This is a genomic window from Streptomyces sp. NPDC096079 (genome assembly GCF_040303145.1).
Lineage (GTDB): Bacteria > Actinomycetota > Actinomycetes > Streptomycetales > Streptomycetaceae > Streptomyces.
The window spans coordinates 56,281-283,457 of the sequence record NZ_JBEOST010000002.1 but is presented as its reverse complement, the minus strand read 5'-3'; the positions used below and the strand labels follow the sequence as shown (position 1 = coordinate 283,457).

193 protein-coding genes, 6 tRNA genes, 1 pseudogene and 1 riboswitch (2 of these 201 only partly in view) are annotated in these 227,177 nt (G+C 72.6%); of the genes and pseudogenes, 87 read left to right on the top strand and 113 right to left on the bottom strand.

Annotated features, from left to right (window positions below):
* The 4 genes from ABTY59_RS05230 to ABTY59_RS05215 all read left to right on the top strand — a co-directional run.
* Positions 1-8 carry the 3' end of a serine/threonine-protein kinase gene (locus ABTY59_RS05230; RefSeq protein ID WP_352017917.1) on the top strand. 2,524 nt of this gene lie to the left of the window's left edge, so the window shows 8 of its 2,532 coding nt (coding positions 2,525-2,532); its start codon lies off the left edge, out of view; the stop codon is at positions 6-8.
* A 2-nt stretch (positions 9-10) separates the two neighbouring features.
* Positions 11-1,489 (top strand): PP2C family protein-serine/threonine phosphatase, encoded by a 1,479-nt coding sequence (locus tag ABTY59_RS05225; RefSeq protein WP_352017545.1) that lies wholly within the window; start codon positions 11-13, stop codon positions 1,487-1,489.
* A 64-nt stretch (positions 1,490-1,553) separates the two neighbouring features.
* The gene (locus ABTY59_RS05220) at positions 1,554-2,879 is read left to right on the top strand and encodes a vWA domain-containing protein (RefSeq protein ID WP_352017544.1); all 1,326 of its coding nucleotides are present in this window, start codon (positions 1,554-1,556) and stop codon (positions 2,877-2,879) included.
* A 41-nt stretch (positions 2,880-2,920) separates the two neighbouring features.
* A complete protein-coding gene (locus ABTY59_RS05215; protein WP_352017543.1) occupies positions 2,921-4,324 on the top strand; it encodes an FHA domain-containing protein in 1,404 nt (467 codons plus the stop codon).
* Between the two features lie 4 nt (positions 4,325-4,328).
* On the opposite strand, the gene ABTY59_RS05210 is transcribed toward ABTY59_RS05215, so the two are convergent.
* On the bottom strand, positions 4,329-5,300 hold the full coding sequence (locus ABTY59_RS05210; protein WP_352017542.1) for a methyltransferase domain-containing protein: 972 nt from the start codon (positions 5,298-5,300) through the stop codon (positions 4,329-4,331).
* Between the two features lie 97 nt (positions 5,301-5,397).
* On the opposite strand from ABTY59_RS05210, the gene ABTY59_RS05205 reads away from it, so the two are divergent.
* The 4 genes from ABTY59_RS05205 (at position 5,398) to ABTY59_RS05190 (ending at position 13,147) form a co-directional block, all read left to right on the top strand.
* Positions 5,398-5,802, top strand: a complete 405-nt coding sequence (locus ABTY59_RS05205; RefSeq protein ID WP_352017541.1) for a globin — start codon at positions 5,398-5,400, stop codon at positions 5,800-5,802.
* Between the two features lie 171 nt (positions 5,803-5,973).
* On the top strand, positions 5,974-9,315 hold the full coding sequence (locus tag ABTY59_RS05200; RefSeq protein WP_352017540.1) for an FtsX-like permease family protein: 3,342 nt from the start codon (positions 5,974-5,976) through the stop codon (positions 9,313-9,315).
* Between the two features lie 41 nt (positions 9,316-9,356).
* A complete protein-coding gene (locus ABTY59_RS05195; RefSeq protein ID WP_352017539.1) occupies positions 9,357-12,191 on the top strand; it encodes an FtsX-like permease family protein in 2,835 nt (944 codons plus the stop codon).
* Positions 12,188-13,147 carry an ABC transporter ATP-binding protein gene (locus ABTY59_RS05190; RefSeq protein WP_352017538.1) on the top strand — a complete coding sequence of 320 codons (960 nt, stop codon included), beginning with the start codon at positions 12,188-12,190 and terminating at the stop codon, positions 13,145-13,147. Before ABTY59_RS05195 ends, ABTY59_RS05190 begins: the two co-directional genes overlap by 4 nt.
* A 19-nt stretch (positions 13,148-13,166) precedes the next feature.
* Here the strand turns inward: ABTY59_RS05190 and ABTY59_RS05185 are convergent, their stop codons facing one another.
* The 8 genes from ABTY59_RS05185 to ABTY59_RS05150 form a co-directional block, all read right to left on the bottom strand.
* Positions 13,167-13,625 carry a GNAT family N-acetyltransferase gene (locus tag ABTY59_RS05185; protein WP_352017537.1) on the bottom strand — a complete coding sequence of 153 codons (459 nt, stop codon included), beginning with the start codon at positions 13,623-13,625 and terminating at the stop codon, positions 13,167-13,169.
* Positions 13,622-14,284 carry a DUF8010 domain-containing protein gene (locus ABTY59_RS05180; RefSeq protein ID WP_352017536.1) on the bottom strand — a complete coding sequence of 221 codons (663 nt, stop codon included), beginning with the start codon at positions 14,282-14,284 and terminating at the stop codon, positions 13,622-13,624. Before ABTY59_RS05180 ends, ABTY59_RS05185 begins: the two co-directional genes overlap by 4 nt.
* The gene (locus ABTY59_RS05175; protein ID WP_352017535.1) at positions 14,281-14,706 is read right to left on the bottom strand and encodes an acyl-CoA thioesterase; all 426 of its coding nucleotides are present in this window, start codon (positions 14,704-14,706) and stop codon (positions 14,281-14,283) included. The genes ABTY59_RS05180 and ABTY59_RS05175 overlap by 4 nt, the downstream gene beginning before the upstream one ends.
* A 5-nt stretch (positions 14,707-14,711) precedes the next feature.
* Positions 14,712-16,376 (bottom strand): energy-dependent translational throttle protein EttA, encoded by a 1,665-nt coding sequence (gene ettA / locus ABTY59_RS05170; RefSeq protein WP_352017534.1) that lies wholly within the window; start codon positions 16,374-16,376, stop codon positions 14,712-14,714.
* 353 nt (positions 16,377-16,729) lie between these two features.
* Positions 16,730-18,163, bottom strand: coding sequence for an LAETG motif-containing sortase-dependent surface protein (locus tag ABTY59_RS05165; protein ID WP_352017533.1), 1,434 nt, complete (start codon positions 18,161-18,163; stop codon positions 16,730-16,732).
* A gap of 224 nt (positions 18,164-18,387) precedes the next feature.
* Positions 18,388-18,837: a single-stranded DNA-binding protein gene (locus ABTY59_RS05160; RefSeq protein WP_352017532.1), complete on the bottom strand. Its 450-nt coding sequence runs from the start codon at positions 18,835-18,837 to the stop codon at positions 18,388-18,390.
* A 232-nt stretch (positions 18,838-19,069) separates the two neighbouring features.
* Positions 19,070-20,869, bottom strand: coding sequence for a YfjP family GTPase (locus ABTY59_RS05155; RefSeq protein ID WP_352017531.1), 1,800 nt, complete (start codon positions 20,867-20,869; stop codon positions 19,070-19,072).
* A 1-nt stretch (position 20,870) separates the two neighbouring features.
* Positions 20,871-22,490, bottom strand: a complete 1,620-nt coding sequence (locus tag ABTY59_RS05150; protein ID WP_352017530.1) for a dynamin family protein — start codon at positions 22,488-22,490, stop codon at positions 20,871-20,873.
* A 300-nt stretch (positions 22,491-22,790) separates the two neighbouring features.
* On the opposite strand from ABTY59_RS05150, the gene ABTY59_RS05145 reads away from it, so the two are divergent.
* Positions 22,791-22,863, top strand: a tRNA-Arg gene (locus ABTY59_RS05145).
* Between the two features lie 40 nt (positions 22,864-22,903).
* On the opposite strand, the gene ABTY59_RS05140 is transcribed toward ABTY59_RS05145, so the two are convergent.
* The 8 genes and pseudogenes from ABTY59_RS05140 to ABTY59_RS05105 all read right to left on the bottom strand — a co-directional run bounded on the left by ABTY59_RS05140 (position 22,904) and on the right by ABTY59_RS05105 (position 32,983).
* Entirely contained in the window at positions 22,904-23,308 is a 405-nt protein-coding gene (locus ABTY59_RS05140) for a site-specific integrase (RefSeq protein ID WP_352017529.1), read from the bottom strand.
* Between the two features lie 637 nt (positions 23,309-23,945).
* Complete coding sequence (locus ABTY59_RS05135) at positions 23,946-26,129, bottom strand: tetratricopeptide repeat protein (RefSeq protein WP_352017528.1); 2,184 nt, start codon at positions 26,127-26,129, stop codon at positions 23,946-23,948.
* A gap of 16 nt (positions 26,130-26,145) precedes the next feature.
* Entirely contained in the window at positions 26,146-26,580 is a 435-nt protein-coding gene (locus ABTY59_RS05130; protein ID WP_352017527.1) for a hypothetical protein, read from the bottom strand.
* Between the two features lie 778 nt (positions 26,581-27,358).
* Complete coding sequence (locus ABTY59_RS05125) at positions 27,359-27,811, bottom strand: hypothetical protein (RefSeq protein WP_352017526.1); 453 nt, start codon at positions 27,809-27,811, stop codon at positions 27,359-27,361.
* A 14-nt stretch (positions 27,812-27,825) separates the two neighbouring features.
* Positions 27,826-29,301, bottom strand: a complete 1,476-nt coding sequence (locus ABTY59_RS05120; protein ID WP_352017525.1) for a restriction endonuclease fold toxin-2 domain-containing protein — start codon at positions 29,299-29,301, stop codon at positions 27,826-27,828.
* Between the two features lie 240 nt (positions 29,302-29,541).
* A pseudogene (locus tag ABTY59_RS37635) lies at positions 29,542-30,338 on the bottom strand (DUF6928 family protein).
* A 7-nt stretch (positions 30,339-30,345) separates the two neighbouring features.
* The gene (locus tag ABTY59_RS05110) at positions 30,346-32,532 is read right to left on the bottom strand and encodes a tetratricopeptide repeat protein (RefSeq protein WP_352017523.1); all 2,187 of its coding nucleotides are present in this window, start codon (positions 32,530-32,532) and stop codon (positions 30,346-30,348) included.
* Between the two features lie 16 nt (positions 32,533-32,548).
* Positions 32,549-32,983, bottom strand: coding sequence for a hypothetical protein (locus ABTY59_RS05105; protein ID WP_352017522.1), 435 nt, complete (start codon positions 32,981-32,983; stop codon positions 32,549-32,551).
* 216 nt (positions 32,984-33,199) lie between these two features.
* Here ABTY59_RS05105 and ABTY59_RS05100 point away from each other — a divergent pair, with 216 nt between their 5' ends.
* The 3 genes from ABTY59_RS05100 to ABTY59_RS05090 all read left to right on the top strand — a co-directional run bounded on the left by ABTY59_RS05100 (position 33,200) and on the right by ABTY59_RS05090 (position 37,269).
* Entirely contained in the window at positions 33,200-35,164 is a 1,965-nt protein-coding gene (locus tag ABTY59_RS05100; RefSeq protein WP_352017521.1) for a TerD family protein, read from the top strand.
* 444 nt (positions 35,165-35,608) lie between these two features.
* Entirely contained in the window at positions 35,609-36,280 is a 672-nt protein-coding gene (locus ABTY59_RS05095; protein ID WP_352017520.1) for a DUF4097 family beta strand repeat-containing protein, read from the top strand.
* A 26-nt stretch (positions 36,281-36,306) separates the two neighbouring features.
* A complete protein-coding gene (locus ABTY59_RS05090; protein ID WP_352017519.1) occupies positions 36,307-37,269 on the top strand; it encodes a PhzF family phenazine biosynthesis protein in 963 nt (320 codons plus the stop codon).
* On the opposite strand, the gene ABTY59_RS05085 is transcribed toward ABTY59_RS05090, so the two are convergent.
* A complete protein-coding gene (locus ABTY59_RS05085) occupies positions 37,187-38,074 on the bottom strand; it encodes a LysR family transcriptional regulator (protein ID WP_352017518.1) in 888 nt (295 codons plus the stop codon). The genes ABTY59_RS05090 and ABTY59_RS05085 overlap by 83 nt on opposite strands.
* Positions 38,075-38,214: 140 nt before the next feature.
* Between ABTY59_RS05085 and ABTY59_RS05080 the strand changes: the two genes are divergently transcribed.
* The gene (locus ABTY59_RS05080; RefSeq protein WP_352017517.1) at positions 38,215-38,670 is read left to right on the top strand and encodes a cupin domain-containing protein; all 456 of its coding nucleotides are present in this window, start codon (positions 38,215-38,217) and stop codon (positions 38,668-38,670) included.
* Here the strand turns inward: ABTY59_RS05080 and ABTY59_RS05075 are convergent.
* The gene (locus ABTY59_RS05075; protein WP_352017516.1) at positions 38,649-40,376 is read right to left on the bottom strand and encodes an IucA/IucC family protein; all 1,728 of its coding nucleotides are present in this window, start codon (positions 40,374-40,376) and stop codon (positions 38,649-38,651) included. The genes ABTY59_RS05080 and ABTY59_RS05075 overlap by 22 nt on opposite strands.
* Before the next feature lie 390 nt (positions 40,377-40,766).
* Between ABTY59_RS05075 and ABTY59_RS05070 the strand changes: the two genes are divergently transcribed.
* A complete protein-coding gene (locus ABTY59_RS05070; protein ID WP_352017515.1) occupies positions 40,767-42,341 on the top strand; it encodes an IucA/IucC family protein in 1,575 nt (524 codons plus the stop codon).
* Positions 42,342-42,367: 26 nt separating this feature from the next.
* On the opposite strand, the gene ABTY59_RS05065 is transcribed toward ABTY59_RS05070, so the two are convergent.
* Both ABTY59_RS05065 and ABTY59_RS05060 read right to left on the bottom strand, forming a co-directional pair.
* On the bottom strand, positions 42,368-43,708 hold the full coding sequence (locus tag ABTY59_RS05065; protein WP_352017514.1) for an esterase-like activity of phytase family protein: 1,341 nt from the start codon (positions 43,706-43,708) through the stop codon (positions 42,368-42,370).
* Between the two features lie 203 nt (positions 43,709-43,911).
* On the bottom strand, positions 43,912-45,552 hold the full coding sequence (locus ABTY59_RS05060; protein WP_352017513.1) for a DUF2079 domain-containing protein: 1,641 nt from the start codon (positions 45,550-45,552) through the stop codon (positions 43,912-43,914).
* A 51-nt stretch (positions 45,553-45,603) separates the two neighbouring features.
* On the opposite strand from ABTY59_RS05060, the gene ABTY59_RS05055 reads away from it, so the two are divergent.
* On the top strand, positions 45,604-46,749 hold the full coding sequence (locus ABTY59_RS05055) for a winged helix DNA-binding domain-containing protein (RefSeq protein ID WP_352017512.1): 1,146 nt from the start codon (positions 45,604-45,606) through the stop codon (positions 46,747-46,749).
* On the opposite strand, the gene ABTY59_RS05050 is transcribed toward ABTY59_RS05055, so the two are convergent.
* The 5 genes from ABTY59_RS05050 to ABTY59_RS05030 are packed head-to-tail and all read right to left on the bottom strand — an operon-like array spanning position 46,743 to position 51,417.
* Complete coding sequence (locus ABTY59_RS05050) at positions 46,743-47,393, bottom strand: potassium-transporting ATPase subunit C (RefSeq protein WP_352017511.1); 651 nt, start codon at positions 47,391-47,393, stop codon at positions 46,743-46,745. The genes ABTY59_RS05055 and ABTY59_RS05050 overlap by 7 nt on opposite strands.
* A gap of 1 nt (position 47,394) precedes the next feature.
* Entirely contained in the window at positions 47,395-49,506 is a 2,112-nt protein-coding gene (gene kdpB, locus ABTY59_RS05045; RefSeq protein ID WP_352017510.1) for a potassium-transporting ATPase subunit KdpB, read from the bottom strand.
* The gene (kdpA, locus tag ABTY59_RS05040; RefSeq protein ID WP_352017509.1) at positions 49,503-51,167 is read right to left on the bottom strand and encodes a potassium-transporting ATPase subunit KdpA; all 1,665 of its coding nucleotides are present in this window, start codon (positions 51,165-51,167) and stop codon (positions 49,503-49,505) included. The genes kdpB and kdpA overlap by 4 nt, the downstream gene beginning before the upstream one ends.
* Before the next feature lie 8 nt (positions 51,168-51,175).
* Entirely contained in the window at positions 51,176-51,265 is a 90-nt protein-coding gene (kdpF, locus tag ABTY59_RS05035) for a K(+)-transporting ATPase subunit F (RefSeq protein WP_033204243.1), read from the bottom strand.
* Positions 51,262-51,417, bottom strand: coding sequence for a hypothetical protein (locus ABTY59_RS05030; protein ID WP_352017508.1), 156 nt, complete (start codon positions 51,415-51,417; stop codon positions 51,262-51,264). Before ABTY59_RS05030 ends, kdpF begins: the two co-directional genes overlap by 4 nt.
* Before the next feature lie 263 nt (positions 51,418-51,680).
* On the opposite strand from ABTY59_RS05030, the gene pucL reads away from it, so the two are divergent.
* Positions 51,681-52,598, top strand: coding sequence for a factor-independent urate hydroxylase (pucL, locus tag ABTY59_RS05025; RefSeq protein WP_352017507.1), 918 nt, complete (start codon positions 51,681-51,683; stop codon positions 52,596-52,598).
* Positions 52,599-52,607: 9 nt separating this feature from the next.
* Here pucL and crcB (ABTY59_RS05020) read toward each other — a convergent pair whose 3' ends face one another.
* On the bottom strand, positions 52,608-52,964 hold the full coding sequence (crcB, locus tag ABTY59_RS05020; RefSeq protein WP_352017506.1) for a fluoride efflux transporter CrcB: 357 nt from the start codon (positions 52,962-52,964) through the stop codon (positions 52,608-52,610).
* Positions 52,961-53,377 (bottom strand): fluoride efflux transporter CrcB, encoded by a 417-nt coding sequence (crcB, locus tag ABTY59_RS05015; RefSeq protein WP_352017505.1) that lies wholly within the window; start codon positions 53,375-53,377, stop codon positions 52,961-52,963. The genes crcB (ABTY59_RS05020) and crcB (ABTY59_RS05015) overlap by 4 nt, the downstream gene beginning before the upstream one ends.
* Before the next feature lie 421 nt (positions 53,378-53,798).
* On the opposite strand from crcB (ABTY59_RS05015), the gene ABTY59_RS05010 reads away from it, so the two are divergent.
* The gene (locus ABTY59_RS05010) at positions 53,799-55,061 is read left to right on the top strand and encodes an IS701 family transposase (protein WP_352017504.1); all 1,263 of its coding nucleotides are present in this window, start codon (positions 53,799-53,801) and stop codon (positions 55,059-55,061) included.
* Between the two features lie 12 nt (positions 55,062-55,073).
* On the opposite strand, the gene ABTY59_RS05005 is transcribed toward ABTY59_RS05010, so the two are convergent.
* From ABTY59_RS05005 to ABTY59_RS04990, 4 genes are all read right to left on the bottom strand, one after another.
* Entirely contained in the window at positions 55,074-57,098 is a 2,025-nt protein-coding gene (locus ABTY59_RS05005) for a helix-turn-helix domain-containing protein (RefSeq protein ID WP_352017503.1), read from the bottom strand.
* Positions 57,099-57,341: 243 nt separating this feature from the next.
* Entirely contained in the window at positions 57,342-58,283 is a 942-nt protein-coding gene (locus ABTY59_RS05000) for an AfsR/SARP family transcriptional regulator (RefSeq protein WP_403533744.1), read from the bottom strand.
* A 330-nt stretch (positions 58,284-58,613) separates the two neighbouring features.
* A complete protein-coding gene (locus ABTY59_RS04995; protein ID WP_352017501.1) occupies positions 58,614-59,096 on the bottom strand; it encodes an anthrone oxygenase family protein in 483 nt (160 codons plus the stop codon).
* A 33-nt stretch (positions 59,097-59,129) separates the two neighbouring features.
* Complete coding sequence (locus tag ABTY59_RS04990) at positions 59,130-60,737, bottom strand: vWA domain-containing protein (protein WP_352017500.1); 1,608 nt, start codon at positions 60,735-60,737, stop codon at positions 59,130-59,132.
* A gap of 215 nt (positions 60,738-60,952) precedes the next feature.
* Between ABTY59_RS04990 and ABTY59_RS04985 the strand changes: the two genes are divergently transcribed.
* Positions 60,953-61,672 carry a helix-turn-helix domain-containing protein gene (locus ABTY59_RS04985; RefSeq protein ID WP_352017499.1) on the top strand — a complete coding sequence of 240 codons (720 nt, stop codon included), beginning with the start codon at positions 60,953-60,955 and terminating at the stop codon, positions 61,670-61,672.
* An 82-nt stretch (positions 61,673-61,754) separates the two neighbouring features.
* Here the strand turns inward: ABTY59_RS04985 and ABTY59_RS04980 are convergent, their stop codons facing one another.
* Entirely contained in the window at positions 61,755-62,630 is an 876-nt protein-coding gene (locus tag ABTY59_RS04980; protein ID WP_352017498.1) for an ABC transporter permease, read from the bottom strand.
* On the bottom strand, positions 62,627-65,281 hold the full coding sequence (locus tag ABTY59_RS04975; RefSeq protein WP_352017497.1) for an alpha/beta fold hydrolase: 2,655 nt from the start codon (positions 65,279-65,281) through the stop codon (positions 62,627-62,629). The genes ABTY59_RS04980 and ABTY59_RS04975 overlap by 4 nt, the downstream gene beginning before the upstream one ends.
* A 127-nt stretch (positions 65,282-65,408) precedes the next feature.
* Here ABTY59_RS04975 and ABTY59_RS04970 point away from each other — a divergent pair, with 127 nt between their 5' ends.
* Positions 65,409-65,837, top strand: coding sequence for a GNAT family N-acetyltransferase (locus tag ABTY59_RS04970; protein WP_352017496.1), 429 nt, complete (start codon positions 65,409-65,411; stop codon positions 65,835-65,837).
* Positions 65,838-65,914: 77 nt separating this feature from the next.
* Here ABTY59_RS04970 and mmsA read toward each other — a convergent pair whose 3' ends face one another.
* From mmsA to iolC, 4 genes are read right to left on the bottom strand one after another with little or no spacing between them, the layout of a single operon-like run.
* Positions 65,915-67,417: a CoA-acylating methylmalonate-semialdehyde dehydrogenase gene (mmsA, locus tag ABTY59_RS04965; RefSeq protein ID WP_352017495.1), complete on the bottom strand. Its 1,503-nt coding sequence runs from the start codon at positions 67,415-67,417 to the stop codon at positions 65,915-65,917.
* Positions 67,418-67,431: 14 nt separating this feature from the next.
* Positions 67,432-69,282, bottom strand: a complete 1,851-nt coding sequence (gene iolD / locus ABTY59_RS04960; protein WP_352017494.1) for a 3D-(3,5/4)-trihydroxycyclohexane-1,2-dione acylhydrolase (decyclizing) — start codon at positions 69,280-69,282, stop codon at positions 67,432-67,434.
* Positions 69,279-70,103: a 5-deoxy-glucuronate isomerase gene (iolB, locus tag ABTY59_RS04955; protein WP_352017493.1), complete on the bottom strand. Its 825-nt coding sequence runs from the start codon at positions 70,101-70,103 to the stop codon at positions 69,279-69,281. The genes iolD and iolB overlap by 4 nt, the downstream gene beginning before the upstream one ends.
* A gap of 10 nt (positions 70,104-70,113) precedes the next feature.
* Positions 70,114-71,061: a 5-dehydro-2-deoxygluconokinase gene (iolC, locus tag ABTY59_RS04950; RefSeq protein WP_352017916.1), complete on the bottom strand. Its 948-nt coding sequence runs from the start codon at positions 71,059-71,061 to the stop codon at positions 70,114-70,116.
* 180 nt (positions 71,062-71,241) lie between these two features.
* Between iolC and ABTY59_RS04945 the strand changes: the two genes are divergently transcribed.
* Entirely contained in the window at positions 71,242-72,162 is a 921-nt protein-coding gene (locus ABTY59_RS04945; RefSeq protein WP_352017492.1) for a sugar phosphate isomerase/epimerase family protein, read from the top strand.
* Between the two features lie 235 nt (positions 72,163-72,397).
* A complete protein-coding gene (locus ABTY59_RS04940; RefSeq protein WP_352017491.1) occupies positions 72,398-72,595 on the top strand; it encodes a helix-turn-helix transcriptional regulator in 198 nt (65 codons plus the stop codon).
* A gap of 101 nt (positions 72,596-72,696) precedes the next feature.
* On the opposite strand, the gene ABTY59_RS04935 is transcribed toward ABTY59_RS04940, so the two are convergent.
* Entirely contained in the window at positions 72,697-74,016 is a 1,320-nt protein-coding gene (locus tag ABTY59_RS04935) for a hypothetical protein (protein ID WP_352017490.1), read from the bottom strand.
* A gap of 21 nt (positions 74,017-74,037) precedes the next feature.
* Positions 74,038-76,302 carry an MMPL family transporter gene (locus ABTY59_RS04930; protein WP_352017489.1) on the bottom strand — a complete coding sequence of 755 codons (2,265 nt, stop codon included), beginning with the start codon at positions 76,300-76,302 and terminating at the stop codon, positions 74,038-74,040.
* 164 nt (positions 76,303-76,466) lie between these two features.
* Between ABTY59_RS04930 and ABTY59_RS04925 the strand changes: the two genes are divergently transcribed.
* The gene (locus ABTY59_RS04925) at positions 76,467-77,090 is read left to right on the top strand and encodes a TetR/AcrR family transcriptional regulator (protein ID WP_352017488.1); all 624 of its coding nucleotides are present in this window, start codon (positions 76,467-76,469) and stop codon (positions 77,088-77,090) included.
* A 13-nt stretch (positions 77,091-77,103) separates the two neighbouring features.
* Here the strand turns inward: ABTY59_RS04925 and ABTY59_RS04920 are convergent, their stop codons facing one another.
* Positions 77,104-78,318 (bottom strand): cation:proton antiporter, encoded by a 1,215-nt coding sequence (locus ABTY59_RS04920; RefSeq protein ID WP_352017487.1) that lies wholly within the window; start codon positions 78,316-78,318, stop codon positions 77,104-77,106.
* Positions 78,319-78,445: 127 nt separating this feature from the next.
* Here ABTY59_RS04920 and ABTY59_RS04915 point away from each other — a divergent pair, with 127 nt between their 5' ends.
* Together ABTY59_RS04915 and ABTY59_RS04910 are read left to right on the top strand one after the other, a co-directional pair.
* Entirely contained in the window at positions 78,446-78,670 is a 225-nt protein-coding gene (locus tag ABTY59_RS04915; RefSeq protein ID WP_352017486.1) for a heavy-metal-associated domain-containing protein, read from the top strand.
* Between the two features lie 70 nt (positions 78,671-78,740).
* On the top strand, positions 78,741-80,951 hold the full coding sequence (locus tag ABTY59_RS04910; RefSeq protein ID WP_352017485.1) for a heavy metal translocating P-type ATPase: 2,211 nt from the start codon (positions 78,741-78,743) through the stop codon (positions 80,949-80,951).
* A gap of 352 nt (positions 80,952-81,303) precedes the next feature.
* On the opposite strand, the gene ABTY59_RS04905 is transcribed toward ABTY59_RS04910, so the two are convergent.
* Together ABTY59_RS04905 and recD2 are read right to left on the bottom strand one after the other, a co-directional pair.
* Positions 81,304-82,593: a citrate synthase gene (locus tag ABTY59_RS04905; protein WP_352017484.1), complete on the bottom strand. Its 1,290-nt coding sequence runs from the start codon at positions 82,591-82,593 to the stop codon at positions 81,304-81,306.
* A gap of 179 nt (positions 82,594-82,772) precedes the next feature.
* On the bottom strand, positions 82,773-85,022 hold the full coding sequence (gene recD2, locus ABTY59_RS04900; protein WP_502995329.1) for an SF1B family DNA helicase RecD2: 2,250 nt from the start codon (positions 85,020-85,022) through the stop codon (positions 82,773-82,775).
* 109 nt (positions 85,023-85,131) lie between these two features.
* Here recD2 and ABTY59_RS04895 point away from each other — a divergent pair, with 109 nt between their 5' ends.
* Positions 85,132-85,866 carry a hypothetical protein gene (locus tag ABTY59_RS04895; RefSeq protein WP_352017482.1) on the top strand — a complete coding sequence of 245 codons (735 nt, stop codon included), beginning with the start codon at positions 85,132-85,134 and terminating at the stop codon, positions 85,864-85,866.
* A gap of 293 nt (positions 85,867-86,159) precedes the next feature.
* Here the strand turns inward: ABTY59_RS04895 and ABTY59_RS04890 are convergent, their stop codons facing one another.
* From ABTY59_RS04890 to ABTY59_RS04880, 3 genes are read right to left on the bottom strand one after another with little or no spacing between them, the layout of a single operon-like run.
* A complete protein-coding gene (locus tag ABTY59_RS04890; protein ID WP_352017481.1) occupies positions 86,160-86,963 on the bottom strand; it encodes a sugar phosphate isomerase/epimerase family protein in 804 nt (267 codons plus the stop codon).
* Positions 86,960-88,111 (bottom strand): dihydrodipicolinate synthase family protein, encoded by a 1,152-nt coding sequence (locus tag ABTY59_RS04885; protein WP_352017480.1) that lies wholly within the window; start codon positions 88,109-88,111, stop codon positions 86,960-86,962. Before ABTY59_RS04885 ends, ABTY59_RS04890 begins: the two co-directional genes overlap by 4 nt.
* A complete protein-coding gene (locus ABTY59_RS04880) occupies positions 88,108-89,259 on the bottom strand; it encodes a Gfo/Idh/MocA family protein (protein ID WP_352017479.1) in 1,152 nt (383 codons plus the stop codon). The genes ABTY59_RS04885 and ABTY59_RS04880 overlap by 4 nt, the downstream gene beginning before the upstream one ends.
* A gap of 142 nt (positions 89,260-89,401) precedes the next feature.
* Between ABTY59_RS04880 and ABTY59_RS04875 the strand changes: the two genes are divergently transcribed.
* Positions 89,402-90,448, top strand: coding sequence for a LacI family DNA-binding transcriptional regulator (locus ABTY59_RS04875; protein WP_352017478.1), 1,047 nt, complete (start codon positions 89,402-89,404; stop codon positions 90,446-90,448).
* Between the two features lie 308 nt (positions 90,449-90,756).
* Here the strand turns inward: ABTY59_RS04875 and ABTY59_RS04870 are convergent, their stop codons facing one another.
* On the bottom strand, positions 90,757-91,320 hold the full coding sequence (locus ABTY59_RS04870) for an AAA family ATPase (RefSeq protein ID WP_352017477.1): 564 nt from the start codon (positions 91,318-91,320) through the stop codon (positions 90,757-90,759).
* A gap of 404 nt (positions 91,321-91,724) precedes the next feature.
* Between ABTY59_RS04870 and ABTY59_RS04865 the strand changes: the two genes are divergently transcribed.
* A complete protein-coding gene (locus ABTY59_RS04865; protein WP_352017476.1) occupies positions 91,725-93,548 on the top strand; it encodes a glycoside hydrolase family 3 protein in 1,824 nt (607 codons plus the stop codon).
* 69 nt (positions 93,549-93,617) lie between these two features.
* On the opposite strand, the gene ABTY59_RS04860 is transcribed toward ABTY59_RS04865, so the two are convergent.
* The 3 genes from ABTY59_RS04860 to ABTY59_RS04850 all read right to left on the bottom strand — a co-directional run bounded on the left by ABTY59_RS04860 (position 93,618) and on the right by ABTY59_RS04850 (position 99,390).
* Positions 93,618-95,069, bottom strand: a complete 1,452-nt coding sequence (locus ABTY59_RS04860) for a serine protease (protein WP_352017475.1) — start codon at positions 95,067-95,069, stop codon at positions 93,618-93,620.
* 99 nt (positions 95,070-95,168) lie between these two features.
* Entirely contained in the window at positions 95,169-95,573 is a 405-nt protein-coding gene (locus tag ABTY59_RS04855) for a hypothetical protein (RefSeq protein ID WP_352017474.1), read from the bottom strand.
* Positions 95,574-95,670: 97 nt separating this feature from the next.
* Entirely contained in the window at positions 95,671-99,390 is a 3,720-nt protein-coding gene (locus ABTY59_RS04850) for an ABC transporter ATP-binding protein (RefSeq protein ID WP_352017473.1), read from the bottom strand.
* A 129-nt stretch (positions 99,391-99,519) separates the two neighbouring features.
* On the opposite strand from ABTY59_RS04850, the gene ABTY59_RS04845 reads away from it, so the two are divergent.
* Complete coding sequence (locus ABTY59_RS04845) at positions 99,520-99,891, top strand: hypothetical protein (RefSeq protein WP_352017472.1); 372 nt, start codon at positions 99,520-99,522, stop codon at positions 99,889-99,891.
* A 90-nt stretch (positions 99,892-99,981) separates the two neighbouring features.
* Here the strand turns inward: ABTY59_RS04845 and ABTY59_RS04840 are convergent, their stop codons facing one another.
* The 3 genes from ABTY59_RS04840 to ABTY59_RS04830 form a co-directional block, all read right to left on the bottom strand.
* Entirely contained in the window at positions 99,982-101,664 is a 1,683-nt protein-coding gene (locus tag ABTY59_RS04840) for a thiamine pyrophosphate-binding protein (RefSeq protein WP_352017471.1), read from the bottom strand.
* An 81-nt stretch (positions 101,665-101,745) separates the two neighbouring features.
* Positions 101,746-102,723: an agmatinase gene (gene speB, locus ABTY59_RS04835; RefSeq protein WP_329849903.1), complete on the bottom strand. Its 978-nt coding sequence runs from the start codon at positions 102,721-102,723 to the stop codon at positions 101,746-101,748.
* 62 nt (positions 102,724-102,785) lie between these two features.
* Positions 102,786-104,282: a sodium:solute symporter family protein gene (locus ABTY59_RS04830; protein ID WP_352017470.1), complete on the bottom strand. Its 1,497-nt coding sequence runs from the start codon at positions 104,280-104,282 to the stop codon at positions 102,786-102,788.
* A 174-nt stretch (positions 104,283-104,456) separates the two neighbouring features.
* Between ABTY59_RS04830 and ABTY59_RS04825 the strand changes: the two genes are divergently transcribed.
* A complete protein-coding gene (locus ABTY59_RS04825; protein WP_352017469.1) occupies positions 104,457-105,899 on the top strand; it encodes a PucR family transcriptional regulator in 1,443 nt (480 codons plus the stop codon).
* A gap of 16 nt (positions 105,900-105,915) precedes the next feature.
* Here the strand turns inward: ABTY59_RS04825 and ABTY59_RS04820 are convergent, their stop codons facing one another.
* Positions 105,916-106,521, bottom strand: coding sequence for a hypothetical protein (locus tag ABTY59_RS04820; protein ID WP_352017468.1), 606 nt, complete (start codon positions 106,519-106,521; stop codon positions 105,916-105,918).
* A gap of 166 nt (positions 106,522-106,687) precedes the next feature.
* Between ABTY59_RS04820 and ABTY59_RS04815 the strand changes: the two genes are divergently transcribed.
* The 4 genes from ABTY59_RS04815 (at position 106,688) to ABTY59_RS04800 (ending at position 110,920) form a co-directional block, all read left to right on the top strand.
* On the top strand, positions 106,688-107,848 hold the full coding sequence (locus ABTY59_RS04815; RefSeq protein WP_352017467.1) for a helix-turn-helix domain-containing protein: 1,161 nt from the start codon (positions 106,688-106,690) through the stop codon (positions 107,846-107,848).
* A gap of 70 nt (positions 107,849-107,918) precedes the next feature.
* The gene (locus ABTY59_RS04810) at positions 107,919-109,076 is read left to right on the top strand and encodes an acyl-CoA dehydrogenase family protein (RefSeq protein ID WP_352017466.1); all 1,158 of its coding nucleotides are present in this window, start codon (positions 107,919-107,921) and stop codon (positions 109,074-109,076) included.
* Positions 109,077-109,949 carry an acyl-CoA thioesterase gene (locus tag ABTY59_RS04805; protein WP_352017465.1) on the top strand — a complete coding sequence of 291 codons (873 nt, stop codon included), beginning with the start codon at positions 109,077-109,079 and terminating at the stop codon, positions 109,947-109,949.
* 20 nt (positions 109,950-109,969) lie between these two features.
* Positions 109,970-110,920: a cation diffusion facilitator family transporter gene (locus ABTY59_RS04800; RefSeq protein ID WP_352017464.1), complete on the top strand. Its 951-nt coding sequence runs from the start codon at positions 109,970-109,972 to the stop codon at positions 110,918-110,920.
* Here ABTY59_RS04800 and ABTY59_RS04795 read toward each other — a convergent pair whose 3' ends face one another.
* The 3 genes from ABTY59_RS04795 to ABTY59_RS04785 all read right to left on the bottom strand — a co-directional run bounded on the left by ABTY59_RS04795 (position 110,921) and on the right by ABTY59_RS04785 (position 114,665).
* Positions 110,921-111,697, bottom strand: coding sequence for a phosphatase (locus ABTY59_RS04795; protein ID WP_352017463.1), 777 nt, complete (start codon positions 111,695-111,697; stop codon positions 110,921-110,923).
* A 257-nt stretch (positions 111,698-111,954) separates the two neighbouring features.
* On the bottom strand, positions 111,955-113,202 hold the full coding sequence (locus ABTY59_RS04790) for an AfsR/SARP family transcriptional regulator (protein ID WP_352017462.1): 1,248 nt from the start codon (positions 113,200-113,202) through the stop codon (positions 111,955-111,957).
* Between the two features lie 1,061 nt (positions 113,203-114,263).
* Entirely contained in the window at positions 114,264-114,665 is a 402-nt protein-coding gene (locus tag ABTY59_RS04785; RefSeq protein ID WP_352017461.1) for a MarR family winged helix-turn-helix transcriptional regulator, read from the bottom strand.
* A 142-nt stretch (positions 114,666-114,807) separates the two neighbouring features.
* On the opposite strand from ABTY59_RS04785, the gene ABTY59_RS04780 reads away from it, so the two are divergent.
* The 6 genes from ABTY59_RS04780 (at position 114,808) to ABTY59_RS04755 (ending at position 121,297) form a co-directional block, all read left to right on the top strand.
* Positions 114,808-116,265, top strand: coding sequence for an MFS transporter (locus tag ABTY59_RS04780; protein ID WP_352017460.1), 1,458 nt, complete (start codon positions 114,808-114,810; stop codon positions 116,263-116,265).
* A 449-nt stretch (positions 116,266-116,714) separates the two neighbouring features.
* Positions 116,715-117,035 (top strand): hypothetical protein, encoded by a 321-nt coding sequence (locus ABTY59_RS04775; RefSeq protein ID WP_352017459.1) that lies wholly within the window; start codon positions 116,715-116,717, stop codon positions 117,033-117,035.
* 55 nt (positions 117,036-117,090) lie between these two features.
* The gene (locus ABTY59_RS04770) at positions 117,091-118,302 is read left to right on the top strand and encodes an acyl-CoA dehydrogenase family protein (protein WP_352017458.1); all 1,212 of its coding nucleotides are present in this window, start codon (positions 117,091-117,093) and stop codon (positions 118,300-118,302) included.
* Complete coding sequence (locus ABTY59_RS04765) at positions 118,299-119,186, top strand: hypothetical protein (RefSeq protein ID WP_352017457.1); 888 nt, start codon at positions 118,299-118,301, stop codon at positions 119,184-119,186. Before ABTY59_RS04770 ends, ABTY59_RS04765 begins: the two co-directional genes overlap by 4 nt.
* Complete coding sequence (locus tag ABTY59_RS04760) at positions 119,183-120,157, top strand: HesA/MoeB/ThiF family protein (RefSeq protein ID WP_352017456.1); 975 nt, start codon at positions 119,183-119,185, stop codon at positions 120,155-120,157. The genes ABTY59_RS04765 and ABTY59_RS04760 overlap by 4 nt, the downstream gene beginning before the upstream one ends.
* A 96-nt stretch (positions 120,158-120,253) precedes the next feature.
* Positions 120,254-121,297: a TauD/TfdA family dioxygenase gene (locus ABTY59_RS04755; protein WP_352017455.1), complete on the top strand. Its 1,044-nt coding sequence runs from the start codon at positions 120,254-120,256 to the stop codon at positions 121,295-121,297.
* A 50-nt stretch (positions 121,298-121,347) separates the two neighbouring features.
* Here the strand turns inward: ABTY59_RS04755 and ABTY59_RS04750 are convergent, their stop codons facing one another.
* On the bottom strand, positions 121,348-121,947 hold the full coding sequence (locus tag ABTY59_RS04750) for an SACE_7040 family transcriptional regulator (protein ID WP_352017454.1): 600 nt from the start codon (positions 121,945-121,947) through the stop codon (positions 121,348-121,350).
* 87 nt (positions 121,948-122,034) lie between these two features.
* Between ABTY59_RS04750 and ABTY59_RS04745 the strand changes: the two genes are divergently transcribed.
* The 9 genes from ABTY59_RS04745 to ABTY59_RS04705 all read left to right on the top strand — a co-directional run bounded on the left by ABTY59_RS04745 (position 122,035) and on the right by ABTY59_RS04705 (position 133,779).
* Positions 122,035-123,642 (top strand): carboxyl transferase domain-containing protein, encoded by a 1,608-nt coding sequence (locus ABTY59_RS04745; protein ID WP_352017453.1) that lies wholly within the window; start codon positions 122,035-122,037, stop codon positions 123,640-123,642.
* Positions 123,643-123,665: 23 nt separating this feature from the next.
* Positions 123,666-125,591, top strand: a complete 1,926-nt coding sequence (locus ABTY59_RS04740; protein WP_352017452.1) for an acetyl/propionyl/methylcrotonyl-CoA carboxylase subunit alpha — start codon at positions 123,666-123,668, stop codon at positions 125,589-125,591.
* Entirely contained in the window at positions 125,588-126,517 is a 930-nt protein-coding gene (locus ABTY59_RS04735; protein WP_352017451.1) for a hydroxymethylglutaryl-CoA lyase, read from the top strand. Before ABTY59_RS04740 ends, ABTY59_RS04735 begins: the two co-directional genes overlap by 4 nt.
* 8 nt (positions 126,518-126,525) lie before the next feature.
* Positions 126,526-127,686: an acyl-CoA dehydrogenase family protein gene (locus tag ABTY59_RS04730; protein ID WP_352017450.1), complete on the top strand. Its 1,161-nt coding sequence runs from the start codon at positions 126,526-126,528 to the stop codon at positions 127,684-127,686.
* Positions 127,687-127,786: 100 nt separating this feature from the next.
* Entirely contained in the window at positions 127,787-128,638 is an 852-nt protein-coding gene (locus ABTY59_RS04725) for a siderophore-interacting protein (RefSeq protein ID WP_352017449.1), read from the top strand.
* Between the two features lie 129 nt (positions 128,639-128,767).
* Positions 128,768-130,207: a pyridoxal phosphate-dependent decarboxylase family protein gene (locus tag ABTY59_RS04720; RefSeq protein ID WP_352017448.1), complete on the top strand. Its 1,440-nt coding sequence runs from the start codon at positions 128,768-128,770 to the stop codon at positions 130,205-130,207.
* On the top strand, positions 130,194-131,477 hold the full coding sequence (locus tag ABTY59_RS04715) for a lysine N(6)-hydroxylase/L-ornithine N(5)-oxygenase family protein (RefSeq protein WP_352017447.1): 1,284 nt from the start codon (positions 130,194-130,196) through the stop codon (positions 131,475-131,477). The genes ABTY59_RS04720 and ABTY59_RS04715 overlap by 14 nt, the downstream gene beginning before the upstream one ends.
* A complete protein-coding gene (locus ABTY59_RS04710) occupies positions 131,474-132,013 on the top strand; it encodes a GNAT family N-acetyltransferase (RefSeq protein WP_352017446.1) in 540 nt (179 codons plus the stop codon). Before ABTY59_RS04715 ends, ABTY59_RS04710 begins: the two co-directional genes overlap by 4 nt.
* On the top strand, positions 132,010-133,779 hold the full coding sequence (locus ABTY59_RS04705) for an IucA/IucC family protein (protein ID WP_352017445.1): 1,770 nt from the start codon (positions 132,010-132,012) through the stop codon (positions 133,777-133,779). The genes ABTY59_RS04710 and ABTY59_RS04705 overlap by 4 nt, the downstream gene beginning before the upstream one ends.
* A gap of 64 nt (positions 133,780-133,843) precedes the next feature.
* Here the strand turns inward: ABTY59_RS04705 and ABTY59_RS04700 are convergent, their stop codons facing one another.
* Positions 133,844-135,484: a beta-N-acetylhexosaminidase gene (locus tag ABTY59_RS04700; protein WP_352017444.1), complete on the bottom strand. Its 1,641-nt coding sequence runs from the start codon at positions 135,482-135,484 to the stop codon at positions 133,844-133,846.
* Between the two features lie 193 nt (positions 135,485-135,677).
* On the opposite strand from ABTY59_RS04700, the gene ABTY59_RS04695 reads away from it, so the two are divergent.
* Positions 135,678-135,953, top strand: a complete 276-nt coding sequence (locus ABTY59_RS04695; RefSeq protein WP_030210307.1) for a hypothetical protein — start codon at positions 135,678-135,680, stop codon at positions 135,951-135,953.
* Positions 135,954-135,990: 37 nt separating this feature from the next.
* Entirely contained in the window at positions 135,991-137,808 is a 1,818-nt protein-coding gene (gene glmS / locus ABTY59_RS04690; protein WP_352017443.1) for a glutamine--fructose-6-phosphate transaminase (isomerizing), read from the top strand.
* Between the two features lie 151 nt (positions 137,809-137,959).
* Here the strand turns inward: glmS and ABTY59_RS04685 are convergent, their stop codons facing one another.
* Together ABTY59_RS04685 and ABTY59_RS04680 are read right to left on the bottom strand one after the other, a co-directional pair.
* The gene (locus ABTY59_RS04685) at positions 137,960-138,526 is read right to left on the bottom strand and encodes a GPR1/FUN34/YaaH family transporter (RefSeq protein WP_352017442.1); all 567 of its coding nucleotides are present in this window, start codon (positions 138,524-138,526) and stop codon (positions 137,960-137,962) included.
* Between the two features lie 171 nt (positions 138,527-138,697).
* A complete protein-coding gene (locus tag ABTY59_RS04680; RefSeq protein ID WP_352017441.1) occupies positions 138,698-139,219 on the bottom strand; it encodes a universal stress protein in 522 nt (173 codons plus the stop codon).
* 342 nt (positions 139,220-139,561) lie between these two features.
* On the opposite strand from ABTY59_RS04680, the gene ABTY59_RS04675 reads away from it, so the two are divergent.
* The 6 genes from ABTY59_RS04675 (at position 139,562) to ABTY59_RS04650 (ending at position 144,123) form a co-directional block, all read left to right on the top strand.
* A complete protein-coding gene (locus ABTY59_RS04675; RefSeq protein ID WP_352017440.1) occupies positions 139,562-140,014 on the top strand; it encodes a hypothetical protein in 453 nt (150 codons plus the stop codon).
* Positions 140,015-140,392: 378 nt separating this feature from the next.
* Complete coding sequence (locus tag ABTY59_RS04670; RefSeq protein ID WP_352017439.1) at positions 140,393-141,556, top strand: helix-turn-helix domain-containing protein; 1,164 nt, start codon at positions 140,393-140,395, stop codon at positions 141,554-141,556.
* Between the two features lie 252 nt (positions 141,557-141,808).
* Complete coding sequence (locus ABTY59_RS04665) at positions 141,809-142,228, top strand: peptidase inhibitor family I36 protein (protein WP_352017438.1); 420 nt, start codon at positions 141,809-141,811, stop codon at positions 142,226-142,228.
* A gap of 101 nt (positions 142,229-142,329) precedes the next feature.
* On the top strand, positions 142,330-143,265 hold the full coding sequence (locus ABTY59_RS04660; RefSeq protein WP_352017437.1) for a hypothetical protein: 936 nt from the start codon (positions 142,330-142,332) through the stop codon (positions 143,263-143,265).
* A gap of 66 nt (positions 143,266-143,331) precedes the next feature.
* Positions 143,332-143,934: an oligoribonuclease gene (orn, locus tag ABTY59_RS04655; RefSeq protein WP_352017436.1), complete on the top strand. Its 603-nt coding sequence runs from the start codon at positions 143,332-143,334 to the stop codon at positions 143,932-143,934.
* Positions 143,935-144,050: 116 nt separating this feature from the next.
* A tRNA-His gene (locus ABTY59_RS04650) sits at positions 144,051-144,123 on the top strand.
* Between the two features lie 178 nt (positions 144,124-144,301).
* Here the strand turns inward: ABTY59_RS04650 and ABTY59_RS04645 are convergent.
* The 3 genes from ABTY59_RS04645 to ABTY59_RS04635 all read right to left on the bottom strand — a co-directional run bounded on the left by ABTY59_RS04645 (position 144,302) and on the right by ABTY59_RS04635 (position 148,148).
* Positions 144,302-145,801 (bottom strand): cellulose binding domain-containing protein, encoded by a 1,500-nt coding sequence (locus tag ABTY59_RS04645; RefSeq protein WP_352017435.1) that lies wholly within the window; start codon positions 145,799-145,801, stop codon positions 144,302-144,304.
* Between the two features lie 263 nt (positions 145,802-146,064).
* Complete coding sequence (locus ABTY59_RS04640; RefSeq protein ID WP_352017434.1) at positions 146,065-147,438, bottom strand: sensor histidine kinase; 1,374 nt, start codon at positions 147,436-147,438, stop codon at positions 146,065-146,067.
* Complete coding sequence (locus tag ABTY59_RS04635) at positions 147,435-148,148, bottom strand: response regulator transcription factor (RefSeq protein ID WP_352017433.1); 714 nt, start codon at positions 148,146-148,148, stop codon at positions 147,435-147,437. The genes ABTY59_RS04640 and ABTY59_RS04635 overlap by 4 nt, the downstream gene beginning before the upstream one ends.
* Positions 148,149-148,230: 82 nt before the next feature.
* On the opposite strand from ABTY59_RS04635, the gene ABTY59_RS04630 reads away from it, so the two are divergent.
* Positions 148,231-148,797 carry a hypothetical protein gene (locus ABTY59_RS04630; protein ID WP_352017432.1) on the top strand — a complete coding sequence of 189 codons (567 nt, stop codon included), beginning with the start codon at positions 148,231-148,233 and terminating at the stop codon, positions 148,795-148,797.
* A 6-nt stretch (positions 148,798-148,803) separates the two neighbouring features.
* Here ABTY59_RS04630 and ABTY59_RS04625 read toward each other — a convergent pair whose 3' ends face one another.
* Positions 148,804-149,670: a spermidine synthase gene (locus ABTY59_RS04625; protein WP_352017431.1), complete on the bottom strand. Its 867-nt coding sequence runs from the start codon at positions 149,668-149,670 to the stop codon at positions 148,804-148,806.
* A gap of 51 nt (positions 149,671-149,721) precedes the next feature.
* Positions 149,722-150,192 carry a hypothetical protein gene (locus ABTY59_RS04620; protein WP_352017430.1) on the bottom strand — a complete coding sequence of 157 codons (471 nt, stop codon included), beginning with the start codon at positions 150,190-150,192 and terminating at the stop codon, positions 149,722-149,724.
* A gap of 224 nt (positions 150,193-150,416) precedes the next feature.
* Between ABTY59_RS04620 and ABTY59_RS04615 the strand changes: the two genes are divergently transcribed.
* Positions 150,417-151,706, top strand: a complete 1,290-nt coding sequence (locus ABTY59_RS04615) for an NsdA family TPR-like regulatory protein (RefSeq protein WP_352017429.1) — start codon at positions 150,417-150,419, stop codon at positions 151,704-151,706.
* 15 nt (positions 151,707-151,721) lie between these two features.
* Here the strand turns inward: ABTY59_RS04615 and ABTY59_RS04610 are convergent, their stop codons facing one another.
* Positions 151,722-152,318 carry a histidine phosphatase family protein gene (locus tag ABTY59_RS04610; RefSeq protein WP_352017428.1) on the bottom strand — a complete coding sequence of 199 codons (597 nt, stop codon included), beginning with the start codon at positions 152,316-152,318 and terminating at the stop codon, positions 151,722-151,724.
* Between the two features lie 140 nt (positions 152,319-152,458).
* Here ABTY59_RS04610 and ABTY59_RS04605 point away from each other — a divergent pair, with 140 nt between their 5' ends.
* The 7 genes from ABTY59_RS04605 (at position 152,459) to ABTY59_RS04575 (ending at position 158,774) form a co-directional block, all read left to right on the top strand.
* The gene (locus ABTY59_RS04605) at positions 152,459-153,298 is read left to right on the top strand and encodes a phosphatase PAP2 family protein (protein WP_352017427.1); all 840 of its coding nucleotides are present in this window, start codon (positions 152,459-152,461) and stop codon (positions 153,296-153,298) included.
* Positions 153,231-154,355, top strand: a complete 1,125-nt coding sequence (locus tag ABTY59_RS04600; protein WP_352017426.1) for a hypothetical protein — start codon at positions 153,231-153,233, stop codon at positions 154,353-154,355. The genes ABTY59_RS04605 and ABTY59_RS04600 overlap by 68 nt, the downstream gene beginning before the upstream one ends.
* Positions 154,346-155,935 carry a hypothetical protein gene (locus tag ABTY59_RS04595; RefSeq protein WP_352017425.1) on the top strand — a complete coding sequence of 530 codons (1,590 nt, stop codon included), beginning with the start codon at positions 154,346-154,348 and terminating at the stop codon, positions 155,933-155,935. Before ABTY59_RS04600 ends, ABTY59_RS04595 begins: the two co-directional genes overlap by 10 nt.
* Positions 155,932-157,269, top strand: coding sequence for an AAA domain-containing protein (locus ABTY59_RS04590; protein ID WP_352017424.1), 1,338 nt, complete (start codon positions 155,932-155,934; stop codon positions 157,267-157,269). Before ABTY59_RS04595 ends, ABTY59_RS04590 begins: the two co-directional genes overlap by 4 nt.
* 139 nt (positions 157,270-157,408) lie before the next feature.
* On the top strand, positions 157,409-157,765 hold the full coding sequence (locus tag ABTY59_RS04585; protein ID WP_352017423.1) for a DUF8844 domain-containing protein: 357 nt from the start codon (positions 157,409-157,411) through the stop codon (positions 157,763-157,765).
* A gap of 315 nt (positions 157,766-158,080) precedes the next feature.
* Complete coding sequence (locus ABTY59_RS04580) at positions 158,081-158,710, top strand: hypothetical protein (protein WP_352017422.1); 630 nt, start codon at positions 158,081-158,083, stop codon at positions 158,708-158,710.
* Positions 158,701-158,774, top strand: a tRNA-Lys gene (locus ABTY59_RS04575). Before ABTY59_RS04580 ends, ABTY59_RS04575 begins: the two co-directional genes overlap by 10 nt.
* Positions 158,775-158,824: 50 nt before the next feature.
* Here ABTY59_RS04575 and ABTY59_RS04570 read toward each other — a convergent pair.
* A complete protein-coding gene (locus ABTY59_RS04570) occupies positions 158,825-160,105 on the bottom strand; it encodes a M6 family metalloprotease domain-containing protein (RefSeq protein ID WP_502995328.1) in 1,281 nt (426 codons plus the stop codon).
* A 324-nt stretch (positions 160,106-160,429) separates the two neighbouring features.
* Here ABTY59_RS04570 and ABTY59_RS04565 point away from each other — a divergent pair, with 324 nt between their 5' ends.
* On the top strand, positions 160,430-162,337 hold the full coding sequence (locus tag ABTY59_RS04565) for a putative bifunctional diguanylate cyclase/phosphodiesterase (RefSeq protein ID WP_352017421.1): 1,908 nt from the start codon (positions 160,430-160,432) through the stop codon (positions 162,335-162,337).
* A 135-nt stretch (positions 162,338-162,472) separates the two neighbouring features.
* Here ABTY59_RS04565 and ABTY59_RS04560 read toward each other — a convergent pair whose 3' ends face one another.
* Positions 162,473-164,173, bottom strand: coding sequence for a glycosyl hydrolase family 18 protein (locus ABTY59_RS04560; RefSeq protein WP_352017420.1), 1,701 nt, complete (start codon positions 164,171-164,173; stop codon positions 162,473-162,475).
* Positions 164,174-164,419: 246 nt separating this feature from the next.
* Positions 164,420-165,550: an LLM class flavin-dependent oxidoreductase gene (locus tag ABTY59_RS04555; protein ID WP_403533875.1), complete on the bottom strand. Its 1,131-nt coding sequence runs from the start codon at positions 165,548-165,550 to the stop codon at positions 164,420-164,422.
* A gap of 283 nt (positions 165,551-165,833) precedes the next feature.
* On the opposite strand from ABTY59_RS04555, the gene ABTY59_RS04550 reads away from it, so the two are divergent.
* Entirely contained in the window at positions 165,834-166,592 is a 759-nt protein-coding gene (locus ABTY59_RS04550) for an IclR family transcriptional regulator (protein ID WP_352017418.1), read from the top strand.
* A 76-nt stretch (positions 166,593-166,668) separates the two neighbouring features.
* A tRNA-Lys gene (locus ABTY59_RS04545) sits at positions 166,669-166,742 on the top strand.
* Between the two features lie 87 nt (positions 166,743-166,829).
* On the opposite strand, the gene ABTY59_RS04540 is transcribed toward ABTY59_RS04545, so the two are convergent.
* The 6 genes from ABTY59_RS04540 to ABTY59_RS04515 all read right to left on the bottom strand — a co-directional run bounded on the left by ABTY59_RS04540 (position 166,830) and on the right by ABTY59_RS04515 (position 174,619).
* Positions 166,830-167,492: a response regulator gene (locus tag ABTY59_RS04540; RefSeq protein ID WP_352017417.1), complete on the bottom strand. Its 663-nt coding sequence runs from the start codon at positions 167,490-167,492 to the stop codon at positions 166,830-166,832.
* Positions 167,423-168,733: a sensor histidine kinase gene (locus ABTY59_RS04535; RefSeq protein WP_352017416.1), complete on the bottom strand. Its 1,311-nt coding sequence runs from the start codon at positions 168,731-168,733 to the stop codon at positions 167,423-167,425. Before ABTY59_RS04535 ends, ABTY59_RS04540 begins: the two co-directional genes overlap by 70 nt.
* A gap of 67 nt (positions 168,734-168,800) precedes the next feature.
* Positions 168,801-170,462, bottom strand: coding sequence for an AMP-binding protein (locus ABTY59_RS04530; protein WP_352017415.1), 1,662 nt, complete (start codon positions 170,460-170,462; stop codon positions 168,801-168,803).
* Between the two features lie 39 nt (positions 170,463-170,501).
* Positions 170,502-171,095, bottom strand: coding sequence for a lytic polysaccharide monooxygenase auxiliary activity family 9 protein (locus ABTY59_RS04525; protein ID WP_352017414.1), 594 nt, complete (start codon positions 171,093-171,095; stop codon positions 170,502-170,504).
* A 145-nt stretch (positions 171,096-171,240) separates the two neighbouring features.
* Entirely contained in the window at positions 171,241-173,184 is a 1,944-nt protein-coding gene (locus ABTY59_RS04520; protein ID WP_352017413.1) for an SPFH domain-containing protein, read from the bottom strand.
* Between the two features lie 25 nt (positions 173,185-173,209).
* Positions 173,210-174,619, bottom strand: coding sequence for a peptidoglycan-binding protein (locus ABTY59_RS04515; RefSeq protein WP_352017412.1), 1,410 nt, complete (start codon positions 174,617-174,619; stop codon positions 173,210-173,212).
* Between the two features lie 185 nt (positions 174,620-174,804).
* On the opposite strand from ABTY59_RS04515, the gene ABTY59_RS04510 reads away from it, so the two are divergent.
* Positions 174,805-174,878 (top strand) — tRNA-Lys (locus ABTY59_RS04510).
* An 89-nt stretch (positions 174,879-174,967) separates the two neighbouring features.
* Here ABTY59_RS04510 and ABTY59_RS04505 read toward each other — a convergent pair.
* The 13 genes from ABTY59_RS04505 to ABTY59_RS04445 form a co-directional block, all read right to left on the bottom strand.
* Complete coding sequence (locus ABTY59_RS04505) at positions 174,968-175,642, bottom strand: class F sortase (RefSeq protein ID WP_352017411.1); 675 nt, start codon at positions 175,640-175,642, stop codon at positions 174,968-174,970.
* A complete protein-coding gene (locus ABTY59_RS04500; protein WP_352017410.1) occupies positions 175,639-176,235 on the bottom strand; it encodes a hypothetical protein in 597 nt (198 codons plus the stop codon). The genes ABTY59_RS04505 and ABTY59_RS04500 overlap by 4 nt, the downstream gene beginning before the upstream one ends.
* Positions 176,236-176,307: 72 nt before the next feature.
* Positions 176,308-177,087: an HAD-IIA family hydrolase gene (locus ABTY59_RS04495; protein WP_352017409.1), complete on the bottom strand. Its 780-nt coding sequence runs from the start codon at positions 177,085-177,087 to the stop codon at positions 176,308-176,310.
* A 79-nt stretch (positions 177,088-177,166) separates the two neighbouring features.
* On the bottom strand, positions 177,167-178,708 hold the full coding sequence (locus tag ABTY59_RS04490; RefSeq protein ID WP_352017408.1) for an alkaline phosphatase family protein: 1,542 nt from the start codon (positions 178,706-178,708) through the stop codon (positions 177,167-177,169).
* Positions 178,709-178,841: 133 nt separating this feature from the next.
* Positions 178,842-179,900, bottom strand: a complete 1,059-nt coding sequence (locus ABTY59_RS04485; protein ID WP_352017407.1) for a 2-aminoethylphosphonate ABC transporter substrate-binding protein — start codon at positions 179,898-179,900, stop codon at positions 178,842-178,844.
* A 33-nt stretch (positions 179,901-179,933) separates the two neighbouring features.
* The gene (locus tag ABTY59_RS04480) at positions 179,934-180,731 is read right to left on the bottom strand and encodes an ABC transporter permease (protein ID WP_352017406.1); all 798 of its coding nucleotides are present in this window, start codon (positions 180,729-180,731) and stop codon (positions 179,934-179,936) included.
* Positions 180,718-181,599 carry a 2-aminoethylphosphonate ABC transporter permease subunit gene (locus ABTY59_RS04475; protein WP_352017405.1) on the bottom strand — a complete coding sequence of 294 codons (882 nt, stop codon included), beginning with the start codon at positions 181,597-181,599 and terminating at the stop codon, positions 180,718-180,720. Before ABTY59_RS04475 ends, ABTY59_RS04480 begins: the two co-directional genes overlap by 14 nt.
* Positions 181,592-182,644: an ABC transporter ATP-binding protein gene (locus ABTY59_RS04470; RefSeq protein ID WP_352017404.1), complete on the bottom strand. Its 1,053-nt coding sequence runs from the start codon at positions 182,642-182,644 to the stop codon at positions 181,592-181,594. The genes ABTY59_RS04475 and ABTY59_RS04470 overlap by 8 nt, the downstream gene beginning before the upstream one ends.
* Positions 182,641-183,327, bottom strand: coding sequence for a phosphonatase-like hydrolase (locus ABTY59_RS04465; RefSeq protein WP_352017403.1), 687 nt, complete (start codon positions 183,325-183,327; stop codon positions 182,641-182,643). Before ABTY59_RS04465 ends, ABTY59_RS04470 begins: the two co-directional genes overlap by 4 nt.
* On the bottom strand, positions 183,324-184,445 hold the full coding sequence (locus tag ABTY59_RS04460) for a TIGR03364 family FAD-dependent oxidoreductase (protein ID WP_352017402.1): 1,122 nt from the start codon (positions 184,443-184,445) through the stop codon (positions 183,324-183,326). The genes ABTY59_RS04465 and ABTY59_RS04460 overlap by 4 nt, the downstream gene beginning before the upstream one ends.
* Positions 184,446-184,580: 135 nt before the next feature.
* On the bottom strand, positions 184,581-185,339 hold the full coding sequence (locus ABTY59_RS04455) for a GntR family transcriptional regulator (RefSeq protein ID WP_352017401.1): 759 nt from the start codon (positions 185,337-185,339) through the stop codon (positions 184,581-184,583).
* Positions 185,340-185,389: 50 nt separating this feature from the next.
* Positions 185,390-186,241 carry a hypothetical protein gene (locus ABTY59_RS04450; protein WP_352017400.1) on the bottom strand — a complete coding sequence of 284 codons (852 nt, stop codon included), beginning with the start codon at positions 186,239-186,241 and terminating at the stop codon, positions 185,390-185,392.
* Between the two features lie 393 nt (positions 186,242-186,634).
* Positions 186,635-187,696 (bottom strand): ROK family transcriptional regulator, encoded by a 1,062-nt coding sequence (locus tag ABTY59_RS04445; protein WP_352017399.1) that lies wholly within the window; start codon positions 187,694-187,696, stop codon positions 186,635-186,637.
* 56 nt (positions 187,697-187,752) lie between these two features.
* On the opposite strand from ABTY59_RS04445, the gene ABTY59_RS04440 reads away from it, so the two are divergent.
* Positions 187,753-188,823, top strand: coding sequence for a Gfo/Idh/MocA family oxidoreductase (locus tag ABTY59_RS04440; protein WP_352017398.1), 1,071 nt, complete (start codon positions 187,753-187,755; stop codon positions 188,821-188,823).
* A 7-nt stretch (positions 188,824-188,830) separates the two neighbouring features.
* Here ABTY59_RS04440 and ABTY59_RS04435 read toward each other — a convergent pair whose 3' ends face one another.
* From ABTY59_RS04435 to ABTY59_RS04415, 5 genes are all read right to left on the bottom strand, one after another.
* Positions 188,831-190,342 (bottom strand): choice-of-anchor A family protein, encoded by a 1,512-nt coding sequence (locus ABTY59_RS04435; RefSeq protein WP_352017397.1) that lies wholly within the window; start codon positions 190,340-190,342, stop codon positions 188,831-188,833.
* A gap of 94 nt (positions 190,343-190,436) precedes the next feature.
* Complete coding sequence (locus ABTY59_RS04430) at positions 190,437-191,294, bottom strand: fumarylacetoacetate hydrolase family protein (RefSeq protein WP_352017396.1); 858 nt, start codon at positions 191,292-191,294, stop codon at positions 190,437-190,439.
* 137 nt (positions 191,295-191,431) lie between these two features.
* Positions 191,432-192,151: a YidC/Oxa1 family membrane protein insertase gene (locus tag ABTY59_RS04425; protein ID WP_352017395.1), complete on the bottom strand. Its 720-nt coding sequence runs from the start codon at positions 192,149-192,151 to the stop codon at positions 191,432-191,434.
* 99 nt (positions 192,152-192,250) lie between these two features.
* Positions 192,251-192,547: a DUF6412 domain-containing protein gene (locus ABTY59_RS04420; RefSeq protein WP_352017394.1), complete on the bottom strand. Its 297-nt coding sequence runs from the start codon at positions 192,545-192,547 to the stop codon at positions 192,251-192,253.
* A gap of 92 nt (positions 192,548-192,639) precedes the next feature.
* Positions 192,640-193,170, bottom strand: a complete 531-nt coding sequence (locus tag ABTY59_RS04415) for a winged helix-turn-helix transcriptional regulator (RefSeq protein ID WP_352017393.1) — start codon at positions 193,168-193,170, stop codon at positions 192,640-192,642.
* 131 nt (positions 193,171-193,301) lie between these two features.
* Here ABTY59_RS04415 and ABTY59_RS04410 point away from each other — a divergent pair, with 131 nt between their 5' ends.
* A complete protein-coding gene (locus ABTY59_RS04410; protein WP_352017392.1) occupies positions 193,302-194,666 on the top strand; it encodes an MFS transporter in 1,365 nt (454 codons plus the stop codon).
* Here the strand turns inward: ABTY59_RS04410 and ABTY59_RS04405 are convergent, their stop codons facing one another.
* Entirely contained in the window at positions 194,667-195,497 is an 831-nt protein-coding gene (locus ABTY59_RS04405; RefSeq protein WP_352017391.1) for a class E sortase, read from the bottom strand. It abuts the gene before it with no gap.
* Positions 195,498-195,560: 63 nt separating this feature from the next.
* On the opposite strand from ABTY59_RS04405, the gene ABTY59_RS04400 reads away from it, so the two are divergent.
* The 6 genes from ABTY59_RS04400 to ABTY59_RS04375 all read left to right on the top strand — a co-directional run bounded on the left by ABTY59_RS04400 (position 195,561) and on the right by ABTY59_RS04375 (position 203,432).
* Entirely contained in the window at positions 195,561-196,556 is a 996-nt protein-coding gene (locus ABTY59_RS04400) for an SEC-C metal-binding domain-containing protein (protein WP_352017390.1), read from the top strand.
* A 124-nt stretch (positions 196,557-196,680) separates the two neighbouring features.
* Positions 196,681-198,219, top strand: a complete 1,539-nt coding sequence (locus ABTY59_RS04395) for an ATP-binding protein (protein ID WP_352017389.1) — start codon at positions 196,681-196,683, stop codon at positions 198,217-198,219.
* The gene (locus ABTY59_RS04390) at positions 198,219-201,164 is read left to right on the top strand and encodes a Z1 domain-containing protein (protein WP_352017388.1); all 2,946 of its coding nucleotides are present in this window, start codon (positions 198,219-198,221) and stop codon (positions 201,162-201,164) included. Before ABTY59_RS04395 ends, ABTY59_RS04390 begins: the two co-directional genes overlap by 1 nt.
* 49 nt (positions 201,165-201,213) lie before the next feature.
* On the top strand, positions 201,214-202,173 hold the full coding sequence (locus ABTY59_RS04385) for a NaeI family type II restriction endonuclease (RefSeq protein WP_352017387.1): 960 nt from the start codon (positions 201,214-201,216) through the stop codon (positions 202,171-202,173).
* Between the two features lie 9 nt (positions 202,174-202,182).
* Entirely contained in the window at positions 202,183-202,935 is a 753-nt protein-coding gene (locus tag ABTY59_RS04380) for an NgoMIV family type II restriction endonuclease (RefSeq protein WP_352017386.1), read from the top strand.
* A gap of 17 nt (positions 202,936-202,952) precedes the next feature.
* Complete coding sequence (locus ABTY59_RS04375; RefSeq protein ID WP_352017385.1) at positions 202,953-203,432, top strand: very short patch repair endonuclease; 480 nt, start codon at positions 202,953-202,955, stop codon at positions 203,430-203,432.
* Here ABTY59_RS04375 and ABTY59_RS04370 read toward each other — a convergent pair whose 3' ends face one another.
* A complete protein-coding gene (locus ABTY59_RS04370) occupies positions 203,433-204,626 on the bottom strand; it encodes a DNA cytosine methyltransferase (protein ID WP_352017384.1) in 1,194 nt (397 codons plus the stop codon).
* Between the two features lie 154 nt (positions 204,627-204,780).
* Between ABTY59_RS04370 and ABTY59_RS04365 the strand changes: the two genes are divergently transcribed.
* Together ABTY59_RS04365 and ABTY59_RS04360 are read left to right on the top strand one after the other, a co-directional pair.
* Complete coding sequence (locus ABTY59_RS04365) at positions 204,781-205,539, top strand: HNH endonuclease (RefSeq protein ID WP_352017383.1); 759 nt, start codon at positions 204,781-204,783, stop codon at positions 205,537-205,539.
* A gap of 189 nt (positions 205,540-205,728) precedes the next feature.
* On the top strand, positions 205,729-206,028 hold the full coding sequence (locus ABTY59_RS04360; RefSeq protein WP_352017382.1) for a hypothetical protein: 300 nt from the start codon (positions 205,729-205,731) through the stop codon (positions 206,026-206,028).
* 55 nt (positions 206,029-206,083) lie between these two features.
* Here the strand turns inward: ABTY59_RS04360 and ABTY59_RS04355 are convergent, their stop codons facing one another.
* The 4 genes from ABTY59_RS04355 to ABTY59_RS04340 all read right to left on the bottom strand — a co-directional run bounded on the left by ABTY59_RS04355 (position 206,084) and on the right by ABTY59_RS04340 (position 210,134).
* Positions 206,084-207,352, bottom strand: coding sequence for a DUF445 domain-containing protein (locus ABTY59_RS04355; RefSeq protein ID WP_352017381.1), 1,269 nt, complete (start codon positions 207,350-207,352; stop codon positions 206,084-206,086).
* Positions 207,353-207,364: 12 nt separating this feature from the next.
* Positions 207,365-208,351, bottom strand: coding sequence for an ABC transporter ATP-binding protein (locus tag ABTY59_RS04350; RefSeq protein WP_352017380.1), 987 nt, complete (start codon positions 208,349-208,351; stop codon positions 207,365-207,367).
* A gap of 6 nt (positions 208,352-208,357) precedes the next feature.
* Positions 208,358-209,134: an ABC transporter permease gene (locus ABTY59_RS04345; protein WP_352017913.1), complete on the bottom strand. Its 777-nt coding sequence runs from the start codon at positions 209,132-209,134 to the stop codon at positions 208,358-208,360.
* Between the two features lie 196 nt (positions 209,135-209,330).
* Complete coding sequence (locus ABTY59_RS04340) at positions 209,331-210,134, bottom strand: ABC transporter permease (RefSeq protein ID WP_352017912.1); 804 nt, start codon at positions 210,132-210,134, stop codon at positions 209,331-209,333.
* A 149-nt stretch (positions 210,135-210,283) separates the two neighbouring features.
* Here ABTY59_RS04340 and ABTY59_RS04335 point away from each other — a divergent pair, with 149 nt between their 5' ends.
* The gene (locus tag ABTY59_RS04335) at positions 210,284-212,569 is read left to right on the top strand and encodes a transglycosylase domain-containing protein (protein WP_352017379.1); all 2,286 of its coding nucleotides are present in this window, start codon (positions 210,284-210,286) and stop codon (positions 212,567-212,569) included.
* Here the strand turns inward: ABTY59_RS04335 and ABTY59_RS04330 are convergent.
* The 3 genes from ABTY59_RS04330 to ABTY59_RS04320 form a co-directional block, all read right to left on the bottom strand.
* A complete protein-coding gene (locus tag ABTY59_RS04330) occupies positions 212,563-212,883 on the bottom strand; it encodes a DMT family transporter (protein ID WP_352017378.1) in 321 nt (106 codons plus the stop codon). The genes ABTY59_RS04335 and ABTY59_RS04330 overlap by 7 nt on opposite strands.
* A 32-nt stretch (positions 212,884-212,915) precedes the next feature.
* A riboswitch (guanidine-III (ykkC-III) riboswitch) is annotated at positions 212,916-212,977 on the bottom strand.
* 53 nt (positions 212,978-213,030) lie between these two features.
* Complete coding sequence (locus tag ABTY59_RS04325) at positions 213,031-213,369, bottom strand: GroES family chaperonin (RefSeq protein WP_015033852.1); 339 nt, start codon at positions 213,367-213,369, stop codon at positions 213,031-213,033.
* Between the two features lie 37 nt (positions 213,370-213,406).
* Entirely contained in the window at positions 213,407-213,727 is a 321-nt protein-coding gene (locus ABTY59_RS04320) for a DUF3618 domain-containing protein (protein ID WP_352017377.1), read from the bottom strand.
* Between the two features lie 121 nt (positions 213,728-213,848).
* Between ABTY59_RS04320 and bcp the strand changes: the two genes are divergently transcribed.
* The 4 genes from bcp to ABTY59_RS04300 all read left to right on the top strand — a co-directional run bounded on the left by bcp (position 213,849) and on the right by ABTY59_RS04300 (position 217,135).
* A complete protein-coding gene (gene bcp, locus ABTY59_RS04315) occupies positions 213,849-214,316 on the top strand; it encodes a thioredoxin-dependent thiol peroxidase (RefSeq protein ID WP_352017376.1) in 468 nt (155 codons plus the stop codon).
* Between the two features lie 118 nt (positions 214,317-214,434).
* Entirely contained in the window at positions 214,435-215,913 is a 1,479-nt protein-coding gene (gene proP, locus ABTY59_RS04310; RefSeq protein ID WP_352017375.1) for a glycine betaine/L-proline transporter ProP, read from the top strand.
* Positions 215,914-216,092: 179 nt separating this feature from the next.
* A complete protein-coding gene (locus ABTY59_RS04305) occupies positions 216,093-217,016 on the top strand; it encodes an HNH endonuclease signature motif containing protein (RefSeq protein ID WP_352017374.1) in 924 nt (307 codons plus the stop codon).
* A 35-nt stretch (positions 217,017-217,051) separates the two neighbouring features.
* Positions 217,052-217,135, top strand: a tRNA-Leu gene (locus ABTY59_RS04300).
* Between the two features lie 44 nt (positions 217,136-217,179).
* Here ABTY59_RS04300 and rdgB read toward each other — a convergent pair.
* The 4 genes from rdgB to ABTY59_RS04280 form a co-directional block, all read right to left on the bottom strand.
* Positions 217,180-217,788 carry an RdgB/HAM1 family non-canonical purine NTP pyrophosphatase gene (gene rdgB / locus ABTY59_RS04295; RefSeq protein ID WP_352017373.1) on the bottom strand — a complete coding sequence of 203 codons (609 nt, stop codon included), beginning with the start codon at positions 217,786-217,788 and terminating at the stop codon, positions 217,180-217,182.
* A 23-nt stretch (positions 217,789-217,811) separates the two neighbouring features.
* Entirely contained in the window at positions 217,812-218,219 is a 408-nt protein-coding gene (locus ABTY59_RS04290) for a hypothetical protein (protein ID WP_352017372.1), read from the bottom strand.
* A 65-nt stretch (positions 218,220-218,284) separates the two neighbouring features.
* A complete protein-coding gene (rph, locus tag ABTY59_RS04285; RefSeq protein WP_190160204.1) occupies positions 218,285-219,016 on the bottom strand; it encodes a ribonuclease PH in 732 nt (243 codons plus the stop codon).
* A gap of 133 nt (positions 219,017-219,149) precedes the next feature.
* A complete protein-coding gene (locus tag ABTY59_RS04280; protein WP_107439586.1) occupies positions 219,150-219,383 on the bottom strand; it encodes a PTS sugar transporter subunit IIB in 234 nt (77 codons plus the stop codon).
* Between the two features lie 213 nt (positions 219,384-219,596).
* Here ABTY59_RS04280 and ABTY59_RS04275 point away from each other — a divergent pair, with 213 nt between their 5' ends.
* Positions 219,597-220,904, top strand: a complete 1,308-nt coding sequence (locus ABTY59_RS04275; protein WP_352017371.1) for a PTS transporter subunit EIIC — start codon at positions 219,597-219,599, stop codon at positions 220,902-220,904.
* A 288-nt stretch (positions 220,905-221,192) separates the two neighbouring features.
* Positions 221,193-222,458 (top strand): PTS transporter subunit EIIC, encoded by a 1,266-nt coding sequence (locus ABTY59_RS04270; RefSeq protein WP_352017370.1) that lies wholly within the window; start codon positions 221,193-221,195, stop codon positions 222,456-222,458.
* 74 nt (positions 222,459-222,532) lie between these two features.
* Here ABTY59_RS04270 and ABTY59_RS04265 read toward each other — a convergent pair whose 3' ends face one another.
* Positions 222,533-223,285: an MBL fold metallo-hydrolase gene (locus ABTY59_RS04265; protein ID WP_352017369.1), complete on the bottom strand. Its 753-nt coding sequence runs from the start codon at positions 223,283-223,285 to the stop codon at positions 222,533-222,535.
* 202 nt (positions 223,286-223,487) lie between these two features.
* Here ABTY59_RS04265 and ABTY59_RS04260 point away from each other — a divergent pair, with 202 nt between their 5' ends.
* Positions 223,488-223,994 carry a type II toxin-antitoxin system PemK/MazF family toxin gene (locus tag ABTY59_RS04260; RefSeq protein ID WP_352017368.1) on the top strand — a complete coding sequence of 169 codons (507 nt, stop codon included), beginning with the start codon at positions 223,488-223,490 and terminating at the stop codon, positions 223,992-223,994.
* A gap of 192 nt (positions 223,995-224,186) precedes the next feature.
* Here the strand turns inward: ABTY59_RS04260 and ABTY59_RS04255 are convergent, their stop codons facing one another.
* The 5 genes from ABTY59_RS04255 to ABTY59_RS04235 all read right to left on the bottom strand — a co-directional run.
* A complete protein-coding gene (locus tag ABTY59_RS04255) occupies positions 224,187-225,137 on the bottom strand; it encodes a PLP-dependent cysteine synthase family protein (RefSeq protein WP_352017367.1) in 951 nt (316 codons plus the stop codon).
* A 5-nt stretch (positions 225,138-225,142) separates the two neighbouring features.
* Positions 225,143-225,421 carry a MoaD/ThiS family protein gene (locus ABTY59_RS04250; RefSeq protein ID WP_352017366.1) on the bottom strand — a complete coding sequence of 93 codons (279 nt, stop codon included), beginning with the start codon at positions 225,419-225,421 and terminating at the stop codon, positions 225,143-225,145.
* 117 nt (positions 225,422-225,538) lie between these two features.
* A complete protein-coding gene (locus tag ABTY59_RS04245; RefSeq protein WP_352017365.1) occupies positions 225,539-225,655 on the bottom strand; it encodes a putative leader peptide in 117 nt (38 codons plus the stop codon).
* Positions 225,656-225,699: 44 nt separating this feature from the next.
* Positions 225,700-226,485, bottom strand: coding sequence for an ABC transporter ATP-binding protein (locus tag ABTY59_RS04240; RefSeq protein ID WP_352017364.1), 786 nt, complete (start codon positions 226,483-226,485; stop codon positions 225,700-225,702).
* 31 nt (positions 226,486-226,516) lie between these two features.
* Positions 226,517-227,177, bottom strand: the 3' portion of a protein-coding gene (locus tag ABTY59_RS04235; protein WP_352017363.1) for a FecCD family ABC transporter permease. 395 nt of this gene lie beyond the right edge of the window; 661 of the gene's 1,056 nt are visible here — the last part of the coding sequence; the start codon falls outside the window, past its right edge; its stop codon occupies positions 226,517-226,519.

The following is a 227,177-nucleotide window of genomic DNA, read 5'->3' as shown; positions in this document are numbered from 1 at the left end:
GGGTGTGAGGATGTCCCAGAAGCCGAAGCCGTCGCACGGACTCGCCGCCTGCCCGGGCTGCGCGGAGCCGCTGGATTCGGGTGACCGGTTCTGCGGGGCGTGCGGCTACGACCTGTCGGCCGTCCCGGCCGCCGGCGCCGACCGCCCGACCGTGGCGATCGGCACCCCCGCCTGGCCGGACGCCCCGCCGCGCGACCCCGGTTCGCTCTCGACGGCGACCCAGCACCCGGGTGACCTCCCGGGCACCGACTCCGGCGGCCGGGACCTCCCGACGATGGAGGTCCGCACGGACGCCCCGGCCCCGGCGGTGGGCGGGGCACCGGCCCCGGCCCCGGCGGTGGGCGGGGCACCGGCCCCGGCCCCGGCGGTGGGCGCGACACCGGCCCAGGCCGCCGTCGTCCCCGCGCCCACGTCCGACGGGGACTTCGAGCTGGCCGCGCCCGATCCCCGTACCGCCGTGCGCGTGGGTCCCGCCCCGGCCGCCGCTCCTGTTCCTCCTGCCCCGGCCGCCCCTCCTGCCCCGGCCGCCGCTCCCGCACCGGCCGCCCCTCCCGCCACCGGCGGCCCCGCGCTCTGCGTGGCCTGCCGGGCCGGGCGGGTGGACACCGACGGGTACTGCGAGAACTGCGGTCACGCCCAGCCCCGCGAGCGCGACCACATGGAGCGGGAAGTGACCGGCGTCGCCGCCGTCAGCGACCGCGGGCTGCGCCACCACCGCAACGAGGACGCGTTCGCCGTCTCGTCGACCACGCTGCCCGACGGCTCCCCCGCCACCCTCGCGATCGTCTGCGACGGCGTCTCCTCGGCGACCCGCCCCGACGAGGCCTCCGCCGCCGCCGCCGAGGCCGCCGGCGCCTCGCTGCTCGCCGCGCTCCCCCGGGGCACGCACCCGCAGCAGGCGATGCACGAGGCGATCGTCGCCGCCGCCGAGGCCGTCAACTCCCTCGCGGAGGAGCCCGGTCAGGACGGCACGGAGCACGACCCGCACCGCCACCGCAACGCCCCGGCCTGCACCATCGTCGGCTCCGTCGCCACCGCCGGACTGCTCGTCGTCGGCTGGGTCGGCGACAGCCGCGCCTACTGGGTGCCGGACGACCGCAGCGCGCCGCCCGCCCGGCTCACCGAGGACGACTCGTGGGCCGCCCAGATGGTCGCGGCGGGCCTGATGAACGAGGCCGAGGCGTACGCCGACGAGCGCGCCCACGCGATCACCGGCTGGCTCGGCGCCGACTCGTACGAACTGGACCCGCACACCGCCGCGTTCACACCGGACCGTTCCGGCGTGGTCGTGGTCTGCACGGACGGCCTGTGGAACTACGCGGAGGGCGCCGAGGACATGGCCCGGGTCGTCCCGGCCGACGCGGCCGACCGTCCGCTGCACAGCGCCCAGGTCCTGGTCGGCCACGCCCTGGACGGCGGAGGCCACGACAACATCACGGTCGCGCTCGTGCCGTTCACCGTCACCCCGCGAGGGGCAGGATCCGCCTGAGAGCGGTCGCCGGTCCCCCTGCCCCTTCACCCTTGTTGCGTCTGTCGCGTAGGAGCCGAAACAGATGGCGAACTTCTCCAAGCCGACCGTGCCCCGGTTCTCGGTGGACGTCTACCAGAACGAGTTCCTGCCGGAGGGCGGCCGGGACGTCAGCGCGATCGTCACCGTCACCTCGACCGGGGGCGGCACCACCGGCGGCTCCGCGGGCGGCGACCCGGGCGCGGCCGGCGTCGTCCTCATGGTCGACTGCTCCGGCTCGATGGACTACCCCGCGACCAAGATGCGCGGCGCGCGCGAGGCGACCGCCGCCGCCGTCGACACCCTGCGCGACGGCACCCGCTTCGCGCTCGTCGCCGGCACGCACGTGGCCAAGGAGGTCTACCCGGGGAACGGCGGCCTCGCCGTCGCCGACGCCCGGACCCGCGCCGAGGCCAAGGAGGCGCTGCGCCGGCTCTCCGCGGGCGGCGGCACCGCGATCGGCACCTGGCTGCGCCTCGCGGACCGGCTGCTCTCCTCCGCCGCGCTCACCATCCGGCACGGCATCCTGCTCACCGACGGCCGCAACGAGCACGAGTCGCCCGAGGAGCTGCGGGCCGCGCTCGACGCCTGCGCGGGCCGGTTCACCTGTGACGCGCGCGGGGTCGGCACGGACTGGGAGGTCAAGGAGGTCACCGGGATCGCCTCGGCGCTCCTCGGCACCGCCGACATCGTGGCCGACCCGGCCGGACTCGCCGCCGACTTCACGGCGATGATGGAGAACGCGATGGGCAAGGGCGTCGCGGACGTCGCCCTGCGGCTGTGGACCCCGGTGGGGGTCGAGATCATGTTCGTGAAGCAGGTGGCTCCGGCGGTCGAGGACCTCACCGGGCGGCGCACCGAGGCGGGGCCGCGCGCCGGCGACTACCCGACCGGCTCGTGGGGCGACGAGTCCCGCGACTACCACGTGAGCGTCCGGGTGCCGCGGGCGGCGGTCGGCCAGGAGATGCTCGCCGCCCGGGTCTCCCTGATCGCCCCGGACCCGGCGGGCGGCGATCCGCGCCCGCTGTCTCAAGGGCTGGTACGGGCGGTGTGGACGGACGACCTCGCGATGTCGACGTCGATCAACCCGCAGGTCGCGCACTACACGGGCCAGGCCGAGCTGGCGGACGTCATCCAACAGGGTCTCGATGCCCGCAAATCGGGCGATCGTGACGGCGCGACGGCCAAACTGGGCCGCGCCGTGCAGCTCGCCGCGGCCTCCGGCAACGCGGATACGGCGAAACTGCTTTCGAAGGTGGTCGACGTCGTCGACGCGGCGACGGGTACTGTGCGTTTGAAGGCGAAGGTCGCGGAAGCGGACGAGATGACACTCGAGACCCGCTCCACCAAGACCGTTCGCGTCAAGAGGTAGCCCGGCCACCGGGCCGGACGACGAGAGGGGGAAGCACCGACATGCCGACCTGCCCGAACGGACACCAGTCGGTCTCCGACGACTGGTGCGAGGTCTGCGGCCATCGCATGGCCGGGGCGGGTGCGCCGACGGGTGCCGTACCGCCGCCTCCCCCGCCGCCGCCCCCCGCGTACGGATATCCCGGTCCCGGCCAGGCCCCGATGGGCCCGCCGCCGGGCGGCCCCGGTGCCCCCCAGGGCGCTCCGGGCGGCTTCGGCCCGGGTGCGCCCGGCGCCCCCGCGGCTCCCGGCGGCTTCGGCCCCGGCGGCGACCCGAACGCCACGGCCCAGGCGGAGCTGTGCCCGCAGTGCCGTACGCCGCGCGAGCCCATGGCGCCGTTCTGCGAGGAGTGCCGCTGGAACTTCCTCACGAACACGGCCACCTCCTACACGCCGCTGGCCCCGCCTGGCGCGCCGCAGCAGCAGCCCGGGCCGCCGCCCGGACTGAACCTGCCGCCGGGCTTCCAGTCCCCGCCGCCCGCGCCGCCGCAGCAGCAGCCCCCGCAGCAGCCGGACCCGTTCGGCTACCAGGGCTCGCGGCCCTCGCAGGTGAACCGGCCGGCCGAGCCGCTGGGCGCCGAGCCCACGCACCACCAGGCCCCGCCGCAGCGCCCGTCGGCGCAGCAGCCGCCGGCGCCGCCCGCGTACCTCCAGGCTCCGGCCCAGGCACCGGCGCCGCCCGCGCCGCCGCAGCCGCGCGCGGACGACGACTGGGTCCTGTCCCCGCCGTCGCAGCACCAGCCGCCGCAGCACCAGGGCCCCCTGGCGCCTCCGCAGCACCAGGGACCGCCCGCGCCGCCGCAGCACCAGGCGCCTCAGGGTCCGCCCCATCAGGCGCCGCATCACCAGGCACCGCATCACCAGGCACCGCATCACCAAGCGCCGCATCACCAGGCGCCCCCGCCGCCTCCGCAGCAGCACCAGCCGCCGCAGCCGCCTCCGCACCAGGGGGCCCCGCAGCAGTTCCAGCCGCCGCAGCCGCCTCCGCAGCCGCAGCAGCCCCTGAGCTGGACCGCGGTCATCGGTCCCGACCGCGAGTACTTCATGGCGATGATGCAGCGCAGCGGTCCGGAGGCCACGGGCCTGAACCTGCCCGCGTACTCGCCGGACAAGCACGTGCCGCTCCAGGGCAACCAGATCTCCATCGGCCGCCGCCGGCACTCCACCGGCGAGTCCCCCGACATCGACCTGTCGGTGCCGCCGGAGGATCCGGGCGTCTCGCACCAGCACGCCGTGCTCGTGCAGCAGCCGGACGGCTCGTGGGCGGTGGTGGACCAGAACTCCACCAACGGCACCACGGTCAACGGCGGCGAGGAGCCGATCCAGCCCTACGTCCCCGTCCAGCTCCAGGACGGCGACCGGGTGCACGTCGGCGCCTGGACGACGATCACCATCCGGGTCTCCTGACCCGTCAGACGGTTCCCGGCAGGGGCCAGGCATAGGGCCCCGCGGGATCGTCCAGCCAGGCCCACTGCCGGTCGCCGCTGACCGTCACCCCGAAGCGCTCCCGCTCCGGCCGCCCCTCGCGCAGCCAGAGCGAGAGCGCTTCGCGTCGGTCGAGGGCCCCGCCGACGAGCCCCCACAGGAAGAGGAAGCGCTCGTCACCGGCCGGGCCGTGCGCCGGGGCCCCCGGCCCCGGCTCCTGCGCGGCGACGCCCCGGAGCGCCACGAAGTACGCCGAGGTCGCGAGGAACCGTCCCTCCGCGTGCGCGGCGTCACGCACCCGCAGCAGGATCAGCCCGGTGGAGAGCGGGGCGAGGACCAGGGCGCCGGTCCTGCACTGGGCGAGCCAGGAGGACGGGACGGAGGGCACCTCGCAGGTCGCCACGATCCGGTCGTACGGGGCGTGCTCGGGGCAGCCCCGGGCGCCGTCGGCGGCGAGCACCGCGGGCCGGTACCCGCAGGCGGCGAGATGGGTGCGGGCGGACTCGGCGATCTCCTCGTCCAGGTCGACGGTGGTGACGTGCTCCTCGCCGAGCCGGTGGCAGAGCAGGGCCGCGTGGTAGCCGCTGCCCGCGCCGATCTCCAGGACGTCGTGCCCGTCGCGGACGTCCAGGGCGTCGAGCATCAGCGCCATCAGGGACGGCTGGCTGGCGGAGGAGACCAGGTCCCCGTCCCGTACCCGGGTGGCGATCGCCGTGTCCGCGTACGCCCCGCGCAGCCAGCGGTGCCGCCGCCCCGGCTCGGGGTCGCCGGCCCAGAGCCGCTCGTAGCCGCCGGGCGCGGAGACGTAGTAGTACGGGACGAAGAGATGGCGCGGCACCTCGGCGAAGGCCGCGTGCCAGGCGGGATCGGCCAGCAGCCCGTCGGCCTCGACCTCCCGCACGAGCGCGCGCCGCTCCCGCGCGCCGGCCTCGGCGAACTCGTCCCGCAGCGCACCCATGCCCCCACTCTCCCGCCCGCGACGGCCGCGGGCGAGCGCCCGTACGAGCGGTCCTAAGCCTCCGGTCCTCGGTCGGGGCATCTGAGACGATGGAACGGTGAACGAGATTCCCGGGGAAACAGTGCAGGAGCAGACCTTCTACGAGCAGGTCGGCGGCGAGGACACGTTCCGCCGCCTGGTCCACCGCTTCTACGAGGGCGTCGCGGCGGACCCGCTGCTGCGCCCGATGTACCCCGAGGAGGACCTCGGGCCGGCCGAGGAGCGCCTCGCCCTCTTCCTGATGCAGTACTGGGGCGGCCCCCGCACCTACAGCGACCACCGCGGCCACCCCCGCCTGCGGATGCGCCACGCCCCGTTCACCGTGGACCAGGCCGCCCACGACGCCTGGCTGCGTCACATGCGGGACGCCGTGGACTCGCTCGGCCTCGCGCCCGAGCACGAGAGCGAGCTGTGGCGCTATCTGACGTACGCGGCGGCGTCCATGGTGAACACGGCCGGCTAGCGGTCTCCCCCTCCGCCAGGACTCGCCAGGACCCTCCACGGACGGAAACGTTCCGGACACGGAACGCCGAATAACGGTCACGATCGCATCAAGGTCCGTAGGGAAGCGGTTACCAGCGACACATGCCCTCTGAAAGCATCCGAGGAAACTTCAGCGGGTCCAGGGGGATGGGTGACGGGGTTCGTATTTCTGCGCGTCAGGGCGCACCGGCTGCTGCTGGCCGCGGCACTGCTCGCCGTGCTCCTGACGACCTCGGTGCTGGCCACCCTCGCCGCCTTCTCCGGTGCGATCGGGGACGCCGCGCTCCAGGCCGGACTGCGGGGCCGGTCCGCGGCCGCCGCCTCGCTGCTCGTGAGCGGCCAGGTGCCCGACGCGAAGCGGGCGAGCGCCGAGGCCGCCGTCGAGGACGGCATGCGGAAGACCTTCGACGGGCTGCCGGTGACCGTGCGGCGGCTCGAACACTCGGGGCCGTACGCCCTGCCCCGCACCCTCCAGCCGCCCGCCGCCCGTGAGGGCGACCCCGACCTGACGCAGTTCGCCGCGCTCGACCGCGCGAAGCTCAGCCTCGTCAAGGGCGCCTGGCCCTCGGCCGCCAGGGCCGGGGGCATCGTCGAGGCGGCGCTGCCCGAGGAGGCCGCCCGGCGGCTCAAGGTCGGCCCCGGCACCGTGCTCGACCTCACCGACCGCCTGGAGAACAGGAAGCTGCGGGCCCGGATCACCGGTGTCTACCGGCCCGTCGACACCGCCGACCTGTACTGGCGGCTCGACCCGGCGGGCGGGCGCGGCGTGCGGACCGTGGCGTTCACGACGTACGGCCCGCTGCACGTCGACCCGGCCGTCCTCGCCTCCGGGGCGCTGAGCGCCGGCGACACCTCCTGGCTCGGCTCCGCCGACTTCACCGGCTTCACCACGGACCGGATGGACGCCCTGCGCGCCACGGCGACCGAGGCCCCGAAGAAGCTGGCCGAGTCCACGGACGCCTTCGGCACGACGATCTCCGCGTCGACCGCGCTCCCGACCGTCCTCGACCAGACCCAGCGGGCGCTGCTCGTCTCCCGCTCCACCCTCCTGATCGTCGCCGTCCAGCTGGTGCTGCTCGCCGCGTACGCCCTGCTGCTCGTCGCCCGGCTGCTCAGCACCGAGCGCGCCGGCGAGACGGCCCTGCTGCGGGCCCGCGGCGGCTCCCGCCGCCGGATCGCCGGGCTCGCCGCAGCCGAGGCCCTGCTGCTCGCCCTGCCCGCCGCGCTCGCCGCCCCGCTGCTCTCCGGGCCGCTGACCCGGCTCTTCGCCGAGCGGTCCGCGCTCTCCGAGCTCGGCGTGCACCTCGACACCTCGCCCTCGCTCCCGGTGTGGCTGGTCGCCGCCGTCGTCGCCCTGTGCTGCGCGGCGGCCGTCGTGGCCCCCGCGCTCGCCGCCGGGGACGGCTCCGTCGTCTCGCTGCGCAAGGCCCGCTCGGCGTCCCTGCCGGCACCGGTGCGGGCCGGGGCCGACCTCGGGCTCCTGGCCGTCGCCGCCGTCGCCTACTGGCAGCTCCAGCGTCCGGCCGCCGCGGGCGGCACCCTCGGCGCGGACGCGCCCGGCGGCGGCTCCGTCGACCCGGTGCTCGTCGCCGCTCCCGCCCTCGCCCTGCTCGCCGGGACCGTCCTGACGCTGCGTCTGCTGCCGCCCGCCGCCAAGCTGGCCGAGCGGCGCGCGGCGGGCGGCCGCGGGCTCTCCGCCGCCCTCGCCGGCTGGCAGTTCAGCCGCCGGCCGCTGCGCGGCGCCGGACCCGTCCTCCTCCTCGTCCTCGCCGTGGCCATGGGCATGCTCGCCATCGGTCAGAGCGGCTCGTGGGAGCGCTCGCAGAGCGACCAGGCCGACTTCCGCGTCGGCACGGACGTCCGCGTCCTCGGCGCGGGCCCCGGAGAGCCGACGCAGACCGAACGCCTCGCCTCCGTGCCGGGCGTGCGGGCCGTCGCGCCCGTGCACCGGACCTCCCTGGACGTGTCCGGGAAGAACGCCACCGTCCTCGCCGTCGACACCCGCCACGCGGGCGGGCTGCTGCTCCGCTCCGACCTCTCCGGCGTCCCGGCCCCGGCCCTGCTCGCCCCCCTGACCCCCAAGGCCGTCGCCCACACCGGTCTCGGGCTGCCCGCCGGCACCCGCGCGTTCTCCGCCGACCTCCGCACGACCGCGCCCCCCGGCACCCCGGACGCCCGGGTCGGCGCCGTCCTGCTGGACCCGAGCGGCGTCCCGTACCGGCGCGACCTGGGAACGCTGCCCGCCGACGGCCGCACGCACCGGCTGACCCTCGACCTGACCGACGAGACCGCCGTCCCCGACGCCGACGGCGGCCGCGGCACCGGCGGCCTGCTCACCCTCACCGGACTCGAACTCACCGGCACGGTCGCCGACGGCGCGGACGCCGACGAGACGCTGCACGTGGAGCGGCTCGACACCGTCGGGGCCGACGGCACCGCCACGGCCCACGCGCCCGACCGGGTCCTCGGGTCCTGGGCCTCCGCCTTCGAGCAGTCCGACGGCCCCGGCGGCAACGCCCTCGCCCGCGCCGGGTCCCCCGGTCCGGGCGGGCGACCCGCCCCGTACTCCTTCGTCTTCCCCCTCGTGGGCGCGAAGAACGGCGCGGCGGAGATCCCGGAGTTCACCCTGCGGCTGACCGCCCCCGCCCCCTCGGCTCCCCGCAAGCTCACCGCCGTCGCCACCGAGACCTTCATGCAGGCGACCGGAGCCGAGCGCGGCGACCTGATCCAGGTCGGCATCGCCGGCCGGCAGATCGACGTCACCGTCGACCAGGTCGTCGAGGAACTGCCGACCACCGGTCCCGGCGCCGTCACCGACACCGCCGCCTCCGCCACCACCCCCGAGGACGGCGGCGCGGTCCTCCTCGACCTGGCCTCGGTCAACCGGTTCCTGGCGGCCGACTCCGACGGGCTCGCGACCCTGCCGCCCACCGAGTGGTGGCTGACCACCGCCCCCGGCCGCACGGACGAGGTCGCCGCCGCCCTCCGCGCCCGCGCCGACACCGACCCCACCCAGGTCCTCGTACGGGACGAGGTCGCCGACGAGCTCCTCGGCGACCCGCTCGGCGCCGGCCCCAACGCCGCCCTGATGGCGGTCGCCGCGGCCGCCGCCGCGCTCGCCGCCGTCGGCTTCGCGGTCGGCTCGGCCGGCGCGATGCGGGAACGGGCCGCCGAGTTCGGCGTCCTGCGGGCCCTCGGCACGCCGCGCCGCAAGCTGGCCCGGCTGGTCGCCGCCGAACAGGGACTCCTCATCGGCATCGGCCTGCTCGTCGGCATCGGCCTCGGCACCGTCCTCGCCCGCGCCGTCGTCCCGCTCGTCGTCCTCACCGGCCAGGCCGCCCGCCCCGTCCCGCCGGTCCTCGTCGAACTGCCCCTCGGCCACGTCGCCCTGCTGCTCGCCGGCGTCGCCGCCCTGCCGCTGGCCATCGTCGCCATGATCGCCCTGCGCCGCGCCGACCCCGCCGTGACCCTGCGCCACCAGGGGGACAACTGATGCCGCCGACGGCCCCTGACGAGGACAGGGAGAGCACCGACATGCACGCCGTACGCAGGAAGGCCCCCGCCATGCCCCGGTCCCGGTCCGACAAGCCCGCCCGCGCGGTGGCGCCCTGGGTGCGGACCCGGCTGCGGACCGCGCCCTGGGCCGCCGCCTCGCTCGCCCTGCTCGTCCTGGTCACCGCGTACCTCGCGGCCGCGCTGCCGCGCGCCGTCGACCGGTACGAGACGGAGGGCCTGCGGCACGACATCCGCAACGCCGCCCCGCGCAACGCCGTCCTCGAACTGACCACCCCGGTCCCCCTCGGCGACGACATCGCGGCCACCCTGGCCCCCCGCGTCCTCCAGGGACAGCGCGACGACGCCCGGAGCCTGCTGCCCGCACCGATCCGCACCGACCCGCGGCAGAGCGTCCACGGCGTCCGCACGTTCAAGCGCGTCACGGGCGAGGACCCCTGGCTGCCCCGGCCCGACGGGATCTCCCCCGAGTTCGTCCTCTCCTCGCCGTCCGACCTCACCGAGCACGCCGCACTCCGCGCGGGCCGCCTCGCCGCGGGCACGGCCGACGCCCCCGAGGCCGTCGTCACCACCAAGACCGCCGCGTCGCTGCACCTGAAGCCCGGCTCCGTCGTGCACGTGCCCCACAAGGGCGGCGCGGCACCCGTCGCCGTGACCGTCACCGGCGTCGTGGAGCCCCGCGCCCTCACCTCCCCGTACTGGGCCGTCGAACCGCTGCTCGGCACCCCCGCGCTCGCCCCGGTGGTCGGCGAGGACGTGAAGTACTACTGGCAGGCCGCCCTGCTCCTGTCCCCCGACTCCGCGCCCGCCGTGCTCTCCACCACGAACGACGTCGAGGTGTTCTTCCGGTTCATGCCGACGGCCGACCACCTCACCGGCCGGGACACCGAACGGCTCGGCGCCGCCCTCGACTCCGCCACCGGCGGCCCCGACCTCGTCAAGCTCCGCAAGGCCGTCGGCGGCAACGCCGCCCTCGCCACCGAACTCGACTCGATCGTCGACTCGTACCGCTCGATGCGCGAGGCGATCAACCCGGTCACGGCCGTCGCCGTCTTCGGGATCGGCACCGTCGCCGCGGTCGTCCTGGCGATGACCGGCGGCCTCTTCGTCGCCCGCCGCGACAGCGAACTCGCGCTGCTCCGCTCCCGCGGCGGCTCCCTCACCGGCATCGGCCTGCGCCTGCTCGGCGAGACCTCGGCCGTCGCCGTCCCCGCCGCCGCGCTCGCCCTCGGCCTCGCGGTCCTCACCGTCCGCCCGCCCGGCGGCGGATCCGGCGGCATCCCGCTCGCCCCCTCCGTCCTCGCCGCCGCGGCCGTCGCCCTGATCGCGACGCTCGTCCTGCCCGCACGGGCCGTCGTCGCCCACCGGCGCCCGCGCCTGCACGGCGGACGCGACGACCTGCTCACCGCGCGGCCCTCCCGCCGCCGCACCGTCGCCGAACTCACCCTGCTGGTCCTCGCCGTGGGCGCCGTCGCCTCGCTGCGGCTGCGCGGCACCGGCGACACCGGCGACCACCTGGTGAGCGCGGCGCCCGTGCTCGTCGGCCTCATCGCCGCCTCCCTGCTCGTACGGATCTACCCGCTGCCGCTGCGCTGGCTGACCCGCCCCGCCCGCCGGCTGCGCGGCGTCGTCGGGCCGCTGGCCCTGGCACGCGCCGGACGCACCTCTTCCTCCGGCACCCTCCCGCTGCTCGCCCTCGTGCTCGCGCTGACCACGGCGGCCTTCGGCGGATCCGTCCTCGCGGGCGTCGCCGACGCCCGCGACCGTGCGGCGCTGCTGGCGACCGGCGCGGACGCCCGTATCGGCGGCTCCGTCGAATGGACCCCGCTGCCCGCCGGGCTCACCGAGTCGGTGCGCGGGCTGAAGGGCGTACGGGACGTGGCGGCGGTGCAGATCGAGTACGGGGTCTCCCTGCCGTCCTACCAGGGCACCTCCGCCCAGCCGATGAGCGCGCCGATCGTGGGCGTCGACCCCGCCTCGTACACCCGGCTCGCCGGCCGGACCGGCTTCGGTCCCTTCCCCGCCGGGCTGCTCGCCCCGACGGGGCGCGGCGGCGAGGACGCCGTGGCGGACACCGGGCGCGTGCTGCCCGCGATCGCCTCCCCGGCCGTCGCCGAACGCCTCGGCAGCGCCCCCCAGGAGATCGTCTCCGCCGCCGGCGTCTTCAAGGTGAAGGTGGTCGCCGTCCGGTCCACCACCCCCGCCCTCGACGACGCGGACTTCCTCCTCGTCAACGCGGCCGACCTCACCCACCGGGCCGACACCACGCTGCTCGTCTCCGGACCGGTGGACGGCGCCGCGCTGCGCGCCGCCGTGACCGCGCGGTCGGGCGAGGCGAAGGCCGGCGCCCTCGCCGTCGAGCTGCGGAGCGAGGAGCGCGCCACGTACGTCGACTCGCCGCTCCAGTCCGGCGCCGAACGGATCTACCTCGGCGCGATCGGCGCGGGCGCCGCCTTCGCCGTGGTGGCCGTGCTGCTCTCGCTGCTGCAGAGCGCGCCCGAACGGAACACCTTCCTCGCACGGCTGCGGACCATGGGGCTCACCCGGAAGCAGTCGCGGCGGCTCCTCGGCCTGGAGGCCCTGCCGCAGGCGGTCCTCGCGGCGCTCGGCGGCATGCTGGTCGGCTGGGCGACGGTGCCGCTGCTCGCCCCCGGCATCGACCTGTTCCGGCTCGCGCTCGCGACGACACCCGGCTTCGCCCCGCTGGACAGCGCCCCGCTGCGGGCCGACCCGTGGTCGCTGGTGCTGCCCGCGCTCGCCGTCGTCGTCCTGACGGGGCTCGCGGCGGTCGGACAGGCCTGGTGGGCGGGGCGCAGGGGCTCGATCAAGGAACTCAGGGCAGGAGACGCACGATGACGAAGACCGACACGGCCCCGTCCGACACGACCCTGGAGGAGCTGGAGCGGCGGGCCACCGCCCGCCGCGACCGGCCCTCGTACGGTCATGACGCGCTCATCGCCTGCGACCGGCTCGTCCGCATCTTCACCACGGACGGCGTGGAGGTGCAGGCGCTCCAGGGACTCGACCTCCTCGTGAAGGAGGGCGAGCTGATGGCCCTGGTCGGCGCCTCGGGCTCCGGCAAGTCCACGCTGATGAACATCCTGGCGGGCCTGGACGTGCCGACGGCCGGCGCCGCCCGGGTCGCCGGCTGCGACCTGCTCGCCATGGACGGCAAGGCGCGGCTGCGCTACCGCCGCGAGGTCGTCGGCTTCGTCTGGCAGCAGACCGCCCGGAACCTCCTGCCGTATCTGACGGCCGCCCAGAACGTGGCGCTGCCCATGCAGTTGCGGGGCCGCTCGAAGCAGAGGGCGGAGCGGGCCGAGGAACTGCTCGCCATGCTGGGCATCTCGGAGATCCGGGACCGGCGTCCGCACCAGCTCTCCGGCGGCCAGCAGCAGCGCGTGGCCATCGCGGTCGCCCTCGCCAACAACCCGGCGGTGCTCCTCGCCGACGAGCCGACCGGCGAGCTGGACTCGGCCACCGGCGAGCAGGTCTTCGCGGCCTTCCGCCGCGCCAACGAGGAGCTGGGCACGACCATCGTGATCGTCACCCACGACCAGGCGGTCGCCTCCGAGGTGCGCCGCACGGTCGCCATCCGCGACGGCCGCACCTCCTCGGAGGTCCTGCGCCGCACCGAGGTGGACGAGCAGGGCCGGGAGTCCCTGGTGGCGCGGGAGTACGCGATGCTCGACCGCGCGGGCCGGCTCCAGCTCCCGGCGGAGTACACCCAGGCCCTGGGCATGGAGCACCGGGTGGCGCTCGAACTGGAGCAGGACCACATCGGGGTCTGGCCGGACGACGCGGAGGGCTGAGCGGCCTCCCGGCGGAGCGTCAGCGGGCGGGCGGGGCGCCCGGGGCGGCGGCGTCCGGGTCGACGCTCGCCGGGGCCGCGCTCGCCGGGTCGTCGAGGGCGATGAGACCGGCCGACGTGGGCCGGAAGCCGCACCGCTCGTGGAAGGCAGTCAGGTGCGGCTCGTAGTCCACGTGCAGCCAGTGCGCGCCGCGCTCACGCGCGGCCCCGGCGGCGGCCCGCACGAGGGTGACGCCGAGGCCCCGGCGGCGCTCGTCGGGGTGGACGGTGGTGTCGAGGAGGAAGGCGTGCACGCCGCCGTCCCCGACGACGTTCACATACCCGACGAGCCGACCCGCCCGGCGGGCGGTGACCCGGAGCAGGCTGCGGGCGAGGACGGGACCGAAGTCGGTGTCCCGGTGCCCGGGCCAGGCGGCGCGGAAGAGGACGTTGAGCTCGTCCCCCGTGACGAGCCCGTCGACCGTGACGTCGAGGGTCATCGGGGGGCGACGCCCAGGGAGATCGACGATCCGGTGCGCAGCGCGACGGAACCGTACGGGGTGCGCAGCCGCAGCCACGGTCCGGAGGCGAACAGCGCGGCCGGCGCCTCCACCGGCGGCAGGAAGCCCAGCGACTGCGCGGCGTGCACGGCGCGCAGCGGCAGCCCGGTGGTGCCGAGCGTCCGGGACCAGATCTCGCGGCCGATGGCGTCCCGCTCGGCCCGGGTGCGCCGCTCCTCGGGCAGTCCCTCGTCCCGCGTACGGAACTCGGTGACGGCCGCCGCGACGGCGCCCCGCATCCCGGCGACGTCAGGAAGGCCGGGGACCGGCTCCCAGCCGCCGCGCGGCGGGAGCACACCGGCCCACGGCGGGCCGGTGACGGCGCCGGGGACGACGGCCTTGCCCGCGGACTCCTCGATGCCGTCGAGGAGTTCACCGGCGGAGACGGTGACGTCCAGGTCCACGGCGTCGACGAGGCGGGCCGTACGGATCGCGAGCACCTCGAAGGACGGCGGCCGTCCGAAGACGGCCAGCGCCCCGCCGCCGGCCTGGAGGCGGACGGCGGCGGCCCGGTCGTAGTGGACGAGCCGGGTGAGGAAGGCGGCGAGGGCCGCCGCCTCCCTGGCGTCGGCGAAGTGCAGCGGAGCGAGCACGGTCATGCGGCCGACGACATCCCGTCGTCGACGTACTCCTGGAGGAACGCGCGCTCCTCCTCGGTGATCCGCCGCGGCCGCTGCGCCTCCAGGTCGAAGGGCACGACGACCGTGGACGCCCGGACGTACACGACGTCGGCGTCCTTGACCTCGTACGCGATCGTCAGCGACGCCGCGCCTATCTTCGTCACCCACGACTCGATGGTCACCGGCTCGTGCCGGTGGACCAGCGGTCGCTTGTAGTCGATCTCGTGCCGGGCCACGACGGACCCGCCGGAGAACGAGGGGGAACCGTCCCCCGGCGCCAGCCGGAACATGAAGTCGATCCGCGCCTCTTCCAGGTACCGCAGGAAGACGACGTTGTTGACGTGCCCGAAGGCGTCCATGTCCGACCAGCGCAGGGGACAGCTGTAGATGTGCCTGGTCACTGACCTCAGCCTCGGGTCAGCTTCTTGTAGGTGGCGCGGTGCGGACGGGCCGCGTCCGGGCCGAGGCGCTCGATCTTGTTCTTCTCGTACGACTCGAAGTTGCCCTCGAACCAGAACCACTTCGACTCGCCCTCGTAGGCGAGGATGTGGGTGGCCACCCGGTCCAGGAACCAGCGGTCGTGGGAGATGACCACGGCCGCACCCGGGAACTCCAGGAGCGCGTTCTCCAGGGAGGACAGGGTCTCGACGTCGAGGTCGTTGGTCGGCTCGTCGAGGAGCAGCAGGTTGCCGCCCTGCTTCAGGGTGAGCGCGAGGTTCAGACGGTTGCGCTCACCGCCGGAGAGCACGCCGGCCGGCTTCTGCTGGTCCGGGCCCTTGAAGCCGAACGCGGAGACGTAGGCGCGGGAGGGCATCTCGACGTGGCCGACGTTGATGTAGTCCAGCTCGTCGGAGACGACGGCCCACAGCGTCTTCTTCGGGTCGATGTTGGCGCGGCTCTGGTCGACGTACGAGATCTTGACGGTCTCGCCGACCTTGACGGAGCCGGAGTCCGGGGTCTCCAGACCCTGGAGCATCTTGAAGAGCGTGGTCTTGCCGGCGCCGTTCGGGCCGATGACGCCGACGATGCCGTTGCGCGGCAGCGTGAAGGACAGGTCGTCGATCAGGACCTTGTCGCCGAAGGCCTTCGACAGGTTCTCGACCTCGACGACGATGGAGCCCAGACGCGGGCCCGGCGGGATCTGGATCTCCTCGAAGTCCAGCTTCCGCATCTTGTCGGCCTCGGCCGCCATCTCCTCGTAGCGGGCGAGACGGGCCTTGGACTTGGCCTGACGGCCCTTGGCGTTGGACCGCACCCACTCGAGCTCTTCCCGGAGCCGCTTGGCGCGCTTGGCGTCCTTCTGGCCCTCGACCTTGAGGCGCTCGGACTTCTTCGTCAGGTAGGTCGAGTAGTTGCCCTCGTAGGGGTGGGCGCGACCGCGGTCGAGCTCCAGGATCCACTCGGCGACGTTGTCGAGGAAGTACCGGTCGTGGGTGATGGCCACGACGGTGCCCTTGTACTGGGCGAGGTGCTGCTCCAGCCAGTTCACCGACTCGGCGTCGAGGTGGTTGGTGGGCTCGTCGAGGAGCAGCAGGTCGGGGGCCTCAAGCAGGAGCTTGCAGAGCGCCACGCGGCGCTTCTCGCCACCGGAGAGGTTGTTGACGGGCCAGTCGCCGGGCGGGCAGCCGAGGGCGTCCATGGCCTGCTCCAGCTGGGCGTCGAGGTCCCAGGCGTTGGAGTGGTCCAGGTCGTCCTGGAGCTTGCCCATCTCCTCCATGAGCTCGTCGGTGTAGTTGGTCGCCATCTCTTCGGCGATCGCGTTGAACCGGTTGAGCTTGCCCTTGATCTCGGCGACGCCGTCCTCGACGTTCTCCAGGACGGTCTTGGTCTCGTCGAGCTTGGGCTCCTGCATGAGGATGCCGACGGAGAACCCGGGCGACAGGAAGGCGTCACCGTTGGACGGCTGCTCCAGGCCGGCCATGATCTTCAGAACGGTGGACTTACCGGCACCGTTCGGGCCGACCACACCGATCTTCGCGCCCGGCAGGAAGCTCAGCGTCACGTCATCGAGGATGACCTTGTCGCCGTGCGCCTTGCGCGCCTTGCGCATCGTGTAGATGTACTCAGCCAAGAGAAACCGTCCGGCAAAGAGTGAGTGGGCAGATACACCCCATCTTGCCTGACCGCCACCCTCAGGCGGAAACCGGTAAGGCCCCGCGCGGGGGCGTGGAGGGGCTCGGTGGGGGCCCGGAGGGGCTTGGCGGGGGCCTGGTACGGGCCCGCGCGAGCTCTCCGAGGTGGAAATGGTGCCCGTTTCGGGGCGTGGACGTGCGACGACCCCGGACGCGGATGCGGTCCGGGGTCGTGCGGGGGTCATGAGGTGGGGCGCGTGTGACGCGGATCACTCCGCGGGGTCAGCGGCTCACTCCATGGGGCCGGGCCTCGACCCGGGTGCCGGGCAGGGCCCGGCACCCGGGGGTCGGCTCACTGGCCGGCGGTCTTCTTCTTGCGGAGGAAGAACACCGCGCCGCCACCGACCACGACGAGCGCGGCGGCGATGCCGGCGATCATCGGGGTGGCGTTGGAGCTGCCGGTCTCGGCGAGGTCGCCGCCACCGGTCGTGGTGCTGCCGGTCGAGCCGCCCGTGGTGTCACCGGTGGTGCCGCCGGTGGTCGACGGGGTGGACGGCGTGGCCGACGGGGTCGTGGAGGGGGTCTCCGACGGCTTCGGGCCCGGGGTGGCGGTCTTGCAGTCCAGGACGCCCTCGAAGGTCTCCGAGAAGTCGTTCGGACCGGTGATCGTGAACTTGTACGCCTCGTCCTCGGCGAGCGGGACCGTGATGGTCTTCGTCTCACCGGCGGCGACCGTGTACGAGGTGCCCTTCAGGTCGAAGGTCCAGGCCTCGTCTCCCTTGTTGGAGGCGATGACCTCCAGGCCGCCCTTGGCGCAGTCCTTGGCGACCGTGACGGCCGGGACGGCACCCTTCTTCGCCCAGGAGGCGGAGACCTTGGCGTTGACGGTGGAGTCGCTGGAACCGGCCAGGATCAGGGTCTGGGACTTGCCGTCGATGGAGACGAAGGCGCGGCCCAGCGAGACCTTGGTGGTGGCCTCGGCGGTCAGCTCGGCGGTGCCGTCGGCGGTGCCGGCCGGGACGTCGAAGTAGACCTCGTCGCCGTTCTTGGCGTCGGTGACGGGCTTGCCGTCCTTGTCGACGATCTTGACGCCGGCGGGGGCGCCCGCGGCGGTCTGGAGCTTGGCCTTCTCGGCGTTGGTGGTGACGGTGATCGGGCCGAGCTTCTCGCCGGCCTTGCCCGCCACGGTGGCCGGGGAGAGGCCGAGGGAGGCCTTGGGCTCCTCGAGCTTCACGGCCTCCTTGAGGAGGTACTCGGTCAGCTTCTCCGCGTCGGAGCTCTTCGGCGTCGCCTTGACGTCGTCCGAGAGGGTCCAGATCGCGGCCTGGGTGCCGGCGGCGGCCTCCTTCTTGGAGAGGTCCACGCCGAGCTTCGCGCCGAGGGCCTCGGCCGAGTTCTTCGGGTAGGCGTTCTCCAGGATCCAGAGGATCTTGCCCGCGTCCGCGTTGTTGTGCAGGGAGGACTCGTCCCAGCCGACCTCCTTGTAGGTGTAGTCGCGCTTGGCCCCCGTGCGGAGGTCGATGCAGTAGGTCTGGAGCGTGCCGCCGCCCTCGACCTGCATCGTGAAGAGACCACCGGAGACCGACCAGCTCTCGCCGTCCTTCTCCTTGATGACGACGCCGTCGGCCTCGGTGAGGCCGCCGAGCTTCGCCGTGACACCGCCGGCGCCGGCGCCGTCATCGGCCAGCGCCGGACCCGCGGTGGCTATCGCACCGGCGGCGACCAGGCCGGAGACCAGGATCGTGGCGGCCGCACGGGCAACGCCACGCCCACGAACTGAAAACATTGGATTCCCCTCCGGGCGAGTCGCTCCGCGAACATGGTCGATTCGCGTGGGGGGAGCGCACGCCAGCAGACTCACAGACTCGATGGGCTCACGTGCCACATGAGTACCCGGGAATCCTAGGGACGCGGAACCCCCGGGTGCCCTGCCATACGGTCAGATAACCATTCCGACTCGGAATCGTTATCAGCAGGGCGAGTTGGTCGACAAATCCCCACAACGCAAGGTCAGGGCGCGGTTACCAGCTGAGGCGACACCGCCGTTCCCTCGTCCGCCGCCACCGTCCACGGGTCCTGTTCCTGCTGTGGCCTCGGCTCCGTCCGCGCCGCCCGCCGGAAGGCCGCCGTGCCCCGGGACAGGTCGTGCCCCACGGCCACGGCGTCCACGTCCACGAAGGTCCTGCGCTGTCCGTCGCGCTCCTCCTCACGGACCTTCAACCGGCCGTGCACCACGAGCGGTTCCCCGACGGAGACCGAGGCCGCGAGGTTCGCCCCGAGCGAGCGCCAGGCCGACACCGTGTAGAAGCTGGTGTTCCCGTCGGACCAGAGGTCCCGCTCCCGGTCCCAGCGGCGCGCGGTCACCGCGAACCGGAAGCGTGCCACCCCGCCCGCGACGGTGTCCCGGTACTCCACCGCCGTCGCCACGTTCCCGACGAGCGTCACGGTCGTGTCGTTCATGGTTCCGCCCCCACTTCTCCCTCTCCCGGTGCCCGGCTGCGTGGGCACCCCGTGGACACCATGCTGGGGCGATCGGAGCAATCCCGCCGGGGCCTGTGGAGGGCCGGGCGCCGGTGGACAACTCCCTCACCCGGGAGGGTGAATGCCGGGTCCTGGGGCCCGTGGTGGAAGCCACCTCGTGGGGCCGGCCCGGAAGGCACCCAACCCCACCCCCTGACTCCCCCTACCTCCCCTACCTCCCCCGGACTCCCGTCCTCGTCGCACCGAGCCGCATCGTCCCCGCGCGGCCGCCCACCACCCGGGCCGCCACCGAGGGCCGCGAGCCCACCACCGTCGCGTACTGCTCGCGCACCTCCCGGTAGCGCATCAGTTCCGCCGCCACCGGGTCGAGGACCCGGGCGCGGCCGCAGGCGGCGGTCGCCTCCCGCAGGCGGCGTTCGGCCTCCTGCCCGTACCGGCGGGCCGGGCCCTTCACGGCGCCCTCGCAGGCCCATTCGACGAGCGGGCCGCCGATGATGCCGCCGAGCATCACGAGGACCGGCGGCAGCAGGCCCGGCTCGACGACGCCGACGATCTGCGCGACCAGCCAGAGCGCGCCGAAGATCTGCAGGAGCGTCATCACCGCCTGGGCGAGGACGGCGGCGGGCCACCAGGCCGGCCGGGGCGGCCGGGCCGCCGGGTCGCCCACGGAGACCGTCAGCTCGTCCAGGGCCTCCGGCAGTCCCTCGGCCCCCCGGGCCGCCGCCTCGCGGACGGCCTGCGCCCAGGGCGCGGGGAGCCCGCGGGAGGCCTCGTCGGCGACGATCCGTACGGCCTGCTCGACGCGTTGACGTGCGGTCAGCTCGTCCTCGACGGGCGGTTCGGGGTACGGGTCGACGGGGCCGTGCGCGCGCATCCGTTCGTACCGGCGGTAGAGCCGCAGCCAGGGGGTGCCGCAGGCGCGGATGGCGCCCCGCCGCCAGACGCGTTCGGCGGCCTCGCCGGCGGCCTGGGCGCCGACGGCGACGGCGAGCCGGTCCGTGAAGGCGCCGCGGGCGCGCTCGTCGAGGCCGGCCCGGCCGTCGGCGACGTACGCCTGGCGCAGCCGGGTGGCGGCGGCGTCGACGTCGGCGGCGAGGCGGCGTTCGGGGGCGGTGCGTTCCTGGACGAACCGGGCGACGAGTTCGCGCAGTTCGGGGACGCCCTCGCCGGTGAGGGCGGAGACCGCGAGGACGGTCGCGCCGGGCTCGCCGTGCTCGCCGAGCGCGACGCCGTCCTCGTCGAGGAGGCGGCGCAGGTCGTCGAGGACGAGGTCGGCGGCCTCGGTGCCGAGCCGGTCGATCTGGTTGAGGACGACGAAGGTGACCTCGGCGTGCCCGGCGAGGGGCCGCAGATAGCGCTCGTGGAGGGCGGCGTCCGCGTACTTCTCGGGGTCGACGACCCAGATCACGGCGTCGACGAGGCCGAGGACCCGGTCGACCTGGTCGCGGTGGGCGGTGACCGCGGAGTCGTGGTCGGGCAGGTCGACGAGGACGAGCCCCTGGAGCTCGGTGTCGGCGGCACCGCCCGCGAGGGGGCGGCGGCGCAGCCTGCTGGGGACGGCCAGTCGGTCGAGGAGTCCGGCGGCGCCCTCGGACCAGCTGAGGGCGATGGGCGCGGAGGTGGTGGGGCGGCGCAGTCCGGTCTCGGAGACGGGGACGCCGGCGAGGGCGTTGAAGAGCGTGGACTTGCCGCTGCCGGTGGCTCCGGCGAGGGCGATCACGGTGTGCCGGGAGGAGAGCCGCTGACGGGCGGCGGCCTCGTCCAGGACGCGTCCGGCCTCGGCGAGGGCCTCGCTCTCGACGCGGGTGCGGGAGAGTCCGACGAGCTCGTGGAGGGCGTCGAGGCGCCTGCGGAGCGGCCCGCCGTAGCTGCCGCCGAGGGACGGCAGCACGTCCTCCTCGGGCGGTTCGCTCGGCTTCTCCTCCGTGGCGGCGGCCCGTTCGGCGGCCCGCCGCGCGATCAGCCCGTCGTCCCAGCGCGCGCGGCCGTGCTCCCGGTCGTCGTCCAGCACGTCACTTCTCCTTCTGCAGTACGGAGAGCGCGGCGATCAGCTCCGCCTGCGGCTCGGGGGTCACGTCGAGCGCGTCGAGCGGGGCGAGGCGCCGGTCGCGCTCGGCGTGCAGGACGCGGTCGACGTACGAGAGGACGAGTGCGCCGCCCTTGTCGCGCAGCCGCAGGGCGGTCTGGGCGCCGAGGAGTTCGGCGAGGCGCTCGCCGGCGGCGCGGGCGCGGCGGCCGCCGAGGAGGGAGGCGGCGAGGAGCGCGGCGACGGTGTCGGGCTCGGGGGCGGCGGCGCGGGCCGCGCGGGAACCGGAAGGGCGCTCGACGTCGCGTACCTCCTCCTCGGCCAGTTCCTCCAGGACCCGGCGCCAGCGGCGTACCTCCACGCCGATCCGCTCCACCGCCTCCCGGTCGCCGCCGGGGCGGGGCGGGCGGAGGGCCTCGGAGGCGGGTTCGCGGCGCCAGGCGTCCCGGACGCGCTCCTCGGCGGCGGAGACCGCGCAGTGGAGGAGGGCGGCGAGGGATTCGGCGAGGGCGTCGAGGAGCTCGTCGGCGGTGCTGTCGCGGGGGTAGCCGCGCCAGCGGGTGCGGGCGTCGCCGGCGAGGACGGCGCCGCGGCCGAGCTCCTTGCGGACCCGCCGGCCCTGGTCCGCGTAGGCGGCCTCGACGGCGCCGCCGAGGCGGACGGCGGTGGCGTACTGGGCGGAGACGGCGGCGGCGAGCTCGGGCAGCCGGGCGTCGAGGGAGTCGATGACCCCGGAGGCGGTGCGGTCGGCGGCCTGCTGGCGGGCGGCCGGGTCCTCGGCGCGGTGGGCGAGCCAGCCGCGGAGGGCGGCGACGGCGCTGTCGGGCAGCAGCCCGCTGCCGCCGCCCGCGGACTCGGGCAGCTCGGGGATGGTGAAGCGGGGGACGTCGCCGAGGCCGGCCTTGTCGAGGAGGGCCTCGTACTGGCGGGAGACCTCGCCGATGACCTGGTGGGGGACGCGGTCGAGGACGGTGACGAGGGTGGCGTCGTACTCCTTGGCGGTACGGAGCAGGTGCCAGGGCACGGCGTCGGCGTACCGCGAGGCGGTGGTGACCATCACCCAGATGTCGGCGGCGCAGATCAACTCGGCGGCGAGGAGCCGGTTCTCGACGACGAGGGAGTCGATGTCGGGCGCGTCGAGCAGGGCGAGCCCGCGGGGCAGCGAGGCGGCGGTCTCGACGCGCAGCGCGTTCTCCTCGGGGGCCGGCTCGTCGACCGGGTGGCTCTCGTCGGCCTGGGGCAGCCAGACGCGGGTGAGCTGGGGCAGGACCCGCATCCCGGCGAACCAGTGGTGGTCCTCGGGGTGGCAGACGAGCACGGGGGTCCGGGTCGTGGGCCTGAGCACTCCCGACTCGCTGACGCGGCGCCCGACAAGGGAGTTGACGAGGGTGGACTTCCCGGCCCCGGTGGATCCGCCGACGACCGCGAGGAGCGGGGCGTCGGGGTCCTTCAGGCGGGGGACCAGGTAGTCGTCGAGCTGCGCGAGCAGCTCGGCCCGGGTCTGGCGGGCCCGGGGGGTGTCGGGGAGGGGCAGCGGGAGACGCACGGCGGCGACTCGGTCGCGCAGGGCGGAGAGTGCGTCGATCAGCTGAGGCCGTTCGTCCAAGGTCACCACATGCGAAGAATGCCCAATTTATGAGTGTTTTTGAAGCCTATTGCGACCCTGCGCGCCGAAGAGAAGGGTGGTGACCGGAAGGCCGGGCATAACGAGTGCACAACACCCGCCGCGAGCGGTGCGAAAAGCGCTGCGCGAATCGCACCTGCCTGCGATTATCGGTTCGCTTCACCGAACCTCCACATCGTGCCACGCAGGTGAAGCAACCGGGCCAAGGCGATCGGAGCCCTATCCTTGTCCCGGCAGGCACACCCCACCCACCAGGGGCTCCTGGCCACACGGCCACCACCGGCCCCCGTAGCTCAGTGGATAGAGCAGGTGCCTTCTAAGCACTTGGCCGCAGGTTCGAGTCCTGCCGGGGGCGCAGTACCGGGACCCTCCTTCGGGAGGGTCCTTTTTGCTGGTCAGGGGCGGTTTCTGGGGAAGGCCGCGGGGCTGGTCACGCCTCCCGGATGGCAGGAGGCGTGTCCGGCCGGCTCCGGCTCATCCCGCGTTTCTACGGGTGGCTGCGGTGAATACGCGGTGGAGTTTTCAGACCCCGCCACGGCCGGGTCCGGCAGCTCCCCCGCCTGCTCGATCCGCTGCTTCAGGTCGTGCAGCTGCCCGTCGACGCATCGGGCGTAGGTGGCGAGGAGGACGGGGACGCTGTTGCCCGCCCACTCGGCCACGGTCGCGGGCGGTACGACGGCGTTGAGCCACTTCGTCAGGCAGGTGTGCCAGAGGTCGTACACACGACGGCCGAGCGGAGTCCCGAATTCGTACGAGGTGAGCACCTCCTTCCGCGCCCGCCGCCACGCTCGGCGGATCACGGATCCGGCGAGGCCTCCCCCTTTCTCCCCCTGCAGCAGCAGATCGCCGGGCGTCAGCCCTTCCTCCTCGATGTGGGCGCGGAGGATCCGCGTCAGGGCCGGGCGGCACGGCGCCGTGCGGGTGTCGTCGGCGGCCCGCCCCTTCAGCCCCCTCTGCCCGCGCCCCTCCCCCGTGTCCGTCCACTGCCTCCCGACCTCGGGGGAGCGGTGTGGAGCAGCAGCTCACCCCATTGGTCATCGGCGTCCACGTCGGGCAGGCGTACGTCCCCCACGTCGATGGCCAGGTGGGCCTGCCGACGACCACACCGACACGCTTACCGGACCCGCGCGTCGCTCTCAGGGCTTCAAGTTCTTCGCCGCGACGTACTACGCCGCGTCCTGCCTCGGCGTGGCGCCGGAGCGAACCGTCTTTGTGGGTGATTCTGTGTCCACCCTCGAAGCCGCCCGAGCGGCTCCAGCAGGCAGCATCGGCTTCGCCAACAAGTCGAGCAAGTCGCAAGCCCTCGGCATGGCCGGCGCCGACGCCATCACCCTGGACATGAGCGACATCGCCCGGGCCCTGTCCGCGGTTCAGCCGCGAGCACCAGTCCCTCGACAACCGTCAGCGTCGGATGTAGTCGGCTGGCCGGCGTACGTGTCATGTGTTGCGGCCCTCGGCGTTCGCACGGGATGTGGCTGCTTCCTCGTGGTCGCCAACGCGAGTGTAGGCCGCAGCTGACTGTTCCCATGCTTCTTGAATTCGGGACTGTTCGGCACCTGATGCGCTCAGGGTGACGGCGAGCTCTCCCCATGCCTCTCCCGCGCGCGTCCAGTCCACTTCTTGGGTCAGCATCGCGACCGATTTCTCGGCAGCCGCGATCGCCTCCGTAAGGCGCCCCAAAGCGCGGAAGGTGGTACCGATGTTGTTCCAGGAGACGGCCTGGGCATGCGTATCGCCCAACTGGTGCTCTAGTCGGAGGGAAATTTGGTGGGCCTCGAGTGCTTCGTCGTACCGCTCGAGGTTCCCAAGCGCGTTGCCAAGGTTGTTGAAGGCGTCGGATTGGCCGCGGACATCGCCCACCTCTTGGTAGAGACGAAGAGCGGTTTGGTGGGCCTCGACTACTTCGTCGTACCGCTTGAAGCTCCCGAGTATGTTGCCAAGGTGGTCCCAAGAACTGGCTTGCCCGCGGACATCGCCGACCTCTTGGTAGAGACGAAGAGCGGTTTGGTGGGCCTCAACTGCTTCGTCGTACCGCTTCAACCTCCCGAGTGCGTTGCCAAGGTTGTTCCAGGCGCCGGCCTGATTGATTTTGCTGCCAAGCGCTTGGCAGGCATTGAGGGCATGGGCGCGGATGGCAAGCAAGTCCTGCAGGCGCCGCCGCCAGTCCAAGTAGCCACCGAGGGCGAACCCAAATCGGGCTGTCTCTTCGAGGGTGCTGAGATCCGAATGGGCGGTGGCAAGGAGGTTCTCGCGTTCAGCGTCGAACCACGCCAGCACGTGATCCCTGCTGCTGAACAGCACATGCACGGGCTTCCCGACACGGCGCAGGTGGTGGTCGGCCTCTTCTGCGTGGCGGATGTAGTGGTCAGTGAGCCGTGTGCGTGCCTGTTCCAAGCGCCTACGGGAGACACGACTACTGGCCATGGTGATCCGGGCCTGGTCCTGGGCGTGGACGCGCAGGAGGTCGTGCATGGACCAACGGTCGCGTGCCTGACTGTTCTGGATAAGGAGGCGTGCCTGAACCAGCTGGCGCAGCAGCGGGGTGATCTGGTCGACCGTCTGGTGGGTGAGGGCTGCGACGGCCGGAGTGGAGATGTCAGGGCCGGGGTGGAGACCGAGGAGGCGGTAGAGGTCGGCCTGCTGGTAGGTGAGGCGGGTGAGGCATTCGTCGAAAACGGCACGCAGGTTGCGCTCGCCGTCATCGAGGCCTCCGAGGCGACTGCCGGCGTCGGTGAGCATCCGCACCCGCTCAGAAAGCGGCTGGTCGGGGTCGTCAGCGAGGAGAGCAGCAGCGATCTGCAGCGCCAGGGGTAGATAGCCGCAGAGAGCCGCGAGTTCCTCCGCAGCCGCAGGCTCGTCCTCGACACGCCGGTCGTCGGGGTCGACGACTTCCAGCCGCTGACTCAGGAGCTCGACAGCAGCAGCCGGCTGCAGAGGGTGGAGATTGAACAGCCGGGCGCCGAGCCCGGGCAGCGTGTGGCGGGAGGTCACCAGCACCGCGTGATGACGGGCCGGCAGGAGCGGCCGGATCTGCTCAGAAGTGGATGCGTTGTCCGCCAGAATCAGAAAGCGCTCCCCGTCGCTTGCCAGAGCGTCGAGTTGAGAACGGTAGAGCCCCGCACGCTCATCGAGAGTGGGCGGAATGTGATCAGCCGCAACACCCAGTGCCCGCAGCAGAGCCTCCAGCGCGTCCTGCGGCGGCACAGGGTTCGCGTCATAGCCGCGCAAGTTCACCAGCTGCACACCGGTGAACCACCCCTTGTCGAGCGCAGCATGGCTCACGCCGTACGCGAGCGTGGTCTTGCCCACACCTGGCAGCCCTGCCACCGACCCGACTGCCGCATCCGCACCGCCTTCCGGGTCCAGCAGGGACAGGATCTTCGCAATCTCGCCCTCACGGCCCGTGAACTCTTGCGGCAGCTTCGGCAGAGCGTTCCAAGCGGTAGGCACCGCCGCATACCCCTGCACGTTGATCGTATTGTTCTGCGCCCCGCTACCGAGCACCTGGCTACGCTGGAACGACGCACCGGTGAAATTGCTCCCGGCCCACTGTCCCTGCCTCGGACGCTTGTCCTTCGTCGCGCCGCTCTTGCGCTTACCGGGCTTCTTCTTCGCCCCCATGCGTTCTGCTCGCCCGCTACCGGTTGATCGTGTTGTTCTGCGTACCGCTGGCAAGAACCTGGCTGTCGGTGAACGTCGCATTGCTGAAGTCGTTGTGCGTGCTTTGTGCCGGAGCCTGGGATCGCACCTGTTCAACGAGAGCCTGCAGCTCAGCAACCACCTGCTGTCGCTCCCCCTCCGGAAGCTGTTCGAGAAGCATCTCCAGACGGGTCTGCCAACGCGTCACCAGAACCGTCTGCACCCGCTCGGCCCCGGCGCCGTCACCGGCCGACTCCAGCTCGGCCCGTGTCTGATCCAGCCGCTCCAACTCCACCTGCTCACGCCCCGTGTCGCCGCGACCGAGGATCCGCGCCACACCACTGCGCATCCCGGCCCAGGCATCGGTCGCCGCCGCCTGAACGATCGCCCCGCCACCAGCCGCAGCCACCGCCACCAAACCCTCGACCAACACGACAACACCTCCACACTCCAACGGACAAGCATCCCAGCGTAGGACGAGAACTCCTCCCAGATCAGTCAAACCACCAAGCTCCCTCTCTGGCATTCAGGTCGAGACGGACGCGTGTAGTCGCACGCTCCGGGTGCGGATGCGGGTGCGGGAAGGGATTAACAAGCTGTGCACCCTGGTCCCTAGAAATTCAGGACCTCGTTGTCTTCCTCGCCGTGCTGGCGGCCGGCACGTTTCTCGTGCTGCGTGGCGTTGCGCCGGAGCTGCTCGTGGCTTTCGTTGTGCTGGTGACTGGCCTGTACGCAGCGTGGCGGAGCAGCGGGACCACCCCGCCTTCCAGCCGATAGCAGGGAGAGCGGCGGATCCCGAAATCTCCTCTGTGCCACCACACTGCTCGGCGCAATGATCGCCTTCGGCTTCTACCGTGCCTGGCGCGCCTCACAGATACCGGCTACCGCAAGCTTGCCGAGCAGACCACCCCCGCCGCCAGCCCACCCATGCCCGCCCAGCCCCAACACGGCGCGGTTCCAACCTGAGCCACCCAGAGATCGCCGGCTCCCGGCCTGCGTTGCCCGCAGGTCTGGGGCCGGTCAGTCGTCCGTCTGCCCGCGGATCAATGCGTCGAGTCGCCACTATGCCGGGGACGATCCGTTAGCGGGGATGTCGGAGTCCTCTGCCAGTCGGGGCCGTGGCTCGGAGCCGTAGCGTTCGCGAGTCGCATTGCAGATGCGGCGAGCAAGGCCCTCGATTCGGTGATCGCCGGAGTCGAGGTCCTGCCCCGTCAGTAGTCGAATGTGTCGAGGTGTCGACGCAACAGGTCACCGATGTCTTCGCGGCCCCCTTCGACTGGCAGCGGCGAGGGGGTGTCCTCCCCGTTCGCCATGGCGAGGCTGCTGGCGAAGCGCACGAGGTTCGGTGCTGGGACGAAGGAGTCACGTAGCCAGACGGCGAAGGTGCCGGCTTCGTCCGCCGTCACATCGGTGAGGGTGATGTAGGCGTAGTCGGGCTCGGTGATGGCCGCGGTGCCGTCCAGCCACACGTCAGGCGCCAGCTCGATCTCGAAGTCCAGCACCGTCATCTCGTGGACGCCGGACCTCCGGTGGCCGATGGTGGGGTCGGGGAAGGACTCGCGCAGCGCCCTCTCCAGGGAGTCCAGCGTGGCGTGCCAGGCACCACCGTCCCCCTCGGGGGGATAGAAGGCGAAGTTCGTCCGGATGTTTCGTTCCGTGGCCATGGTCTTCCTTGTACTCAGGGGACGTACCGCGTCGAGCCGGGCGTGCCCGTCATCGCCATCATGGACTGCCAGTAGACGGCGTTGTCCCTGCCGTTCGTCACGATCTCCAGGCCCCTGATCTCGCTGTTGGCGGGATTGGCCATGGCTTGCTTGTAGCGGACGAGTTCCTTCTCGTCACCCGCGTACATGGAGTCGACGACAGGGTCCCACGTGATCTTCCCCTGATTGTTGATCTTGACGGGCTTCGACAGTGTCTCCTCGACTCGGTCGAGGGTGCGGAAGCTCTTCTTCGTGCAGTCCGGGTCCCGTACGTGCTTCGCTTCGACGAGGTGGCCGTCGAGGGGGCGTATGCCGTCCACCATGAGCCCGCGCTTGCTCCCGAGCAGCGGTACTTCCCGTTCGGGATAGCCGGCCACGCGGAGTTGGTAGGCATTGTCGGGGGCCGCCGGGCCACCGCCGCCGGCCAGGCCGCCGGGCCGGAGGGTGTTCACCCACGTGCGGAACTGCTGCTGCTCCGCGACGGTGAGCAAACGGGTCGTGCCCGGAACCGGCGGAATGGGGTCCACGAAGGGAATGCCCGGGTCGACCGGGTTGATCATCGGTGCCAGAGTCGGCACCTGCCCGGTGTACGAGGCGAGAACGATCGGCACCGGCATGGGTACGGGCGCGGGAATGAGGGGCGGCAGGAATGGCAGTCCTGGGAGAACAGGACCTGCCGGCGGGTCCGCAGCGGGGAGCTTGATCCGGGCAGCGGACGAGTCGAGTGCATGTCCTACGGATCCGAGATCCCGGATCCAGGAGTCTCCCAGTACGGCGTCGAGCAGTCCGCCGTCGTATCCGTTGCCGCCGAACATCGGCTGGTCCCAGGGCATGTCGACCGCGAAGAGGTCCATCTTGCGCTCGGCGATCTTCCCCTTGGCAGCCTCCACGTGCTCGGCGTACCGGTCGCATGCCTTGGCGATCTGCGCGCAGGCGGCGACGAGGTTCGTCACCAGCGGCTCGCCTTCCTCCGCCTTTGCCGGCGGGCAGGTGAGTCCGACGCTGTGCTTGACGTACGTCTGGAAGGCGTCGGCGGCCTCGCCTGAGTGTGCCTTGCTCGCGGTGAGGGCGTACGCCTGCGCGTCCTCCAGGAGGCGTTGCACCAGTGCCCCGGCGTGACGCCAGGAGCCGGCGACGTCCCGGATCTTCTCCGGCGAGCCACGGAAGCGGTCGCTGCCGCCGCCGGGGGCGTACTGCTCGTACCAGGCGGTCTCCCCCACCACTTCGGGGAGCTCCTGGCCCAGCCCGAGGTAGTTCTCGGTGCAGTCGGCACCGGGGTCGCCCATCCCTGCGGTGAGGTCGGCCTGCCGTCCCAGGAAGGCCGAGACGTGTCGGCTCTCTTCGGCCATGAACTCACGGGCGTTACGCATCAGCCCCTTGCTCGTCTCGCCAAGGACGTAGGAGCTGAAGCCCATCTTGTCGAGCGTCGCGGAGGCTGCCGAGACATACACCTTGGCAAAGGCTCGCCCAGCCTCGTCGTCCCCTGCCATCCCGTGCTGTCTCGCCAGTTCGTGGCCGACGGCGATGGCCGTGTCGCGCGCTCCCCGCATCGTGTCGAGAAGCCCCATGGACCCGCGGATCATTCCTTCCGCGACGAACCTGACGTCCGGAGCAAGACCGGTCACCGTCGCACCCCCTTGCAGACGTGAATCGTCAACCTATCTCAGGCGGATGCCATCGTCTGGGCGATGTCAGCTGCTCGGCTCATTGCTGTCGGCGACAGGCGGAAACCGAGCAGCGAGACCTCGTCCGGGTCGACGTCCTCGGGCAAGGGCCGGCCCTTCCAGGAGGAAGCCGAAGAAGGCGCGCAGGGCTTCGTTGCCCAGTTCCAGGGGGTGGAAGGGCAGCGCGTCGGGCTCCTCGGGACGGTCACCCGTCCAGTAGAGCCTGCTGCCGCTTCCAGGAGGTGCGCCGGCAGCTCCGACGGGCGGTCGAACATCAGGCGCCGGTCGCAGACCACGTCCACACCCGTGAAGCTCGCCGCGTACGTGAGGCCGTCCGGCGGGTACGTCGCCTCTCCCAGCACCTCGCCCTCCGTCGGGTCCGCACGACAGCCCGGAAAGACTCGGGCGATCAGCGCCGCCGTGGAGGTTCGAGTCCTGCCGGGGGCGCAGTACCGGGACCCTCCTTCGGGAGGGTCCTTTTTGCTGGTCAGAGGCTGTTTACGGTGGGCGGCAGAGGGACCGGGCGCACCCCACGGAAGACGGGGGCGCTGTTGCCCGCCCGCTCGGGCGCGGTCGCGGCCGGGACGCCGGCGTCGAGCCGGCTGGTCAGACAGGTGTGCCGGAGGCCGTAGACCCCGCCGGGCAGAAGGGTTCCGGATCGCCGCCGCCCTTGCCGTCGGCGAGCCGGAGGGCGTCGCGCGGATCGAGCGCGGCGGCGAGGAGGATCGTGGTGCCGAAGGCAGGGCGGCATCTGAACCACGGCTCAGCCGCGCAGCACCAGGCCCTCGGCGGCCGTCAGCGCCGGAGGGAAGGGGATGAACCATGCGCGCGTCATGTGGCGCAGCTCTCGGCGTTCGTACGGGATCTGGCTGCCGCCTCGTGGTCGCCCACACGCGTGTAGGCCGTGGCTGACTGCTCCCACGCTTCCCGGATTCGGGACTGTGGGCCACCCGATGCGCTCAGGGTGTCGGCGAGCTCACCCCACGCCTCTCCGACACGCACCCAGTCCAATTCGTGCGTCAGCATGGCGACCGCCTTCTCGGCGGCCGTGATCGCCTCCGGAAGGCGCCCCAGGGCGCGGCAGACGGTACCGATGTTGTTCCAGCAAACAGCCTGGGCGTGAGTGTTGCCATTCTGCTGCTCTTGCCGCAGGGAGGTTTGATGGGCCTCGAGTGCTTCGTCGTACCGCTTGAGCTTCCTGAGCGTGTTCCCGAGGTTGTTCCAGGCATCGGCCTGGCCGCGATCATTGCCCGCCTCCTGGTACAGGCGAAGACTCGTCTGGTGGGCCTCAAGCGCTTCGTCGTACCGCTTGAGTTCGATGAGCGCCAGGCCGAGACTGCTCCAGGAAACGGCCCGGCCGCGGGCATGGCCCGCCTCCTGGTACAGGCGAAGAGCGGTTTGGTGGGCCTCAAGCGCTTCGTCGTACCGCTTGAGTTCATACAGCGTCTGCCCAAGGTTGTTCCATGCGGCGGCCTGGTTGGATCTGTCACCAAGGACCTGGCACGCGCTGAGGACGTGGACGCGGAGGGTGAGCAGGTCCTGCAGGCGCCGTCGCCAGAGCAGGTAACCGCCGAGGGCGAACCCGAGGCGAGCCGTCTCTTCGCGAGTGGTGAGATCCGCGTGGGCGGTGGCGAGAAGGTTCTCGCGTTCAGCGTCGAACCATGCCAACGCAGGCTCCCTGGTGCTGGACAGCACCGCTGCCTGCCGCCCGGGGAGCAGGTCCATGTCAGCCGCTTCGGCGCGGCGACTGTAGTGGTCGGTGAGCCGCGCACGTGCCTGTTCCATGCGTCGACGGGAGCCACGGCCGCTGTCCATGGTGCTCCGGGCCTGTTCCTGGGCATGGACGCGCAGGAGGTCGTGCATGGACCAGCGGTCGCGTGTCTGGCTGTTCTGGGTGAGCAGGCGCGCTTGGACCAACTGTCGCAGCAGCAGGGTGATCTGCTCGGCGGGCTGGTTGGTGAGGGCTGCGACGGCAGGAGTGGAGATGTCAGGACCGGGGTGGAGACCGAGGAGGCGGTAGAGGTCGGCCTGCTGGTGGGTGAGGCGGGTGAGGCATTCGTCGAAGACGGTGCGCAGGCTGCGCTCGCCGTCGTCGAGGCCGCCGAGGCGGGTGCCGGCGTCGGTGAGCATCTGCACCCGCTCGGAGAGCGGCTGGTCGGGGTCGTCAGCGAGGAGGGCCGCAGCGATCTGCAGCGCGAGGGGCAGGTAGCCGCAGAGCGCCGCGAGTTCCTCCGCGGCCGCAGGCTCGTCCTCGACGCGCCGGTCGTCGGGGTCAGCGACTTCCAGCCGCTGACGCAGGAGATCGACAGCGGCATCGGGCTGCAGAGGGTGCAGATTGACCAGCCGCGCCCCGAGCCCGGGCAGCGTGTGGCGGGAGGTCACCAGCACCACGTGATGACGGGCCGGCAGGAGCGGTCGGATCTGCTCGGAGGTAGAGGCGTTGTCCGCGAGGATCAGAAAACGCTCCCCGTCTCTTGCCAGGGTGTCGAGTTGAGAACGGTAGAGCCCCGCACGCTCGTCGAGGGTGGGCGGAATGTGGTCAGCCGCAACACCCAGTGCCCGCAGCAGTGCCTCCAGCGCGTCCTGCGGCGGCACGGGGTTCGGGTCGTAGCCCCGCAGGTTCACCACCTGCACACGGGTGAACCAGCCCTTGTCGAGCGCGGCATGGCCCACGGCGTGCGCGAGCGTGGTCTTGCCCACACCCGGCAGCCCCGCGACCGACCCGACCGCCGCACCCGCATCGCGTGCCGGGTCCAGCAAAGCCAGGATCTTCGCGATCTCGTCCTCACGGCCGGTGAACTCCTGCGGCAGGCCCTGCAAGGCGTTCCACGCGGTGGGCACTGCCGCGTATGCCTGCACGTTGATCTTCGTGGTCTGCGTCCCGTTGCCGAGTACCTGACTGCGCTCGAACGACGCCCCTGCGAAACTGGTTCCGGTCCGCTGCCTCTGTGACGGCCGCTTTCCCTTCGTCCCGCTGCTCTTGCCCTGGCCCTTACCGGGCTTCTTCTTCGCCCCCATGCGTTCTGCTCGCCCGCTACCGGTTGATCGTGTTGTTCTGCGTACCGCTGGCAAGAACCTGGCTGTCGGTGAACGTCGCGTTGCTGAAGTCGTTGTGCGTGTTCTGCACCGGAGCCTGGGATCGCGCCTGCTCGACCAGAGCCCGCAGTTCAGCGACGACCTGCTGCCTCTCCCCCTCCGGAAGCTGTTCGAGAAGCATCTCCAGACGGGTCTGCCAACGCGTCACCAGAACCGTCTGCACCCGCTCGGCCCCGGCGCCGTCACCGGCCGACTCCAGCTCGGCCCGTGTCTGATCCAGCCGCTCCAACTCCGCCTGCTCACGCCCCGTGTCGCCGCGACCGAGGATCCGCGCCACGCCGCTGCGCATCCCGGCCCAGGCATCGGTCGCCGCCGCCTGAACGATCGCCCCTCCGCCGGCCGCAGCCACCGCCACCAAACCCTCGACCAACACGACGACGCCTCCTCACGTCAACGGACAAGAAGTCCCAGCGTAGGACGAGAACCTCCACCGGATCAGCCGAACCACAAAGCCTCCTCGCTGGATGTTTCAGGTCCAAGTGGACGCCCGGAAAGACCCCGTGTCCGCCGGAGCGGTCTCTCGGGAGATCCAGGGACAAATGGGCATTCGGGTTGAAGTCGTGATCTCGTCCGGATCATCCTGGCTGCCATGCCCCTCGCCGCCACCACGCCCGACGTGTCACAGCTGCCCGACTACGCCTACGACTGGGCCCTCGTCGACGTCGAGACGTCCGGCCTGATCGCCCGGCGTGACCGCATCCTCTCGATCGCGGTGCTGACCTTCGGGCCGGACGGCGTCCAGACCGGCGAGTACTCCACCCTGCTGAACCCGGGCTGCGACCCCGGTCCCGTGCACATCCACGGCCTGACCACGGAGCGCCTGAGCGGTGCCCCGACCTTCGCGCAGGTCGCCGGGCGCATCGGGGCGCTCCTGCAGGACCGCGTGATGGTGGCTCACAACGCGCAGTTCGACTACGACTTCCTGGCCCATGAGTTCGCCCGCGCCCGGCTGTACCTCCCGGTCACCCAGCGCCTGTGCACGCTCGCGCTGAACCGGCGCGTGGAGCCACCGGCCGCCGACCTCAGCCTGGCGTCGCTGGCCGCCCACTACGGCGTCCCGCAGACCCGCGCCCATGACGCGCTCGACGACACGCGCGTCCTCGCGGGGATCTTCCGATCCTCCCTCTCCGAGGCCGCACGGCTGGACGTCCCGCTGCCGCTGGTGCCCTGCCCGCCTCGGCAGGACGCGCAGTTCGCCCCGAATCCGCCGAAGACGCCCTGCGCCTACCGGAACCCGGGCCGTCCGGATCCCGGCGGCCCGCTCGTCCAGGGCATGAAGATCGCCGTCACCGGCGAGACCGCGACCTCCCGGGCCGAGCTGGTGGCCCGGGCCGTCGCCGCCGGCCTCAACATCATGTCGTCGGTGAGCCGGCACACCAGTGTTCTCGTCACCAACGACGCCGCCTCGGGCTCGGCCAAGGCGCGGCGCGCGATCGCGGAGGGGGTCCCGATCGTCGACGAGCACACGTTCCTCGAACTGCTGGGAGAGGTGGGCCCCGGAACACCGCACGACAACCAGGCCGCGAAGAAGACGCCGAAGGCGCTCACGCCGGAAGACGTGCCGTCGGAAGAGCTGTCGCCGGAAGGCGCGTCGCCGGAAGAGCTGTCGCCCGAAGACGCGTCGCCGAAGGACGTGTCGCCCGAAGCGGCGCCCTCGGAAGCGGCGACCCAGGCCACCGTGCCCACGACCGTCGTGGAGGTACCCCACCCCAGGCCTCCTGAGCCCGACCGCTCCCCCAAGCCGTTCGGCCGGCGGCGGATCCTGGTTCTCGGCGGTACGCACCCGGAGGCTGCCGCCGCCCGCGCCAGGGCCGTGGAGCTGGGCGGGACCGCAGCGATCAACCTCTCGGCGAGCGTCACCGACATCGTCCTCCTCCCCGGAGGTGAACGCGACCGCCGGATGACCCGCGTCACCGCGCTGGGGCTCCCGGTCCACGCGCGCGCGTGGCTCGAAGACCCCACCTCCGCACCGGACTCCACGCCGGCCTCCGCACGGACCGACGCCCCCGCCCGGAACCATGTGACGACCGCTGTCCTGCCGCGCGGCGGAGTCATCGACCTCCCCGCGCTCCCCACCGCCGGCCAGTGGCACCTGGGCGCCTCCTGGGCGCAGCAGCCGAACTGCGAGATCGACGTCGTCGCCTTCGTCCTCGACGAGGACGAGCAGGTCTCCAGCGACGGAGACTTCGTCTTCTACGGCGCCCCGGAGAGCCCCGACGGAGCGCTGCGCCTCCTCTGCGACGGCCCCACCGAGCAGACCGTCGTCGTGGACCTCGCGGCGCTTCCTCCCGCCGCCCACAGGATCGCGATCGCCGCCGCCATCGACGGCGCCGCCACCTTCGGGGACATCGGAGCGGTGCAGACGACCCTCGCACCCGGGGTCGACGCTCCGGCCGCGGCCCGGGCCACGCTCGACGCCGCCACCAGCGAACGCACCCTGCTCCTCGCGGAGATCTACCGCCGGGGCGCTCTGTGGCGCTTCCGCGCCGTCGGCCAGGGTTACGACCACGGCCTGGAGGACCTCGCCCGGGGGTACGGCGTCGACGTGGAGTAGCCGTCGCCGCGCCCTCCTCCGGAAGAGATCCCGCTGGTGGAGGGTGAGGCCGGCGGCGTTCTCGGCCCCGTACCCGGCCGTCGTCGTCGACCGCGGCCAGGCGGTGGGCGGGCAGCTTGGCCGCGTCGTCTCGAAGGTGGCGTTCCCCTCGTCGACGCCCGACCGGTGGATCGCGAGGACCTGCGCGGCGTGCTGCGGCGCCACGGCCACGACGTGCGTCACGGACCGAACGTACGGCTTCGGCGTCCCGGTTTGCGTTCACCGTTCAGCCATTGCAACGAGGTGGCCTTGGGTTGTTGCATTAGCCTTATGGTCATTGCAATGAAATCCTGGCTCTGAGCTGGAGTTTCTAGCACTTCTCGCAATGAAGCTGTTGCCTGATCCGTGAATGCAACGTAGCTTTTCCTTCATCGGAAACGACGACCCAGTCCCAGGAGAGCCACCATGCAGAAGTTCCCCACCACCACCCCCGTCGCCGCCCTCCTCGACGTCCCCGCCGGCGTCATCCGGTTCATCGCCGCCGACCTGGACGACGTCACGGTCGAGGTCCTGCCCGCCGACGCCTCCAGGAGCCGTGACGTGAAGGCCGCCGAGCGGACCGCGGTCTCCTTCGGGGACGGTGTGCTGCGGATCGAGGCCTCCGCCGCCAGGAACCAGTACTTCGGCCCGTCCGGGGCCGTCGAGATCACCGTCCAGCTGCCCGCAGGGTCCCGGGTCGAGGCGAAGACCGCCGCCGCCGACCTGCGCGGGGTCGGGCGGCTCGGCGACGTCACGTTCGAGAGCGCGCAGGCCACCGTCAAGCTCGACGAGGCCGCCACCGCCCGCCTCACCGTGCAGGCCGGTGACATCGCGGTCGGCCGGCTCGGCGGCGACGCCGAGATCAGCACCCTGAAGGGTGACCTCCGGGTCGACGAGGCCCTGCGGGGCACGGTCGTGCTGCGTACCGAGGCCGGCCGGATCGACGTCGCCGCCGCCCGTGGCGTCTCCGCCTCCCTCGACGCCGGTACCGCCTACGGCCGGGTCAGCAACTCCCTCCGGAACACCGAGGGCGCCGCCGCCGGGCTCAGCATCCGCGCCACCACCTCCTACGGCGACATCTCGGCCCGCAGCCTCTGAGGCCGACCGGTTGGCGGAGGCCCTCGGTGGGGTACGAGAGGTGCGTGGTGTCCTTCGGTGAGGTGAGCCTCGTCCACGCGTGCGTGCGGGACAGTCGTGGCGGAAGTCCCACGGCCGTGCTGGACGACGGGCCGTACGGAGAGGACGAGCGGCGGCGGGTGTCCGGGCTCGCCGGGACCTCGCACGCCGTGTTCGTGGCCCGGGATCCCGGGCCCGGACAGGACGGGGCACCCGTCTTCTCCCTCCGGTTCTACACCTCCGCAGGGGAGTTGCCCTCCTGTGGGCACGGGACGGTCGCCGCCCTGGGGTACCTCGCCGCGCGAGCCGACACCGGCACTGACACCGGCACCCGCCGGGTGACCCTCCGGGTCGCGGGCCGCACCTTCCCCGGCCGGGCCGTGCGGAAGGGCGCGCACGTCGAGGTCGGCTTCGCGTACGGCCCCGTCGAACTGCGCGAGCCGTACGCGGCCGAGTCCGCGCTCGTCCCGCCCGCGCTCGGCATCGGGCCCCGGGCCCTGGGCCCCGGGCTACAGGTCGCTTCCGTCGGACGGCCACGGCTGCTGGTGCCCCTCGTCTCGCGTGCCGAACTCGACGCCCTCGCCCCGGACATGGAACGGCTCCGCGCCGTCTGCGACCGCCTCGGGCTCCTGGGCTGCTACGTGTACGCGGCGCCGTCGCCCTCGGGCAGGCTCGCGGCCCGGATGTTCGCCCCGTCGATCGGCGTCCCCGAGGACATCGCCAACGCCAACAGCACGGCCTGCCTCGCCGCCCATCTGGCCCGGCGGGGCGTCGACCGCATCGCCGTCGACATGGGGGACTCCCTCGGCAGCCCCGCGACCATCAGGGCGGGCGTGTCCGGTGCGGTGGTACGGCTGGGCGGGGACGTCCTGGTCCCGCGCCCCGGGCTCAGCCGACCGCGTGCAGTGCCCTCAGCAGGTGCCGCAGGGCCGGGCCCGGCGGGCCCGGCCGCACCGCCAGCGAGGTGGTGACGGCGAGACCCGTGAGCGGGCGCACCGCGACCCCGGGGACCTCCGGCAGTCCGCGCACCTCGTAGAAGAGGGTCCACGAGGGCTCCCGGTCCGTACCGATCGCCGTCAGCGTGGCCTGGAGATCGGTGAACGGCGGCCCCGCCACCGGCCACACCCCGGCGGCCCGGAACGCGTCGGCCACCAGGGCGTGGAAGGGCGGGTTGGCCTCCCGGGGTGCGAGCCGCAGCGGGAGGCGGGCCAGCCGCTCCAGGCGGGGTTCGGGCTCGGCCGCGAGCGGGTGGTCCTCGGGCAGGGCGGCGTACAGCGGGTCGCTCCACAGGGGAAGCAGCGCGAGCCCGGGAACGGCCCCCGGCTCCTCCGGCAGCGCCCGTACGAGCGCGGCGTCCAGCTCTCCTTCCCGTACGGCCTCCAGACGGCGGGCGACGGGCAGCCGATGCAGACGGACCCGCAACCCGGGAGCCGTGGAGGTGAGTTCGGCCAGGACCCGGTTGATCCGGTCCCCCGGGCCGTGGAGGCCGCCCAGGCGCAGGATCCCGTCGTCGCCCGCCGCGATGTCGGCGGCCACGCGCGCGGTGCGGTCGGCGGCCGCGAGCACGCCGCGCGCCTCGGGCAGCAGCAGCTCGCCGGCGCCGGAGAGCCGCACGCTGCGGGTGGTGCGCGCGAACAGCTCCACGCCCAGGGCGCGTTCGAGCCGCCGGATCTGCTGGCTGACCGCCGACGGGACGACGCCGAGCCGCTCGGCGGCCCGGCCGAATCCGCCCTCCTCGGCCACGGCCGCGAAGTACCGCAGCTGCCGTAGCTCCACGACGCCCCCGTATTCGTCACGAGCAGTGAATTCTGTCGACTGCAACCGCCTGTGGTGCGGCCCTTCTTCCCCGGATCGAATGGAGGACGCAGGGAATCCGAGGGGGTTCCGACACCGGTGGGGGAAGAGGAGCCGTACCCATGTCCGAGAACCGGCAGGCGCTCGTCGTGCACGCCGAGGAGGCCGAACGGATCGGCCTTCCCCACGGCGGCGGGTTCCGTCTCCTCGCCGACGCCGTCCACACCGGCGGGGCGCTCGGGGCCAATCGCCTCTCCCTCGGCGTGGGCGCGGCGGGGGCCAGGACGCACTTCCACGCGCGGTCGACCGAACTGTTCTACGTCCTGGACGGGGTCATGTGGTGCACCCTCGACGGCGTGACGACGACCGTGGCCGCCGGGGGTCTGGTGTCCGTACCGCCCGGGGTGCCGCACTCCTTCGGCGCGGCCCCCGGCTCCGGCGCCGAGCTGCTCGTGGTCCTGACGCCGGGGGTCGACCGCTTCGGCTACTTCCGGTCGCTCGGCCGCGTCCAGCACGGTCTGGCGTCCTTCGAGGACCTTCTCGCCGAGCAGGAGCGCTACGACGTGCACTTCCTGTGAGGCGTACCGGCCAGGGGGTTGGGGAGCGGGATCCACGCGTCGCGGTCCACGCCCCGCAGCCGCATGAGGGTGAGGGCCTTGACCCGGAGCTCCGGGGCGAAGAGCGTCGCGTGGTCGGCCCGGTTCTCCGGCGTCGCCGGGAGTGCGTCGCAGGCGCGGTGGGCGGCGCCGGCGACGATCGACCAGAGCCGGGCGGCGGCCGCGCGGTCGCGGTCGGCGAGGGCGGAGACCAGGACGCCGAACGTCGTGCCGAAGAGGTGGCCGAACAGCATCGTGCGGAGCACCTCCGGGTCGTCGTCGATCACCCGCCCGCCCACCGGAGCGGCGTCGAAGCCGTGCCGGGCGAGACGGCTCGGGCTCACCCGGACGTCGGCGAGGTCGCGGTAGACGAGCCGGCGGGGGCGGGCGTGCGCGTCCAGCACGACCAGGAGGTTCTGTCCGTGCGCGGCGGGCGCGACGCCCCGGGCGAGGAGGCGGAGGAACGGCGGGACCGCGAGGTCCGCGAAGGCGGCCAGCCACTCGGTGCCCGCGTCCGGGGCGCCGGCGGACGCCAGGAGCGTCTGGATCAGGGGCGGGCCGTCGCCGGCGGGACGGGCGGCGAGCGCCGCCACCGGGAGGACCCTCTCCCCCTCGCGCAGCCGGGCCGCGGCTGCCGGTGACGCGCGGAGCAGCACGGCGAGGTCGGCGCTGGGCTCTCCCCGTACGAGCGCGGAGGCGGCGGCGAGGTTGCGGGTGATCGTGAGGGTGCCGGCCAGGTCGTCCACGACCTGCGCGAGGAGGTCCGAGAGCGGTGCGCTGTTCTCGACGCCGCTCGCCGAGATGTCGCGGATCGCGCTGGTCATCCGCGTGGTCAGCGCCGTCTTGAGGTGCGGGCCCCCGGCGAGCGGGGCGAGGGTCCGTACGCTCATCAGCGGCCGTGCGGGGATCGCCCCCGTGCGGTACGGGACGTGGCCGAGGCCCGGCAGGACGTGCTCGCTCTGCCAGGGGTGCACGGGCAGCAGCAGCCGGTCGCCGTCCCGCAGCCCCGCCGGCCACTCCCCCGCGACACGGCACCGGTCGGCCGGGACCGCCACCAGGTCGAGGTCGACGACCGGACGGTGCTCGGGGGCGTACGCGAGCTGCTCGGCCGCGGAGAGGCCGGGGCGGCTGCGGCAGCAGGGGTGGTACGGGTGCCCGTCGACGATGCCCTGCTCGACGTACGCGAGGCGGTCGTCGCCGTCGCCGTGGCCGACGTACGCGAGGCGGTCGTCGCCGTCGCCGTGGCCGACGTACGCGAGGCGGTCGCCGCCGTCGCCGTGGCCGACGTACGCGAGGCGGTCGTCGCCGTCGCCGTGGCCGGCCGGAGTCGCGCCCGCGCCGGCCCTGGACAGCGCCAGGGAAGCGACGCCGTGGTCGAGTTCGGCCACGAGGGGGCCGGCACCCGGCAGGGCGAGCGCGGCGAGCAGCTCCGCCGGGTGGTCGTGGGCGCGGCCGTCGAGCCGTACGGTCGCGTCCTCACCGGGGACCACCAGGTCGTACGGGAGCCGGGGCGGCCCGCTCAGGACCCGGCCGTCCGCGAGCACCACGCGCCCGGCGCACGCGTCGCGCGAGCCGACCCCGGGGAGCGGCTCGTGGAGCAGCGCGCGCCACAGCCTGCCGAGCACCGCCGCCCGTGCCGGGGCCAGCTCCCGCCGATAGGCGGCGAGCAGCCGGGGCGCGACGCCCACCAGCTCCCGCGCGAGCGCGACCTCGGCACGGGAACCCGGCTCGGGGCCACGGGTGGCTTGCGCGCCGGGACCCGGCTCGGGATGCCGCGAGACCTGCGCACCACCACCAGGACCCGACTCCCGGACGCGAGGAGCCTCCTCACCAGGACCCGGCCCGGGACCCCGCGCGGTCCCCCCACCGGAACCCCGCTCAGGGACGCGCGCGGACTCCGTGCCCGGGCCCCGGTCCCCGGCGCGTGGCGCCTCCGTGGGGGAGGTTCGTTCGGGGGCGCGCGGAGTGCGGTGCGCGCTCGTATCGTGATCCGGAGCGGGGTGCATGAAGGCTCACTACCCTGCGCAGGATGTCCCTACCGGTGGACGACCCGCCGGGGCTCGGGGGAAGGCACTGTCGTGAGTGAAGCCAGAGGACGGGCCGACGCCCTGTCGGCCACCGCCCTCCTCAACTGCCTGATCCGGGAGGTGGCCGAGGCCGCGCCGCGTCCGGACGCGGACCACGTCGTCCACCGGCTCCCCGCGACCGGCCGGCTGCTGCGGGTGCGGGCCGGCCGGCGGCCCACCGAGCCCTGCGTCCGCACCGACGGCGGCTGGCTCCCGCTGACCTTCGACGCGCTCGTGGCGCTGACCGCCGACGAGCTCGCCCGCCGCACCGGCGTCACCAACAGGACGGTCGTGGGCGAGATGACCGACAGCAGGGACGCCGTCGCCGCGCTCCAGGACGCGCGCGCCTCCGCGTGCCCGCCGGAGGACCCGTACCTGCGCTCGGAGCAGGCGCTGCTCGCCGGGCACCGGTTCCATCCGGCGCCCAAGGCGCGCGGGGCGGGCGCCCCGGAGAGCTGGCTGCCGTACGCGCCGGAGGCGTACGCCCGGTTTCCGCTGGAGCTGCTCGGGGTCCGGGCCGACGTCGTCGCGCAGGACGGTGACCTGTCCCTGCTCGACCCGCTGGGAGGCGACGCCCCGGAGGGCTATGCGGTCCTCCCCGTCCACCCCTGGGAGCTCGACCTGCTGGGCGAGCTGCCCGCGTTCCGCGACGGGCGGCTGCTGCGGCTCGGCGCGAGCGCGCCCCGGGCGGGGCGGGCGGTGGCGACGTCCTCGGTCCGTACCGTGTACCTGCCGGAGGCCGATCTCTTCTGCAAGTTCAGCCTGGACGTGCGGATCACCAACGGGAACCGCCGTCTCGAACTGCGTGACCTGCTGTGGCTGCGGACGGTCGGCGATCTCCTCGCGCCCGTCTTCGACACCCTGCCGACGGCGTCGTTCCTCTCCGACCGGGGCTACCGGACCGCCGACCTCGGCGGGCAGCACGCCTACGAGGGCTTCGCGGTGATCGCGCGGGAGGGCCTGCGGGCGCATCTGCCGCCGGGGGTGACGCCGCTGCTCGCGGCGGGCATCGGGGAGGGTTTTCCCGGCAACCCGATCGACGGGCTGGCCCCGGAGCGGGCGCTCCTGTGGTGGCGGCGCTACCTCGACCACCTGGTGCCGCCGGTGCTGCACGCCTGGCAGCGGCACGGTCTGGTCCTGGAGTGCCACCTCCAGAACGTCCTCGTCGGCGTGGACGCGACGGGCGTCCCGGCGCGGGTGGTCTTCCGCGACCACGAGGGCGTACGGATCGTCGCCGAGCGGCACCGCGCGCTCCTCGACCGGTACCGGTCGCGCGGGCCGGCTCCGGTGCTCGACGCGGCGCACGGCTGGGAGCGGCTCGTGTACTGCCTGGTGACGAACAACCTCTCCGAGATCGCCGGCGCCCTCACCGACCGGCATCCGGAACTCGCCGGCGAGCTGTGGGCGTCGGCGCGGGCGGTGTTCGCCGGGTACGCGGCGGAGCGCGGCGGTCCGGTGGAGGTCGCCGCGCTGCTCGGGGCACCGCACGTGCCCGCGAAGACGAACCTGCTGCTGCGCTGGCTCGACGTGGACGCGGCCGACGCCCGTTACGTACCGATGGCCAATCCGCTGGGTGAGGCCCCGTAGGACCTCGACCCGGCGGATCGGGCGGGTCAGCGGACGGGGCGGCCGAGGCGCACCCGGACGAGGGTGGTGTCGATGCCGCTGTCGACGAGGCGGCCGTTCGCGTCGAAGGCGGCCGGGCCGTCGGTCATCCCGAAGTCGTTGTCGTTGAGCAGGACGAGCGTCGAGGAGCCCTCGACGGCGACGCCCTCGATCTTTCCGGGGACGCCGGAGACGGTGTTGAGGTCGATGACGAGGCGCTTGTCGAGCACCGGCACCTCGGCCGCCGCCGCGTCGTCGAGCTGCTCCAGGGTGGGGCCCTGGGCGGTGTCCCAGCCGGTGCCGAGGATGTCGGAGCCGCGCCGCAGGCGCACCTCGTAGAGGCGGGCGGCCTTGTCGGTGCGCTCCTGCACGAGGAGGCGGTCGCCGCCGAGGGCGACGAGCGCGGAGAGCTTCAGCTCGGAGGTCTTCGTCTGGCCGGGCTCGACGGTGCCGACGGCGTCGAAGCGGTAGGCGTACTCGGCGGTGACGCGGTTCTTGTGCGGCGAGAAGCGCAGCAGGCGGGTGGTGCGGGACTCCTCCCCCGCGACCTTGTCGGGGTTGAGCAGCGGGCTCTGCAGGCCGAGGACGAGGTCGCCGTCGGGCAGCAGCGCGAGGCCCTCGAAGCCGCGGTTGATCTTGCGCTGGAGGAAGATCGACGGGAGCGACTCGACGACGGGGTAGTCGGTGCCGGTCAGGCCGAGGCCCTTGGGGACGTGGCGGGCGAGGACCCGGCCCTTGGCGGAGACGTGCACGAGCGAGGGCCCGTACTCGTCGACCAGCCAGAAGCTGCCGTCCCGGTCACGGACGATGCCCTCGGTGTCCAGGCCGTTCGGGTCGTACGCGAGGGGGGTGGAGGCGTCGTACGAGTAGGGGGCCTCGTCGCGGCCGGGCTGGTTCGGCAGGCCGGTGACGGGGGCGCCGGACCTCGTGGTGAGCGGAATCGACTCCAGGACCCGGATCCGGTCGCCGACGACGCGGATCTTCACGATGGCCGGGTCGAAGGAGGGCACGGGGAAGGTGCGCCGCTTGTCCTTGCCGACGGCTATCTGGCCGTTGGGGCCGCGGTCGGTGACGGTCCAGTACTCGCCGCGCCGCTCGGCCGGGTAGAGGTCGCTGCCGATGCCGCCGAGGTCGACGCCCCGGTCGTCGGCGACGCTGCCGGGCAGCAGGGCGTTGCTGAAGGAGGCCAGCGGGATGTCGGGCAGGGTCGAGGTGGAGACGAGCCGGGCGGCGGGGCCGCCGTGGTGCGCCGGGGTGGCGTCGGCCGTGCCCATGACCACGGAGCACGCGAGCGCGGCGGACAGCGGCAGGACGACGAGGGCGGGCCGGCGCAGGAGGCGCGGATTCATCTGAACTCCCTGGAGGACATGGAAAGTCGCCGGTGAGGGCGGCCTCATGGTCCAGTCCTTCGCGCAACGCTCGGCGACGTGTGCGCGACGCCGGGGGGAGTCCTGGGTGAACGCGCGTCGCGGGCGTCCGGCCCGCCGGAGCGGTCTCGTCGCAGGCGGCCGGACTCCGCCGGACTCCGACCGGCTCCGTCTCCCGGAGGGTCCTACCGCAGCAGCAGGTTCGCGCCCACGTCGTCCGGGACGGCCTCGCGGACGGGGGTGCTGTCCGGGCCCGGGCGGTGTTCGCCGGGGACGGGGGTGGGGGTGGTGCGGTGGAGGAGGACCGTGCCGTCCCGCTCCCAGGCCTTCGTGTAGCCGTGCGCCAGGAGGAGGGCGATCCGCCGGCGCTGTTCGTCGGTGGAGGCGAAGGGGAAAGTGCGGTCGTTCACCCGGAGGAGGACCCAGTCGGCGCCGCGCGGGGTGCGGTCGGCGATGACCACGTCCGTGCGGGCGGTCAGGCGGGGCGCGATGGCGTTGTCGGCCTCCACCGTCGCGCCGTCCGGTATGAGTGCGGCCGCCGCGGCGAGGGGGCGTTTGTCCGGGGAGGGGTGCCAGGAGTCGGGGCGGACGAGGAGGTTCAGGCCGAGGACGACGGCCGCCGCCGAGGAGAGGGCGAGCGCGGCCGCCGCCGGGCGCCGGATGCCGAGGCCGCGGGCGTGCAGCCTCGCCAGGGTCTCCAGGGCGGCCGTCAGGAGGATCGGCCACAGGAAGGCGTCGTAGTGGTTGATGACCGGCCAGTGGTTGGGGTTGTCGGAGAGGACGCGTTCCGCGAGGAGGGGGACGGCGAGCAGGAAGGTCGGGGAGCCGAGCGGGAGCAGGGCGAGGGTGCCCAGGATCCAGGCGAGCATGGCGATCTTGACGGTGGGGGTCACGGCGACCTGGAGCAGGGTCCAGGGGGCGGTGAGGACGTGGGCCAGGGCGTCTCCCGGGTCGGCGCCGAGGCTCTCGTACGACCAGTAGTAGCCCTCGGGTCCGCCCATCGCCGGGAGGAACCGGGCGATCACGAGCGCGGAGACGAGCGGTCCGGCCAGGGCGAGCGCGATCCCGGTGGCGCGGCCCGCGCGGTGGCCGGCGCGGTGGGCGCGGACGGCGAGGACGAGGCCGTACGCGCCGACGACGAGGCCCATGTCCTCCTTGGCCGTGCACAGCAGGGCCGCCCAGAAGGCGGCCGCGCCGTAGCGGTGGGCGAGTCCCCGCTCCAGCATGAGGAGGGTGAACGGCACGGCGAAGGCGACCTCGTGGAAGCCGTTGTACGCGGCGTTGAGCAGGGGCCAGCCGAGCGCGTACCCGAGTCCGGCGAGGTCGGCGGCCCTCCGTACGACCGGGGGCGCCGCGTCCGCGAAGGCGTGCCGGGCGATGCGGCGGACCACCGGCACGCCCGCCGCGAAGAGCGCGGCCTGCGCGAGGATCAGGGTCCTCGGGTCGTCCCACAGCCAGTAGAGCGGCGCGAGGAGGGCGAGCGCGGGGGTGAAGTGGTCGCCGAGGAGCGAGAAGCCGGGCGGGAACTCGTGGTGGACGTTCTTGAGGGGTGATCTCGGCAGCTCGATGTGGGCGTAGGCCCGCACGGCCTGGTCGAAGATGCCGAGGTCGAAGCCGGTGGCCCGCAGGGCGGTCCAGGACTGGAGCCCGAGCCCGGCGCAGACGAGGAGGCAGAGGACGGTGAGCGCGACGCCCCTGCCGTGGCCGTCCAGTGGGTTCCGCCGGCGTCCGCGGGGAGCCGCCGGGACGGGTGCCGCCGGCGGGCGCGGTGCCGTCGCGAGATCCCCTGGTCGTCGGTTCGACAGCTCCGCCTGCGCGTTCCCCATGGCCAGGACATTACGGGGCGTGTTCGCGCGGCCGGGAGGGAGAATCGCGTCATGGTCATCTCCGCGCGCGCCCTCAACCGCTCCAGCCTGCACCGCCAGTTGCTCCTGGAGCGGGCGCCGCTCGGCGTCGCGGAGGCGGTACGGCGGGTGGTGGGCGTGCAGGCGCAGCATCCCGGCTCGCCCTACGTGGCGCTGTGGAACCGGGTCGCGGGCTTCGATCCGGAGCACCTCGACGGGGCCGTGGGCGACTTCGAGCTGGTCAGGTCGACGCTGATGCGGATCACCCTGCACCTGGTGCACGCCGGGGACTACCGGGCCTTCCGGGAGGCCATGGAGCCGACACTGCGGGGGTCGCGGCTGCACGATCCGCGGTTCACGAAGGCGGGGTTCACGGCCGCCGACGCCGACGCCATGCTGCCCGGTCTGCTGGCGTACGCCGCGAGCCCCAGGACCGGGGCGCAGCTGCGGGCGCGCATCGAGGAGGGCCGGGGCGGGCCGGTGGAGGCGGTGGTCTGGCGGATGGTGCGGCAGTACGCGCCGCTGTGGCACGCGCCGACGGGCCCGCCGTGGTCGTTCGGCACCGCGCAGTCCTTCGTCACGGCGGCCGAACTGCCGGTGCTGGGCGACCCGGAGGCGTCCGCCGCCGGTCTGGCGGTCCTGCTCCGGCGCTATCTGGAGGGCTTCGGGCCGGCGTCCGTACCGGACATGGCGCAGTTCACGACGGCCCCGCGCGGTCTGGTGCGGGCGGCGGTGCAGGCCCTGGAGGGTGAGCTCGTGCGGCTGGAGGGGGACGGGGGGACGGTGCTGTACGACGTACCGGGGGCGCACCGTCCGGACGAGGACGTGCCGGCGCCACCCCGGCTGATGGCGATGTGGGACAGCGTGCTGCTGGCGTACGCGGACCGCGGCCGGGTCGTCCCGCCCGCGTACCGCAAGCACGTGATCCGCGTGAACGGCGACACGCTTCCGACGCTCCTCGTCGACGGCTACGTGGCCGGGGTGTGGCGGCCGGTCGACGGCGGGATCGAGGCCTCGGCCTTCCATCCGCTGCCCGCGGACGTCTGGGAGGGCCTCGCCGTCGAGGCCGGGGCGCTCGGGCGGCTGCTCGCGGACCGGGACCCGCACGTCTACCGCCGTTTCGACCACTGGTGGGTCAAGGGGCTGCCGACGGTCGAGTCCCGGGTGCTGCCCTACTGAGCGCGCGTCATCTCCCGTAGCGCGATGTTGAGTGCGAGGACGTTGACGCGGGGTTCGCCGATGAAGCCGAGGAGGCGGTCGTCGGTGTGGTCGGTGACGAGCCGGTCGACCTGGGCGACGGTGAGGTGGTTCCTCTCGGCGACCCGGTGGACCTGGAGTGCGGCGTACTCGGGGGAGATGTGCGGGTCGAGGCCGGATCCGGAGGAGGTGACGGCGTCGGCGGGGACGTCGGCGGGGTCGACCGTGTGGCCCTTCACCGAGTTGTCCTTCACCACGGCCGCCTTGGCGTCCTTGACCCACTGGATCAGGTCCGCGTTGTCGCCGGAGCGGTTGGTGGCGCCGGAGAGGATCAGCTTGTACCGGGTGTTGACGCTGTTGGTGCCCAGGCCGTTGGAGGGGCGGGGCTGGAACCAGCGGAGGTCGGGCTCGCCGCCGGTCAGGTACGTCTGGCCGATGAGCTCGGAGCCGACGACCTTCCCGCTCGCGTCCTTCACCTCGGAGCCGTTGGCCTTGCCGGGGAACGCCGCCTGGGCGAGTCCGGTGACGGCCAGCGGGTAGAGGACGCCGCAGATCACGGTGAGGACGAGGAGGGCGCGCAGGCCCGCCCAGAGCACGCGGCCGTTGTTGCCTACCGAGTTGTTCATGTCAGCCGATTCCGGGGATGAGGGAGAGGAGCAGGTCGATGATCTTGATGCCGACGAAGGGGGCGACCAGGCCGCCGAGACCGTAGATCCCGAGGTTGCGGCGGAGCATCGAGTCGGCGCTGGAGGGCCGGTAGCGCACGCCCTTGAGGGCGAGCGGCACGAGCGCGACGATGATCAGCGCGTTGAAGACGACGGCGGACAGGATCGCGGACTCGGGCGAGGCCAGGCCCATGATGTTGAGCTTGTCGAGCGACGGGTAGGCGACGGCGAACATCGCGGGGATGATCGCGAAGTACTTCGCCACGTCGTTGGCGATGGAGAAGGTCGTCAGCGCACCACGGGTGATGAGGAGTTGCTTGCCGATCTCGACGATCTCGATGAGCTTGGTCGGGTCGGAGTCGAGGTCGACCATGTTGCCGGCCTCCTTCGCGGCCGACGTGCCCGTGTTCATCGCGACGCCGACGTCGGCCTGGGCGAGCGCGGGGGCGTCGTTGGTGCCGTCACCGGTCATCGCGACCAGCTTCCCGCCGGCCTGCTCGCGCTTGATGAGGGCCATCTTGTCCTCGGGCGTGGCCTCGGCGAGGAAGTCGTCGACCCCGGCCTCCTCGGCGATGGCCTTCGCGGTCAGCGGGTTGTCACCCGTGATCATGACGGTCTTGATGCCCATGCGGCGCAGCTCGTCGAACCGCTCCCGCATGCCCTCCTTCACCACGTCCTTCAGGTGGATCACGCCCAGGACGCGGGCCCCCCGGTCGTCCTCGACCGCGACGAGGAGCGGTGTGCCGCCGGCCTGGGAGATCGAGTCGGTGAGCTGCTGGGCGTCGTCGGCGACCGTGCCGCCCCGCTCCCGCACCCAGGCGACGACGGAGCCGGTCGCGCCCTTGCGGATCCGCCGGCCGTCGACGTCCACGCCCGACATGCGGGTCTGGGCGGTGAACCCGATCCAGTCGGCGTGGGCGAGCTCGCCCCGGTGGCGCTCGCGCAGGCCGTACCTCTCCTTGGCGAGGACCACGACGGAGCGGCCCTCGGGGGTCTCGTCGGCGAGCGAGGAGAGCTGGGCGGCGTCGGCGACCTCGGACTCCGTCGTCCCGCGCACCGGGACGAACTCGGCCGCCTGGCGGTTGCCGAGGGTGATCGTGCCGGTCTTGTCGAGCAGCAGCGTCGACACGTCACCGGCGGCCTCGACCGCCCGCCCGGACATCGCGAGGACGTTGCGCTGGACCAGCCGGTCCATGCCGGCGATGCCGATCGCCGAGAGCAGCGCGCCGATCGTGGTCGGGATCAGGCAGACCAGCAGGGCCGTGAGGACGATCATCGAGGTCTGCTCGTCGGCGCCCGCGTAGATCGCGAACGGCTTCAGCGTCACGACGGCGAGCAGGAAGACGACCGTCAGCGAGGCGAGGAGGATGTTGAGGGCGATCTCGTTCGGGGTCTTCTGCCGGGCGGCGCCCTCGACCAGGTTGATCATCCGGTCGATGAACGTCTCGCCCGGCCTCGTCGTGATCTTGATGACGATCCGGTCCGAGAGGACCTTGGTGCCGCCCGTCACCGCGCACCGGTCGCCGCCGGACTCGCGGATCACGGGGGCTGACTCGCCGGTGATCGCGGACTCGTCGACGCTCGCGACGCCCTCGACGACGTCGCCGTCGCCGGGGATGACGTCGCCGGCCTCGCAGACCACCAGGTCACCGATCCTCAGCTCGGTGCCGGGGACCCGCTCCTCGCCCGTGCCGTCCTCGGCGAGGCGGCGGGCGACGGTGTCGGTCTTGGCCTTGCGCAGGGTGTCGGCCTGCGCCTTGCCCCGGCCCTCGGCGACCGCCTCCGCCAGGTTGGCGAAGACCGTGGTCAGCCACAGCCAGGCGGTGATCGCCCAGCCGAACCAGTCCCCCGGGTTCCTGACCGCGAGGACGGTGGTGACCACCGAGCCGACGAGGACCACGAACATGACCGGCGACTTGACCATGACGCGCGGGTCGAGCTTCCTCAGCGCGTCCGGCAGCGACCTGACCAGCTGCCGGGGGTCGAAGAGACCGCCCCCGACGCGTCCGGTCCCGGCGGGCCGGCCGGTGGACGCCCCGGTGTGCGGGGCGCGGGTGGGAGTGAGGGTGCTCATGCTGCGAGTCCTTCGGCGAGCGGGCCAAGCGCGAGGGCCGGGAAGTAGGTGAGGCCGGTGATGATCACGATCGTGCCGACGAGGAGGCCGGTGAACAGCGGCTTCTCCGTCCGCAGCGTCCCCGCCGTCTCCGGTACGGGCGTCTGCTCGGCCAGCGAGCCCGCGAGGGCGAGGACGAACACCATGGGCAGGAACCGGCCGAGCAGCATCGCGAGGCCGATCGTGGTGTTGAACCACTGGGTGTCGGCGTTCAGGCCCGCGAAGGCGGAGCCGTTGTTGTTGGCGCCGGAGGTGTACGCGTAGAGGATCTCGGAGAAGCCGTGCGCGCCGCTGTTCGTCATCGAGTGCGCGGGCGTCGGCAGGGCCATGGCGAGCGCCGTGAAGCTCAGCACCAGCGCCGGGGTGACCAGGATGTAGAGCGCGGCGAACTTGATCTCGCGGGTGCCGATCTTCTTGCCCAGGTACTCCGGGGTGCGGCCGACCATCAGGCCGGCGAGGAACACCGCGATGACCGCCATGATCAGCATGCCGTAGAGGCCGGAGCCGACGCCGCCGGGCGCGATCTCGCCGAGCTGCATGCCCAGCATCGTGATCCCGCCGCCGAAGCCGGTGTACGAGGAGTGGAAGGAGTTCACCGCGCCCGTCGAGGTCAGCGTGGTGGCCACCGCGAAGATCGACGAACCGCCGATCCCGAACCGGGTCTCCTTGCCCTCCATCGCTCCGCCGGCCAGGTCGAACGCCGGCCCGTGGTGGGCGAACTCGGTCCACATCATCAGCGCGGTGAAGCCGACCCAGATCGCGGCCATCGTGCCGAGGATCGCGTATCCCTGCTTCAGGGAGCCGACCATCCGCCCGAAGGTCCGTGTCAGCGCGAACGGGATGACGAGGATCAGGTAGATCTCGAAGAGGTTGGAGAGCCCGTTGGGGTTCTCGAAGGGGTGGGCCGAGTTGGCGTTGAAGTAGCCGCCGCCGTTCGTGCCCAGCTCCTTGATGACCTCCTGCGAGGCGACCGCGCCGCCGTTCCACTGCTGCGCGCCGCCGGTGAACCGGCCGACCTCGTGGATGCCGGAGAAGTTCTGGATCGCGCCGCAGGCGACCAGGACCAGCGCGCCGATCAGCGAGATCGGCAGCAGGATGCGGACGACACCCCGGACCAGGTCCGCCCAGAAGTTCCCCAGCTCACCGGTGCGGGAGCGGGCGAAGCCCCGGACGAGCGCGACCGCGACGGCCATGCCGACGGCCGCCGACACGAAGTTCTGCACCGCCAGGCCACCGGTCTGCACGACGTGGCCCATGGCCTGCTCGCCGTAGTACGACTGCCAGTTGGTGTTGGCGACGAAGGAGGCGGCCGTGTTGAACGCCTGGTCCGGGTCGATGGACACGAAGCCGAGCGAGCCGGGCAGGGAGCCCTGCACCCGCTGGAGCAGGTAGAGGAAGAGGACGCTCGCGGCGGAGAAGGCGAGCACCCCGCGCAGGTACGCCGGCCAGCGCATCTCCACACCCGGGTGCGCGCCGATCGCCTTGTAGATCCACTTCTCGGGCCGGTAGTGCTTCTCCGAGGAGTACACCTTGGCCATGTGGTCGCCCAGCGGCCGGTACGACAGGCCCAGGGCGACGATCAGTGCCAGGAGCTGGAGGACTCCGGCGAGTACGGGACTCATCTGGGACCTCAGAACCTCTCCGGCTTGACGAGGGCGAGGACGAGGTACCCGAGGAGGGCGGCCGCGACCAGCAGACCGACGATGTTCTCGGCACTCACAGCTTGGCCACCCCCTTGGCGATGAAGGCCACCAGCGCGAAGACCGCGATCGTGGTGACGACGAAGGCCACGTCGGCCATCGTGAGCTCCCGGATGAAGGAAGAAGGAAGAACGGATTCTCGGACCGGATGAGCAAAACGCGTTCCGGCCACCTCGCCGCCGCCGTTGACGTGCCCCTAACGCCGCGAATGCCCGTCTTGACGCTTCCCCTACGCGAAGCCCTCCCCATTGCCAGCCACCGGCGACGGACATATCTTCGAGCCGACACCTACGGACCGGGATGCTCGTCAGTCCCGGGGCGGTCCGCCGTTCACGGACCGGACGGCGGGGAGCGGACTCCAGGGACGACGGAGGGCGCTGGACGCCGGGCGTACGGGATATCCGTATCCACGTACCCGCAGGAGCTGAGCAGCACATGAGCAAGCACGTCCTCGCCCAGAACCAGTACGGCAAGGCCGAGAACCGCATCGTCACGGTCACCCGCAAGGGGAACGACGGCGCGTGGCACGAGATCCGCGACCTGAACGTGTCGGTGGCGCTGCGCGGCGAGTACCGCGACGTCCATCTGACCGGCGACAACGGCAACTGCCTGCCGACCGACACCACCAAGAACACGGTGTACGCCTTCGCCAAGGAGCACGGCGTCGCCTCCCCCGAGGCCTTCGGCATCCTCCTCGCCCGGCACTTCGTGTCCTCCCAGGCCGTGATCCACGAGGCGCAGATCCGGATCGAGGAGTACGCCTGGGAGCGGATCTCGGTGCCGAGCCGCAAGGAGCAGCACTCCTTCGCGCGCAAGGGCCAGGAGGTCCGCACCGCGCAGATCACGTACTCGGAGACCACCGGCCTCCAGGTCCTGTCGGGCCTGAAGGAGCTGACCGTCATGAACTCGACGAACTCCGAGTTCCACGGCTTCATCAAGGACAGGTACACCACGCTCCAGGAGGCCTACGACCGGATCCTGGCGACGAAGGTGACCGCCCGCTGGGCGAACGCGGCCTCGGCGGCGGCGGACGCCGGGCACGACTGGGACGCCTCGTACGCCAAGGTGCGGCGCCACATGCTGGAGGCGTTCGCGGAGACGTACAGCTACTCGCTCCAGCAGACCCTGCACGCGATGGCGGACCGGGTCCTGGACCACGTCTCCACGGTCAACGAGGTCCGGCTCAACCTGCCGAACAAGCACCACTTCCTGGTGGACCTGGAGCCGTTCGGGCTGAAGAACGACAACGAGGTGTTCTTCGCCGCCGACCGGATGTACGGCCTGATCGAGGGCACCATCCACCGTGACGGCGTCCGGCCGGTGATCGCGACCAGCGACTGGATCACCGCCTGACCCGGTGGGTCAGCCGAGCCCGGCCGCCGTCTCCACTCCCAGCCACACGGCTCCGAGTCCGGCGGCCAGGCTCCCCGCCACGTTCAGCGCCGCGTAGCCCTTCGCCCCGTTCTCGTACAGCCGGAAGGTCTCGTACGAGAAGGTGGAGTACGTCGTCAGCGCCCCGCACAGGCCCGTGCCGAGCAGCAGGTGGACCTGGGCCGAGGAGACGCCGGTCAGGAGACCGAGGACGAACGAACCGGCGACGTTCACGGTGAACGTGCCCCAGGGGAAGACCGATCCGTGCCGCGCCTGCACCGCGCGGTCGGTGAGATAGCGCAGGGGTGCGCCGACGACGGCCCCCACCACGACGAGCAGCCAGTTCACGCGTGCCTCCGCCGGCTCCGTACGAGCAGCCGGGCGGCGGCGACGCCCGCCGCGACGGCGGCGAGGGCGGTGAGCAGCGTCCCGCCCAGATAGAGCAGACCCCGTGTCGCCTCGCCCGCGCTCAGCAGGCGCTGGGTGTCGAGGCTGTACGTGGAGAAGGTGGTGTACCCGCCGCAGACGCCGGTGCCGAGGAAGGGCCGCAGCAGCGGGTGCGGGGCGGTCGTGGTCTCGGTGAGGAGGACCATGACGACGCCGAGCACCGCGCAGCCGCTCGCGTTGACCGTGAGGACCGTCCAGGGGAAGGCGCCGTCGGGAGTGGGCCAGGCGAGCGAGGCGCCATAGCGGGCGAGCGCGCCGAGGGCGCCGCCGGCGGCGACCACCGCGACGACCGGCAGTTCCTTCCGCAGCGCCATGTGCCCAAGGTTAAGGGTCTCCCCGGGCGGTGGACGCGCGAGGCGAGGCGCACAGGCACGGACCCCGGCCTGGGGCATTAACCGGCGTCCGGCCCGTGCAGCCTCGCTCTGCGATGGTCCGGCCACTCCCTGCGACGGGTCAAAGCCCGGCCCGTGAGTCTGTCAGATCCCCCCTCGGGGTATTCGGGGCCGGCCCCGGGGGTGGGGCGGAGGTGCCGTCCGGGTGCTCCGACGGGCCGTGACCCGAGCCCGTGACGCGGCTGCCGCCGGGGCTGTGACCTGCGCGGACGCGGGGGGAGGTGGTCCGGCCACCATCAGGAATCCATTTCGGGTGCCGGGTACACCTCGCCCCCGTGGGCGGGGCCGGGCGAGGCTTGCGGAGCAGCGGGAGGGAGCTGCTCAACCTTCGGGCAGGAGTGTCGTGAGTACATCCGTCGCAACCAAGCGCAGGGCCACCACCGGGGCCGTCGCCCCGGCCGTGCCCCTGGGCGTCGTCAGGTCCTCCGGCGGCGCGGCCGATTCGCGCGAGGACGTCTACGCCGAGCTGTGTGCCGCGCTGTTCTCCGGCTTCCCGCGGCGCGACCAGCGTCTGAAGGCCGAGCAGTACCTGCACGGTCTGCTCACGGCGCAGGGCCGCAAGTCGATACGGAACATCGCCGCGCAGATCGGCGGTCCCGCGGCCGAGCAGAGCCTGCACCACTTCGTCTCCAGCTCCACCTGGGACTGGCAGCCCATGCGGGCCGCGCTCGCCCGGTACCTGGAGCGCAACAGCTGCCCGCAGGCCTGGGTGGTGCGGCCGATGCCGATCCCGAAGGCCGGGGAGCACTCGGTGGGCGTGGACCGGCGCTTCGACCCGGAGCGCGGTCAGGTCTTCCACGGGCAGCAGGCCTTCGGCGTGTGGTTCGCGAGCGACGAGCTGAGCGTGCCGGTCAACTGGCGGCTGTTCCTGCCGGATCCCTGGGTGAACGACCGCACGCGGCGCGACCGCGCGGAGGTCCCCCAGGAGGCCGGCGAGGAGACGCTGGAGGAGTGCGCGGTCGCGGCGGCGCTCGACACCGCCCGCTGGTCCGACGTGACCCGCAAGCCGGTGCTCCTCGACATCCGGGGCGGCGCGGGACGGGCGGCGCTGACGCGGCTCGCCGGGGCGGGCGTGCCCGTGGTGGCCCGGATCAACCCGGGCTCGCGGCTCGCGATCGCCGACCGTTCGCTGCCGGGCTTCGGCGCGGGTCCGCTGTCCGCGGTGCAGATCCTGGAGTCGCTCAAGGGCCTGCGCAGGCCGGTGAGCTGGGTGGACACGGTGGCGGGGGCGCGGACCTCGCGGACCTCGCTCGCGACGGCAGTGCGGGTCGCGCTGCCCGCGCCGGGCGGTGAGCGGATGCGTCCGCTCGTGCTGCTCGGCGAGTGGGACGACCCGCGCCGGGCGCCGTCCCGTGTGTGGATCAGCGACCTGACGGGCTCTCCGGTCGGCTCGCTGCTGCGGATCACGAAGCTCGGCCGGCGGGTGGAGCGGGACTTCGTCGAGGTCGGCGAGGGGGCGGGCCTGCGGGACTTCGTGGGCCGTTCGTTCCGCGGCTGGCACCGTCACATCACGCTGGCGTCGGCGGCCCACGCGGCGACGGTCATGGCCGGCGGCTGGGACGCGGCGTACGACACGGGCTACGCCTCGGGACGCTCGGCGAGCTGAGGACGGGGCGGGTCAGCCGGTTCCGGCGGGTCCCGCCGGTCCGGCGGGACCGCGCCCGCGGGCCAGGACCTCACGGGTGCGCTGGAGGCGCAGCGCCAGCTGGACCTCCAGGACCTGGCCGGGCTTCTGCCATTCGGGGCCGAGGAGTTCGCCGATCCGTTCCAGCCGGCGGGAGACCGTGTTGGGGTGGACGTGGAGCGCCTCGGCCGCGTTCGTGGGGCTGCCGCCGGAGGCGAAGTACGCCTCCAGGGTGTGGGTGAGGTCGGTGAACCGCTCGGCGTCGTAGTCCAGTACGGGTCCGATCGCCGCCTCGACGAAGCCGTCGACGTCGTTGTCGTCGGAGAGCAGCAGTCCCAGGAAGCCGAGGTCCTGCACGGAGGCCGCGGAGCCGGTGCCGCCGAGCGCGCTCATCGCGTCCAGGCAGCGGCCGGCCTCCTGGTGCATCCGTCCGATGCCGTCCGGGCTCTGGGCGGGTCCGGCGGCGGCGACGGAGACGGGGTGGCCGAGCAGCGGCGACAGCTCCGCGGCGACGGCCTTCGCGGCGGCCGAGGCGTCGATGCCGGGGAGCAGCAGCACGATGCAGCCGCCCTGCACGGTCTTGAGGCCGGACTGCCGGTACGCGTAGGAGGACGCCCAGACGACCGCCCGGCCCTGCTCGCCGCCCTCGGGCCGGGCGAGCACGAGGACGTGGGGCTTGCGGAGGTCGACGCCGAGGCGGCGGGCGCGCTGGGCGATCTGCTGCGGGGCGTGCGGCGGATCCGCGATGAGGTCGTCGAGGAGTTCGTCGCGGACGGGTCCTTCGGCGACGGCGGTGGAGCGGCGCATCAGGAGGAGGAAGGCGACGGACTGGGCGGCGAGTTCGATGAGGCGTTCGTCCTCGCCGGTGAGGCCTCCGGCGGCGCGGATGACGAGGCCGCCGAGGTCTTCGGAGCCCGCGATGACCGGTGCGACCCAGGTGTCGTCGGCGGCGAGGACGGGACGGCGGCGGGCGTGGGCGTCGAGGGAGGCCGTGGCGACGGCCTCCTCGTCGAGGCCGGGGATGTCTCCGGCGGAGGCGAGCGGCCGGCCGCCGGGGTCGCGGACCAGCACGGTCGCGTCGAGGGCGTCGGCGACGGCGGTGGCGACGTGGCACAGGTCGCCGCCGGCGAGGACGAGGTTCATGATGCGGCCGTGGGCCTCGCTGACGTGCCGCATCCGGGTGAGGCTGGTGCGCACCCGGGAACTGTCCCGTTCCAGTTCGGAGACCTCGGCCCGGGTGCGGTCCAGGAGTCCGGCCTTCTCGACGGCGAGGGCGGCGAGATCGGCGAGCCCGGCGAGGAGCGCGATCTCCTCGGAGGTGTGGTGGCGCACGCGCCGGTCCGCCCCGTAGAGCGCGCCGATGACGGTGTCTCCGCTGCGCAGGGGCGCGGCCACGATGGCGTGGAGCCCTTCGGCGCGCAGGGCGGACTCGGCGTTCTCGTCGAAGGCGGGGGCGTGGACGCCGGCGTCGAGGGAGCCGGAGGGGGCGAAGCGTTCGTCGGCGAGGTAGTCGGCGGTCCAGACGGGTTCGCCGTGGAGCTGGACGGCGCCGCCGAGTCCGTACCCCTCGGCGATCCGCAGTCCGGGGGTGAGGCGCGGGCCGGGTCCGGTCGCGGCGCGGGAGCCCTCGGTGGTGTGGACGTAGCAGGCGCCGTGCGGGCCGCGCAGGGTCACGTACGCGAGGTCGAGGCCGAGGAGCCGGCGGGCGCGGCGGGTGATGACGCGCAGCAGGCTGTCGAGGTCGTAGGAGAGGGTGAGGTCGCGGGTGGTGTCGGTGAGCGCGGTGAGCGCGGTCTCGCGGCGGGCGTCGCGGGCGCGTCCGCTGTGGATCTCGCCGGCGAGTTTCACGGCCCGCTCCAGGCGGTCGAGTTCCCCGCCGGTCAGTCCGTCGGCGCGGGCCTCGTCGAGGAGGGTGTCGAAGTGGGCGGGCGGGGCCTGCCGGGCGAGCAGTTCGAGGACCGAGAGCGCCGCGTCGGCACCACCGGCCCCGTCCGTGCCGTCAGCGCCGTCCACCGTCATGGCCCCACCCCCGTAGTTGAGCGATAAATCGGGCACCTGGGAGGAAACCCGTACTGCTCGCCGAAAATAATTCGGCTTCGGGAGTCGGTCAACGGTGAGTTGCCACACTTCATTCCCCGTGACGGTCGGTCACTCCGCCGGGCGCCCGCCGTCCGGCCGCCCGGTGCCCCCGTCCGGCTGTCCCCACCCGCCGGACACCGGTCGGCGGAACCCGCCGGACGGCGGCCGGCGGAGCCCCGGGCGTCAGCCCACGGAGCCCGCCGGGACCAGCCGTTCGCGCGCGGAGCCGTAGCGCTCCGGGGCGTACTGGACGGGGGCGTGGGCGGCCGGGACGTGCTGGGCGGGCATGTACTGCGCGGGGATCCGCGGCGCGTACACGGGCCGGCCGGCCGTGTCGCGCACGGCCAGGACCGAGCGCTGGAGGCGGCGGAGCCGCGCCGAGGGTTCCATGCCGGTCTCGCCCTTGAGGTGCACGCGCAGCCGCTCGTACACGACGAGGGCCTCGTCGTGCTGTCCGCAGCGGAGCAGCGCGACCATGAGGTGGGCGTGGAGGGGCTCGTTGGTGCGGTAGCGGGCGACGAGTCCGGTGAGTTCGGAGAGGAGTTCGGCGTGCCGGCCGAGGCCCAGCTGGGCCTCCATCCACTGGTCGAGGACGCTGAGCCGGGCGGTTTCGAGGCGCTCGATCTCCCGGCGGAGCCGGGGGCCCGCGGCGACGCCGGCGTAGGGTTCGCCGCGCCACAGGGCGAGCGCCTCGCCGAGCCGGAGCGCGGCCCGGGACAGGTCGCCGGCCTCCATGGCCCGGTAGCCGGCGCCGGCGGCGCGCTCGAACTGCCGGACGTCGTTGACGCCGCCGCCGGTGTCGAGCCGGTAGCCGCCGGGCTGCGAGACGAGTATCGCGTCGGCGGTGCGCCGGTCCGACCAGCCGTTCCTCGGTTCCGCCGGGTCGGTGTCGCGCAGGGCGCCCGCGATCAGGGCCCGCAGCTCGGCTATGTGGGCCTGCAGTTCGGCGCGGGCGCCGCGGGGCGCGCCGGAGGGCCACAGCTCCTCGGTCAGGACCGTCACGGGGACGACCTGGTCGGCGCTGGCCGTGAGCAGGGCGAGCAGTTGCCGGGGTGCGGCCGCCGTCGGAGTGATCGACACCCCGTTCTCACGTACCGACAGTCCCCCCAGAATCCGGACGTCCACCTTGCCCCCTCATGCCTGTGCGGTGTCTGCGCGCGGGATGACTCTCGATGATTAGAAAAGACCCCCGTAGGCATGTCAATAAGAAACCGGAGGGTACGGAATGAACGTCTGGGATATCGAGGTGATTCACCCCGTTCGTCCGGATTTCTAGGCGTCACGTTTTCGTCAGTGGCTCAGATGCCACGCATGACGAAAGACTGTTTCCGGACTCGGGGGTACGCTTTCGCAGGGTCCTTGCGGATGCGGAGCGCGTTCACACCTACGAGATCGCGCCAGAAACCGGCACGCGGGTATGGTTCGCGGGCCCCCGACGGGGGCCCGGCGGCGGTGTCAGAGCACGGCGGCGGCGGTGAGCAGCCCGAACGCGAGGGTGATCAGGGCCGTCCGCACCCCGTGGAAGGCGTTCCAGCGCTTCTCGAAGGCGGCGCGGACCGCCGCGGGGGCGCCCGCCGGGTCGCCCGCGGGCGCCCGCTCCGAGTCCGCGAGCGCCGTGTTGAGCGGGATGTTCCCGCCGATGGTCACCAGGTGGTTGAGGACCGCGCACACGAGCCCCGCGAGGACCAGCCACTTCTGGGTGTCCGTGCGCCCGTCCTGCGGGACGAAGAAGGCGGCGGCGGGGAAGGCGATCACACCGAGGAAGACCACGAGGAACACGGGCCTCGGGACGGTCTCGTTGACACGGCGCATCACGGTGACGAACTCGGGGTCCGTCAGACGGGCCAGCGCGGGCATGATCCCGGTCTGGAAGATCAGCATGAAACCGGCGTAGAGCCCGGTGCATCCGACGGCGAGGGCGAGCAGCAGGGTGGCCATGCGGCCATTGTGACCCGCGGCCCGCCGCGCACGTCAGCTGTACGGGTCACCCGACCCCAACTCGCCCTCCCGGAAAGGGTTCCCGCCCTCCTGGGGACCGAGCAGACCGGAGGCCCTGCGGATGGCGTCGGACAGCTCGCGGACCACCGCGGAACCCGACCGGTCGGCGATCGCCCCGGCCCGGTCCGCGAGTTCCCCGAGGCCCGGGGCGCCCGGCAGACCGCCGCCGCGCAGCGCGTCCGCGAAGTAGGCGGCGATCGCGGTCAGCTGCAGGCTGTCGTGCCCCTCGCCCCAGATGTCCCCGGCGAGCGCCGGGGAGCCCGACTCGACCGTGCCGGACCGCTCGTGCGGAGCCCGGGTGGCCGGGTCGAGCCAGCGGACCGTCGCCGTCGCGAGCGGACCGGCCGCCCCGGGACGGGTCTTGACGGCGTAGAGCGCGGTGACGGTGTGGCCGGCGCCGACCTCCCCGCCGTCCACCCGGTCGTCCCGGAAGTCCTCGTCGGCGACCGCCCGGTTCTCGTACCCGATGAGCCGGAACCTCTCTACGGTCCCCCGGTCGAACGCCACCTGGGCCTTGGCGTCGCGGGCGCGCAGCTCCACGTGGGCGGGCAGCTGGTCGACGAAGACCTTCCGGGCCTGCGCGGGGGTGGAGACGTACGTCGTCTGCCCGTCGCCCTTGTCGGCGAGCCTCTCCATGAAGTCGTCGCCGTACTCGCTGCCGACGCCGACGCCGAAGAGCGTGATCCCGTACGCCCTGCGCTCCTCGTCGATGCGGGCGAGGATCGACTCGGCCTCGGTGTCACCGGTGTTGGCGAGGGCGTCGGAGAGGAGCACCACCCGGTTGGTGGCGCCCTTCCGGTGGCCCGCGACGGCGACGTCGTAGCCGGTGCGGACGCCCGCCTCCACGTTGGTGGACGCGCGCGTCGCCAGCGCGTCGACGACCTCCCGGATCCGTCCCCGGGCGTCACCGACGCGGGTCATCGGCAGCCGGGTCTCGGCCTCGTCGCTGAAGGTGACGAGCGCGATCGAGTCGTCGTCGCGGAGCTGGTCGGCGAGCAGCCCCAGGGACTCCTTGACCAGGTCGAGCCGGCCCGGCTCGTCCATCGAGCCCGAGACGTCGACGACGAAGGTGAGGGCGGCGGGCGGGCGCTCGGCGTTCCGGTCCGCACCCCGGGTGGCGAGCCCGACCCGGACCAGGGACCAGCCGTCCCGGCCGGTGCGGGCGCCGTCGACGGTGACGCTGAAGCCGTTGTCCGACGGGCGCGGGTAGTCGGGGCGGAAGCTGTTGACGAACTCCTCGGGGCGCACGGTCGCGGGGTCGGGCAGCCGCCCCTCGGCGAGCGCACGGCGGGCATAGCCGTACGAGGCGGTGTCCACGTCCAGGGCGAAGGTGGACAGGTAGTCGGGGGCGGGTGACGGGGAGCGCCGCTCGCCCTCCCGGGGTGCGGCGGTCCCGCCGCGCCCGCCGTCGGGGGCCGCGCTGCCGCCCTCGGGCGCCCGGACGCCGGTCGTCTCGTCGCTGCTCCGCTGGCCGCCCGCACCGCAGCCGCCGACGGCGAGTCCGGCCGCGAGCAGGGCCGCGACCACGGCCGGGAACCGGGCCCCGCGGCGCCGAGCCGACGGACTGTCGTGTCGTTCCATCTCATCTCCCGCTCTTCGTACGGCACTTGTGAATGTGACGAACGGGAGGCCCGCGCGGAGCAGTCGAAGGAGTTGCGGATGGATCTCGATGCGGCAACGGCGACACGGGTGAAGCGGGGTGGCATGGATTCGCCATCCTTCTCAACAGGGGTTGTCACCGTGTGCAGTCACATGCGTACATGGAGTGGACATCGATCGGGCGGGGGTGGTCAGCGGTGGCAGAGAGCGCGGGCTCCGTGATGCTCGCCCGTTCGGCGATGAACCGGGCCGCGACCGAGGGGCAGCGGCCCGCCGGGCGGCCGGTCCGGGGTGCGCGGCGCATCAGTGCCGCTCTCGCCGGGCTGGCCGCCTCCACCCGGCACGAGTTGCTGACCTTCGACGACCCGGTCGCGTCCGCGGGCTTCGCGATCCCCGAGCCGTTCCTGCAGCTGGCGGGAGCGTGCATGCGGGCCGCGGCGGAGCGGGCCGAGGAGGTCAGACGGATCGTGCCGAGGCACGCCCTGCCCCGCCTCGAAGGCGCGCTCCGGATCCCCGGCCGGGCCCGCCTCGCGGAGGCCATCCCGTTCAAGATGATCCTCGTCGACCGGACGGTCGCCGCGGTCCCGCTCGATCTGGAGCTGCTGTACAACGGTCTGCTGCTGATCCGGGACCCGGTCGTCGTGCAGGCCCTGGTCCGTGCCCATCACGCCTGCTGGGCCGCGGCCGAGGACGTGGCGTACGCGGCGCCGCCACCGCCGCCGCCCGGCGATCTGCCGGCGCAGCTGCGCCCGGTGCTCGACGCCCTGCTCTCGGGGGTCACGGACGAGACGGCGGCCGCCCGGCTCGGCATGTCCGCCCGGACGTACAGCCGCAGGGTCGGCGAGCTGATGGCGGCCCTCGGCACGACGAGCCGCTTCCGCGCGGGCGCGGAAGCGGCTCGGAGGGGGTGGTTGTAGGACCTGGTAGTGGTGGGAGGACCTGCTCCTCGTTGGAGGACCTGCTCCTGGTGGGAGGACCTGCTAGTGGCGGGAGGAGCTGCTACGAGACGATGTCCTTGCGGGCGAAGCCGCGGAAGGCCAGTGCGAAGAGGACCAGGGCGTACGTCAGCGAGATCGCCGTGCCCTTCACCATGCCTCCCCACTCCAGCTGGGGCTGGAGCGCGTCGATCCAGGCGAACTGCCAGTGCGCGGGCAGGAAGTCGCGCCAGTCGCCGAGCGCCGTGACGGCGTCCAGGACGTTGCCGACGATCGTCAGGCCGACGGCGCCGCCGACCGCGCCGAGCGGGGCGTCGGTGCGCGTGGACAGCCAGAAGGCGAGGCCGGCGGTGACGAGTTGGGAGGCGAAGACGAAGGCGACGGCGATCCCGATCCGCAGCAGGGCGTCCCCGGCGGGCACCGAGCCGCCCGTCGGCAGCCGCAGCGGACCCCAGCCGTAGGCGACCGTGCCCGCCATCAGGGCCACGAGCGGAAGGAGGACCATCGCGGCCGCGCTGTAGCCGAGGGCGACCGTCAGCTTCGAGGCGAGGAGCCGGGAGCGCGGGACGGGCGCGGCGAGCAGATACCGCAGGGAGGACCAGCTCGCCTCGGAGGCGACCGTGTCCCCGCAGAACAGTGCCACCGGGATGACGAGGAGGAAGCCGGCCGAGACGAAGAGGCAGGTCGCGGCGAAGTTGGCGCCGGAGGCCGTCGCCGTGTCCATCAGGGTGATGCGGCCGTTGCGGTCGCCGTCCCCGGAGCCGCCGATCGCGAAGGCCGCGATCAGGACGAACGGCAGGGCGACGAGGATGCCGCCCATGATCAGGGTGCGTCGGCGCTTCCACTGGCGGAGGGCCTCGACGCGCAGGGGCAGGGTGCGTCCGGGCCGGTAGCCCGGGGCACTCGTCGAGGGGGTGGCCGGGGTGGTCGTGGTGGTCACGCGGCTCCTCCGATCAGGGTCAGGAACGCGTCCTCCAGACGCCGGTGGGGGCCGACGCCGGTCAGGGGCACGTCCAGGCGGACGAGTTCGCCGATGAGGGCGGTCGGGTCGATGCCGTCGAGGCGGACCAGGAGGCCTCCCTCGGTGCGGGTGGCCGCGCCGATGCCCGCCAGGGCGTCGATCTTGGCGACGAGGGCGTCGTCGATGTCCTCGCCCAGGCTCACCAGGAGGGTGGAGCCGGAGCCGGTGATCTCGGCGACCGGTCCGGCCTGCACGAGCTGCCCCCGGTCCATGACGACGAGATGGGTGCAGGACTGCTCGACCTCCGCGAGGAGATGGCTGGAGACGATGACGGTCCGGCCTCCGGCCGCGTACCGGATCATCACCTCGCGCATCTCACGGATCTGCGGCGGGTCGAGCCCGTTGGTCGGCTCGTCGAGGATCAGCAGGTCGGGCAGGCCCAGCATCGCCTGGGCGAGGGCGAGGCGCTGCCGCATGCCCTGCGAGTAGGTGCGGACGGCGCGTTCGAGGGCACCGCCCAGGTTCGCGATCCGCAGGGCCTCGTCGACGTGGGCGTCCTCGGCGGGACGGCCGGTGGCCTTCCAGTACAGGTCCAGGTTCTCCCGGCCCGACAGGTGCGGCAGGAATCCGGCTCCCTCGACGAAGGCGCCGACGCGGGAGAGGACCGGGGCGCCCGGGGTGATGGCCTGGCCGAAGACCCGGATCTCGCCCTCGTCGGGGGCGATGAGGCCCATCAGCATGCGCAGGGTGGTGGTCTTGCCCGCGCCGTTGGGCCCGAGGAGACCGAGGACCTGGCCCTGCTCGACGCGGAAGGTGAGGTCCCGGACGCTGTACCGGTCGCCGCCCTTGTACTTCTTCGACAGACCGGTGATCTGGAGGGGTACGGCGGTGAGTTCGGGGTCGGGCGCGGCCGCGGCCGTGCGGCGGCGGGCGGTGAGCAGCAGCGCGGCGGCGCCGGCGAGGCCGAGGAGCGGCAGGCCCCACACCCACCAGGGCAGGGCGGCGGCCTGGGTGGAGAGGCCGGGCGCGGTGGGGACGGTGAGCGGGCTCTCGACGGCGACGGTGTAGCGGGCGGGGACCGTCGGGGAGGCGTAGCCGAGGTCGGTGGCGGCGACGACGAGCCGCAGCCGGTGCCCGGCCTCCACCTCGTGGTCGATCGCGGGCAGGGTCAGCGTGACGCTCTTCCCGGCCTTGGCGCCCTCGACGCGGACGGGGGCGACGAGCTGGGCGGGCAGCACCTGCTGCCGTCCGTCCGGCCCGACGTCGTACACCTTGGCGAAGAGGACGGCGGAGCCGTCGGCGGCGGTGGAGGCGACCTTGACGCGGACGGTCGGTGTGCCGGTGACGCGCAGGGCCTCGGCCTGCGGCTTCGCGTCGAACCGGGCGTGCTGGCCGGGGAAGTCGAGGGAGAGGCCGAAGCCGAGGGAGGAGAGGCCGGAGAGGCCGCCGCCGAGGCCGGGGACGGCCGAGACGGCGGGCGGTGCGCCGCCCGGCGGGTTGGTGAAGGTCTGCGGCGCCCCGCCGAGGGCGAGGTCCGTGGTGCCGGCCGCGAGGCCGGGGTAGCGGTCGGCGGTCGCGGCGCGCAGGGTGGCCTGCCCGTCGGTGGAGTCGACGCCGCCGGTGCGGCTGACGCGGAAGGCGGGGCCGGTGTCGACGGTGGTGTCGCGCTTCAGCCAGCGGTCGAACCAGGTGGTGACGCGGCGTTCGACGCGGTCGGTCTCGCGGTCGCCGCCGTCGTGGCCGCCGGCGATCCAGTCGACGGCGACGGGTGCGCCGTTGGCGGTGAGGGCGCGGGCCATGGCGTCGGACTGGGCGAGGGTGAAGAGGGAGTCGGACTGGCCCTGGACGAGGAGCGCGGGCACCTTGACGCGCGCGCCGACGGCGGAGGGACTGCGGGCCTCGAGGAGGGCGCGGGCGGCGGCGTCGGGCTTCCCCGCGACGGCGACGCGCTGGTAGAGCGAGCAGAGCTCGGCGGTGAACCGGCCGCAGCCGTTCCCGGCGGCGCCGGCGGGGCGGCCGCCCGGGGAGGACGGGTCCCCGGTGGAGAAGAAGATCCCGGCCCAGAGCTTCTTGAAGACGCCGTCCGGGAAGAGCGCGTCGGCGAGGTTCCAGTAGGTGATCTGCGGCGCGATCGCGTCGACGCGCGGGTCGTGCCCCGCGGCGAGGAGGGAGATCGCGCCGCCGTAGGAGGCGCCGGTGACGCCGACGCGCGGGTCGCCGGACCGGTCGAGGAGGACCTCGGGGCGGGCGGCGAGCCAGTCGATCAGCTTCGAGACGTCCTTGACCTCGTGGTCGGGGTCGTTGAGGCCGATCTCGCCGGTGGAGGCGCCGAAGCCGCGGGCGGACCAGGTGAGGACGGCGTAGCCCTCGCGGGCGAGGCCTTCGGCCTGGGCGCGGACGTCGTCCTTGGAGCCGCCGAAGCCGTGGCCGAGGAGGACGGCGGGGCGCCGGCCGTCGCCCGGGCCGGTGAAGTACGAGGTGTCGAGCCGTACGCCGTCGACGTCGAGCATCCGGTCCGCGCGGCGCACGGGCGGTGGATCGTCCGTGGCGACGGCGGTCCAGGTGCCGGCGCCGGCGAGGACGGCGAGGACGGCGGTGACCGCGGCCCACCGGGGAAGTCGGAGTCGCATGGCGTCGAGCCTAAGCGGCCGGGCTGCGGGGCACGGCGGACCACGGAGGGAAATCGGCGGCCTCCTCAGGTCGTACGCAGTACGGTCCGCGTACAGCGGACGCGGTACGCGGAGACGGGGAGACGGCGTGGAGATCCGGCGGGCGACGACGGTGGCGGAACTGCTGGCGGCGGAGCACCTGTACGACGGGCCGCCCCGGGCGGACTGGGCGGCGCGGTTCCTGGCGGCGCCCGGTCATCTCATGCTGATCGCGTACGCGGAGGACGGTTTCCCGGCCGGATTCGTCTCCGGGATCGAGATGCTGCACCCCGACAAGGGTGCCGAGATGTGTCTGTACGAGCTGTCGGTGGACGAGTCCCACCGGCGGCGCGGGATCGGTTGTGCCCTGACGGAGGCCCTGGTCGCGCGGGCGCGGGAGCGCGGCTGTCACGGCGCCTGGGTCGGTGTGGACACGGACAACGCCCCCGCTCTGGCCACCTACCGTGCGGCGGGGGCGGTCGACGAGGGCGTCTTCGCGATGCGCGGCTGGCCGCTGGACGAGGAGCCGGGCGGCTGAACGTCCGACGTCCCCGGGGAGCGCGCCCCGGGGACGTCGGACGTGGATCGAGGCGGTCCGGACGCGGACCGGCCGGATCAGTGGTTGCGCGGGAAGCCCAGGTCGACGCCCGCGGGGGCCTCGGACGGGTCCGGCCAGCGGGTCGTGACGACCTTGCCGCGGGTGTAGAAGTGCACGCCGTCGTTGCCGTAGATGTGGTGGTCGCCGAAGAGCGAGTCCTTCCAGCCGCCGAAGGAGTGGTAGCCCACGGGCACCGGGATCGGCACGTTCACGCCGACCATGCCGGCCTGGACCTCCAGCTGGAAGCGGCGGGCGGCGCCGCCGTCGCGGGTGAAGATCGCGGTGCCGTTGCCGAACGGGGAGGCGTTGATGAGGGCGAGGCCCTCCTCGTACGTCTCGGCGCGCAGCACGCACAGGACCGGGCCGAAGATCTCGTCCTGGTAGGCCTTGGCGGAGGTCGGCACGTGGTCCAGGAGGGACAGGCCGATCCAGTGGCCGTTCTCGTGGCCGTCGACGCGCAAGCCGGTGCCGTCGAGGACGACCTCGCAGCCCTCGGCCGCCGCGCCCGTCACGTACGAGGCGACCTTGTCGCGGTGGACGGCCGTGATGAGCGGGCCCATCTCGGAGGTGGGGTCGTTGCCGGGGCCGATCTTGATCTTCTCGGCGCGCTCGCGGATCTTCTGGACGAGCTCGTCGCCGATGGCGCCGACGGCCACGACGGCGGAGATGGCCATGCAGCGCTCGCCGGCGGAGCCGTACGCCGCCGAGACGGCCGCGTCGGCCGCCGCGTCGAGGTCGGCGTCCGGCAGGACCAGCATGTGGTTCTTCGCGCCGCCGAGCGCCTGGACGCGCTTGCCGTTGGCGGAGGCGGTGGTGTGGATGTAGCGGGCGATCGGGGTCGAGCCGACGAAGGAGATCGCGGAGACGTCCGGGTGCTCCAGGAGGCGGTCGACGGCCACCTTGTCGCCGTGCAGGACGTTGAAGACGCCGTCGGGCAGGCCGGCCTCGGCGAGCAGCTCGGCGATCTTCAGGGACGGCGAGGGGTCCTTCTCGCTCGGCTTGAGGATGAAGGTGTTGCCCGTCGCGATGGCGATCGGGAACATCCACATCGGCACCATGGCCGGGAAGTTGAAGGGCGTGATGCCGGCGACGACGCCGACGGGCTGGCGGATCGACGCCACGTCCACGCGGTTGGACACCTGGGTGGACAGCTCGCCCTTGAGCTGGGTGGTGATGCCGCAGGCCAGGTCGACGATCTCCAGGCCGCGGGCGACCTCGCCGAGCGCGTCGGAGTGGACCTTGCCGTGCTCGGCGACGATCAGCTCGGCGATCGCGTCGCGGTTGGCGTCGAGCAGGGCGCGGAACTTGAAGAGGATGGTGGTGCGCTGGGCCAGCGAGGAGGTGCCCCAGGTGGCGAAGGCGTCCTTCGCGGCGGCGACGGCCGCGTCGACCTCCTCCACCGAGGCGAGGGCGACCTGGGTGGTCACGGCGCCGGTGGCCGGGTCGGTGACCGGGCCCCAGTTGCCCGACGTGCCCTCGACGGTCTTGCCACCGATCCAGTGGTGGACGCTCTTCGTCATGACGAGTTACTCCTTCAGAGATGGCGGCGTCGGGCGGTGACGTGCCGGTCGTACTCCTCGCGGGCCTTCGCCGCCGACGGGCGGGTCGACGTCTCGGCCACGGGCACATCCCACCACGCCTGGGCCGGGGGCGGGCCCGACACACTGTCTGCCGTTTCGGTCTCGACGTAGACACATGTGGGATCGGTGGCCCCGCGCGCGTCCGCGAGGGCTTCTCGCAGGTCACGGATGGTACGGGGGCGCAGCACCCGCATCCCGAGGGAGGCGGCGTTGGCGCCGAGGTCGACGGGGAGCGGCGGCCCGGTGAAGCTGCCGTCCGCCGCCCGGTGGCGGTAGTCGGTGCCGTACCGCTCGGCGCCGACGGCTTCGGAGAGCCCTCCGATGGAGGCGTACCCGTGGTTCTGCAGGATCACCAGTTTCAGGGGCAGCCGTTCCTGGACGGCGGTGACGATCTCGGTGGGATTCATCAGATACGTACCGTCGCCGACGAGCGCCCAGACGGGCCGGCCGGGCTCCGCGAGGAGGACGCCGAGGGCGGCGGGGATCTCGTAGCCCATGCAGGAGTAGCCGTACTCGACGTGGTACTGGTCGCGGGAGCGGGTCCGCCACAGCTTGTGGAGGTCGCCGGGGAGCGAGCCGGCGGCGTTGATCAGGATGTCGCTCCCGTCCACCAGAGTGTCGAGTGCGCCGAGCACCTGGGTCTGGGTGGGGCGGGCGTCCTCGTCGGGGGCGGCGTACGCGGCGTCGGTCCGCTCCTGCCACGCGGCCTTCGCGCGGGACCAGTCGGCCGTGGTCCGCCGGTGGCCGCCGAGCGCCTCGGTGAGGGCGGTCAGGCCCTCGCGGGCGTCGGCGACGAGGGGCAGCGCGGCCTGCTTGTGGGCGTCGAAGCCGGTGATGTTGAGGTTCAGGACGGGCGTGTCGGGTCGGAAGAGGGTGCCGGACGCGGTGGTGAAGTCGGTGTGGCGGGTGCCGACGCCGATGATCAGGTCGCTGGTGCGCGCGAGCGTGTTGGCGGTGTCGGTGCCGGTGTGCCCGATGCCTCCGACGTCGCAGGGGTGGTCGTACGGGAGGACGCCCTTGCCGGCCTGGGTGCTCGCGACGGGCAGGCCGGTGCGCTCGGCCAGCTCGCGCAGCGCGTCCTCGGCGCGGCTGTGCCGCACCCCGCCGCCCGCGATGACCAGCGGGCGTTCCGCGGCCCGCACGGCCCGGACGGCGGCGTCGAGTTCGGCGGCGTCGGGGCGGGGGCGGCGGACGTGCCAGGTCCGCTCGGCGAAGAACTCCTCGGGCCAGTCGTACGCCTCGGCCTGGACGTCCTGGGGCAGCGCGAGGGTCACGGCGCCGGTCTCGGCGGGGTCGGCGAGGACGCGGACGGCGGCGAGGGCGGCCGGGATCAGGGCCTCGGGGCGGGTGACCCGGTCGAAGTACCGGGACACCGGGCGGAGGCAGTCGTTGACGGACACGTCCCCCGCGGACGGCGCCTGGAGCTGCTGGAGGACGGGGTCGGCGGGGCGGGCCGCGAAGGTGTCGCCGGGCAGGAGCAGCACCGGGAGGTGGTTGATCGTGGCGAGGGCGGCTCCGGTGACGAGGTTGGTGGCGCCGGGGCCGATGGAGGTGGTGACGGCGTGCGCGGAGAGCCGGTTGCGCTGGCGGGCGTAGCCGACGGCGGCGTGCACCATGGCCTGTTCGTTGCGGCCCTGGTGGAAGGGCATGCCCCGCTCCTCGACGAGGGCCTGTCCGATCCCGGCGACGTTCCCGTGCCCGAAGATGCCCCAGGTGGCGGTGATCAGCCGCTGTCGCTCGCCGTCGCGCTCGGTGTGCTGGGCGGCGAGGAAGCGGACGAGGGCCTGCGCGACGGTGAGCCTCATGCGTATCCCTCCGTGTGGTCCGGGTGGAAGCAGATCTTCCACTCCCGCTCGGGTCCCGGGCCCGCCATGACGTTGAGGTAGTAGAGGTCGTGTCCCGGCTGGGCGATCGAGGGGCCGTGCCAGCCGTCGGGGACGAGGACGGCGTCGCCGTCCCCGACCTCGGCGAGGAGCGCGGCGCCGCCGGGACGGGAGGGCGAGATCCGCTGGTAGGCGAGGCCGTGGGGGCCGTCGATCTCGTAGTAGTAGATCTCCTCCAGGACGGACTCGGCGCCCGGGCGGTGCTCGTCGTGCTTGTGCGGCGGGTAGGAGGACCAGTTCCCGCCGGGCGTGACGACCTCGACGGCGATCAGCCGGTCGCAGGCGAAGGCGTCCGCCGAGGCGAAGTTCCGCACGCGCCGCGTGCGGTTGCCGCCGCCGCGGGTCTCGACGGGAACCTCCGGCGCGGGGCCGTAGCGGGCGGGGAGTCGTCGCTCGCACTTCGCTCCTGCCAAAGCGAAGCGGCCCCCCGCGCCGGAGGCGATCTGGGCGTGGGCGTCGCGCGGTACGTAGGCGAAGTCGGTCACCCCTTCGAACACGCTCGCGCGGCCCAGGAGTTCGAGGATCTCGCCGTCGACGCGCACGCTACAGGCACCGGAGAGGGGAAGCACGACCCATTCGGAATCCCCGCTCTCGAAGGAGTGGTTCTCCCCCGGTCCGAGGGTGAGGACCCTGAGGGCGGAGTACGTCCATCCGGCCCGTCCGGGGTCGATGTCGACGGCGTAGGGCCCGAGGGCGGCGGTCCCCGCGGGGAGGTGGAGGGAGTCGGATCGGTGCTGGTCCATGGGCTGATCCCTACCCCGGTTCCGGCAGGGTGCCGCTGCCCGTCGCGAGGGCTTCGGCGATCTCCGTGGCGTCCGGCATGGCGGAGGAGCAGGCGAGACGGCCGGCGACGATCGCCCCGGCGGCGTTGGCCTGGCGCAGGACCGTGTCGAGGTCGTGTCCGGCGAGGAGTCCGTGGACGAGGGCGCCGCCGAACGCGTCGCCCGCGCCGAGCCCGTTGACGACCTCGACGGGCAGCGGCGGCACCTCGGCGCGGGTGCCGTCGGCGGCGAGCGCGAGGACGCCCGCGGGGCCCTGCTTGACGACGGCGAGCCGGACCGCGCCGGCCGCGAGGAGGGCGCGGGCGGCGGCCTCGGGCTCCCGTTCCCCGGTGGCCACCTCGCACTCGTCGAGGTTGCCGACGGCGACGGTCGCGTGCCGCAGCGCCTCGGCGTAGTAGGGGCGGGCCGCCGCCGGGTCGGTCCAGAACATCGGCCGCCAGTCCAGGTCGAGGACCGTCGTGTCCCGGCCGGACCTGGCCCGCAGGGCCTCCAGGGTCGCGCTGCGGCTGGGTTCGGCGCACAGGCCGGTGCCGGTGGCCCAGAAGACCCGGGCGGCGCGGATCTCGTCGAGGTCCAGCTCCTCGGGCCGGATCTCCAGGTCGGGGGCCCGGGGGCGGCGGTAGAAGTACAGCGGGAAGTCGTCGGGCGGGAAGAGCGCGCAGAAGGTGACGGGGGTGGGCAGCGCGTCGGCCTCGGTCACCCAGCGGTCGTCCACGCCGAAGCCCTTGAGCTCGCGGCGCAGATAGGTGCCGAAGGGGTCGGCTCCGGTGCGGGAGACGAGCGCGGTGCGGCGGTCGAGCCGGGCGGCGGCGACGGCCACGTTGGCCGCGGAACCGCCGAGGAACTTGCGGAAGGTCTCGACCCGGTCGAGTCCGACCCCGGTCTGGAGCGGGTACAGGTCCACGCCGAGGCGCCCCATGGCGATCAGGTCGTACGGCTCCGTCTCCACGCGCCACCTCTCGGTCGGGCCGCCCTCGGTTCCGTCCTCAGGTCTAGTCGTCCGCCCGGAGGCGTGTCAACGATATGTCCGGACATTCGGACGACTCCGGACGGCCGGACCGCTTGACGGTCCTCTCGGGCCGCGGCCAAGGTGGCAGTCATGACGAAGCCGTCGCCGCAGCCGTCGCCAGCGTCCCGGATCCGTGTCGGATCGGCCCCCGACTCGTGGGGGGTGTGGTTCCCCGACGATCCCCGGCAGGTGCCGTGGCAGCGCTTCCTCGACGAGGTGTCCGGCGCGGGCTACACCTGGATCGAGCTCGGTCCGTACGGCTATCTGCCCACCGATCCGGCCGTCCTCGCGGAGGAGACCGCCCGGCGCGGCCTGCGGGTCTCGGCGGGGACCGTCTTCACCGGTCTGCACCACGGCCCGGCCGTCTGGGACCGGACCTGGGCGCACGTCGCGGAGAACGCCGCGCTCGCCCAGGCCGTGGGCGCGGAGCACCTGGTCGTCATCCCCGCCTTCTGGCGGGACGACAGGACGGGCGAGGTCCTGGAGGAGCCCGCGCTCACCGCCGGGCAGTGGCGGGACCTGACCCGGCTGACGGAGCGTCTGGGCCGGGAGGTGCGCGAGCGGTACGGGCTGCGGATCGTGGTCCATCCGCACGCCGACACCCACATCGACGGCGAGGACAGCGTGACCCGCTTCCTCGACGCCACCGACCCGGACGCGGTCGCGCTGTGTCTGGACACCGGGCACTACGCGTACGCCGGCGGGGACAGCGTCAAGCTGATCGAGACGTACGGGGAGCGGATCGGCTACCTCCACCTCAAGCAGGTCGACCCGGACGTCCTGGCCGGGGTGGTCGCCGAGGGGGTGCCGTTCGGTCCGGCCGTGGCCCGGGGGGTGATGTGCGAGCCGCCGTCCGGGGTGCCCGCGCTGGAACCGGTGCTCGCCGCCGCCTCGGCCCTGGACGTGGACCTGTTCGCGATCGTGGAGCAGGACATGTACCCGTGCGCGCCGGACGTCCCGTACCCGATCGCGCTGCGCACCCGGCGCTTCCTCCGCTCGTGCGGGGTGTGAGCGGCGCATACCGCTCTGACCAGCGGTGACGCACGCGGACACTCCGGTGGGCTCCTGTGCCGTTTCCGTCACGCTTGTCTCTGTTACGCGGGCTTTGCGTCACAGGCGTTCGACAGCCGCTCTCCTCCTGTCGGAAGGGGCGTTGCACCGGGCACAGGCTGATCAACCGCCCGCCCGCAGCGCCCCCGAACGGCACCCCCGCCGCCGCTGCGCGGCGCGCAGGGAGGTACCCGGCATGACGAACAGCAGGCTCTGGTCGTACAAGGACATCGCCGCACACATCAAGGTGCAGCCCGACACGGTCCGCTCCTACCGGAAGCACGGGCTTCTTCCGGCGCCGGACCACGTGGAGTCGGGCAAGCCCTTCTGGTACGCGGAGACGATCCACGCCTGGGTCGCCGGCCGCCCGGGCAACCGGGCCCGCCGCGACTGAACCCGCGGCGCGCCGGCCGCCGACGACGCCGGGCCCCGGAGCGTTCCGGGGCCCGGCGTCCCTCCGTGGGGGGAGTCCCGGGGCGGATCAGACGATGCGGATCAGAAGATCAGGTCGTAGACGTTCCAGCCGGGGCCGACGTACGTGCGGGTGGGGCCGGGCACGAGGGCGCCGGCCTTGATGACGCCCTGGTACAGCCAGAGGCGGCCGGCGCCGTCCCGGGCGACGACGTCGGGGTAGTCGCGGCGGCCGAGGTCGCCGGTGCCGGCGACGGCCGTGTACGCGTTCCAGCCGGCGCCGATCCGCAGCCGCTGCCGGAAGGGGTAGCCCTCGGGGTCGCCCGCGCTGCCGGTCTCGTCGTACTTCCACAGCACGCCGGCGGCGTCCCGGGCGAGGGGCCCGCCGGCGTACCCCTTGAGGCTGTTGTAGACGTTCCAGCCGGCGCCCACCCGGACCCGCGGGCGGAACGGCGCGGCGCTGCCGTAGTTCCTCTCGTAGACCCACAGGACGCCGTCCCGGTCGCGGGCCACCAGGGAGCCGCCGAGGCGCCCGGCGAGCGCGGTGTAGATGTTCCAGCCGGCGCCGACCTTCGTGCGGGGCGCGAAGGGGGCGGCCGGGTTGCCGGTTCCCTTGTAGTACCAGAGGACACCGGCCCTGTCCCGGGCGACCAGGTCGCCCACGCCGTTCGACATCGTGGCGGAGACCGGGACGACGGCGGTGTAGACGTTCCATCCGCCGCCCACCTTCCGGCGCGGCTTGAACGGCTTGTCGGGCCGGCTCGTGCCCTCGTACCGCCAGAGCACCCCGTCCTTGTCGCGGGCGTGCAGGGCGCCGACGAGGTTCGGCTCGGGGGTGCCGAGGACGAAGTCGAGTCCGGCCTCGCCCCGGGCGACCACCGCGCCCGTGGAGTCGGCCAGTTCCACGGGCGCGTCGAGGGATCCGACCCACGCCTGGTCCGAGGAGGTGTCGATCGTCACCGCGTACGTCAGGGTGGACCCGGCCTGTGCGACGGGCAGCTTGAGCCGTACCGGGTGCGGATAGTCCTCGCCGTCGACCCACGGCGAGTCCCAGGCGCAGGCCGCGAACGCCCCGCCGTTCACCGCGCAGGTGGAGTGCAGCGCCGCTGCCAGCCGGAGCGGGCTGGGGCCGGCCGGCGGGAACGCCGTCACGGGGAGGGCGAGGGCGGCGCGCACCGGGCCGGTCACCCCGGCCGGCAGGGTGACCTCGAGTCGCAGCGTCACGGGCCCTTCCGTGCCCGCCGGGACCGTCAGCCTGCCCCCCTCCTGGACGACGGTCCCCACCTCGGCCGTCGTGGCCGGCGCGGCGGGCGGAGTGGCCGCGGCCGCTCCCCCCGGCGCCAGCGGGCCGATGCCGGCGACGAGTGCCGTCGCCAGGGCCAGAGCCGTACGCGTGCGTGCCATGGATCCCTCCGGGATGCCTACTCAACCGCGCAACGAGGTGGTTTCCCTCCACCTCCCGGACACCTCTTCGACATCCGGGTCCGGCGAAAGGTTGTGCCCGTCCGTCTCACTGATGCCGAAGCGGTCGTGGAAGCGGCGCAGCGGGGCCGGGGCCCACCAGGTGAGGCGGCCGGTCAGCTTCATCACGGAGGGGACGAGCAGGCTGCGGACGACCATCGCGTCCATGAGGACGGCGAGGGCGACGCCGAGTCCGAGCATCTTGGTGTTGGTCACGCGGGAGGTGCCGATGGCGACCATGACGACGGCGAGGATCACGGCGGCGGCGGTGATCAGACCGCCGGTGTGGCGCAGCCCGAAGCGGACGGAGTGCTCGTGGTCGCCGGTGGCGTCGTACTCCTCCTTGATGCGGGAGAGCAGGAACACCCCGTAGTCCATGGAGAGTCCGAAGGCGACGCAGAACATGAGGACGGGCAGCGTGGTCTCGATGTCCCCGGTGGAGGTGAAGCCGAGGAGTCCGGCGAGGTGTCCCTCCTGGAAGACCCAGACGACGGCGCCGAACATCGCGGTGAGGCTCAGGGCGTTGAGGAGGACGGCCTGGACGGGGACGACGAGGCTGCCGGTGAGCAGGAAGACGAGGAGCAGGGTGACGAGGACGATGATCCCGGCCGCCCAGGGCAGGCGGTCGCCGATGGCGTCCTTGGAGTCGACGAGGACGGCGGCCGGTCCGGTGACGGAGGTCGCGAACGGGGCCTCCGCGGCGCGCAGTTCCCCGACGACCCGCTGGGCGCCGGCGCCGACGGTCTCGCCCTCGGGGACCACGGTGAAGTAGGCGGAGCCGCTGCCGTCGGTGACGGGTCCCTCGGCCCGGCCGACGCCGTCGAGGGCGGCGATGCGGTCGCGGTATCCGGCGTACTGCGCGGGCGTGGCCGTCCCCTCGGCGAGGACGGTGAGGCCGCCGCCCGGGTTCCCCGGGAAGCCGTCCCGCAGCTGGTCCTGGACGACGCGGGAGGAGGCGGTGACGGGGAGCTGGCGGTCGTCCGCGGTGCCGAACTTCACGCCGAGGAAGGGCAGTCCGAGGAGGACGAGCCCGGCGGTGGTGACGATCGCGAAGACGGGCGCCCGGCGCATCACGAGGGCGGCGGCCCTGCCCCAGCCCGCCCCGGCGCCTTCGTCCCGGCCCGCGCCGGCCGTGTCCTGCGCGGCGGTCCGGCCCCGGCGCAGGAGGCGCCGCAGGTCGAGGGCGTTGACCCGGTCGCCGAGCAGCACGAGGGCGGCCGGGAGCAGGGTGAGCGCGGCGGTGGCGGCGAGCAGGACGACCGCGATCCCGGCGTACGCGAAGGAGCGCAGGAAGTACTGCGGGAAGACGAGCATCGCGGCGAGCGAGACGGCGACGGTCAGGGCGGAGAAGAGCACGGTCCGCCCGGCGGTGCGCAGCGTCGTGCGGACGGCGGTGTACGTGTCGGCGCCGGCCGCGAGCTCCTCGCGGTAGCGGCGGACGACGAACAGGGCGTAGTCGATGGCGAGTCCGAGCCCGAGGGCGGTCGTCAGGTTCTGCGCGAAGACGGAGACGTCGGTGAACTCGGTGATGCCGCGCAGGACGGCGTTGGTGCCGAGGATGGCGACGATGCCGACGCCGAGCGGCAGGAGGGCGGCGACGGCGCTGCCGAAGACCATGACGAGCAGGACGAGGGTGAGGGGCAGGGCGATGAGCTCGGCCCGCAGCAGGTCCTCCTGGATGACCGTCTGCATCTCGTGGCGGACGGCGAGCCCGCCGCCGAGGGAGACCTCGACGGGGCCGTGGGTGCCCTCGTAGGCGGGGGCGATCCGGTCGAGGACGGCGGCGGCGTCCTTCTCCTCGCCGGCGATCCGGGCGGCGATCACGGCCTGGCGGCCGTCCTCGGAGCGGAGGGCGGGCGAGCCGGTGGACCAGTAGGAGCCGACGCCGTCGACGCCGGGCTCGGCGTCGAGCCGCTCGGCGAGCCGCCGGGCCTCGGCGGCGACGGCAGGGGCGTCGACCCCGGCGGCACCGGCGTCGACGAGCAGCAGCACGTTCGGCTGGGAGCCGGGGAACCGGTGCTCCAGGGCCTCGGTGGCGTACGTGGACTCGGCGGCCGGGTCCTCCCAGCCGCCGCTGCCCATGCGGTCCGCGACACCGCCGCCGGCGAGGACGGCGAGGGCGGTGAGCACCAGGGCCACCAGGAGGGTGAGGCGTGGCCTGGCGGTCACGAACCGCGTCCATCCCCCGCCGCGCCCCGCACCGGAGACGGCTTTCTTGACTTCGGACATGACGCGGTGTCCCCTTCACCGTGGCCCCTGCACGCGCTTCCCGGCAGGTCGCAGGGGCCGCCCATTGCCATAGACTGGCAAACACGAGTGATCACTCGCGTTTTCTAAGAATGCGAGCGACCTCTCGTGTTTGTCAAACGTGTTGAGGAGACCTGGGGACAGTCATGTCCGAAGAACCGAAGCCGCGCCGGCGCCAGGCACGCGGCGAGCGCCGCATCGCGCAGCTGCTCCAGGCCGCCGCGAACGTCTTCTGCGCGTACGGGTACACGGCGACCAGCACCAACGCGATCGCCCGGGAGGCGAGCGTCTCGCCCGGCACGCTCTACCAGTACTTCCCGAACAAGGAGGCCATCGCGATCGAGCTCGGCGAGCGCCTCCTGAGCGAGATGCGGGAGGCCCACGGCCAGGCGTTCACCCCGGCGAACCTGACCCTGCCGCTGCCCGAGATGCTGGACGTCGTGGTCGACCCGATGATCGCGTTCAACTGCGAGAACCCCGTCTTCCTCGCCCTCATGCACGGCTCCGAGGTGCCCGGCAGGATCGCCGAGGAGCACGACGCCCTGCACGCCAACCTGCTCAACTCGGTGCGGGACGTGATCGCGCACTTCGCCCCGGAGCTGACCCCGGAGGAGCGCGCCAGGATCGCCGACATGACCTTCGCGATCTTCAAGGGCGGACTCGGTCTCGTCCTGGCCGCGCCCGAGGGGCCCGAGCGCGACGCGACGATCGCCGAACTGAAGACGGTCCTCCTCCGCTACCTCTCCCCGCTGGTCGAGTCCCCCCGCTGACCGGGAGGAGCGGTCACCACGACTCCGAGCGGCCGACCGACTCCGCGGGCAGCGCCTTCTCGCCCGCCCGCGCCCGCAGCTTCAGGGCCAGCAGCGGGAAGACCAGCACGGAGAGCATGCCGGCCCCGACGAGCGCGGCCGCCTCGCCGGCCGTCATCTCCTTGTCGTCCACGCCGATGGTGGTGATCGCGACCACGAGCGGCAGCGCCGTGGAGCCGTAGAGGACGAGCCCGCCCCGGTCCCGGCGGTCGAGGTCGCGCGGGGCCAGGAACCAGATCGGCCCGCCGCGCACGACCAGGAAGAGCAGCAGGAAGACCGGCAGCAGGAGCAGGGTCCTGCCGCCGCCGAGGAGCGAGTCGAGGTCGAACTCGATCCCGGTGACGACGAAGAAGACCGGGACCAGGAAGCCGAAGCCCACGCCCTCGACCTTCTCCAGGATCTCCGGTCCCGAGTCGGGCGCGGCCCCGGTCAGCACGAGCCGGGTGATGAGCCCGGCCGCGAAGGCGCCGAGCAGCACGTCGAGGCCGAGCGCCGTCGACGCGCCGAGCATCAGGGCGAGCAGCAGGAAGACGAAGCGGACCGCGAACTGCCCGCTGCTGTGCAGGGTCTTGGCGATGACGTTCGAGAACCAGGGCGGGCGGGGCCGCAGCGCCCAGAGGACGGCCGCCGCCGTGAGCGCGGCGAAGACGGCGAGGAGGGCGGTGGATTCGGCGGCGCCCCGCCCGCTGAGCAGCAGCGCCATGGCGATGATGGGGCCGAACTCGCCGACCGCGCCGAAGGCCATGACGACCGAGCCGAACCGCCCGTGGAGGTCTCCGGCGTCCCGCAGCACCGGCAGGACCGTGCCGAGGGCGGTGCTGGTCAGGGCGACGCCGATGAAGACGCCCTTGGTGTAGCCGCCGCCGAGCAGGACGCCGGTGGCGAGTCCCAGGGCGAGGGCGATGACCCAGGCCCACACGGAGCGCCTGAGGGTGTCGCCGCGGACCTTGCCGAACTCGATCTCGTACCCGGCGAGGAAGATCAGCATGGTCAGGCCGAGCTGGGAGAGTCCGTCGATCAGCGCGTCCGGGTGGGCCCAGTCCAGGACGTCGGGGCCGATGAGGATGCCGAGCAGGATCTCGAAGATGACGAGGGGCACGGGGAGCCTGCGCCCCACCCCGTAGGCCAGCAGCGGCGCCAGGACGGCGATCGCCATGATCAGGATGAGCGTGCTCCCCGAATGTGACATATCGGGTATTTACCATGGGACCTGGCGGGACGCCGGGTCGCACGCGACGGAGGGGCGACTGGATTAATACCCCCCAGGGGTATAATCTCGATACCGTACGACCCTGAACCCCCAGGAGGAGAGCGCCATGTCCGCAGAGACGAAGACCGAACTCACCACCGTCTACCAGGTCAAGGGCATGACCTGCGGCCACTGCGAGGGCGCGGTGTCGAGCGAGATCTCCGAGCTCCCCGGCGTCTCCGCGGTCACGGCCGTCGCCAAGACCGGCGAGGTCACCGTCGTCTCCGACGCCCCCCTCGACCGCGAGGCCGTCGCCGCCGCCGTGGACGAGGCCGGCTACGAGCTGGTCTGACCGCCTCCCGGACAAGCCGCGCAGGGCCGTACCGTTGCCTGGTACGGCCCTGCTCCCGTTGGGAAACCCCATGCCAAGCACCACGGTCACCGAGCTGACGATCGGCGGGATGACCTGCGCCTCCTGCGCCGCCCGCGTCGAGAAGAAGCTCAACCGGATGGACGGCGTCACCGCCACCGTCAACTACGCCACGGAGAAGGCGCACGTCGAGCACGCGCCGGACGTCGACGTCGACGCGCTGATCGCCACCGTCGTGAAGACGGGCTACACCGCGGACGTACCCCTGCCACCGGCGCCGGAGCAGGAGGAAGAGGCGGCGGAGGACCCCGAACTCGCCTCCCTCCGGCAGCGGCTCACGGTCTCCGCGCTGCTGTCCGCGCCGGTCGTCCTGCTCGCCATGGTCCCCTCGCTCCAGTTCGACAACTGGCAGTGGCTCTCGCTCACCCTCGCCTCCCCCGTCGTCGTCTGGGGCGGCCTGCCCTTCCACCGGGCCGCCTGGACCAACCTCCGGCACGGCGCCGCCACCATGGACACGCTCGTCTCGGTCGGCACCCTCGCCGCCTACGGCTGGTCCCTCTGGGCCCTCTTCCTCGGCGACGCCGGCATGCCCGGCATGCGCCACGGCTTCGACCTCACCGCCGACCGCGCCCACGCCTCCTCCTCGATCTACCTGGAGGTCGCCGCCGGGGTCGTCACCTTCATCCTCCTCGGCCGCTATCTGGAGGCCCGCGCCAAGCGGAAGGCGGGCGCCGCCCTGCGCGCCCTGATGGACCTCGGCGCCAAGGACGTGGCCGTGCTCAGGGACGGCCGGGAGGTGCGCGTCCCGGTCGGCGAGCTCCGCACCGGAGACCGCTTCGTCGTGCGCCCCGGGGAGAAGATCGCCACCGACGGCACCGTCGCCGAGGGCGCCTCCGCCGTCGACGCCTCCCTGCTCACCGGCGAGTCGCTGCCCCTGGACGTCACGCCCGGCTCCGCCGTCACCGGCGGCTGCCTCAACGTCTCCGGCCGGCTCGTCGTCGAGGCCACCCGCGTCGGCGCGGACACCCGGCTCGCCCGGATCGCGAAGCTCGTCGAGGACGCGCAGAGCGGCAAGGCCGAGGTGCAGCGGCTCGCCGACCGGATCTCCGCCGTCTTCGTCCCCGTGGTGCTCCTCATCGCCCTCGGCACCCTCGTCACCTGGCTCCTCGCGACCGACGACGTCACCGCCTCCTTCACGGCCGCCGTCGCCGTCCTGATCATCGCCTGCCCCTGCGCCCTCGGCCTCGCGACCCCGACCGCCCTCATGGTCGGCACCGGCCGCGGCGCCCAGCTCGGCATCCTCATCAAGGGCCCCGAGGTCCTGGAGTCCACCCGCCGCGTCGACACCGTCGTCCTCGACAAGACCGGCACCGTCACCACCGGCCGGATGCGGCTGACGGGCGTGCACCTGCACGGCGGGCGGTACGGGACGGACTCCGCCGACGAGACCGAGCTGCTGCGGCTCGCGGGCGCCCTGGAGCACTCCTCCGAGCACCCGGTCGCCCGCGCGATCGCCGCCGGAGCCGCGGAGCGCTGCGGGGAGCTGCCCACGCCGAAGACCTTCGAGAACGTCCCCGGGCTCGGCGTGCGCGGCTCCGTCGACGGCCGGCTCGTCCTCGTCGGACGCGCCGCCCTCCTGGCGGCCGAGGGCGTCGAGGCGCCCGCGACGACCGAGCCCGGCGCCGTCCACGTCGCCTGGGACGGGGTCGCCCGGGGCACCCTGACCGTCGCCGACACCGTCAAGGACACCAGCGCCGAGGCGGTCGCCCGGCTGCGCGCCCTGGGCCTGCGGCCGGTCCTGCTCACGGGCGACCACCGGGCGGTGGCGGAGGCCGTGGCGGCCGAGGTGGGCATCGACGAGGTGATCGCGGAGGTGCTGCCCGAGGAGAAGGCCGAGGTGGTCCGCCGGCTCCGGGCCGAAGGCCGTACGGTCGCGATGGTGGGCGACGGGGTGAACGACGCCGCCGCGCTCGCCGGTGCCGACCTCGGGCTCGCCATGGGGACGGGCACCGACGCGGCCATCGAGGCGAGCGACCTGACCCTGGTCCGGGGCGACCTGCGGGTCGCGGCGGACGCCATCCGGCTGGCCCGGCGGACCCTGGCGACGATCCGGGGGAACCTCGTCTGGGCCTTCGGCTACAACGTCGCCGCGCTCCCCCTCGCGGCGGCCGGACTGCTCAACCCGATGATCGCGGGCCTGGCCATGGCCTTTTCGTCCGTCTTCGTCGTATCCAACAGCCTTCGTCTGCGGCGGTTCACGTGAATTCACTTACGCGTGACGCACAGGACCTTCACAAAGAGATCTAGATCACAGATATTGGGGGGTAACCATCTGGGCTGTTCGCGAGTCTAAGTGGGCGATGCCAAGAACGTCTTGGGGGACGTTCATGGGATGTCTTGGGGGACGTCCCAGGCAAGCGCGGCCGGGGCACGTGCACCGGGGAGCTTTGAGCGGCCCTCCCGTACGTGCCCCCGGCAGACCCGCGCACCAGACGCCCGGCCAGGATCCCGTGGGGGGAATCCGCACCGGGACATGGAAAGCGCCCCGCTCGCCGACCCGTGGGGGGATCGGTGGCGGGGCGCTTTTCGCTTGGGCGACCGTGCGGTCAGCGGCCTCAGCGGGCCTCGACCGGGACGAAGTCGCGAAGGACCTCACCCGTGTAGATCTGGCGCGGGCGGCCGATGCGGGAACCCGGCTCCTTGATCATCTCGTGCCACTGGGCGATCCAGCCGGGAAGGCGGCCGAGGGCGAAGAGGACCGTGAACATCTCGGTCGGGAAGCCCATGGCGCGGTAGATCAGACCCGTGTAGAAGTCCACGTTCGGGTAGAGGTTGCGCGAGACGAAGTACTCGTCGGAGAGCGCGTGCTCCTCCAGCTTCAGCGCGATGTCGAGCAGCTCGTCGGACTTGCCGAGGGCCGAGAGGACATCGTGCGCCGCCGCCTTGATGATCTTGGCGCGCGGGTCGAAGGACTTGTACACCCGGTGGCCGAAGCCCATCAGGCGGACGCCGTCCTCCTTGTTCTTCACCTTGCGGATGAAGGAGTCGACATCGCCGCCGTTGGCCTTGATGCCCTCCAGCATCTCCAGGACCGACTGGTTGGCGCCACCGTGCAGCGGGCCCCACAGGGCCGAGATGCCGGCGGAGATCGAGGCGAACATGTTCGCCTGCGAGGAGCCGACCAGACGCACGGTGGAGGTCGAACAGTTCTGCTCGTGGTCCGCGTGCAGGATCAGCAGCTTGTCGAGCGCGTTGACGACGACCGGGTCCAGGTCGTACTCCTGCGCCGGGACCGAGAAGGTCATGCGCAGGAAGTTCTCGACGTACCCGAGGTCGTTGCGCGGGTAGACGAAGGGGTGGCCGATCGACTTCTTGTACGCGTACGCCGCGATCGTCGGCAGCTTGGCGAGCAGCCGGATCGTGGACAGGTGACGCTGCTGCTCGTCGAACGGGTTGTGGCTGTCCTGGTAGAAGGTGGACAGCGCGGAGACCACCGAGGACAGCATCGCCATCGGGTGGGCGTCCCGCGGGAAGCCGCGGAAGAAGTTCTTGACGTCCTCGTGGACCAGCGTGTGCTGCGTGATCTCGTTCTTGAAGGTCGACAGCTCGTCGACCTTGGGCAGCTCACCGTTGATCAGCAGGTACGCCACCTCAAGGAAGGTGGAGCGCTCGGCCAGCTGCTCGATGGGGTAGCCGCGGTACCGCAGAATGCCCTGCTCACCATCGAGGTAGGTGATGGCGGATTTATAGGCGGCGGTGTTGCCATATCCGCTGTCCAGGGTGACCAGACCGGTCTGGGCTCGGAGTTTGCCGATGTCGAAGCCCTGGTCGCCGACGGTGCTCTCGACCACCGGGTAGGTGTATTCACCGTCCGCGTACCGCAGTACTACAGAGTTGTCGCTCACGTCATCCCTCACCGACGTAGTGCCTCTTCTTCGAGGTGCCCTGACTGTCTCTACCATCCCCCATTTGGCTCAGGAGAGTGCACTCGGGGTCGCTCATTGGGCCATTTGGCGGCACTCAGTGCCGCCAACCTTCATATCCTGCCCCCTTCGCCCCGGTTCCGGTAGCCCTCCGTGATCTTTCACACGAGGGCGTCCCCTGTGAGCCGATGGGCGAGTGCGGTAAAGCGCCTGCCCGCCGAGACCGTACGGACCGCCTGGGCGATCGCCCGGCGGGAGCCGACCAGGACGACCAGCTTCCGGGCCCGGGTCACGGCCGTGTAGAGCAGGTTCCGCTGGAGCATCATCCAGGCGCTCATGGTGACCGGAATCACCACCGCCGGATACTCGCTGCCCTGCGAGCGGTGGATGGTGACCGCGTACGCGTGGGCCAGTTCGTCCAGCTCGTCGAAGTCGTACGCCACCTCCTCGTCCTCGTCCGTCCGCACGGTCAGCCGCTGCTCGACGGCGTCCAGCGCCGTGACGACGCCGACCGTACCGTTGAAGACCCCGTTGGCCCCCTTCTCATAGTTGTTCCGAATCTGGGTCACCTTGTCGCCGACCCGGAAGACCCGGCCGCCGAACCGCTTCTCCGGAAGGTCGGGCCGGGCCGGGGTGATCGCCTGCTGGAGCAGACCGTTGAGCGAGCCCGCGCCCGCAGGACCCCGGTGCATCGGGGCGAGGACCTGGACGTCCCGGCGGGGATCGAGGCCGAACTTGGCCGGAATCCGACGGGACGCGACGTCCACGGCGACCCGGGCGGCGTCCTCCGTCTCCTCCTCGACGAAGAGGAAGAAGTCCGGCAGCCCCTGCGTGAGGGGCGGAGTGCCGGCATTGATCCGGTGCGCGTTGGTGACCACCCCGGACTGCTGCGCCTGCCGGAAGATCCGGGTCAGCCGCACGGACGGTACGGGGCTGCCGGAGGCCAGCAGGTCGCCGAGGACCTCGCCGGCACCCACCGACGGCAGCTGGTCGACGTCCCCCACGAGCAGCAGATGGGCACCCGGTGCCACCGCCTTGACCAGCTTGTTCGCGAGGAGCAGGTCGAGCATGGACGCCTCGTCGACGACGATCAGATCGGCGTCGAGCGGCCGGTCCCGGTCGTAGGCCGCGTCCCCGCCCGGCTTCAGCTCCAGGAGCCGGTGGACGGTGGAGGCCTCGGCGCCGGTCAGCTCGGCGAGCCGCTTGGCGGCCCGGCCGGTGGGCGCGGCCAGCACCACCTTGGCCTTCTTGGCGCGGGCCAGCTCCACGATCGAGCGGACCGTGAAGGACTTGCCGCAGCCGGGGCCCCCGGTGAGCACGGCGACCTTGCGGGTGAGGGCGAGCCGCACGGCCTCCTCCTGCTCGGGCGCGAGAGAGGCCCCCGTGCGGTCCGCGAGCCAGGCCAGCGCCTTGTCCCAGGCCACGTCCCGGAAGGCCGGCATCCGGTCCTCCCCGGTCCGCAGGAGCCGCCGCAGCTGGCCGGCGAGGGACAGCTCGGCCCGGTGGAAGGGGATCAGGTACACGGCGGTGACGGGCACGCCCTCGGGGCCGGGCACGGTCTCCCGTACGACTCCCTCGGGATCGAGGGCCAGCTCGCCGAGACACTCGATGACGAGCCCGGTGTCGACCTGGAGCAGCTTCACGGCATCGGCGATCAGCCGCTCCTCCGGCAGGAAGCAGTGGCCCTGGTCACTGGACTGCGACAGCGCGTACTGCAGACCGGCCTTCACCCGGTCGGGGCTGTCGTGCGGGATGCCGACGGACTGGGCGATCTTGTCGGCGGTGAGGAAGCCGATGCCCCACACGTCGGCGGCGAGCCGATAGGGCTGGTTCCGGACGACGGAGATGGAGGCGTCCCCGTACTTCTTGTAGATCCGCACGGCGATGGACGTGGACACCCCGACCCCCTGGAGGAAGACCATCACCTCCTTGATCGCCTTCTGCTCCTCCCAGGCCGCGGTGATGTTCTTCGTCCGCTTGGGCCCGAGCCCGGGCACCTCGATCAGCCGGGCCGGGGCCTCCTCCAGGACGTCGAGGGTGTCGAGACCGAAGTGCTGGGTGATGCGGTCGGCGAAGACGGGCCCGATGCCCTTGACGAGACCGGACCCCAGATAGCGCCGGATGCCCTGGATGGTGGCGGGAAGGACCGTCGTGTAGTTGTCGACGGTGAACTGCTTCCCGTACTGCGGATGCGACCCCCACCGCCCCTCCATCCGCAGCGACTCCCCCGGTTGCGCGCCGAGCAGCGCCCCGACCACCGTGAGCAGGTCCCCGGCCCCCCGCCCGGTGTCGACCCGGGCGACGGTGTAGCCGCTCTCCTCGTTGGCGTAGGTGATCCGCTCCAGGACACCAGTCACTTCACAAACACCCTGGCGGCTGCCTTGCTGCGACTCAGCTCCCCTACCGGGCATGCCTCACCTGGCTTCCTACGTCTCCGACACCTGGGAGGCTATCGCCCGCCACCGACAGAGCGGCCGTCTCGTCGTCTCTCGCAGCCACAGGTGTGATGGGATCGCCGGCATGACAGATTGGCCGCAACTCAGCCACGCCTACGGCTCGGCAGAAGACATACCCGCCCTGCTGGCGCGCATCGCGACCGAGCCCAAGCCAGAGCTCTGGAACGACCTGTGGTCCGCACTCTGCCATCAGGGCAGCGTCTACTCGGCCAGCTTCGCAGCGCTGCCCTGGCTGGCCGACATGGCCGACAACGAAGACCGAGGTCAGGCCGTGAACGCCCTGAACCTGGCGGGCGCCATCATGGCCGGCGCCGAGCAGTCGCACGGAGCCGGCAATGTCCGCACACAGCACTCGGCGGAAATCGCGACCCTGCTGGCATCGGTGAACCGCCATCTCCGGACCGCGACCCACCGCACCGAGTACATCGATCTCCTGGAGTCCATGCTCGGCTTCGAGGGCGTCGAGGGGTGGAGCGAGGGCCTGGCATGGGGGCTCGGGAACGAGGAGTTCGAAGTCTCCTGTCCCGGCTGCGAAACCGATCTGTTCATCGTCCTCGGTGAACGCGGGTTCTTCTGCACCAGCGAGGACTACGCGTTGTCGGACGACAACATCGAGACCCGACCACTTCGACCGACGAGCCCCGCAGGTCTGGAAGGCCTCGGTCGACGTCTCCACGACATCGCGCTCACCGACGGTCAACACGACGTCGCACACATGCTGACCTTCGTCTTCGGGAGCGCGACCTGCCCGGACTGCGAAACCGACTTCTCCGTGGCCGACCAGGTCAGGGCCGACTAGGCGGGCCCCCAGTAGGCCCGGACTCCGCGAAACCCGGCACCGCACAAGGCTCTGGACGGCTTTGCTCGACCACGTCACGAACCCCTTGTGACGCAGGTGGCTTTGGCTTGGTGAAGTGGGATCCGCTCCAGAACACCTTCGAGCACTGCGAGCCCGCGCCCCTGACCCTCGTTGGACATGCACCGACCTTGACCACGGAGCGTGGCGCGCGGGGAGAGCTGGAGCCCACGCGCCGGGACTGGGAAGCCCGTAGGGCCGTCCAGCGCGGCGGGAACGCCAAGTGATCGCCGGCCTCACACCGCCCGGAACGCCTCCAGGGTCTCCTCTAGGAGCTGGACGCCGTCCGTCGACCAGAGTTCGTCGTTGAAGAGTTCCACCTCGACCGGGCCCGTGTAGCCGGCCTTCTCCACCAGGGTGGTCCAGGCCGCGAGGTCGATCGCGCCCGTGCCCAGCTGGCCCCGGCCGTTGAGGACTCCGGCCGGGAGGGGGGTGGTCCAGTCGGCGAGCTGGAACGAGTGGATGCGGCCCGCCGCGCCCGCGCGTTCCACCGCCGCCGGGGCCCGGTCGTCCCACCACAGGTGGTACGTGTCGACCGTGACGCCGACCTGGGAGGCCGGGAAGTTCTCCGCGATCTCCAGGGCCTGGTCGAGGGTCGAGACCGCGCACCGGTCGGAGGCGTACATGGGGTGCAGGGGCTCGATGGCCAGGCGGATTCCGCGTTCGCCCGCGTAGGGCGCCAGGGTGCCGATCGCCTCCGTGATGCGGGCCCGCGCGGTCGGCAGGTCCGGGCAGGCCGGGGTGAGGCCGCCGGAGACCAGGACCAGGGTGTCCGTGCCGAGCGTCACCGCCTCGTCGATCGCCGCGCGGTTCTCCGCCTCCCAGCCGTCCGAGGTGAAGAAGCCGCCCCGGCAGAGGGTGGTGACGGTCAGGCCCGCGTCCCGTACGAGATCGGCGGCGGCCCGCGTCCCGTACGCCCGGACCGGTTCGCGCCAGAGGCCCACGCCGGGGACGCCCAGCCGGAGGCAGTGCTGGACCAGTTCGGGCAGGGTCAGCTGCTTCACCGTCATCTGGTTGATGCTGAAGCGGTCCGGGTTCACTGCGCCACTCCGTACACGGTGAGGAGCGCGCGCATCCGGGACTCCGCGCGCGCCGGGTCGGGGAACAGGCCCAGGCCGTCGGCCAGTTCGTAGGCGCGGGCCAGGTGCGGCAGCGAGCGGGCGGACTGCAGGCCGCCGACCATCGTGAAGTGGTCCTGGTGGCCCGCCAGCCAGGCGAGCAGGACCACGCCCGTCTTGTAGAAGCGGGTGGGCGGCTCGAAGAGGTGCCGGGAGAGGGCGACGGTGGGGTCGAGCGTCCTGCGGAAGCCCTCGACGTCTCCCGTGTCGAGGATCCGCACCGCCTCCGCCGCCAGCGGGCCCAGGGGGTCGAAGACGCCCAGGAGGGCGTGGCTGAAGCCCTGTTCGTCCCCCGCGATCAGCTCCGGGTAGTGGAAGTCGTCGCCGGTGTAGCAGCGGACGCCCTCCGGGAGGCGGCGGCGCAGCTCGACCTCGCGCCGGGCGTCGAGCAGCGAGACCTTGATGCCGTCGACCTTGTCGGGGTGGGCCGCGATCACGTCGAGGAAGGTCTCGGTGGCCCGGTCGAGGTCCGTCGAGCCCCAGTAGCCGTCGAGCGCCGGGTCGAACATCGGGCCGAGCCAGTGGAGGACGACGGGCTCGCTCGCCTGGCGGAGCAGATGGCCGTAGAGGCCGAGGTAGTCCTCGGGGCCCTGGGCGGCGGCGGCGAGGGCGCGGGAGGCCATGAGGACGGCCTGGGCGCCCGACTCCTCCACCACGGCGAGCTGTTCCTCGTAGGCGGTGCGGATCTCCGGCAGGGTCCCGCCGGTGATCTGGTCGGTGCCGACGCCGCAGGCGATGCGGCCGCCGACCGCCTTGGCCTCGGCGGCGGAGCGGCGGATCAGTTCGGAAGCGCCCGCCCAGTCCAGGCCCATCCCGCGCTGTGCGGTGTCCATGGCCTCGGCGACCCCGAGGCCGTGGGACCAGAGGTGGCGGCGGAAGGCGAGGGTGGCGTCCCAGTCGACGGCGGCGCGGGAGTCGGGGGTGGTGTCGGCGTACGGGTCGGCGACGACGTGCGCGGCGGAGAAGACCGTACGGGAGGTCAGCGGGCCCGTCGCGGAGAGGGCGAGCGGTGCGGTGCGGGGCTCGTACGCGCGCGTGGAGCCGTCCGGGGAGGGCAGCCGGATCGTCACAGGGTCACCTCGGGGACGTCGAGGCGGCGGCCCTCGGCGGCGGACCTGAGGCCCAGTTCGGCGAGCTGGACGCCGCGGGCTCCGGCGAGGAGGTCCCAGTGGTAGGGCTCGTCGAGCGCGACGTGGCGGAGGAACAGCTCCCACTGGGCCTTGAAGCCGTTGTCGAACTCGGCGTTGTCGGGGACCTCCTGCCACTGGTCGCGGAAGGACTCGGTGGCGGGGATGTCGGGGTTCCAGACGGGCTTCGGGGTGGCCGAGCGGTGCTGGACGCGGCAGCCGCGCAGTCCGGCGACGGCGGAGCCGTGGGTGCCGTCGACCTGGAACTCGACGAGCTCGTCGCGGTGGACGCGGACCGTCCAGGAGGAGTTGATCTGGGCGACGGCGCCGCCCTCCAGCCGGAAGACGCCGTACGCGGCGTCGTCGGCGGTGGCGGCGTACGGCTTGCCCTGCTCGTCCCAGCGCCGCGGCACGTGCGTGGCGACGTGCGCGGAGACGCTCGTGACCCGGCCGAAGAGCTCGTGGAGCACGTACTCCCAGTGCGGGAACATGTCGACGACGATGCCGCCGCCGTCCTCCGCGCGGTAGTTCCAGCTGGGGCGCTGGGCGTCCTGCCAGTCGCCCTCGAAGACCCAGTAGCCGAACTCGCCGCGGACGGACAGGATCTCGCCGAAGAAGCCGCCGTCGATGAGGCGCTTGAGCTTGAGCAGGCCCGGGAGGAACAGCTTGTCCTGGACGACGCCGTGCTTGATGCCCTTCGCGTCGGCGAAGCGGGCGAGTTCGAGGGCCCCGGCGAGATCGGCGGCGGTGGGCTTCTCGGTGTAGACGTGCTTGCCGGCGGCGATGGCCCTGGTCAGCGCGTCGACGCGGGCCGAGGTGACCTGGGCGTCGAAGTAGACGTCGACGGAGTCGTCGGCGAGCACGGCGTCGAGGTCGGTGGACCACTCGGTGAGGCCGTGGCGCTCGGCGAGGGCGCGCAGGGCGTGCTCGCGGCGGCCGACGAGGACGGGTTCGGGCCAGAGGACCTCGCCGTTGCCGAGGTCGAGGCCGCCCTGTTCGCGCAGGGCGAGGATCGAGCGGACCAGGTGCTGGCGGTGTCCCATGCGGCCGGTGACGCCGTTCATGGCGATGCGGACTGTCCTGCGTGTCACGAAAGGTTCCTCTCCGGGGTGCTCCGCGCCTTCGCCCCATCCGGAAAGAAAGCGCTTTCTACCGGGGAGGACGCTAGCCTGCCGACAACGCCCCCGACAAGGGCCCTGGAGGTACGCAGCCGATGCTGGAGGTACGCACGCGATGACCGTCACCCTGGCGGACGTGGCCGCCCGCGCCGGGGTCTCCCCCGCCACCGTCTCCCGCGTCCTGAACGGCAACTACCCGGTCGCCGCGTCGACCAGGGAGCGGGTGCTGCGGGCCGTGGACGAGCTGGACTACGTCCTCAACGGCCCCGCGAGCTCCCTCGCCGCCGCCACCTCCGACCTGGTCGGCGTCCTCGTCAACGACATCGCCGACCCGTTCTTCGGGATCATGGCGAGCGCGGCGCAGAGCGCGATCGGCGAGAGCGCCACGGGGCGCGGCGGGGGCGAGAAGCTCGCCGTCGTCTGCAACACCGGCGGCTCCCCCGAGCGCGAGCTGACCTACCTGACGCTGCTCCAGCGGCAGCGGGCCGCGGCGGTGATCCTCATGGGCGGCTCCCTGGAGGACCCGGAGCACCTCGCGGCGACGGCCGGCAAGCTGACCAAGCTGGCGGAGGCCGGGACCCGGGTCGTGCTGTGCGGGCGGCCGCCGGTCGCGGGCGACGCGAGCGCGGCGGCCCTGGTCTTCGACAACAGGACCGGCGCGCGGCTCCTCACCGAGCACCTGCTCGGCCTCGGTCACCGGCGGATCGGTTACGTGGCGGGCCCGGCCGACCGCACCACCACCCGGCACCGCCTGGAGGGACACCGGGACGCGCTCGCGGCGGCGGGGGTGGCGGAGGGGCCGACGGTCCACGGGCCGTACGACCGCGCCTCCGGCCACACGGCGACGGCCGAGCTGCTCGCCCGCGACCCGCACCTCACGGCGGTCGTCGCGGCCAACGACACGGTGGCGCTGGGCGTCTGCGCGGCGCTGCGGGAGCGGGGGCTCTCGATCCCGGGCGACGTGTCGGTGGCGGGCTTCGACGACCTCCCCTTCTCGGTGGACGCGGTCCCGGCCCTCACGACGGTCCGCCTCCCGCTGCACGAGGCGGGCGCACGGGCGGGACGCCTGGCGACGGGCACGGAGGAGCCTCCGGCGGGCGGCCGGGAGACGGTGCCGGGGGAGCTGGTGGTCAGGGGGTCGACGGGGCGTCCGCGGGGGTAGCGGGTCGGGGAGGCCTCGGGGCCCTGACCCCGGGGCGGGTCCGGGCCCTGGGATGCTCCGACCCCGGGGCCCTCGCCCGCGCCTCCGCTTGCGCCCGAACGTCCGAGGCCGGGGCCGAGGCGGCTTCGGGCCGGGGCCGGGGCGGCTTCGGGCCGGGGCCGGGGCGGCTTCGGGCCGGGGCCGGGGCCGAGGCGGCTTCGGGCCGGGGCCGGGGCGCGCACCGGCGCCGGTGCCGGAGGTGACCGCCCAGGCCCCTCGGCCCGGACACGGCCTCGGGCGCCCGGAGGCGCTCCGGCCGCCCCGGGTGGCTAGCTGCCCGGCGTCAGGTCCGTCGCCGCCAGGACCGCTTCGACCGTCTCCTCGATCGTCTGGTGCGCGTTGTCGATCCAGACGCCCTCGCCCGAGAGCTCCTCGCGCATGGCCTCGTCCAGGAAGGCCCAGTTCGTCGTGAGCTTCTTGTGGCGGGCGTTGTTGCGCTCCCAGGCCTTGTCCGGGCCCGGGGCCAGGATCACCACGTGGAGCGGGCCCGACTTCACGTGGGCGCGGTAGAAGTCCAGGTGGGAGCGGCGTACGACCACGTCGTCGAGGACCGGCAGGAAGCCCGCCGCGGCGAAGCTGTCCGCGAGCAGGCAGCCGTTGCGGGCCCGCAGCAGGATCTGGCGGTCCGCCTCCGGGTCGCCGTCCGGGGTCGGCCAGTGGCCGCCCTGGACGATCAGCTCCTGGAGGTGGTCGACCTCGATGTGCGCGGCGCGGGTGAAGCGCGCCGCGAGGGCCGACGCGACCGTGGACTTGCCGCTGCCGGGGATCCCCGCCAGCAGGACGGTGCCGGGGGCGGGTTCGGGGGCGTCGACGGTGATGTGCTCGAAGGTCATGCGGGCCTTTCCTCGCCGGTGGGACGGGGGAACGATAGGGTCGCGGGCTCGACGCGCGCCAGGGGATTCCGTCCCGGGACGCGTCTCGGCGCGAGCGACGTCAGGGCCACTCCGCCGACGCGAAGAGCCGCGCGGCGGCCCGGCGGGGCGGCTCGCCATCGGCCGCTTCGCGAGCGCGACGCCGACGCGGCGGCTGCACGCCATGTGGCGGACCGGTGCGGCGCGCCGCCCGGCGATCCGGGAGACGGTCCGTACGCTCCAGGAGCTCTGGCCCACGATCGCTTCGGCCGGCCGAGGCGGGCGGGAACGATTCCTGCGCGGGTCCTTGACCTGGCAGTTACTTTCGGGCTATCCGTGACTCCTTGGAAGTTTCCTTCAACCCTGCACGGCCGGAAGGAGCATCAGTGCACCACCGCGCCCCCGCCCCCTCCCGACGCACCCTCCTCACGGTGACCGCCGCAGCCGCCGCGGCGGCCGTCACCGGCGTCACGTCCCCCGTCGCCCAGGCCGAGACGAACGACCGGAAGCTCCAGCGGATCATCGACCGGATGACGCTGGAGGAGAAGGTCGGCCAGCTCTTCGTGATGCGGGTCTACGGTCACTCCGCCACCGCCCCCGACCAGGCCGACATCGACGCCAACCTCGCGGAGATCGGCGTCCGCACGGCCGCCGAGCTCGTCGAGCGCTACCACGTGGGCGGCGTCATCTACTTCTCCTGGGCCCACAACACCCGCGACCCGCAGCAGATCGCCGCGCTCTCCAACGGCATCCAGCAGGCGGCGCTCGCCCAGCCCACCCCGGTCCCGGTGCTCATCTCCACCGACCAGGAGCACGGCATCGTCTGCCGGGTCGGCAAGCCCGCCACCCTGCTGCCCGGGGCGATGGCCCTCGGCGCCGGAGGCTCGCACGCGGACGCCCGCAAGGCCGCCGAGATCGCGGGCCAGGAGCTCGCCGCCGTCGGCATCCGGCAGAACTACGCCCCGGTCGCCGACGTGAACGTCAACCCGGCGAACCCGGTCATCGGGGTCCGCTCCTTCGGCTCCGACCCGCAGGCCGTCGCCGGACTCGTCGCCGCCCAGGTGAAGGGCTATCAGCGGGCCGGGGTCGCGGCCACCTCCAAGCACTTCCCGGGCCACGGCGACACCGCCGTCGACAGCCACTACGGCCTGCCGACCATCACCCACACCCGGGACGAGTGGGCCCGGCTCGACGCGCCGCCGTTCCGGTCGGCGATCGCCGCCGGGATCGACTCGATCATGACCGCGCACATCGTGGTCCCCGCGCTCGACCCCAGCGAGGACCCGGCGACGCTGTCCCGGCCCATCCTCACCGGCATCCTGCGCGAGCAGCTCGGCTACGACGGCGTGGTGGTCACCGACTCCCTCGGCATGGAGGGCGTACGCACCAAGTACGGGGACGAGCGCGTCCCGGTCCTCGCCCTCAAGGCCGGGGTGGACCAGCTGCTCAACCCGCCGAGGCTCGACGTGGCCTGGAACGCGGTCCTCAAGGCCGTCAAGGACGGCGAACTGACGGAGGCCCGGCTCGACGAATCGATCCTGCGGATCCTGAAGCTCAAGGCGAAGCTGGGACTCTTCCGGCAGGCGTACGCGACCCGGGCTGCCGTCGACCGGGTCGTCGGCAGCGAGTCCCACCTCGCCCACGCCGACCGGATCGCCGAGGCGACGACGACGCTGCTGCTCAACGAGGACGGGTTCCTGCCGCTGAGCCCGGCCTCGCACCGCTCGGTCCTCGTCGTCGGCGCGGATCCGGCGTCGCCGTCCGGTACGACGGGACCGCCGACCACGACGCTCGCGACCGCCCTCACCGAGCTGGGCTTCACCGCCACGGCGCTGTCGACCGGGATCACCCCGACGGCCGCGCGGATCGAGGAGGCGGTGGCGGCGGCGGCCGGCAAGGACGTCGTGCTCGTCGGCACGTACAACGTCTCCGCGACCAGTCCGCAGCGGACGCTCGTCGCGCGGCTCGTCGCGACCGGGGTGCCGGTCGTGACGGTCGCGATCCGCAACCCGTACGACGTCGCGCGGCTCGGGGGGCAGCGGGCCTCGCTCGCCGCGTACTCCTGGACCGACGTCGAGCTCCGGGCCGCGGTCCGCGTCCTGGCCGGCCGCGCCCGGCCCCGGGGCCGGCTCCCGGTCCCGGTCCAGGACGCGTCCGACCCCACGAAGGTGCTGTACGGGGTGGGGTACGGCCTGTCGTACGACCACTGAGAGGCCCGGGCACGGAACGGCGGGACGCCTGCCCCCACGAGGGTGGGCAGGCGTCCCGCCGCGGTGGCGTTACGGCCTGAGGCCGTGTTCGCGGGTGGCGTCCTCGTCGACCGGGCGGTCGATCCGCGCGTCGAAGCGGGCCAGCGGCTTCGCCGCCGCGACCGCCGGGGCGGGGACCCCGGCCCAGGCCAGGATGCGGGCCGTGGCGTTCTCGCGCTCCGCGTCGACGAGCCCCGCGACGGTCGCGCCGTGGTTGGCGCCCGGCGCGACGTACACGTAGCTGTCGCGCGCTCCCTTGCCGAGGCGGAACTTCTCGGAGCCCCACGGGTCGTTGCCGCCGTAGACGAAGAGCATCTGGCGCGCGTTCTTGCGGACCCAGTCGTCGACGTCGCGCATGGCCTGCGGCTTGAACTTCATGGGGATCTCGCGCGGCACGAAGCTGCTGGCCGGCTGGTAGCCGTAGCGGCTCAGGCCCTTGAGGTGCGGCTGCTTGATGGTGGGCGAGCCGAGCTCGGTCGCCGCCTGGTAGTAGTACGGCGTGTAGTACTCCAGGCCCTGGTCGGTGTACGCGGACCAGCCGGAGTAGGCGTCGATCGTCTCGTAGACGGCGTCGTCGCTCGCGGTCGCCGCGACCGGGATCTGGTCGCAGACGTCCTGGCCGTAGTACTGCCAGAAGCCCCACACGAAGTCGAGGACGACGGCCTCGTACGCCTTGTCGAGCGAGCCGACCGTGTTGAAGGTGGCGCCCTCGGACTCGGCCCAGGCCTTGTACTTCTTCTCCAGCGGCTCGCGGCGGACGAGCGCCTCGCGCTGCAGGGCGTTGAGGCGGTCGCGGCAGTCCTTGGTCCCGACGGTCTCGAAGAACCGGTCGTAGGCCGAGTCCTCCTTGTTGACCACGTCGTTCGGGGCCACGTACGCGACGACGCCGTCCATGTCACGCGGGTAGAAGCGCTCGTAGTACGTGGCGGTCATGCCGCCCTTCGAGGCTCCGGTGGACAGCCACTTCTGGCCGTAGATCCCCTTCAGCGCCTGGAAGATCCGGTGCTGGTCGCTGGCCGCCTGCCAGATGTTCAGCTTCGACCAGTCGGCGGGCTGCGGGCGGGACGGCGTGAAGAAGCGGTACTCCATGGAGACCTGGTTGCCGTCGATGATCCGGGTCGGCTCGGTCCGGCTCGGCGTGGTGGACAGGCCGTAGCCGCTGGTGCGGAAGACGGTGGGGCGGCTCGTGTCCTTGTGGAGGATCGAGATCCGCTGCTGGAACGTCCCCGCCCAGGGGCGGTGGTGGTCGATCGGCTGCTCGTAGTTGAGGACGAAGTAGCGGTAGCCGGCGTACGGCTTCTCCTCGATCAGGCTCATCCCGGGGATCGCCAGGATGCGGTCCTTGATGTCCGTGCTCGTGCTCTGCGAGTCGACGACGGTCGCGCTGCCGGTCTCCGTGTCCGCGGCGGTAGCCACACCGGTCGACCCGACGGTGCCTATGAGCACCGAAAGCGACAGCGCCCATCTCAGCGACTTGCGCATTCACCCTCCCCTTGGTTCACAACGGTGTCGCGAACCTAGCGGGGACAACGTGGGGACCGCCAGACCCAGTTGATCCTTACTCTTGGACTTTCCTGCGCATCAGCACAGGATCCAGCCGGTCGCCGTCCCCCGGCCCGCCACCGAACCGCCCGCCCGGACGCAGCGGTTGAGCGCGTGGACGGTGAGGGGGCCCGCCTGCCGGTCGAAGCGGCCCGAGCGGACGACGGGCCGGCCGCCGCGCGGCTGGAGCGAGACGGCCATCGGGCGGCGCGGGCCCGGCCGGGTGGCGACGGTGACGGCGCAGACGTACTGGCGGGTCCGGTAGAGGCGCAGCTCCCCGGTGGCGAAGGTGATCGTGCGGGTGGGCCGGCCGTGGCAGACGGAGGCGGCGTCGGCGGTCCCGCCGCCGGGCCCGGGCCCGGGGAGGAGGAGCAGGGCCAGGGCGGCGAGCAGCGGGACGAGGACACGGGCGAGGGTCCGGGGCGTACCGGTGTCCGTGGTCATGCGTTCCCCTCCCGGGCGAGTCGTCGTACGGCCGTACGACGCACACGACGCCGGAATGGTTGCCTCCGCATGTACCCGTCGCCCCGAAGGCCGTCACTCAGGTCGCTCGGACCCGCTCCGGCTCCGCCTCCCCGATGAAGGTGTTCCACAGCGACGCGTACCGGCCGCCCAGGGCGAGGAGCTCGTCGTGGGTGCCGTCCTCCGCGACCCGCCCGTGGTCCATGACGACCACCCGGTCGGCGCGCGCGGCCGTGGTCAGCCGGTGGGCGACGACCAGCGTCGTGCGACGGCCCGCGAGCCGGTCGGTCGCCTGGTTGACCTGGGCCTCCGTCGCCAGGTCCAGGGCCGCCGTGGCCTCGTCCAGGAGCAGCACGTCCGGGTCGACGAGCTCGGCGCGGGCGAGGGCGATCAGCTGGCGCTGCCCGGCGGAGAGGTTCCGGCCGCGCTCGGCGACCTCGTGGAGGTAGCCGCCGTCGAGCGTGGCGATCATGTCGTGCGCGCCGACCGCGCGGGCCGCCGCCTCGACCTCGGCGTCGGTCGCCTCGGGACGGCCGTACGCGATGGCGTCGCGGATCGTCCCGGCGAAGAGGTACGCCTCCTGCGGGACGACGCCGAGCCGGTGGCGGTACGCGGTGAGGTCGAGGTCCCGCAGGTCGGTGCCGTCGGCGGTGACCCGGCCGCCCGTCGGGTCGTAGAACCGGGCGACCAGCTTGACCAGGGTGGACTTCCCGGCGCCGGTCTCGCCGACGAAGGCGACGGTCTGCCCGGCGGGGATCCGCAGGTCGATCCCGGTGAGGGCCTCTTCCTCCTGGCCGTACGCGAAGGACACGTCCTCGAAGGCGATCTCGCCGCGCAGCGAGAGGACGTCCAGGGGCGCGTCGGCGGCGGCCGTCGACGTCGGCTCCTGGAGCAGCTCCTGCATGCGCTTCAGGGAGACGGCGGCCTGCTGGTAGCCGTCGAAGACCTGGGAGAGCTGCTGCACCGGGGCGAAGAACAGGTCGATGTAGAGGAGGTAGGCGACGAGGGCGCCGGTGGTGAGGGTGCCGGCCTCGATGCGGTTCGCGCCGACGATCATGACGGCCGCGGCGGCGGCCGAGGACAGCAGGGTCACGAAGGGGAAGTAGACCGAGATCAGCCACTGGCCCCGGACGCGCGCCTCGCGGTACGCGTCGCTGCGCTCCGCGAACCGGGCCGCGCCCGAGCGCTCGCGCCGGAAGGCCTGCACGATCCGGAGGCCGGAGACCGACTCCTGGAGGTCGGCGTTGACGACGCTGATCCGCTCGCGCGCCAGCTCGTACGCCTTCACGCTGGAGCGGCGGAAGTAGTACGTGGCGACGGCGAGGACCGGCAGGGTCGCGAAGACGACCAGGGCGAGCTGGAGGTCGAGCACCAGCAGCGCGACCATGATCCCGAAGAAGGTGACGACCGAGACGAAGGCGGTGACCAGACCCGTCTGCAGGAAGGTCGACAGGGCGTCCACGTCCGTGGTCATCCGGGTCATGATCCGGCCGGTCAGCTCGCGCTCGTAGTAGTCCAGGCCGAGCCGCTGGAGCTGGGCGAAGATCTTCAGGCGCAGCGCGTACAGGACCCGCTCACCGGTGCGGCCCGTCATCCGGGTCTCGGCGGTCTGCGCGACCCACTGCACGAGGACGGTGACCAGGGCGAGCGCGGAGGCCGCCCACACGGCGCCGATCGCGAGCCGGTTCACGCCCTCGTCGATGCCGTGCCGGATCAGCACCGGCAGCAGCAGGCCCGCGCCCGCGTCCAGGGCGACCAGGGCGAGGCTGATGAGGAGCGGGGCGCCGAAGCCGCGGAGCAGCCGGCGCAGGCCGTAGGCGTCCTCGGGCGACACCGCCCGGGCCTCGTCGACGTCCGGGGTGTCCGTGGCCGGGGGCAGGGCCTCGACGGCCGCGAGGAGTTCCGGGGTCGCCCCGGGCGCCGGGCTCTCGCGGCCGGTGGTCTCGTCCCGTACCCACAGCGTGGGGGTGATGCCGCGCTCGGCGTCGAACTCGGCGTCCAGCTCGGCCCGCAGGGTGCGGTCCTCGGGGAGTTCGGGCGGGGTGACGTGGCCGGGCGAGACGGCGCCGAGCTCCTCGGGGTCGGTGAGGAGGCGGCGGAAGAGCGGGGAGCGCCGCTCCAGCTCCGCGTGGGTGCCGATGTCGGCGAGGCGGCCGTCCTCAAGGACCGCGATGCGGTCGGCGAGGCCGAGGGTGGAGCGGCGGTGCGCGATGAGCAGGGTCGTGCGGCCCGCCATCACCGACTTCAGGGCCTCGTGGATCTCGTGCTCGACCTTGGCGTCGACGGCGGAGGTGGCGTCGTCGAGGAGGAGGAGCCGGGGGTCGGTGAGGATCGCGCGGGCGAGGGCGACGCGCTGGCGCTGGCCGCCGGACAGGGTGAGCCCGTGCTCGCCGACCTTGGTGTCGTACCCGTCGGGGAGCTCGGCGATGAAACGGTCCGCCTGGGCGGCGCGGGCGGCGGTCTCGATCTGCTCGCGGGTGGCGTCGGGGACGCCGTACGCGATGTTCGCGGCGACCGTGTCGGAGAAGAGGAAGGAGTCCTCGGGGACCAGGCCGACGGCGGCGCGCAGGGAGTCGAGGGTGAGCTCGCGGACGTCGTGGCCGCCGACGAGGACGGCGCCGTGGGTGACGTCGTAGAAGCGGGGCAGGAGGAGGGAGACGGTGGACTTGCCGGAGCCGGAGGCGCCGACGACGGCGACGGTCTCGCCGGACCGGATCTCCAGGGAGAAGCCGTCCAGGACGGGCCGGCCGTCCTCATAGGCGAAGGACACGTCGTCGAACTCGACCGTGGCGGGCGCGTCGGCGGGCAGCTCCTTGGTGCCGCCCTCCAGGGTCGGCTCGGTGTCGATGAGGTCGAAGACCCGCTCGACGCCGGCGCGGGCCTGCTGGCCGACGGTGAGGACCATGGCGAGCATGCGGACCGGGCCGACGAGGGAGGCCAGGTAGGAGGAGAAGGCGACGAAGGTGCCCAGGGTGATCTGGCCCCGGTAGGCGAGCCAGCCGCCGAGCGCGAGGACCGCGACCTGGCCGAGGGCGGGCACGGCCTGGAGGGCGGGGGTGTACTTCGCGTTCAGCCGGATCGTCCGCAGCCGGCCCGCGAACAGCTTCCGCCCGGCCTCGCGGATCTTGCCGGTCTCCTGGTCCTCCTGGCCGAAGCCCTTGACGACCCGGACGCCGGTCACGGCCCCGTCGACGACGCCGGCGACGACGGCGGCCTGCTGCTGGGCGTGCCAGGTGGCGGGGTGGAGGCGGGTGCGGCTGCGCTTGGCGATCCACCAGAGGGCGGGGGCGACGGCGAGCGCGACGAGGGTGAGCGGGATCGACAGCCAGGCCATGACGGCCAGCGAGATGAGGAACAGCAGGATGTTCCCGATGGTCATCGGGAGCATGAAGAGGAGGCCCTGGATCAGCTGGAGGTCGCTGGTGGCCCGCCCGACGACCTGCCCGGTGGACAGCTCGTCCTGCCGCCGCCCGTCGAGCCGCGTGATGGTGCCGTACATGTCGACGCGCAGGTCGTGCTGGACGTCGAGGGCGAGCCGGCCGCCGTAGTAGCGGCGCACGTAGGTGAGGGCGTAGACGAGGACGGCGGCGGCGATGAGCAGGCCGGTCCAGACGCCGAGGCTGCGGGTCTTCGTCCCGATGACGTCGTCGATGACGACCTTGGTGACGAGCGGCACCAGGGCGAGCACGGCCATGCCGACGAGGGAGGACCCGAGCGCGAGCAGCGTGTTCGTCCTGTACCGCCACGCGTACCCGGCCAGCCTGCGCGCCCAGCCCCGCTGTTTCTCCCCGACCGCCACGAGGGCCTCCCATCCGTCCTGCTCTACCGGAAGGCCCAACACGGCCGACGTGCGATTTCATCCCGCCGCAACAATTCCCGCCGGAGCGGGTAGGACGCTCTTGGCAGAGCCGAGTGGAAGGGGAGGGACGTGGGGAAGGTCGAGGACGGGAAGCCGTATCAGTGGGGGCGGCTGTACGCGGCGTTGCGGGCGGTGCGGGGGTTCGCTTCGGCCGGGCGGGTGGTGCCGGCGACGGACCGGGAGCTTCAGGACACGGCGAGCAGGCCGCGGTCGGTGTTCGAGGGCTTCCTGCGGACCGCGGGCCTCGACGTCCTCGCCGCCCGGCAGCGGGGCGGGCCGGTCGCCGAGGCGGCGGCGGTGGTCTTCGCGGACGTGGCGCGGCTGATACCCCCGCGGACCATGGACCGCAGGAACGTCACCCCGGAGGCGGAGCCCTTCCGCCTCGGGTACGAGGCCCAGCACGCCGAGTACCGGAAGGCGTGGGAGGGCCTCGTCGACTGAGGGGCGGGGCCTTCGGGGGCCCCTCCGGTCACAGGCGGGGCCCTCGGGGGCCCCTCCCGTCACAGGTGGGGCCCTCGGGGGCCCCTCCCGTCACAGGTGCGTCGGCTCGAACATCCTCAGGAGGGCGGGGAGGACCACCACCGACGGGCCCGGGGTGGCGAGGGCCTTCGCCAGGTCCGCCGTCAGGGTCTCCGGGCTCGTCAGGGTGGCCGGGACGCCGAAGGACTCGGACAGGGCGACGAAGTCCGGGCGGGTCAGCTCGGTGGCCGTGGCCTCGCCGAACGCGCCCGTCATGTACTCCCGCAGGATCCCGTAGCCGCCGTCGTCGACGATCAGCCACGTCACGTCGAGGCCGTACTGCCTCGCCGTCGCCAGCTCCGCGATCGAGTACATCGCGCCGCCGTCGCCGGAGACCGCGAGGACCGGCTGCGAGGGGTCGGCGGCGGCCGCGCCGAGCGCTGCGGGGAAGCCGTAGCCGAGGCCGCCGGCGCCCTGGGCGGAGTGCATCGTGTTCGGGTGCCGGGCGTCGAAGGCCGACCACGCCCAGTACGCCAGGATCGTCATGTCCCAGAAGCTCGGCGCCCGGGAGGGGAGGGCTTCGCGGACCGACGCCACGATCCGCTGCTCCAGGCCGAGGTCCTGGGCCGCGATCCGGTCCCGGACCTTGGTGAGGACGGCGGAGACCCGCATCGGGGCCGTCGGGTCCGTGCGCTCCTCGACGGTCTCCAGGAGCGCCTGGAGCGCGAGGCGGGCGTCGGCGTGGATGCCGAGCGCCGGGTGGTTGGACTCCAGCTTGCCCGGGTCGGCCTCGATCTGGATCACCCGGCCGCGCGGGGCGAACGTGTGGTAGTTCGAGGACAGCTCGCCGAGGCCCGAGCCGACGACGAGGAGGACGTCGGCGTCCTCCAGGAAGTCGGTGGTGTGCCGGTCCTCCAGCCAGGACTGCAGCGACAGCGGGTGCTCCCAGGGGAAGGCGCCCTTGCCGCCGAAGGTGGTGACGACGGGGGCGGCGATCCTCTCGGCGAGCGCGAGGAGCTTCCCGGAGGCGTCGGAGCGGACGACCCCGCCGCCCGCGATGATCGCGGGCCGTTCGGCGTTCGCCAGGAGGTGCGCGGCGACCGCCGTCAGCTCGGGGCGCGGGACGACCTCCTCGGGCGTCGCGTCCATGGCGGTGACCACGGGCAGGGTGGTCTCGGCGAGGAGCACGTCCTGCGGGATCTCCACCCAGACCGGCCCGTGCGGGGCGGTGAGGGCCGACTCCCAGGCGGCGGCGATCGCGGAGGGGATCTGGGACTGCGTACGGACCGTGTGGACGGACTTCACGACGTCGCGGAACGAGGCCTGCTGGTCGCGCAGCTCGTGGAGGTAGCCGTGCCGGCCGCCGCCGAGTCCGGCGACCGGGATCTGGCTGCCGATGGCGAGGACGGGCGCGGAGGCGGCGGCCGCCTCCTGGAGCGCGGCGAGCGACATGAGGGCGCCGGGGCCGGTGGAGAGCAGCAGCGGGGCGGCCTCGCCGGTGATCCGGCCGTACGCGTCGGCGGCGAAGCCCGCGTTGTTCTCGACGCGCAGGCCGACGTAGCGGAGGTCGGAGCGGCGCAGGGCGTCGAACATGCCGAGGGCGTGCTGGCCGGGGAGTCCGAAGACGGTGGTGGCACCGAGGCCGGTGAGGGTCTCGACGACGAGGTCGCCGCCGTTGCGGCCCTTCGGCGGGTTCAGGGCCGCCTCGGTCTGGGCGGCGGTGGGCCGGAGCACGAGGTCGTGGTCGTGGGTCATGAGATCCCTTGGCTGGCTTGTCGGTCGGGTGCGGCCCGGTGGCCGGGTGGCGGGCGCACGGGCCCGCCACCCGACAGGGTGCTACTTCGCGTCGCGCGCCGCGGCGATCTGGCGGGACATGATCGTCGTCAGTTCGTACGCCGTGTGCGAGGCGGCGACCGCGGTGATCTCGGCGTGGTCGTAGGCCGGGGCGACCTCGACGACGTCGGCGGAGACCAGGTTGCAGGAGGAGAGGCCGCGGAGGATCTCCAGGAGCTCGCGGGAGGTCATGCCGCCGGCCTCGGGGGTGCCGGTGCCGGGCGCGTGGGCCGGGTCGAGGCAGTCGATGTCGATGGAGATGTACAGCGGGCGGTCGCCGATGCGCTGGCGCAGCTGGTCGGCGACCTCGTCGGCGCCGCGGCGGTAGACGTCGGCGGAGGTGACGATGCCGAAGCCGAGCTTCTCGTCGTCGGTGAGGTCCTGCTTGCCGTAGAGCGGGCCGCGGGTGCCGACGTGGGAGAGGGCGGAGGTGTCGAGGATGCCCTCCTCGACGGCGCGGCGGAACGGCGTGCCGTGGGTGTACTCGGCGCCGAAGTAGGTGTCCCAGGTGTCGAGGTGCGCGTCGAAGTGGAGCAGGGCGACGGGGCCGTGCTTCTTGGCGACGGAGCGCAGCAGCGGCAGGGCGATGGTGTGGTCGCCGCCGAGGGTCATCATGCGGGCGCCGGTGCCGAGGAGGTCGTCGGCGGCGGCCTCGATGGTCTCGACGGCCTCGTTGATGTTGAACGGGTTGGCGGCTATGTCACCGGCGTCCGCGACCTGCGCGAGGGCGAACGGGGAGGCGTCCTGCGCGGGGTTGTACGGGCGGAGCAGGCGGGAGGCCTCGCGGATGGCGTTGCCGCCGAAGCGGGCGCCGGGGCGGTAGGAGACGCCCGTGTCGAAGGGGACGCCGACCACGGCGACGTCGGCGGTGCCGACCTCGTCGAGGCGCGGCAGACGGGCGAACGTCGCGGGACCGGCGTACCGCGGGATGCGGGACGAGTCGATCGGGCCGCGGAAGGCGTTCTGGTCGCTGCTGCTCATGGTCGGGGTCCTCCTGGTGGTCGGGGTGTCGTCCGGGCGGGTCTCGTCCGGTGGTGCGGGGGTCAGCCGGTCAGGGTCGCCGGGGTGGTCCCGGCGCCCTCGGGTGCGGGGGTCCGGGCCGGGTCCTGGCTCGTGTCCTGGCCCGCGAGACGGGCGCGCCAGTTCGCGAGCACGGCGGCGTCCGTGGGACGGGTCGCCAGGGAAACGATCACATATGCGGCGAGCGAGGCCAACAAACCGTAGTAAACAGGCTCATTTGCAAGGATTCCGTAAGTCCACATCAGGCCAATGACGGCCAGGCCGCCGACGGTGACCGCGGCGAGCGCGCCCTGGACGGTGCCGCGGCGCCAGAGCAGGCCGCCGAGGATGGGCACGAGGAGCCCGCCGACCAGCAGGTTGTAGGCGACGGTGAGGGCCTGGACGACGTCGTTGAGGGCGATGGCGATGAGGATGACGGCGACGCCCATGATGAGGATGAAGAGGCGGTTGCCCTTCACCTCGTCGTGGTCGTTCTCGTCCTTCCTCGCGGCGGCACCGCGCAGGCGGGACCAGATGTCGTTGTTGGCGACGGTGGCGCAGGCGATGAGGGCGCCGGAGGAGGTGGACATGACGGCGGCGAGCGCGGCGGCGAGGACGAGGCCCCGGACGCCCATGGGCAGCTCGTCCTTGACGATGGTGGCGAAGGCGTCGTCGGCGCTGGGCAGCGTCGGGTACATGACCTTGGCCGCGGTGCCGATGACGGCTCCGGCGAGCGCGTACGCGAGACAGTAGGTGCCGGCGACGGTGCCGCCCCACTTGGCGACCTTGTCGGTGCGGGCGGTGAAGACCCGCTGCCAGATGTCCTGGCCGATGAGCATGCCGAAGGTGTAGATCAGCACGTAGGTGAAGATCGTCTCGCCGCCGATGCCGAGCGGCTCGAAGTACGAGGTGGGCAGCGCGTCCCGCATGCCCTCGAAGCCGCCGGCCTTGATCACGGCGATCGGCAGCAGCAGGAGCAGCACGCCGATGGTCTTCACGACGAACTGCACCATGTCGGTGATGGTGATGGACCACATGCCGCCGAGCGTCGAGTAGGCGACGACGATGGTGCCGCCGAGGACGATCGCGAGGGTCCGGGGCAGGTCGAAGAGGACGTCGAAGATCGTGGCGTACGCGATGGTCGAGGTGACGGCGAGCATCAGGGTGTACGCCCACATCACGACGCCCGAGATGACGCCGGCCTTGCCGCCGTAGCGCAGGTCGAGCATCTCGGAGACGGTGTAGACCTTCAGCCGGGCGATGCGGGCGGAGAAGAAGACCGAGAGGGCGAGCAGGCCGAGGCCGATGGCGAAGACCATCCAGGCGCCGGAGAGGCCGTACTTGTAGCCGAGGCCGACGCCGCCGATGGTGGAGGCGCCGCCGAGGACGATGGCGGCCATCGTCCCGGAGTACATCCAGGGCCCGAGGCGGCGGCCCGCCACCAGGAACTCGCTCTTGGACTTGGCGCGGCGCATGCCCCACCAGCCCATCGCGAGCATGCCGGCCAGGTACAGGACGATCACTGTGTAGTCGACGGCCATGGGGCCCTCCTTCTCACCTCGGTGGCGTGTCGTGCGGGGGAGTGCCCAGGTGCTGATCGCGGGGACATCCGCCCGTACCCGCGGCCCTGGGATGTCACGACAGTAGGTGGCCGGAAAGCGACGTTGAAGTGTACGTTTCCTCCATTGTCCGGGCGGGGGATGTACGAAGGGCCCATGTCGATGTCCCCGACGCCCCCCACGGAGGCCGGCTCCACTCCCCCGGCGCCGCCCGTGCCGCTCGCCGCGCTGCTCGCCCGCGCCGACCTGGGTCTCCGGCTGCTCGCCGGGCCCGAGGACGTCCCGCTGCACTGGGTGCACACCTCGGAGATGGCCGACCCCTATCCGTATCTGCTCGGCGGGGAGCTGCTCATGACGGCGGGCGTTCAGCTCACCGATCCGGCGCAGTACGTCGAGCGCGTCGTGGAGGCGGGGGCGGCGGCGCTCGCCTTCGGGGTGACGCCGGTGTACGACACGGTGCCGCCCGAGCTCGTCGCGGCCTGCGAGCGGCTCGGGCTGCCGCTCGTGGAGGTCCCGCCCCGGACCCCGTTCACGGCGGTGGCGCGGGCGCTGTGGCGGCTGATGGCGGAGGCCCGGCTGCACGAGCTGCGCCGGGTGACCGAGGCCCAGCAGTCCCTGGCGGCGGCCGCCGCCCGGCCGGCCCCGGTCCCCGCGGTGCTGGGCGCGCTCGCCTCGCGCCTCGGCGGCCGGGCGGTGCTGTTCGGCGTGGACGGTACGGAGTCGGCGGCGGCCGGCCGGGAGGTCCCGGCGGAGGCCGCGCGGGCGCTGCGGGACCTGGCGGGCGTCCTCGGGCCGCGACCGGGCGGGCCGGCCTCGGCGAGCGGGGACGGCGGCGGGCTGCGGCTCGCCGCGTACGCGCTGGGCGGCGGGGACGGTCTGACGCTCGGGGTGGCGACGGAGCGGCGCGGCCCGGGCGACCACACGATCGCGGGCGTGGCGGTGGTCCTGCTCTCGCTGCTCACGGCCCCGCACCGGGGGGCGGACGTGACCGTACGGGACGGGGCCCTGGTGCGGCTGCTGCTCGGCGCGGCCCCGGCGGAGGCCGCGGGCGCGCTGGGCCAGGGCCCGTGGACGGTGGTCCACGGGCGGGGCGGCGACGGCACCCCGTTCGCGGCGTCGAGCCTGGCGGCGGCACTGGGGACCCCGCTGGTGGACCAGGACGGGGGGACCGTGCGGCTCCTGCTCCCCTCCGCCGCCCCCGTCACCGCACAGGAGGGGTGGACGCTCGGGGCGAGCGCTCCGGTGCCGGCCCAGGAGCTCGCGGCCGGGGACGCGCAGGCGGCGCGGGCGCTGCGCAGGGCGGAGGCCTCCCGGGCGGCCCTGGTCCGGCACCGGGCGAACGGCTTCGCCGCGCTGGTGGACCGCGACGAGGCCGCCGCGTACGCCCGGGAACTGCTGGCCCCGCTCACCGAGCCCCTGGCCGAGACGCTCCGGGTCTGGCTGTCGCTGCACGGCAGCTGGGACCGGACGGCGGTGGCCCTGGAGATCCACCGGAACACGGTCCGCCAGCGGATCACCCGCTGCGCGGCGCTGCTCGACCGCGACCTGGACGATCCCGACGTACGGATGGAGCTGTGGTTCGCGCTCCGCGCTCAGTGACGCGGGCGGTCCCCGGTCACCAGAGCTTGTTCACCGCCGTCTTCGCCGTCGCCTTGAAGGCGGCCAGCGGGGCGTCCTTCAGGTCGCCCATCTGGCCCCAGCGGACGAGGGTGACGGTGCGGCCGTCGCGGCCGACGGCGAAGAGGTGGATGTCGGTGCTGCCGATCTGCGGGTCGGCGGTGTCGAGGCTGTAGACCCAGGCGCCCTCCTCCACGGCGAGCTTGCCGTGGGCGGCGCTGACCGCCTTCAGGCCCGGGTTCTGCCGCTCCAGGAGGGGGCCGCAGCCGGCGAGGGCCTTGCGGAGGGTGTCGACCAGCTTCACCGCGTCGGCCTCGGTGCGGGCGACGGTGGTGACCTGGACGCCGTTGGTGTCGAGCTCGGTGCTGAACTCGCGGTAGCGGGAGTTCTGTGCCGGGATCTTGTACGGGGCGCAGAGGACGCCGCCGTTCTCCGGGACGCCGGCGAAGACCTGGGTGGCGGTCCACGGCGTCGACGACGCGGGCATCTGCGCGGCGGCGAGGAAGGCGGGCTGGGCGGCGGCCTGCGCGGGGCCGGCGGCGAGGGCTGCGAGGCCCAGGGCGGCGGTGGCGGTGGCGGCGAGCGCGGCGCGGAGCTTGGACATGACGGTGATTCCCCCGTGGTTCGTTCGGTCAGGTGCTGCCACCAGCGTCGGGCCGCCGTGGGGCCGTGACAACGGCGACGCGCCCTCCACCCGTCCCGGAACCATTCCACCCCCGCTGACGTGGGAGAACGCAAGAGGGGTGGAACGAGCGGGGAGCGGCGGGCCGATGGGTGAGGTCGAGGAGTTCGCGGCGCGGGTGCGCGCGCTGAAGGAGCGGGACGGGCGGAGTTACCAGGCGCTGGGGCGGCGCCTCGGCGTCAGCGCCTCCACCCTGCACCGTTACGGCTCCGGCGCGGCCGTCCCGGAGTCGTTCGGCGTCGTCGAGCGCCTGGCCCGGCTGTGCGGGGCCGGTGCGGACGAGGTACGGGAGCTGGAGGAGCACTGGCGGCGCGCGGACCTCGTGCGCAGGCCGCCCGCGGTGCCGGTGTCCGTGCCGCCCGCTCCCGCCCCCGTCTCCGCCCCCGTCTCCGCCCCCGTCTCCGGTCCCGAGCCCGAGCCCGAGCCCGCGCGTGAGCCCGCGCGTGAGCCCGCGCCCGTCCCCGCGCGGCCCCGGCGGGGGCGGAGGGCGTGGCTCGTCGTCGGCGTCGTGGCCGGCGTCGTGGCGCTCACCCTCGGGGCCGTCCTGCTGCCCGGGCGCGGACGGGAGCCGCAGCAGCGGACGCAGCCGGAGACGGCGCCCCCGTTCACGTACACCGTCGCCTCCCACCTCTGGGAGAACGGCTGCGGGCACACCTATCTCGCCGACCGGCCTCCGGCGCGGGTCCCCGCTCCCCCGGCGCCCGTCGACGCCGCCCGGTGGGCGCGGGCGCTCGGCGCCGTGGACGGCGGGCAGACGCTCGTACGGATCTCGGTGCAGGGGAAGGGGGCCTCCGCCGTCGTCCTCCAGGGGCTGCACGTGCGGGTGGTGGGGCGGGCGGCGCCGCTGCCCTGGGCGGCGTACCGCATGGACGAGGGGTGCGGCGGGGCCGTCACCCCCCGCCGGTTCTCCGTGGACCTCGACGCGCCGCGCCCGCTCGCGAAGCCCCTCGACGGGTACGACGCCTCGGGGGAGGAGGGGCGGACGATCCCCGCCGTGTCGTTCCCCTACACGGTCACGGCGGCCGAGCCCGTGGAGCTGCTGGTCTCCGCCCGCGCGGCCGGCTGCGACTGCCGCTGGTACCTGGAGCTGGAGTGGAGCGCGCAGGGGCGGAGCGGTGTGGTGCGGATCGGGGACCCGGGCGGGCAGGCCTTCCGTACGAGCGGGCGGGCGAAGGGGAGCCCGGTCCACGCCCACGACCCGTCGAAGGGGCTCTGGATCACAGGCACGGAGGCTGGACAGGGCGGGTGACCGCTGGGTAACTTCGAACAGACACCCTGAGCAAGCGCTTAGACAACCGGCAGCGACAAGGAGGCGGCTCGTGCGCCGTACCGTATTCAACGAGGACCACGAGGCGTTCCGGGAGACCATCCGCGCCTTCATCGAGGCCGAGGTCGTCCCCGTCTACGACGAGTGGTTCGCCGCCGGCCAGGCGCCGCGCGAGTTCTACGACAAGCTCGGCGAGCTGGGCATCTTCGGCATCAACGTCCCCGAGGAGTTCGGCGGCGCGGGCCTGGACACCCACAAGTTCGAGGCCGTCCTGTACGAGGAGACCGCCCGCGCCGGCGTCCAGTTCGGCGGCTCCGGCGTCCACGTGCTGCTCGCCCTGCCGTACATCAAGATGCTCTCCACCGACGAGCAGAAGAAGCGCTACCTGCCGAAGTTCGTCACCGGCGAGGAGATGTGGGCGCTCGCCATGACCGAGCCGGGCACCGGCTCCGACGTCGCGGGCATGAAGACCACCGCCAAGCTCTCCGAGGACGGCACCCACTACGTCCTCAACGGCGCCAAGACCTTCATCACCGGTGGCGTCCACGCCGACCGCGTGATCGTCTGCGCCCGCACCTCCGCCCCCTCGGCCGAGGACCGCCGCTTCGGCATCTCGCTCTTCGCCGTCGACACCAAGTCCGAGGGCTACTCCATCGGCCGCAAGCTCGACAAGCTCGGCCTGCGCACCTCCGACACGGCCGAGCTGGCCTTCGTCGACGTCAAGGTCCCGGTCGAGGACCTCCTCGGCGAAGAGGGCAAGGGCTTCTCCTACCTCGGCCACAACCTGGCCTCCGAGCGCTGGGGCATCGCCTTCGGCGCCTACGCCCAGGCCAAGGCCGCGATCCGCTTCGCCCAGCAGTACGTCACGGACCGCACGGTCTTCGGCAAGCCGGTCGCCTCCTTCCAGAACACCAAGTTCGAGCTGGCCGCCTGCCAGGCCGAGGTCGACGCCGCCGAGGCCGTCGCCGACCGCGCCCTGGAGGCCCTGGACGCGGGCGAGCTCTCCCCGGCCGAGGCCGCGAGCGCCAAGCTCTTCTGCACCGAGGTCGCCCACCGCGTCATCGACCGCTGCCTCCAGCTGCACGGCGGCTACGGCTACATGAACGAGTACCCGATCGCCCGCCTGTACGCCGACAACCGCGTCAACCGCATCTACGGCGGCACCAGCGAGATCATGAAGTCGATCATCGCCAAGTCGATGGGCCTGTAAGTGCCCGACGCTCACACGGCTCTGGATGACCTGCTCGATCTGCTCGACCTGGAGCGGATCGAGCAGGACATCTTCCGGGGTGAGTCCCGCCCCTCGATCGTCCCCCGCGTCTTCGGCGGCCAGGTGGCCGCCCAGGCGCTGGTGGCGGCGGGGCGGACCGTCCCGGCCGATCGTCTCGCCCACTCCCTGCACGCGTACTTCCTGCGCGCGGGGGACCCGGGCGCGCCGATCGTCTACACGGTCGACCGCATCCGCGACGGCCGCTCCTTCACCACCCGCCGGGTCGTCGCCGTCCAGCACGGGCAGCCGATCTTCCACCTCTCCGCGTCCTTCCAGACGTACGAGGAGGGGCTCGACCACCAGGTCGACATGCCGCCCGCACCGGACCCGGAATCGCTCGCCACACCGGCCGAGATGCTCCCCCGCCACCTCCCCCGCGAGGTCGCGGACCGGCTGATCGAGGCCCGCGCGGCGGTCGACCTCCGCTACGCCGACGTCCCGCCCTGGGGCTCGGTCGGACAGCCCCGCGAGCCCCGCTCCCAGGTCTGGTTCCGCACCAACGGCAAGCTGGCCGACGATCCGCTCCTCCACATCGCGCTGGCGACCTACGTCTCCGACATGACGCTCCTCGACTCGATCCTCCTGGCCCACGGCCGGGGCGGCTGGGCGGTGGGCGACGTGGTCGGGGCGTCCCTCGACCACGCCATGTGGTTCCACCGCCCCTTCCGGGCCGACGAGTGGCTCCTCTACGACCAGGAGTCCCCGACGGCGTCCGGCGGACGCGGCCTCGGGCAGGCCCGGATCTACACGCAGGACGGGCGGCTCGCGATCTCCGTCATCCAGGAGGGTGTCGTTCGCGTCCCGCGCGGATGATCGGACATAACGTCCGGCACATGGCGCAGAACGGCGAAAGCACCTTCACCGTGATCGTGGCGGCGGCGGCGAACCTCGGGATCGCCGCCGCCAAGGTCGTCGCGGGCCTCGTCAGCGGCTCCAGCGCGATGCTGTCCGAGGCCGCGCACTCGGTCGCCGACACCGTCACCGAGGGGATGCTGCTCACCGCCCTCAAGCGGAGCGAGAAGCCGGCCGACGAGGACCACCCCGTCGGCTACGCGGGCGAGCGCTACGTCTGGGCACTGCTGGCCGCGGTCGCCACCTTCGTCGGCGGCGCCGTCTTCTCCGTCTACGACGGCATCCACACCCTCACCCACGGCGAGGAGCTCGGCGACCCGACGCTCTCGTACGTCGTCCTCGGCATCGCCTTCGTCCTGGAGGGCTACTCGCTGCGGACGGGGGTGCGGCAGGTCAAGGCGGAGGCGGAACGGATGAAGGCCCCCTTCGCGCACTACCTGCGGCTCACCGCCGACACCACCGTCAAGGCCGTCGTCATGGAGGACGCCGCCGCCCTCGCCGGTCTCATGCTCGCGGCGGGCGGCGTGCTCGGCGGCCAGATCACCGGCTCCGGCGTCTGGGACGGCGTCGCCTCGATCCTCATCGGCGCGCTGCTCGTGTACGTGGCCTGGGTGCTCGGCCGCTCCAACGCCGAGCTCCTCGTCGGGCGCCCGGCCCCGCGCCCCATGCGGGACGGCATCCGCGAGGAGCTCCTCTCCGTCCCGCACATCATCGGCGTCCTCGACCTGATCACCCTGATCCAGGGGCCCGGGGAGATCCTCGTCGCGGCGAAGATCGACTTCCGGGACGTGGCGTCGGCGGAGCAGGTGGAATGGGCGTGCGAGGACGCGGAGTCGCAGCTCCGCGAACGCTTCCCGGCGATCCGCCGCGTGTACCTGGACCCGACACCGGGGGTCGCCCAGCGCGAGGCCGGGCCGCCCACGCCGTCCTGATCAGGCCGGCAGGCCCGCCGCGTTCAGCGTGTACGCCGTCATCGGCTCGTAGAAGCGCGGGTCCAGGACGTGGTCGTCCAGGGGGATCGTGACCTGCATCGTGCCCTCCGCCTCGCCGATGAAGAGTGCGGGGTCGTTGCAGTCGGCGTAGCCCACGGAGTCCACGCCCCGCTGGCCCGCCCGCCCGGCCCAGCCGTGGTCCGCGATCACCAGGTCCGGCCGGCCGTCCTCGCCGAGCGCGTCGAGGATCGCGTTCATCGGCTCCGGGGAGTGGGTGTGCCACAGGCTCGCCCCGCGCTCGAAGACGGCGACGTCGGCGAACTGCACGACGTACCCCTCGTCGGCGACCAGCCCGCCGGGGATCTTCACGATGTCGCAGCCCTGGGCGCGCAGCGCGGCGGCGATCCGGCTGTGGACGTCGATGAGCGCGCCCGGGTGCCCGGTCGCGAAGAGGACCCGCTCCTTGCCGGCGGCCGCCTTGCGCAGGCGGGCGGCCATCCGGTCGAGGCCGTCGACGGTCAGTTCGGGGTCGATGGTGTCCTGGCCGGCCCGGTGCGCCGGGTCGTCGATCACGCCGCACCGCTCGGCCATGACGGCGAGGACGTCCTGCTCGTCGGTCCAGCGGTCGCCGAGTTCGAGGCCGAGCCAGTAGTGCCGGTCGCCGTTGGCGAGCTTGCGGTAGTGGGAGAGGTTGTTGTCGCGCGGGGTGGCGACGTCTCCCGCGATCCGGGTGCGGACGAGGTGCTCGACGAGGGCGGGGCGACTGAGTATCGGCATGGGGCTCATTCTGCCGGGCGGCGGCCCCCGGCGTCCCGGGTGATCGAACAGCGGGACGCCGGGGGCGGGGCCGGGCGGGACTTTCCGGTCACAGCGGGGGTGTTTCGAAAGTCCTGTGCGGTGCCCGCGGTGTCCGGTGCGTGCCCTCGCCGTGCCGGACGAAGGCCCTCGTAGCGGAGCTACTCGGGTCTTTGGCCGGTGCGGCGAGGGGGCGTGCCGGGCGCCGCGGGTGCTGTGCGGGACTTCCGAAACACCCCCTAGACGGTGATCGTGGTGAACCGGGGGACGGCCTTGTCCCAGCCGGGCCACAGCCCCTCGGATCCGGTACGGGCGGTGAGGACGATGAGCAGCGGGGTGCGGCCGGCCTCCACGACGATGTCCCCGACGCACTCGGGCACGAGCTGCCCGGCCTGGTGGAGGCGCTCGGCGACGGCCACCATGGGCCGCTCGGGAGTGGCGCGGCGCAGCGCGGCCCGCAGGTCCTGCGCGAGGTCGGCGCCGTCGGGGCCCGACCGGACGTGCCAGACGGTGGCCCGGTCGTCCTGCTGGAGGCCGTTCATCAGCCGGGCGACGAGGTCGGCCTGCCGTTCCTCGGCGTCGCCGGTGAGGGCGACGACGTGGGGGCGGTTCTGCCGGCGGACCAGGTCGAGGAGGGCGTGCAGCACGTCGAGTTCGGGGGCGGCGGAGGGCCGGGGCGCGGTGCCGCGCGGGTCGGGGGTCTCGTCCGGGGCGTGGGTGGGGTCCTGCCGGACGATGCCGCTGTGGAGGTCCTGGAGCTCGCGGCTGGGGGCGGCGCCGTAGTCCTCCCGCAGCCGGTGCTGGAGCCGTTCGTAGGCGCGCAGGGCCTCGTCGCGGCGGCCGGCGCGGTAGAGCGCGGTCATCAGGAGCCCCTGGGTGCGTTCCCGCGAGGGGTTGGCGGCGGCGACGCCCTCCAGCCGCTGGAGGACCTCGTGCGGTCGCCCCTTGGCGAGTTCGGTCTCGCAGTACTCCTCCAGGGCGTGCAGCCAGGCCCCTTCGGCGGCGGCCGTCTGGGGCCAGTCGGCACCGGCGTCGGCGAGTTCCTCCAGGACGCGGCCGCGCCACAGCCCGAGCGCTCCGCGCAGGAGGCGGGCGGCCTCCTCCGCGTCTCCGGCGGCGAGTGCGTCGCGCCCCTTGTCGGCGAGGAGGCGGAAGCGCGTCAGGTCGAGGTTCTCCGGCGCGGTCTTGAGCATGTAGCCGGAGCCCTGGCTGGTCAGGGAGGCGATGTGCTCGGGGACGCCGCCGCGGGCGAGCACGCCGCGGAGGGCGGAGATCGCGTTCTGGAGGATCTTGCGGGCGGTGGCGGGCGGGCGGCCGTCCGGCCAGAGGACGTCCATCAGGTCGGCGGTGGGCACGACGTGGTTGGCGTTCAGGAGGAGCAGGGCGAGCACGAGCCGCTGGTTCATGCCCTTGAGCGGCAGCCGGCCGTCGGCCGTCACGATCTCCAGCGGGCCGAGCAGACGGAAGAAGACGCCGCGTTCCGTCATGACGGGCGGCCGCGGGTGGGGCACGCGCGCGGGGCCGCCGGGTGCGCGCGTCACCGGGGCGGCGGGAGCGTGGGTGCGGGCCCGGCCGGCCGGGGCGGCGGGATTCGGTCGTGGGACGGACTGGCTCAGCAAGATGTTCCCCCGTGTCAGGCGCTCCGCTGGTCGGGAGCGTGTGGCACCGGAGGCGGTTCCGGTGCCGGTCGGTCCACCGGGGGGCCGTCGCGCCAGGGCACCGGCGCGCGGTGCCCCGCCGGGGTCCGTGCGCGAAACACGGACCCCGACGTCCCCCCGGACTGTCGCCCTTCCGGGCACTCGATCATGGTCGTGAGCGGTGGCCCCGGGCGGGTGACGCCTGGAGGCTACCAGCGAGTACGTGTCCGAAAAGTGCCCCCGTACGACTCTCTGTCAGGTCGTTGGTCTGGACCGGTCAAGTCGACCCGGCCGGTCGGGCGGTTCACCGTCTCGGCAGCTCAGAGCATCCGAGCCGGGCCGCCGGAGGCCGTGGGCGCGGCCCCGGCAAGCCGCCAGGACCCTCGGCCGCGCGAGCCGGCCGGGTGGCGCGGACCGGGTCATGGCCGCCGCCGACGGCCGGGAACCCTCGTCCGGACCGCCCCTCGGACACGGCCCGCCCGCGGGACGCCGCCACGGGTCGCACGGGGCGAGGCCACACCGGCCGGCGCGGTGCGCGCCGACTGGGGCGGATCGCACCGGCCGGAAGCGGGTCGCACCGACCGACAGCGACTCGCGCGTCAGCCCACGCGGCCGGCACCAGCCGACGGAGGGTCGCACCAGCCCGCACGGGTCGCACCAGCCGCCGTCGAACTCGCGCCGGGCCGCGCGGCTCGCACCCGGCAGCCCGGCCCGGGTCCCGTCAGACGGCCCGGGTCCCGTCAAGCGGTGCGGGCCGCGCGGGTCGGTACCGGCCGCATCGGTCGGTGCGGACCGCGTCAAGCGGTGCGGGCCGCGTAGGTCGGTGCGGACCCCGTCAGCCGGTGCGGGCCCCGTCGGTCGGTGCGGACCCCGCCAGTCGGTGCGGGCCCCGTCGGTCCGCGCGGGTCGCGTCAGGCCGCGCCCAGTACTCCGCGTACCTCCGGGCTGGCCTCGGAGAGTTCGCGCAGCAGTTCCTCCATGGTGACGGTCGACCGGTCGAAGAGCGCCCTGCCGGACGCGGTGAGCCGGACGTCGAAGCCGCGCTTGTCGTTGGCACAGGGGCGGCGCTCGGCGTACCCCGCGTTCACCATCTGCGCGAGCAGGCGGGAGACCTGGGGCTGGCTCCGGGCGGCGCGGGCGCTGAGCTCGCCGGCCCGGATCCAGTCGCCTTCCCGCGCCATGACGTCCATGATCTCGAAGGCGCTGGTGCAGAGGCCGTACTCGTCGGAGAGCCGGCGTTCCGCCGCCTGGACGATCTGCGCGCCGGCGCGGATCACGGCCATCCATCGGTCGGTCAGAGCTGTATCCGTCACCTCTCCGATACTAGGTTCCGTTCCCTCCCTTGTCTATGCGTGCGCATGAATGTAGTGTGCCGATCACTTCGATGCATTCGCATGGATCGGACTCCCGATCGCACCCCGCACACCTCTCGCCCTTCTTGAGCAAGGAGACCCGGTGACCGAGCAGACGCTGGCACCCCCGACCGAGCACGCGCCCGAGGCGCCGGACGCGCCGGCCAAGGCCCCCTGGACCACCCTCGTCGTGGTCGGCGTCGCCCAGCTGATGGTGATGCTCGACTCGACGGTCGTGAACGTGGCCCTCCCCTCCATCGGAGGGGACCTGCCCGCGGACCGGACCGGCCTCCAGTGGACGATCAGCGCCTACGTCCTGATGTTCGGCAGCCTGCTCCTCTTCGGCGGCCGCGTCTCGGACGTCTTCGGCAGGCGGCGCACCTTCCTCACCGGCCTCGGCCTCTTCGCCGTCGCCTCCGCGCTCTGCGGCATGGCGGGCAACCAGGAGCTCCTCGTCGCCGGACGCGCCGCGCAGGGCGTCGGCGCCGCGCTGCTCTCCGCGGCCGCCCTCTCGATCATCCTGGAGGTCTACCAGGTCGAGGAGCAGCGCAAGATCGCGCTGACCGCCTGGAGCGGCCTCGGCGTCATCGGCGCCACGATCGGCGTGGTGCTCGGCGGGCTGATCGTCACCGCCGTCAACTGGCGCTGGGCCTTCCTGATCAACCTCCCCATCAGCGTCGCGGCCCTCGTCGGCGCGCTGCGCAGCATGCCGGCGCTCCGCACGGCCTCGGGCCGCCGGCTCCGGTTCCCCTCGGCCGTCGTGTCCACGGCCGGACTCGCCGCCCTGTCCTTCGGCCTGATCCGCCTCCACGAGGGCTTCGGCGACACCGTCGCCTGGGTCAGCCTGGGCGCCGCCGTGGTCCTGCTGACCCTGGTGACCTTCATGGAGCTGGGTCAGGACGACCCGCTGCTCCCGCTGCACCTGCTGCGCAAGCCGACGTACTGGCTGTCCAGCATCGGCCTGCTCCTGGTCGCCAGCGTGATGATCAGCAGCTCCTTCCTGGCCAGCATGTACTTCCAGCAGGTCCACGGCATGAGCGCCTTCACCACCGGCCTCTCCCTGCTGCCCATGGGTCTCGCCGCCCTCGTCGTCGCCATGGTCGCCCCGGCGCTCGCCGGCGCGCTGGGTCTCGGCGGCATGTACGCGGTCGGCGCCGCGCTCCAGCTCGTCGGCACGGGCGTCCTCGCCACCGGCACCGACTCGGTGTGGGTGACGGTCGTCGCCCTTGCGGTCATCGGCGCGGGCCTCCCGGCCTGCTTCGTCCCGCTGTTCGGCATCGGCACCTCGCACGTCAAGGTGGAGGAGTCCGGCGTCGGTTCGGGCCTGCTGAACACCTTCAACGAGAGCGGCGCCGCCCTGGGCATCGCGGTGATCGGCACCATCCTCGCGACCACCGTGGACGGGCGCCTGAAGGACGGCGCCTCGGCGGCCGACGCCACCACCTCCGGCGTCTCGCACGGCTTCCTGGCCCTCGCGGTGTGCGCCGCGGTCGCGATCGTCATCGCGCTCGCGCTGCGTCATCTGACCCGCGGCGAGCAGCAGGCCGCCGCGCAGTCCTGACGCGGCTCCACCCCACCCGGGCGCCCACCGGCGCCCTCCGTCCCACCCGAGTACCACAGCACCCCGTCTTCACCCCCGAACGTGGGCTTGCGGCTCCCCCGGCCGCAAGCCCACTCGGCGTTTCCGGGGGTTACCGCAAGTACCGCGACCTGGGCCAACTCGGCCTGATGGACGCCTGGTTACCGCCGCCTGGAAGACCGGTTCCCGTGCCGTGGAACCTCGCTTTACATCTTGGACAGCGCCTTCTACTCATCGGTAACGTCGAACTCGTCCGAGGGGGCGGCGCCGGGAGAAGCCCGCGCCCCTTCCCTTCGGCCCGACGCGGAACGGCTCGCCGCACACCCGGTCCCCTCCGCGTCCGGCCCCCGTTTTCCCCCAGGCCCCGCCGCACGCCCGGCGACCGCCGCAGCCCCACCTCACTCCGCCCTCGAAGAGCGAAGGAATTCCGCATGGCCATCTCGCCCGAAGAGATCTCCCGCACCGTGTCCGAGGCCGCCCGGTCCTCCGCCGCCTGGCAGGCCGCGGGAGCCACCGTCCGCTTCGTGATCTCCGAGCCGGACGCCGAGTTCACCCTCGACCCGAGCGGCGCCGTCACCGAGGCCGAGCCCACCCACGTCCTCGGCATCAGCCACGCCGACCTGCTGGACCTCGCCGCCGGCCGCCGCACCTTCCTGCGGACCGTGACCGCCCGCCGCGTCACCGCCCGCGGCCCCGTCATGCAGACCTTCGCCCTCGGCCAGGCCCTGACGACCTTCTCCCTCGCGGGCTAGTCCTCCGGATCCCCGCACCGCCCCGGGCCCCGCACCCCTCAGACAAGGAATCACCATGACGTACGCGCACAACCCGGCCGACCACCCGCTGCTCGACGCCTTCGAGTCCGACATCCTGCGCCAGGTCACCGCCTTCGCCCGCGAGGAGGTCGCCCCCGGCGCCGCCGAGCGCGACCGGATCGAGAAGGGCCAGGTCGACTGGGACACCGTCCGCAAGGGCCACGCCCTCGGCCTGCTCCGCATGGCCATCCCGCGCGACTTCGGCGGCCTGGGCCTGAGCCAGCTCGGCATCGCCCTCACCCTGGAGGAGCTGGCCGCCGCCGACCCCGGCATGGCGCTGGTCTTCGGGGCCACGGGGCTCTTCCAGACCCCGCTGCTCATCTGCGAGAAGCCGGAGCTCCAGGAGAAGTACCTGCCGAAGTTCCTCGGCCCGGAGCCCGTCGTCGCCTGCAACGCCGTCGCCGAGGAGCGCAACGGCACCGACCTGGTGCTGCCCCAGCAGGCCCCGTACGCCCAGGACATGACCGTCGCCCGCCGCTCCGGCAGCGAGTACCTGCTCACCGGCACCAAGCGCTACATCACCAACGCCCCGATCGCCACCTACGCCACGGTCATGGCGAACCTGGAGGACTCCCCCGGCTCCACCGGCCTCACCTGCTTCGTCACCGACCTGGAGCAGGACGGCGTCACCCGCGGCGAGATCCACGACAAGGTCGGCTACCGCACCGCCCCCGCGGGCGAGCTGATCCTCGACAACGCGCGCGTGCCCGAGGAGAACGTCCTCGGCGACGAGCGCGGCGGCTGGGACCTCAACGTCGCCATCGGCAACCTCACCCGCGTCACCTGCGCCGCCGTCGCCACCGGCATCGCCCGCCACGCGCTCGACCGCGCCGTCGCCTGGGCGGGCACCCGCCGCCAGGGCGGCAAGCTCCTCTTCGAGCACCAGATGTCCGCCCGCAAGCTGGCCGACATGGCCGCCCGCGTCTCCGCCTCCCGCGCCCTCTACCTGGACGCGGTCCTCAAGGCCGACAACGTCATCCCCACCCCGGCCTACGAGCCGGCCGTCGCCAAGATGGTCGCCGACCGCGCCGCCATCGACAACGCCGACGCCGCCATGTCCCTCATCGGCGCCGCCGCCTTCCAGCGCGAGGACGGCATGGACCGCGTGCTCCGCGACGCCTACGGCCCCCGCATCTACGAGGGCAGCCCCGAGGCCCTCGCGCTGGTCGTCACCGGCGAGCTGTTCGGCGTCCCGGAGGTCCGGTGACCACCGCCCCGGCCGCGCCCGCCGCGCTGACCGAGTACCGGGTCCGGGTGCTGCACGAGACCCGGGCGATCGTCCTGCCCGACCTGGAGTCCCACGTCGAGGGCGAGCCGGTCTTCCGCGCCGCCAGCCCGGAGGGCCTCCTCACCCTCACCGTCCGCGGCGCGCAGCTGCCCGCCCCGTACCTCGCGGACGTCTACCGCTTCCGCCTCGCCCAGTACCTCCAGCGGGGCTGGGTCAACGAGGAGGCGGCCGCCGCCCGCGACCTCGACGCCGAGCCGTACGACGCGTCCGCCCTCGACGACCAGCACACCCTGGTCGTCGAGGAGGAGACCGGCCGGCTGCGCGGATACGGCACCCTGGCCGGCTCCCGCGGCCCGGCGGGCACCCGCCTCGGCGATCCGGACCACCGCCCCTTCGTCGTCGAGCGCGACTACGAGCTCCGGCTCGCCGACCACCTCGGCGCCGACACCCCCGCCGCCCACGTGTGGGAGGGCAAGCGCCTGGTCCGCGACTACGCCATGGACCGCTCCCAGGCCGGCGTCTCCGTCCCCTGGTGGGTCTACCGGGGCTGGGCGGAGGGCTGCGTCCGGGCCCTCGCCGCGGAGGGCGCCGCCATCGTCGGCGACGGCAAGCCCGGCGTCGCCATCCAGCAGCTGGGCCTGCTCGGCTTCGAGGCGCGCATGCTCGACGTGCCGGCGCACCCCTCGGACCCCGCGGACCTCTTCGCGCCGATGTGGGACCAGCAGCAGCGCTCGTACCCCTTCGTCCTCACCGACGGGGACCGGCTCCGCCCCACCCTCGCCCACCTCGACGCGATCCTCGCGTCCGGTGAGCCGGGCTCGGTCGGCGCCCGGCTCACCGCCTTCCGGGAGACCCGCTCATGAACGCCACACCGCCCGACGTCGGCACCCCCACCGAGGCCCGCGAACTGGCCGAGGAGGAGTTCTACGCCTCGCTGACCCAGCGCAACCGCGGCCTCGTCCCCGCCGACCTCCAGGAGCGCATCCGCCACGCTCCGCTGCTCGTCGCCGGCTGCGGCTCCATCGGCGGCGCCACCGTCCAGCCGCTCGGCCGCATGGGCTACCGCGACTTCGTCCTCGCGGACGTCGGCACCTACGAGCTGAACAACCTCAACCGGCAGCACGCCACCGTCGACGACCTGGGCCGCAACAAGGCCGAGGTGGGCGCCGACGCGCTGCGCGCCATCAACCCGCACGTCCGGGCCGAGGTGGTGCCCGAGGGCATCACCCCGGAGAACGTCCGGGAGCTGGTCCGCCGCGCCGAGGTGATCGTCGACGGCGTCGACGTCACCACGCCGTCGGGGCTGCGCGCCAAGGTCGCCCTCCACCAGGAGGCCTGCCGCCAGCGCAAGCCGCTCGTCACCGGCTGGGACATGGCGGGCATGCTCGCCGCCCAGTGCTTCGACTACCGGCTGGTCCGGCGGATCTTCGACGGCCAGCTGCTCGCCGAGGACGCCGAACGGCTCGGCACCTGGGAGGTCATCTTCCGGATCGCGCCGCGCGGCCACATCCCCGGCGAGATGTACCGGGAGCTGCGCCGCGGTCTCGGCCGGCCCGACTACAGCGTGCCGCAGCTGACCGAGGCGGCCACCCAGTTCGGCTCGCTCGCCGTGCACATGGTCAACCAGCTGGTGGCCGGCGAGGACGTGCCGCGCACGGTCGCCGTCGACGTCCACCACATCGCCCTGACGCCCGGCCGCCGGGCCGTCAACCGGGTCAGCCGCCATTGGGAGAAGGCCCGCTTCCTGCGGACGCTGCCGCCCGAGCAGGCATGGCGGGGCTTCGCGCCGGCGGCCGTCTACCGGGCCGCCCGCCGCACCGGTCAGGCCGCCTGACCGTCCCGCTCGCGGGGCCGTCGGGCCACCCGGCCCTCCCGCTCGCGGGGCCCGTTCGGAGAAGGACCGAGAAGGACGCAGAGAAGGAAAGGACGCATGAGTAAAGAATTCGCGTACGCCGACGCGCGCGCGACCGGCATCGTGCTGAGCGAGACCGAGGCGGCGATCGTCGAGGCGGCCGCCCACCGGATCGCCGCCGAGTACGCCGGTCACTCCCTCCACGGCACCGACCTGCTGCACGCCGTGGAGCTCGCCGCCGCCGCCCTGCCCGCGCACGTCCGCCGCGCCCTCATCTCCTTCCGCGACCGGGGGAACGAGAGCGGCACCCTGCTGCTGCGCGGGCTGCCCGTCGGCGAGCTGCCCGCCACCCCCCACCGGGTCGAGGACGAACCCTCCTGGGCCGAGGTCCCGGTGGCCACGATCGCGCAGCTCATGGTGATGTCCGTGCTGGGCCGCTCGATCTCCTACAGCGACGAGAAGAACGGCGACCTCGTCCAGGACGTCAGCCCCAAGCGCGGCGCCGAGACCCGCCAGGAGAACAGCGGCTCCATCCTCCTGGAGCTGCACACCGAGGACGGCTTCCACCCGGCGGCCCCGCACTTCCTGAGCCTGATCTGCCTGCGCGGCGACCGGGACGGGACGGCCGCCACCGTGACCGGCGGGATCGGGGACGTGCTGCCGTCCCTCGACCCGGCGACGGTCGAGGCGCTGCGCCGGCCCGAGTTCCGGACCCGGTTCTCCAGCTCCTTCGTGCACGACACCGACGAGGAGGTGCTGACCCCGCCGATGCCGGTCCTCTCGGGACCGGTGGACGACCCGGACCTGCGGGTCGACTTCCACGGCACGGTCGGCGTCACCCGCGCGGCCCGCGACGCCCTGGCCGCGCTGGAGTCGGCGATGCTCGACGCGCTGCGCGGGATCGTGCTGCGGCCCGGCGAGCTGATCATCCTCGACAACCGTCGGACCGTGCACGGCCGCACCGGTTTCACCCCGCGGTACGACGGCGAGGACCGCTGGCTGCGGCGCTCCTTCGCCGTGACCGACCTGCGGCCGGTGCTCGGCGACCTCGGCGAGGGCCGCAGTCACAACCCGGTGACCGCCCCCGCCCCGGCGCCCGGCCGGACGCTCACGGCGGTCTGAGTCCCCGATGTCCGGGCCCGCGCACCCGCGCGGGCCCGGGCATCGGCGGTTCAGGCCGCGAGCGCGCCGAGGGCGCCGTGGGCCAGGTTCCTGAGCAGGCGCTCCATCTCGGCGCGGCCCAGCGGGGCGCCGAGGTGCGGGGTCGAGTTGAGCAGGCCGAAGACGGCGTGGACGGCGGCGCGGGCCTCGGACTCGGCCGCCGCCGGGTACAGCTCGCGCACGACCGTCACCCACAGTTCGACGTACTGCCGCTGGAGCTGGCGGACCCGCTTGCGGTCCTCGTCCTTGAGCCGGTCGAGCTCCCGGTCGTGGAGGGTGATCAGCGGCCGGTCGTCGAGGGCGAAGTCGATGTGGCCGTCGATGAGGGAGCCGAGGAGGACGTCCGGGTCCCCGGCGGCCTCGGCCACGCGCAGGCGCCCCCCGGACAGCAGCCGCTCGCTGATGCCGACGAGCAGCTCCGCGAGCATGGCGTCCTTGCCCGGGAAGTGGCGGTAGAGACCGGGGCCGCTGATGCCGACCGCCGCTCCTATCTCGTCCACGCCCACGCCGTGGAAGCCGCGCTCGGCGAAGAGGCGGGCGGCCTCCTTGAGGATCTGCTCGCGGCGGGTCGGCGCGTCCATCCGGGTCGGGGTCGTGGGGGTCGTGGTCATGGATTCGATTCTAGACAACCCGGTTAGCGGTCGTTAACCTGGGCGGCATACGTTAACGCTCATTAACCGAGCAAGGGAGCTCGAGGGATGCAGCAGGCACCTGTGCTGACGAGCGCGGCGGATCCCGCGTCCGCGGCCTGGCAGGCCAACGAGGCGGCCCACCACGAGCTGGCGGCGACGCTGCGCGCCAAGCTCGCGGCGGCCGCCCTGGGCGGCGGTGAGAAGTCCAGGGCCCGGCACACCGCGCGCGGCAAGCTGCTGCCGCGGGACCGGGTGGACACGCTCCTCGACCCGGGCTCGCCGTTCCTGGAGCTGGCCCCGCTCGCGGCGAACGGCATGTACGGCGACCAGGCCCCGGCGGCCGGCGTCATCGCGGGCATCGGCCGGGTCAGCGGGCGCGAGTGCGTGATCGTCGCCAACGACGCGACCGTCAAGGGCGGCACGTACTACCCGATGACGGTGAAGAAGCACCTCAGGGCGCAGGAGGTGGCGCTGGAGAATCGTCTCCCCTGCCTCTACCTGGTCGACTCCGGCGGTGCCTTCCTGCCGATGCAGGACGAGGTCTTCCCCGACCGGGAGCACTTCGGCCGGATCTTCTACAACCAGGCCCGGATGTCCGGCGCGGGCATCCCGCAGATCGCGGCGGTCATGGGCTCGTGCACGGCGGGCGGCGCGTACGTCCCGGCGATGAGCGACGAGGCCGTGATCGTCCGGAACCAGGGCACGATCTTCCTCGGCGGGCCGCCGCTGGTGAAGGCGGCGACCGGCGAGGTCGTCACGGCCGAGGAGCTGGGCGGCGGCGAGGTCCACTCCCGGATCTCCGGCGTCACCGACCATCTGGCGGAGGACGACGCGCACGCCCTGCGGATCGTCCGGAACATCGTGGCGACCCTCCCCGAGCGGGGCCCGCTGCCCTGGTCCGTCGAGCCGGCCGAGGAGCCGAAGGCCGACCCGTACGGGCTGTACGGCGCGGTGCCGGTGGACTCCCGCACCCCGTACGACGTGCGCGAGGTGATCGCCCGGGTCGTGGACGGCTCCCGCTTCCAGGAGTTCAAGTCCGAGTACGGGCAGACGCTCGTCACGGGTTTCGCCCGGATCCACGGCCACCCGGTCGGCATCGTCGCCAACAACGGCATCCTGTTCGCCGAGTCCGCCCAGAAGGGCGCGCACTTCATCGAGCTGTGCGACCAGCGCGGCATCCCGCTCGTCTTCCTGCAGAACATCACCGGCTTCATGGTCGGCAAGGCGTACGAGCACGGCGGCATCGCCAAGCACGGCGCCAAGATGGTGACGGCGGTCGCCACGACCCGCGTCCCGAAGCTGACGGTCGTCGTCGGCGGTTCCTACGGCGCGGGCAACTACTCCATGTGCGGCCGGGCGTACTCGCCCCGCTTCCTGTGGATGTGGCCCAACGCCAAGATCTCCGTCATGGGCGGCGAGCAGGCCGCGTCCGTGCTCGCGACCGTCAAGCGCGACCAGCTCGGCGACGACTGGAGCGCCGAGGACGAGGAGGCCTTCAAGGCCCCGATCCGCGAGCAGTACGAGACCCAGGGCAGCGCCTACTACGCGACGGCCCGGCTGTGGGACGACGGGGTCATCGACCCGATGGAGACCCGGCAGGTCCTCGGCCTCGCCCTGACCGCCTGTGCCAACGCGCCCCTGGGTGACCCCCAGTTCGGCGTCTTCCGGATGTGAGGGGTCCCCAGGAGATGCAGAACATGTTCGACACAGTGCTCGTCGCCAACCGGGGCGAGATCGCGGTCCGCGTCATCCGCACCCTGCGGCAGCTCGGGGTGCGCTCGGTGGCCGTCTACAGCGACGCGGACGCCGACGCCCGGCACGTGCGGGAGGCGGACACGGCGGTACGGATCGGTCCGCCGCCCGCCGCCGAGTCCTACCTCTCCGTCCCCGCGCTGCTCGAAGCGGCCCGCCGCACCGGCGCGCAGGCCGTCCACCCGGGCTACGGGTTCCTGGCGGAGAACGCCGGGTTCGCGCGGGCGTGCGCCGAGGCGGGGCTCGTCTTCATCGGGCCGTCCGCCGAGGCGATCGCCCTGATGGGCGACAAGATCCGCGCCAAGGAGACGGTGAAGGCCGCCGGCGTCCCGGTCGTCCCGGGCGCGGCCGACCCCGAACTGGAGGCGGCGGCCCGCGAACTGGGCGCCCCCGTCCTGCTGAAGCCCAGCGCGGGCGGCGGCGGCAAGGGCATGCGCCTGGTGCGCGACCTGGCGGTCCTGGACGAGGAGATCGCGGCGGCGCGGCGGGAGGCGAGGGCGTCCTTCGGCGACGACACGCTGCTCGTGGAGCGGTGGATCGACCGGCCCCGGCACATCGAGATCCAGGTCCTGGCGGACACCCACGGGAACGTGGTGCACCTGGGCGAGCGCGAGTGCTCGCTCCAGCGCCGCCACCAGAAGATCATCGAGGAGGCGCCGAGCGTCCTCCTCGACGAGGAGACCCGCGCGGCGATGGGCGCGGCGGCCGTGGAGGCCGCGCGGTCCTGCGGCTACGTCGGCGCGGGCACGGTCGAGTTCATCGTCCCGGGCGGCGACCCCTCCGCGTACTGCTTCATGGAGATGAACACCCGTCTCCAGGTCGAGCACCCCGTGACCGAACTGATCACGGGACTCGACCTGGTGGAGTGGCAGCTGCGGGTCGCCGCCGGTGAGCCGCTGGGCTTCGGCCAGGACGACGTCCGGCTCGACGGCTGGGCGGTCGAGGCCCGGATCTGCGCCGAGGACCCCGCGCGCGGCTTCCTGCCCTCGGGCGGCACGGTGCTCGCGCTGAGCGAGCCCCACGGGGACGGGGTGCGGACGGACTCGGGCCTGGTCGAGGGCAGCGAGGTCTCCTCCCTCTACGACCCGATGCTGTCGAAGGTCATCGTGCACGCGGCGGACCGTCCGACGGCCCTGCGCAAGCTGCGCGCGGCCCTCGCGGACCTGGTCACCCTGGGCGTCCCCACGAACGCGGGCTTCCTGCGGAGCCTGCTGGCCCACCCGGACGTGGTGTCCGGGGCCATGGACACGGGCCTGGTGGAGCGGGACGCCGACAGCCTGGTCCCGCGGGGCGTGCCGGACGAGGTGTACGCGGCGGCGGCGGCCGTACGGCGCGCGGGGCTGGCGCCGGTGCCCCGGGACGGCTGGACCGACCCGTTCGACGTCCCGAGCGGCTGGCGGCTCGGCGGCACCGCGAAGACGCTCGCCTTCCCGTTCCGGGTCCCGGGGCTCGAACCCGTCACGGTCGAGGCGCCGGACGGCGCCCGGGTCACGGACACCGCGGTGACCGTGACCGTCGACGGCGTCACCCACACCTTCCGCCGTGCGGACGGCTGGCTCGGGCGCGACGGCGACTCCTGGCACGTCCTGGACCACGATCCCGTCGAGGCCGCGCTCTCCGGCGCCCGGCACGGCGGGGCCGACACGCTCGCCGCCCCCATGCCCGGGACGGTGACGGTCGTGAAGGTGGCCGTCGGGGACGAGGTCGAGGCCGGGCAGAGCCTGCTCGTGGTCGAGGCGATGAAGATGGAGCACGTCATCTCCGCCCCGCACGCCGGCACCGTCACCGAGCTGGACGTCACCCCCGGCACCACCGTCGCCATGGACCAGATCCTGGCCGTGGTGACGCCTCGCGAGGAGGAGGACGCGTGAGCCTGCCGATGACCGTGAGGGATCCCTCCCTCCCCGCCCGGGTCCGGATCCACGAGGTCGGTGCCCGGGACGGGCTGCAGAACGAGAAGACGGCCGTCCCGACCGACGTGAAGGCCGAGTTCGTGCGGCGGCTCGCCGCCGCGGGGCTGACGACGATCGAGGCGACGAGCTTCGTGCACCCGAAGTGGGTGCCGCAGCTCGCCGACGCGGAGGAGCTGTTCCCGCGCGTCCGTGACCTCCCCGTCCGGCTCCCGGTGCTCGTGCCGAACGAGCGGGGTCTCGACCGGGCCCTCGCCCTCGGGGCCCGCGAGGTCGCCGTGTTCGCCTCGGCGACCGAGTCCTTCGCGAAGGCCAACCTGAACCGGACCGTCGACGAGGCGCTCGCGATGTTCGCGCCGACCGTCACCCGGGCCATAGAGGCCGGCCTGAAGGTGCGCGGCTATCTGTCGATGTGCTTCGGCGACCCCTGGGAGGGCGCCGTCCCGGTCGAGCAGGTCGTCCGGGTCACGAAGGCCCTCGCCGACATGGGGTGCGACGAGCTGAGCCTCGGGGACACCATCGGGGTCGCGACCCCGGGGCACGTCCAGGCCCTCCTGACGGCGCTGAACGAGGGCGGGGTGCCCACCTCCCGTATCGCCGTGCACTTCCACGACACGTACGGGCAGGCCCTGTCCAACACCCTGGCGGCGCTGCGCCACGGGGTGACCACGGTCGACGCCTCCGCCGGCGGCCTCGGCGGCTGCCCCTACGCGAAGAGCGCGACCGGCAATCTCGCCACCGAGGACCTCGTGTGGATGCTCGACGGCCTCGGCATCGAGACCGGGGTCGATCTGGCCGCCCTCACCGCCACGAGCGGGTGGATGGCCGAACAGCTGGGCCGGCCCAGCCCCTCCCGTACCGTCCGCGCCCTCTCCCACAAGGAGTGACGAACACCATGTCCCTCGACCACCGGCTCACCGAAGAGCACGAGGAACTCCGCCGTACCGTCGAGGAGTTCGCCCACGACGTCGTGGCGCCGAAGATCGGCGACTTCTACGAGCGGCACGAGTTCCCGTACGAGATCGTCCGCGAGATGGGCCGCATGGGCCTGTTCGGGCTGCCGTTCCCCGAGGAGTACGGCGGCATGGGCGGCGACTACCTGGCGCTCGGGATCGCCCTGGAGGAGCTGGCCCGGGTCGACTCCTCGGTGGCCATCACCCTGGAGGCGGGCGTCTCCCTCGGCGCGATGCCGGTCTTCCGCTTCGGTACGGAGGAGCAGAAGCGGGAGTGGCTGCCGAAGCTGTGCTCCGGCGAGATGCTCGGTGCCTTCGGGCTGACGGAGCCGGGGGCGGGCAGCGACGCCGGCGGCACCCGCACGACCGCCGTCCGGGACGGCGACGAGTGGGTCATCAACGGCTCGAAGTGCTTCATCACCAACTCCGGTACGGACATCACGGGTCTGGTGACGGTCACGGCGGTCACCGGCCGCAAGCCGGACGGGCGTCCGCTGATCTCCTCGATCATCGTGCCGTCCGGCACCCCGGGCTTCACGGTCGCCGCCCCGTACTCGAAGGTCGGCTGGAACGCCTCGGACACCCGCGAGCTGTCCTTCGACGACGTCCGCGTCCCGGTGGAGAACCTGCTCGGCGAGGAGGGCCGGGGGTACGCGCAGTTCCTGCGGATCCTGGACGAGGGCCGGATCGCGATCGCGGCGCTGGCGACGGGCCTGGCGCAGGGCTGTGTGGACGAGTCGGTGAAGTACGCGAAGGAACGTCACGCCTTCGGCTCGCCGATCAGCACCTACCAGGCCGTCCAGTTCAAGATCGCCGACATGGAGATGAAGGCGCACATGGCACGGATCGGCTGGCGGGACGCGGCCTCGCGGCTGGTGCTCGGCGAGCCGTTCAAGAAGGAGGCGGCGATCGCGAAGCTGTACTCCTCCACGGTGGCGGTGGACAACGCCCGTGAGGCGACGCAGGTCCACGGCGGCTACGGCTTCATGAACGAGTACCCGGTGGCCCGGATGTGGCGCGACTCGAAGATCCTGGAGATCGGCGAGGGCACCAGCGAGGTCCAGCGGATGCTGATCGCCCGGGAGTTGGGCCTTCCGGCCTGACCCGGTCCGCGTGACGGAACGAGCCCGTCGTCCTCCCGGGGGCGGCGGGCTCCCCCGTACCCCTGTGAGGTTTGATGAGGTTAGGCTAACCTACGTTCTCATGACCCAAGCCGAGACCGCCCCGTTCCAGTTCTTCTCCCTCCAGGTCGACCGGACCCGGCGGCTCGGCCCGTCCCTGGTCCGGGTCACCTTCACCGGGGACGACCTGAAGAACTTCGCCGCCGGCGGCCGCGACCAGTCGCTCTCCCTCTTCCTGCCGCACCCCGGCCAGGCGGCGCCGGCCCTGCCGCCGCTGGACGACCCGGACATGTACGCGATCCTGGGCGCCTGGCGCGCGATGCCCGACGACGAGCGGGCCGTGATGCGCTCGTACACCGTCCGCGAGCAGCGCACCTCCCCCGTGAACGAGGTCGACATCGACTTCGCCCTCCACGAGGACGGCGGCCCCGCGTGCCGCTGGGCGAGCCGCGCCGAGGCCGGTGACCGGGTGGTCGTCCTGGGGCCGGCGGTCGCCGAGAACACCGGTGTCCGCTTCCGGCTGCCCGAGGACGCCGACTCCGTGCTGATCTGGGCCGACGAGACGGCCCTCCCCGCCGCCTCCGCGATCCTGGAGTGGCTGCCCGCCGAGACCCGCGCCCAGGTGTTCCTGGAAGTGCCCTTCTCCGGCGACCGGATGGAGCTGGCGACCGAGGCGGACGCCACGGTCACCTGGCTCGTACGGGAGGAGGGGGCGCCGTCCGCCGTGGAGGCGGTGTCCGCCGCCGAGCTGCCCGGCGCGGCCCCGTACGTCTGGATCGCGGGCGAGTCGGGCTCCGTGAAGGCGCTGCGCCGCCACTTCGTGCGCGAGCGGGGTCTCGACCGCCGCCGCGTCACCTTCGTCGGCTACTGGCGCAAGGGGCTGTCCGAGGACGCCCTGCGCGAGGTTCCGGACGAGACGCAGGAGGCGGAGTAGCCCACCGGTACCCCCACAGGGCCAACGGCCCCCCGACCCTCTCGGGTTGGGGGGCCGTTGTGCTGGGAATTTAGGTTAGGCTAACCTAACCAAGACCGACCGAGTCCGCTCCCGGAAGGGCCCCCACACATGCGTTCCCACCTGCTCAACGACACGACGGCGGAGAGCTACCGGCGCTCCGTCACCGAAGGAGTGGAGCGGGTGGCGAGGAAACTCGCCGCGACGCGCGGCCCGTTCACGGGCGTGACGCCCGCCGAACTGGCCCCCGTCGTCGACGCCGTCGACCTCGACCGGCCCCTCGGCGACGCCTCCGCCGCCCTCGACGAGCTGGAGGACGTCTACCTCCGCGACGCCGTCTACTTCCACCACCCCCGCTACCTCGGGCACCTCAACTGCCCGGTGGTCATACCCGCCGTCCTCGGCGAGGCCGTCCTCTCGGCCGTCAACTCCTCCCTCGACACCTGGGACCAGAGCGCCGGCGGCACGCTCATCGAGCGGAAACTGATCGACTGGACCACCGGCCGCATCGGCCTCGGCCCGCTCGCCGACGGCGTCTTCACCAGCGGCGGCACCCAGTCCAACCTCCAGGCGCTGCTCCTCGCCCGCGAGGAGGCCGGCACCGCCGACCTGTCGAAGCTGCGGATCTTCTCCTCCGAGTGCAGCCACTTCAGCGTCCAGAAGTCGGCCCAGCTGCTCGGCCTCGGCCGCGACGCCGTCGTCTCCGTACCCGTCGACGCGAACAAGCGGATGCAGTCCGTCGTCCTCGCCGCCGAGCTGGAGGCCTGCCGCGCCGAGGGCCTCATCCCCATGGCGATCGTCGCCACCGCCGGCACCACCGACTTCGGCTCCATCGACCCGCTGCCCGAGATCGCCGCCCTCGCCGCCGAGTACGGCGCCTGGATGCACGTCGACGCCGCCTACGGCTGCGGACTGCTGGCCTCCCGGACCCGCCGCCACCTCCTCGACGGCATCGAGCGGGCCGACTCGGTCACCGTCGACTACCACAAGTCCTTCTTCCAGCCGGTGAGCTCCTCCGCCGTCCTGGTCCGCGACGGCGCCACCCTGCGCCACGCGACCTACCACGCGGACTACCTCAATCCGCTCCGGACGCTCGCCGAGCAGATCCCCAACCAGGTCGACAAATCCCTCCAGACCACCCGCCGCTTCGACGCGCTCAAGCTCTGGATGACCCTGCGCGTGATGGGCGCCGACGGCGTCGGCGAGCTCTTCGACGAGGTGTGCGACCTGGCCCGGGAGGGCTTCGAGCTGCTCGCCGCCGACCCGCGCTACGACGTCGTGGTCGAGCCGCAGCTGTCCACCCTCGTCTACCGCTACGTCCCGGAGGCCGACGCCTCCCCCGAGGACGTCGACCGGGCCAACCTCTACGCCCGCAAGGCGCTGTTCGCCTCCGGCGAGGCCGTCGTGGCCGGCACCAAGGTCGACGGCCGGCAGTACCTCAAGTTCACCTTGCTCAACCCCGAGACCACCGCGGCCGACATCGCCGCCGTCCTCGATCTGATAGCCGGCCACGCCGAGCAGTACCTGGGAGAGAACCTTGTCCACGCCTGAGACGACCGAGACGTACGACTTCATCGGCATCGGGCTCGGTCCGTTCAACCTCGGACTCGCCTGCCTGACCGAGCCGATCGCCGAGCTGAACGGCCTCTTCCTGGAGTCCAAGCCGGACTTCGAGTGGCACTCGGGGATGTTCCTCGAAGGCGCCCACCTCCAGACCCCGTTCATGTCGGACCTGGTGACCCTCGCGGACCCGACCTCCCCGTACTCCTTCCTCAACTACCTGAAGGAGAAGGGCCGGCTCTACTCCTTCTACATCCGCGAGAACTTCTACCCGCTGCGGACCGAGTACAACGACTACTGCCGCTGGGCCGCCGGGAAGCTCACCTCGATCCGCTTCTCCACCACCGTCGCCTCCGTCTCCTTCGACGAGACCGACGAGGTCTACCTGGTGGCCACCGAGTCCGGGGAGACGTTCCGGGCGCGCCGGATCGTCCTCGGCACCGGCACGCCGCCGTACGTCCCCGAGAACTGCCGGGACCTGGGCGGCGACCTGATCCACAACTCGCGCTACGTCCCGAGCAAGGCCGAGCTGCAGAAGAAGAAGTCGATCACCCTGGTCGGCAGCGGCCAGAGCGCCGCCGAGATCTACTACGACCTCCTCAGCGAGATCGACGTCCACGGGTACCGGCTGAACTGGGTCACCCGCTCCCCCCGCTTCTTCCCCCTCGAATACACCAAGCTCACCCTGGAGATGACCTCCCCGGAGTACGTGGACTACTTCCACGCGCTGCCCGAGCAGACCCGCTACCGCCTGGAGACCCAGCAGAAGGGCCTCTTCAAGGGCATCGACGGCGAGCTCGTCGACGCCATCTTCGACCTGCTCTACCAGAAGAACCTGGGCGGCCCGGTCCCCACCCGCCTCCTGACCAACTCGTCCCTGAACACGGCCGCGTACGACGCCTCCACGGGCACGTACACGCTCGGCTTCCGCCAGGAGGAGCAGGAGAAGGACTTCACCATCGAGACCGAGGGCCTGATCCTCGCCACCGGGTACAAGTACGCCGTCCCCGCCTTCCTGGAGCCGGTCCGCGACCGCCTGAGGTACGACGGCCAGGGCCGCTTCGACGTGGCGCGCAACTACGCGATCGACACCACGGGCCGCGGGATCTTCCTGCAGAACGCCGGCGTGCACACCCACTCGATCACCTCGCCCGACCTGGGCATGGGCCCGTACCGCAACGCGTACATCATCGGGGAGATGCTGGGTTCCGAGTACTACCCCGTCGAGAAGACCATCGCGTTCCAGGAGTTTTCCGTATGACCGGCCAGACCGTGACGATTCGCCCGCTCGACCCCACCCGGGACGCCGAGCTGATCCACCCCTGGGTCACCCATCCCAAGGCCGCCTTCTGGATGATGCAGGACGCGAAGCTCCAGGACGTCGAGCGCGAGTACATGGCGATCGCCGCCCACCCGCACCACGACGCCTTCATCGGCCTCGTCGACGGCGAGCCCGCGTTCCTCATGGAGCGGTACGACCCGTCGAAGCTGGAGCTGGTCGGGCTCTACGAGCCGCTGCCCGGCGACGTCGGCATGCACTTCCTCGTCGCGCCCACCGACACCCCCGTGCACGGCTTCACCCGGACCGTGATCACCGCCGTGATGGCGGAGCTGTTCGCCGACCCGGCGACCGCCCGCGTGGTCGTCGAGCCCGACGTCCGCAACACGGCCGTGCACGCGCTCAACGAGGCCGTCGGCTTCGTGCCCGATCGCGAGATCCAGAAGCCGGAGAAGAAGGCCCTGCTGAGCTTCTGCACCCGCGCCCAGTTCGAGACCGCCGTCGGAGCCTCCATATGAACCCCGTCGCACACCTCACCCCCGAGCGCTGGGCCGCCGCCAACCGCGCCCTGATCCGCAAGGGCCTCGCCGAGTTCGCCCACGAGCGGCTGCTCGACCCGCGGTCCCTGGGCGAGAGCCGCTACCAGGTCCTCAGCGACGACGGCGGCACCGAGTACCGCTTCACCGCCGACCGCTTCGCGCTCGACCACTGGCAGGTCTACCCCGAGTCGATCAGCCGCCACCGGGGCGACGAGCAGCTCCCGCTCGACGCGCTCCAGTTCATCACCGAGCTGCGCGGCTCCCTCGGCCTGAGCGACGAGATCCTGCCGGTCTACCTGGAGGAGATCTCCTCCACCCTGGCCGGCACGGCCTTCAAGGCGACCAAGCCGCCCGTCACCTCCGCCGAGCTGGCCCGCGCCGGCTTCCAGGCCATCGAGACGGGGATGACCGAGGGCCACCCCTGCTTCGTCGCGAACAACGGCCGGCTCGGCTTCGGCGTCGACGAGTACCGGGCGTACGCCCCCGAGGCCGCGAGCGAGATCCGGCTGATCTGGCTGGCCGCGCACCGCGACCGCGCCACCTTCACCGCCGGCGCCGACCTCGAGTACGAGGCCTTCGTCCGCGCCGAGCTCGGCGACGCGGCCGTCGACGGCTTCGCCGCGACCCTCGCCGAGCGCGGGCTCGACCTCGCCGACTACCTGCTGATGCCGGCCCACCCCTGGCAGTGGTGGAACAAACTGTCGGTCACCTTCGCCGCCGAGGTCGCCCAGGAGCGCCTGGTGTACCTGGGCGAGGGCGACGACGCCTACCTGGCGCAGCAGTCGATCCGTACCTTCTTCAACGCCTCGGACCCGTCCAGGCACTACGTGAAGACGGCCCTGTCCGTCCTCAACATGGGCTTCATGCGGGGTCTGTCGGCCGCCTACATGGAGGCCACCCCGGCGATCAACGACTGGCTGCACGGTCTGATCGAGTCGGACACCACGCTGAAGGCGGCGCGCTTCTCGATCATCCGGGAGCGGGCGGCGGTCGGCTACCGCCACCTGGAGTACGAGGCCGCCACCGACCGCTACTCCCCGTACCGCAAGATGCTGGCCGCGCTCTGGCGCGAGTCCCCGGTCCCGTCGCTGGCCGAGGGGGAGCGCCTGGCGACGATGGCCTCGCTGCTCCATCTGGACCACGCGGGCGCGTCCTTCGCGGGCGCGCTGATCAAGGAGTCGGGCCTGGAGCCGCGGGTGTGGCTCCGCCGGTACCTGGACGCGTACCTCCTGCCGGTCCTGCACTGCTTCTACGCGTACGACCTGGTCTTCATGCCGCACGGCGAGAACGTGATCCTGGTCTTCGACGAGCGGGGCGCGGTGGAGCGGGCGATCTTCAAGGACATCGCCGAGGAGATCTGCGTGATGGACCCGACGGCGGTCCTGCCGCCGGCGGTGGAGCGCGTCCGCGCCGAGGTCCCGGAGGACATGAAGCTCCTCTCGGTCTTCACGGACGTCTTCGACTGCTTCTTCCGCTTCCTGGGCGCGACCCTGGCGGCGGAGGGCGTCCTCGACGAGGACGGCTTCTGGCGGACGGTCGCGGAGTGCGTGCGCGGCTACCAGGAGGCCAAGCCCGAGCTGGCGGACCGCTTCGCGCAGTACGACATGTTCGCGGAGACGTTCGCGCTGTCGGCGCTGAACCGTCTGCAGCTCCGCAACAACCGGCAGATGGTCGATCTGGCGGATCCGTCGGCGGCCCTCCAGCTGGTCGGCGACCTGGTGAACCCGATCGCGCGGTTCGCCTGACCTTTCCGGGACCGACACGGGCCCCGGCGGAGTACGGTCCTCCGCCGGGGCCCGTCGTCATGCCCTATTCCGCGAGCCAGGGGACCTCGGGCGAGCGGTGGTAGGGGATGCCCAGGGCGTCGAAGCGGGGGGCCTGCTCGGCGAGCCGGACCTTGTACGTGTCCCAGTCGTGGCTCGCGGCCGGGGACCAGCCGAGTTCGGCGATGCCCGGCAGGCGCGGGAAGGCCATGACGTCGAGGTCGCCGGTGGTGGTGAGGGTCTCGGTCCACAGCGGGGCCTCGACGCCCCTGACGGCGCTCTCCGGGGCGCCGTCGAGGTAGGTGGCGGGGTTCCAGTCGTACGACCTGCGGACCTCGACGTATCCGGCCCAGGCGAGGCCGAGCGGGGTGTCCTTGGTGTACTTCATGTCGAGGTAGGTGCGGTCGGCGGGCGAGAGGATCAGGCCGGTGCCGTTCCGGGCGGCCGCGGCGACCCGCTCCTTCTCCTCGGCGGGGGTGCGGTCGAGGCCCCAGTACTGGACGAGGGCGCCCTTGGCGGGGGTGGCGCCGGTCAGCTGGTGCCAGCCGACGACGGTCTTGCCGTACTTCGCGACGACCGGCTGCACCTTGTCCATGAAGGCCACGTAGTCGGCGTGGCTGGTGGAGTGGGCCTCGTCGCCGCCGATGTGGAGGTAGCGGCCGGGGGTGAGGGCGGCGATCTCCCGGACGACGTCGTCGACGAAGTCGTACGTGACGGGCTTGGGCACGCACAGGGAGCTGAAGCCGACCTTGGTGCCGGTGTAGAGGGGCGGGGCGACTCCGTCGCAGGTGAGGTCGGCGTAGGAGGCGAGGGCCGCGTTGGTGTGGCCGGGCATGTCGATCTCGGGGACCACCTCCTGGTAGCGGGAGGCGGCGTACTCGACGATCTCCCGGTACTGGGCCTTGGTGTAGAAGCCGCCGGGGCCGCCGCCGACCTCGGTGGAGCCGCCGTAGGTGGTGAGCCGGGGCCAGGAGTCGACGGCGATGCGCCAGCCCTGGTCGTCGGTGAGGTGCAGGTGGAGGGTGTTCACCTTGTAGAGGGCGAGCTGGTCGATGTACCGCTTCACCTCGTCGACGGTGAAGAAGTGGCGGGCGACGTCGAGCATCGCGCCCCGGTAGGCGTAGCGGGGGGTGTCGGTGACGGTGCCGCCGGCGATCTTCCAGGGGCCGGGCTGGACGCTCTTGCGCTCGACGGCGGAGGGGAGCTGCTGGCGCAGGGTCTGGACGCCGCGGAAGAGGCCGGCGGGTTCGCGGGCGGTGAGGGTGAGGCCGTCGGGCGCGGAGCGGAGGCGGTAGCCCTCGTCTCCGAGGCCGGTCTCGTCGGGGTCGAGGCGGAGCCGGATGCCGCGTCCGGCGGCCGTGTCGTCGACGACGGGCAGCGGGAAGCCGGTGGCGGGGCGGAGGAGTCCGGCGAGGTAGCGGCCGATGGCCTTGGACTCGACGGAGGTCTCGTCGACGCCGATGCGGGTGGCGGTGGTGAGGGTGAAGGGTTCGCCTGCGGGGGTGACGGAGGCGGGTACGGGCACGATCCTGCCGAGCGGGCGGACCTCGGGCTCGGCGGCGGCCGCGCCGGGTGACGTGGCGTCGGCGCTGTCGCCGTCGGCCGCGGCCTCGCCGCAGCCGACTCCGGCGGTCGCGAACAGGAGCAGGGATCCGATCAGGCGAGGAATCGTCAGGCGCTGTCTCACGGGCGGGCTCCCCTTCGGGTGATCGACAGGTCCGTCGTTCTGTATATCCCCTCGGCCACCATGCGTACCGCTCCGTCTACTCGGGGTCAAGGTCTGGACCAAGTGACCGACTCCTCGCGTCGATCACGCCCCTCCTGCCCGAAATCGGGCAGGATTCTTGCGTAGGGCCCGGATGACCCCTCAGTATGCACGGGTGCTCGAACGCCGCCCGTCGCACGACGACCTCATCGACCACCTGGTCCGCAGCACCGCGCTCCAGCGCGGTGAGGCCGCCCGGGTGGTGCTCGACGTGCTGGCGTACTTCGACGAGACGACCGAGGAGTTCGTCCGCCGCCGCCACCGCGAGCTGCAGTCCGGCGGCGCCGTGAACGCCGAGATCTTCGAGCGGATCGCGGCGGAACTGCCGCACCGCGCGGTGGCGCCTCCGGAGCTCTCGCTCCGGCAGCTGCGCCGCATCGTCTACGGCTGAGCAGTACCTGTCATCAACCTGGAGGGGTTTCACCTTTATGTGCGGAATTGTCGGTTACATCGGTAAGCGCGACGTGGCCCCGCTGCTCCTGGAGGGCCTGGCCCGCCTGGAGTACCGCGGCTACGACTCGGCCGGCATGGTCATCACCAGCCCGAAGGCCTCCGGCCTGAAGATGGTGAAGGCCAAGGGCCGCGTCCGCGACCTGGAGGCCAAGGTCCCCAAGCGCTTCACCGGCACCACCGGCATCGCCCACACCCGCTGGGCCACGCACGGCGCCCCGAGCGACATCAACTCGCACCCGCACCTCGACCCGGAGAACAAGGTCGCGGTCGTCCACAACGGCATCGTGGACAACGCCCAGGAGCTCCGCGCCAAGCTGGAGGCCGACGGCGTCGTCTTCGCCTCCGAGACGGACACCGAGGTCATCACCCACCTCATCGCCCGCTCCCAGGCCACCACCCTGGAGGAGAAGGTCCGCGAGGCGCTCAAGGTCATCGAGGGCACCTACGGCATCGCCGTGATGCACGCCGACTTCAACGACCGCATCGTCGTGGCCCGCAACGGCTCGCCGGTCATCCTCGGCATCGGCGAGAAGGAGATGCTCGTCGCCTCCGACGTCGCCGCCCTGATCGCCCACACCCGCCAGGTCGTCACCCTCGACGACGGCGAGATGGCCACCCTCAAGGCCGACGACTTCCGCACCTACACGACCTCGGGCGCCTCCACCACGGCCACCCCCGAGACCGTCGAGTGGGAGGCCGCCTCCTACGACATGGGCGGCCACGACACCTTCATGCACAAGGAGATCTCCGAGCAGCCCGACGCGGTCGACCGCGTGCTGCGCGGCCGGATCGACGACCGCTTCTCCACCGTGCACCTGGGCGGCCTGAACCTGGACCCGCGCGAGGCCCGCACCATCCGCCGCATCAAGATCCTCGGCTGCGGCACCTCGTACCACGCCGGCCTCATCGGCGCCGGGCTCATCGAGTCCATGGCCCGCATCCCCGCCGACGCCGAGCCGGCCTCCGAGTTCCGCTACCGCAACCCGGTCGTGGACCCCGACACCCTCTACATCGCCGTCTCCCAGTCCGGTGAGACCTACGACGTGCTCGCCGCCGTCCAGGAGCTGAAGCGCAAGGGCGCCCGCGTCCTCGGCGTCGTCAACGTCGTGGGCTCCGCCATCGCCCGCGAGGCCGACGGCGGCGTGTACGTCCACGCCGGCCCCGAGGTCTGCGTCGTCTCCACCAAGTGCTTCACCAACACGGTCACCGCCTTCGCGCTGCTCGCCCTGCACCTGGGCCGCATCCGCGACCTGTCCGTCACCGACGGCAAGCGGATCATCGAGGGCCTGCGCAAGCTGCCCGCGCAGATCCAGGAGATCCTGGAGACCGAGGACGAGATCAAGAAGATCGCCGCGGAGTACGCCGGCGCCCAGTCGATGATGTTCATCGGCCGTGTGCGCGGCTACCCCGTCGCCCTGGAGGCCTCCCTCAAGCTGAAGGAGATCTCCTACATCCACGCCGAGGCGTACCCGGCCTCCGAGCTGAAGCACGGCCCGCTCGCCCTCATCGAGCCGGCCCTGCCGACCGTCGCGATCGTCCCCGACGACGACCTGCTGGAGAAGAACCGCGCCGCTCTGGAGGAGATCAAGGCCCGCAGCGGCCGCATCCTCGCCGTCGCGCACCAGCCGCAGGCGAAGGCCGACCACACCATCGTCGTCCCGAAGAACGAGGACGAGCTGGACCCGATCCTCATGGGCATCCCGCTCCAGCTCCTCGCCTACCACACGGCGCTCGCCATGGGCCGTGACATCGACAAGCCGCGCAACCTGGCGAAGTCCGTCACCGTCGAGTAGGCCCCCCAGCCGTCGCGGCCGAGGTGCGGCGCCCGGGCCTGTCCCCCGGGCGCCGCACCCCTCCGGGCCTGTCCCCCGGAGCCTCGGCCGGACACCCAGCGGTCCCCGTGCGCACTTCCCGTGCACGGGGACCGCTGTACTTCCGGGTGGATCAGCCGGCGGCCGGAGCGCTGCCGCCCGCCGAGCGGCGCAGGGCCGTCGGCCAGCCGGCGACCGCGGCCGTGGCGCCGTACCAGGCGACCAGACCCGCGACGGCGGCGACCCAGCCGCCCGCCTTCCCGAGGCCGCTGTTGTCGGCGAGGGCGCCTATCCCGAGCAGCAGCAGCGCGACGAACAGCAGCCCGTACACGCCCTGCCCGAAGAGCCCGCTGCCCGCGGCCGCCATGGTCAGCGTGAGCGCGAGGAGCGCCCACAGGAGCAGGAAGAACCCCATGGCGTCGGCCGAGGCGTGCCCGCCCGCGCCGCTGCCCCAGGTGAACCAGAAGGCGCCGAGCGCCGCGTACGCCGTGCCTTCGCCCTTGTCGCCCGCGCGCAGCGCGAGCAGTCCGACGAGGAAGAGGGTCACGCCGCCGACCCAGGTGGCGAGGCCCGCGGCATCCGCTGCCGCGACGTTGTCGATGACACCGGTTCCGCCCAGGCCGAAGGCCAGCAGGGTCAGTCCGAGTGCCAGGTGGCCGAGCGTGGAGGTGGTGTTTCCCGCGGCGACTTCGTTGTTCACGGCGGGCTCCCTTCAGGTGTGCAGTTGTCCTGCGTGAGCTGCTGTGTTCCGATGACGCTTATGTACCCTTCACAAGCGCACAATTCACCTGAGGAAGGCCGAAATTATGGCCGGATGCCGGTAGTTGAGGGAGTGGCCTGACGGATCGTCGGGGGCGCGGTGGCGCCTGGGCTACGGAATGACGATGACGGGGCGCTGCGCGCGGCGCGCCAGGCGGCCGGCGACCGAGCCGAAGATCCGGCCGACGATCCCGTGGGTGGAGCCGACCACGATCGCGTCGGCCGAGTACTCCCGGCCGACCTCCTCCAGCTCGTGGCAGATGTCCCCGCCGCGCTCGACCAGGATCCAGGGCACCTCGGCGAGGTGCTCGGCACAGGCCAGCTCCAGGCCGAGGACCTCGGTGCGGTGGTCCGGCACGTCGACGAAGACCGGGGGCTCGCAGCCGGCCCACACCGTGGTGGGCAACCGGTTGGCGACATGCACGATGATCAGGCCCGATCCGGAGCGGCGGGCCATGCCGATGGCGTACGCGAGGGCGCGCTCACTGGACGTGGAGCCGTCGAAGCCGACGACGACCCCGTGCCGGAAGGCCGGGTCGCAGGCATGACGTGGCTGTTCCACCGCGAGGGGGTCGACCGTGGAATCGGCGACGCGCTTGCGGTCCGCGGGTTCGGGGAATTCGTGACCGGCCATCGGTGTCTCGGCGAAGAAGGTCCTCGTGGGAAGGGACGGGGAAAGGAGGGGACGAACGACGGGTGGCGGCGGAGCTGTGTCCGGGAATCATCTTCCCAAGCCCATACCCCCAAGGGTACGGCGACACTCCTCTCCTGCCCAGAGCCCGCCGTGCCACACCCGGCGTGCCCGCCGCTCGCGCACGGCGTTCCAGGGAGCATGCACGAGGGGTTCGCGATCTGGCAATGCCGGATGTGCCCTACAGGCGTCCGTACGGGGGCCAAACGGACGTCGCCGAGAGTGACCGGAACGTTCCGTTCCTCGTTGCCACAGGTCCAGCCCACCGTCGCAGGGAGACCGCCCGTGCCCGCACCATCGCCCGCCGCCGGCCAGACCTCCATCGCCCCCGCCCCCGCGGCCCCCGCGCTCGGCGCGCCCCGCGGACGGCGCCGGGCGCCCGCGCCGCCACCCGCCGCGGGCGCGGACCCGGAGCGGCCGGGGACGGCGGCCGGCGCGGGCACGGCGGAGCAGGGCGGCGACGTGGTCCGCTGGGCGGTCTTCTGCTGCGTCCTGGTCCCCGTGGTGCTCCTCGCCTACGGCACCACGCTCGGCGGGGCGGCCGGGACCGCGCTCGGGCTCGTCTCGGTGACGGCCGCCTGCCGGCTGCTGCTGCGCCGCTCGGAGCGCGGGCTGCGGGCGGAGACGGCCGGTCCCCGGCGCGGGGCCTGGTCCGGGAGGGGCCCGGAGGCGGGCTCCGAGGGGCCCGAAAGCTGTCCGGAAAGGGTCCGGATCATGCCGCGCCCCCCTTCGAGTTGACAGGTTCGTACACCCGACCCCATATGTTTTCAGCCAAGTTCCGGCCAGCGGCCGATCCTTGGCGGAACGGTTGGCCAACCCCGGCGCCGACGGCCGCGAAAGGCCCGTCCCGAGGGCCCACACCCCCCGCGTACGGGGGCGTTCGTCGCACCGCGGCTCCCCGTGGGGGGTGTCGGACCCATGAGTTCGCGATCGATCGCTTCACGCCAAGTGGCCATGTCGACAATCCACCGGATGGAGAACTTGTCACGCCGGTGCCACGGGACACAGTAGATTCGATCATGGGTACCGAAGACTGGGGTCTCGTGCAAAACCGAGGGGAAACGTGCAGGAGCGACACGACCAGGGAGACGCGAACACCGAGGGGGGCTTAGCGTCATGAGCCAGGACTCCGCCGCACCGGAGGTCGCACGGAAGCTGTCCGGGCGCCGCCGTCGCGAAGTCGTCGCGGTGCTGCTGTTCAGCGGCGGCCCCATCTTCGAGAGCTCCATCCCGCTCTCCGTGTTCGGCATCGACCGGCAGGACGCCGGAGTGCCCCGCTACCGGCTGCTCGTCTGCGCCGGCGAGGAGGGCCCGCTGCGGACCACGGGTGGGCTCGAACTCACCGCGCCGTACGGCCTGGAGGCCATCAGCCGGGCGGGCACGGTCGTCGTGCCGGCCTGGCGGTCGATCACCTCGCCGCCGCCGCCGGAAGCGGTCGAAGCGCTGCGCCGCGCACACGAGGAGGGCGCCAGGATCGTCGGGCTGTGCACCGGGGCGTTCGTCCTGGCTGCGGCCGGACTGCTCGACGGCCGCCCGGCGACGACGCACTGGATGTACGCGCCGACGCTCGCCAAGCGCTACCCGTCGGTCCATGTGGACCCCCGGGAGCTCTTCGTCGACGACGGGGACGTGCTGACCTCCGCCGGCACCGCGGCCGGAATCGATCTGTGTCTGCACATCGTGCGGACCGACCACGGCACGGAGGCCGCCGGTGCGCTCGCGCGCAGGCTGGTCGTCCCGCCGCGGCGCAGCGGCGGTCAGGAGCGCTACCTCGACAGGTCTTTACCTGAGGAGATCGGCGCCGACCCGCTGGCCGAGGTCGTCGCCTGGGCGCTGGAGCACCTCCACGAGCAGTTCGACGTGGAGACGCTCGCCGCGCGCGCCTACATGTCACGGCGGACCTTCGACCGCCGGTTCCGCTCGCTGACGGGCTCGGCCCCGCTCCAGTGGCTGATCACCCAGCGGGTGCTGCAGGCGCAGCGGCTGCTCGAGACCTCCGACTACTCGGTCGACGAGGTCGCGGGCCGGTGCGGCTTCCGGTCGCCGGTGGCGCTGCGCGGCCACTTCCGGCGCCAGCTCGGCTCCTCGCCGGCCGCCTACCGCGCGGCGTACCGCGCCCGGCGGCCGCAGGGCGAGACCGGCACGGCGGTCCTGGAACCGGCGGCGGTGCCGGCCCAGGGCTCCCCGGTGCTCCGCAGGCCGCTGGAACCGGGCAAGCCGCAGTCCGACGTGTACGCGCCGGGGCGCGCGGCCCTGCCGGGCCAGCGCAGCGCGCCGTAAGACCGCCGCCGCCACAAGCGGCGCGACGCAGGAACGAAGGGCCCCCGGGGATACCTCCCCCGGGGGCCCTTCGGCATTCCGGACAACTCCCCGATAACCCGGGTTCCTACCCGGCGGACAGGAAATACAACCCTCTCCGCCGTATTGGAATGATCACCTTGCGGAGTGCACCCGACAGTGGTGATCATGCGTCAATTTTTCCGACATGACGCCTGCTACTTTCCGGATGATCACGCATCGAAAGGAAATGGGATGAACGTCAGGCGTCTCTTCGTTTCCGGCGGCCTCGCAGTGGCCCTCGCCGGATCGACCCTCGCCCTCGCCGCCCCGGCCAACGCCATCATCGGGTGCGCCGACTTCCATGCCTGCCTGTACTACAACTCCGACTACAAGGGGGCGATGTACAAGCAGGAGTACGACACTCCGGACTATTCGGGGCGCTACTTCGAGACCAGCCTCGCCGGCAGCAACGGAAACGGAGTCGTGGTCAAGAACAACGCCGCCTCCGTGGACAACTGGGACAGACTGAGCCGTGTTCGGATCTACTACAACTCGAACTACAACGGCAATTATGCGTACCAGACCATTGCGGCGGCCGGAAAGGCCAACCTCAACTCGACGATGAAGAACAACAACGCCTCCGGCAAGTTCATCGACTACGGAACGGGCTGATCGTCCCGGCCGAATCGGGGGCGCCCCCTCCGGCGTGAGCCGGCGGGGTGCCCCTCCCGCGTCGCCTCGCTCCGGATCGACCCCGAAGGAACCAGCACCCCATGGGCACCTCCCTCCCCCGCGCCCTCTCGGCCGCCCTCCCGGTCTCGCTCGCGGCCGTCCTGCTCACCGGCTGCGGCGGCTCGTCCGCCGGCACGGCCGGGGAAGGGCCGGGAATTCCCGCCGCGGTCGAGATCCCGCGCCTCACCACGACGGTGACCGAGCCCGTCCCCGTGGAGGCCTACCTGCTCTCCGAAGCCCAGTGGAACAGGCTCGGGAAGGCCGAATACGCGCTGCGCGCCCGGTGCATGAAGCGCTTCGGCTTCCCGTACGAGGACCCGATGCTCGTCGCGGACCCCTCCGGCCAGACCATCTCCCAGTACCGGTACGGAAAGCTGGATCCGGCGAAGACCGCCGTCCACGGGTACAGGACGCCCGCGCCCGCGGCCTCCGAAGCCGGGACCCGCGCGAGCAAGGACCGCATCCGGAAGATCAGCGCGAACGAGCGCATGATCCTGACCGGCACCGCCGACCTGACGGCGAAGAGCGGGAAGGGCGGCCAGAACATCAAGGGGCAGACCGTCCCCGAGGGCGGCTGCGTCGGCGAGGCGAGGAAGAGGCTGGGCGACTACGGCGACGCGCGGATCGCCGACGACGTCAATCTCGACAGCTTCGGCAAATCGCTCCAGGACCAGCGGGTCCTGGCCGCCTTCGCCAAGTGGTCCCGCTGCATGGCGGAGAGCGGATACCACTACAGGACCCCGATCGAGGCCTCCGACGACAAGAGGTGGATGACCGGGGCGGTCTCCCCGGAGGAGCGGACCGTCGCCACGGCGGACGCCCGGTGCAAGATCGCGAACAACGTCACGGGGGTCTGGTACGCCGTGGACGTCGCCTATCAGAAGCAGGCCATCGAGGCGCACGCCGAGGAGCTCGCCCAGGTGCGCCGGGACATCGAGGGGCAGCTGAGGACCGCCGCGGAGGTGCTGGGCGGCTGAGGGCGACGCCCCCGTGTCCGGTCGCCCCTCTGGGGGAGACGCTGATCACGTCTTAGGGTAGGACGCATGAACGATCGCATGGTGTGGATCGACTGCGAGATGACCGGGCTCTCGCTGACGGACGACGCACTCATCGAGGTGGCCGCACTGGTCACCGACTCGGAACTGAACGTGCTCGGCGAAGGTGTGGACATCGTGATCCGCCCGCCGGACGCCGCCCTGGAGACCATGCCCGAGATCGTGCGCCAGATGCACACGGCCTCGGGGCTGCTCGACGAGCTGGCCGGCGGCACGACGCTCGCCGACGCGGAGGCCCAGGTCCTCGCGTACATCCGCGAGCACGTCAAGGAGCCGGGCAAGGCTCCGCTGTGCGGGAACTCGGTCTCCACGGACCGCGGCTTCCTCGCCCGCGACATGCCCGCCCTGGAGGGACATCTGCACTACCGGATCGTCGACGTCTCCTCGGTGAAGGAGCTGGCCCGCCGCTGGTACCCGAGGGCGTACTTCAACAGTCCGGAGAAGAACGGCAACCACCGGGCGCTCGCCGACATCCGCGAGTCCATCGCCGAGCTGCGCTACTACCGCGAGGCGGTCTTCGTCCCGCAGCCCGGCCCCGACTCGGACACCGCGAAGCAGATCGCGGCGCGCCACGTCGTCCCCTCCGAATAGCCGTACGAACGGGCCCGCTCGCGCCCGCCGCGTCATGCGTGCGCGAGCACCCCTCGGAACCCTGTAGACTTCTTCTCGGCCGGTCGGGGAAACCTTCGGGAAAACCGCCGGTCATGGTGGGTATAGCTCAGCTGGTAGAGCACCTGGTTGTGGTCCAGGATGTCGCGGGTTCGAGTCCCGTTACTCACCCTGATGGCTCAGGCCCCGGTTCACATGAACCGGGGCCTGAGTCGTTTCCACGCCGGGGCGACATGGGAGCGCTCCCCGGGCAGGGTCCTTCCGGACGGGCCCTGGGGGGAGCAAGGGCGCGCCCCGGCCGGGGGTGGGGTGGTCCGGCCGGGGCGCGCGGTGTGGGGGGCGCGATGGCTTAGCTGTACGTGCCGAAGGCCTTCGTGAAGGCGAGCGGCTGCTGGAGGATCGAGGAGCAGGTGGGGTCGGCGTAGGTCACGGCGCCGGCCGCGCACTGCTTGTCGCGGGCCGCGGACCACATCGAGAGCCTGCCGAGGCCCTTGGACTTCGCGAAGCCGACGAGCTGGGTGGCGTCCTCGACCGTGAAGACCTCGCTGCTGACGTCGTTCACACCGATCATCGGGGTGACGGCGACGGCCTTCCAGGCGGCCGCGTCGGTCAGGCCGAGGACGCCCTTGATCTGGGCCTGGGTCGCGGTGGCGGCCTGGATCGCGTACGTGCCCATGTCGGCGCTGTACGCCGGTCCGTAGTCCATCGCCATGATGTTGACGGCGTCGACGCGGACCCCGTTCCGCCGGGCGTCGGCGAGCAGGTCCACGCCCGGCTGGGTGAGGCCCTCGGGCATGACCGGCAGCGTGAACGACACGTCCAGGCCCGGGTGGGACTTCTGGAGCTGGGCGATCGCCTGGGAGCGGCGGGTGTTGGCGGCGGTGTCCGGGAGAGCCGCGCCCTCGATGTCGAAGTCGACCTTGGTGAGCTTGTACTGGTCGACGACCTTGCCGTAGGCGGTGGCGAGCGCCGCGGAGGTCGGGCAGTTCAGGGCCAGCTCGTGGCCCGCCGCGCCGCCGAAGGAGACGCGTACGTCGCCGCCCTTGGCGCGCAGCGCGCCGATCTGGGCCGCGACCCTGTCGTTCGCCAGGTCGGTGACGCCGCCCCACAGCGGGGCGCAGGACCCGCCGGAGGTGATGAAGGCGAGCGTGAACTCCTTCACGCCGGTGGCGTCGGCGGTCGCGAGCAGGTCGTACGCCGGGTAGAGCGAGGTGTCGACGTACGGGGCGAACCCGGCGGCCGCGACGGGGGCGGCGGTCGCGGTGGGCGTGGGGGTGGGGGTCGGTGCCGTGGTGGGCTTGGCGGTGGCCGTGGCGGTCGGCGTGGGCTTCGTGCTCGCCGTGGCCGTCGGCTTCGGGGAGGCCGTGGCCGTGGGCCGGTCGGTGGGGCGGCCGCTGGGGGTCGGGGTGGCGCCGCCGGCCGAGCAGACGGCCTTGTCGATGCGGCAGTTGACGGGGTCGCCCGCCTGGCCGGCGGCGGAGGTGACGAAGCCGACGGTGACGGACCGGCCGGGCTCCAGCTGCCTGTTCCAGCTCGCGGGCTTCACGGTGACGTGGCCGCCGGAGACGGTGTACTCGCCGTTCCAGAGGGAGCCGATGGTGGTGCCGGCCGGGAGGTCGAACTCCAGGGTCCAGTCGGTCCGCACGGCCGACGTCTCGTTGGTGACGACGTACTGGCCGGTGTAGCCGCCGGTCCAGGAGCTGGTCCGGGTGTAGGCGGCGCCGACGGCGGCGGCCTGGGCGGTGCCGGTGAGCGCGAAGACCGCGCCGCCGACGACGGCCGCCGCGACGGCCGCTCCGACGGCCTTGGTCCGGGTGCTCGTCCTGCGCCGGTGCGAACTGCTGCCCATCGCGTGCCTGCCTCTGCGTGCCGGGGGTGGGGGGTGCGGGCAGCACGCTAGCGAGCCGGAACCGGACAAATGCCGTGGCCCGGGCGGTGGTCGGGATCCTTAGGCTCCGCTTAAGGAAGGCATCGGAAGGACGAAAGGTTGGGCCCGCCGGACCGGGGGCCCGCCGGCCGCCGGGCGTCACACGGGCGGCGCCGGACCCGGTGCGTCACGTCCTGCGGCGCCGGTCGCGGTGCGTCACGTCCTGCGGCGCCGGTCGCGGTGCGTCACGTCCTGCGGCGCCGGCCGCGGCGGCTTCCGCCCCGGCCCGTACCGGCCCCGCGTCCGCCGAGGTTGATCCAGATCCGCACCTCGGTGCCGCCGAGGACGGAGTGGCCGATGCGGACGTCGCCGCCCGTCGACTCGGCCATGCGGCGCGCGATGTCGAGGCCGAGACCGGTGGAGCCGTCGCGTCCGCTGCCCGCGCCCCGCGCGAGCGCGGCCGCCGGGTCGGCGATGCCGGGGCCCGCGTCGGAGACGAGGACGATGACGGCGTCGTCTCCGTTGTGGACGTCGAGGGAGAAGGCCGTGCCCTCGGGGGTGTGGCGGAAGACGTTGCCGAGCAGCGCGTCGAGGGCGGCGACGAGTTCGGGGCGGGCGACGGGGATGCGGACCGGGCGCTCCACGCCCGCGACCCGCACCCGGCGGCCCTCGTCCTCGGCGAGCGCCGACCAGAAGTCCATCCGCTCGCGGACCACTTCGGCGGCGTCGCAGCCTGCGCCCGGCCCGGTCGCCTGGGTCTGCGGCTTCGCCTCGCGGGCCGTGCGGATGATGATGTCGACCTCGCGCTCCAGCTGTTCGACGGCGGCGCGGGTCTGCTCGGCGGCCGGTCCCGAGCCGAGCGAGGCGGCGTTGAGCCGGAGCACCGTCAGCGGGGTGCGGAGCCGGTGGGAGAGGTCGGCGGCCAGCTCGCGTTCGTTGGCGAGGAGCTGCACGACCTGGTCGGCCATCGAGTTGAAGGCCACGGCGGCCGACTTGAGTTCGGGCGGCCCCTCCTCGGGGACCCGGGCGCCGAGCCTGCCCTCGCCGAGGTCGTGGGCGGCGCCCGCGAGCCGCTGGGCGGGCTGGACCATGCGGAGGCCGAGGCGGTCGGCGACGGCGACGGAGCCGACGACGAGGGCGATGCCGACCCCGGCGAGGACGAGCCAGGCGGTGGCGACGCCGTTGCTGACCTCCCCCTCGGGGACGAAGAGTTCGACGATGGCGACCTGGGCGCTGCTGATCGCGGTGGGCTGGAGCAGGGCGAAGCCGCCGGGCACCTCGGCGATGGAGGCGCGGCCCAGGCTCCTGGTGGCGGCGAGCTCCGCCGGGTCCGCCCGCCGGGTGCCGATCTCCAGCGCGGTCCCGTCGGGGCCCTCGGCGGGGACGTGGACGGCGAGGCGGCCGGCGGCGCCGTCCTCGGTGGTGGCGATGGCCTTCTCGAGTTCGTCGCGGTCGGTGGTGATCGCGAGGACGGGCGCGAGCCCGGCGGCCCGCCGTTCGGCGTTGGAGAACGCCCGGTCGCGGGCCATCTCCTTGACGACGAGCCCGAGGGGGACGGCGAAGGCGAAGACGACCATGGCGGTGACGGCCAGCGACACCTTGACGAGCGCCCATCTCACGGCTGCGTCCCCGGTTCCCGCTCGCGGGGCGGCTCCAGCTTCACGCCCACCCCGCGCAGGGTGTGCAGATAGCGGGGCCGGGCGGCCTTTTCGCCCAATTTACGCCGCAGCCATGACAAATGTACGTCGATGGTCTGGTCGTCCCCGTACGACTGCTGCCAGACCTCGGCGAGCAGCTCCTTGCGGGGGACGACGACACCGGGCCGCCCGGCGAGGAAGGCCAGCAGGTCGAACTCGCGGCGGGTCAGGTCCAACGGCACCCCGTCGAGCTCCGCCTGACGGCGCAGCGGATCGACGGTGAGCCCGCCGACCCGGATGACCCGGGAGGGCGGCACGTCGCCCGCGCCGGCCCTGGAGCGGCGCAGGACGGCGGCCATCCGGGCCGAGAGGTGCTCGACCGAGAAGGGCTTCACCAGGTAGTCGTCCGCCCCGGCGTGGAGGAGCCGTACGATCTCGGCCTCGTCGTCCCGGGCGGTCGCGATGATCACCGGGACGTCGGTGATCCCGCGCAGCATCTTGAGCGCCTCGGACCCGTCGAGATCCGGCAGACCGAGGTCCAGGATCACGACGTCGAAGCGGAAATGGGCGACCTCGCGCAGCGCCTCCAGAGCCGTGCCGACGCTCCGTACGGTGTGGGAGGCCTCGGTCAGCTGCCGGATGAGGGCGGAGCGCACGAACTGGTCGTCCTCGACCACGAGCACACTTGCCATGGGCGGCACCGTACGCCATTCGGGTGAGGCCCCGACTCCACCCTCCGGTACGGCCCGTCGGCCGGTGGTGCACTATGTCCCGGTGCGAAGAGGACTCGTTCACGCCCTGGCCTGGTCGCTCGCCACCGGCGCGGCGGTCACCCTGTCCTGGTGGGGAGTGCACACGGTGCTGTCCGGCACGGTGTACGACCCGCCGCGCGCCCTGCCCCTCCCGGCCGGCCCCGCCATCGGATCGGCCGCGTCCGGCGGTGAGCCGCAGACCTCCTCCACCCGGCGGCCCGAGACGACCCCGCCGCCCGCGCCGGAGTCGTCGCCCCGTCAGGTCCGTACGTCCCCGGCCTCCCCGTCCGCGACCCCCTCGCACCGCCCGAGCCCGACGACCGAGAGTCCCACCGGTCCTCCCCCGGCGGCGGATTCCGGCTCGAACCTCAAGACCTCCAGCGTGGACGGCGGCCGGGTCACCTTCGACCTGGGCGAGACCTCCGCCGAACTGGTCTCGGCGACCCCCGCGTCCGGCTGGCAGATGCAGGTGTGGAAGCAGCCGACCTGGATCCGGGTCACCTTCACCCGGGACGGCCGCGAACTGTCGGTCTTCTGCGTGTGGCACGACAGCGCGCCGCGCGTGGAGATCGAGGACCGGCAGGCGTAGCCGCGCTCAGCGGAAGACGGACGGCGGCGGTACGGGTGAGGGCTTGGCGCTCGCGTCGGTGACCGGCGCCGCTCCGCCCGCGAAGTCGGCGAGCGCCCGGCCGTGTTCCACGCGCCCCGGGTGCGGGTCGGTGGCGACCCGGCGGGTCAGTTCGGCCACCGGCAGCTCGCGGTCCGAGGCGAGCAGCACCGCGTTGCCGAAGCGGCGGCCGCGCAGGACCGTCGGGTCGGCGGTGAGCGCCAGCTCGGGGAAGACGACGGCGGCGGTGGCGATCTGGCCGCGCAGATGCGTGAGGGGCGGGCCGTCGGCCAGGTTCGCCGCGTAGAAGCCGCCGGGCCGCAGCACCCGTCGCACCTCGGACAGGAACTCGGTGCTGGTGAGGTGGGCCGGGGTGCGGGCCCCGCTGAACACATCGGCGATGACGAGGTCGGCCCAGCCGTCCTGGACCTTGGCGAGGCCGGCGCGGGCGTCGGTGGAGCGGACCCTGATGCGGGCCCCCGCGTCGAGCGGGAGTTCCCTGCGGACGAGCTGGACCAGGGACCCGTCGAGCTCCACGATCTGCTGGGTGGACCGGGGCCGGGTCGCGGCGACGTACCGGGCCAGGGTGAACGCGCCGCCGCCGAGGTGCACGACCTGGAGCGGCCGGTTCGGCGGGGCGGCCAGATCGGCGATGTGGCCGAGGCGCCGCTGGTACTCGAAGGTGAGGCGGGCCGGGTCGTCGAGGTCGACGTGCGACTGCGGGGCGCCGTCGATGAGCAGCGTCCAGCCGCGCGGGCGTTCCCGGTCGGGTATGAGTTCGGCGAGACCGCCGTCGACGGTCTCGACGACGGGGGCGGCCTGCGCCACCCGGTCCTTCTGTCTGTTCCTGGCCACGGCCCCATTATCGGGGCAAGCCCGACACGGGGCAGGGCGGTGCCGGTCGGCTCAGTGGCAGCCGTCGGCCGCCTCGATGAGCCGGGCCGCCTCGCCGAGCGCCTCCCGCAGCACGACGGGGTCGGTCACGGGGTCGTTGTCGCCCGGGGGCAGCAGCCAGCCGGCCGGCCGGGGCGCGTCACCCGCCGGTTCGGGGAGTTCGGGCAGCTCGGGGAGGCGCAGGCCGCGCCCCGAGGTCCGCGTACACGCGCTGCCCGGCATGTCCCAGGCGGCGGCGGTGCCCGGCGGCACCAGGAAGCCGAGGGTGTCGCAGGTGCCGTCGTGGACGACGGGCCCGACGGCGGGGGCGGCGGCGCGGCGCAGGATGTCGACGGCCTCGAGTCCCTGGCGGACCGGGACGGTCACCAGGTCCCAGGGTCCGGCGGCGGGCCTGGACCCGTCGGCGTCCGGAGCGGCCGGGGGCCGCACGGCCTCCGGAACAGGCGCGTGCCAGGTGGCCGACTGCGAACCGATCTCCGACATGGGGACCCCTCCTCGCTCCAGAGGAGACACGTTCCGTCTCTCCTTTACGGTTCAACGCCCGTGCGCGTCAACGGCTACGGCGGGATCCCGCCGCAAAGGATGGCAGTTCATGGCAGATCACAGGCGAGATATCCGATTTGTAGCCAAACTCAGCGTGCGCATCCGGTCACAGCAGGTACGTTCATGCCGCCGGACACCCGGCAGCACCAGGAGAGGGCTCGGCCATGGCGATGTCACGGGCAGTTCCCAATCTCGCCTTCCGCCGGCTCCGCGGACAGCAGTCGCCGGCGGAGTTCGCCGCGGCGGTCCGCCGGGCGGCGCGGGAGATCGGCGAACAGGTCGCGTGCGACGCCCGCTACATCGGGCGTGTGGAGGCGGGCGAGATCCGCTGCCCCAACTACGCCTACGAGCGGGTCTTCCTGCACATGTTCCCCGGTCTTGGCCTCTGCGACCTGGGGTTCTCCGCGCGGGAGACGGTCCGCGGCCGGCGGCAGGCCGTGCCGGCCGGGGCAGCGCCTCCCGCCGCCATCACCACCCGGAACGATGAGGAGAGCGACGTGCTGCGTCGCGCATTCATGACGAGCGGCTCCGCCACCCTGGCGGCCGCCTCGCTGGGACTCGGCGGCCCCGCCGTCGCGATCCCCTCCCCCCGCGGCACCCACCGGATCGGCGAGACCGAGGTGCGGGCCGTCGAGGACGCCGTACGCCGGATCCGGCTGCTCGACGACCGGCACGGCGCCGACGGGCTCTACAAGGTGGCCGCCCAGCCCCTCCGTACCGCCTACGCGCTCCTCGACGCCGGCACCATGGCCCGCCGCTCCACCGAGGACCGGCTGCACGCGGGCGCGGGCGAGCTCTCCCTCTCCGTCGGCTGGCTGGCCCACGACTCGGGCCGGCACGAGGACGCGCGCTCGCACTACGCGGAGGCGCTGGCCACCGCGCGCGTGGCGGGGAACGCGGCCCTGGAGGCACACGCCTTCTGCAACACCTCGTTCCTGGCCCGCGACACCGGCCGCTTCCGTGAGGCGGTCCGGGCGGCACAGGCGGGCCTGCGGGCGGCGCAGCCGCTGGACTCGGCCCGGCTGCTCTCGCTGCTCTCGCTGCGGGAGGCCGGCGCATGGGCGGGGCTCGGCGAGCGGTCGGCCTGTGAGCAGGCGCTCGGCCGCGCGCACGGCTGGTTCGATCGGGGCCCCGCCGAGGGCGACCCGGAGTGGATGTCCTTCTTCGGCGAGCCGGAGCGGGAGGCCCTGGAGGCCGGTTGCTGGGCGGCGCTGGGCGAGTGGGGGCGGGCGGCCCGTCACGCCCACCGGGCCGTGGTCCTGCAGAACCCGCACTTCGCGCGGAACCTCGCGCTCTACCGGGGCCACCTCGCCAAGGCCCTGGCGTACGCGGGCCGCCCGGACGAGGCGGCGGCGGAGGCCCGGCGCGTGGTGGACTCCCTCGACGGCATCGCCTCGGCCCGCATCCGCGGCCTGCTGTCGGAGACGAACCGGGTCCTGACCGGGACGCGCTGACCAGGGGCAAGACCCCTACCGCTCCAGGTGCCCCGTGTCGTTCCAGCGCTCGATCGCCGGGGCTCCGTACGCCCAGCCGAGGACCGAGAGGCTCGTCGGGTCGAGACGGATGCGGGACGCGAAGGAGACGTCCTCGCCGAGCCAGCGCGCTCCGATCGAGCGCAGGATGTGGCCGTGCGCGAAGACCAGCACGTCACGGTCGGCGGAGCGGGCCCATTCCACGACCTCGTCGGCGCGGACCGACAGCTGCGCGAGGGACTCGCCCTCGGGGACGGCGTCGCGCCAGATCAGCCAGCCGGGCCGGATGTCCTGGATCTGCGCCGGGGTGAGGCCCTCGTACGCCCCGTAGTCCCACTCCATCAGCGCGTCCCAGGGCTCGGCCCGGTCGCCGAAGCCCGCCAGCTCGCAGGTCTCGCTCGCCCGGACCAGCGGGCTGGTGCGCACCTCCGTGCCGGGCAGCCCCTGCCAGGGGCCGTGGTGGAGGCGCTCGCCGAGCAGCTTCGCGCCGCGCCGCCCCTCGTCGAGCAGCGGTATGTCGGTCCTGCCGGTGTGCCGGCCGAGAAGGGACCACTCGGTCTGGCCGTGCCGGGCGAGCAGGATGCGCGGTGCCATGGGAAGGACGCTCCAGGGGTTCACGGTGCTGACGTGCCTCTCCCATCATCGCCCACGTGAATTCGGGGTGGCCCCCGGGCAACCCCCGGGGGCCGTCCGGCGTCCCCTCCCCCGGGGAGATCACCGACGGGGGGACTTTCATGCGCAGGCCACGCTGGTGGGCGGAGCTGTCCCTGATCGCCGTCGTGTACGCGGCCTATTCGGGCGGGCGGCTCCTGGTGAAGGGCGACGAGGCGTCGGCCGTGGAGCACGGGCTCGCGATCCTGCGCCTGGAGGAGGGCCTCGGGATCGACGCGGAGCATCCGCTGAACCGGCTGTTCACGGACGTCCCCGCGCTCGGGATCCCGGCGGACTTCGCGTACGCCTCGCTGCACTACCTGGTGACCCCGGCGGTCCTGGTGTGGCTGTTCCGCCGCCGCCCCGCGCACTACCGGGCCGCCCGGACCTGGCTGATGCTCTCCACGCTGCTCGGGCTCGTCGGCTTCACGCTCCTGCCGACCTGTCCGCCCCGGCTGCTCGACGCGGCCCACGGGTTCACGGACACCATGGCGGAGTTCGCCTCGTACGGCTGGTGGGGCGGCGAGGCCAGCGCGCCGCGCGGGCTCGGCGGTCTGACGAACCAGTACGCGGCGATGCCCAGCCTCCACGTCGGCTGGGCGCTGTGGTGCGGGGTGATGCTGTGGCGGTACGGGCGGACGCCGCTCACGAAGGCACTCGGGGTGGCGTACCCGCTGGTCACCGCCCTGGTCGTGATGGGGACCGCCAACCACTATCTGCTGGACGCGGTCGCCGGGGCCGCCGTGATGGGCGCCGGTCTGCTCCTCACCCCGCACGTGCTGCGCCTCGTCGACCGGATCCGCGGAACGGCCGAAGCCGCCCCGGTTGTCAGTGGCGGATGCGAGACTTCCACGGGTGAGCGCATCCCTGGACAGCGGTCTGTCCGCAGCACCGCAGACGACACCTCGAAAGCTTCTCGCTGAGCTGCGTGGACCGGGTGTCGTGCCGCGCCCGCTGGACGCCCGCGCCCTGGCGGCGCTCGCCGCCAATCCCGGCTGCAGACGGCGGGCCGTCCTCGACGGCGCCGGGGTCGACAAGGCGGCGCTCGCCGCGAAGCTCGGCTCCCCGGCACCGTTCGGGCAGTCTCAGTTCGCGATCGTGCGGGGCAACTCCTTCGAGGCGAAGGTCAAGGCGGACGGCGGCCGCGAGCTGCTGCGCCTGATCGGCGTCGAGGAGCCGGGCGAGGTCTCCGTGCCGGACCTCGCGGCGGCCGGGCCCGAGGGCCGGGTGGCCCGCACCGCGCTCGCGCTGCGGGAGGCGACCGCCGCCGGGGCGTGGGCGCTGCTCGACCATCCGCTGCTCGCCCTGGAGGTCGCCGGTTCCCCCGTCTTCCTGGAGCCGGACGCGGTGGTCGTGCGTCCCGACGGCGGATGGACGGTCGTGGAGATCAAGTCGTTCCCGATGATCGACGGCTCGGCCGACGCCGCGAAGGTGGGCGCCGCGGCCCGCCAGGCCGCCGTGTACGTGCTGGCCCTGGAGCGGGTGGCGGCGCGGACGGAGGGCGCGCGGGTCGCGCAGTCGGTGCTCCTCGTCTGCCCGAAGGACTTCTCGAACGTGCCGGCGGCCTCGCTGGTCGACGTCCGCAAGCAGCGGTCGGTGACCCGGCGGCAGCTGGCCCGGCTGACCCGGATCGACGAGATCGCGCGGGCCCTGCCGGAGGGCGTCAGCTTCGACGTGGTGGAGCGCACGCCGGCCGAGCTGACGGCGGCCGTGGAGTGCGTGCCCCATCAGTACGCGCCGGAGTGCCTGGCCGCCTGCGAGCTGGCCTTCCACTGCCGGGCGCGGTCCCGGGAGGAGGGCGCGGTGGAGACCCTGGGCCGTTCCGTACGGGGGGAGCTGGGCGGTCTGACGACGGTCGGCGCGGTCCTGGCGGCGGCGCGCGGCGAGGAGGGCGACCCGGAGGACCCGGCGGTGGCGGCGCTCAGAAGGGCGCGGGCGCTGCGCGAGGAGGCGCTCGCGGGGGTGACGGCATGTCGCTGATCGCCACGCTCGCCCGGATGGAGGCCGTCGAGTCGGGCCGGGCGCAGCCGCTCGCGACCGTCCGGCACCGGCGGCTGTCGGAGCGGCCGCTGGTCCTGGTGCCGCTGACGACGGCCGGTGAGGCGGGCGCGCCGCTGGGCGCCCTCGTCGGCACCGACCCGGAGGAGCCGCGGCTGCTGGTGGTGCCGCAGCCCCGGGACCGTGACCTGCGGTTCGCGTTCCTCGCCGACCTGGCCGAGGAGGTCCTGCCGTACCTCGACGCGTTCACGGACGTCGTGGAGGCGGCCGAGCGGAGCGAGGTCGACCCCGAGACCGGCAAGAAGGTGAAGGTCGAGGTCGAGCTGTGCGCCGACGCGCCGCAGCTGATCGTGCCGAGCCGCGCGGGCGTCGAGTACGTGCGGCTGCTCGGGCGGTCGACGCGGTTCCGGCGGACGGCCGAGCAGGATCCGGAGACGCCGTTCCCCGCGCCGCCGCGGGTGCCGCTGCTCGGGCGCTGGCTGACGCACTTCGGCGAGCGGGCCCGGGTGCCCGGCTCCTCGCTGCTGCTCGCCGCGACCGACCTGCTCAACCGGCACTGGGCGACCGGCCAGTCCTCCCTGGAGGACCAGCACCTGGGGGCGCTGCTCGCCTGGATCGACCCGTCCGACGGGGAGCCGGGCGCGGCGGGGGCGCTGCGGGCCGAGGCCGGCCGGGACGCCCGGGGGCAGCTGCTCTGCCCGCCGGCCGGTCCCGCCACGGACCCGGCCTTCGACAACAAGCTCCTGGCGCCCGCGATCGAGCGGTACGACCGGGCCCGGCAGGCGCTGGGCGCGGCCGAGGACGGCGAGGCCGCCGACACGGGCCTGGGTGAACTGCACGCGGCCGAGCGGGAGCTGCGCCGGCTGGTCGTCTCGCAGCTGAAGCCGACGTGGGACGCGGTGTGGCGGGCGATCGGGCTGCTGCGGGAGCTGCCGGAGGGCGCCAGGGTCGAGGACCGCTGGACCCGGGACCGCTGGTCCTTCACCGGCCACCGGGACCGGGTCGCGGCCGGTGAGCCGCCGCAGCCGCGCCGGGACGACGCGGTGACGGCGGCGCGGAAGCTCGCCGCCCGGGAGCAGGCGCAGGGTCAGCTGGAGGCGCAGGAGGCGCTCGACGACCCGCTGGTCCTGGCGGGGCGGCGGCTCGCGGGCGAGGCGTTCGCGGCCGAGGTGGTCGACGTGACGATGGCGTGGACGGAGTCGAAGCGGCCCGCGCCCCGCCCGCTCGTCACGGTCCGCACGGACGACCGGCCGCACCTGGGCGAGCCGGTGAAGGTGTACCGCTCGCTCGACGGCAAGCCGCAGACGGCGGAGTTCGTGCGGTACGAGGAGGACGGTTCGCTGCTGCTGCGGATCCTGGACCGGATGGGGCGGTCGAAGGAGCCGGCGGAGGGCTCGGTGCCGGAGAAGGGCGAGCGGATCGCCTGGACGCTCTTCGAGCACGACCAGCGGGTCGGGCCGAAGCTGCCGGACCCGGAGGAGACGCCCTGGACGCACGGCGGCCCGCCCCGCGCGGACGCCGTCGAACTGCCGGACGCCATGACCTCCGAGGACGTGCTGTGAGCCGCGAGACCTTCGACCCGTCCGCCGAGGCGGCCCGGGCGACCTCCGCGATCCTCGCGGACACCCTGTACGGCAGCGCGCGGGGCGTCGTCGTCGACTCCCCGCCGGGGGCCGGCAAGTCGACGCTCGTCGTGCGGGCCGCCCTCGAACTGGCCGCCGCCGGGCGGCCCCTGATGGTGGTCGCGCAGACGAACGCGCAGGTGGACGACCTCGTGTTGCGGCTCGCCGAGAAGGAACCGGACCTGGAGGTCGGCCGGCTGCACTCCAGCGACTCCGACCCGTACGACAAGGCGCTCGACGACCTGGCGAACGTACGGAAGTCGGCGAAGGCCGGCGAGCTGGCCGGGGTGCCGGTGGTCCTGTCCACGGCCGCCAAGTGGGGGCACGTGAAGAACGTCGAGCCGTGGGCGCACGCGATCGTCGACGAGGCGTACCAGATGCGCTCCGACGCGCTCCTCGCGGTCGCGGGCCTCTTCGAGCGGGCGCTGTTCGTGGGCGACCCCGGGCAGCTCGACCCGTTCTCGGTGGTCGGCGCGGACCAGTGGGCGGGGCTCACCTACGACCCGTCGGCGAGCGCCGTGTCCACGCTGCTCGCGCACAACCCGGAGCTGCCGCAGCACCGGCTGCCGGTCTCCTGGCGGCTGCCCGCGTCGGCGGCGCCGCTGGTGTCGGACGCCTTCTACCCGTACACGCCGTTCCGCAGCGGCACGGGCCCCGGCGACCGGAGGCTGTCCTTCGGCGTCGCCTCGGACGGCTCGGCCCCCGACCGGGTCCTCGACGAGGCGGCCGAGTCCGGCTGGGGCCTGCTGGAGCTCCCGGCCCGGCACACCCCGCGCACCGACCCCGAGGCCGTCGGGGCGATCGCCCTGGTCGTCCGCCGGCTCCTGGACCGGGGCGGCGCGGCGGTCTCGGAGCGCTCGGAGGACCCGGTCCCGCTGACCCCGGACAGGATCGCCGTCGGCACCGCCCACCGCGACCAGGCGGCGGCGGTACGGGCGGCGCTCGCGGGCCTGGGGGTGTCGGGCGTGACGGTGGACACGGCGAACCGGCTCCAGGGCCGCGAGTACGACGTGACGGTGGTCCTCCACCCGCTGTCGGGGCGCCCCGACGCGACCGCCTTCCATCTGGAGACGGGCCGGCTGTGCGTCCTCGCCTCCCGGCACCGGCACGCGTGCATCGTGGTCTGCCGGGCGGGCGTGGCGGAGCTCCTCGACGAGCACCCGTCGACGGACCCGGTGCGGCTGGGGGTCGCGGTCTCGTTCCCGGACGGCTGGGAGGCGAACCACGCGGTCCTCTCCCATCTGGAGGAGCACCGGGTGGCCTGGACGCCGTGAGCCGCCGCCGTCCCGCGCAAACCGGGGCTCGGGAGGGGACCGGGGGCGTGCGGGGCGGGGTTCGCGCTCTTGCGTGGCGCGGGACAATGGAAGACGGCCCGGGATTCCGGGCCGTGCCTGTGCGAGGAGGAGAAGAACGATGGCGGAACCCGCGGAACGGAGCGCACAGCGGCGGCTGCGGCCGGCACCGCTGATCTTCGAGCCTGCCGAGGCGACCGCCGACCCGGAGCACTTCTTCGACCTGGAGTCGATAGAGGATCCGCGCGAGCTGCTGGCCCGGGCGACGGAGCTGACGCTCGCCTTCCGGGCGGCGACGGACCGGGCGACCGAGTTCCAGGCGATCGCGGCCGCGCAGCTGGCGGACCCGCGCCGCTTCGACCGGCTGACGCCGGCGGACGTCGCCGAGCGCGCGGAGTGGACCGAGGACTACGCCCGGAAGATGATCGAGTTCGGTCGCGACCTGATCCGGACGAACGGCGGCCCGTCGGAGGACTGAGCGCCGCCGGTCGGAGGCGGAACGCCCTCGGCCGAAGGCCGAACGCCGCCGGTCGATGACTGGACGCCGCCCGTCGGAGGCGGGACGCCGTATGCGGGTGCCCGGGGCCGTCCGCGCCCCGGCGGCGACGCCGCCCGGCCCGAGACCGCCCGCGCGCGGCCGGAACGCGTCGGAGCGTGGCTCGGAGACGTACACCTGACCGAAAAAGCCCCCCTGGCATATGCCGAGGGGGCACGATACTCCTCGCCCGCCCCTCCTGTCCGGGATTCCGGAAACCCTCGGCGATCGTTCTGTCACTGCCGGTAGACCTGAAACATGACGACCTGGCTGCGCGACGAGACCCCGCACGACATCTTCCGGTTCCTCCGGGAGGGCGACGAGGGACGCCACCAGACGGCCCGGGTGACCGCCGACGGCGCCGCCTGGCTCGCGTCGGCGGCGGGGGGCCGCGACGGCGCCGCGCTCACCCGCTGGGAGTCCCGGCCCGACACGCCCGCCGCGCTGCCCTGCGGGACGGCATTCGACGTCGTCAACGTGGACCCGGTGTTCGGGCGCCGGATGCTGGACCGGCTGTGGGAGGAGGGCCCGGGTTCGGGACCCGTGGCGACGCACCGGGGCCGGATGCTGCTCTTCGCCGCGCCGGGGACGGCCCAGCGGCTGCCGGCGCTGCTCGACTGGGAGGAGTGGGGGGAGGCCGTCCCCCGGCCGCTCTGCCACGGGCGCGGGGACGCGGTGACCGTTCCGCCGCTCGTGCCGTCCGGCTCCGCCGGGCCCCGCTGGCTGGTGGCCCCGGACACCCGCAACCCGTGGCTGCCCGGGCCCGAGGTCCTGCTCTGGGCCTGCGTGCGGGCCGTCCGGGCGGCTTCCGCCGCCGACGTGCGGGTATCGATTTTTCCTCCCGCCGATCCGGATGCTAATGTCTACGACGTCAGCAGGCGCCGCTAGCTCAGTTGGTTAGAGCAGCTGACTCTTAATCAGCGGGTCCGGGGTTCGAGTCCCTGGCGGCGCACAGACGGAAGAAGCCCCTCGCGGAAGCGGGGGGCTTCTTCGTGCTCCGGGTCACCTCCTGCCGGGCGGGGTGATCTTCACGGTCCAGGCGCCGGAGCCGGTGCGTTCCACGACCTCCACCCGCACGCCCGTCCCGGGCACGGTCAGGGTCTCGCCCTCCTCGACGGGGGCGTCCGCGAGCGGCGGGAAGACGGAGCGGTCCACGCACGCCTGGGTGTCCGGGTGCGCGTCCACGACCTCGACCGGCCCGTCGCCGGATGCCTCGTCGTTGCGGACCCGGTAGACGAGGACGCCCTCGGCGCAGGTGTCGGCATCGTTCCCCGCGGTGCTCCGGGCCTCGATCGCGAGGACGCTGTCGGGGCCGGTGCGCACCACGGCGAGCCGGGTGCCGAGGGTGCCGCCGGCCGGGGGCGGGGCGTCGGTCGGCTCCAGGCTGACGAGACGGGAGCCGCCGCCCTGCACGCAGGTCACCTGGGCGCGGGAGAGCCAGCCGAGCTTCCACTTGTGCCAGCCGAAGAGGTCGGGGGCGAGCCCGAACTGGCTGCCCATGACGTCCCAGTCGCCCACGTGGGTGTCCCAGTCGCCCTTGCCGTCCACCGGGCGGTGGTACAGGTCGGGCAGGTCGAAGACGTGGCCGGTCTCGTGGGCGAGGACGTTGCGGTCGGGTGGGTGCCGCTCGAAGACGGTGACGACGCGCTTGATCTCGGTGCCGTCCGCCTCCAGGGGGCGTTCGAGGTTGACGACCTTGGTCGCGTCGGAGTCCACGCCGGGCGCGTCCGGGTCGGCGACCAGGTAGACGATGTCGTACCGCGAGAAGTCGACGTCCTTGTCGGCGGCGGCGATCGCGTCGCGCAGGTAGGCGGCCCGCTTCCCGGCGTCCCAGTCGCGCCGTATGGCGTAGTCGCCCGAGTCGTGCGGCATCCGGGTCCACTCGGGCCGGAGGTGCGGGCGCAGGCTGAAGCGGCCGTAGGAGGCGCGGTCGAAGAACTCGCTGGTGGCGGGGAAGTGGTCGGCGGCGAGTTCGGCCGGTGTGGTGAGCGGCGCGGAGTCCGGGAAGGACAGGAAGATCATGACCGCGTCGAGGGTCTGGTTCGGGCGCGGATAGGAGCTGTTCCAGGTGTCGAGGCCGAGCGAGTGGTGCGCGGCGGTACGGGGCAGGGCGCAGGGACTCGCCGAGGACGCGCCGACGGCGGGGCCCGCGACCAGCCCGGTGGCGGCCAGGGCGGCGAGCGAGGTGAAGGCCGCCGCGCCGGCGCGCAGCCGTGGGCGTTCCACTCCCCCGGGTGGCTGCTGAGCCCTCACGTGGACCTCCGGATCGGTAATGCGGGACACCCCACCCACCTTGTGACGATTTGCGGCGTTTCGCATGTTTCCGCTGCCCCGGTCGGGTGAGGGCGCGCCACGGGGTCGACGCGACACGAGCGCGCTTCAGCTCACGGAAAGTCACATTCGGTCAGGGTGCCGACGCCCCGTGTCAGACCCGCGCAGAAACGATCGGGCACGCCGTCCCGGTGGGCGGCTCCACAGCACCCGCGCACCCTCTCCGGCGCCTCGACGCTGGAACGCTCCCCCGCCTGGCTCTATGATCGGCTCACTCTTCCTTGGCCGACCATCCCGATCACATCTGACCGGCCCGACTGCACACGGGAGCGAGCGGTGAGCGGAACCCCCGAAGGACCGGTGCACCCAGAGCCGGCGGAGACACACGCGGCCGAGCCCGCACTCACGGAGCGTCACCTCGCACGCCGGGCGGCCGAACTCCGTGACTACCGCGCCGCCTTCCGGGTCTCCCAGCTCGCCATGGCCGTCGTCGACGAGGCCGGCGTCGTGGTCGTCGCCAACGACTCCTTCGGCTGCCTCCTCGGCACCGAGCCCTCGGCGCTCCGCGAGCAGGCCGCCGCCGACCTCGTCGACCTCGCCTCCGACAGCCGCACCTGGCACGCCTACCGCGAGGTCCTCGGCGGCCGGCGCTCCCGCTTCCGCTGCACCCGCCGCCTCAAACACGCCGACGGACGCTCACTGTGGGCGGAGGTCACCGTCGCGCCGGTGCCCGACAGCCGCCGCGTCCTGCTCTCGATCGCGGACATCAGCGACCGGCGCGAGCTGCACGCGCGGCTGCGGCACCTCCAGATGCACGACCCGGTGACCCGGCTGCCCAACCGCGCGCTGTTCTTCGAGCGCCTCTCCGCGGCCCTGGAGGTCGCGGCGCAGGACGCCCGGGACGCCGAGTCCGCCCTGCCGCACGCCGCGCACCGGTCACACGAATCGCATGAGTCGTACGAGCCATACGAGTCGTACGAGTCGTACGGCTATGGCAGAACAGGGCGGATCGGGCTCTGCTACCTGGACCTCGACGGCTTCAAGGCGGTCAACGACACCCTCGGCCACCGCGTCGGCGACCGGCTCCTCGCCGCCGTCGCCACCCGGCTGACGGAGTGCGCCGACAGCGACGGCTACACCCGCAACGGCGGCCACCTCGTGGCGCGGCTCGGCGGCGACGAGTTCGCGATCCTCGTCGAGGACTCCACCGGCACGGAACAACTGGCCGACCTGGCCCGCTCGGTGCTCGACGCGCTCCAGCGCCCCTTCGACCTGGGCGGTCGGCGGCTCTCGGTCTCCGCCTCGATCGGCGTGGTCGAGCGCGCCGGGCCCGGGACGAACGCGACCGCCCTCATGCAGGCCGCGGACACCACGCTGTACTGGGCGAAGGCGGACGGCAAGGCCCGCTGGACGCTCTTCGACCCCGAGCGCAACGCGCACCGGATGACCCGGCAGTCGCTCTCCTCCACCCTGCGGCCCGCCGTGGAGCGCGGGGAGTTCGCCCTGGAGTACCAGCCGCTCGTCGACCTGGCCGACGGGGCGGTGCGCGGGGTGGAGGCGCTGGTGCGCTGGAACCACCCGCAGTTCGGCTCGCTCGCGCCGAATCGGTTCATCGGGATCGCCGAGGAGGACGGCTCCATCGTGGAGCTGGGCCGATGGGTGCTGAACACCGCGTGCCGCCAGGCCCGGCAGTGGCAGAAGGACCATCCGCGCGAGCGCCCGATCTTCGTGAGCGTCAACGTGGCGGTCCGCCAGGTCTGGGACTCCGACCTGGTCGCCGACGTGGCCGGCATCCTCGCCGAGACCGGACTCGCGCCGCACCTGCTCCAGCTGGAGCTGACCGAGTCCGCCGTGATGGGCTCCAACGGCCGGCCGATCCAGGCGCTCCAGGCGCTGAGCGACATGGGCGTGCGGATCGCGATCGACGACTTCGGCACGGGCTACTCGAACCTGGCCTATCTGAGCCGGCTGCCGGTCTCCGTGCTCAAGCTGGACGGCTCCTTCGTCCGCGGCTTCCAGGACGAGGAGCACGCCAACCCGGCGGACGAGCTGATCGTCGAGGCGCTCGTGCACCTCGCGCACCGGCTCGGCCTGACCGTGACCGCCGAGTGCGTCGAGACGGCCGGGCAGGCCAGTCGGCTGCGCCGGATCGGCTGCGACACCGGGCAGGGCTGGCTGTACTCGCGGGCGGTGGCCCCGGACCGCATCGCCGAGCTGATCGGCGTGGAGCCGCTGCCGGTGTGACCCCGCGGGATCCCTCCGGGGCGGCGGGCATGGAACTGCCCCCGGCCGGAGGGACATTCCGGGCGGGGGCAGTGGCTCATGCGGGGCGGTGCCTCAAGGGCGGCACCTCATGCGGTGAGGGGATCACGAGGGGGATCAGCAGGCGCCGAGGTCCTGCCAGACGCCCCACTCGCCGGTGGTGCCGGGGGTCTCGTTCTGGGTCCACCACTTGGCCTTGTACTTGCGGCCGTTGTAGGAGACCTCGTTGCCCGCGTTGTAGACCGTGCCGGCCACGTACGCCGGGACCGAGCCGCAGCCCGTGGTGGGCGGGGTGGTCGGCGGCGTGGTGGGCGGGGTGGTCGGGGGCGTCGTCGGCGGGGTGGTCGGCGGCGTCGTGGTGGGCGGGGCGGTGGTGCCGCCGAGGGCCGTGTTGATCTGCTTCAGCAGGGTGGCGTTCTCGTCCAGGCCGAGGAGCGAGTACATCATCGCGCCGCCGAGGCCGCGCTGCTTGGCGTAGTCGACGCGGGCCTGGATGGACTTCTGGTTCAGGCCGGTGAAGAACTCGCCGTCCTTGTAGAAGTACGAGGACTTCGCCTGGTCGTCCCAGAAGGTGGTCGCCGGGTTGTCGACGATGCCGCCGAGCTCCTTGTAGTGCGCGATGCCGGCCTGCTGGCTCAGCGGGCGGACGTTGGAGCCGCCGGTCGCGGTCTGCGCGAGGCCGTTGGTGGTCCCGGCGGGGACGCCCTTCCAGCCGCGGTAGTAGAACTCGTAGCCCAGGGTCAGCTTGCCGGCGGGGAAGCCGCCGGTGATGCCGTAGGCGGCGTTGCCGTCGATCCAGGAGTCGATGGCGGCGTCGATGCTGTACTTCTCGGTGCCCGGCGCGATGACGTCGGTCGGGTCGTTCGAGCCGGAGTACAGCGGCGACTGGTGGTACGTCGGCCCGTCGCCGTCCCAGGCGCCGTGCATGTCGTACGTCATGATGTTCGCGTAGTCGAGGTACGCGCCGATCTTGTCCGTCTCGATGTACTTGATCTTGTCCTGGCCGGCCGGGAGGGCCGCGGTCAGCATGTACTTCTTGCCGCCGTTGGCCGCGCCGTACTCGTCGAGCTGCTTGCGGAACTCGGCGAGGAGCAGCGTGAAGTTCTGCTTGTCCTCGGGGGCGTAGTGGTTGCCCAGGTGGCCGCCGGAGGAGCCGGGGTACTCCCAGTCGATGTCGATGCCGTCGAAGATGCCGGCCGCCGTGCCCGCGCCGCCGTAGCCGCCCTCGACCGGCAGGTTGCCCTTGATGTACTGGTCGATGCAGGAGGAGACGAGCTTCTTGCGGCTCGCGTCCGTCTTCGCCGCGTCGCTGAAGTACTTGGAGTAGGTCCAGCCGCCGAGCGAGATGTTGATCTTCAGGTGGGGGTACTTCGCCTTCAGTTCCTTGAACTGGTTGAAGACGCCCACGATCGGCTGGTCCCACTTGTCGGCGACGCCGTCGACGGAGTCGGCCGCGCTGAAGGACTTCTGGTAGTCGGCGTACGAGTCGCCCGCGCCGTCACCCGCGTTGGGGTTGTTGTCGTCCCCCGCGGCCTTGTTGGCCTCGAAACAGGTGAGGTTGGTGGGGTGGATGTTGCCGAACGAGTAGTTGATGACGTCCAGCTGGCTCGCGATGCCCCGGGTGTCGAGGTGCTTGGGGTAGAACGCGTTGCCGTAGACGCTCCACTGGTCGTAGTACGCGATGCGCACGTTGCCCGCAGAGGCAGTGGTCGACGTGTCGGCGGCCTGGGCGGAGCCGAGGCCGACGGTCGCGGCGAGGGCGCCGCCGGCGAGGGCCGTGCTGAGAAGCGCGGCGATCAAAGGCTTACGGGGGTGCACGTGCTGCCTCCGGGAGGGGGTGGCGGTACGGAAGTTGGAGCAGTGATATCCGCCGCATGAACAGCGCGTCAATGGTCTGAACCAGATTGAGGACTAGACCAATTCGCCGGTGAAAGCCCTTGTCAGAGCCGTACAGCACAAAACGGAACCGCCCGCCACCATCGGTGACGAGCGGTTTAAGGTTCACTTAGGGCAGGACGGTGGTTCGTTCGGGAGTGAACCAACCGGCCTCCGAAATCTCGCGGTTCACGCCTCCGGCAGGTCGTCCGGGAGCTCCGGCAGCTCGTACGCGTCGGCGATCAGCTCGTAGCTCCGCACCCGCTCCTCGCCCCCGTGCCCGTTGGCCGTGATCATCAGCTCGTCCGCACCCGTCCGCTTCCGCAGGTCGTCCAGGCCCGTGCGGACCTCGTCCGGCGTGCCGTACACGACGTTCGCGAGCCAGCCGTCCACGAACTCCCGCTCGGCGGGGCTGAATCCGTACGCCTCCGCCTCCTCGGGGGTCGGCACCAGACCGGGCCGCCCGGTGCGCAGCCGCAGCATCGCGAGGGCTCCGGCGAGGACCTGGCGGCGGGCCTGCGCCGCCTCCTCGGCGGCGAACGCCGAGACGCCGATCATCGCGTACGGGGCGTCGAGGACCTCCGAGGGCCGGAAGGAGTCCCGATACAGGTCGAGCGCCGGGATCGTGTTCCGGGCCGAGAAGTGATGCGCGAAGGCGAAGGGCAGCCCGAGCAGCCCCGCGAGGCGGGCGCTGAAGCCGGAGGAGCCGAGCAGCCAGACCGGGGGGCGCCCCTTCGGGCCCTGCACCGGCCCCGGCACGGCGTGGATCCGGGCGTACGGGTGCCCGTCCGGGAAGTCGTCGTCCAGGAAGCGGGTCAGCTCGGCGAGCTGCTCGGGGAAGTCGTCCGCCCCCTCGTTCAGGGTGTCGCTGCGGCGCAGGGCCGCGGCCGTCGCCCCGTCGGTGCCGGGCGCGCGGCCGAGTCCGAGGTCGACGCGGCCCGGGGCGAGGGCCTCCAGGGTGCCGAACTGCTCGGCGATGACGAGCGGCGCGTGGTTGGGCAGCATGACGCCGCCCGAGCCGAGCCGGACGCGGCGGGTGTGGGCCGCGAGGTGGGCGAGGATCACGGCCGGCGAGGAGGAGGCGACCCCGGGCATCGAGTGGTGCTCGGCCACCCAGTGCCGGTGGAAGCCGCGCCGCTCGGCGAGCCGGCTCAGCGCCACGCTGGTGGCGAGCGCCTGGGTCGCGGTCCGCCCGCTGCCGACGGTCACCAGGTCCAGTACGGACAGCGGTACGGGCGCGGTCCCCCGCACCTCTCCTCGAATAGCGTCGGTCACCGTCGGGACCCTCCTCGGCACACGTGCTGATGCATCCAGATACATCGGGACACCAACAGGAGGGTGTCTCCGGTTATTCCGCTCCGGCCCCGCGGAGGAAAAATTCCGCCCCTGGCCGATGGCCGAACACCGACGCCGTGCGCCCCGGCGCACGCCCCTGACCTGAGACTCTGCGCACCACCCATGACATGGTCATATGCCAGAGTGGCGAGCCCCAGCCCAGGGGCCCGATCCTCCGCATCATTCTCGCCAACAGCCGCCCCGTGAGCGGCCCTTGGCGGCTATCGTGGTACGAAAGCTTGCGGTCACAACCTGGTAGGGGGAAACCGTGGCCCTGAAGCCCGAGCCCACCGCGCCGTTCCACTCGGTGCAGTACGCCCTTCGCGTCCTCGAGACGGTCTCACGGCACGGTGGCGGAGTGACGGACGTCCAGATCGCCCGCGAGGCCGGCCTGCCCGTCGCCCACCTGTCCTCCCTGCTCCTCATGCTCCGCCGCGAGGGGTACGTCGAGCAGGTCGCCGACGGCGCGTACGTGATCGGGGACTCCCTCGTCCTCCTCGGCTCCGGCATGACCCGCCGCGAAGCCCTGCGGACGAAGCTCCAGGAGACCCTGACCGAGCTGCGCGACTCGGTCGGCGCGGCGGTCTACATCAGCCGCTACATCGACGGCGAGGTGAAGATCACCCAGTTCGCCGACGGCCCGCGCACGCCCAAGGTCAACGAGTGGGTCGACTTCCGCTCGGCCGCGCACGCCAGCGCGGTCGGCAAGTGCCTGCTCACCCAGCTCGACCAGAACGGCCGCCGGGACCACCTCTCGCGGCACAAGATCGCCCGGCTGACCTCCCGGACGATCACCAGCGAGCGGATCCTCTTCTCCAAGCTCGACAGCCAGCCGGCCACCGTCCCCGTGCTCGACCTCCAGGAGTACGCGGTGGGCACGGTCTGCGCGGCCGTCCCGCTGACGGCGGGCTCGTCCGTCGGCTGCCTGGCACTCTCCCTGCCGATCGAGCACGCCCACCGGCTGCGCGCGGCGGCCGACACGCTCAACCGCAGGGCCGCCCCGGTGGTCCTCTCGCTGGCGCTCTGAGGCGGCGGACGGACCCGGTCCCGCGGGGTGGTCGGAAGCACCCCCCGGGACCAGGTAGTATTTTCTCTGTCAGCAGGCGCCGCTAGCTCAGTTGGTTAGAGCAGCTGACTCTTAATCAGCGGGTCCGGGGTTCGAGTCCCTGGCGGCGCACAGACAGAGAAGACCCTCTCGCTTCGGCGGGAGGGTCTTCTTGTCGTGCGCGGAGGTGCGTCTCCGCACGCGCGGACGCCCGCCCCGTCATGCCCGGAGGTAGGTGAGGACCGCCAGGACCCGGCGGTGGGTGTCCTCCGCCGGGGGCAGGTCCAGCTTCGCCAGGATGTTGCCGATGTGCTTCCCGACCGCCGCCTCGGTCACCACGAGCCGGCGGGCGATCGCCCCGTTCGAATGGCCCTCCGCCACCAGGCCCAGGACCTCGCGCTCGCGCGGGGTCAGCGCCTCCAGGGGGTCCCGGTGCCGGCGCAGCAGCTGCCGCACGACCTCCGGGTCGACGACCGTGCCGCCGTCCGCGACCCGGGCCAGGGCGTCGGCGAACTCCTCCACCTGCCCGACCCGGTCCTTCAGGAGATAGCCGACGCCGGTGCCGTCGCCCGCGTCCAGGAGGTCCGCGGCGTAGCTGCGCTGCACGTACTGGCTGAGGACCAGGACCGGCAGGGCCGGCCGCTCGGCACGCAGGGCGACCGCCGCCCGCAGGCCCTCGTCCTGGAAACCGGGCGGCATCCGGACGTCGGTCACGACGACGTCCGGCTCGTGCGCGGCGACCGCCTCCCGCAGCGCCTCGGCGTCACCGACCGCGGCGACGACCTCGTGGCCGAACCGCGCGAGCAGTCCGATCAGCCCCTCCCGGAGGAGGACGCCGTCCTCGGCGAGGACGACGCGGAGCTTGCGGACAGTGCGGGACACGGGATCTCCACTCGCAGGAGGGTCGGCCCGCCCGGCGGGCTCATGATCGTCAGTGTGCCATCCAGGACGGCGATCCGGTCGGCCAGTCCGGTGAGGCCGGAGCCCCGTGACGGGTCGGCTCCCCCGCGCCCGTCGTCCTCCACGTCGAGCCGCAGGACCCCCTCCGCGTGTCCGGCGGTGATCCGCGCCCGGCGGGCGCCGCTGTGCTTCCCGAGGTTCGCCAGGGCCTCGCAGCCGGCGAAGTACGCGGCGCTCTCGACGGCGCTCGGCAGCCGGGGCAGCGCGGACGTGTCGGTGTCCACCGGTACGGCGGAGCGGTCGGCGGCGTCCGCGAGCGCCGGGCCCAGACCGTAGTCGGCGAGGACCTGGGGGTGGATGCCGTGGATCAGCTCCCGCAGCTCCGTCAGGACCTGTCCGGCCTCCGCGTGCGCCTTCGCCAGCTGCTCGGCGAGCGGGCCGTCCGGCGGGGCGTCGAGCCGGGCCAGGCCCAGGGTCATGGTGAGGGCGACCAGACGCTGCTGGGCGCCGTCGTGGAGATCGCGCTCGATGCGGCGCCGCTCCGCCTCGAACGCGTCGACGAGCCGCGCGCGGGAGGCGATGACCTCGCCGATGCCGTCCGGCCGGTCGCTCTCCCGGGGCGTGAGCAGCGCCCTCGCCAGCGCGGCGCGGGCACCGGCGACGGCGGCCAGGGGGTAGGCGAGGGCCACGAGGAGGACGGCGCCGATGAGGGCCGCGGCGAGGGCCTCCGGGTACGACGTGACCAGGTACGCCTTGACGACCTTCGTCTCGTCGCCGTCCGCGGCCAGGCGGAGCGGGGCGCTGAGGAGCGCGCCGGGCAGGCCGACGGCGACGGCGACCGCGATCAGGTCGAGCGGCCACAGGACCGTGGCGAGCAGCAGGGCGTACGCGAGTTCACGCCAGGTCGCCTGCTCCGTCGCCCGGGTCCGGAACCAGGCCGCCAGGCCGGGCGCGGGCGGGACGCGGTGCGGGTCGGGGGCGGGGTCGAGGTCGGCGAGCCCGAGGCGCCGGCGCTCGATCCGGCCGAGGGCGATCCCGGACACCAGGAGCAGCGGCAGGCCGACCAGGAACAGCGAGAACACCCCGAGCACCAGGAACACGGCTCCGGCGGCCGCCCCGACGGCCCCACCGGAGACGAGGTACCCGACGGTGCGCCAGGGCCAGGGCCCGAGCGGAAACCGCCGGGGACGGGTGAGGGCCTGCCAGGGGGTACGGGGGTCCATGGGCCAACGGTAGGCCGACGGCCCCTCGGGGGGGGACCGCTTCCCGCGGGTCGGTGCCCGGCGCGAGTCACGGTGGGGTGTGGCCCCGGCGGCCGTACTCCGCTCGGAGCGCCGCCGAGGACGACGCCGTCAGGGGCTCGTACGCCGCCCCCGGCGTCGGGCGCCACCAGACCGGGTCCTGGCAGTCGAAGGCGGCCCGCCGGAGGGCCACCCGGTGGATCTTGTTCGTGGCCGTGAGGGGCAGCTCCCGCATGACCCGGACGAACCGCGGCGGCATCTTCGTCCCCAGGTCCGACTGCGCGGCCAGGAAGGCGGCGAAGGCCTCCGGGTCGAAGCTCGCGCCCTCCCGGAGGGCGAGGGCGGCCATCACCTGGTCCCCCGCCACGGGGTCCGGTATCGCGTAGACCGCGACGCCCGCCGCCCGGTCCCAGCGCGCCAGGATGTGTTCGATCATCGCCGCGGCCAGGTTCTCGCTGTCGACCCGCAGCCGGTCGTCCGTGCGGCCGGCGAAGTAGAGGAAGCCGTCCGCGTCCCGGTAGAAGAGGTCTCCCGTCCAGTACCAGCCGTCTCGCAGCCGTTCCGCCTCGGCCTCCGGGTTGCGCCAGTAGCCCTCGAAGGGCGAGCGGCCCCGGTTGACGAGTTCGCCGATCGCCTCGGTGGCGTTGAGGAGGACCCCGGCCGGGGAGAAGCGGGCCGGGGGGCACTCCTCCGCCGTGTCGGAGGAGACGACCGCCAGGTCGTCCCCGGGTGCCGCCCGGCCGATCGCCCCCTTCGGTGTGTCCGGGGTGCGCTGGATCGCCGCACCTCCCTCGGAGGAGCCGTACCCCTCGACGAGGGGGACCCCGAAGCGCTCCCGGAAGCGGGCCGCGTCCACCGCCCCCGCCTCCGTGCCGAAGCCGAGCCGCAGGGCGTGCGCGCGGTCGTCGGCTCCGGGCGGGGTGGCGAGGAGGTACTGGACGGCACGGCCCACGTAGGTGAAGTAGGTGGCCCCGAAGCGGCGGACGTCCGGCAGGAAGCGGGAGGCCGAGAAGCGGGCGCGCAGCGCCACTCCGGCCCCGGCGGCGAGCGCGGGCGCCCAGTCGGCGATCACGGCGTTCCCGTGGAACATCGGCATGCAGATGTAGTGGACGTCGTCCCTTCCGACGCCGAAGTGGGAGACGAGCGAGGCGCCGGCGGCCACGAGCCGGCCCTGGCTGCACAGTGCCGCCTTCGGCGCCCCGGTCGAGCCGGAGGTGAAGGAGAGCAGGAAGCGGCTGTCGGGCCGGACGGGCCCGAGCCGGGCGTCGCCGGGGCGGGCGTCCCCGTAGGGGGCGAGGAGTTCCCGGTACGCCTCGGTGTCGGTGACCAGGATCCGCAGGCCCGGCAGGGCGAGTCCGTCGAGGAGCGGCAGGTGGGCGCGCTGGGTGACGAGGACCCGGCAGGCGGTGTGCCGGATGTCCCGGGCGAGTTCGGCGCCGCGCCGGGTGGGGTTGATGCCGGCGACGGCGGCCCCCGCGAGGGCCGCCGCGCTGAGCCAGAGCGGGTACTCCGGCGTGTTGTCGAGCAGGATGCCGAGGTGCGGCTCGCCCCCCGGCACGGGTGGCATCAGGTCCACGAGGAGCGCGGCCCGCGCGGCGGCGCCCGCGGCGACCTGGTGGTGGGTGAGGGTGTGGTGCTCGTCCCTCAGTCCGGTCCGGTGGTCGCCCCATTGGCGCCGTACGAGCTCCGCGACGGTGTCCGCGCTCCTCATGGGCCGGACTGTAGCTGACGGCCCATCAGAACTGAACCGTCAGAACGTGACGTCCGAGCAGGCGTAGAAGGCGTTCGCGGTGTCCGCGATCGTCCACACCGCCAGGATCAGGTGCCGGCCCGTCTTGCCCGCCGGGATCGTCCCGGAGTGCGTGAGCGTCGCCGGCGGCTGCTGGTTGTTGTAGGGGACGGTGAGGAACGGCTGGGAGTCGAGCGCGGCCCGGGTCAGCTTCTGGCTCGGGTTCCAGCCGTTCTTGGTGATGTAGTACTTGAAGTCGGTGGTGGCGTGCCGGGCGGTGAACTGCCACCGGAAGTTGTAGCTCTGCCCCGCCGTGAGCCGCGTCGTCGGCCAGGCGCCGCCCCGCGGGTCGTCGAGCTGTGCGAACTGCGAGAGTCCGGCCGAGCAGATCTTCCCGTCGGCGGGACCGGTGGCGGGGAAGCCCTTCGGGCCCTCGACCGACTGCGGCTCCCACTGTATGGGGCCACAGTTGGTCACGGTGCCGTTGGCGCAGAGCTTCTGGCGGCTGATCGGCGAGTCGGTGTAGCCGTGGCTGCCGGCGGTGCCGGTGCCGAGGAAGGTGACGCCGGCGACGCCGAGCGCCACCACCGCCGCCCCGACTGACTTTTTGCGCATGCTGTCGCTCCAGGAGAACGTGGGGGAGTTCCATTGGGCCGTGCGCGCGCGTACGGGTACTGCCGCGCTGTTCCAGCGCTTCACTCGTACTTTGGTCTGGACCAAGTACCAAGGTATGGACGGAAGTTGAACATGTCCATCCCCGTCACGCCCCCTCTACCGGCCCCGTCCTGCCCGTGTAGAACGCCACCGTCAGGTCCTTGACCAGCGCCTTGCGCTCGTAGTCGTCCAGCTCCACCAGACCACGACTGGTCAGCCGGTGGACCACGTCGTCCACCGCGTCCACCACCGACGTCAGGACGCTGTCCCGGTGCTTCGCGTCGATCGCCGCGATCCGCCGCCGCCGCATCGCCGCCGCCACCTCCGGCGCGTACTCGATGCGCGTCGGCTGCGCCGAGAACACGTCCACGCCGACCGGGGCGCACTCCGCCGACAGCATCCGCGTCAGGGCCTCGCCGACCGCCTCCGCGTCCCGCAGCGTCGGCGCGTCCTCGTGGAACGCGTCCGCCGGGAGCTGCGAGAGCACCCGGGCCATCGCCGCCTCCACCTGCTCCCGCAGATAGTCCTCGTGCCCGTCTACCCCGAGCGCCGCCCGGACCGTGTCCCGCACCCGCCACACCACCAGCACGGTCACGTCCAGCGCGGTGCCCTTCGCGTCCACCGCCGACAGCGGCTCGCTGCGCCAGTGCCGCAGCCGGACGTCCACCCGGCGGCGCAGCAGCAGCGGACTCACCCACAGCAGGCCCGTACGGCGGACCGTGCCCCGGTACTCGCCGAACAGGGTCAGCACCCAGGCGTAGCCGACCCGGCCGCGACCCAGACCGCCCAGCGAGAAGAGGGCGCACACCACGCCCAGGGCCAGCAGGGCCCACTGTCCGAGAGGGATGCCCTGGTACGGACGCGTCGGCAGCCGCAGCATCCGCGCCGCCTCGGCGGGCACCGCCCCCGCCCACCACACGACCGCCGCGCACCAGGCGACGGCCAGCACCCCGGCGACGACGCCCACCCACCCGGGCAGCACCGGCCCCGGCCGCTCGACGAGAGCGGGATCGGCGGTGGGCGCGGGGCGGGACTTCGACGCGGCCCTGGCCTCGCGCCGGGCCTTCGCCTCCGGCGTGGACGCCGGCTCGGGACGGGACCCGGACCCGGTTCCCGCGTCCGTCCTGGCCGGCGCCTGGACCTTCGACGGGGCCGGGATCGCGGGCTTGCGGCCCGCCGCCGGCAGGGTGGGCGCGGCCATGGCGATGGTGTCGGGGCCCCCGTCGTCGCCCGTCGCGACGGGTACGGCGGTCTCGGGCTGGTCCCGGAAGAGGAGGTGCACCGGGATGGAGCCGGTGGTCTCGGCCCCGATCACGTTCTTCCGCCGCGCGACCCGCACCACGGCGGCGACGGGCACGGCGACGGTACCGACCCGCGCCCCCTTGATCCGCCCGAAGTCGAGGGGCGCCCCGCCGCCGACCGCCGGGGCGGTCCCGTCAGCCTCGGGGACCGCGGCCTCCGGCGAGGGATCCGCGACCGGAGGCGTGGGATCCACGGCCGGAGGTGTGGGCCGGGTCAACGACACCGGCGCTGACGCGGTCACGGCCACCGGCGATGCCTCGGCCACCGGTGCGACCTCGGCCTCCGTCACCGTCTCGGCCACCGGCACCGGCCCCGGCTCGGGAACCGGTGCCGCCTCCGTCGTCGACCCCGGCGCGACGAGCCCCGCCACGCCGGACGCCGAGCCCGCCGCGACGAGTTCCGCGACCGCGGACACCGGAACCTCAGCCGCGCCCTCGGCGGGCGCACCGTCGACGGGCACACCCGGACCCCGCGCCGCCACGGCCTCCCCCGCTTCCTCCGGCCCTCCCGGCTCCGCGCGCACCGTCGCCGTCGCCATCGCCGTCTGCTCGGCCGGTGTCGGTGTCGGCTCGGCCGGTGTCGGTGGGCCGGCGTCCGGGGCCGGTGCGGGTGTCCGCTCGTGGAGCTCCTTCGGGTCCGGTGGGGACGTGCGCGGGAGGGTGCCGTCCGTCAGGCGTCTGGCCGTGCGGGCCGCGTCACGCGAGGCCGCCGCGCCGGAATCCGCGGAGTTCGGGGTCGATGCCGTCATTCGGGTCCACCTCATGCTCTCGGGGTCATCGGAACAAACGCCGCCAGGTCTCCGGGCCCGGGTAGCCGTCGGCCGCTGCGCCGCGCCAGCCCTGTGCCCGCTGGAACGCCTCGACGTTGCGGCGGTCCGCCTCCGTCCAGCGCGGACCGGGTCCCGACAGGTAGTGCTTGCCGAAGCCCCGCTTCACCAGTTGTTTGCCCAGCTTCTCCACATATGCGCTGGATTGGCCCGGACGGAAGTAGCCACGCCCGGGAAACCCCGTCGCATTCGTGCTCGGACCGCTCGAACCACTCGAACCGCCGATGTCCTTGCCCCCGCCGGTCACGAGCAGCTTCCAGGTCTGCGGCCCCGGGAGACCGTCCGCCTCCTTGCCCTTCCAGCCCTGCGCGAGCTGGAACGCCTGGGTCGCCCGGCGGTCGGCCTCGCCCCACTTGGGGCCGGGGCCCTTCGTGTAGAACCGCCCGCCGCCGCGCCCGACGAGCAGCTCCCCGAGCCGGGTGACGTACGTGTTGTTCGCACCGGGGCCGAACGCGGCCGCACCGGGATAGGGGGCCGCCTCCGTGGGCAGCGCCCCGCCGCCGGTGCCGCCGCTCACCACGCCCTTGTAGCGGTAGGCCACGTACCGGTCGGAGTTCTCCCAGTACGCCATGGGCGTCGCCTGCTTGCGCGTGCGCGGCTTCGTCTGCTCGTAGGCGGTGTAGGAGGTGTGCGTGTAGTCGGTCCAGCCGCCGAAGACCGTGACGTGCGAGCCGCGCGTCGGGTTCGCCGGGTTGTGGAAGAGCAGGATGTCGCCGGGCTGGAGCTCGGTGCGGTCGATCCGTACGGCGAAGCGGTCGAGGCTGCCGGTCCACTCGTTGCTGCGCAGGTTCCAGGCCATCGAGATGTAGCCGGAGCAGTCCTGGCGGTAGCCGTCCGACCAGTACTTGTCCATGGAGTACGGGACCTGGGCGGAGACCCACGTCTTGGCCCGGTTGATGATCTCCGCGCGGGTCGTCTGCCGCAGCGTCTCCGTCGCGATCTGACTGGTCGTCGGGGACGCGTCCGGGGCCGGGTCGGCGCCGGGGCCCGGTGCGCCGCCGTGCAGCGGACCCCGCCCGCCCTGCGGGGACTCGGGTCCGGGCCAGGGGGTGTCCGAGACCCCGGTCCGCGGGGCCGGATCCGTCAGGACGGCCGGGTCCACCGCGACCGGGTCCGCGTCCGCCGGGGCGAGCGGGCCCGGCGAGCCGGTGAGGGCCGTCGCCACTCCGGTCCCGCCCCCGCCCAGGACCACCCCCGCCGCCGTCACCAGGACCAGCGCGCGACGGGCGCCGTGCGCCGCCGGGTGGCCACCGGACCGGACGGGCAGCCCCAGGGCGAGGTCACGCCGCTGCCGGGCGCAGCCCGGGCATCCGCAGTCCGCCGCTGGTTCGAATTCCTCGAAGACCGGCACGCTCATGCGATTCCCCTCCACACTCATCAAGATCTTTTGGGACCCTCGTTTCGGGCGTCAGTGTCTCAACTGTCCGGACAAATCGCATTTTGACGGATCGACGGCCCGATACGACCATCCGACAGGCCGGAGACGCCTGGCGGAGGTCAGGAGCACACCCGCACGTCAGGTAGAGTTCTCTCTGTCAGCAGGCGCCGCTAGCTCAGTTGGTTAGAGCAGCTGACTCTTAATCAGCGGGTCCGGGGTTCGAGTCCCTGGCGGCGCACGCAGAGTCAAGACCCCCTCACCGATGGTGAGGGGGTCTTGGTCTTTCTCCGGCGCGGTCTTTCTCCGGCGCGGTCTTTCTCCGGTCGGTTACGACGCGCCCGTCCCCGTCAGATACGCGGAGACCACCACGTTCGCCGTGTACGTGCCCGTCGCCCGGTCGAAGGTGCCCCCGCAGGTGATCAGCCGCAGCTCGGCGCGGTGGGGATCGCGGGCGCCGTAGACCTCGGCCGCGTCGAAGTCCTCGCGCGGGAAGACCCGGACGTCGTCGACGGTGAACTCGGCGACCGATCCGTCCGTCCGGGTGACGCGGACCTTCGCCCCGGGGCGGGCCGCGCTCAGGCCGTAGAAGACGGCCGGACGGGTCTCGGTGTCGACGTGGCCGACGAGCAGGGCCGCCCCGGCGGCGCCCGGCCGGGTGCCGGTGCCGAACCAGCCGACGGTGTGCGGCATCGCGTAGGGCGGCGGGGCGACGGCGCCCGTGTCGTCCAGGCCGCGCGCCACGACGGGTGCGCTGATGCCCAGGGAGGGGATGTCGACCCGGCGGGGTTCGAGGGCCGGCAGGGGGTCACGGGCCGGGGGCAGCTCGACGCCCGGCGGGCGGCCGACGGCGGCGATGTCGCCGGTGGTCGGCGCGGAGCTGCCGCCGGGTCCGTCGGTGGCCTCACGGCCCCAGAGCCAGAGTCCGGACAGCAGGAGTGCCCAGGTCACGCCGGTGACGAGGCGCCCGGTGCCCGTCGGGCGGGTGCCGGGCGGCACGGTCACCCGCCGTCGCCGCCGGATTCGGCGCGGCGGCGCGAGCTGCGGAAGGCGACCGCCACCGCGGCGACCGCGGCCATGCCGAGGCCGAGCAGGGTGTACGGGGTGCCGAGGCCGCTCGCGGAGGTGGTCTGGGCGACGCCGGGTGCCGCGGGCGCGGCGAACGCGGCGGTGCCGCCCCCTCCGGCGCGGACCGGTGCCACCGGGGTGGCGGGGTGCGTCGGCCGGTGGGTGGGCTCCTGGTGGTGCCGGACGACGACGGCGCCGGCGTCCCGGTGGGCGTGGCCGTCGCAGGTCACGCTGACCGCGTACGTACCGTCCTGGAGGCCGGAGCGAAGGGTCGTGTCGCCGAAGAGCGGCCGTCCCCCGCCGTCCCGGCCGGTCAGCTCCGCGTCGGCGACGAACGCCGTGGAGGTGGCGGCGCCGGTCGCGCCCTCGCAGCCCTGGACACGGACGTCGACCTCGGCGCCGGGCGCGGCCGTGGAGGGGGTGACGGCGGCCTGCACCCCGTCGTGGGCGTACGCGCCGCCGGCCGCCGGTGCCAGGACGAGCACCAGGGCCGCCCCTGCGGCACGGAGAGCAATGGGACCTGAACGCATCGTGACCTCCTGATACTGGCAGGGTCACCCGGATCGGCGCTTCTCGCATCCGCAGGGGCCGGCGCGCGGTCCTCAGACGCGGTCGACGATGTCGGCGATCGACTGGACGATCTTCGACGGGCGGAACGGGAAGCGGTCGATCTCCGCCTGCGTGGTCAGACCGGTCAGGACCAGGAAGGTCTGCATGCCCGCCTCCAGTCCGGCGAGGATGTCGGTGTCCATCCGGTCGCCGATCATCGCGCTGGACTCGGAGTGGGCGCCGATCGCGTTGAGGCCGGTGCGCATCATGAGCGGGTTCGGCTTGCCCGCGAAGTACGGCTCCTTGCCGGTGGCCTTCGTGATGAGCGCGGCGACGGAGCCGGTGGCCGGGAGCGGGCCCTCCAGGGAAGGGCCGGTCTCGTCGGGGTTGGTGCAGATGAAGCGGGCGCCCGCGTTGATGAGGCGGACCGCCTTCGTCATCGCCTCGAAGGAGTACGTCCGGGTCTCGCCGAGCACCACGTAGTCCGGGTCGTGGTCGGTGAGGACGTAGCCGATGTCGTGCAGCGCGGTGGTGAGGCCGGCCTCGCCGATGACGTACGCGGTGCCGCCCGGGCGCTGGTCGTCGAGGAACTTGGCGGTGGCGAGGGCCGAGGTCCAGATGTTCTCGACGGGGACCTGAAGGCCCATGCGGGCGAGGCGGGCGTGCAGGTCGCGGGCCGTGTAGATCGAGTTGTTGGTGAGGACCAGGAAGGGCTTCCCGGTCTCCCGCAGCTTCTTGATGAACGCGTCGGCGCCGGGGATCGGCACGCCCTCGTGGATGAGGACGCCGTCCATGTCGGTCAGCCAGGATTCGATCGGCTTGCGCTCTGCCATGGGTGCGGGACTCCTGCCGTACGGACGTGCGGTGTGCTGGGGGCGCCGCGACAGCGCTGTGGCGACGCCCCCAGGGTAATCAGGATGTGCTGATCTTGACCCCGTCGATCGTCCAGTACCAGTTGTTGGAGCCGGTGTAGCGGAAGCGGAAGCTCACGCTGGAGGCGCCGGCGGGAACGGCGACGGTGACGGACTGGGGCTGCGAGATGACGTCGGCGGTGTAGCTCTTGACGAGCGTGGGGGTGCCGCCGTTGAAGCTCGCCAGGATCTGGGCGGTCTGGCTGCCCTCCTGGCGGTAGAGGGTCGTGAAGCCGAGCGTCACGGAGGACGCGCCGGACACTCCGTACGCGGGCGTGACCAGGGTCGAGTCGTACGTACCGGAGAAGGACGTGTCGGCCCACTCGTCGGAGTCGGCGACGGCGAAGACGCCCCGGGCGCGGACGTTGAGCTCGCGGGACTGGTCGCGCTGGGTGCGGGACCAGAACTCGTCGGTGGCGAAGGACCAGCCGCGCCACTCGGTCATGCCGCCGGTGCCCATGGCGTTGTTGATGACGGACCAGCCGCTGGGCGCGGTGTGGGTGAAGCCGAGGATCCCGGCGGGGATGCCGGTCTCGTCGACGCGGCCGGTCAGGGAGGACTGGAGGGTGTCGAAGGGGTCCGTGGAGCGGTCCTGGACCGGCTTGCCGTCGAGGCCCCAGGCGGGGTCGGGCACGATGCCGAGCTGCCGGAAGACGGTGGCGGCGACGTCGACGAGCCGGGTGTCGAGGGGGCGGGCGCCGGCGGTGATGCCGGGGCCCTGGGCGAGGACGAAGGTGCGGCGCTCCTCGATGCTGGAGCCGCCGTGGCCGCCGGCGTCGGTGTGGCCGTGGTCGGTGGCGACGATGACCGTCCAGCGCTCGGTGGCGTAGGCCGGGCGGGCCCGGACGGCGGCGAGGAGCCGTCCGAGATAGCCGTCCTGGACGTCGATGGCGTCGAGGTACCTGGGGCTGGCCGCGCCGTAGTTGTGGCCGATCTCGTCGGTCTCGCCGAAGTAGACGAAGAGGACGTCGGGGTTCTGGTTGCGCAGGACGTCCTCGGTGATGTCGGTGATCAGCTTGTCGTTGACCACGTAGTCGTTGTCGTAGACGAGCTTGGCGTCGGCGCCGGGGGTGACGGTGCCGTGGGTGTCGAGCTCCGGCCAGTCGACGGCGGCGAACAGCGAGAGCTCGGGGCGGACCTGGTGCAGGCGGGCCAGGAAGCCGGGGTAGCGGCCGTAGTTCTTGCCGGTGAAGGTGTTGTCCTTCACGCCGTGCTTGTCGGGCCAGACGCCGGTGGAGATCGTGGACCAGCCGGGGCCGGAGGAGGTCGCGGCCATCGGGTTGGCGTAGAGCAGGGAACGGCCGTAGGTGCCGTTCGCCATCAGGGACTTGAGCGTGGGGGCCTTGGCGGCGTCGATCCGGTCGTGGCGCAGGCCGTCCATGCCGACGACGAGCACCTTGTCCTTGCTGGTGCCGTCCGGGAGCGTCGGGGCGGCGGGGGCGGCCTGGGCGGCGGGGGCGGTGGCGAGTCCGGTGGCGGCGACGGCCGCGGTGGCACCGGCGGCGGCGAGCACGGTGCGGCGGGAGATGCCGTTGATCGGCATGTCGGAGTCCTCCGTGGAGTCCGTGGAAGGGGTGTGAGCGCACACCAACGCCCCTGATCTCTCAGGGGCGTTGGTCCGTACCCGTTATCTTTCCGCGATGTTCGGAGGCTTTCCAGGGTCGTGCGGTGAACTCTTAGCTGCCGGTCGCGGACTTCCACGCGTCGACGTACGCCGCCAGGTTCTCGTCGATGTCGGCCCAGTCCGGCTCGAAGACCTCGACGCCCTCCATCAGCTTGGCCAGTTCGATGGCGTTGGCATCGGTGGGCTTGACGTCCTTGCGGGCCGGGAAGCCGCCGCCGATCCCGCTGACCTCGCGCTGGGCGCCCTCGCTCAGCAGGAAGTCGAGGAGCTTCTTGCCGTTCTCGGTGTGCGGGGCCTTGTTCACCAGGCCGGCGGCGTACGGCAGGGCGAAGGTGGTCGGCTTGCCGCCGTCCTTCGCCGGGAACCAGATGCCGAGGTTCGGCATGGACTTGGCCTGGGCGAAGTTCATCTGCACGTCGCCGTTGGCGACGAGGAGTTCGCCCTTGTCGACCTTGGGGGCGAGCTTGGAGGTGGAGGAGGACGGGCCCACGTTGTTGGCCTGGAGCTTCTTCAGGTACTCCATGGCGGGCTCCTTGCCGCCGAAGTCGTGCATCGCCTTGATGAGGACGGCGGTGCCGTCGCCCGCGACGCCGGGGGTGGAGTACTGCAGCTTGTCCTTGTACTTCGCGTCGAGCAGCTCCTCCCAGGTCTTCGGCGCGGCCGGCAGCTCCTTCTCGTTGTGGACGAAGCCGAAGTAGTTGTTGACGACGGAGGTCCAGGTGCCGTCGTCCGACTTGTCGGCGCCGTCGACCTGGTCGGCGCCCTTCGGCTCGTACGACTGGAGCAGGCCCTTGGAACCGGCCTGCTGGATGAAGGGCGGCAGGGTGACGAGCACGTCGGCCTGGGTGTTGGACTTCTCGCGGAGGGCGCGCTGCACCATCTCGCCGGAGCCGCCCTCGACGTACTTGACCTTGATGCCGGTCTGCTTCTCGAAGTCGGCGAAGACCTTGTCGTACCAGCCGTCGCCCGCCTCGCCCTTGAGGCCGTCGGCGCTGTAGACGGTGACGACCTTCTCGTCGGAGGCGGCGGAGGAGCCCGAGCAGGCGCTGAGCGTGGCGGCGAGGGCGAGGGCGCCGGTGACGGCGGCGACCGGCTTGGCGTACGTACGCATAACGTTGTTCTCTCCTAGCAGTACGGGGGGGTACTAGCGGTACGAGGCTTTGGTACGGATGCGGGAGACGGCGAGCAGGGCCAGCAGGGTCGCCGCCATGAGGACCACGGCGAGCGCCGAGCCGGTGAACAGGGAGCCCCGGTCGGTCGCGGTGAAGATCAGCACCGGCAGCGGGGTCCAGTCCGGCGGGTAGAGCATCATCGTGGCGCTGAGCTCTCCCATGGACAGGGCGAAGCAGAGCCCGGCGGCCGCGTTCAGGGACGGCAGCAGGAGCGGGAGCTTCACCCGGAACAGCACGTACGAGGGGCGGGCGCCGAGGCTGGCCGCCGCCTGCTCGTACATCGGGTCGAGGCGCCGGATGGCGGCCGAGACCGACTGGTGGGCGAACGCCGTGACGAGGACGGTGTGCGCGAGGATCACGATCCAGCGGGTGCCGTTGAGGAGCATCGGCTGCTGCGAGAACGCGACGAGGACGGCGAGGCCGACGACCACGGACGGCACGGCGACCGGGAGCATGAACAGGGCGTCGAGGACCCGCTTGCCCTTCCTGCCGAGGGCCGCGGCGGCGAGCGCCGCCCAGGTGCCGACGGTCAGCGCGATCACGCTCGCGGTGACGGCCGTGACCAGGCTGGTGGTGAGCGCCTGGAGGGATTCCCCGCGCACGGCCGCCGTGTAGTGGGCGGCGGTCGGTCCGGAGGGGAAGGCGCCGGACCAGTGCGTGGAGAAGGAGGCGGCGAGGATCACGAGGAGGGGCAGGGCGAACAGCGGGACGGACAGGACCGCGAACAGGGCCCACGCGGTCCACCGGCCCGTGCGGCTATGCACCAGCACGGCGGCTCACCCCCCGGTAGAGGACGTAGAGGCCGACCGACAGGGCGACGTTGACGACGGCGACGACGCAGGCGGCGGCGTAGTCGGATTCGAGGATCGCCTTGCCGTAGACGAGCATCGGGAGGGTCGTGACGCCCTTGGCGCCGGTGAAGAGGACGATCCCGAACTCGTTGAGGCACATGACGAGGACGAGGCTGCCGCCGGCGGCGAGCGCGGGCAGCGCCTCGGGCAGGATCACCTGCCGGACGATCCGCAGCGGCCGGGCGCCGAGCGAGGACGCCACCTCCAGCTGGGCGGTCTCCATCTGCGAGAACGCGGCGAGGAGCGGACGCATCACGAAGGGGGTGAAGTACGTGATCTCGGCGAGGAGGACGCCCCACGGGGTGGTGAGGAACCGGAAGGGCCCCTCGGGGTCCCCGGTGACGTCGGTCCAGATCCCGTTGGCCATGCCGACCGTGCCGTACAGGAACAGCAGGGCGAGCGTGATCAGGAACGACGGGAAGGAGAGGAAGACGTCGATGAACTTCGACACCGCCTTCCCGCCGGGGAAGGGCACGAACGCGATCACGAGCGCGAGCACGAAGCCGAGGACCAGACAGCCGACGGTGGCGGCGACGGCGAGCCACACCGTGGTGACCAGGGCGTCGCGGAAGGACGCGGAGGCGAACACCTCGGCGTACGCACCGGGGGTGAGGGACTCCCGGACGACGAGCGCGAGCGGGTAGAGGAAGACGAGCGCGAGCACGGCGACGGGCGGGAGGGCCCAGAGCCACCCGGTGGTGGGCCTGCGTTCCGCCGGGGCGGAACCGGTGGGCACGACCCCCGGTGCGGGCCGCCGTTCCAGGAGACCTGTGCCGGGACTAGCCATCGCTGACCCCCTGCGCCAGCAGCACCGCGTCCTCGGGCGCGAAGTGCAGCGTCACCTCGGTCCCGAGGGGCGGCGTCTCCCGGAGCTCCCGTACGTCGGCCTTGACGCGATGTCCGCCGACTTCCACGTACAGCCGGTGCGTGGACCCGCGCCACTGGACCTCGCTGATCCGGCCCCGGAGGGGGTTCGGGCCCTCCCCGAGTCCGACGAGGTGGGGCCGTACGCAGAGGGTGGCGGCCGAGCCGGGGGCCGCGTCGGAGACCGGGACCTTCAGCTCGGCGCCCGCGAAGGCGACCCCGTCGACGCCCACCGTCACCGGCAGCAGGTTCGCGTTGCCGACGAACGACGCCGTGAACTCCGTACGGGGCCGGCGGTACAGGTCCTGCGGGGTGCCGCAGTCCTGGAGCCGCGCCTTGTCCATGACCGCGATCCGGTCGGCCAGGGTGAGCGCCTCGACCTGGTCGTGGGTGACGTACAGGATCGACACGTCCGGCAGCTCGCGGTGGAGCCGGGCCAGTTCGGCCAGCATCCCGGAGCGCAGCTGGGCGTCGAGCGCCGACAGGGGTTCGTCGAGGAGCAGGACCCGGGGGCGGATGGCGAGCGCGCGGGCGATGGCGACGCGCTGCTGCTGGCCGCCGGAGAGCTCGCGGGGGTGGCGCTGGGCGTAGGCCGCCATCCCGGTCATCTCCAGGGCCTCGGCGACCCGCCCCGGGATCTCGTCCTTCGGCACCTTCTGGGCCTTGAGGCCGAAGGCGACGTTGGCCTCCACCCTCAGGTGGGGGAAGAGGGCGTACTGCTGGACGACCATGCCGATGCCCCGCTTGTACGGCGGGAGCGCGGTGACGTCACGGTCGCCGATGAGCACCCGCCCGGAGGCCGGCCGGACGAATCCGGCGACGGCCCGCAGCGCGGTCGTCTTGCCGGAGCCGGAGGGCCCGAGGAGGGCCATCACCTCGCCGGGTTCGACGGTCAGGTCCAGGGAGTCGAGGACGGTGTTGCTGCCGTACGTGACGGTGACGCCGTCGAAGCGGATGCCGCTGGTCATGCCTCGTACTCCGCGATCAGGGACGGGAGTTCCGCGACCGAGGGGAGGACGTGCGTGGCGCCGTGCTCCTTGAGCGCGGCCTCGTCGTGCGCGCCCGTGAGGACGCCGGCGACGATCCCGGCACCGGAGCGGACGCCGCTGAGCATGTCGTACGAGGTGTCGCCGGCGACCGCGATCTGCCGGACGTCGTCGACGGCGCCGGTGCGCAGGAGGGCGGCGAGGACCATGTCGGGGTAGGGGCGCCCGCGGCCGCCCGCGTCCGCCGGGCAGAGGGTGAGTCCGACGAGGTCCCGCCAGCCGAGGGCGTCGAGGATGGCGTCCTGGGTGATCCGGGCGAAGCCGGTGGTGAGGACGACGGTGCGGCCCTGGTCCTTCAGCCGGGCGATCGCCTCGGCCGCGCCGGGGACGGGGGCGATGAGACCGCCGGCGACCAGCTCTCCGTACGCGGCCTCGAAGGCCAGGTTGGCTTCCTGGGCGCGGGCCTCGTCGCCGCCGAAGAGGTGGCGGAAGACGGAGATCTTGGATTCGCCCATGGTGGCGCGGACGTAGTCGATCATCGTCGCCGGGTCTTCGCCGAGGCGTTCGGCGGCGGCCGTGAAGGCCTGCTCGACGAGGCCGCCGTCGGCGACGGTCGTGCCGGCCATGTCCAGGACGACGAGGTTCTGCTTGTTCACGGTGTTCACCAGCCCAGTTCGTTCGCGGTCGTCTCGGCGATGGCGGGCGAGCAGGTCATGCCGCGTCCGCCGGGTCCGGTCACCAGCCACACGCCGTCGCGGACCCGCTGGCGGTGCACGACCCGGCTGGTGTCGACGCACTGCGCGTACACCCCGGCCCAGCGGCGCCGGATCTTCGGCAGCGGGCGGCCGAGGAAGGACTCGACGACGCGGGTGAGGTGCTCGTAGGGGTCTTCGAGGGTGTCGAAGGCGAAGGGGTGCTCGTACTCGTGGGTGTCGCCGATGGTCAGTCCGCCGTCGAGCCGCTGCACCATGAGCAGCTGCATCTTGTAGGCGGCGGCGGTCGGGTCCTGTGCCTGGCCCTCGTTGAGGGCGTCGAGGGCGGGGGACGCGTACGCCGGGTAGTAGCGGAAGGAGTCGGCGTCGGCGACCGAGGTGGTGAGCCGCTCGCCGAGGGGTTCGGTCTGCATCATCTGGAGCCGGACCCGGCGGACGGGTATCTCGCCGGCGACCTCGCGGACGAGGCCGGAGAGCCAGGCGCCGGTGCACAGGACGACGGCGTCGCCGGTGTGGATCTCGCCGCGGTCGTCGCGGACCGCGCTCTCGCCGACGACGTCCCGGACCTCGCGGTTCGGCAGGAACGTGTACGTCCCGGTGGCGAGGAGGGCCTCGCGGAGGGCGAGCTGCGCGAGGCGCGGTTCGACGGCCGCGTCCCGCTCGCACCACAGGGCGGCCTCGAAGTCGCCGCGCAGGGCCGGGTTGACCGCGCGGGCCTCGGCGGCCGTGAGCAGCTTGTAGCCGCGGGCGGCGGCGTCGGGGCGGGCCACGGCGGCCTCGGCGACGGCGCGTTCGAGCTCGTTCCGCACGGGGGTGAGGGAGCCGATGGCCCGGAAGCCCAGGCCGGGGACGCGGGCGCCGATGCCCTCCCAGAGCTCCCGGGCGCGCAGGGCGGTGTCGAGCTCCTCGCCACCCGCCCGTCCGCTCACCCAGATCTGGCCAAAGTTGCGGAGGGACGCTCCGCGCGCCTCGGCCTCGCGCTCGATGTGTACGACCTCGTGGCCGCGTTCCACTGCGTGCCAGGCGTGCATGGTTCCCACCACGCCGGCTCCTACGACGATCACCTTCATGACGTCGACGGTCGCGGGATCGGGTGGACCGGACGGATCCGGTGGGCGACGGGACGGTGAACGGACCGACAAGCTTGGACCAGACCCGTTACCGTTCCGTGATCACACGAGGGTGTCGGCCGCGGTGCCCGACGGTCAGCCCTGTCGCCCCAGATGGGCGGTGAAGCTGAACCGGTCGCCCCGGTAGAGCGTGCGCACCCGCTCCAGGGGCCGGCCCTCCGTGTCCCGCGAGACGCGGTGCAGCAGCAGCATCGGCAGAGCCGGCGGCGTACCGATCAGCAGGGCCTCGCGCGGGGTCGCGAGGACGGTCTCGATGCGCTCGTCGGCGTCGCCGAACGAGATGCCGAGCCGGTCGTGGAGGTACGCGTAGAAGGAGGAGTCCGGGTCGAACTCCTCGTCCAGGCGCGGGGCGCGGGCCTCGGAGACGTACGTGCTCTCCAGGCCGACCCGCTCGTCGTCGGCGAGGAGCACCCGCTCCATGTGCCAGACGGGCTCGCCCCGCTCGGCCCCGACCTCGGGGGCCAGCGCCTCCGGGCAGGGGAACCGGTCGAGCGAGATCAGGCTGCGGCCGGGACGGCGGCCCTGGCGGCGGACGCCCTCCGTGTAGCTGGCGAGCGAGAGGGGCTGCTCCAGCTTGGGTCCCGCGACGACCGTGCCGCGGCCCTGGCGGCGCAGCCGCCCCTCCAGGAGCAGCTCGCGCAGCGCCTGCCGGACGGTCTCGCGGGACACCTCGTACCGGACGGCGAGATCACGCTCGGTGGGCAGCAGCCCGCCCTCCCCCAACTCGTCGACCATCAGGGCGATCTTCGCCTTGACGGCGTAGTACTTGGGGACGCGGCCGTGCTCGGGGATGCCGGAGCGGACGGGGGCGCCGGGGCTGCTCTGGTAGTTCATCCGGGGATGGTCGCAGACGGGGATGAACGGGAAGGTGTACGGCGCATGACTCAGCGGGGCCGGCGGCGGCGGGCGGCCCTGAGCAGGAGGACGCCGAGCAGGACGAGACCCGCGGCGAGCGGGGCGACGACCCGCCCGTACACCTCCGACTCCCTTCCCGTGCTGGCCAGTTCGGGACCCTGCGCGGAGTCGGCCGGGGCCTCGGCGCTGCCGGTGACGGGCGCGGTCGGGGCGGGCGGACGGACCGCCTTGCCGGGCGGCGCCGACGGGTCGGCGGGGCGGGGTGTGTCAGGTGCGGTGGGCGCGCCGGGCTCGGCGGGTCCCACGGTCAGGCGGTAGTCGCCGGACTCGCCGACCCAGTCGCCGTCCTCGCCCCTGCGCTGCACGACCGCCGCGTTCACGACGACCTCGTCGGGCGCCGTCTGCGCCTCGAACATGAGGCGTACGGGGACGGTGAGCGTCTCGCCCGCGGCCACCGCGAAGCCGCCGAAACCGGTGAACGCGCCCACGTTCTCCGCCTCGTCGGTCGACACGAAGGACACCGGGCGCCAGCGCGCCGACCCGGCGTCGTAGAACTCCAGCCGGATCTGCTCCGGACTCAGGGCGCGGTCCCGGTCGGTGAGGACGAGCACCGGATGGACGCCCGAGCAGGGGGCGTCGGTGGTGTTCGTGAGGTCCAGGTTCCAGTCCTGGAAGGGGCCTCCCGCCGGATAGTCGTCGGGACCGCCGTGGAGCCGGGTGTCCAGCGGAAAGCCGCCGGCGGCCGGGGTGCCGCAGCTGGGGGCGGGCGGATCGGGGGCGGGGACGGCGGGGGCCGGGGCGGCGATCACGAGGGGGGCCGTGACGGCGGTGGCCACGGTCACTGCGCGGACGCCGCTCAGGCGCCGGGGGACGGTTGCCATGGGGCGGATGCCTCTGCTGCTCGCGTGCGTGGGGACCCCGGTGACGCTGCCACGCGGGAGGGCACGGGCGGGGCAGCGACACCGGGGGCACGCCCGCGGGGGCCGCGGATCCAACCGATCGGCCTACTGTCCGATGATCGGAAGACCGGGCTGGACCTCGGGGCTCGGCTCCCGGAGGCCGGGAGCCTCTGCGCTCACCTCCGCACGCCTGGGCCTCCGCGCTCACCTCGCGGGAGCCCGCGCCCCGCACGCACCCCCCGCAAGCCCGCGCCCGTGCGCTCACCTCGCGGAAGCCCGCGCCCCGCACTCACCCCCCGCAAGCCCGCGCCCGTGCGCTCACCTCGCGGAAGCCCGCGCCCCGCACTCACCTCCCGCAAGCCCGCGCCCGTGCGCTCACCTCCCGAAGGCCGGCGCGAGGGTCAGCCAGGCCGCGCCCTCCGCCACCGCGTCCCGGCGCGTCGCGAGGCGCACCGGGGTCGTCAGACCGAGGCCGGTCAGCACCCTCCGCACGCCCTCCGCGAAGACCTCGGGATCGGCGAGCACCACCCGCCCGCCCAGCAGGACCTGGTCGATGTCGAGCAGCCGGACGAGGTTGGCCGCCCCCGTGCCCAGGATCCGCGCCGCCTCGGCGCGATCGCCGCGCGCGACCGCCCCCAGGCACAGGACCTCCAGGCAGCCGCGCCCGCCGCAGCCGCACGGCGGCCCGTCGAGCTGCACGGTCTGGTGGCCGAGCTCGCCCGCCCCGGTCCGGTCCCCACGCAGCGGCGCCCCGCCGAGGACAAGCCCGGCGCCGAGCCCCGTACCGAGGTGGACGTAGGCGAAGGAGCCGGGGGCTGCGGGGCGCAGGGCGAGGCCGAGCGCGGCGGCGTTGGTGTCCTTGTCGAGGACGACGGGCAGTCCGAGGCGCGCCGCCAGCTCGTCCCGTACCGGATGGCCGGCCCACGCGGGGAAGCCCGTCACCCGGCCCGGCACCCCGGCCCGGTGGTCCAGCGGCCCGGGCATGGCGACCCCGACGCCGAGGAGGGTCGTGGCGGAGGGGGCCGCGCCGAGCAGCGCCCGCACCTCGCCCTCCACCGCGTCCAGGACCGGGCCCGCCCCCGCGCCCAGGTCCAGGGGGCGGCGGCGGACCTCGAGGACCGTGCCCGCGAGGTCCGTGAGGAGGGAGGTCAGCTCGTCGCGGTCGAGGTGGACCCCGACGGCGTGCGCGGCGGAGGGCACCAGGCACAGGACGGTACGGGGCTTGCCTCCGGTCGAGGCGCGGTGGCCCGCCTCCGTCGCGAGGCCCTCGGCCCGCAGCCGGGCGGTGATCTTGCTGACGGCCTGTGGCGTGAGCCCGGTCCGCTCGGCCAGTTCGAGGCGGCTGATCCCGGTCCCGCCCGCCGTCCGCAGCAGGTCGAGCACGAGCGCCGCGTTGGGGCCGCGCACAGCCGGCACCCGTACGTTCTGATTCCTCACTCCCCCATTGTCGTCGTCGCTTGCACTTTGGCAACCGCGTTGCTTAAGTGGGCCCCATGACCCCCCTCCGCGTCGGACTCGTCGGCTACGGCCTCGCGGGCTCCGTCTTCCACGCCCCGCTCATCGCCGCCTCCGAGGACCTCGCCCTCTCCGCCGTCACCACCGGCGACCCCGAGCGGGCCGCCGAGGCCCGCGCCGCCCACCCCGGCGTCCGGGTCGCCGCCCGCCCCGAGGAGCTGTGGCGGCAGGGGGCCGAGGAGCTGGACCTGGTCGTCGTCGCCTCCCCCAACAAGACGCACGTCGCCGTCGCCACCGCCGCCCTGGAGGCCGGGATCCCGGTCGTCGTCGACAAGCCGCTCGCCGGGACCGCCGCCGAGGCCCGCGCGCTCGCCGCCCTCGCCGAGGAACGCGGCCTGCTCCTCTCGGTCTTCCAGAACCGCCGCTGGGACAACGACTTCCGCACGCTGCGCCGGCTCATCGACGAGGGCGAGCTCGGCGAGGTCCAGCGCTTCGAGTCCCGCTTCGAGCGGTGGCGCCCGCGGCCCAAGGGCGGCTGGCGCGAGTCCGGCGCGCCCGAGGAGATCGGCGGGCTCCTGTACGACCTGGGCAGCCACGTCGTCGACCAGGCGCTCGTGCTCTTCGGCCCGGTGGTGTCCGTGTACGCCGAGTCGGACGTGCGCCGGCCGGGCGCCGAGGCCGACGACGACACGTTCCTCGCGCTCACCCACGCGAACGGGGTCCGTTCGCATCTGTACGTGAGCGCCACCGCCGCCCAGCTCGGCCCCCGCTTCCGGGTCCTCGGGCAGCGGGCGGGTTTCGTGAAGTACGGGCTCGACCCCCAGGAGGCCGCCCTCCGCGAGGGGCTGCGGCCCGGGCCCGGTGCCGTCTGGGGCGCCGAACCCGAGGCGCTGTGGGGCCGGATCGGCGCCGGGGAGTCGCCGTTGACGGGCGGCGGCACTCCGGTGGAGTCGCTGCCCGGCGACTACCCGGCGTACTACGCGGCCGTCGCCGCCGCCGTGCGCGGCACCGGTGAGAACCCGGTCACCGCGCACGAGGCGGCGGCCGCCCTCGACGTCCTTGAGGCGGCGCGGCTCTCGGCGCGCGAGGGGCGCGTGGTCTCCCTGTAGCGGCCGCTCAGCCCGAACGCCTCCGCCGGCGCGCGACGAACACCAGCGCGCCGCCGCCGAGACCGAGGGCGACCGCGGTCGCGCCGATGACGAGCTTCCCGGTGCCGGCGCCGGTCTCGGACAGCTCGCCCTGGGGGCCGTGGTGCCCGCCGGAGTCGCCGTAGCCGTTGTCGCCGTAGCCGTTGTCGCCGTAGCCGGAGTTGGATCCCGAGCCGGATCCCGAGCCGGTGTCACCGCCGCCGGTGGACGACCCGCCCGTGGTCCAGCCGCCGTCGGAACCGCCCGTGGTCCAGCCGCCGTTCGTGGGGTCGGTGGGAGTGGGGGTGGGCGTGGGGTCGGTCGGCGTGGGAGTCGGGTCGGTCGGGGTCGGCGTCGGGTCCGTCGGGGTGGGCGTCGGGTCCGTCGGGGTGGGCGTCGGCTCGGTCGGCGTCGGCGTCGGGGTGGGGTCCGTGCAGGACGGCAGGTCGCCGTCGAACGGGTAGGCGTGGATCTCCTGACCCCCGCCGCCCGCGCTCTCCGAGGAGTGGGTCAGGTTGCCGGTGGTGAAGAAGCGTCCGTTCATGCCGGGCATCGTCACCGTCGTCGTACTGGCCTGATTGCCGATCAGCACGCTGCCCGCGAACTGGGCCGTGCCCTCGAACCTGACCGTCGCCGCGTCGGGGAAGTTCCACAGCACCCGCTCGCGCAGGCCGTCCGGCAGCTGGTTGATGTACGAGTCGACCGTGCGGTCCGCGCCGAGGACGTTGACGAGGACCGTCGCGCCGGCCGGGATCCTCGCGAAGCGGATGCCCTGCTGGCCGCCCCTCGCCGACTCCAGGTCGAAGTCGACGTTGAAGACCTGGAGCGCCGAGGTGCCGTCCCCGGTGAAGAGCGTCTCGTAGTCGTTGTTGGACGCGGTGCCCGTCGGGGTGCGGGAGGCCCCGTTCACGTACGCGTAGCACTGGCTGGCGTCGGTGAGCTGCCCCCGGAGCGCCTTGTACGGGTCGGCGGCCGCCGTGTCGTGGACCGGCGTCGGGCTCACCGTGCCGGAGAGGGCGCCCCCGTACCGTACGACGCCGCTGACCGTGCCCTCCTCCGCGAGGAGGCGCTGCTGGTCGGCCACCGTCAGGTTCTTGCCGACGGTGAGGAAGTCGGTGCCGTTGACGGGCGGGACGCGCGAGCCGACACCGGCGACGCCGACGTTGTAGACGGCCGAGACCCCGGCCCTCTTCTTCTGGTCGAAGCCGCCGAGGACGACGATCTTGCCCTCGGCCTCCGCCGCCGCCTCGCGGACGAGGAAGTCGCCGCCGACGAACACGTTGATGTTGTTGTCGCGGTAGGTGACGGTGCCGCTGCCGTTGTCGTCGGGGTACCGCGTGGGGCAGTTGCCCGGCTTGCACGGGCCGAGGCCGCCGGGCAGGGGGTCGGCGTGCCCGGTGACGGCCAGCACGCCGACGAGGGCGGTGGCCCCGACCGTGGACGCGGCGATGAGGGCGAGTCGGCGCCGGTCGCGTCGACGCTCGTACGAGATTCTTTCCATATCGGGCAATATGCAAAAAGGGTACGAAAATGGCGACGTCCCACGCGGAACGCCGCCGATTTCGCACCCGTGCGGTCAGCGACCGCTCCTGAGGTCAGGCGCCTTTGAGCTCCTGGCGCTGCCGGCCGAGGCCCTCGACCTCCAGCTCGACGACGTCGCCGGGACGCAGGTACGGCTTGGGCTCCGGCTGCCCCATGGCGACGCCCGCGGGCGTACCGGTGTTGATGATGTCGCCCGGGTAGAGGGTCATGAACCGGCTGACGTACCGGACGACCTCCGCGACCGGGAAGATCTGGTCCGAGGTGTGCCCGTCCTGCTTGAGCTCGCCGTTGACCCAGAGCTTCAGGCCGAGGTCCTGCGGGTCGGGCACCTCGTCGGCGGTGACGAGCCAGGGGCCGAGCGGGTTGAAGGTCTCGCAGTTCTTGCCCTTGTCCCAGGTGCCGCCGCGCTCGATCTGGAACTCGCGCTCGGAGACGTCGTGGGCGACCGCGTACCCGGCGACGTGCGCGAGGGCCTCCTCGTCGGTCTCCAGGTAGCGCGCCGTGCGGCCGATGACGATCGCGAGCTCGACCTCCCAGTCGGTCTTCACCGAGCCGCGGGGTACGAGCACGGTGTCGTCCGGGCCGACGACGGTGTCGGCGGCCTTGAGGAAGACGACGGGCTCGGCGGGGGTGGCCTGACCGGTCTCGGCGGCGTGCCCGTGGTAGTTCAGCCCGATGCACACGACCTTCCCGATCCGGGCGACCGGCGGGCCGACGCGCAGGCCGGTGGCGTCGAGCGCGGGCAGCACGCCGGCGGCGGCCGCGCCGCGGACGCGGTCGAGGGCGGAGGCGTCGGCGAGCAGACTGCCGTCGATGTCGTCGACGAGGGCGGACAGGTCGCGGAGCGTTCCGTCCTGGTCGAGCAGGGCGGGACGTTCGGCTCCCGGCGGGCCGACACGCAGCAGCTTCATGGTCTTCTCCCTGTGGTCGAGGAGGGCCCGGGAAGGGCCCTGAGGTGCCCCGGCCGATGGAGTGCGGCCATCGGAGGATTGGTCGATCCTCCAAGACAACGGGTCACTCTGCAAGACCCCGTTCACACACTGGACCCTTACGCGGGAGTAACCAGGGCCGCCTGAGGCATGTCCCGGTAGAGGAAGGCCCGCTCGACGGCGGTCCAGGTGGTGCTGGTGACGATGTAGAGGGCGGCGGCGAGCGGGACGACCGCGACCGAGATCAGCGTCGCGAAGGAGAGCAGCGGCAGGTACCGGGCCATGCCCGCGGCCACCGCGGCCCCCGGCTGGCCGGGCTCGACGGCGACCGCGACCGGCTGCCGCCTGGCGCGGAGGTAGGTGTACGTGGCGACGGCGCCGACGATCGCGAAGAGCACGAGGTAGACCAGGCCGGCCGGGCCGAACACGCCCCCGTCGGCGAGCGCGTCGGCGTAGTGGTCGCCGAGCGGGGCGGCGAACAGGCTGTGTCCGGCCATCCGCCCGCTGGAGAAGAGGTGGTACATCAGGAAGAAGGCGGGCGCCTGGAGCAGGCTCGGCAGGCAGCCGGCGAGCGGCGAGACCTTCTCCTCGGCGTGCAGCTCCATGATCGCCTTCTGCATCCGCTCGGGGTTCTTGGCGTGCTTCTTGCGGAGCGCGGCGAGCTGCGGGGCGAGCCGGGTGCGGGCCTTCTGGCCGCGCGCGGCGGCCCGGGAGAGCGGGTGGACCGCGAGTCGTACGAGCAGGGTGAAGAGGACGATCGCGGCGGCCGTGGCGGTGGTGGCGAAGAGCGGCTGGAGCAGGTCGGCGAGCTGCTCGACCAGGGAAGCGAAGACGTTCAAGGGAGCCCTCCGTGGGGTCTCGTCGTGCCGGAAGCGGTGAATTCGGCATGACGGATCCGCGAGGGGTGCTCGCCGTACGGGTGCGGTGGTGCGGGCTCCCTACGCGGCCGTCGGGAGGGGACGGCCGGGAGCTCGCGGTCTGCGGCGCCCGCGGGCGTCGGGATCGCGCTGGGGCAGGAAGGCGGTGCGCCGCTCGCGGTCGCGGATGGCCGTGCGGACGGCGGCGGGCGGCGCGGCGGGCGCCGTGCGGGCCCCGAAGAGCGCGCAGACGACGCCGGTGGCGGCGAGGGCGACGGCGGCGGAGAGGCTCGCGCCGTCGGACAGGAGCAGGTCGGCGAGGGCGAGCAGGAAGAACAGGGGCGCGACGATGCGCAGGACCAGGGCCCTGATCGTCATCCCGCCACCTCCTTCCGGTGCCGCTGTCGCGCGCTGTCGCGATCTTCTCAGGAGGAGGACGCGCGGGGACGCCGGGAAGTTCCCGATCCGCCTCACGTGTGTGCGTGGTCCAAGGGGGTCAGGAGGCGGCGGGGCCGGAGGAGGGCGCGACTGACGGGATCCGCGGGGTCGGGGTCGAGTCCGGCGCCGGGCCGCACCTCGATGTCGGCGAGCGGTACGGGGACGCGGCAGGAGGGGCAGTCGTCGTGCGGGCCGAGCTCGGTGCCGCAGTCGGCGTGGTGGAAGTGGCGGAGCGGCACGGTCCCGGGGACCTCGGTGCGGCCCCAGGTGCCGAGCGAGCGCAGGACGGGCCAGAGGGCGAGGCCGCGCGCGGTGAGGACGTACTCGTCGCGCGGGGGCGAGTCCTGGTAGCGCCGCCGGTCGAGGACGCCGGCGTCGACGAGGGCCTGGAGGCGGGCCGCGAGGACCGCTCGGGGGGCGCCGAGGTGGACGAGGAAGTCGCTGTAGCGGCGGACGCCGTAGAAGGCGTCGCGGACGACGAGCAGGGTCCAGCGTTCGCCGATGACCTCCAGGGCGCGGGCGATGGAGCACTGCTGGAGGGCGTAGTCCTTGCCGAGAGCCATGGGACCCATCGTAACGCAGAAGGTTCATTCACCGAACCGACCCTGGTAGTGTGAGTTCATTGAACGAACCGACCAGGCGGCCTCGCCGCCCCGAGTCCGTTCGCCGAAACCGACCGGTGGAGGTTCCCGCCATGCCGCAGCTCGCCACCACGACACGGACCGGCGCTCCCGCCCGGACCGGCCGCCCCGGGGCCACCCTCGCCGTCACGGCCGCCGCCACCGCCGTCGCGCTCATGAACTACACGGCCCCGATGCTGACCCTCCCCGACATGGCCGCCGCCTTCGGGACCCCGGCCTCCGCCCAGGCATGGCTGCTCAACGGCACCCCGCTCGGCCTCGCCGTCCTCCTCCTGGTCGCCGGCAGCCTCGCCGACGCGCACGGACGGCGCAGGGTCTTCCTGCTCGGCACCCTCGCGCTCGGCCTCACCACCGCGCTCGGCGCCCTCGCCGGCTCGACCCTCGCCTTCACCCTGGCCCGGATCGCCCAGGGCGCCGCGAGCGCGGCCGTCCTCGCGGGCAGCCTCGGCCTCCTGGCCCACGCCCACCCGGCGGGCCGGGACCGGATCAGGGCCACCGGGATCTGGGGCGCGGCCGTCAGCGGCGGCATCGCCCTCGGCCCGCTCCTCGCGGGCGCGCTGAGCCTGGCCGACTGGCGCCTGGCGTACGGGACGCTGGGCGCGGCGGCGCTCGTGACCGCGGCCGCGGGGGCACGGACCCTGGCGCCGGAGGCGAGGGTGCCGGGCGCGCCCCGCCCCGACGTGGCGGGAGCCGTGGCCCTCGGCCTGGCCCTGACGGCCCTGCTCACCGCCCTCACCCTCGGCCGGGACGGGTGGCTGCGGGCCCCGGTGGGGCTCCTCCTCCTCGCGTCCGCCGCGCTGACGGCACTGTTCGTGGCGGTCGAGCACCGGAGCCGTACGCCCATGATCGACCTGGCGCTGCTGCGGCGGCCCGCGTTCCTGGCGTCGACGCTCGGCGCGCTGTTCACGGGCCTGGCGGTGATCGGCCTGTTCAGCGTGGTGCCCGCGCTCCTCCAGGGCGGGGCCGGGATGTCGCCCCTGGGCGCGGCGGTGCTGTTCCTGCTCTGGTCGGGCACCGCGTTCACCGCGGCGCTGCAGGCCCGCCGCCTCGCGGGCCGGCTCTCCGCCCCGTACCAGCTGGCGGTGGGCTTCGCCCTGTCGGCGGCGGGGGCCCTCACGCTGCTCGGCGCCCTGGACGGCCCCTGGCCGCGGCTCCTCCCCGGCCTCGTGGTGGCGGGCGTGGGCAGCGGCCTCCTGAACGCGGCGCTGCCCCGGCTCGCGGTCGACTCGGTGCCGCCGGAGCGCGCGGCGATGGGCTCGGGCGCCAACAACACCGCCCGCTACATCGGCTCCTCGGCGGGAGTGGCCCTCACCCTGGCCCTGGTGACGACCGACCCGGACACGGCGCTGCTCGTCTCGGCGGCCCTGGCACTCACCGGAGCGGCGCTCACCCTCGCCCTGGGGCGCGGGCGGCGCTGATCACCGCGCCGACACCAGCTTCGCCCAGACGACGAGCCGGTAGGTGCTGGTGAACTCGGGGGTGCAGGTGGTGAGGGTGAGATAGGCCCCGGGCGCGGAGTACCCGTAGGAGGGCCTGACGAGGGACCGGGGCACGGCCCGGATGACCCCGACGTCCCGGGGAGCGGTGGAGGCCAGGACGAGATCGACGCGATAGACGAAGCTACGCGCCCGCGTGCGCACGAGGATCTCGTCCCCGTCCCGGAGCCGGTTGATGTACCGGAAGGGCTCGCCGTGCGTGTTCCGGTGCCCGGCGAGCGCGAAGTTCCCGACGCTCCCGGGGGAGGCGGTGCCGGGATAGTGCCCGGCGTACCCCTTGTCGAGGACGCCCCGCTTGGAGACGCCCTCGGCGACGGGAACGGTGAGCCCGAGCCGGGGGATGCGGAGGACGGCGAAGGCGGCGGAGGGCGAAGGGGACGCGGCGCCGGACTCGCCGGAAGCCCCGGGGGAAGCCTCCGCGGAAGACCCCACCGAGGGCGCCCCGGAAGCCCCCGCAGAAGACTCCACCTCGGATCCCCCCGAAGACTCCACCTCAGACGCCCCCGAAGACTCCCCCTCGGACTCCCCCTCAGGAGAGATGTCCCACTCCCGCTCCAGGACACGCACCTGGTCGAGGGCCTCGGCGCGGGCCTCGCGATTGGTCCACCAGAGCTGATGGACGACGAGAAGGAGGACGAGAACCCCACAGGTCACGGCGGTCTCGGCACCGAGCCACAGCGCGCGGGCGCCCGGACGGGACCGTCCTCCCGACTGGACGACGACCGGCACCCGCTCCCGCACCCTGGCCCGCACGCGGGGCACGATAAGCGCTGAGGCGCCAACTCTCCAGGCCCGTACAGCAGTACGGTGGAGGGCATGCGCCCCGACACGCCTGCCGCCCACACCACCGAAGCCGAGCGCCTGCTGCGCACGGCCGCGCAGTACCCGGGAGACCGGGAACCGCTGTACCTCCAGGCGGCGGCGCACCACGAACTGGCCGGAGACCGCGAGGCCGCGACGGCCCTCTACGACACCCTCCTGTCCGGAGAGCCGGCGAACCCCCACCTGATCAGGGCGCTGAAGGCGGCGAACCTGTGGGAGTACGGGCACGAGGCGGAGGCCCGGGCGATCATCGACGGCATCCGGCGGACGCGGCCGGCGGACGCGGCGCCCTGGCAGATCGCCGCGGAGACGCTGGAGGCGCACGACGAGCTGGAGGCGGCGGAGTCGACCCTGACCGAGGCGGCGACGCTCCTGACGCCCGCGGAGGACCTCCCCCACAGCACCCAGTCCCTGCTCACGACCAGGCACCGCATCCGGCGGATGCTGGCGAGGGACCACGACGACTGGGACGACCTGGCGGACCGCCTGCACACGGGCGCCGTCGGCCTCGACGAACTCCACGACCCGAAGCGCCTGTGGTCGCTGGGCTCCTCGGACCCGGCGGAACTCCAGGCCGAGATCACCCGCCTCCGCTCGGAACTGGGCACCTACCGCACGGCCCTGTCGCGCCCGTTCCCGGTGGCGGTCCTGCACTGGCCGGAACCGGAACTGGACGAGCTCCTGGCGGCGTACCCGGAACTGGAGGCGGAGTACCCCACGTACCGGGCCCACCTGACGGACATCGAGGCGTCCCTCCGCGAACTGTCGGCCGCGGGCACCCCGAACCTGGGCATCGTCCGCGCGACGGTCCCCTCCTACGAAGCCTTCGCCGCCTCGGAAGCCACCCACCCCTCGAACCCGGACCTCCTCCCCCAGTACGCCACAACCCTGGCAGCCCGAGCCCGCGCGACGTCGTGGCCCCCGGCCCGGGGGGCGGCCTGCTGGTGCGGGTCGGGGCGGACTTATGGGGAGTGCCACGGGGGCGACTGACCTGCAGCTTTCTTGACCGTTTCCTCGCGGCGTGTCAGCCGGTTGGAGTAACGTCATGCGCGTCACGTTGCTGTAAGACTGGCCGCAATCCTGCACAGGTCAGTCCTGTGTGCGAGGAAGCCACTTGCCTTACGAGTCCGGCCCTGACTGGCAGTTCGACGTGCCCACGAGCGGGAGCAAGCGCCTACCGCCAGCCGCCAGGTATGTGGAGTCGCTGACACATCAGGGCTACGGTTTCGAAGCCGCCATCGCCGACCTCATCGACAACTCGATCGACGCCGGCGCGAAGAACGTCGTTGTGAGCTTCTCGCGCGATGACGACCGCCTCGTGAGCCTCCTCGTGGTCGACGACGGCCACGGCATGAACGACGAGACACTCGATGTCGCCATGACCGTGGGCGGGCAGCAGGAGTACTCCGCTGACGCGCTGGGCCACTTCGGGGCCGGACTGAAGGCAGCCTCTCTGTCGCACGCCGATGCCCTGACGGTGATCAGCCGCACCAAGCGCAGCCCTTCCACGGGCCGACGCTGGCTCACTGCCCGGGCACACGAGGATTTCACGTGCGACATCGTCGACTCCAGGTACTGCCAGGACCTCGTTGACCGTTACGACGGTGTGATCGGCTGGCACGGCACGATCGTCAGGTGGGACGGTGTACGGGCCTTCTGGACCATCACAGCAGGCCAGACCGACCGCTTCCTGAACGAGACGATCGAACGGCTGGAAACCCACCTAGGGCTGTACCTCCACCGCTTCCTGGCACGGGACGACTTCCACATCGACATCGTCGTGGAAGACGTGAGAACCCGGGAAGAACTTGACCACCGCGGGGTCGAAGCGATCAACCCGTTCGGCTACCGCATCCCCGGACGGGCCGGCTATCCCCGTACGTACACAGCTCCCGTCGAGGGAGTCGGGGACCTGGAGCTCGAAGCCCACATCTGGCCGCCCAAGTCCCCCCTCGTAGCCTTCCGGGGCATCGGCGCACTCGCTGAGCGTCAGGGCTTCTACATCTACCGGAACGATCGCCTGGTACAGGCCGGAGGATGGAACGGAACCCGTAGCGGCGAGACGCATCACCACCTCGCCCGGATCGCCATCGATCTCCCCTCTCAGCCGAACCGCGTCTTCTCACTCACGGTGAAGAAGGACGGGATCAACGTCACTCCAGCGTTTGCACGTGGCCTGGAGCAGGCAACAGACAGCGGCGGCAGCAGCTTCACCCAGTACCTGTCCGAGGCAGAGAAGGTCTACCGCGACGCGGCGCGCCGGTCGACCGAAGTCCAACGCAAAGAGGTCATCCCCCCGGGCAAGGGCGTCGACCCGAAGCTGAAGAGAACGCTCCGCGACGAGCTCCCCGCCCTGGAGGGCGAGGACCCGATCACCTTCCGCTGGGAAGCGCTGCCCTCCGACGTCTTCTTCGACATCGACCGCGAGGAGCACGTCGTACGTCTGAACAAGGAGTTCCGGCAAGCCTTCAACGGGGAACGCCGGGCAGGTTCGAACGACGCTCCGGTCCTCAAGGCCATGCTCTATCTCATGTTGGAGAAGAACTTCCGCATGGGCCGCTCCAGTGCACAACGAGATGACGAGATGGCGCTGTGGAACAGCATTCTGCTGTCCGCTGTCCACTGCGAGCTGACCCGCGGAGAGGCGCTCTAGTGAACAACAGTCTGCTCAACCTCCACCTTGATGCCCTGGGTGCCATGAGCCGTGGTCCGAAGGACTTCGCCAAGATCGCCTTCGCTGTCTCCGACCTGGAGGAGCCGGCTGACGGAGACCTGGAGGAGTTCCGCAGCCTGCTCCTGGCCGGGCAGCCCGAGTTCACGGCGCTCTGGACTCAGAAGCTGATGTCCTGGGACATGACCGAATCCGCGCCCTGGTCTGCCGCCCTTGCTGGAACCGAAGAGAGGCGGTCCGACACCTACGCGAAGCTCGGCTTCGCCGACGAGGTCTGCAAGGCGCTCGACGTGGCTGTGCCTCTCGTCGCGGGTACTCGGCCCGTGGTCATCAGCAAGGACTTCACTCCCTGGTACACCAAGCAGAAGAGCACAGCACGGTCCTTCTACTGGTCAGCGTACGAGCGGGTCTTGCGGGACAAGGGCTGGAGCGAAGCCGCCATCGCAAGTCTCGACCAGGCCTCGCACAGTGTGGTGGAGCGGCTGGCCGATCCCACCCGGGCCGAGGCGTACAGTGCGCGCGGCCTCGTGGTCGGCTACGTACAGTCAGGCAAGACAGCCAACTTCACCGGTGTCATCGCCAAGGCCGTCGACGCCGGATACCGGCTCGTCATAGTCCTCGGCGGAACTCTCAATCTCCTGCGCGGCCAGACCCAACGGCGACTGGACATGGAGCTGATCGGCAGGGAGAACATTCTCCGTGGTATCAGCCCCGACGACATCGACAGCCTGATCGGTGTCGACTACCAGGACGACGAGGACTGGCCTGCCAAGTTCGTCTCCCACGACGGCCGGCCGTCCGACCGCGGGGCCTTCGACATCGAGCGGCTGACGACGCGCGCCGACGACTACCAAGGCCTGGGCCAGGGCATCAGCGCTCTGGACATCCCGAAGAGCGACCCCACCCGTCCCCTGCACGACCCGGTGAACCTGCATCCCTCGGCAGCCCGCGTCATGGTGGTGAAGAAGAACAAGGACGTCCTGACCAAGCTGGTCACGGACCTCAAGAGGGTGGGAAACATCCTCGGCGAGCTCCCGGTTCTGATCATCGATGACGAGTCCGACCAGGCATCCGTGAACACGGTCAACCCGACCAAGCAGACGGAAGGCGAGGAGACCCGCACCGCCATCAACGGACTGATCTCCCAGCTCCTCAAGCTGCTCCCGCGGGCTCAGTACGTCGGGTACACGGCAACGCCTTTCGCCAACGTCTTCATCGACCCGGACGACGCCCAGGACATCTTCCCGAGGGACTTCCTCATCTCCTTGCCCCGCCCCGTGGGCTACATGGGAGTCCAGGACTTCCACGACCTGGACTCGGCGGTCCCCGCAAACGAGCGGACCTTCGCCAACTCACAGGAGAAGGCCCACGTCCGCGGTGTTCACGACGGTACAGACGACCGGCTTCTGGAAGCCCTGGACGCGTTCATCCTCTCGGGCGCGGTCAAGCTCTACCGCATCAGCCAGGGCGTACCGGAGAGCAAGTACCGCCACCACACCATGCTCGTCCACGACTCCGTGCGCATGGCGGACCACAAGGCCCTCGCCCAGCGTCTGAATGGGGCGTGGCGCGAGTTCTACGGCAGCAGCGCCGCACACGAGCGGCTGGCGAAGCTCTTCCAGGAGGACTTCAAGCCGGTCTGTGACGCCCGGGCCGAAGGTGCACCCGTCCCGGAGTCCTACGAGGTCCTCAAGCCCTTCATCAGCAGCGCGCGCCGGCTCATCAGCCTGGGAAGCGATCCGGTCATCATCGTCAACGGTGACAAGGAACGTGACTACGAGCAGGCCGATCTCGACTTCGATCGCACCCCCAACGTCTGGAAGATCCTCGTCGGCGGCACGAAGCTCTCCCGAGGCTTCACTGTGGAGGGGTTGACGGTCACGTACTACCGGCGCAAGACCCAGCAGGCAGACACGCTGATGCAGATGGGCCGCTGGTTCGGTTTCCGGGATCAGTACCGCGACCTGGTGCGCCTCTACATTGGCCGTGACGAGCCCTACGGCAAGGGCAAGACGCTTGACCTCTACGAGGCGTTCGAGGCCATCTGCCAGGACGAGGAGGTGTTCCGAGCTCAGCTTGCGCAGTACGCAACCATGGTCGATGGCGAACCCCAGCTGACCCCGGAGCGGATGCTGCCCCTTGTTTCGCAGCACCTGGCGCTGATCAGGCCCTCGGCGCGGAACAAGATGTTCAATTCCGAGCTCGTCGAAATCCGGTCCCCCGGCAAGCCGATCGAGCCGGCCGCCTACCCGCTGGGTGCGATGCAGACCCGGCGCAACACCGAGCGGTGGCGGCCGCTGCTTCACGTCTTCGAGGCCGATCCCGTCACCCTTACCCTTCCGCCTGACAGCAGCAGCCCGCTCACGCGGACCTTCCAGGCGACCACGGCTCTCGTGCCACATGCCGAACTCATCAGCGTGCTGAGCCAGCTGGAATGGGAGGGCGACAACCACTTCACCCCTCACCTCAACTATCTGGCGCAGCTGGATGGTTCACTGGCTGCCGTCGACAACTGGCTGCTGGTGGCGCCCCAGACAACTCCGAGCCGCCGCATCGAGGGCACCCTCCTGGGTCACGGTCCTGCCTCGCTCGTCCGTCGTAGCCGCCAGCTGGGGAAAGTGGCCTTCGGGCGAATCTCAGGCCTTGAGCATCGGCGGTGGGCCCAGGCCCTGATCAACGAAGCCCAGGCTGACACGCTGCGCCCGGGGCCGCTTGCCCTCGGAACCAGCACCGGCATCGTGCTGCTTTATGCGGTCGTGGAGACCGACGACGACGCGAAGCTCCGCTCCGCTGCACCGCATGGCGTGGCAGACCCCTCCCAGGCGTTCCTGGCCTTCACGGTCATCCCGCCGACGGCGGCAAACGACTCCTCGCTGCGCCTGCTCCGCTACCAGGCAAAGCGGTCGGGGCTGCGTGACGAGCCGTAACCGTCCAGGCAAGCCGGTTTCATCCAGCTGATCAGACAGGAACCCTTCCGTGCTCCCCCTGGACATAACAGCCGCGTCCAACATCCATGTTCTGCCGCTCCTGGCCCAGGACGCGGAACTGGCCGCTGTTTACCGCAAGCTCCTCCAGCTCGACCCGGAGGGACTTCGTTTTGCTGCAGTCCTGCGCAACACCATCGACCAGCTGCTCAACGGCGAGGTGACCGGACGCTACGACTGGAAGACGCTGTTCAAGACCGAGAAGACCCACGCGGGCACGCTCGTCGAAATCAATCTGCAACGCGAGTTCACGTTCGACGACGGCATCGACATGGACTACCAGATCGCCGGGATCGAGGTGGACTGCAAGTACTCGCAGCAGTTCGGCGGCTGGATGATCCCTCCTGAGGCGCTGGGTCATCTGTGTCTCCTCGTATGGGCGGACGACTACAAGAGCCAGTGGAGTGCCGGTCTCCTGCGGATCGACGAGCTGTGGCTGAACGCAGGAAACAACCGCGACAAGAAGCTGACGATCAAGGCGGAGCACCGGAACAGGATCCTCTGGCTGTGGCACCAGCAGGAGCTTCCCGAGAACGCCCTTCTTCATATGGACCCGGATGACCGGGCGGCGGTCTTCGCCGCCGGCTCTGGCCAGGCACGGCTCAATCAGCTGTTCCGCCTGCACCAGAGGCGGCGGATCAGCCGGAACGTGGTCCGCACGGTTGCACAGCAGAAGGACTACATGAAGCGCGTCCGTGGAAACGGCGGTGCGCGATCAGCTCTGCGCGATGAGGGCATCCTCATCATGGGGGACTACGAAAGCCACCGGCGGATCGCCTCAGATCTCGAGATTCCCGTACCCCGGGAGGGAGAGTTCGTGAGTGCTCGCGTAGTCGAGGTGTCATCTCCTGGCAATCGGCCCAGCGCCATGCTGGACGGTCGGCACTGGGCGTGCGCCTTGCCTGACGAAGCCCCCGCAACCGCTCCGTCTCTTCCGTCAACCAATAAGTGAGCCCGCCTGATGAGTGCGCCTTTCGCCACCCAGCTGCTCGGGTGGAAGCTCCTGGATTCCGGGGCCCTCGTGGCCAACAGTGCGGACACGAGCAGCACCCCCTCCAAGCTGCTGGCCGCGGCCATACTCGATGACCTGGGGATCCCCCGCGAGATCCTCGCGGCAACTCCCGCCGAGCCCGGTCCAGCTCTCGAGGTAGCGGTGCGCGACGACCTCGCCGGCAAGCTTGCACACATGGACAGCCAGCGGAAGTGGCAGGTCGACCACAAGCAGGTCGTCACTGCCTTCGGCCAGTACGACCATCTCGCCAAACTGTCCAAGCTCCTGAAGAAATACCCGGAGCTGAGGACCGAGCTGGGACGTGACTACCTGATCAAGCCCGACGTGACCGTGGGGGTTGACGATTCGCCCCTGCTAGGAGATCCCCGACCGTTCCTGCATGCGGCTGTGTCGTGCAAATGGACGATCCGGTCCGACCGTGTCCAGAACATCCGGCATGAGTTCCTCCAGATGATCAGGCACCGCCGCGGTCGCCTGCCTCATCTCGTGGCGGTGACGGCAGAGCCGATGCCCAGCCGGATCGCAGCCATCGCACGTGGAACAGGCGAGGTCGATGCGGTCTACCACATCGCCTTCGACTCACTGTCCAAAGCCGTTCAGGACGTGGGCAGCAAGCAGCAGAAAGACGACTGGCACGAGTGCGTGGAGCAGGGCAGGGTTCTCCCGTACGAAAGACTGGCCCACACTCTGGCAGGCTGGTAGCCGGAGGGCTGCATTCGATGACCCAGCAAGACACCGGCGCAGAATGGTCTCCGCCAGAAGGCTCGTGGGCCTCGTCAGAGTCGCGTCGCCGGAACATGCAGGCGATCCGTAGCCGGGATACCAAGCCGGAGCAGCTGGTACGGCGGCTGCTGCACGCCCAAGGGCTGCGCTATCGGGTAGCGGCCAGGCCGCTGCCCGAACTGCGCCGGACGGCAGACATCGTCTTCCGTCCAGTGAAGGTAGCCGTGTTCATTGACGGCTGCTACTGGCACGGATGCCCTGAGCACTATGTGCCGCCAAAGACGAATCCGGGCTACTGGTCAGACAAGGTTGCCAGGAACATGGCCCGTGACCGGGACACCGACCAGCGTCTGGAAGACGCCGGCTGGACGGTGCTCCGCTTCTGGGAGCACGAACCGTCAGAGGAATGCGCCGTACAGATCGCCGCTGAGGTGGACAAACGTCGTGCCCGTGCACGGGGCACGGGCACGACGTGATCAGGAGTTCTGTGCGTCCCGCTCGCGGGCGGCCTTCAGGACATCCATGATCGACCGGCCGACGGCCTCGGCAACCGGCGGCGGAAAGGCGTTTCCGACCTGTCGGTACTGAGCCGTCTTGCCGCCGTCGAAGATCCAGTCGCCGGGGAAGCCCTGGATGATCGCCGCCTGCTCTACGGTCAGCATCGGCCCGTCGGCGCCGAAGAGGTCACGTCCCTCGGACCCCTTCTTCCTGGACAACTCGATGCCGTTGGCCACACCGAGTCCCGAGACGCCCAGCTGCTTCCAGGCCGCCTTGGCCCTGCTCGGGCCGAGGTCGGCGCCGCCGTGTTTCTTCGACCCTCCGACGAGCGTAGGGGCGATGCCTGCGCTGTCCTTAGCCTGCAGCTCCTCGTGACGCTTCGTCGCCTTGGTGTGCCATCGCGCGTAGGCCTCGCGGGCTTCCCGGTCCCGGGGGCCGTCATAGTGCGCCTTGTATCGCTGTTCCATCGACTCAGCCAGCGCTTCCACGACACTCACCGCGTGCTCGTGAGTCGGAGTCGGCCATTCGTACTTGACGTCATCCTTGAGGACGTCCTCGCGGATCGCGACGAGGATCGCCCTCGGCCTCAACTGCGGAACTCCGAAGTCGCTCGCCTCCAGGAGACCCCAGTGGCACACCCTGTACCCAAGCCCCTCGTCATGCACGAGAGAGCCGTCCTCAGCGCGGTAGTCGCCACTCTGGAGCCTGGCCTTGATGTAGTCCCGGTAGTCCGAGAACTTCGGGTCCAGAATGCCCCGCACATTTTCGATCATCACAGCGCGCGGACGCAGCTTCTCGACGAGGTACAGCATCCGTGGGAAGAGATCCCGCTCGTCGTCCTTGCCGAGCTGCTTGCCTGCGTGCGAGAAGGGCGGGCACGGCACTCCACCGGCCAGCAGATCGAGGTCCTCGGGCTTGATCAGACCGCCCTCCGTCTTCACGCTCTCCAGCGGCTCGAACTTCGTGACATCAGCGTGACTGAGGTCACAATGCAGCTTCTCCCAGCCCCAGTCCGGCCGCGCTTCGATGTTCTGCCGGAGCGTTTCCCTTGCGTTCTTGTCGATCTCGACGAGAGCAAGGTGCCTGAAACCGGCTGCGTGCAGGCCGATGGCCTGCCCGCCGGCTCCAGCACAGATCTCGATTGAAGTGAACTCCGCCTCAGTGCCGGTCATGCACCCTCCTTCGACCACGTACGTCGCTGGCGCCTTGCCCGCCAGCCATCACAGAGAGTGACAGGCCCCACTGACAACGCCCTCCAAGTGTGCGCCATCCCGCCACCCCCTCAGACACTCCACACACGCGGCGAACACTTGTACGATCTTCCGCATGGCGCAAATCTCCTGGGTGAGGGACGAGCTGCTGCTGGCATGCGCGCTCGTCATGGAGAACGGCTGGCGCGAGCTGCGTCAGAACGACCTTCGGGTACTGGAGCTGTCTGACCTGCTCCGCTCGCTCCCTCTGCACGGGGATGCCGCCGTCGATCAGCGCTTCAGGTCGCCGAACAGCGTCAGCCGCAAGACCACCGACATTGCCACAGCACACCCTGAATACGGCGGCCCCGCGACCAAGGGCGGACGCCCCACCCGCGAGATCGTCTCCGACTTCCTCACGCATCCCTCGCAGATGCTCGCCGCCGCGAGCGCGCTGCGGGAGGGAGTCTCCAGCGGAGAACTCCACCACGTCCCGGCGCACCCGGACGAGATCGACGAGGAGGGCGGGCAGAGTGCGCGTGAAGGCCGCCTGCTGCTCCGCTGGGCCCTCCACCGCGAACGCGATCGCGGCCTGCGAAGCAAGAAGATCTCGCAGGTCCAGCGCCTGGGCCTGCCCATCCGGTGCGAAGTCTGCACCTTCGACTTCGGGCTCACGTACGGGGCACTCGGCGCCGACTACATCGAAGTGCACCACGTCACTCCCCTCCACACCACCGGTCCCCGCGAAACCCGTCTCGAAGATCTCGCGCTGCTGTGCGCCAACTGCCACCGCATGTGCCACAGAAACCACGAAGGGCAATCGTGGCGCACCCCGGACGCCGTGCGTGCGGAAATGCGCTCGGCCGCCTGTCATGCGGCTTCACAAGCCTCGTAGAGACAGCACCAGCAACCCACCGGCTTTCGCCGCGTCTGGAAGGGGCTCGGGAGTGTGCCGGCGACCACGTCCAGCCCACGCTCTTCCAGCCGGTCAGCGACGAGACGCACTGCGGCGGATGCTCCCTGAACGGGCCGAAATGACTCCCGTACGCTCGAAGAACCAGCCGTCGATCAGGAAGGCCCCGTCATGCCCCGTATCCCCGCCCCCGCCATAGCCGCCGCCGGGCTCGTCGGTGGGTATGCCGTTGCTCGGTGGACGAAGAAGCGGCCTCTCGGGGGTGTCGTGTTGGCCGTTGCCGGGGGTGTGGCCGCCAGGGAGTGGCAGCAGGTCTCGGGGGCCAAGGCCGCCGTGGGGCTGACCGCCGGTTACGTCGCCGCGTTCGCCGGGTCGCATCCGCTCGCCAAGAAGATCGGGGCCTGGCCCGCGGTGTTCTCCGTCGCCGGGGGCATGGCCGCCGCCTCCTGGGCCGTGACCCGCGGGAAGTAGCCTCAGCCACAGACAGCGCCCTCGGACGCCCCCGTCGACCACCCGGAAGGCGCCCTCAGCCGCCCGCCGCGTGGCTCACCGTGTAGATCAGGAGGCCTGCCAGGGCGCCGACGACCGTGCCGTTGATGCGGATGAACTGGAGGTCGCGGCCGATGTTGGCCTCGATCTTGCGGGAGGTCTGGTCGGCGTCCCAGCCCGCGACCGTGTCCGTGATCAGGGACGTGATCTCGTGGCGGTAGGTGGTGACCACGTACGCCGCCGCGTCCTCCGCCCAGCCGTCGACCTTGCCCTGCAGGCGGGCGTCCGTCGACAGGCGGTTGCCCAGGGAGATCAGGGAGGCGCGGGCGCGGAGGCGGAGCTGGCTGCGGTCGTCCTCGGCCGCCGCGATGATCAGGGACCGTACCGAGGACCAGGCCGAGGCGATGATGTCCTGGACCTCCGGGCGCGCCAGGAGGTCCGACTTCAGGCGCTCCACGCGCGCCCGCGTGTCCGTGTCCGCCTGGAGGTCCGCCGCGAAGTCCGCGAGGAAGCGGTCGATCGCCCCGCGCGCCGGGTGGCCCGGCATGTCCCGCATCTCCGTCACGAAGCGGAGCAGCTCCTTGTAGACGCGCTCGCCGATCCGCCGGTCCACGAAGCGTGGGGTCCAGCCCGGTGCCCCGCCCTGCACCGCGTCCATCACCGATTCCCCGTGCGTCACCAGCCAGTCGTGCGCCCGGGTGCAGATCAGGTCGACCGCCCGGTGGTGTGCCCCGTCGGCCACTACCCGCTCCAGGGTCTTGCCCAGGCCCGGGGCGATCTCCACCGCCTCCGCGCGGCGGGTGATCGCCTCGCCCACGACCGCCTGGACGTCCGCGTCGCGCAGGACGGTCAGGGCGCCGCGCAGCGCCGTCGACGCCTCCGCCGTCACCCGGTCCGCGTGCGCCGGGTCGGCCAGCCACTTCCCCAGCCGGGCGCCGATGCCGAGGGCCGCCAGCCTGCCCCGTACGACGTCGGACGACAGGAAGTTCTCGCCGACGAACGTGCCGAGTTGCGCGCCCAGCTGGTCCTTCTTCGTCGGGATGATCGCCGTGTGCGGGATCGGCAGGCCCAGCGGGCGGCGGAAGAGCGCCGTCACCGCGAACCAGTCCGCCAGCGCGCCGACCATGCCGGCCTCCGCCGCAGCCGCGACATAGCCGGCCCACGCCCCCCAGCCGGCGTTCTCCGCCCACGTCGCCAGGGCGTAGATCACGGCCACCAGGGCGAGCAGCGCGGTCGCCAGGGTTTTCATGCGGCGGACGCCTCTGCTCTTCTCCTCGTCCGCCGCCGTGTACGCGAAGCTCACCATCGACTCGACCTCCTACTTCAGGGACTCCCGGCGCTCGTCCCGAGTTCCCCCGTACATCTTCGCGATCACCGCCTCGATGTCCGGCTCCCGCACCGAGAGGTCCAGGAGGGGATAGCGGGCGGCCACCGCCGCCACCAGCGGCGCCGCCGACGTGGAGGACGGGAACGCGAGCCACTGGCGCGGGCCCTCCGACCGTACGAAACGGGCCCCCGGCACGTCCCTGATCGGCGGCACCTCGCGCTCCAGGTCCACGATCAGGAGGCGTTCGCTCTCCCCCACCGCGTGCAGGCCGGCGAGCTCCCCGTCGTACATCAGCCGCCCGTGGTCGATGACCATCACCCGGGAGCAGAGCTGTTCGATGTCCGTGAGGTCGTGGGTGGTCAGGAGGACGGTGGTGCCCCGGGTGGCGTTCAGGTCGCGGAGGAACTCCCGCACCTTCGCCTTCGACACCACGTCCAGGCCGATCGTCGGCTCGTCCAGGTACAGCACCTCCGGGTCGTGCAGCAGCGCCGCCGCGATGTCGCCGCGCATCCGCTGGCCGAGGGAGAGCTGCCGTACGGGCACGTCGAGGAGGTCTCCCAGGTCCAGGAGTTCCACGCAGCGGGCCAGGTTCTCCGCGTACCGGGCGTCGGGGATGCGGTACATGCGGTGCGCCAGCCGGTACGAGTCCTTCAGCGGCAGGTCCCACCACAGCGTCGTGCGCTGGCCGAAGACCACTCCTATCCGCTGCGCCAGGCGGGTGCGCTCGCGCGCCGGATCGATCCCCGCGACGCGCAGCCGGCCCGCGCTGGGCGTCAGGATGCCGGTGAGCATCTTGATCGTGGTCGACTTCCCGGCGCCGTTCGGACCGATGTAGCCGACCATCTCGCCGCGCTCCACGCCGAACGTGATGCCGTCGACCGCCCGCACCTCCTTCTTCTCACGGCGGAGCAGGCCCGTCTTCCGGCGGACCGTGAAGGTCTTCTCCAGGGAATCCAGTGCGATGAAGGGCACGCCCATGCTCTTTCAGCTTCCTGTCGATCGGTACGAGCGGATCCCCGCCCGCCACGCCAGCGCCGCGACCCCGCAGCTCACCGCCGCCACCAGCGGCGACGCGAACGCCGCCCCGTCCGGCACCCCCGCCGGGGCCGGCCGGCCGAGCACGTACAGCGCGGGCAGCCAGCTCACGAACGCCAGCGGCACGACGTACACCACCCCGCGCACCAGGTCCTGCGCGAAGATCGTCGGCGGGTACTGGAGGAGCGTGTTCCCGCCGTACGTGAAGGAGTTCGTGACCTCGGCGGCGTCCTGGAGCCAGAAGAGGGCCGACGCGCCCACCACCATCACCGCGCCGAAGATCACCGCCCCGCACACCACCGTCACCGGCAGCAGCAGCACCTTCAGCGGCGTCCACTCCACGTCGAGGAGCAGCAGCGCCCAGACCAGGACCATCAGGCCCTGCGCGACCCTCCCGAACCGCCGCAGCGCGAACTTGTCCGCCGCGACCTGCGCGAGCAGCGGCGCCGGACGCATCAGGAAGGTGTCGAGCGAGCCGTCCCTGACCCGCCTCCCCATCCGCTGGAGCGAGCCCATCGTCAGGTCCGCGATCCCGAAGGACGTGCCGGCCGTCCCGTACAGCAGGGCGACCTCCGCGAACGAGAAGCCGCCGAGTCCCCGCACCTGACCGAACATCAGGAGGATGACGACGAAGTCGAAGAAGGTGACGCAGAAGCTGGTGAGGAGCGTCAGCGCGAAGGAGGAGCGGTACGTCATCGTGGACCGGATCCACATGCCCGCGACCATCCGGTACGTGCGCCAGGAGTCCCGCGCCCAGGAGCCCCGTGCCCAGGAGTCCGGCGCCCAGGAGTCCGGCGACGGGGGGCCCGCCGACCAGGAGCCCGCCGCTGAAGGGCCCTCCGACCAGGAGCCCGCCGCTGAAGGGCCCTCCGACCAGGAGTCCGCCGCCGAGCCCTCCGCCGAGGAGTCCCGCGTCCGGGAGTCAGCCACCCTGCACCACCACCTTCCGTCGCGCCGCCGCCTGCACCAGGCGGCCCGCCCCGAGGAGGACCACCGCCCAGCAGCCCTGGAAGGCGTACGCCCCCGCCAGCGCCCCGCCCCCCTCGTACTTCCCCAGGTACACGTCCGCCGGCACCTGGAGCAACGACGCCCACGGCAGCAGCCGCGCGATCTCGCCCAGCGCGCCCGGGAAGACGTTCAGCGGGAGCAGCATCCCCGAGAAGAACAGGCCCCCGAGCCAGGCCACCTGCACCACCCCCTGGCCGTCGAGCAGCCAGAAGGCGCTCATCGCGACCAGGTACCAGAGGGCGAAGCCGACGGTGGAGCCCAGCGCCACCGCCCCGAGGAACGCGAGCCACCCGCCCGGCCCGGACGGCAGGGTGAAGCCGAAGACGAGCGCGCCGACCGCCATCGGCGCGACCCCTCGCCCGAGGAGCTGGTACGCGGAGCGGCCGGCGTCGACCGAGAACCACCAGGCCTGGAGGTCGACGGGACGGTACAGGTCGACGGCGATGTCACCGGTCCTGATCCGCTCGATCAGCTCGTCCTCGAAGCCGCCGCCCATCAGCCCGCAGACGGTGATCAGGGCCTGGCCGATCCAGACGTAGGCGAGGGCGTCGTCCATCGAGTACCCGCCGAGACCCGGCCGTTCGTCCCACAGGGCGATGTACGTGGCGGAGAGGACGAAGCCGAAGACGGTGTTGGTGAAGACGCCCGCGGCCGTGGCCACGCGGTAGGTGGCGAAGCGCCGGAAGCCGCCCGCGGCCACCGTCGCGTACAGCCGCAGCATGGGGAGCCCTTTCCGGCGGGGTGGACGGCGAAGCGCACGACCCTAGTGGCCGCGTCCGGCGCGCCGCGAGCGGTTTTCGCGCCACCTTCGGGTCGCTTGCGGGAGTTCCGGGGAGTTTCCGCACCTTCCATGCAGTATGTGATGCCATGTCCTCTTCCTCCGGTACGAGCGGTCCGAACGACGACGACCCCCACCCCAGCGGCTGGCAGCCGAGGGACCCCACCCTTCCCGGCCCGGCGGCACGCCGCCGGCGCCCGCGCCGCCTCCTGCGCACCCTGCTCGGACTCCTCCTCCTCGGGACGCTCCTGCTCGCCGGAGCCTTCGCCGCCGGCTACCTCCTGGTGGAGATCCCGCCCGCCAACGCCGCCGCCGTCGCCCAGTCCAACGTCTACCTCTACCGCGACGGCACCCCCCTCGCCCGCGACGGCGAGGTCAACCGCGAGAACGTCCCCCTCCACCAGGTCCCCCTCGCCGTCCGGCGCGCCGTCCTCGCCGCCGAGGAACGCGACTTCCACACCTCGCGCGCCGTCGACCCCAAGGCCATGGTCCGCGCCGCCTGGAACACCGTCACCGGCAAGGGCCGCCAGTCCGGCTCCACCATCACCCAGCAGTACGTCAAGAACTACTACCTGGGCCAGGAACAGACCCTCAGCCGCAAGGCCAAGGAGTTCTTCATCGCGCTCAAACTGGGCCGCGAGAAGAGCAAGGAGGAGATCCTCCAGGGCTACCTGAACACCAGCTACTTCGGCCGGAACGCGTACGGCATCCAGGCCGCCGCCCGCGCCTACTACGGCAAGGACGTCGAGCGGCTCGACACCGCCGAAGGCGCGTACCTCGCCTCCCTCCTCAAGGCCCCCAGCGCCTACGACGTCACCACCCACCCCGAGAACCGGGCCAAGGCCGTCGCCCGCTGGCACTACGTCCTCGACGGCATGGTCAGCGAGGGCTGGCTCACCCCCGCGGCCCGCGCCGCCGCGCGCTTCCCCGCCCCCCAGACCGCCCGCGCCGCCACCGCCCTCTCCGGCCAGCGCGGCTACCTCGTCCAGGCCGTCGAGGAGTACCTCACCGACCACGGCATCGTCGACGAGAAGACCCTCGCCGGCGGCGGCTTCCGCATCACCACCACCCTGGAGCCCGCCAAGCAGGCGGCCCTCGTCGAGGCCGTCGAGGACCGCGTCGTCTCCCGGCTCGACCCGGCGAACGTCCCCACCGACCGGTTCGTACGGGTCGGGGCCGCGGCCGTCGACCCGGCGGACGGCAAGGTCCTCGCCCTCTACGGCGGCGTCGACTACACCCAGCAGTACGTCAACAACGCCACCCGCCGCGACTACCAGGTCGGCTCCACGTTCAAGCCCTTCGTCTTCACGGCCGCCGTCCAGAACGGCTCCCAGACCCAGACGGGCCAGCCCATCACCCCCTACACCGTCTACGACGGCACCAACCGGCGCCCCGTGGAAGGCTGGGGCGGCGGCCCCTACGACCCCGCCAACGAGGACGAGGCCAGCTACGGAGAGATCGCCGTCGGCGCCGCCACCGACCTGTCCGTGAACACCGTCTACGCCCAGATGGCCGTCGACGTCGGCCCCGCGCACGTGCGGCGCACCGCGATCGCCCTCGGCCTGCCCGGCACCACCCCCGACCTCACCGCCTCCCCCTCCATCGCCCTCGGCGCCGCCACCGCCAGCGTCCTCGACATGGCCTCGGCGTACGCCACGCTCGCCGCGCACGGCCGGAACGGCACGTACTCCCTCGTCGAGGAGATCAGCCGGAACGGCCAGGAGGTGGAACTCCCGGCCGTCGCCCGCCGGCAGGCCGTGAGCCGCGAGGCCGCCGACACGACGACGTCCGTCCTGCGGAGCGTCGTCGAGACGGGCACCGGCACGGCCGCGCAGACCGCGGGCCGCCCGGCCGCCGGGAAGACGGGCACGGCGGAGGACGACAAGGCCGCCTGGTTCGCCGGCTACACCCCCGAACTGGCCGCGGTCGTCGCGATGATGGGCCAGGACCCCGAGTCCGGATCGCAGGAGCCGCTCTACGGCGCCCTGGGCCAGCCCCGGATGAACGGCGGCGGGGTGCCGGCCGAGATCTGGGGCCGGTTCACCCGGGACGCGCTGGCCGGCACACCGCCCCGGGACTTCGAGCTCCGGCTCATGCCGGGGGCCGAGGCACCGCCGGTGCCGCCGGTGCCGGACGGGGCGGAGGACTGGTACGAGTCGGAGGAGACGGGCGAGGCGGGACCGGGAGCGGCCTCGCGCAGCCCGGGTGTGGGGGCGGCCGGGGCCGGACACGCGGGACCGGGCGTCGGCCCCGGAGCCGGAGCCGGTACCGGACACGGAGGCCCGGGTGTCGGCCCCGGTCCCAGTACCGGACACGCGGGACCCGGCGTCGGCCCCGCGCCCGCGCCCGCGCCCGCGCCGACCAGGGGTCAGTGACCGCTCGTCGCCTTGAGCCCCACCACGGCCACGAGCAGCAGACACACGAAGAAGATCCGGGCGGCGGTCGCCGGCTCACCCAGCACCACCATGCCGAGCACCGCCGCACCGGCCGCGCCGATGCCGACCCACACGCCGTACGCCGTACCGATCGGCAGCGTCTTGGCCGCCTGCGACAGCAGCACCATCGAGGCGACGATCCCGGCACCCGTGAGCAGACTGGGCCAGAGCCGGGTGAAGCCGTCCGTGTACTTCATGCCGATGGACCAGCCGACCTCGAGAAGACCGGCGACGATCAGCAGAACCCAGGCCATGACGAGACACCTCCGCGAGACGGAACAACAGGGGTGCGTCGTCTTGTCGTCAACCCGGTACGGCGCGTCTCGTCGGGGTGTCTCCAGGCTAGCAAAGAACGGGCAAAGGCCCCGGTGACTCCGGTCACCAGGGCCTCTCGGCCTCTCCTACAGGTACAGCCCGGTCGAGTCCGTGGTGCCCTGGAACCGGTCCGCCGCCACCGCGTGCAGATCGCGCTCCCGCATCAGGACGTACGCGACACCGCGCACCTCGACCTCGGCGCGGTCCTCGGGGTCGTACAGCACCCGGTCGCCGATCTCGACGGTCCGGACGTTCTGACCGACCGCGACCACCTCGGCCCAGGCCAGGCGACGGCCCACGGCGGCCGTCGCGGGGATCAGGATGCCGCCCCCGGAGCGCCGCTCCCCCTCCGGGGAGTCCGTGCGGACCAGGACCCGGTCGTGGAGCATCCGGATGGGCAGCTTGTCGTGGGTGTTCTCGCTCACGGACTGAACCTACCTGCCCGGGAGGGCGGGAAGGCGATCACCCCTTGCTCCTCCGGGAGGACGAGACGATCAGCCCCACCACGGCGAGGGCGACGACAGCCGCCGGAACGACCCGCTCCAGGCGGGGCGCGCCGTCCTCGTGGGTGAAACGGGCCTTCACGTCGGAGACCACCCGGTTGACGGCGACGAAGGCGCGTCCCGCCGTCTGGTCGACCGTCGAGGCGACCTTCGCCTTGGCGTCCCCGATGATCGTCTTCGGGTGCATCCGAATGCCGATCTCGTCGAGAGTGACGGCGAGCTGCTCGCGCCGGCGGACGATGTCCGCCTCGATCTGCGCAGGGGTCCTTGCCTCCGACACCGCGCTGCCTCCGTAGTCGTAATCGGTCGTTGACGGCCAGTCTGTCAGCTCCGCCGCGATCGGGTCGCCCCAGACCCCCATTAGGCTCTGAAGGCGTACGCGAACACCCCCGAGGAGAGCCATGAGCGAGCGACTGCAGCCCGGCGACACCGCCCCCGCCTTCACCCTGCCCGACGCGGACGGCAACGAGGTCTCCCTCGCGGACCACAAGGGCCGCAAGGTCATCGTCTACTTCTACCCGGCGGCCCTCACCCCCGGCTGCACCAAGCAGGCGTGCGACTTCACCGACAACCTGGACGTCCTGGCCTCCGCCGGCTACGACGTCATCGGCGTGTCGCCGGACAAGCCGGAGAAGCTGGCGAAGTTCCGCGAGAAGGAGCACCTGAAGGTCACGCTGGTGGGCGACCCGTCGAAGGAGACTCTGGAGGCCTACGGCGCCTTCGGCGAGAAGAAGCTGTACGGCAAGGTCGTCACCGGCGTGATCCGCTCGACGGTCGTCGTCGACGAGGACGGCAAGGTCGAGCACGCCTTCTACAACGTGAAGGCGACCGGCCACGTCGCCAAGATCATGCGGGACCTGGGCGTCTGACCCTCCCGGCCCCCGGCCGGCGTGACGGACGTCCCATTCCCGGGCCGATCCCGTTTGTGATCGGCATGACCGTACAGAAGGTCCTCTGGAGTTCCCCCCGGAGAGAGGACGTACGGTCATGCCGGCCACCGAGAGCGACCCCGCGGCCGATCCCGAGGCCCTGAGACGGCATCCGCGTCTCTTCAGGGCCGTCACCCGCAGCCGGCAGCCCCGGCTGCGGCGGAGCGACATCACGGTCACCGAGGAGGCGTCGGTCAGGCGGGCGGTGCGGGCGGCGTCCCTGGGCAACGCCATGGAGTGGTTCGACTTCGGCATCTACGCCTACCTCGCCGTCACCCTCGGCCACGTCTTCTTCCCCTCGGGGAACGACACCGTCCAGCTGCTCTCGTCGTTCGCGACGTTCGCGGTCGCCTTCCTGGTCCGCCCCCTCGGCGGCATGGTGTTCGGCCCGATGGGTGACCGGCTGGGCCGCAAGAAGGTCCTCGCGCTGACCATGATCCTCATGGCCGTCGGCACCTTCGCGATCGGCCTGATCCCCTCGTACGCCTCGATCGGGTTCTGGGCACCGGTGCTCCTCGTGCTCTTCCGGATGCTCCAGGGGTTCTCGACCGGCGGCGAGTACGGCGGCGCCTCGACCTTCATCGCCGAGTACGCGCCCGACCGCCGCCGCGGCTACTTCGGCAGCTTCCTCGAATTCGGCACCCTGGCGGGGTACGTCGCCGCGGCGGGCCTCGTCACGGCGCTCACCGCGTGGCTCGGCTCCGACACGATGGAGGCGTGGGGCTGGCGGGTGCCGTTCCTGGTGGCGGGCCCCCTGGGCCTCGTCGGCCTCTACCTGCGGCTCCGGCTCGACGAGACGCCCGCCTTCCGGAAGCTGGACGGCGGAGCGGCGAACCCGGTGGAGACCTCGGCCGCGGACGGCCTGGGGAAGATCTTCCGGCAGCAGTGGCCCGCGCTGATCCTGTGCGTCGCGCTCGTCGGCGCGTACAACGTCACCGACTACATGCTGCTGTCCTACATGCCGACGTACCTCTCCGACGAGCTCGGCTACGGCGAGACCCACGGCCTGCTGATCCTGCTGCTCGTGATGGTCGCGCTGATGCTGGTCATCACCCGGGTCGGCCGGCTCAGCGACCGCCTCGGCCGCAAGCCCGTCCTGATGACCGGGATGCTCGGCTTCCTCCTGCTGTCCCTGCCCGCCTTCCTGCTGATCGGCCAGGACGGGGTGCCGGCGATCACCGCGGGCATGGCGATGCTGGGCCTCTCGCTGGTCTGCCTGCTCGGCACCATGTCGGCGGCCCTCCCGGCGCTGTTCCCGACCGAGGTCCGGTACGGCTCCCTGGCCGTGGGCTACAACCTGTCCGCGTCCCTGTTCGGCGGTACGACCCCGCTGGTCGTCACCGCCCTGATCGGCGCGACGGGCAGCAGCCTGATGCCGGCGTACTACGCGATGGGCGCGGCGCTCGTCGGCGTGATCGCGGTGGCGTGCATGAAGGAGACGGCCCGCCGCCCCCTGGACGGCTCGCCACCGTCGGTGGAGACCCCGGAGGAAGCGGCCGAACTGATCCTAGCCCAGTCCCCGGACCCGAAGTTCTGACCCCGGCCCGCACCGACACCCCCGGTGCGGGCCGCTCCGTCTCCCGCGTGACCGTCCGGTATCCGGGTCGTTGATCTGTACGAGATCCGCACTGGGGAGGGGATCCGATGGGGGCGAGCCCGTACACGAGGGACCGGCTGAGTTCTGCTGTGGCGGAGTCGAGGGGATGGGCGGAGCTGATGCGCCGCCTCGACCTCAAGGAGAGCGGAGGCCGACGCCGCACCCTGCAGGCAAAGGTGGCCGAGTACGGCATCGACACGAGCCACTTCAAGCAGCGCAGCCCATGGCGCAAGTACACGGACAGCGCCATCGCCGAGGCGGTCGCCGCCTCCACGACGCTCCGCGAGGTCGCACAGAGACTCGGCGTCCCTCCGGCGACCGGAACGCTCTCGCACATCAGCCGGCGGATCGCAGCAGCCGGAATCGACGTGAGCCGGTTTCCTGGCCTGAATCGCTCGACCACGGATCTGCAGTTCAGCACGGAGGAGCTCAGGGCAGCCGCGGCGGACACGCGAAGCATCAGGGCGATGGCCCTTCTCCTGGGCGTCGGAGACGACAGCAGATCCCGCGCCGCACTCAGTCGCATGGTGCACAAGCGGGGCATCGACATCACCCATTTCACCCACAGACGCGTCCATGTACCGGAGGACCAGCTCCGGCGGGTGGTAGCGGACTCCGGCAGCTTCGCCGACGTGATGCGCGCCCTGAGCCTCCCCGTGACCGAGCAGAACCGCCGTCGCGTACGACGGCGGGTGATCGAGCTGGGGCTCGACACGTCACATTTCGCACGGCGTTCGTGGGGCTCGGTTCACGTCGTGGCGCCCAAGGCCATCGCGGACACGGTTCTCCGGGTGCGGCCGGAAGGGTCGTCGCGGGAGAGCCGCGACCGGCTGCACCGGGCTCTCGCCGAGGTGGGCGTCCCGTATCGGTGCGTCGGGTGCGGGAACGAGGGCACGTGGCGGGGTGGAGCCATCACCCTGCAGATCGACCACATCAACGGGAGCTGGCTCGACAACCGTCGCGAGAACCTTCGCTATCTCTGCCCCAACTGCCACTCGATGACCGAGACCTGGTGCAGGGGAAAACGTCACGGCACCCCGTAGAGGGAGCCCGCGTGACCGCTACCATGGCCGTACTCGCGGCCGTGTTGTAACTGGCAGCCAAGCTGGGTTTAGGTCCCAGTGGGCGAAAGCCCGTGTGGGTTCGAATCCCACCGGCCGCACATCGACAGAGGGGTCGCCCACGAGGGCGACCCCTCTGTGTCGCTCAGCCCAGCAGCTCCCGCACCAGCGGTACCAGCGCGCGGAACGCCTTGCCCCGGTGGCTGATCGCGTTCTTCTCCGCCGGGGTCAGCTCCGCGCAGGTCACCTCGTGGTCCTTCGGCTGGAGGATCGGGTCGTAGCCGAAGCCGTTCGTGCCCTTCGGGGTGTGGCGGAGGGTGCCTTCCATGCGGCCTTCCACCACCCGCTCCGTGCCGTCGGGGAGGGCCAGGGCCGCCGCGCAGGCGAAGTGGGCCGCGCGGTGGGGGGCGTCGATGTCCGAGAGCTGCGCGAGCAGCAGGTCCAGGTTCGCGCGGTCGTCGCCGTGGGTGCCGGCCCAGCGGGCGGAGAAGATGCCGGGCGCGCCGTTCAGGACGTCGACGCAGAGGCCCGAGTCGTCGGCGACGGCCGGGAGGCCGGTGGCCCGGGCCAGGGCGTGGGCCTTCAGGAGGGCGTTCTCGGCGAAGGTCACGCCCGTCTCCTTGACGTCGGGCACGTCGGGGTACGCGTCCGCGCCGACGAGTTCGAGGTCGAGGCCCGCGTCGGCGAGGATCGCGTGGAGTTCGGTGATCTTGCCCGCGTTGCGGGTGGCGAGGATCAGGCGCTTTCGGGTCATGCCCCCGATTATCCCGGGGTCGTTCAGCCCGGGGTGCAGACCTTGGCCACTTCGCCCGCCGCGTCCGTGATCGGCGTGATGTCGGGGGTCGTGTCGCCGTTCTTGACGGCCGTGCGGACGGAGTCCACGCCCTTGTTCAGGTCGTCGACCGCCTTGGAGAGGTCGGCGTTGTCCGTGGTGTTCTTGAGGTTGCCCAGTTCGGTGGAGATCTGGTTGAGGGACTCCTCGATCTGCGTCACGTCGTTGGAGGCGTTGGAGACCGCCTGCTGGAGGTTCTGCACGGACGTGGCTATCGCGTCGGCGGTCTTGACGCAGTCCATGGCCGTGTCGAGGGCTCCGCAGCCGCTCAGGACGGTGGTGAGCGCGGCGGCCGTGGCGACGGCGAGTGCGAGACGGCGCTTCAAGGCGGGTCCTCCCCCAGATACGTACATGACATGCGGACGGGCGGGTGCGCGGAGCATATCCGGGCACCCGCCCGTCAGGACGCAGGCCGGGGTCAGAGGGTTCCTTCGAGGGCCTTGCGCTGGATCTCGGCGAGTTCGGCGCAGCCGCCGGAGGCGAGGTCGAGGAGGGCGTTGAGCTCCTTGCGGTCGAAGGGCTCGGCCTCGGCGGTGCCCTGGACCTCGACGAAGCGGCCGTCGCCGGTGCAGACGACGTTCATGTCGGTGTCGGCGCGGACGTCCTCCTCGTAGCAGAGGTCGAGGAGGGGGACGCCGTCGACGATGCCGACGGAGACGGCGGCGACGGTGCCGGTGAGGGGCTTGCGGCCGGCCTTGACGAGCTTCTTGCCCTGGGCCCAGGCGACGGCGTCGGCGAGGGCGACGTACGCGCCGGTGATGGCGGCGGTGCGGGTGCCGCCGTCGGCCTGGAGGACGTCGCAGTCGAGGACGATGGTGTTCTCGCCGAGGGCCTTGTAGTCGATGACGGCGCGCAGGGAGCGGCCGATGAGGCGGGAGATCTCGTGGGTGCGGCCGCCGATCTTGCCGCGGACGGATTCGCGGTCGCCTCGGGTGTTGGTGGCGCGGGGGAGCATGGAGTACTCCCCGGTGACCCAGCCTTCGCCGCTGCCCTTGCGCCAGCGCGGTACGCCTTCGGTGACGGAGGCGGTGCAGAAGACCTTGGTGTCGCCGAAGGAGATGAGGACGGAGCCCTCGGCGTGCTTGCTCCAGCCGCGTTCGATGGTGACGGGGCGGAGCTGTTCGGGGGTACGGCCGTCGATGCGAGACATGGGACGAGCCTAGCCGGACATGGCGGAGGGCCCGTTCCCCGTGTGGGGGAGCTTGGCCGGATATGACGGAGGGCCCGTTCCCCTGCCGGAACGGGCCCTTGTCGATGTGAGTCGACCGACGTGTGCCGGTGGATCACATCATGTCTTCGATCTCCGCGGCGATCGGGTCGGCGTCGGTGCCGATGACGACCTGGATGGCGGTGCCCATCTTGACGACGCCGTGGGCGCCGGCGGCCTTCAGGGCTGCTTCGTCGACCTTGCCGGCGTCGATGACCTCGGTGCGCAGGCGGGTGATGCAGCCTTCGACCTCTTCGATGTTGTCGATGCCGCCGAGGCCGGCGACGATCTTCTCAGCCTTGCTGGCCATGTGTTTCTCCCTGTCCGTTCTGCGCACCGACGGTCCGCTTTGTCACGGTAACCCACGGTTGGCTCAACTTCGCGAGCGAGTGCAGCCGTTCTGCCGAATGATGACGATCACCGGCGGCCTGTCCTCTGCGGGCTCCCGGAGCCTATCGCAACTGGTCTACACCAGTGTGCAACGAGATGCGGACCCGGCATGTTCCGGGCAGGGAGGACGCCGATGAGTACGGACAGCGCCGCGGCCGCACCGAAACCGAAGAAGTCCCTGTCCTGGGGCGGGTTCTTCCAGGGCCTCCAGAAGATGGGCCGGAGCCTCCAGCTCCCCATCGCCGTCCTTCCGGCCGCCGGCATCATCAACCGGCTCGGGCAGCCGGACGTCTTCGGCGCCGACGGACTGGGCTGGGACAACGTCGCGAAGGTGATGGCGGGCGCGGGCGGCGCGCTTCTCGACGGCAATCTCGGCCTGCCCCTGCTGTTCTGCATCGGCGTCGCCATCGGCATGGCGAAGAAGGCCGACGGCTCGACCGCGCTCGCCGCGGTGGTCGGTTTCCTCGTCTACTACAACGTGCTGCGGCAGTTCCCGAAGACCTGTCCGTCGGGCACGGTGGACATCAACGGCGGCTGCCTCGCGCCGGAGCAGGTCTTCAGCGGGTACACGTACCAGAACCCGGGTGTCTTCGGCGGCATCGTCATGGGCCTGATGGCGGCCTGGTTCTGGCAGAGGTACCACCGGAAGCAGCTGGTCGACTGGCTGGGCTTCTTCAACGGCCGCCGGCTCGTGCCGATCATCATGACCTTCGTGGCGATCGCCTTCGCCTCGCTGTGCCTGTGGGTCTGGCCGCCCATCGGCGACGCGCTGGAGAACTTCAGCGACTGGCTGGTCGGGCTGGGCTCCTGGGGTTCGGGCATCTTCGGCGTCGCGAACCGCGCGCTGCTCGTCATCGGCCTGCACCAGTTCCTGAACGTGCCCATCTGGTTCCAGTTCGGCACGTTCACGAAGCCGGACGGCACGGTGGTCCACGGTGACATCCCCATGTTCCTCGCGGGCGACCCGAACGCCGGCCAGTTCACCACCGGTTTCTTCCCGATCATGATGTTCGCGCTGCCGGCGGCGGCGCTGGCGATCACCCACACCGCGAAGCCGCACCGGCGCAAGGCGGTCGGCGGCATGATGCTCTCGGTGGCCCTGACCTCGTTCGTCACGGGCATCACCGAGCCGATCGAGTACTCGTTCCTCTTCATCGCGCCCGTGCTGTACGCGATCCACGCCGTCCTGACCGGCGTCTCGATGGCGTTGACCTGGGCGCTCGGCGTGAAGGACGGCTTCAGCTTCTCGGCCGGCCTGATCGACTACGTGATCAACTGGAACCTGGCGACGAAGCCATGGCTGATCGTTCCGATCGGTCTGGGGTTCGCGATCGTCTACTACGCGATCTTCAGGTTCGCGATCACCAAGTTCAACCTCCCGACGCCCGGCCGCGAGCCGGAGGAGATCGAGGCGGAGATCGAGCGCGACAACGTCAAGTAGCCCCTCGGTCACCCCTCGGAGGGTGACCGTTTCGGGGCTTTCGACCCCCTCGTAAGGCCCATCGAAGGCCCCCGGACCTGACCGTCCGGGGGCCTTATGTCGTGCATTTCCAGCTATGGCTGAGCCCACAGAATTCGCAGGTTCCTTATCTAAGTCTCACGTGCTAAAACTGGTCTACACCACTCATTGGTGTAGACCACGCGGTCCAGACCACCGCGTTCCACGAGACGTCGCCCTCCCCCCGTGTTCACTGTCCCGGGCGGCGCCTTGCCTTACTGGAGGAAGTTGATGAGTACGGCCACCGCCCAGGCCGCCGCTCCCGCGAAGAAGCGCGGATCCGGCCTGTTCCAGGGCCTGCAGAAGGTCGGTCGCAGCCTGCAGCTGCCGATCGCCGTGCTGCCGGCCGCGGGTATTCTGCTCCGTCTCGGCCAGCCCGACGTCTTCGGCAAGGACGGACTCGGTTGGGACAAGGTCGCCTCCGTGTTCGCCACGGCCGGCGGCGCGGTCTTCGACAACCTGCCCCTGCTCTTCTGCATCGGTGTCGCCATCGGCTTCGCCAAGAAGGCGGACGGCTCCACCGCCCTGGCCGCGCTCGTCGGCTTCCTGGTCTACAGCAACGTGCTGAAGGCCTTCCCCATCACCGAGGCCGTGGTCAACACGACCGCCAACAAGGGTGTCGACGTCGCCGCGACGTACAACAACCCGGGCGTCCTCGGCGGCATCCTGATGGGTCTGCTCTCCGCCGTCCTGTGGCAGAGGTTCCACCGCACCAAGCTGGTGGACTGGCTCGGCTTCTTCAACGGCCGCCGTCTCGTCCCGATCATCATGGCCTTCGTCGGCACCGCCGTCGGCGTCGTCTTCGGCCTGGTCTGGGAGCCGATCGGCGAGGGCATCTCCAGCTTCGGCGAGTGGATGACCGGCCTCGGCGCCGGTGGCGCCGGCCTCTTCGGTCTCATCAACCGCGCGCTGATCCCGGTCGGCATGCACCAGTTCGTGAACACCGTCTCCTGGTTCCAGATCGGCGACTTCACCAACGCCGCCGGCGAGGTCGTCCACGGTGACCTCAACCGCTTCTTCGCCGGTGACCCGAGCGCCGGAATCTTCATGTCGGGCTTCTTCCCGATCATGATGTTCGGCCTCCCGGCCGCCGCCATCGCCATCGCGCACGCCGCCCGCCCCGAGCGCCGCAAGGCCGTCATGGGCATGATGGTGTCGCTCGCGCTGACCTCCTTCGTCACCGGCATCACGGAGCCGATCGAGTTCACGTTCATGTTCATCGCGCCGGTCCTGTACGCGATCCACGCGGTCCTCACCGCCGTCTCCATGGCCGTCACCTGGGCCTTCGGAGTCCACGCGGGCTTCACCTTCTCCGCGGGCGGCATCGACTACCTGCTGAACTGGAACCTCGCGACCAAGCCGTGGCTGATCATCCCGATCGGTCTCGTCTTCGCGGCGATCTACTACGTGGTCTTCCGCTTCGCGATCACCAAGTTCAACCTCCCGACGCCGGGCCGCGAGCCCGACGAGGAGATCGAGGACCTCACCAAGGCGTGAGCCTCGCCCGTACGGCGGAAGGCCCCGGAACCTCGACGGTTCCGGGGCCTTCCCCGTGTCGGACGTACGCGCGCTCAGATCTCGTACACCGCGCCCGGCCGCGCCAGCTCCGAAGGCCCGGCGTACACCTCGCGCGCGTCCCGCAGGTTCCGCTCGCCGTCCGTCCACGGCGGAATGTGGGTGAGGACGAGGCGCCCCACCCCCGCCCGGGCCGCCTGCGCTCCAGCCTCCCGGCCGTTGAGGTGGAGGTCCGGGACGTCCTCCTTGCCGTGGGTGAAGGAGGCCTCGCAGAGGAAGAGGTCGGTGCCCTCGGCGAGCTCGTCCAGAGCGTCGCATACCCCGGTGTCGCCGGAGTACGTCAGCGAACGGCCTGCGTGCTCGACCCGGATGCCGAACGCCTCGACCGGATGGCACACCTTCTCCGTACGGACGGAGAACGGGCCGATCTCGAAGGAGCCCGACGCCAGCGTGCGGAAGTCGAAGACCTCGCTCATCGAGGACGGCGAGGGGGTGTCGGCGTAGGCCGTGGTCAGGCGCTGCTCGGCGCCCTCGGGGGCGTACACGGGGATGGCGTCGCAGCGTCCGCCCTCGTGCCGGTAGTAGCGGGCGACGAAGTACCCGCACATGTCGATGCAGTGGTCCGCGTGCAGATGGCTGAGGAAGATCGCGTCGAGGTCGTACAGACCGATGTGTCGCTGCAGCTCGCCCAGGGCGCCGTTGCCCATGTCGAGGAGCAACCGGAAGCCGTCGGCCTCGACGAGGTAGCTCGAACAGGCCGAGTCCGCGGACGGGAACGACCCCGAGCAGCCGACGACGGTGAGCTTCATGGAGCGTGAACCTCCGTGGACGGGTGCGGAAAGCGCGCTGAGGGAGGGGAGGCTGTGCGGTCTGTCGAGCGTACGGCGCACCCGGGCCCGCCGCTCCTCCGTGGTGGCCCGTTGTGGGCGAACTCACGGGCTCTGTCACCGGTTCGGATGGATGCCGGGGCGCGGCGGCGGGGTGGGGCGCCCCCCGGTACCTTCTTGAGGTATGGACACGTCGTGGTGGCCCGCGCTGGTCGCGGTCGTGGTGATCGCGCTGGTGGTGGTGCTCGCCCGGGGGTTCCCCGGGACGAGGTCCGGGGGTCGGCGCGGGCGCCCTGCGCGGCGGCCTGCGGGCCGGACCCGGCCGCCGGGGCGGCCGACGAGGCCGGCGGGACCGGCGAGGGCTCCGGCGCGGCCGGGGCGGGCGCCGAGGGCGGCGGAGATCTGGTGGGCCGACGTGCCCTTCGAGGACGGGCCCGGGTCGAAGGACCGGCCCTGTCTGGTGCTGGTGGTGCGGGGGGACAGCGCGCTCGTCGCCAAGATCACCAGCAAGTACCACGACGAGCGGCCGGGGGTGATCGCGCTGCCGCCGGGTTCCGTGGGCGACGCACAGGGGCGGCCGAGCTTCCTGGAGACGGACGAGCTGCGGCGGGTGCCGGTGTCGGGCTTCCGGCGCCGGGTGGGAGAGGCGGACCCGGTCGTGTGGGACCAGGTCCGCCATCTCGCGCGCTAGGGCCTGTCCGACCATTCGTGTCGGATCAGGCCGGGTCGTCCGGTGCGTGCGATCGGCGTGCGGCCGGGACGCCCTCGTAGCGGAGCTACTTGGGTGTTCCGGCCGTGCGGCGAGCGTGCGTGCCGGACGGGCCGGACCCGGCCCTGACGCGGGTGGTGCGGGGGCGCCGGGGGCGCCGGGGGCCTCGCGGCCTCACGCCCAGAGCTGGCCCTGGACCGCGGCGATCGCTTCCTCCGTCGTCTTGGCCGTGTAGAGGCCCGTCGAGAGGTACTTCCAGCCGCCGTCGGCGACGACGAAGGCGATGTCGGCGGTTTCGCCGGCCTTGACCGCCTTCCTTCCGACGCCGATGGCCGCGTGCAGGGCCGCGCCGGTGGAGACGCCCGCGAAGATGCCCTCCTGCTGGAGGAGGTCCCGGGTGCGGGTGACCGCGTCGGCGGAGCCGACCGAGAAGCGGGTGGTGAGGACGGAGGCGTCGTACAGCTCGGGGACGAAGCCCTCGTCGAGGTTGCGCAGGCCGTAGACGAGGTCGTCGTAGCGCGGCTCGGCGGCGACGATCTTCACGTCGGGCTTGTGCTCGCGCAGGTAGCGGCCGACGCCCATCAGGGTCCCGGTGGTGCCGAGGCCCGCCACGAAGTGGGTGATGGAGGGGAGGTCGGCGAGGATCTCCGGGCCGGTGGTGGCGTAGTGCGCGCCGGCGTTGTCGGGGTTTCCGTACTGGTAGAGCATCACCCAGGAGGGGTTCTCGGCGGAGAGCTCCTTGGCGACGCGTACGGCGGTGTTGGAGCCGCCGGCCGCGGGGGACGAGATGATCTCGGCGCCCCACATGGCGAGCAGCTGGCGGCGCTCCTCGCTGGTGTTCTCGGGCATGACGCAGACGATGCGGTAGCCCTTGAGCTTGGCGGCCATGGCAAGGGAGATGCCGGTGTTGCCGCTGGTCGGCTCCAGGATGGTGCAGCCGGGGGTGAGGCGGCCGTCCTTCTCCGCCTGCTCGATCATGTGGAGCGCGGGGCGGTCCTTGACCGAGCCGGTCGGGTTGCGGTCCTCCAGCTTCGCCCAGATGCGGACGTCGTCCGAGGGCGAGAGCCGGGGGAGGCGGACCAGCGGCGTGTTGCCGACCGCGGCCAGCGAGGAGTCGTAACGCATGTGGATCAGACCATGCCGCCGGCGACGGCCGGCAGGATCGTGACGTTGTCGCCGTCGGTGAGCTTGGTGTCGATGCCGTCGAGGAAGCGGACGTCCTCGTCGTTGAGGTAGACGTTGACGAAGCGGCGGAGCTTGCCGCCGTCGACGATGCGGGCCTCGATCCCGGGGTGGCGCGCCTCCAGGTCGGTGAAGAGCTCGGCGAGGGTCTCACCGCTGCCCTCGACGGCCTTCTCGCCGTCGGTGTAGGTGCGGAGGATGGTCGGGATGCGGACCTCGATGGCCATGGCGTGGGCTCCTGTCGGAAGTGGCGTGCTGGGCGCGCTTCTGTGGCCCCGCGCGGAGGGGGTCGTACGGTGAGGGCGCTCGGCCGGTCGCTCGGAGCGCGGCGCGTGAGGTGTCGCTCAGGGCGCGGTGGGTGAGGTACAGATCGCGCTGGCGAGGCGGCACAGGTCGACGTGCAGGCGCGCAACAAGCACGGTGGTGCTCGGAGTCTCTTCGCTCACGTCGTGGGAAACCATGGGCTCATCGTATCGATTCCCGGTCCGGGTTTCGGAATGTGATCTCACATGGTGGATGATTTCTGACCGCCTGCCGGAACGGGCTGGAAGAGGACGGTGGGCCTCCCCGTCCTCGGATGCGGGATGACCTCGGCGTCCACCCCGTAGACGGCCGCCAGGAGCGCCGGCGTGAGGACCTCGGCCGGGGTGCCGCCGGTGACGAGCCGGCCGCGCTCCAGGACGTAGAGGCGGTCGCAGTACGCCCCCGCGAGGTTGAGGTCGTGGAGGGCGAGGAGGTTGGTGGTGCCCAGGGTGCGGACGAGGGCCAGGACGTCGAGCTGATGGCGGATGTCGAGGTGGTTGGTCGGCTCGTCGAGGACGAGGAGGGCCGGGTCCTGGACGAGGGCGCGGGCGACGAGGGCGCGCTGGCGTTCGCCGCCGGAGAGGGTGGGGTACGGGCGGTCGGCGAGGTCCGTGAGGCCGACGCGGGCGAGGGCGGCCGCCACGCGCGCGTGGTCGTCGCCCGTGTCGCCCTCCCAGAACCGTTTGTGCGGGGAGCGGCCGAGGGCGACGAGTTCGCGGACGGTGAGTTCGAACTCGGTGGCACTGTCCTGGGGGACGGTGGCGACGCGGCGGGCGCGGCCCTTGGGGCCGAGGGCGTGGAGGTCGTCGCCGTCGAGCGTGGCGTGCCCCGCCGTGGGGGCGAGGGTGCCGTAGACGCAGCGCAGGAGGGTGGTCTTGCCGCTGCCGTTGGGTCCGATGAGGCCGACGGTCTCGCCGGGGCGGACGGTGAGGTCGACGGAGCGGAGCCGGTCCCCGTACGAGAGTCCGCGCAGCTGGAGCTCGGTCACGCGGGCGCTCCTTCCGGGGGGCGCGAGGCGGTCACGGGGTCGTTCCTTCCGGGCGGCGGCGCATCAGCCAGAGGAAGAAGGGGCCGCCGGTGAGGGCGGTGAGGACGCCGACGGGGATGTCCTGGGGCGCAGCGACGGTCCGGGCGCCGAGGTCGGCGAGGACGAGGGCGAGCGCCCCGCCGAGCGCGGCGACCGGGAGGAGGCGGCGGTGCGGGGCGCCGACGGCGAGGCGGGCGGCGTGCGGGGCCATGAGGCCGACGAAGCCGACGGCTCCGCTCGCCGCGACCATGACGGCGGTGACGAGGGAGGCGAGGACGAAGACGCCGGCGCGGAAGCGGGCGGTGTCGAGGCCGAGGACGGTGGCGCCCTCCTCGCCGGTGAGGAGGAGGTCGAGCGGGCGGGCGAGGGCGAGGAGGACGGCGACGCCGAGGGTGAGGACGGCGGCGGGGAGGGCGAGGGTGTCCCAGCGGGCGCTGCCGAGGCCGCCGAGCGACCAGTACAGCGCCTCCTGGAACTGCTCGGGGCGGCCGGCGACGACGAGGAGCAGGGTGGCGAGGGCGGAGAGGACGTACGAGACGGCGACTCCGGCGAGGACGAGCCGGGCGCCGGTCATGGTCCCGCCGCGGCGCGCGAGCCCGTAGACGAGGACGAGGGCGAGGAGGGCGCCGGCGAAGGCTCCGGTGGGCAGGGCG

What these genes read in the sequence shown, in the direction of transcription:
- ABTY59_RS05225 (WP_352017545.1), top strand. Translation starts at nt 11, where the DNA reads ATGTCCCAGAAGCCGAAGCCGTCGCACGGACTCGCCGCCTGCCCGGGC.
- ABTY59_RS05220 (WP_352017544.1), top strand. Translation starts at nt 1,554, where the DNA reads ATGGCGAACTTCTCCAAGCCGACCGTGCCCCGGTTCTCGGTGGACGTC.
- ABTY59_RS05215 (WP_352017543.1), top strand. Translation starts at nt 2,921, where the DNA reads ATGCCGACCTGCCCGAACGGACACCAGTCGGTCTCCGACGACTGGTGC.
- ABTY59_RS05210 (WP_352017542.1), bottom strand. Translation starts at nt 5,300, where the DNA reads ATGGGTGCGCTGCGGGACGAGTTCGCCGAGGCCGGCGCGCGGGAGCGG.
- ABTY59_RS05195 (WP_352017539.1), top strand. Translation starts at nt 9,357, where the DNA reads ATGCACGCCGTACGCAGGAAGGCCCCCGCCATGCCCCGGTCCCGGTCC.
- ABTY59_RS05190 (WP_352017538.1), top strand. Translation starts at nt 12,188, where the DNA reads ATGACGAAGACCGACACGGCCCCGTCCGACACGACCCTGGAGGAGCTG.
- ABTY59_RS05185 (WP_352017537.1), bottom strand. Translation starts at nt 13,625, where the DNA reads ATGACCCTCGACGTCACGGTCGACGGGCTCGTCACGGGGGACGAGCTC.
- ABTY59_RS05180 (WP_352017536.1), bottom strand. Translation starts at nt 14,284, where the DNA reads ATGACCGTGCTCGCTCCGCTGCACTTCGCCGACGCCAGGGAGGCGGCG.
- ABTY59_RS05165 (WP_352017533.1), bottom strand. Translation starts at nt 18,163, where the DNA reads ATGTTTTCAGTTCGTGGGCGTGGCGTTGCCCGTGCGGCCGCCACGATC.
- ABTY59_RS05160 (WP_352017532.1), bottom strand. Translation starts at nt 18,837, where the DNA reads ATGAACGACACGACCGTGACGCTCGTCGGGAACGTGGCGACGGCGGTG.
- ABTY59_RS05135 (WP_352017528.1), bottom strand. Translation starts at nt 26,129, where the DNA reads ATGGGGGCGAAGAAGAAGCCCGGTAAGCGCAAGAGCGGCGCGACGAAG.
- ABTY59_RS05125 (WP_352017526.1), bottom strand. Translation starts at nt 27,811, where the DNA reads ATGGCCACGGAACGAAACATCCGGACGAACTTCGCCTTCTATCCCCCC.
- ABTY59_RS05110 (WP_352017523.1), bottom strand. Translation starts at nt 32,532, where the DNA reads ATGGGGGCGAAGAAGAAGCCCGGTAAGGGCCAGGGCAAGAGCAGCGGG.
- ABTY59_RS05100 (WP_352017521.1), top strand. Translation starts at nt 33,200, where the DNA reads ATGCCCCTCGCCGCCACCACGCCCGACGTGTCACAGCTGCCCGACTAC.
- ABTY59_RS05095 (WP_352017520.1), top strand. Translation starts at nt 35,609, where the DNA reads ATGCAGAAGTTCCCCACCACCACCCCCGTCGCCGCCCTCCTCGACGTC.
- ABTY59_RS05080 (WP_352017517.1), top strand. Translation starts at nt 38,215, where the DNA reads ATGTCCGAGAACCGGCAGGCGCTCGTCGTGCACGCCGAGGAGGCCGAA.
- ABTY59_RS05065 (WP_352017514.1), bottom strand. Translation starts at nt 43,708, where the DNA reads ATGAATCCGCGCCTCCTGCGCCGGCCCGCCCTCGTCGTCCTGCCGCTG.
- ABTY59_RS05060 (WP_352017513.1), bottom strand. Translation starts at nt 45,552, where the DNA reads ATGGGGAACGCGCAGGCGGAGCTGTCGAACCGACGACCAGGGGATCTC.
- ABTY59_RS05055 (WP_352017512.1), top strand. Translation starts at nt 45,604, where the DNA reads ATGGTCATCTCCGCGCGCGCCCTCAACCGCTCCAGCCTGCACCGCCAG.
- ABTY59_RS05050 (WP_352017511.1), bottom strand. Translation starts at nt 47,393, where the DNA reads ATGAACAACTCGGTAGGCAACAACGGCCGCGTGCTCTGGGCGGGCCTG.
- kdpB (WP_352017510.1), bottom strand. Translation starts at nt 49,506, where the DNA reads ATGAGCACCCTCACTCCCACCCGCGCCCCGCACACCGGGGCGTCCACC.
- kdpA (WP_352017509.1), bottom strand. Translation starts at nt 51,167, where the DNA reads ATGAGTCCCGTACTCGCCGGAGTCCTCCAGCTCCTGGCACTGATCGTC.
- pucL (WP_352017507.1), top strand. Translation starts at nt 51,681, where the DNA reads ATGAGCAAGCACGTCCTCGCCCAGAACCAGTACGGCAAGGCCGAGAAC.
- crcB (WP_352017505.1), bottom strand. Translation starts at nt 53,377, where the DNA reads ATGGCGCTGCGGAAGGAACTGCCGGTCGTCGCGGTGGTCGCCGCCGGC.
- ABTY59_RS05005 (WP_352017503.1), bottom strand. Translation starts at nt 57,098, where the DNA reads ATGACGGTGGACGGCGCTGACGGCACGGACGGGGCCGGTGGTGCCGAC.
- ABTY59_RS04995 (WP_352017501.1), bottom strand. Translation starts at nt 59,096, where the DNA reads ATGGCCACCCTGCTGCTCGCCCTCGCCGTCGGATGCACCGGGCTCTAC.
- ABTY59_RS04990 (WP_352017500.1), bottom strand. Translation starts at nt 60,737, where the DNA reads ATGGAACGACACGACAGTCCGTCGGCTCGGCGCCGCGGGGCCCGGTTC.
- ABTY59_RS04975 (WP_352017497.1), bottom strand. Translation starts at nt 65,281, where the DNA reads ATGCGACTCCGACTTCCCCGGTGGGCCGCGGTCACCGCCGTCCTCGCC.
- mmsA (WP_352017495.1), bottom strand. Translation starts at nt 67,417, where the DNA reads ATGACGAAGAGCGTCCACCACTGGATCGGTGGCAAGACCGTCGAGGGC.
- iolD (WP_352017494.1), bottom strand. Translation starts at nt 69,282, where the DNA reads ATGAGGCTCACCGTCGCGCAGGCCCTCGTCCGCTTCCTCGCCGCCCAG.
- iolB (WP_352017493.1), bottom strand. Translation starts at nt 70,103, where the DNA reads ATGGACCAGCACCGATCCGACTCCCTCCACCTCCCCGCGGGGACCGCC.
- iolC (WP_352017916.1), bottom strand. Translation starts at nt 71,061, where the DNA reads ATGGGGCGCCTCGGCGTGGACCTGTACCCGCTCCAGACCGGGGTCGGA.
- ABTY59_RS04945 (WP_352017492.1), top strand. Translation starts at nt 71,242, where the DNA reads ATGACGAAGCCGTCGCCGCAGCCGTCGCCAGCGTCCCGGATCCGTGTC.
- ABTY59_RS04940 (WP_352017491.1), top strand. Translation starts at nt 72,398, where the DNA reads ATGACGAACAGCAGGCTCTGGTCGTACAAGGACATCGCCGCACACATC.
- ABTY59_RS04935 (WP_352017490.1), bottom strand. Translation starts at nt 74,016, where the DNA reads ATGGCACGCACGCGTACGGCTCTGGCCCTGGCGACGGCACTCGTCGCC.
- ABTY59_RS04930 (WP_352017489.1), bottom strand. Translation starts at nt 76,302, where the DNA reads ATGTCCGAAGTCAAGAAAGCCGTCTCCGGTGCGGGGCGCGGCGGGGGA.
- ABTY59_RS04925 (WP_352017488.1), top strand. Translation starts at nt 76,467, where the DNA reads ATGTCCGAAGAACCGAAGCCGCGCCGGCGCCAGGCACGCGGCGAGCGC.
- ABTY59_RS04920 (WP_352017487.1), bottom strand. Translation starts at nt 78,318, where the DNA reads ATGTCACATTCGGGGAGCACGCTCATCCTGATCATGGCGATCGCCGTC.
- ABTY59_RS04915 (WP_352017486.1), top strand. Translation starts at nt 78,446, where the DNA reads ATGTCCGCAGAGACGAAGACCGAACTCACCACCGTCTACCAGGTCAAG.
- ABTY59_RS04910 (WP_352017485.1), top strand. Translation starts at nt 78,741, where the DNA reads ATGCCAAGCACCACGGTCACCGAGCTGACGATCGGCGGGATGACCTGC.
- recD2 (WP_502995329.1), bottom strand. Translation starts at nt 85,022, where the DNA reads ATGCCCGGTAGGGGAGCTGAGTCGCAGCAAGGCAGCCGCCAGGGTGTT.
- ABTY59_RS04895 (WP_352017482.1), top strand. Translation starts at nt 85,132, where the DNA reads ATGACAGATTGGCCGCAACTCAGCCACGCCTACGGCTCGGCAGAAGAC.
- ABTY59_RS04875 (WP_352017478.1), top strand. Translation starts at nt 89,402, where the DNA reads ATGACCGTCACCCTGGCGGACGTGGCCGCCCGCGCCGGGGTCTCCCCC.
- ABTY59_RS04870 (WP_352017477.1), bottom strand. Translation starts at nt 91,320, where the DNA reads ATGACCTTCGAGCACATCACCGTCGACGCCCCCGAACCCGCCCCCGGC.
- ABTY59_RS04860 (WP_352017475.1), bottom strand. Translation starts at nt 95,069, where the DNA reads ATGCGCAAGTCGCTGAGATGGGCGCTGTCGCTTTCGGTGCTCATAGGC.
- ABTY59_RS04855 (WP_352017474.1), bottom strand. Translation starts at nt 95,573, where the DNA reads ATGACCACGGACACCGGTACGCCCCGGACCCTCGCCCGTGTCCTCGTC.
- ABTY59_RS04840 (WP_352017471.1), bottom strand. Translation starts at nt 101,664, where the DNA reads ATGACCCACGACCACGACCTCGTGCTCCGGCCCACCGCCGCCCAGACC.
- speB (WP_329849903.1), bottom strand. Translation starts at nt 102,723, where the DNA reads ATGAGCAGCAGCGACCAGAACGCCTTCCGCGGCCCGATCGACTCGTCC.
- ABTY59_RS04830 (WP_352017470.1), bottom strand. Translation starts at nt 104,282, where the DNA reads ATGGCCGTCGACTACACAGTGATCGTCCTGTACCTGGCCGGCATGCTC.
- ABTY59_RS04825 (WP_352017469.1), top strand. Translation starts at nt 104,457, where the DNA reads ATGTCGATGTCCCCGACGCCCCCCACGGAGGCCGGCTCCACTCCCCCG.
- ABTY59_RS04820 (WP_352017468.1), bottom strand. Translation starts at nt 106,521, where the DNA reads ATGTCCAAGCTCCGCGCCGCGCTCGCCGCCACCGCCACCGCCGCCCTG.
- ABTY59_RS04815 (WP_352017467.1), top strand. Translation starts at nt 106,688, where the DNA reads ATGGGTGAGGTCGAGGAGTTCGCGGCGCGGGTGCGCGCGCTGAAGGAG.
- ABTY59_RS04800 (WP_352017464.1), top strand. Translation starts at nt 109,970, where the DNA reads ATGGCGCAGAACGGCGAAAGCACCTTCACCGTGATCGTGGCGGCGGCG.
- ABTY59_RS04795 (WP_352017463.1), bottom strand. Translation starts at nt 111,697, where the DNA reads ATGCCGATACTCAGTCGCCCCGCCCTCGTCGAGCACCTCGTCCGCACC.
- ABTY59_RS04790 (WP_352017462.1), bottom strand. Translation starts at nt 113,202, where the DNA reads ATGACGGAACGCGGCGTCTTCTTCCGTCTGCTCGGCCCGCTGGAGATC.
- ABTY59_RS04775 (WP_352017459.1), top strand. Translation starts at nt 116,715, where the DNA reads ATGGCCATCTCGCCCGAAGAGATCTCCCGCACCGTGTCCGAGGCCGCC.
- ABTY59_RS04770 (WP_352017458.1), top strand. Translation starts at nt 117,091, where the DNA reads ATGACGTACGCGCACAACCCGGCCGACCACCCGCTGCTCGACGCCTTC.
- ABTY59_RS04760 (WP_352017456.1), top strand. Translation starts at nt 119,183, where the DNA reads ATGAACGCCACACCGCCCGACGTCGGCACCCCCACCGAGGCCCGCGAA.
- ABTY59_RS04755 (WP_352017455.1), top strand. Translation starts at nt 120,254, where the DNA reads ATGAGTAAAGAATTCGCGTACGCCGACGCGCGCGCGACCGGCATCGTG.
- ABTY59_RS04750 (WP_352017454.1), bottom strand. Translation starts at nt 121,947, where the DNA reads ATGACCACGACCCCCACGACCCCGACCCGGATGGACGCGCCGACCCGC.
- ABTY59_RS04745 (WP_352017453.1), top strand. Translation starts at nt 122,035, where the DNA reads ATGCAGCAGGCACCTGTGCTGACGAGCGCGGCGGATCCCGCGTCCGCG.
- ABTY59_RS04740 (WP_352017452.1), top strand. Translation starts at nt 123,666, where the DNA reads ATGTTCGACACAGTGCTCGTCGCCAACCGGGGCGAGATCGCGGTCCGC.
- ABTY59_RS04730 (WP_352017450.1), top strand. Translation starts at nt 126,526, where the DNA reads ATGTCCCTCGACCACCGGCTCACCGAAGAGCACGAGGAACTCCGCCGT.
- ABTY59_RS04725 (WP_352017449.1), top strand. Translation starts at nt 127,787, where the DNA reads ATGACCCAAGCCGAGACCGCCCCGTTCCAGTTCTTCTCCCTCCAGGTC.
- ABTY59_RS04720 (WP_352017448.1), top strand. Translation starts at nt 128,768, where the DNA reads ATGCGTTCCCACCTGCTCAACGACACGACGGCGGAGAGCTACCGGCGC.
- ABTY59_RS04710 (WP_352017446.1), top strand. Translation starts at nt 131,474, where the DNA reads ATGACCGGCCAGACCGTGACGATTCGCCCGCTCGACCCCACCCGGGAC.
- ABTY59_RS04705 (WP_352017445.1), top strand. Translation starts at nt 132,010, where the DNA reads ATGAACCCCGTCGCACACCTCACCCCCGAGCGCTGGGCCGCCGCCAAC.
- glmS (WP_352017443.1), top strand. Translation starts at nt 135,991, where the DNA reads ATGTGCGGAATTGTCGGTTACATCGGTAAGCGCGACGTGGCCCCGCTG.
- ABTY59_RS04680 (WP_352017441.1), bottom strand. Translation starts at nt 139,219, where the DNA reads ATGGCCGGTCACGAATTCCCCGAACCCGCGGACCGCAAGCGCGTCGCC.
- ABTY59_RS04670 (WP_352017439.1), top strand. Translation starts at nt 140,393, where the DNA reads ATGAGCCAGGACTCCGCCGCACCGGAGGTCGCACGGAAGCTGTCCGGG.
- ABTY59_RS04665 (WP_352017438.1), top strand. Translation starts at nt 141,809, where the DNA reads ATGAACGTCAGGCGTCTCTTCGTTTCCGGCGGCCTCGCAGTGGCCCTC.
- ABTY59_RS04660 (WP_352017437.1), top strand. Translation starts at nt 142,330, where the DNA reads ATGGGCACCTCCCTCCCCCGCGCCCTCTCGGCCGCCCTCCCGGTCTCG.
- orn (WP_352017436.1), top strand. Translation starts at nt 143,332, where the DNA reads ATGAACGATCGCATGGTGTGGATCGACTGCGAGATGACCGGGCTCTCG.
- ABTY59_RS04645 (WP_352017435.1), bottom strand. Translation starts at nt 145,801, where the DNA reads ATGGGCAGCAGTTCGCACCGGCGCAGGACGAGCACCCGGACCAAGGCC.
- ABTY59_RS04635 (WP_352017433.1), bottom strand. Translation starts at nt 148,148, where the DNA reads ATGGCAAGTGTGCTCGTGGTCGAGGACGACCAGTTCGTGCGCTCCGCC.
- ABTY59_RS04620 (WP_352017430.1), bottom strand. Translation starts at nt 150,192, where the DNA reads ATGTCGGAGATCGGTTCGCAGTCGGCCACCTGGCACGCGCCTGTTCCG.
- ABTY59_RS04615 (WP_352017429.1), top strand. Translation starts at nt 150,417, where the DNA reads ATGGCGATGTCACGGGCAGTTCCCAATCTCGCCTTCCGCCGGCTCCGC.
- ABTY59_RS04610 (WP_352017428.1), bottom strand. Translation starts at nt 152,318, where the DNA reads ATGGCACCGCGCATCCTGCTCGCCCGGCACGGCCAGACCGAGTGGTCC.
- ABTY59_RS04605 (WP_352017427.1), top strand. Translation starts at nt 152,459, where the DNA reads ATGCGCAGGCCACGCTGGTGGGCGGAGCTGTCCCTGATCGCCGTCGTG.
- ABTY59_RS04595 (WP_352017425.1), top strand. Translation starts at nt 154,346, where the DNA reads ATGTCGCTGATCGCCACGCTCGCCCGGATGGAGGCCGTCGAGTCGGGC.
- ABTY59_RS04585 (WP_352017423.1), top strand. Translation starts at nt 157,409, where the DNA reads ATGGCGGAACCCGCGGAACGGAGCGCACAGCGGCGGCTGCGGCCGGCA.
- ABTY59_RS04580 (WP_352017422.1), top strand. Translation starts at nt 158,081, where the DNA reads ATGACGACCTGGCTGCGCGACGAGACCCCGCACGACATCTTCCGGTTC.
- ABTY59_RS04555 (WP_403533875.1), bottom strand. Translation starts at nt 165,550, where the DNA reads ATGTATCTGGATGCATCAGCACGTGTGCCGAGGAGGGTCCCGACGGTG.
- ABTY59_RS04535 (WP_352017416.1), bottom strand. Translation starts at nt 168,733, where the DNA reads ATGGACCCCCGTACCCCCTGGCAGGCCCTCACCCGTCCCCGGCGGTTT.
- ABTY59_RS04530 (WP_352017415.1), bottom strand. Translation starts at nt 170,462, where the DNA reads ATGAGGAGCGCGGACACCGTCGCGGAGCTCGTACGGCGCCAATGGGGC.
- ABTY59_RS04525 (WP_352017414.1), bottom strand. Translation starts at nt 171,095, where the DNA reads ATGCGCAAAAAGTCAGTCGGGGCGGCGGTGGTGGCGCTCGGCGTCGCC.
- ABTY59_RS04520 (WP_352017413.1), bottom strand. Translation starts at nt 173,184, where the DNA reads ATGACGGCATCGACCCCGAACTCCGCGGATTCCGGCGCGGCGGCCTCG.
- ABTY59_RS04515 (WP_352017412.1), bottom strand. Translation starts at nt 174,619, where the DNA reads ATGAGCGTGCCGGTCTTCGAGGAATTCGAACCAGCGGCGGACTGCGGA.
- ABTY59_RS04500 (WP_352017410.1), bottom strand. Translation starts at nt 176,235, where the DNA reads ATGCGTTCAGGTCCCATTGCTCTCCGTGCCGCAGGGGCGGCCCTGGTG.
- ABTY59_RS04495 (WP_352017409.1), bottom strand. Translation starts at nt 177,087, where the DNA reads ATGGCAGAGCGCAAGCCGATCGAATCCTGGCTGACCGACATGGACGGC.
- ABTY59_RS04490 (WP_352017408.1), bottom strand. Translation starts at nt 178,708, where the DNA reads ATGCCGATCAACGGCATCTCCCGCCGCACCGTGCTCGCCGCCGCCGGT.
- ABTY59_RS04485 (WP_352017407.1), bottom strand. Translation starts at nt 179,900, where the DNA reads ATGCGTACGTACGCCAAGCCGGTCGCCGCCGTCACCGGCGCCCTCGCC.
- ABTY59_RS04475 (WP_352017405.1), bottom strand. Translation starts at nt 181,599, where the DNA reads ATGGCTAGTCCCGGCACAGGTCTCCTGGAACGGCGGCCCGCACCGGGG.
- ABTY59_RS04470 (WP_352017404.1), bottom strand. Translation starts at nt 182,644, where the DNA reads ATGACCAGCGGCATCCGCTTCGACGGCGTCACCGTCACGTACGGCAGC.
- ABTY59_RS04460 (WP_352017402.1), bottom strand. Translation starts at nt 184,445, where the DNA reads ATGAAGGTGATCGTCGTAGGAGCCGGCGTGGTGGGAACCATGCACGCC.
- ABTY59_RS04455 (WP_352017401.1), bottom strand. Translation starts at nt 185,339, where the DNA reads ATGAACTACCAGAGCAGCCCCGGCGCCCCCGTCCGCTCCGGCATCCCC.
- ABTY59_RS04450 (WP_352017400.1), bottom strand. Translation starts at nt 186,241, where the DNA reads ATGGCAACCGTCCCCCGGCGCCTGAGCGGCGTCCGCGCAGTGACCGTG.
- ABTY59_RS04440 (WP_352017398.1), top strand. Translation starts at nt 187,753, where the DNA reads ATGACCCCCCTCCGCGTCGGACTCGTCGGCTACGGCCTCGCGGGCTCC.
- ABTY59_RS04435 (WP_352017397.1), bottom strand. Translation starts at nt 190,342, where the DNA reads ATGGAAAGAATCTCGTACGAGCGTCGACGCGACCGGCGCCGACTCGCC.
- ABTY59_RS04430 (WP_352017396.1), bottom strand. Translation starts at nt 191,294, where the DNA reads ATGAAGCTGCTGCGTGTCGGCCCGCCGGGAGCCGAACGTCCCGCCCTG.
- ABTY59_RS04420 (WP_352017394.1), bottom strand. Translation starts at nt 192,547, where the DNA reads ATGACGATCAGGGCCCTGGTCCTGCGCATCGTCGCGCCCCTGTTCTTC.
- ABTY59_RS04415 (WP_352017393.1), bottom strand. Translation starts at nt 193,170, where the DNA reads ATGGCTCTCGGCAAGGACTACGCCCTCCAGCAGTGCTCCATCGCCCGC.
- ABTY59_RS04410 (WP_352017392.1), top strand. Translation starts at nt 193,302, where the DNA reads ATGCCGCAGCTCGCCACCACGACACGGACCGGCGCTCCCGCCCGGACC.
- ABTY59_RS04400 (WP_352017390.1), top strand. Translation starts at nt 195,561, where the DNA reads ATGCGCCCCGACACGCCTGCCGCCCACACCACCGAAGCCGAGCGCCTG.
- ABTY59_RS04380 (WP_352017386.1), top strand. Translation starts at nt 202,183, where the DNA reads ATGAGTGCGCCTTTCGCCACCCAGCTGCTCGGGTGGAAGCTCCTGGAT.
- ABTY59_RS04375 (WP_352017385.1), top strand. Translation starts at nt 202,953, where the DNA reads ATGACCCAGCAAGACACCGGCGCAGAATGGTCTCCGCCAGAAGGCTCG.
- ABTY59_RS04370 (WP_352017384.1), bottom strand. Translation starts at nt 204,626, where the DNA reads ATGACCGGCACTGAGGCGGAGTTCACTTCAATCGAGATCTGTGCTGGA.
- ABTY59_RS04365 (WP_352017383.1), top strand. Translation starts at nt 204,781, where the DNA reads ATGGCGCAAATCTCCTGGGTGAGGGACGAGCTGCTGCTGGCATGCGCG.
- ABTY59_RS04360 (WP_352017382.1), top strand. Translation starts at nt 205,729, where the DNA reads ATGCCCCGTATCCCCGCCCCCGCCATAGCCGCCGCCGGGCTCGTCGGT.
- ABTY59_RS04355 (WP_352017381.1), bottom strand. Translation starts at nt 207,352, where the DNA reads ATGGTGAGCTTCGCGTACACGGCGGCGGACGAGGAGAAGAGCAGAGGC.
- ABTY59_RS04350 (WP_352017380.1), bottom strand. Translation starts at nt 208,351, where the DNA reads ATGGGCGTGCCCTTCATCGCACTGGATTCCCTGGAGAAGACCTTCACG.
- ABTY59_RS04345 (WP_352017913.1), bottom strand. Translation starts at nt 209,134, where the DNA reads ATGGTCGCGGGCATGTGGATCCGGTCCACGATGACGTACCGCTCCTCC.
- ABTY59_RS04335 (WP_352017379.1), top strand. Translation starts at nt 210,284, where the DNA reads ATGTCCTCTTCCTCCGGTACGAGCGGTCCGAACGACGACGACCCCCAC.
- ABTY59_RS04330 (WP_352017378.1), bottom strand. Translation starts at nt 212,883, where the DNA reads ATGGCCTGGGTTCTGCTGATCGTCGCCGGTCTTCTCGAGGTCGGCTGG.
- bcp (WP_352017376.1), top strand. Translation starts at nt 213,849, where the DNA reads ATGAGCGAGCGACTGCAGCCCGGCGACACCGCCCCCGCCTTCACCCTG.
- proP (WP_352017375.1), top strand. Translation starts at nt 214,435, where the DNA reads ATGCCGGCCACCGAGAGCGACCCCGCGGCCGATCCCGAGGCCCTGAGA.
- ABTY59_RS04305 (WP_352017374.1), top strand. Translation starts at nt 216,093, where the DNA reads ATGCGCCGCCTCGACCTCAAGGAGAGCGGAGGCCGACGCCGCACCCTG.
- rdgB (WP_352017373.1), bottom strand. Translation starts at nt 217,788, where the DNA reads ATGACCCGAAAGCGCCTGATCCTCGCCACCCGCAACGCGGGCAAGATC.
- ABTY59_RS04290 (WP_352017372.1), bottom strand. Translation starts at nt 218,219, where the DNA reads ATGTACGTATCTGGGGGAGGACCCGCCTTGAAGCGCCGTCTCGCACTC.
- rph (WP_190160204.1), bottom strand. Translation starts at nt 219,016, where the DNA reads ATGTCTCGCATCGACGGCCGTACCCCCGAACAGCTCCGCCCCGTCACC.
- ABTY59_RS04280 (WP_107439586.1), bottom strand. Translation starts at nt 219,383, where the DNA reads ATGGCCAGCAAGGCTGAGAAGATCGTCGCCGGCCTCGGCGGCATCGAC.
- ABTY59_RS04275 (WP_352017371.1), top strand. Translation starts at nt 219,597, where the DNA reads ATGAGTACGGACAGCGCCGCGGCCGCACCGAAACCGAAGAAGTCCCTG.
- ABTY59_RS04270 (WP_352017370.1), top strand. Translation starts at nt 221,193, where the DNA reads ATGAGTACGGCCACCGCCCAGGCCGCCGCTCCCGCGAAGAAGCGCGGA.
- ABTY59_RS04265 (WP_352017369.1), bottom strand. Translation starts at nt 223,285, where the DNA reads ATGAAGCTCACCGTCGTCGGCTGCTCGGGGTCGTTCCCGTCCGCGGAC.
- ABTY59_RS04260 (WP_352017368.1), top strand. Translation starts at nt 223,488, where the DNA reads ATGGACACGTCGTGGTGGCCCGCGCTGGTCGCGGTCGTGGTGATCGCG.
- ABTY59_RS04255 (WP_352017367.1), bottom strand. Translation starts at nt 225,137, where the DNA reads ATGCGTTACGACTCCTCGCTGGCCGCGGTCGGCAACACGCCGCTGGTC.
- ABTY59_RS04250 (WP_352017366.1), bottom strand. Translation starts at nt 225,421, where the DNA reads ATGGCCATCGAGGTCCGCATCCCGACCATCCTCCGCACCTACACCGAC.
- ABTY59_RS04245 (WP_352017365.1), bottom strand. Translation starts at nt 225,655, where the DNA reads ATGGTTTCCCACGACGTGAGCGAAGAGACTCCGAGCACCACCGTGCTT.